Genomic DNA, 230,686 nt, shown 5'->3' on the forward strand with positions numbered 1-230,686 from the left:
CTCGCTGCACGGCCTGGTTACCGCCGACGCCTACGGCATCCCCGCGGTGTGGACCACCCTCGACCCGCCGCTCGGCGGCGGGGACTTCAAGTTCCGCGACTACGAGGCCGCCCTCACCCCGGGGCGGACGCGGTACCGGCCGCTGGGCGGCTCCCTGGAGGATACGCTCGACGGCGCGGAGCCCGTGGACCCCGCCGCCGTGGCGGCCCTGTCGGACGGCCTGGAGGCGGCGATCACCCGGGTGCGCGGACTGCCGCTCGGCCAGAGGCCGTTCCCCGCCGGCATCCCCGCTGCACTGCGCAGCCGCTGACGCCGACGCGCCAGCGTCCACAGTGCACCGCGGTCAGCAGCGCACCGCGGTCAGCGATGCAGAGCGCGCCAAGCCGCCCGCGCCACCGGGTTCCTGGACGCGGCCCGGCGCAGCTGCGCTCCCGCCGCACGCGCTCGCGCCACCACCGACCGGGCGCGGTCCGACGCGGTCCAGTGCCAGCCGATGCGCGCCGCGTACTCGCGGATCTCGCGGTCGAACGCGTCATCCGACACCAGCGCCTTCGCGATGTAGGCGTCGCGGTGCGCGAAGTACGGCTCGAGGGCGAACGTCGCCGGCACGAACTCGTGCAGATGCCCCGCCATCTCGAGCGTGAGCATCGTGCGCACGCACTTCGGGCACGCCGAGCAGTTGCGCACCCGCTCCGGGTCGTCGTCGGTGCAGACGTCGAGGTAGCGGGCCTCGGGCCTGCCCACGAGCGCCAGCGTCTTCTCCACACGGGTGAGTCCGGATCCCGCCGAGCCGATCGTCACCGCCGTGGTGGACAGCAGCGGCACGAGCATGACGTTGATGATCTCGATCTTCTCATCCAGGCGCACGTCCGGGAACGCCACCGCCGACGACAGGTGCAGCCGGCCGATGCCGGCGCCGAGCAGGTGCGGCACGGTGGCGTTGCGCATCGTCACGGACTGGATGAACCCGATCCGGGGGTAGTGCTCGTCGAGGTTGCTGTCCACGGTGAGAAACGGCAGCCCGATCTCGGCCGCCGCGCGGGCGAGCGGCGCGCACCGGGCGCGCCAGAGCGCATCGCCGTCGCGGCCGTGCGCCCCGACGCTGTTGTTCAGCAGGTGGGTGAGCCTCAGGGACGGCGCCACGTCGTCGGCCCAGTGGTACTCCGCGAGCGTGGCGAACGAGTCCACTCCGCCCGAGAACCCGGCGGCCACCCCCGGGGCCGGCGCGGCCGGCGGGGCCGTCTCGTCGGCGGCGACGCGGATGCGGTGCAGCCCGGGGTGCACGAGCGCGAGCAGCCGCTGCAGGTCGCCGTTCATCTGATGCAGCAGGCTGTCGGTCATCGTGCCGCCGACGTGCAGGTCGCGCCCCTCCTTCATCGCCGTCATCAGCAGTCCGATGGCGACGTGGTCGGCGCGATCGCCCAGCAGAGGGGCATGCACCTCGTCCACCGCGAACCACAGCGGTGCGCGGCCACTCACATCCGCGATCACCCGCACCCGGTCGCCGGTGTGCTCCGTGCGCGGGGCGGAGGTGATCATGGCGTCCATGCACTCATTATGCGGCCGGCGGCGGGCTCGTCGGGCCGGTCGCGGGTTCGTGCTCAGACGGAGTCCCAGATGCGGGCGTGGGCGAGGGCGCTGCGCTCCCACGTGAAGGCGCCCGCGTGCTCCCTGGCATCCCGCAGCATCCCCGCCAGCGATGCGCGGTCCGCGGTGGCGTCGATCAGGCCGGCCGCGATCGATGCGGCATCCGGCTCGACCATGACGGCGTGACCCGATGCCACCTCGGGGAGGCTGCTCGTGTTCGCCACGACCGCCGGGACGTTCGCCGCCATCGCCTCGAGCACGGGCAGGCCGAATCCCTCATACAGGGAGGGCACCACGACCGCGCTCGCCGCGGCGACCAGCCCTGGCATCAGGTCGTCCGGCACGCGGCCGAGCAGGACGGCCCCTGGCATGCCCTCGAAGAGCGCGGTGCGGCGCGGGTGCGGCGGCCCGGCCAGCACCAGGGTGTGCTCGGGGCGCTCCCGGTGCACGCGCGGCCACGCCTCCGCGAGCGCGCCGAGGTTCTTCCGCTCGGCGGCGCCGCCCGCGTGCAGGACGTACGGCCGCCGCACGCCCAGTCGCGCCAGCGCGTCGTCGTCGAGCGGAGCCGCATCGAAGTAGCGCGCATCGACGCCGTTGTGCACGACATGCGGATGCCGGATGCCGATCACCTCCACGGCCTCGCGGGCGCTGAACTCCGAGACGCAGATGACGGCGGCGGCCCGACGGAGCTCCTCGACGGCGGCGGGCACCGGCGTGGACTCGTCGGAGAACCGCCACGCCACGACGTCGTGCAGCGTCACCACGTCGGCGTGCGGCGAGGGTGGCAGCTCGAGCCCCATCCGGTGCGAGACGGCGTCGCCGGCGAACAGCATCCGCCCGATCTCGCGGCGCACGGCGACCGGGGCGCGGGCGACGACACGCATCGGCAGGCGCCGTGTACCGGGCAGAGGGGAGCGCAGCGATCGGACCACGAGCTCCCGCACCCGCCAGGACGCCGTGGACGTCTCGCGGAGAGCGTCCGCGGCGTGGGCGATGATCCGACGCTCGTACGCCTGCGCGCCCATCGGCGTCGGCGTGGCGATCGTGGCGATGCTCAGCCGCGGGGTGCTCATGATCGCCGGCCGGGCCGCAGCCGTCGCAGCATCCGCGCCGCGCGACCGAGCAGCCGGTTCAGCCCGCCGAAGCGGCGTTCCAGCACATCGAGCCGGGCGGCGTGCTGGTCGCGCTCCGCCCGGACCCGCCAGTACCTCGCCATGATCTCCTCGACGTGCGCGCCCCAGATGCCGGCGTTCCGGCGCACCACATCGAGATCGCGCGCGATCCTGTCCTCGGGGGAGGTGCGTGCGGTGACCTGCCCCCGGTGGCGGCGGTACTCGTAGAGCGGCTGGTGCACGACTGCGGCCCGCCGGCCGGCGGCGAGCAGGCGCACCCAGAACTCCCAGTCCTCCCCGAAGGGTATGTCGGTGTCGAATCCCCCGAGAGCGGCCCAGTCCTCCTTGCGGAAGGCGGATGCCCCGGGGATGACGTTGCCGAACAGGAGGTCGACGACGCCGTCGACCTCCGGCAGCCGCTGGACCGCCTCCAGACGTCCGAAGAAGCGCAGGTCGATCGAGACGACCCCGATCCCGGGGTCGGAGTCGAGCACCCGGACGACCTCGGCAGCCAGGCCGGGCAGGATGCGGTCGTCGCTGCCGACCGGCATCACGTACTCGGTCTCGAGCGCCTCGATGCCGGTGTTCATCGCCGCGCTGACACCGCGGTTCTCGGGATGCCGGATCACCCGCACGCCGCGCTCCGCCCACCGCTTCAGGGCGGCGAGCGTCCCCGCATCCGTCGACCCGTCGTCGACCACGACGATCGGGCAGGCCACGCTCTGCGACCGGACCGAGGCGAGGCACTCGTCGATGTAGGCGCCGTCGGTCTGATAGACCGGGATGACGAACCCCAGCGTTCCGGTCATCGATGCTCCTCCCCGGGCACAGTCTATGTCCAGCGCACCGGCCGGCAAGGGGTGCGCGAACCGCTGCGCGGGGTCAGCGAGAGGGCGCGGAGCCGCCGCCGAGCGCGGCACGGATGCGGTCGGCCTCCCGCCCGCTCCGCTCCGGCGGGAGAGGACCGAACCGCGCCTGCCGGATCGCGGCGCCCGCTCCCCACGCGATGCCGAGGAGCGTGACTCCCAGCCTCTGCAGGCGGCGCACGACGCCCCCGGCGTCGCCGATCGCGCGCAGCTCGGCGCCGATCCAGCGGCGCAGCAGAGGGGAGCGCAGACCGTCGTGCCGGGCGAGCATGACCATGTGGTTGCGGCGGCCGTACAGCTTGTAGCGCGTGTCGAAGCGGCGGCCCTTCACGTGCGGGGCGGGGAGGTGATCGACGACGGCGTCCGGGACGAACACGGTCCGCCCGCCTGCGCGCTTGACCCGCAGGAACATGTCGGTGTCCTCCCGCATCGCGGTGCCCGGGTAGTCGTCGCGGAACCCGCCGAGCCGGGCCAGCATCTCGCGGCGGAACGACATGTTCGCCCCGATGCCGTGGTCGACCTCGACGATGCCGTCGGAGAGGGCCGCGAACCCGGCGGTCAGCGTGCCGTCGTCCCGGAGCCGCCCGATCGGGGCGTCGTACCGCTCCTCGCCGGGCAGCAGGTTGCGGGTGCGGCCGGCGACGGCATCCGGCCTGGGCGTGGTCGCATAGGCCGCCAGCAGCGCGGTGGCCCAGCCGGGCGCGACGACGACGTCGTCGTCGAGGAAGGCGATCACGTCCCCCCGGGCGTGCAGCAGCGCCTCGTTGCGGGAGCGGGTCATCCATCCTGCGAGCCCGGGCCGGTGCAGATAGGTCGCCCCCGGGAACGCCGCCTCGGCCGCAGCGCCGTCGTGGTGGGCCGAGGCGTCGACGACGATCACCTCGTGGCCGTCGCCGAGGGCGGCGGCCAGCGACGCCAGGCAGCGCACCAGGAAGGCCGGCCGCTCGTAGGTGACGACGCAGACGCTGAGAGCACACGGGGCCGACATGAGGCTCAGCCTAGACGATATGAGCCTTCGGTCCTCTTGAGGCTGGGGCCTCGATTCGCGTAAGCGTGGGTTGCCAGCCTGTGGGGGCTGGCCTATCCGACAGGCGAATGGAGGCCCCAGTTGATTTCTCAGCGTACGAGCGTCGGGCTGGATGTGCACGCGCGGAGCGTGTTCGCAGCCGCGATCGATGAGCGGACTGGTGAGGTGATCCGGCGACGATTCGGGTACGACCCTGCCGGCGTTGTGGCCTGGGTGCGCTCCTTGCCGCAGCCGACGACGGTGACCTACGAGGCCGGTCCGACGGGTTCGCGTTGGCGCGGCTGTTCGAGGCGGCCGGGATCACATGCCTGGTCGCGGCGCCGTCGAAGCTGCAACGACCGACCGGTGACCGGGTCAAGACGGACGCGCGGGACGCGTTGCATCTGGCGCGGCTGCTGCGGTTGGACGAGATCGTCGCGGTCCGCGTGCCCTCGATCGAGCAAGAGACCGCGCGAGATCTGGTCCGCGCCCGTGAGGACAACCGCGGCGAGCTGATGGCTGCTCGACACCGGCTCTCGAAGCTGTTGCTGCGTCACGGGATCATCTACGACGGCAAAGCGTGGACGGGCGCGCACGACGCATGGTTGCGTCGACACCGGTTCGAGCACCCCGGTCTGCAGGCGGCGTTCGACGCGGACTACGAGGCCGTCCAGCAGGTCGGAGCGCGCAAGGATCGCTTGGACAGGCTGATCGAGCAGATGGCGGCCAGCAGCGAGTATTCGGGCGTGGTGCGACGACTGGGTTGCTTGCGCGGGATATCCACGCTGACCGCGTTCGCGTTGGCGGTCGAGATCGGCGACTGGGACAGATTCACCGGCTCAACGATCGGCGCGTTCCTCGGACTGGTGCCGTCCGAGTACTCCTCCGGGCAGTCTCGGGTGCAGGGCTCGATCACCAAGACCGGCAACACCCACGCCCGCCGGCTGCTCGTCGAAGCGGCCTGGCATCACCGCAAACCGTATCGTCCGGGCGCGGTCATGCAGACCCGATGGGCCCAAGCCCCCAGCATCGCCGTCGCTCGCGGGGACGCCGGCAACCATCGGCTGCATCGAAAGTGGCAACAGTTCACCACCCGCAAGAAGCGTCCCGTGATCGCGAACGTCGCCGTCGCCCGCGAACTCGCAGGCTGGTGCTGGTCCTTGGCCGTCATGCCCGACTGACAGCCGACCCGACCGGTCGGCGGCGGCCGTGGACGACGATGACGGCACCGCGAGGAGCGACCCGCGATACAGCTATGAGCAGCCCCCGACAGGCGACGCTCGACTCTAGACAAGCGGTCCCGCTCCAGCCGAAAAGCACGTCCTGCGGTAACCAACCCGCGCATATCAGTCTGACCGCGCGTCGCCAACGACACGCTCGTCACCCTCGAACGCGACGCCGCCGGCCCAACGAAAGAGCACCCGGAGCTCGATCACTCCGGGTGCTCTTTCCCCTGCCACTTGACAGGGATCAGTCACATATCAGCTGTAGGCTCGCCGCAGGATCGGCCTGGGGAGGTGCGGGGCAGGATGGACCGTTCGGTGACCGTGATCATCCCGACCAACCGCGGCGGCGCCTACCTCGAGGAGGCGGTCGCATCCGTGCGCGCGCAGACCTCGCCCGTGCACGAGATCCTTCTCGTCGACGACGGCTCACCCGCGCCCGGTCTCGCGCACACCGCCGCCCGGCTCGGCCTGCGGTACCTGCGGCAGGAGGCCTCCGGGCTGTCGGTCGCGCGCAACAACGGCGCCGAGCACGCAGAGGGGGAGTGGATCGCCTACCTGGACGACGACGACGTCTGGCATCCGGAGCGGATCGCGGCCCAGCAGCGGGCGCTCGACGCGATGCCGGAGGCGATCGCCTCGTGCACCGGCGGCTGGTACATGGATGCCGACGGGGTGCGGTTCGGCGACGGCTGGGGAGCGCCGCAGGCGACAGCGGAGCGGATGATCGCGTACGACGCGGTGCCGCCGCGGATCACCACGCTGCTGATCCGTCGCGACGCGTACCGCCGGGTGGGCGGATGCCGCACGGCGATGGAGCCCGCGGAGGACAACGACCTCATCCAGCGCCTCCTGCAGATCGGTGAGTTCGCGTGCGTGGACCGGCAGCTGGTCGGCTACCGCCGTCATCGGGGCAACGTCACCCAGCGCGGCCTCGCCGGGCGGGAGGCGAACCGCCGCGTCCTGACCGACCTGCTGGCCACCGCCGAGGACCCGCGCCTGGCGGCCCTGCTGCGCCGCCATCGCCGCGCGTTCCGGCGGTACGCCGCGGCGGAGAACCTCGGCGAGTTCCTCAGCGCGACCCGGCGCCGTGAGCGCGGCTACGCCCTGCGGATCTCCTGGTGGGGCATCCGGCACGTGCCCCTGGACTCGGTGCGCGCGGTGTTCGCACGGGCCCGCCGCGCGCGGCAGCGGGTTCGGTCGGGTCAGGCGAACCCGTCCAGGGCGGTCCACGACGGGTCGAGCTGATCCGCGGCCGAGCTGCCGCCCAGGCGCGCGTGGAACCTCGGCATGATGATCTCGGTGGCGTCGTGCGTGGCATCCGCGACGTACGCCGCCCAGTACGTGAAGGTCGAGTTCATGCCGATGATGCGGCGCGCGCCGGCCACGGCGAGGAAGTTCGCGGCTGGGTCCGGGCGCGCGTACTCGACGCGGGAGGTGCGATCGCGGATCACGGCGTCCACGTTCTCGCGGCACCACACGTCGTCGTCCGAGACGACGAGCACGTCGTCGACGTCGTCGAGGAGCGCGAGGGCGGCGCGGACGTATCCGACCTGGTCGAAGCCGTACGCCTCGCGCTTCTGCGCGGTGGAGTAGTAGTCGCCGCGGCGCACGTTGATCACGAGCCGATCCGGCGGCCCCGGCGGGATGCTCGGCGCGAGCACGTCGCGCGCGAAGGCGTGCAGCGCCTCGCGGGAGTAGTCGATGCCGAAGCGCTGGCGGAACCCCTTCGGCTCCCACACCCGCCGGTCGTGGAAGCGCATCTCCGGCTCCGAGACGGTCAGCTCCCGCAGCCGGGGGAACACGTCGAACCACTCCGCCATGCCGGGGACTTCGCGCACGAAGGTGGGCCTGCCCAGCGCCGTCTCCTGATGGGCGTCGAGCCAGAGGTACAGCCAGTTCCCGAACCGCAGCCCGGCCGGGGGCGTCAGGATCACCGTCCGGTCGCCGCGGCGCAGCAGATCGACCATCGCGATGCGCATCCGGCGGGCGCGCCAGGCGAGGTGGCGCACGACGCGAGTGGCCAGGGCGGGCGTGGTCGGCACGAGCGAAAGCATAGCCTCAGGCCGCGGCTGTCAATCCAGCGATCCGAGCTCGACCAGCCGGGCGAACTCGGCGTCGGCGGCGCGCACCTCGTCGAACGTCCCCGTGGCGGCCACCTGTCCGCGATGCAGGAAGACGAGCTGGTCGACGTGCCGCACGGTCGAGAGCCGATGGGCGACGACGATGATCGTCATCGAACCCTGCAGCCGCTGCAGGGTCTGCGCGATCTCGTACTCCGTCGCGTTGTCGAGGGCCGAGGTCGCCTCGTCCAGCACGAGCACGTTCGGCTGCCGGTAGAGCGCTCGCGCGAGGCCCACCCGCTGGCGCTGACCGCCGGAGAGCCGCACCCCGCGGTCGCCCACGACCGTGTCCAGCCCTTCGGGCAGTTCGCCCACCAGCTCCTCGAGCAGCGACATCCGCACCACGTCCTCGACCCGCTCGCGATCGATCTCCTCCCTGCGGCGCCCGAACGCGATGTTCTCGATGAGCGTGGTGTTCGAGAGGAAGACCTCCTGGGGCACGACGCCGATGCCCGCGTGCCAGCCGGCGAGGTCGGTCGCGATCGGGGTGGAGCCGCACCGGATCTCGCCGCTCGTCGGCGACAGGAGCCCGAGAAGGAGGTCGAGCAGGGTGCTCTTTCCGGCGCCGCTCGCCCCGACGAAGGCGGTGGTCCGGTTGCGCGGGATCGTCAGGGTGACCCCGCGCAGCACATCCTCGCTCGAGTCGGGGAACCGGAAGGACACGTCGCTGACCGTGATGTCGCCCATCGGCAGGCGGCCCGGCGCCGGGGCGTGGTTGTGCTGCCCCTCGGCCTCGAGCTGATCGAGCGCCTCCACCATGATCCGCAGCCCCGCGTTGCCGGCGCGCATCGTCGCGACGTTCGCGGTGATGCGGTTCAGCGTCGGCAGCAGGCGCACGGATGCCGCCGCGAACACGCCGAGGACGACGAGGATCTGGTCGCGTTCGCCGGTGAGCGCGAGGATCGCGGCGATCCCGGCGATGGCGAGGATGAACGCGATCTCGAGCATGTACCGCGGGATGTCGCTCAGGATCGCCATCAGACGCTGCGCGTGCGCGGCCTCCAGCTTCGCCGCCCGGAACCGGTTCACGAAGAGCTCGGCGCTGCCGGTCAGGCGCGTCTCGCGGAAGCCCTCGATGCCCGGCATCAGCGCCTGCCACGCCTTCAGGGATGCGGTCGCGGTGAACTCGCCGAGCCCGATCTGGCGCCGCCGCAGCAGGCGCTGGACGCCGAAGACGATCACGCCGAACAGGATGGCGGCGAACAGGGTGGCCAGGGGCGAGCTCCAGGCGAGGACGACGATGATCCCCGCCATCGTCACCACGTCCGTGCAGATGCCGATGACCGCCAGCAGCACGCTGGAGGCCTGCCCCGTCGCGTCGTTCACGTTGCGGTAGATCTCGCTCGCGCTGCGCTTGCGATGTGCGCCGTACGGGGCGAGCACGTACCGTCGCATGAGCTCGGCGGCCGCCAGCGCGGAGACCCGGGTGGTGCGGCCGAGCAGCCACCAGCGGAAGGCGAGGGCGCCGATGCTCTTCACCAGGAACGTCAGCACGACCATGGCGGCGACCACGGGCAGCACGGTGGCGACATCGCGGGAGCCGACGAGTCCGGCGACCCATTCCAGGAACGGCCCCCGCACGCCGCCGTCGGTGATCAGCTGCATGAGCGGCAGCATCGCGAACACGCCGAGCATGTCGAGGCCGGCCAGCAGGAGGGACACGAGCACGGTCGTCGCGATCCAGCGGCCCGGCGCCGCGCCGGTCGTCTCGAGCAGGCGGCGGAGGCCCGGGATGCGACCCGTTCTCTCGCGTGACATCGGCCCCTCCCCCCGGGCTCAACCCGGTCAATCGCTCGGGGTGCTCATACGCTAGCATTGGCCGGGTCACACCAGTCCATAAGAGCTCTGTGGGAGAGCGAGCTGGTGGACAGACGTGAACTTTGGGGGTTCAATCATGGTCGACATCGGCGAGAGCCAGAACACGGGCGTCACCCGCAGGACCGTCACGAAGGCGATGGCATGGGCCGTGCCGGCGATCGCCGTCGCCGCACCGGTGCCGGCCTACGCCAGCTCCGGCACCATCACGATCTCGAACGCGGGGGCGTGCAAGTCGCCCGGCTCGGGCAAGAACTGTCAGGCCTGGAACAAGGGCTACGTCGTCGGTTTCGACATCGGCAACACGCACACCGACGCCATCCGGGTCACCTTCTCGAACCTGCGCATGACGGCAGGGATCACGGGCACCTGGACGCTGTTCAACGACGTCGTCGTGGTCAGCGCCAACGGGACGGAGCGGGTGGGCATCGGCCTCGACAACAACCGCACCAGCCAGCAGACCTCCGGCAGCGGACTGGTCGACGCCTACTGGGAGAACGTCGACAACCCGGCTGAGAACGGTTGGATCTACGACATCCCGTTCAGCTTCAACAGCACGAACCCCTGCGTGCAGATGTTCGGGACGAACTGCCCGCCGAAAGGCTGATCCGACCGTCACGACAGCGGCAGCGCCGCACGGAACTCGATCACCCGAGCCGACCAGTCCGCGGCATCCGGGTTCGCCCCCGCGGGGAAGGCCGTCGCGCTGGGTACGCCGTGCGCGACGGCATCCGCGAACGCCGCGCCTGACGCGACGGTGACCCCTGCCGCGTCGCGGAACCCTGCCACCGGAGTCGAGACGACGGGCCGTCCCACCGCCTGATACTCGTACAGCTTGATCGGGTCGAGGCTATCGGTGAACTCCGACACGACGTGCGGCACCACCAGCACGTCGGCGTGCTGCAGATAGGCGGGCACCGTCTCGTGCGGGCGCCCGCCGAGCAGGAGCACGCCCGCGTCCGTGAGCGCCTGAGCGTCGCGCTCGGGCAGCAGGTCGGGACCGACGAGCACCAGCCGAGCGCGTCGCCGCAGCCTCTCCGCGGTGCGGATGCAGAGGTCGACGTCCAGCCGGTCACGATGCAGCGTCCCCACGTACACGGCGACCGGCTCGTCGGGCAGGTCGGCGGGGCGGGGGAGCGGGGTCGTGTACCGCGTCGCGTCGACGGCGTTGCGCACCAGCCGGATGTCGGCGCGCCCCGCCCGCTTGCGCCGGACCAGCTCGGGCGAGCAGGCGACCACCGTGCGCGCATGCGCCAGCAGCCATTCCTCGGCGGAGGCGATCCGGGCACGCTCCGCCGCCGGACGGTCGGCCGCGAGCCAGTCGTCCGTCATGTCGTACAGCGTCGGCCAGCCGGTGATCCGCGCCACGGCGACCGCCCCGGGGTCGTTGATCCACAGGGCGGGGTGCCGCATGCCCAGCGTCCGCGCGGTGCGGATCACCGATCGCGCCAGGCGTTCGTCGGCGCGCGGGTCCAGTCGTCGCGGGAGCGCCTTGACCGGACGGAACGTCCACAGTCGATCGCGGCTGCGGCGGAGCCGCTGACCGAACTCCGGGCGCTTCCGCGAGCGCAGCGCGTGCACCGGATCGTCGGCGGGTTCGACGAAGAGCACGCGCAGGTCGGGGTCGGTGTCGAGCAGGCCCGCGACGAGGTACTGGTTGCGCCGCCAGACATCGTCCCAGCGCTCCAGGGACATCACGATCAGGTCCGCCATCGCGCCACCGCCTCCCGGTACACGGCTTCGGTCTCCGCGGCCTGGGCGGCGACGGTGAAGCGCTGCCGCTGTCGTCGCTGCAGCTCCCGGCCCAGATCCGTGCGAGCCGAGGGGTCATCGGCCAGGGCGCGCAGCCGGGCCGCGGCCTGCGCCTCGTCGTCGGGGCGGAACAGCAGGAGCGGGTCGGCGCCGTCCAGCAGGTCGAGGTGACCGGCTGCCGCGGCGGCGACCACGGGCACGGCGCGGGACATCGCCTCGAGGACGGTCAGCCCGAGGCCCTCCCGGGGGCACGTGGCCAGCAGCACGGCGGAGGAGGCGAGCAGCTCTCCCACGTCCGGGCGGAAGCCGAGCAGTTCGACGGCGTCCGCCACATCCAGGTCGCGCCGCAGCGCGTCCAGCTGGGGGCGCTCCGGCCCGTCGCCGGCGATGCGCAGCCGCCACCCCTGCTCCGCCAGCCCGGATGCCGCGAACGCGAGCACCCCGAGCCAGGAGTGCTTCTCGGGCTGCAGGCGCTGAGCCATCAGGATCGTGCGGCTGTCGCCGGGAGCGGCGGCCGGAGCATCCTCGACGCCGGTGTGCACGACCGTGCTCGGGCGCCGGATGGTGGCGGCGACCGCCTGGCCGATGGCGATCTCGGCGGCGATGCGACCGTGGAGCAGCGTGTCGATCCGGACCGGGCCGATCCGGCCGCGCGGCTGCGCGAAGTGCCGTGTCGAGACGACCGGCACGCGGGTGCGGATGCCGGAGACGGCCGCTGCCACATCCGCCGCGGTCATGTGCGAGTTCACGACATCCACGTGGCGGAGCCGGCTGAGCATCCGCGCCGCCGGCGCCGCCCGCTCGGCCGGCGCCCACCGGACCCCCGCCGAGCGCAGCGGAGGCTCCATCCCGGCGGGTGAGCCGCCCAGGACGGTGACGTCGTGCCCGTCGCCGGCCTGGGCCAGGGCCAGGCGCTGCACGTAGCGTTCCACCCCCGCGTAGTTCGAGGAGCAGACCAGGTGGACGATACGCATCAGCGCGCCGTTCCCGGCTGCTCCGCCAGGAGGTCGAGATAGCGCGCGGCGACGACCGGCCAGGCCAGGGACGTCACGGACTCCCGGCATGCGGTGCGCCAGGCGTCCACCTGCGTGCCGGCCACGCGCTGCATCCGATCCGCGATCTCGGCCGGGTCGCGCGTCACGATGTAGCCGGAGACGCCCTCGGAGATGAGATCCGGCGCGCAGCCGACGGCGGTCGCGATGACCGGCAGGCCGCAGGCGAGCGCCTCGGCGATGACGAGCGAGAAGGACTCGTACCCGCTGGGCAGCACGAACATGTCGGCCGCGTGATAGAGCGGCAGGACGTGGGGCGTCGGCCCGGCGAAGTGCACGCGCTCCGCCACGCCCTGCCGTTCCGCACGGCTCCGCATCATCGCGATCGTCGTGCCGTCGCCGCCCACGACGAGGAGCAGCACATCCGGTGCCCGCCCGAGCGCGTCGATGAGCAGCGGCACCCCCTTCCAGCGCAGCTCGTGACCGATGAACAGCGCCACGCGGTGATGCTGCTCCAGGCCCAGCGCCGCGCGTGCCCGGGCCCGCTCGTCGCCATCCGGAGGGCGGAAGGCGTCGAGATCGACGCCGTTCGGGATCACCCGGATCTCGGGCCGGACCCGCCCGTACACGCGGCGCAGCGTCGACGACTCCTGCTGCGAGGGGACGACGATCGCGCGATGCGTCGGCAGCCGGAACCGGATGCTGTCGCGAAGCCACCCGAACCAGAGGGTGGGATTGCGCAGGACCCGCAGCACGCCGGATCCGCGTGCGAGGACGGCGGCGAGGGGGATGCCGTGATCCACGTAGACGGCGCCGGCGATCACGGCGTTGTGGCTCAGCGCGACGGCATCCGGGCGGTCGGCGAGGAAGCGGCGGGCCCGCTTGGTGCCGACGACCGTGAGCAGAACCTCCCTCCACGCGGTGCGCAGAAGGTGGCGGAACCTCGTTCGCGCCCTGCGCGCGGGGCCGAGCGCGTCGACGGCGGAGAACCGCTCCACGGTGTGGCCCTGGGCGAGGAACTCCCGCTCCAGGTTCCACGCCACGCCGCCGATGCCGGTGCCCGGCCCGATGCGGGAGACGATCTGGACGATGTGCATCAGCGGCTCCGCGCCCACTGCTGCTCGACCCGCATCGGGCCGAGGCGGTAGAGGGCCGCGCGGCGTCGGGCGTCGCGTGCGCGATCACCGCGGAGGACGCAGCCGCGTGCGGTCGCCCCGATCCACTGCGCGGCCCGGGCGGCAGCCCAGCCCGTCGCGCCGAAGTGCTTGCGGTAGTAGCGCTCCTGGCCGGCGTGGAAGTGCGCCTCACGGCGTCGCGGGTCGGTGCTGGTGCCCGCGCCGGTGTGCACGGCGCGCACGGCGGGGACGGCCCGATGCTGCCAGCCCAGCAGGTGGGCGCGGTAGGCCCAGTCGGCCTCCTCGGCATACAGGAAGAAGCGTTCGTCGAACCCGCCGACCTGGGCGACCGCCTCCGCGCGCAGCAGCAGCACCGAGCCGATCACATAGCGCGGCCCGCGGTTCAGCCGGGCGAGGCCGAGGGCCTCCAGCCAGGCGCGGCCGGGGGACGGGAACACCCATTCCACGCGCGCTTCGCGTCCCCGCTCGTCGACCTGTGCCGGGCCGACGCTGGCGAGGCGCGGTTCCGCGTGCAGCGCCCGGTGCAGGGCGGAGATGCCGGCCGGGTCGATGCGGGCGTCCGGGTTGAGCAGCAGCACGTCGGCGCCGGGCGCGAGCCGGTCGGCGAGGGCGCGGTTCACCGCGGCGCCGAAGCCCAGGTTCGCACCCGGGTCGAGATAGCGCACGCCGAGGCGCTGGCAGAGGGCTGCGATCTCCGGCATCGAGGAGTTGTCCACGACGGTGACCGGCAGGGCGACCACCGGGGCGAGGGCGCGCTCGACGAGCTCTGGGGCGCCGTACGCGACGACGACGACCTCCACGGGCCCTGAGCCTGTCGAACCGCCGGACCCTGAGCGTGTCGAAGGGCCGGACCCTGAGCGTGTCGAACCGCCGGACCCTGAGCGTGTCGAACCGCCGGACCCTGAGCGTGTCGAAGGGCCGGGTGTGCGGGGGGACGCTTCGACGGGCTCAGCGTCCGCGGGCTCAGCGTCCGCGGGCTCAGCGTCCGTGTGCTCAGCGTCCGCGGGCTCAGCGTCCGTGTGCTCAGCGTCCGTCCGGTTGGCGAGAGCGGCGCGGTACATGGCCAGGTACTGCCGGGCGACCGCCGGCCAGGAGCACTCCCGGGCGCGCCGGAGGCCGGCGTCCCGCAGCTCCTCGCGGCGCTCATGCGCCCTCACCAGGGCATCCGCCAGCGCCGCCGCGTCGCCGTGCGGCACGACGATGCCCGCATCGCCGACGACGTCCGGCAGCGCCCCCGCATCGCTCGACACGACCGGCACTGCGTGCGCCATCGCCTCGACCGCGACGCGGCCGAACTGCTCCGTCCACCGCGCCGTCGGGATCGACGGCACCGCGAGCACGTCGATCCCGCGGTAGAACTCCGCGACTTCGTCCGGCGGGATCGCGCCGAGGAAGCTCACGCGGTCGGCGACCGCGCGCGCCGCGGCATCCGTCTGCAGCGTCTCCGCAAGCGGACCCGCCCCCGCGATGCGGGCATGCAGCCGCTCATCCCGTGCGAGAGCGTCCAGCAGCATATGCACGCCCTTCTCCGGCACCAGGCGGCCCAGCAGCCCGACGGTGATCGTGCCGGCATCCGCCCGCCGCTCCGGCACGGTGCCCGGCAGCTCGACACCGAGCGGGATCACGCGCGCCCGGCCCGGGAAGCCCTTCGCCTCCGCGATCGCCGCGGCCTCGCGGTTGCACGCCGAAACGGCGGCCGCGCCGCGCAGCGCCCGCCGCTCGAGCAGGCCGAACGGGAACGGGTAGCGCTTGCGCAGGTTCTGCGCGGTGTAGAGCGCGTACGGCGCGCGGTTGCGGCGCAGCGCCCGCAGCAGCAGGATCTCGGCGGTGCACAGCGCGAACGGCTCCTCGTGCACGTCGATGAGGTCCCAGCGCTCGCCGAGCAGACGCCAGAGCGGCCGCGGATCGTAGAGGAACAGGGCGGGATGGCGGCCGATGGTCGCGACGCCGGTGACCGGGTCGTCCGCCGCGGCGGAGAGGCTCACCGGCACCCCGCCCGCGTGCCAGTTCCGGGCTGCGGCGAGCGTGACATCCACGCCCTCGCCGCGCAGCGCCTGCTCCCGGCCCCGCCAAGCGGACACGGTGGCGCTGTGCGAAATCCGCAGCACCTGCACGCGGCCTCCCCAGATATGCTGTGACCAACCATAGTCGCCGGACACAGGCCTGGGGAGGCCCCGGCGACGGGTCTGGGGAGACGCTGTGGGAGCGGTATATCTGGGGACGAGTGCACCTCGTGTCGTGCATCTCGATCACACGACGGCGCGCGGGGGCGCGGAGCTCGCGCTGGTGCGCCTGCTGCGAGCAGGCGGCGACTGGCTGCCGGCCGTGCTCGTGCCGGCGGTCGACGAGGCGGATGCCTTCGCGGCGCTGCCGCCGACCGTGCTGCGTCGCACCGCCGGGGTCGCGCAGGGCCCGGGCGGCAGCGCGGGTTCACCGCTGCGGCTCGCGGTCCTCGCCGCGCGGCTGGTCGTGCAGGCGGTGGAGACCCGGCTGAACCCGCTGGTGCGGACGTGTGACGTCGTCGCGGCGAACAGCACGCGGGCCGCCGCGTACGCCGCTGTGGCGCTGCTCGGCTCGCGCACGCCGCTCGTGGTCCACCTGCGCGACATGGTGGACGAGGAGAGCCTGGGCGGCTTCGGCCACCGGGTGATGACGCGGCTCGTGCTGCCGCGGGCGGACGGCGTGATCGCCAATTCGCACACCACGCTGTCGACCGCGCGGCCGTTCCTGCGCGACGACGCGATCACCGCCGTCATCCCGAGCGCGGCGGGCCTCACCCGCGCCGCTGCACGGCCGCCGCGGACCGGACCGCTGCGGATCGGGATGCTCGCCCGCATCGACCCATGGAAGGGGCAGGCCGAGCTGCTCGAGGCGTTCGCCGTCGCCTGTCGGCACGGGGACGCCGAACTCGAGTTCGCCGGCGGCGCGCCGTTCGAGCACGAGGATTTCGCCGCGCGGCTCGCCGCGCGCGCGGCCGAACTGGGCATCGCCGACCGGGTGCGCCTGCTCGGGCACGTCGACGACGTGCCCGAGGCCTTGGCGCGCTGGGACGTCGGGGTGCAGTACTCCACGCGCGCCGAGCCGCTCGGACAGAACGTGCTGCAGTACCTCGCGGCAGGATTGGTCACCGTGGTGGCGGACGAGGGCGGGCCGCGGGAGTGGGTGACCGACGGGGAGAACGGGAGGCGGGTGGCGCCGCGCGACCCGCGGGCGCTCGCCGAGGTGCTGCGCGAGCTGGTCGAGGATGCCGCGGCGCGCGAGCGCCTGGCATCCGCCGCTCCGGGGACCCCGGGACTGCTGGACGACGCGGCGGTCGCCCGCGCCCACGCGGAGATCTACCGGGAAATCGCGACCCGCCGGCGGATGCCCGTCAAGGCATAGGCTGACCTCGTGGAAGCACCGGGGACGTCTGCGATCCCCCTGGGCGTGCGCCTGCAGTTCGCCCGGGCCTCCGTCCAGGTGATCGCCGAGCGCTCCGGCATCCGGCTGCTGCACATCAAGGGCGACACCGTCGACCCGAGCATCCGCTCGCACGTCCGCGCAGGGTCGGACGTGGACGTGCTCATCGACCCGGTCGCGGTCCCGCGGATGCACGCCGAACTCGTGCGGCACGGCTGGCGGGTGTACAGCACCTTCCTGGACGGCTCGCCGTTCGGGCACGCGCAGACCTACCATCACCCGGACTGGGGCTACCTCGATCTGCACCGCCGGTTCCCCGGCATCCGCCTGCCCGATCGCCGGGCGTTCGAGGTGCTGTGGGCGGGTCACGGCGTGCACGACGCCGTCGGTGTGCCCTGCGCGGTGCCCTCCCTGGACGTCCAGGTGGTGCTGCTCATGCTCAATGCCGCGCGCGACGTGCGTGCAGTGGGGGCGGAAGGGCGACGCGTCTGGCAGGCGCAGTCGCCCGAGGAGCGCGCCCGCAGGCAGGCCCTGATCCGGGAACTGCGCGCGGAGGTGCCCTTCGCCGTCACGATGGGGGAGCTGGACCGTTTACGCGGACGACGTGAGCACCTGCTGTGGAAGACGATCGCGGAGGGCGGCAGCCGGGGTGCGGAATGGTGGGGGCGCGTCCTCGCCGCGCGCAACCCGCTCGAAGCGATGCAGACCCTTCTGCGGGCGCCTCTGGCCAACCGGTCGATGCTCGCCCACAAGCTGGGCCGCGATCCGACCGCCCTCGAGATGGCCACGGCGACGCTCCGGCGGTTCGGCGCCGGCATCCGCTCGCTGGTCGGGAGGCGCGGATGAGGCGCTACCGGATCGCGCGCGACGTCGGCGTGCTCGACGCGGGGGAGAGGGTGTACGTCGCCGGGCTTCCCGAGGGACCCGTCGTGATCTTGGACGGGCCGGCAGTGACCGCCTGGCGGGCTGCCGTCGGATCACAGCCGGCGGATGCCGCGGCGGTCGTGGCGGACGCGGCGGAGATCCAGCGCTACACCGCCGCGCTCGCCGAAGCCGGATTCATCGTCGAGGAGGATGCCCGTGCGTGAGGTTCTGATGGCGGCGCCGCTGATCCTGGCGGGCGTGCTGCTCGCCGCGGCGATCGCGAAGCTGCGCACCCCGGACACGCTCGCCGGCTGGGCGGAGCTCGGCGTGCCCGACTTCCTCCGCCGCGAATGGCTGCGTCGACTGCATCCGGTCGGCGAGATCCTGCTCGCGGCCCTTCTCCTGGGCACGGGTGCGTGGCTGGGCGTGCTCGCGGCGGCCGCGGCCGTGCTGCTCTTCGTCGCGTATCTCGTGCTGGTGGTGCGCAGCTTCCGGCAGAGCCCCGGGGCGTCGTGCAGCTGCTTCGGCAGCCGACGCCCGATCACCGCCGTCACCGTGGTGCGGAACGCCTGGTTCCTGCTGCTGGCGCTCGCGGCCCTGGGCGTCGTCGGGGCGGCGCCGCTGCTCGGCGGGGCGGTCGTCGCGCTCGGCGCCTCCTGGGTGTGGATGCCCGCGCTCGCGGCTGCGGCGCTCACCGTCTGGCTGTCGGTGGGGGAGCCCGCCACGGCCGGCGTCGGGGCGGGCGTGCCGATCATGCCGACGTCTGCGGATGCCGGGGTGAGGACGGATGCCGACGACCCGGCCGACTACATCCGCACCCGCACTCCCGCGGTGCCGGTGACGCTCGCCGACGGCCGCACCGTGAACCTGCGCGACCTCGCCGCTCGCGGCCCGCTGCTGCTGCTTGCGGTCAGCGAGACGTGCGGATCGTGCGTGCCCGCGATCGAGGCGATGCCGCGGTGGCGGGCTCTGCTGCCTGAGGTCAGCGTGCGCTTCCTGCTCACGCACGACCCCGCCGTGAGCCGGCTCGCTGACACCACCGAACCCCAGACGCTGCACGACCGACCGGGGTACGTCCGCAGCTCGATCGCCGACTGGGCAACCCCGGCCGCGGTGCTCGTCGGTGCCGACGGCTACCTGGCCGGGGGTCCGGTGAGCGGATACGACGAGATCGAGGCGTTCATCGGCGACATCTACGAGATCCTGCACGGGGCGCGGCCGCCGCAGTCCCCGGCCGGGGCGTAGGCACGTCAGCCGCAGCCGGGCGTCTCGACCGTGGCCGGCACCGGACGCACCATCGGCGTGTGCCGCACCTCGAGCGGGCCGAACTCCCCGGCGGGGGCGCTGAACTGCGCGACCACGGTGTGGGTCTGACCCGGCTTGTTGATGATCGGCACCTTGACCGCCCCGCGACCCAGATGCTGCGTCCCCGAGACGCTCACAGGCTGGCCGTCGATCGTCACCGAGGTCAGAGTGGAGCCGACCGGGCCGTACAGCACGAGGTGCGTCGAGATGTCGCCCTTCGGGTAGTAGCGCGCGGGGGCGATGTGATACGGGAGGTCCGGCGCCTGCTCGGGCGTGACGGTGTTGGTCAGTGTCGCCGTCGCCGTGAAGGTCGGGCTGTCCGGTGCCGTGCACTGCGTGGAGCTGCCCGCCACGTCGAGCTGCATGTAGTAGTCGAGCTTGCTCTGGGTGTCGTCGTTGACATAGACGCCGAGGACCGTCGACGCCTCGTTGGTGCTGGGGAGCCGGCCGGACAACGCCGACTCCGCCACGAGCGCCGCCTCGGCTTCGGTCGCCGGCGCGTAGAGGAGGCGGTCCTCATCCACCGCGCGGAGGAGGGCGTCGAGCAGGGGCTTCGGCTGTGCATCGCCGCGGGTCAGCGCGTCGAACACCGAGCGGGCCGCGGCCGCGAAGAACGCATCCTGAAGCCGCCCGTCCGGGAAGCGCCAGTACGCCTCGTTCAGAAGAAGCGGAACCGCGTTCTCGCTCGTGATCGTGACCGGCTCGTCGAGCACGCGGACCATCTCACCGCGGAACTCCACGGGCTCCGCGGGGACCACCGTCGGTCCGGTGGCCGCGAGCAGGTAGCTGAGTGCCACCGGATCGAAGGACACCACGGCATCCACGCGCGTGTCGAACTCCTCCGCCCACCAGGCGCGGACGAGGGCGGCGCTCTCGATGAAGTCCGGCGTCATCGTGGCATCCGAGATCCAACGCCCGACCTTGTCGCCGTACAGCGCCTCGGTCTCGGGGTTCAGCGGGATGACCGGGTCGGGGCGCCCGTTCTTGAAGTCCGTACTGGAGGCCTGCTGCGTGATGCTGATCCTGCCCTTGTCCACCGTGAGAAGCACCAGCGCCGCCGGGTTGCCGCCCGTGCCACGAGACTCGGCGTTGTTCTGGAAGATCATCAGGTAGTTGCGCGGCGCCTCCGCGCCGAGCGCCGTCGGCAGGATGCCGAGGATCTCCTTGGCGGGAGCCAGCATCGGCTCGATCTCGTCCACGGCATCCGTCAGCGTCGTCACTGCCGAGTCGACCTGCGGGATCAACCCCTCGCGGTCGATGCCCTCGAGGTCGGAGGAGGCCTTCGCGACGGCATCCGCCGCCTGGCCGACCGTGCCCTGCATCGCCGTGATCGCCGCGATGTCGATCGCGCCGTCCTTCGGCTTCAGCGCCTCCAGCGACAGCGCCGTCGCCGGGGCGAGTGCCTGGGTGGCGAGGTCGTCCGTGACGGCGGCCGCGGTGCGGACGGCGTGCAGGTTCGGGCCGACGACCGGCAGCCACTCCAGGTTCTTCCAGGTCTCGTCGTCCGTCTGCGCGCGCGCCTCACCGGTCAGCTCGGCCAGCTGCGCGGCCGTCGCCTTCGCGCGCTCGGAGTCGCCCGCGAGGATCTGCTCCTTGGCCGTCGACGCGAGCGGGACGGCCTGCACGAGTGCGCTGCGCGCCGCCATCGCCCGGTCGTAGACGCCCTTGCCGACCACGCATCCGACGACGGCGACCGCCAGCAGAACCAGCACGATCCCGACCGGGACCCAGAACCGGAAGCTGCGAAGGAGGGTGCCCCCCATCGTAGGGAAGCACTCCGTGGACTCCCCGAGAGCGGGCGGACGCCCCAGGCGCGCTCAGTACGCTCCGTGGCGCTTGAGGACCGCGCGCGCCGTGCGCCAGAGGATCACCAGGTCGCTGGTGAGGGACCAGTTCTCGACGTAGTACAGGTCGAGGCGGACGCTGTCCTCCCAGGACAGGTCGGAGCGGCCGCTGACCTGCCACAGGCCGGTGATGCCGGGCTTGACGAGCAGCCGGCGCTCCACCCACTCCTCGTACGTCTCCACCTCGCTCATCAGCGGCGGGCGCGGTCCGACCAGCGACATCTCGCCGCGGAGCACGTTCAGCAGCTGCGGCAGCTCGTCGATGCTGAGCCGGCGCAGGATGCGGCCGAGCCGGGTGACCCGCGGGTCGTCGCGCATCTTGAACAGCACCCCGTTGCCGTCCGAGGTCGGCAGCAGCTGCGGCAGCATGTCCTCGGCGCCGACCACCATGGAGCGGAACTTCAGCATCGAGAACACGCGGCCGTCCTGCCCGACCCGGGACTGCCGGAACAGCGCCGGCCCGCCGTCGGTGCGCACCATCGCGGCGATCATCAGCATCGCCGGGGCGAGCACCAGGAGGGCGAGCGCGGACACCACGATGTCGAACGCCCGCTTGGTGACGTAGCGCGAGCCGGTGAACTGCGGATAGTCCACGTGGATGAGGGAGAGGCCAGCGACCGGGCGGGCGTGGATGCGCGGCCCGGCCACGTCGGTGAGCGCCGCGGCGACGATGAGGTCGATGCTGCGGGTCTGCAGATCCCAGCCGAACTGCCGCAGCTTGGCGGGGGTGATCAGGTCGGAGCCTGCGTAGACGACGGCATCCGCGTCCGCGCGCTCGAGGCTCTCGACCACGTCGCTCAGATCACCGATCACGGGGATGCCGGGCAGCAGCATCCGCCCGGTGCCGAACTCGGTCACCGCACCGGTGATCACCATGCCCGCGGTGCGGTCGCGCTGGAGCTCCCGCGCGATGTGCTGCGCCTTGCCGTGCTCGCCCACGACGATCGTGCGCGCCAGGCACCGCCCCTGCGCGCGCTGCGCGCCCAGCCACTGCCGCCAGGCCCAGCGACCGGCGACGAGCATCCCCGCCCCTGCCGGGAGAGCGAGGAGGAGGTAGCCGCGGGCGACCTCGATGTGCAGCAGGAACGCGGCGATGGCGAGCACGCCGAACACGCGGATGCTGGCATCCGCCACCTGCCGGTACTCCTGCCATCCGCTGCCGATGGTCTTCTCGTCGCGGGTGCCGTGCACGCGCAGGGCGAGCAGCCACGCCACGATGAAGACGGCCGAGACGACCGTGTACGCCACGCCGAACCCGTCGCCGGAGACGCCCGGGATGTGCAGATCGGCGGATGTCTGACCGAAGCGCAGCGCCTGCGCGCCGAACACGGCCGCCACGACGATGACGGTGTCGGTGAGCATCAGGCGGCGCGCATAGCCGCGCTGCCAGCGGACGATCCCGGCGGGCGTCGGCACGGACAGCGGGACGGATGCCGGCGAGAGCCGTTCCGTCGTCGGGCGGACAGCCCGAATCGTCCTGCCCCGCCGGCCCGGCAGGACAAGGTCCCCAGATAACGCCACGTTCCCTCCCCAGAGGACGAGCACCCCAGTAATTCCTGCAGTCGCAGGGTCCCCTCACCGCCTCCCACAGGCGGTGCGTCATCCCCGTCCCCAGATGTGTCCTCCGTCCCCAGACGAAGGCGCTGACTCCCTCCGTCCCCAGACGAAGGAATTGTGGGGAGTCTAACCCCGAACCGGCGTTTCCGGTAGGGGCGGTCCGGACGCTTCGACAGGCTCAGCGTCCGCGGGTGTGCGGACGCTTCGACAGGCTCAGCATCCGCAGGGCGTCCGGACCCTGAGCGCGTCGAAGGGTCCGAAGGGATCAGAGGCCCGACCAGCGGGGGATCGGCCAGAGGATCGCGACGGCGGGGCCGACGATCTGGTCGCGCTTCGCCCAGCGCCAGCATCCGGCATCCGCGCCGCCGTCGTGACGGCATTCGGCGGCGGAATCCGAGGACGACGAGCGGTGGTCGCCCAGCACGAGGTACGAGTCCTCGGGCACCACCACCTCCGCGAAGCAGCGGCTCGAGGCGGGCTGCGTGGTGCAGTTCAGGCCGGCGGCGTCGAACGGCAGGTCCTCGAACACGTACGGCTCGTCCAGCGGCTCGCCGTCCACCAGGATGCGCCCGTCCTCGGTGCAGCAGCTCACGGTCTGCCAGCCCGGCGGTGACGAACGCGAGCACCAGGTGGAACCACACGCTCCCGGTGATCCGCGCGCGCAGCGGCCGCGCCTCGGCGCTCCCGGACTCTTCGGCGCTCACGCGTCTCACCCTACTCGGACGGCCCGGGGGCGCAGGCGCACTGTAGTAGTTTGGTGAGGATATTCAGCAGCATCGGGGGGCCTGGGGTGCCGCGACCGGGAACAGAGAGCGACTCAATGGATCTGCGCCATTACCTGCGTATCTTCCGTGCGCACTGGCTGGGGCTGCTGATCCTCGTCGTGAGCGCGCTGGTGGTCGCCTTCGGCTGGACGCTACTGCAGCCCAAGATCTACGCGGCCGACACCACGGCGATCGTGCAGGCCACGGCATCCGGCGACGACCTCGGCGCCAAGACGCTGGGCAACCAGCTCGCCAACTCCCGCGTGAAGACCTTCGTGAACCTGGGCACCTCGCGCTCCGTCGCCGAGCGCGTGATCGAGGAGCTCGGACTGGACACCAGCCCGAGCGGCTGGTCTCGCAGGTGACCGTGACGAACCCGCTGGACACCGTGTCGCTGAAGGTGACCGCCCAGGCGTCCAGCCCGGAGCAGGCCCGCGACATCGCCGAGGCGTGGGTGCGCGGCATGGCCGCGGAGGTCAACCTGCTGGAGACCGGCGACGAGGAGACCCCCGGGTCGGTGTACCTCGTGCCGATCGACTCCGCGCTGCTGCCGAGCGCGCCGGCATCGCCGAACACCCGGCTCGCGCTCGCGATCGGCGGGCTGATCGGCGTGGCCCTCGCCTTCGGGTACGCCATGCTGCGCTACACGCTCGATCGCCGCATCCGCTCGGTGGACTCGGTCGAGCGGGAGCTCGGCATCGCCGTGGTCGGCACCATCCCGGAGGAGAAGAGCTTCACCGCGGACAACCGGCTGATCCCGAGCGACGGCGCCACCTCGACCCGCAGCAGCAATGCCCACCTCTTCGCCGTGGCGGAGGCGATGCGCGAGCTGCGCACCAACATCCAGTTCATGGACGTCGACAACCCGCCGCGCGTGATCGTCGTCACCAGCCCGCTCCCCGGCGACGGCAAGTCGACCACCGCGTCGAACCTCGCCATCACGCTCGCCGCCAACGGGGAGCGCGTCGTACTCATCGACGGCGACCTGCGCCGCCCGATGATCGCCACCATCTTCGGCCTCGTCGAGGACGTGGGCCTGTCCGACGTGCTCGTCGGCCGCGCCGAGATCGCCGAGATCGCGCAGCGCGTGCCCGGGCATCCGAACCTCGTCGTCGTCGCCGCCGGCAAGCTGCCGCCGAACCCGAGCGAGGTGCTCGGCTCGGCGCGCATGCGCGACATGCTCGCCGCCGTCTCGCGCGAAGCCGTCATCATCGTCGACGCTCCGCCGCTGATCCCGGTGACGGATGCCGCGGTGCTCACCCAGCACGCGGACGGGGCGATCGTCGTCGCCACCGTCGGCCGGACCACCTTCGAGGTGCTCAGCAAGGCGCTCAGCAACCTGGAGCGCGCCAGCGCCCGGGCGCTCGGCGTGGTGCTGAACCGGGTGCCGCGCCGCGGCAGCGGGGCTGCGTACTACGGCTACCAGTACCACGGCGACTACTACCGGTCGGAGGCCGAGGAGGCCGAACGGGTCGAGGGCCCGCGGCGGCGCAGCGAGTCGGCGGCGTGAGCGCGCCGTGACCGCGCGCTCGGTGACGGTCGGGGCCCTGGGCGCCCGCATCCGCATCGTCTTCGGGGACGACGTCCCGGCCGACGTCGTCGCCAGGACTGCGCACGCGTGGAGCGGGGCGAGCGTGGATGCGGCGGAGGAGGATGCGGCGGAGGACGCCCGCATCGACGTGCCGGCCGTGTCCGACCCCGAGGCGTTCCTGCAGCAGCTGTCCACCGACGTGACCCTCGAGGCGCTCGCGCACAACCGCGGCCGCCTGTTGATGCTGCACGCCGCGGGCGTGGCACTCGAGGACGGGCGGGTGATCGCCTTCGTCGGACCGTCCGGGCGCGGCAAGACCACGCTGAGCCGGCACTTGGCGCGGCACTTCGGCTACGTCTCGGACGAGACCATCGCCTTCGACGACGAGCTGCGGGTGCTGCCGTACCGGAAGCCGCTCTCCGTGATCCGGCACGGGATGCCGAAGGACCAGATCGCCCCCGCCGACGCGGGGCTGCGCGACCTGCCGGGCGTCCCGCTGCGGCTCGCGGCGATCGTCGTCCTCGACCGCGATCCCGGCGCCTCCGGAGTGACCGTCGAGCACGTGCCGTTCGCCGACGCGGCGCCGGATCTCGTCGCGCAGACCAGCTACCTCACCGAGCTGCCGGGGACGGTGAGCGCGCTCGCCGACCTGTGCGCCCGCGCCGGCGGCGTCCGGCGGCTGCGGTACGCGGAGGCGTCCGAGGTGCCGGCCGCGATCGAACGGATCCTCGCGCCCGGCCCGGCATCCGATGCGGGGACGGCGCGGCAGCTGCCCGTGCTCGGCCCCGAGGGCGAGGTGACATCGGCGGATGCCGTCGACGACGGCGACCGGATCGTGGTGCTCGCGGGGCGGACGCTGCGCGTGCTGGACGGCATCGCCCCCACGATCCTGCGACACGCCGGCGAGGGCGAGGAGGCGATCGTCGCGGCCGTGGTGGCCGCGCACGGGGCGCCGCCGTCGGGCGACCCGGCCGCGCTGGTGCGGCACGCGATGCAGGAGCTCGCCGAGGCCGGGTTCGTGGTGGGGGAGCGATGACCGCCGAGGCGCACCGGATCGGGGGCGACGTCGCCTGGGTGTCCAGCGGCCCGGAGCGGGTCGTCGTGCTCGACCTCGCCGACCCGGCGGCCACCCCGACGGCGCTGGAGGGGTCGGCCGCGGCGATCTGGCACACCATCGCCGACGCGGACGGCATCACCCGCGACGAGCTGCTGCAGGTGCTCGCCGAGAGCTTCGCGGTCCAGGCCGGCGACATCGCCGACGACGTGGACGCCGTGCTGCGCCGGCTGCGGGAGCTGTCGCTGATCTCCTGACCGCCGACGTCACCCGCCCGGGCATCCCGCCCCGCCCAACGTCCCGCCCCGCCCAACGTCCCGCCCCGTCCAACCCGGGCTCTCAACCGGGTTTGGGGCGGATTCTCGCGTTCGGGGCGGGCGTGGCCCGCCCCGAACGCGAAAACGCGCCCCAAACGGGTGAAAGACGGTGGTGTTCGGATGACGGCGTGCTCAGGACAGGGCGAGCCTGACCACCCGCTCCACCTGCGCGAGCGCGGGCACGAGCTCGCGCGCCGACCGCTCGTACACCTCGGCGGAGCGCCGGTACGGGTCGATGACGTCGTCCTCGTCCGTGCCGCCGGCGGTCAGCCCGCGGCGGTGCGAGATCGCGATCACGGTCGACCCCAGGCGAGCGCGGGTGTTGTCGCCGTCGCCCTCGGCGGCGTCGAGCAGCTCGTCATCGGTCATCGTCGCGGCGAGCCGGGCGAACTCCCGCACCGGGAAGACCCGATGCAGGCGGCTCGGCGCCAGCTGCACCGCGAAGGCCCGGTGCTCGCGGGTCATCGTGAGCGTGAGGTCGGCCTCGATCAGCATCCGCTCCTGCACGAGACGGCCGCGATGTCGGGCGGCGTCGTCGGCATCCGCACCGTTCGCGAGGGCCAGCTGCAGGGCCTCCGGGGTCATCGCCTCGTCCACCAGTGCGTGCGTGCCGGCGCTGTGCACGACCACGCCCAGGTCGCGCAGCGAGGAGCGCAGCAGCAGCGCGGCCAGCGGCGATCGGCACACGTTGCCCGTGCACATGACCAGCAGCGACGGCGCGCCGCCGAGCGCACGGTCCGGTGACGGCGCGGTTTCGAACAGCGAGGAGAGCGGGGATCGCGGCTGCGGAGCGGCATCCGGTGCCGTCCCTGCATGAGCCGTTCGTCGCTGTCGGCGCGTCATCCCCAGCCGCGCCGCATAGCGATGCGATTCGTGCATGGGGACAGCCTAGGACTCCGGCGGGCCGCGCGGTCCAGCGTTCTCGTGCGTCGTCTTCGCGGTCGGTCGGCTCTGCGCCGGCCGTCAGCCGTGCTGCTCGATGTAGCGGAGCAGCACGCCCTCGCGCAGCGCCCACGGCGACACCTCGAGCTCGTCGACGCCCAGCAGCTCCATCGCGACGTGCAGCACCACCGCGGCCCCGACGATCTGCAGCGAGCGGTCGGGGGTGATGCCGGGCAGCTCCTGCCGTGCGGATGCCGGGATGCGCGCGAGCCGGGGGATCCACGAGCCGAGGGAGGCGCGCGGCAGCAGCATCCGATCGCTGCCCGGCCACCCCGGGGCCGGATAGCCGACGAGCTGGGCGAGGGAGCGGATCGCCTTCGATGAGCCGACGACGTGATCGGGGCTGGGGAGGGCGGCGAAGCGCTCGGCGATCGGCTGCAGGGTCGTCGCCGCGTGCGCGCGGAGCCGCGCCACCGCGGCCTCGCCGGGCGGGTCGTCGGGGAGGAACTGCACGGTCATCCGGCCGGCGCCGAGGGGAGCGGATGCGGCGACCTCGGGCAGTTCCTCCGATCCGCCCGCGAACTCGAACGAGCCGCCGCCGATGTCCAGCAGCACGAGGCGACCCGCCGACCAGCCGAACCATCGGCGTACGGCGAGGAACGTCAGCGCGGCCTCCTCCTCGCCGTCGAGCACCTGCAGCGGCTGCCCCAGTGCGGCCTCGATGCGGGCGATCACCTCGTCGCCGTTGCGGGCCTCGCGCACGGCGCTGGTCGCGGTGGCGAGCAGGGTGTCGATGCGCTCGGCATCCGCGATCGTGCGCGCGCGGCGTGCGGCGTCCTCCAGGGCGCGGATCCCGTCCTCGGCGATCGCTCCGTCGGGCGTGAGGTAGCGCATCAGGCGGACGACCGTGCGATCGCTCGTGGTGCCGAGCGGGCGGCCGCCGGGCCGGGCATCCGCGACGAGCAGGTGGACGGTGTTCGAGCCGATGTCGAGGACTCCGAGGCGCACGGGACGAGACTACTCGCGCTCGCGGTGGCGCTCGACGCGCCGGCCCGGATCCGGTGTGCCGATATTCTCCGTCGCCTGCCCTCGGCATCCGGTATGCGTGCGAGATAGTGCCGGATCGGTGCCGGACACCGTCCGGTCCGGCCGGTTCGCCTGCTGGGGCGGCGCACCGGCGATGACGCACTGGGCTGCCCCGGCGGAGGCTGCCGAGGGGGCGATGAGCGAGTCGAAGAGGTCGCTCGCCGATCTGTTCGGCGTGCCCGAGCACCCGGCGCCCGGTGCGGGCGACGACGGCGACGGGGCCGGCCGGGAGGACGGGGGCCGCCGGGATATCGCCGAGCTGTTCCGTCTCGACGAGCCCGAGGACCGTGACGAGCCCGAGGACCGGGGCGGGTCCGAGGGACGTGGCGAGTCGGGGGACCGGGGTGAGTCCGAAAGGCGCGGCGAGTCCGTGGGGCGCGGCGAGTCCGTGGGACGCGGCGATGCCGGCGGGACGGGTCCGGCATCCGATGCGGAAGCTGACGGGGCTGCGGATGCTGACGGGTCTGCCGATGCGGACGTGCTCTTGGCGGCGGACACGCGCGCGACTGCGGAGGTGCCTGACGCTGAGGATGGGACTGGGGATGCGGCCGCGGGTGCACGTGCGTCGCGGTCGCCCCTGCGCCGGCCGATGGTCCGCGCGATCGGTGTCGCGGTCCTGCTGCTGGTGGTCGCCGTCGGCGTCGTGATGGGACAGGGGTCTTCCCGCTCGGAGCCCGCGGCGGCCCTCGCCTCCGCGGAGCGGGAGCTCATCAGCGCGGAGCGGACGCTGGACGGCGCGCATACCCGCGTCGCCGAAGCGATCGAGCGCGGGATCGCGGACGCGGACCGCACGGAGGCGATGCTCGCGTCGCTGGCCGGCTTCGCCGACGAGCCCGCCCGCACCGCGGCACTCGCGGCCGTCGCGACGTACCGGGACGACGTGCAGGGCGTCGAGCTGCCCGAGGTGCCCGCCCCGTACGTCGCGAGGGCCGGCGACCTCGCTCCCGATGCCGTCGCCGCCGCCCGGCGGAACGTCCGCGACCGGCAGGAGCGCGCCGAGGAGCTTCTCGGGGATATCGGGCGGAATCCGAGCTGCTCGAACTCGACCGGACGTTCCGCACGGCACGGTCGGAGTTCCTCGCCGGCACCCCCGCCTGCTCCGGCGCCCAATCCCAATCCCCATCCGCAGCCGCAACCCGAGCCCGAGCCCGAGCCCGAGCCGTCTCCGGATCCGGAGCCGTCTCCCGAGCCGACGCCGGAGCCGAGCCCCGAACCCACGCTGCCGCTGCCGCTGCCCTTGCCGCTGCCGTTGCCGCTCGAGCCGGCGCCGTGACCGCCGTGGGCACGAGGACGACGGCATCCCGCCCGCGGATACCATGGGAGCCGTGACCGCCGTCGACCCGACCCTGCCGCTCTCGCCGTACCGGGAGATCGACCGCGCCGACTGGGCGCGGCTGGCGGCCGACCTGGATCAGCCGCTCAGCGAGACCGAGGTCGTCGGCATCCGCGGCATCGGCGACCGACTCGACCTCGCCGAGGTGCGCGAGGTGTACCTGCCGCTCAGCCGCCTGCTCAGCCTGTACGCGACGGCGACGAAGCGGCTGGGGGCGGCGACGAGCGAGTTCCTGCAGGAGGAGGACACCACCACGCCGTTCGTCGTCGGTGTGGCCGGATCCGTGGCCGTCGGGAAGTCGACGATCGCGCGCCTGCTGCGCGAGCTGATGAGCCGCTGGCCGGGCACGCCGCGCGTGGAGCTCGTGACGACGGACGGCTTCCTGTATCCGAACGCCGAGCTCGAGCGGCGCGGGCTGATGGACCGCAAGGGCTTTCCGGAGTCGTACGACCGGCGCGCGCTGCTGACGTTCCTCACCGAGGTGAAGAGCGGGGCCGAGGAGGTGCGGGCGCCGTTCTACTCGCACATGCGCTACGACATCGTGCCCGACGCGCACATCGTGGTCCGCAGGCCCGACGTCGTCATCGTCGAGGGGCTGAACGTGCTGCAGCCGCCGCCGGCGCCCAACGACGTGGCGGTCAGCGATCTGTTCGACTTCTCGATCTACGTCGACGCCGACGCCGAGCACATCGAGCGCTGGTACGTCGACCGGTTCCTGGCGCTGCGGCAGGGCGCGTTCAGCAACCCGTCGTCGTACTTCAACGTGTTCGCGCACCTCACCGACGAGGAGGCGGTCACCACGGCGCTCGGCTACTGGCGCGAGATCAACATGCCCAACCTGCTCGAGAACGTGCTGCCCACGAAGCACCGAGCCACCCTGGTGCTGCGCAAGGGCGCCGACCACGCCGTGGAGAGCGTGCTGCTCCGCAAGCTCTGACACCCCGCCGCTTTCGAATCGCGCGACTGGCTGTGATCCGGCCCGGTTGGCGACCGATCAAGCGATTCGAAACGGAGAGAGGCGATTCGTACGGATGCCTAGCAAATGGGTCCCCGTACCCTTGAACCCATGTGTGGAATCGTCGGATACGTGGGCCCTCGCCCCAGCCAGGACATCCTGCTCGCAGGGCTCGCCCGTCTCGAATACCGCGGCTACGACTCCGCGGGCATCGCCGTGATCGATGAGAACGGCACCCTCGGCATGCGCAAGAAGGCCGGAAAGCTCGGCATGCTCCGCGAGTCCCTCAAGGACGCCGCCCTCGGCGACGGCACCACGGGCATCGGCCACACGCGGTGGGCCACCCACGGCGGACCGACCGACGTCAATGCGCATCCGCACCTGGCGGATGACGACAAGCTGGCCCTCATCCACAACGGCATCATCGAGAACTTCGCCGCCCTCCGCGACGAGCTCGCCGCCGAGGGGTACACCTTCCGCAGCGAGACCGACACCGAGGTCGCCGCGGTGCTCCTCGGACGCGAGTACCGCGCCACCGGCGGCGATCTGCAGGAGGCGTTCCGCAAGGTCGTGAACCGCCTCGAGGGCGCGTTCACCCTGCTCGCCATGCACCAGGACCACCCGGGCCTCGTCGTCGGCGCCCGCCGCAACTCCCCCCTGGTGATCGGCCTCGGCGAGGGCGAGAACTTCCTCGGCTCCGACGTCGCCGCCTTCGTCGAGCACACCCGCAAGGCGCTCGCGATCGGCCAGGACCAGATCGTCGCGATCACGCCGGATGCCGTCACCGTCACCGACTTCGACGGCAACTCCGTCGAGGCCGCGCCGTTCGACGTGTCCTGGGACGCCGCCGCCGCCGAGAAGGGCGGCTGGTCGAGCTTCATGGCCAAGGAGGTCGCCGAGCAGCCGGAAGCCGTGGCGAACACCATCCGCGGCCGCATCAGCGACGGTCAGGTCGTCATCCCCGAGCTCGACGGCATGGACGAGCTGTTCACCGGCATCCGTCGCGTCATCATCACCGCGTGCGGCACGGCCTCGTACGCCGCGCTCGTCGGCAAGTACGCGATCGAGCAGTGGGCGCGCGTGCCGGTGGACGTGGAGCTCGCGCACGAGTTCCGCTACCGCGACCCGGTGATCGGCGGCGACACGCTCGTCGTGTCGATCAGCCAGTCCGGCGAGACCATGGACACGCTGATGGCCGTCAAGTACGCGCGCGAGCGCGGCGCGCGGACGCTGTCGATCTGCAACACCCAGGGCGCCACGATCCCGCGCGAGTCCGACGCGGTCGTCTACACGCACGCCGGCCCGGAGGTCGCCGTCGCCTCGACGAAGGCGTTCTCGGCGCAGATCACCGCGCTGCTGCTGCTCGGTCTGCACATGGGCCGCGTCCGCGGGACGTTCGCGCACGCATCCGCCGAGATCGCCGACCTGCAGGCCCTGCCGGAGAAGGTCGCGAAGGTCATCGAGGGTGAGCAGGAGCACGTCAGCCAGCTCGCGCACTGGATGGCCGACACCCGCTCGGTGCTGTTCCTCGGGCGTCACGTCGGGTACCCGATCGCCCTCGAGGGCGCGCTCAAGCTCAAGGAGATCTCGTACATCCACGCCGAGGGCTTCGCCGCCGGTGAGCTCAAGCACGGCCCGATCGCCCTGATCGAGCCGGGACAGCCGGTGTTCGTGATTGTCCCGTCGCCGCGCCACTCGGCACTGGTGCACTCCAAGGTCGTCTCGAACATCCAGGAGATCCGCGCCCGCGGCGCCCGCGTGATCGTGGTCGCCGAGGAGGGCGACGCCGCGGTGCTGCCGTACGCGGACGAGGTCATCCACATCCCGCTCGCCGGGGCCATGTTCGAGCCGGTGCTGGCGGTCGTCCCGCTGCAGATCTTCGCCATGGCGCTCGCCACCGCGAAGGGCCTGGACGTCGACCAGCCCCGCAACCTCGCGAAGTCCGTCACCGTGGAGTGACGGGTTCCGTCCGTCCGGATCGCCCCGGGGCCGCGTGCCTCGGGGCGATCCGCGTCTTCGGGGCGGTCGGAGCGGTGGGGTGATCGCACACGCCCGCAGCCGGGCATCCGCGCCTCCCGAGGACAGGAAGTCTCGCCGGGACATCCGGGGAGTACTCCTGCGCCGGGGAGACCGACGCACGAGCGGATGCGCGCGGATGCGCGCGGATGCGCGCGGATGCCGCGGGTAGGCTGATCCGGTGATCATCGGGACCGGCATCGACCTCGTCGACATCGCGCGGTTCGAGCGGAGCGTCGCCCGCACGCCGCGACTGCTCGAGCGTCTGTTCACGCCGTCGGAGCGGACGCTGCGGCTGCGCTCCCTCGCCGCGCGGTACGCCGCGAAGGAGGCGCTGATCAAGGCGCTCGGCGGCAGCGACGGGGTGCACTGGTCCGAGATCGAGATCGCGTCCGAGGCATCCGGCCGCCCCCGCTTCGTGCTGTCGGGGTCGACCGCCGCCGTCGTCGCGGAGCGCGGCATCACCACGCTGCATCTCACACTGACGCACGATGCCGGTCTCGCCGCCGCGTTCGTCGTCGCGGAGCGGACGGATGCCCCCGCTGCCGCCCAAGCACCCGCCGCCGCCGCATCCGCCGACACCCCGTCTTCGCGTCGACACCCCGTGCTCCAGACGTCCGCAGGGCGGGATCTCGACGACGGCACGGGGTCTCGGCCGGGGGAGGGGCGGGCATGACCCCGTTCCGCGAGGCGACGATCGACCTCGACGCGATCGCCGACAACGTCAGCCACCTGCGCCGGCTCACCGGGGTGCCGGTCATCGCGGTCGTCAAGGCGGACGGCTACGGGCACGGCGCGGCGGCGGCCGCCACGGCGGCGCTCGCCGGCGGCGCGTCGCGGCTCGCGACGGCGACGATCGAGGAGTCGCTGGCGCTGCGCCGCGCCGGCGTGACCGCGCCGCTGATGGCGTGGCTGCACGAGCCCGGCCGGCGGTTCGACGACGCCGCCGAGGCCGGCATCGAACTCGGCATCTCCTCCTTCGCGCAGCTGCTCGCCGCGGCGGATGCGGCATCCGTGGCCGCCCCGACCGCGGTGCACCTCAAGCTCGAGACCGGGCTGTCGCGCAACGGCGTCCCGCCGCAGGACTGGCCGCGCGTGCTCGCCGAGGCCGCGCGGCTCGAGCGGATCGGCCGCATCCGCATCGTGGGCCTCTTCAGCCACCTCTCCAACACCAGCCCCGAGGACGACCGGGCCGCTCTCGCACGGTTCCTCGAGGGGACGGATGCCGCGGAGGCGGCCGGCATCCGCCCGGAGATCCGGCACCTCGCCGCCACCGCCGCCGCGATAGACCTGCCGGAGACGCGCCTGGACGCGGTCCGGATCGGCATCGGTCTCTACGGGTTGTCGCCGTTCAATGACCGCAGCTCGGCGGATCTCGGGCTGCGGCCGGCGATGACGCTGCGCGCCGCCGTTGCGGCCGTGCGCCGGGTGCCGGCAGGGGCCGGCGTGTCGTACGGCTACGACCACCGCACCGAGCGGGAGAGCACGCTCGCGCTCGTTCCGCTGGGGTACGCCGACGGCATCCCGCGGCAAGCCTCGGGGCGCGGGCCGGTGCTCATCGGCGGGCGCCGCCACACCATCGCCGGTCGCGTGGCGATGGACCAGTTCGTCGTGGACGTCGGCGACCAGGAGGTCGCGGTGGGTGACGAGGTGATCGTGTTCGGCGACCCGACACTGGGGCATCCGTCGGCGACGGAGTGGGGGGATGCCGCGGGCACCGTCAACTACGAGATCGTCACGCGCATCGGGGCGCGCGTGCCGCGGCGGAGCGTGTCATGACGCTGGATGCGGAGCTGGCCGGACGCCACGAGATCGCGACCGCGGCCGACATGGAGGAGCTGGGCCGGAGGATCGGCGCGTCGCTCGGTCCCGGCGATCTGCTCGTGCTCACCGGTCCGCTGGGCGCGGGGAAGACCACGTTCACGCGCGGTCTCGCGAAAGGGCTCGGTGTGCGCGGACCGGTGCAGAGCCCCACGTTCGTGATCGCCCGCACCCATCCGTCGCTCGTCGGCGGCGCCCCGCTCGTGCACGTGGACGCGTACCGGCTGTCGTCGGCCGCCGAGCTGGACGACCTCGACATCGCCTTCGACCGGTCGGTGGTCGTCATCGAGTGGGGTCGGCCGATGGCGGATGCCGTGGCCGACGACTGGTGGGACATCGAGCTCGAACGCCCGGTCGGGGGAGGGGACGACGACCTCGGCGACGAGGACCTGGACACCGACGCGCCCCGCATCGTCACGATCACCCGCGTGGAGCGCTCCCCCGCACGCTGAGCGCGCCGCACGCTGAGCCCTGCGGACGCTGAGCCCCGCGGACGCTGAGCCCCGCGGACGCTGAGCCCTGCGGACGCTGAGCCCTGCGGACGCTGAGCCCGTCGAAGCGTCCCCCTTGACATCCGGACCCTTCGACGAGCTCAGGGTCCTCGACGAGCTCAGGGTCCTCGGCGCCGGCGGACCCGTCCGGCGGCCGGCCGCCCCTGCGCCGACTACCCTTGAGGTGTGATCCTCGCCGTCGACACTTCACTCGGGACGGCCGCCGCCGTCATCGATCACGACGGCCGCGTCGTCGCCGAGGCGTCCAGCCCCGACCCGCTCGGCCACGCCGAGGTGATCGGCGACCTCCTCGCCGAAGTCGTCCGCGACGCATCCCTCACCCACGTCGTCGCCGGCATGGGGCCCGGTCCCTTCACCGGGCTGCGCATCGGGATCGCCGCCGCGCGCGCGGTCGCGCTCGGCCGCGGCATCCCGGTCGTCGCCGTCCCCAGCCATTTCGCCCCGGCGCTGGCCGCGCTCGACGGCGGTGCCACGCGTTTCGCCGTGGTGACGGATGCCCGCCGCCGGGAGCTCGCGGTCAGTGTCTTCGACGGCACGGACGCCGACGGCATCCCTCGTCTGACCGAACCGGCGCACCTCGTGGCTCAGGGAACCGGCCTCGACCTCCCGGTCGTCGAGGCTGCGCAGCTGTCCGCGGTGGACCTGGCGCGCGTGGGCGCACGGGCGATCGCCGCCGGCCGCATCCTCACCGATGGCGAGCCGCTGTATCTGCGCTCGCCCGACGTCGTGCAGCCGGGCGCGCCGAAGAAGGTGAGCGCATGACCCTGCGCACCGCCACCATCGACGACCTCGACGCGATCATGCGCATCGAGCGGCGCTCGTTCCCGACCGACGCGTGGAGCGAGGACACCATGGCGACCGAGCTGACGAGCGCCCACAACCACTACCTCGTGGACGAGGAGGACGGCGTCGTCATCGGCTACGGCGGCCTGCGCGCGCTGCGGGGCGCGGCGGATGCCGACATCCAGACCATCGCGTTCGACGCCGAGCACCGGGGTGCCGGGCGCGGCAGGGCACTGCTGCGCGCCCTTCTCGCCGAGGCGGCGGAGCGCGGCGCGCGCGAGGTGTTCCTGGAGGTGCGGGCAGACAACCCGGGGGCCGAGGGACTGTACCTCTCCGAGGGTTTCGCCGAGCTGGCGCGCCGGCCCCGGTACTACCAGCCCGACGACGTCGACGCGATCGTGATGAAGCTCGACCTGAGGGCGTGGGCCGCTCGTGCCCGGGAGGGCACGACCGTCACCGGCGCTGACCCCGCCGTTCCCGCCGGCACCGTTGACCGCGCCGTTGCCGCTGGCACCGTTGACCCCGCCGGCACCGTTGACGCCGCTGGCCACGCTGTCCCCGCTCGCGCTCGGGAGGAGAACTCACGCTCGGGAGGAACGATCCGCCAGGATTCCCCTCCCGAGGGAGAGAACTCCTCCCGGGCGGACGAGGTTCCGGTGGACAGGAGTCCGGCGGGCACCGTCCCGGCGGACGGGAACCCGGCGGGCACCGTCGCGGCGGACAGGAACCCGGCGGGCACCGTCGCGGCGGACAGGAACCCGGCGGGCACCGTCGCGGCGGGCACGTCCGACGGCGGCACCTCGCGCGAGGAGGCGACGGCATGACCGGACCCCTGGTGCTCGGCATCGAGACGAGCTGCGACGAGACCGGGATCGGCATCGTCCGCGGACGCACGCTGCTGTCCAACACGATCGCGTCCAGCATGGACGAGCACGCCCGCTACGGCGGCGTCGTGCCCGAGGTCGCCGCGCGCGCCCACCTGGAGGCACTCCAGCCCGCGATCGAGCGGGCCCTCGATGAGGCTCAGGTGCGGCTGGAAGACCTGGACGCCGTCGCGGTCACCAGCGGTCCAGGACTGGCCGGCGCCCTGATGGTCGGCGTCGGCGCGGCGAAGGGCCTGGCGGTGTCGCTCGGCAAGCCGCTGTACGCCGTGAACCACCTCGTCGGGCACATCGCTGCGGACATCCTCGACCCGGATGCCCCGCCGCTGGAGTATCCGACGATCGCGCTCCTCGTCTCCGGCGGGCACACCTCGCTCCTGCACGTGCGCGACCTCACCACCGATGTCGAGCTCCTCGGCGAGACGGTGGACGACGCCGCGGGGGAGGCGTTCGACAAGGTCGCCCGCATCCTCGGGCTGCCGTATCCGGGTGGTCCGCAGATCGACCGCGCGGCCGCCGAGGGCGACCCGGACGCGATCCGGTTCCCGCGGGGCCTGTCCCGGGCATCCGACATGGCGAAGCACCGCTACGACTTCTCGTTCTCGGGCCTGAAGACCGCCGTCGCCCGCTGGATCGAGCGGGCCGAAGCACACGGCGATCCGGTGCCCGTGGCCGACGTCGCCGCGAGCTTCCGCGAGGCGGTCGTCGACGTGCTCGCCACGAAGGCGCTCGCCGCCTGCGCCGACCTGGGCGTGCCGAGGCTGCTGCTGGGCGGCGGCGTGATCGCCAACCGCCGGTTGCGCGAGGTCGTGCTCGAGCGTGCCGAGGCCGCGGGCGTCGCCGTGCGCATCCCGCCGCTGTCGCTGTGCACCGACAACGGGGCCATGATCGCGGCGCTCGCCGCGCAGCTCATCGCCGCGGGCCGCGGGCCGTCGACCCTCGGGTTCGGCGCCGACTCCACGCTGCCGGTCACCGAGATCCAGGTGAGTGCCGCATGACCGAGCCGTCGCCGCACATCGACGGCGTCAGCCCCGAGGTGGACGCGCCGGGGGATCCGGTCGCGCGGTCCGGGGCCGGCGATGAGCGGCGCGCATCCGGTGACGCGTATCGGCGGATGCCGGAGTACCGCCTCCCGGAGGCGCTGATCGCCCGTGGACCTCAGACCGACGCCGACGCGTTCCGCTCCGTCGAGGGTGCGCCGCAGGACGAGCCTGTCGACGACGCGAAGCTCGCCCCGTGGGCGCTCTTCGCGGCCATCGTCGCGCTGGCGACCTCGATGTTCGTCGGGTGGGGCATCCCGGTCGCCGTCGTCTCGGTGATCGCGGCGATCATGTCGCTGCGGCGCCCGGTCGAGAACCGCGCGATCGCGATGTGGGCGCTGGTGCTCGGCATCGCCGCGACCGTGTTCAGCCTCGGCTGGCTCATCTGGGCCGCCATGCAGTTCGAGAGCATGGGGTAGGGATGCCCGGGCCCGCCGACCCGGATCGGCTGAGGGAGCTCCGACGACGCGCCTGGGGGCGCGGCGGGGGTCTCGACGCCGCCGAGGCGGAGGAGCTCCGCCGGCTCGAGGCCGGGGCCTCCCCGGTCGGCCCCTCCCCGGTCGACCTCTCGCCGGTCGGCCCCTCACCGGTCGTTGAGCGAGCGGAGCGAGACGAAACGCCCTCCGCATCCGCGGATGCACCCGTCCCGGTCGGCCCCTCCCCGGTCGGCCCCGCACCGGTCGTTGAGCGAGCGGAGCGAGACGAAACGCCTTCCGCATCCGCGGACACCTCCGTCCCGGTCTCTGAGCGTCCCGATCCCGAGGCGCCGACCCGCAGCCGGCTGCCGATGATCCTCGCCGCCGTCGCGACCCTCGCCCTCGTGCTGGGTCTCGGCGCCGGCCGGCTGCTGTTCGGCGGGGGCGACGCCCCTCCCTCGATGCCCGCGGAGCACGAGGAGGTCTGGGCGCAGCTGGAGAACTCCGAGAACTTCGACCCCGGGTCGGTGGTGTATCGCGGCGAGAAGCACGGCGCGACCGTCTGGCAGGCGACGACCCAGGACGGAACGCAGCAGTGTCTCGTCATCGACGCCGGCGGGCAGCGCGAGTCCCAGTGCCTCCGCAGTGAGCAGGTGGACGAGTCCTTCGGCCTCAGCACGGGGCTGCAGCTCGGCCAGGACGGCGAGCTCGTCGACCTCTGGGCCGCCCTCGTCACGGACGTCGACGGACGGCAGCGGCTGATCATGCAGCGGCACGTCATCACCGACGGGCCGGACACGGGATGGGAGTCGATGTACAGCCAGGACGAGCTGGTGCACGCCCGCATCCTCGTGGCGGCGGGCTTCGACGGGCCCGGGCTTCAGCTGGTCGGATACGACGACGCGTCGCCGGTGTGGTTCGGCTTCCGCGACGGCCAGTGGTGCCTTGCGGTCGTGAGCGGCACAGCGGTTCATCAGAGCTGCGATGGCTCCGGGCCCACCGCAGACCTGAACCTGACCGTCGGGAGCACGACCTACGAGCTGCGGCAGACGCCCAACCGCGGGCGGATGCTCACCGTCGTGCGCGGCGCCCCGACCGAGGTGTGCAGCCCCGAGACCGGTGAGTGCGCCACGATCGACGACACCACCGGCGAGTACCAGTGATCAGACGCGGTCCGCGAGGATCGCGACGCGCCCGCCGGACGTCCGGGTGAGGATCAGCGTCGCCTGCTGCGATCCCCGCAGGGAGAGCTTCTTCCGGAACGCGGCGGGGTCGACATCCATGCCGCGCTTCTTGATCTCGAGCCGCCCGATATCGTGGGCGCGCAGAGCCGCGTTGATGGTCTTGACGTGGGCGGGCATCGTCTCGCGCACGCGGAACGACTGCACGAACGGGCTCGTCAGGGCGGCGTCACCGGTGAGGTAGGCGATGCTCTCGTCGAGCATGCCGGCATCCAGCATCCGTGCCGCCTCGCCGATGAGCCGGGCGCGGATGACGGCGCCGTCCGGCTCGTGCAGGTACGCGCCCAGCGGGCGCACGGGCTCGTCCTCGGCATCCGCGGGTGCCGTGATCTCGTCGGTGCGATCGCCGTGCACGACCAGCGCCGCGCGACGGATGCCCTCGCGCGCGAGCTCCCGGCTCCACAGCACCAGCTCGACGACGCTGCCGTCGGCGCTGACCCACTGGGCTTCGACGTCCGAGGGGACGAGGTCGCGGTCGAGGCCGGGGCCGAGCTTGATGCCGGTCGGCATCCGTGTGGCGAGGTCGAGACACCAGTCCAGGGCGGGGGAGTAGTCTGATGCCGCGACCCGCCGGGTCTCGCTGTGGCCGGCGGTGCGTCGGGCCGGGTCGAGCCACACGGCGGATGCCGAGTCGCCGGCGGGCGCCGCGTCCGCCGCCGCGTGCCGCACCGTGACCGCGTCACCGAACGGGGCGAGGTTGTAGGCGGCGATCGCGGCGGTGACCTCGTCGGCATCGACGGCATCGACCCGCAGGCCGGCGGCCGCGAACGCGAGGCTGTCCCCGCCGATGCCGCAGCCCAGGTCGGCGACGCGGGCGATGCCGGCCTGCCGCATCCGGACCGCGTGCAGGGCCGCCACGCCGAGACGGGTGGCCTGTTCCAGACCAGCGCGGGTGAACAGCATGCGCTCGGCGAACTCGCCGAACTTGTCGCGAGCCTTGACGCGCAGGTGCGCCTGGCCGACGACGGCGGAGACGAGGTCGGGGGAGTGGCCGGCCGCACGCAGCCGCGACACCGCCCTGGCGACGTCGGACGCGGAGCCGACGGGGCCGAGCTCGTCGAGGAGGGCGAGGCCCTCACGGGTGAGCAGGGCGCTGAGCTCGGACATCTGCACCCGGCAAGCCTATGCGGCCCGCGCGATGCGTTTCGTCTCGCTCCGCCTGCGGCGGTGCGGTTCCTGAGCCTGTCGAAGGGCGCTCAACGGCAGGGAGGGGCGTCGCCGTCCGCGTCGCCGTCGCGGTCGCCGGGAGGAAAGCGCATCTCTGGGGCGCTGGGGGATGCGGGAATCTCCCGTCCGCCGTCATCGTCGGCGTCGCTGGGAGAGAAGCGCATCGCGCGGGGCGGTTCGGGGTGCGGAAAGCTCCCATCGACGCGGGGGCAGCTGGCGGGCTGGGGCGTTTCGTCTCGCTCCGCCTGGGCGGTGCGGTTCCTGAGCCTGTCGAAGGGCGCTCGACAACCGGAGGGGAGGCGCTGGCACTCGCATTGCGTGAGTGCCAGCCGACCGCCTAGACTGGCGTTAGCACCCTCGGTGCGAGAGTGCTAACGAGTCTTCTGATCTCCGTACAGAAAGAAGAGGTACACCGTGTCGGTTTCCATCAAGCCGCTCGAGGACCGCATCGTCATCAAGCAGGTCGAGGCCGAGCAGACCACCGCCAGCGGTCTGGTCATCCCCGACACCGCCAAGGAGAAGCCCCAGGAGGGCGAGGTCGTGGCCGTGGGCCCCGGCCGCATCGACGACAACGGCAACCGTGTTCCGCTCGACGTCGCCGTCGGCGACCGCGTGCTCTACAGCAAGTACGGCGGCACCGAGGTGAAGTTCGGCACCGAGGAGTACCTCGTGCTGTCGGCCCGCGACGTCCTGGCGGTCGTCGTCCGCTGATCCTTCCGACATGTCGGCCCGCAGGGCCCGGATGCCACGGCATCCGGGCCCTGCGTCGTCCGCGGCGGGCCCCGCCGCCCGAGCAGAAACATCCCGAGGAGTAGGGTTGATCGGTGAGCACAGTGCCTGATCGGACGAAGACCAGCGGCATCGTCTTCACCGTCACGGCCTACCTGATCTGGGGCGTGCTGCCGCTCTACTTCCTCATTCTGACGCCGACCGGCCCGTGGGAGGTCGTGGCGTGGCGGGTGCTGCTGTCGTTCGCATTCTGCCTGCTGCTGCTCGCCGTCACGCGCGGCTGGGCGGCGTTCGGGGCGATCGTGCGTCAGCCCCGGCTGCTCGGCTGGACCGCCCTCGCGGGCCTGCTCATCTACGTCAACTGGCAGGTGTTCCTGATCGGCACCCTGACCGGGCACATCGTGGAGACCAGCCTCGGCTACTTCATCAACCCCATCTTCACCGTGCTGCTCGGGGTCTTCGTGCTGCGCGAACGGATCACGCGCCTGCAGTGGACCGCGATCGCCATCGCCGTGGTGGCCGTCGTCGTGATCATCGTCGCGTACGGCGCGTTCCCGTGGATCGCGCTGTCGCTCACGGCGTCCTTCGGCGTGTACGGCCTGGTCAAGAAGAAGATCGGCCCGGCGGTCGACGCCGTCAGCGGGCTCACGCTCGAGTCGTTCTGGCTGATCCCGATCGCCGTCGTGACCCTCATCGTCGTGGCACAGACCACCGATGTCACTTTCGGCGCGGTCGGGCCCGCGCACACCGCGCTGGTCGCGTTCGCCGGCGTGGCCACGGCCGTGCCGCTGCTGCTGTTCGCCGCGGGCACTCGCCGGGTCGATCTGAGCCTGGTCGGCATGATCCAGTTCATCACGCCGATCATGCAGTTCCTCGTCGGCTGGGCGCTGCTGGGTGAGCCGATGCCGCCGGAGCGCTGGGCGGGCTTCCTGCTCGTCTGGATCGCGATCGCGGTCTTCGTCGCCGACCTCATCGCGCAGGCGCGACGCGGCCGCCGCGAGGCGCCCGCCGAACTCGTCTGAGCGCCCCGGCCGGACGCATCGACAGGCATCCGCTCGCCCCTGCCCGAGGCATCCGCTCGCCCCTGTCCGAGGCTTCCGCTCGCCCCTGTCCGAGGCTTCCGCTCGCCCCTGTCCGCGGCATCCGCTCACCCGCGCTGCAGCCGCGGAACCGGCCTGCCGGATCGTTAGGCGACCGAGACAGAAATGCCCTCGCTCCGGCGTGTCTTCCGCCTAGGGTAAGAGGCATCGGTGGGGCATGACCCCGTTCGTATATGCAAGGGAGCAACATGAACGCACTGAAAAGCTCGCGCACCGCGAGGATCTTCGCCGGGGCAGCGATGATCAGCGCCTCCGCACTGGTGATCGCCGGCTGCAGCAACACGCCGGCCGAGGAGCCGAACGAGGGCGGCGGCGAGAAGCCGGCCGCGGACCTCACCCTGAAGCTGGGCTCACTGCTTCCGCAGACCGGATCCCTGGCATTCTTGGGCCCGCCGATGGAGTCCGGCGTCGGGCTCGCCGTGCAGGAGATCAACGAGGCCGACGCGGGCGTCACCATCGAGATGCACTCCGAGGACGAGGGCGACACCGACACCAAGGCCTACGAGACCTCGATCACCAAGCTGCAGAGCGAGGGCGTGGCCGGCATCGTCGGCGCCGCCTCGTCGGCGGTGTCGAAGCTGATCCTCGACGGCAACGTCGGCGCCGGCATCATCACGATCTCGCCGTCGAACACCTCGCCGGACTTCACCGCCTGGGACGACAACGGCCTCTACTTCCGCACCGCGCCGAGCGACCTGCTCCAGGGGGAGGTGCTGGGCAACCTGATCGCCGAGGACGGGCACAAGTCGCTCGGCATCATCTACCAGAACAACGCCTACGGCACCGGTCTGTTCGACGCCATCAAGACGACGTTCGAGGGCACCGGCGGCGAGGTCGTCGCGGACGCGTCGTTCAACATCGGCGACGCGCAGTTCGACGCCCAGGTGTCGACCATCATGGCGGCCAACCCCGACGCGATCGCGGTGGTCTCCTACGACGAGTTCAAGACGATCGCGCCGCTGCTGGTGAACGCCGGTTTCGACCCGAGCAAGTTCTACCTCGTCGACGGCAACCTGTCGAACACGTACGACACCGAGCTCCCGGCGGTCAAGCTCGAGGGCGCCAAGGGCACCAAGCCCGGCCCCGCGCTCGAGGACGACTTCACCGATCGACTCCAGGAGTACTGGACCGGTGAGGGCAACAGCGAGGTGGAGGACTTCACCTACGCGGCCGAGGCCTACGACGCGGTCGTGCTGATGGCCCTGGCGTCGCTCGCGGCGGGTTCGACCGAGGGCGTCGACATCGCCGAGAAGATGCAGGAGGTCTCCGGCGGTTCCGGCGACGGCGAGAAGTGCACCAGCTTCGCCGACTGCGCGAAGATCATCAACGAGGGCGGCACCGCCGATTACGACGGCTACTCCGGTGAGATCACGTTCGATGAGAACGGCGACCCGAAGGGCGCGGCGATCGGCGTGTTCCAGTACGGCGCCGACAACACCTACGAGCGGATCAACTGATCCCACTCACGACGAGGGCCTCCGGATGCCGCATCCGGAGGCCCTCGTCGTGTGCGCGGTTCGTGGCTCAGGCGCCGCCGTTCGTGGCTCAGGCGGCGTCGGTGCCGAGCGTCCCGAGGTACAGGCCGATCACCTTCGGGTCGTTCAGCAGATCGCGGCCGGAGCCCTCATAGGCGTCGCGGCCCTGGTCGAGGACGTAGCCCCGATCGCAGATCTGCAGGCAGCGGCGGGCGTTCTGCTCCACCATGATCGTCGTCACGCCTGCCTTGTTGATGTCGGAGACGCGGATGAACGCGTCATCCTGACGCACCGGGGACAGCCCCGCCGACGGCTCGTCGAGCAGCAGCACGGACGGGTCCATCATCAGCGCCCGGGACATCGCGACCATCTGGCGCTCGCCACCGGACAGCGAGCCGGCGCGCTGGTTCAGCCGCTTGCCGAGCTCGGCGAAGATGCCGGTGACGAACTCCAGCCGCTCGGCATAGATCTTCGGATTCTGGTACAGCCCCATCTGCAGGTTCTCGGCGATCGTCAGCGACGGGAACACGTTGTTCGTCTGAGGCACGAAGGCGACGCCGCGCTTGACCAGCTTGTCGGCCTTCAGCCCGACGATGCTCTCGCCGTTCACGGTGATGTCGCCCGCGCGCACCTGCACCAGGCCGAAGATCGCCTTCAGCAGCGTCGACTTGCCGGCGCCGTTCGGGCCGATGATGCCGATCAGCTCGCCCTTGCGGGCGACGAGGTTCGCGCCGTTGAGGATGTTCACGCCGGGGAGGTACCCGGCGTGGACGTCGGTGAGCTCGACGACGACGTCCCCGCCCTCGGCGGGGACGCTCGGCGTCGCCTGCCCTGAGCCTGTCGAAGGGACGACGTCCCCGCCCTCGGCGGGGACGCTCGGCGTCGCCTGCCCTGAGCCTGTCGAAGGGACGACGTCCCCGCCCCCGGCGGGGACGCTCGGGTTTGTGGCATCCGTCATGACTCGTCCTCCTTCGAGGCCTCGAGCTCGGCCTCCGCCTCGGTCTCGATCTTCTCGCGCAGCTTCGTCGCCGTGGCATCCGACACCACCGGGATCCGGCCGGTCACGGCACCGAGGTCGACGTCCTGGTGCGCACCCAGGTACGCGTCGACCACGGCCGGGTCCTCCATCACCGTCTCCGGCGGACCCTCGGCGACCACGCGGCCCTCGGCCATCACGACCACCCAGTCGGCGATGTGCCGCACCATGTGCATGTCGTGCTCGACGAACAGCACGGTCATGCCGTGCTCCTTCAGGTCGAGGATGTGGTCCAGCAGCGACTGGGAGAGGGCGGGGTTGACGCCGGCCATCGGCTCGTCGAGCATCACCAGCGTCGGCTCGCTCATCAGGGCGCGGGCCATCTCGAGCAGCTTGCGCTGACCGCCCGAGAGCGAGGCGGCGAAGTCCTGCTCCTTCGCGTCCAGCTTGAACCGCTTCAGCAGCTCGCGGGCACGCTGCTCGATCGCTGCCTCGCGCCTGCGCCAGAGGAAGGGCAGCAGGCTCGGCCAGAACTTCTCGCCGAGCTGATCCTTCGCGCCGAGCTTCATGTTCTCGAGAACGGTGAGCAGCGACAGCGACTTCGTCAGCTGGAAGGTGCGCACCTGCCCCATGCGGGCAACCTTGAACGAGGGGATGCCGGCGAGCTGGGTGCCGTCGTAGGTCCACGAGCCGCTGTTGGGCTTGTCGAAGCCGCACAGCAGGTTGAACAGCGTGGTCTTCCCGGCGCCGTTCGGCCCGATCAGGGCCGTGATCGCGCCGCGCGGGATCTCGAGATGGTCGACGTCGACCGCGGTCAGGCCGCCGAAGCGGCGCTGGACGCCGTCGATGACGAGGATCGGGTCGACCTTGGCGACGCCGGGCGCGCCGGGTCCCTTGGCCAGCCCCGTCGTCTTCGGCCGGCGCGCGCTCGGGGTGGGGGTGCTCTCACTTGACAAAGGTCATCTCCCTCTTGTCGCCGAGGATGCCCTGGGGGCGGAAGATCACGAGCAGCATCAGCGCGATGCCGATGAAGACGTTCACCAGCGTCGCCGCCTGGCTGTCGGACATGGGCAGGTAGCCGTTCTGCGCCATCTGCGGCAGGAGGTTCGCCAGGAACGCGAACACGAGCCAGAACAGCACGGCGCCGAGCGTCGGGCCGAGCACGGTCGCCGCACCGCCGAGCAGGAGGATCGTCCACAGGAAGAAGGTGAGCGAGGTGGTGTAGCTGCTCGGGACGACGGCGCTGGGCAGCACGAAGACGATGCCGCCCGCGGCGCCGATGACGCCGCCCACGATCAGCGCCTGCATCTTGTACGCGAAGACGTTCTTGCCCAGCGACCGCACGGCGTCCTCATCCTCACGGATGCCCTTGAGCACGCGGCCCCAGGGGCTGCGCATCAGCGCCCACACCAGCAGGATCGCCAGGACGAGGACGATCAGCCCGAACACCCGGTTCCAGAGGTCGTTCGCGGTGTACGTCCACGGGCCGAACCCGTACGTGCCCACCGGGAACGGGTTGGCGTCGCGGAAGCCGCCGTTGTACTGCGCGAGGCCGTCGGCCGAGTTCGTCCACTCGTCGAACAGCTGCGTGGTGAACAGCAGCCGCACGATCTCGCCGGCGGCGATCGTCGCGATCGCGAGATAGTCGGCGCGCAGCCGCAGGGTCGGGATGCCGAGCAGGATCGCGAACAGCGCCCCGCCGGCGAGGCCGATGAGCATGCCCACCCACCAGGGCGCCCCGAACGTGAGCACCGAGATCGCGTATCCGTAGCCGCCGAGCGCCATGAACGCCGCCATGCCGAAGTTCAGCAGCCCCGCGTAGCCGAAGTGCACGGCCAGGCCGGTGGCCGCCAGGGCGTACGCCAGGGTGACCGGGCTGAACAGGTAGACGGCCGTGTTGGAGAAGATGCTTCCGAAGTCCATGGTGAATCAGCCCAGCCTTTCCCTGCGTCCGAGCAGTCCCTGCGGTCTGACGAGAAGGATGACGATGAGGACGACGAGTGCGCTCGCGTACTTCAGATCCGACGGGATCCACAGCGTCGAGATCTCCACCGCGATGCCCACGATGAGCGAACCGACCAGGGCGCCGAACGCGGTGCCGAGACCGCCGAGCGTGATCGCGGCGAAGATCAGCAGCAGCATCTGCCCACCCATGTCCCACTTCACGCCGGGACGGAAGTACGCCCACAGGATGCCCGAGATCGCCGCGAGCACGCCGGAGAGGATCCACACGTAGCGGATCACCCGGTCCACGTCGATGCCGGAGGCGGCCGCGAGCTGCGGGTTGTCGGAGATGGCCCGGGTCGCCTTGCCGATGCGGGTGCGGGTGAGGAAGTACGCCACGCCCAGGATGACGACGACGCTGACGCCGATGCCGATCAGGTCGATGTACGACAGCGCCACCGGACCGAACCGGATCGGCGTGGGGCTTGCGCCGGGCAGCTGACGAGTCGCGCCGCCGATGAAGTACTGGAACACGTAGCGCAGCGCCAGGGACAGGCCGATGCTGACGATCATGAGCTGCACGACGCCGAGTCCGCGATGGCGGAGCGGGCGCCACAGCCCGGCATCCATCGCCCACCCGAACAGGCCGCCGCCGATCACCGCGGCGGCGATGCCGAGCCACAGCGGCTGGTGCCAGAACGAGCTCATCACCATCACGACGAGCCCGCCCCAGGTGACCATCTCGGCGTGCGCGAAGTTGGACAGCCGGGTGGTGCCGTAGATCAGGGCGGCGCCCATCGACGCCAGCGCCAGCAGCAGGCCGAAGTTCACGCCGCCGACCAGGCGCGAGAGCAGCTGGTCGATGAACGAGGTGGTGATGCGCTCGCCCTCGCCGAGGAAGAGGTTCACGATCTTCGTGCCGGTCAGGCCGAACTCCACCTCGAACGAGGCGGTCGTGCCGGCGATCGGCTGCGTGCCCTCGGGCAGCTGCGTGGCGTCGACGATCACACCCTCGGGAAGGGTGTCCTCGTCGACGGTGAGCGTGTAGGTGTCCTTCTCGGGCACGTACAGACGCCACTTGCCCTCGGCATCCGTCTCGGTCTCGGCCTCGAATCCGCCGCCCTCGATCTGCATGGTGACGCCCTCGACCGGCTCACCCTCGAAGGTGATGTTGCCGCCGAAGTAGTAGTCCGTGACCTCCTGCCCGTCGTCGGTGGTCTCGGCGAACGCGGCCCCGGCCGGCTGCAGGAGCAGCAGGAACAGGGTCGCGAGCACGGCGAGCAGGGCGATCAGCCCGCTTCGGGGACGCCGAAGCGTCGTCGATCTGGGTCCCACGCATCCTCCACTTCGAGTGCAATGCCGAGCCGGCCCGGGTGGCGCCGTTCGGGTGATGGACGTCGCACTGAGCGTATCCCGCGGTCCCGCGGTTCGCACCATCCGCACAGGTTCTGCGGAATAACAGGTACGTCACGACGTTTAGAATCGGTACAGACGGAAGCCCCCGCCCCGTCCTCCGGCCACCCGCCGTCCCCGCGCATCCGCCACTTGACCGCGCCTCCGGGCGCAGAGGAGCCTCCCATGGAGCAGCACGACCCGTTCGGTTTCGTCGGACTCACCTACGATGACGTGCTGCTGCTTCCGGGGCACACCGACGTCATCCCGAGCGAGGCCGACACGTCGTCGCGGGTGACCAAGCGCATCTCGGTCGCCACGCCCCTGCTCTCCAGCGCGATGGACACCGTCACCGAGGCGCGGATGGCGATCGCGATGGCGCGTGAGGGGGGCCTCGGCATCCTGCACCGCAACCTGTCGATCGCCGATCAGGCGTCGCAGGTCGACCGCGTCAAGCGCAGCGAGTCGGGCATGATCACCGACCCGATCACCACCACGCCGGACGCCACCATCGAGCAGGTCGATGCGCTCTGCTCCCGCTACCGCATCTCGGGCCTGCCGGTAGTCGACGCCGACGGACGCCTGGTGGGCATCGTCACCAACCGCGACATGCGCTTCGTCTCCGGGTTCGAGCGCCAGTCCACCCTGGTCAAGGACGTCATGACCAGCGAGAACCTGGTCACCGCCCCGGTCGGATTGGCCGCGGGCGAGGTGATCGCGCTGTTCGCGAAGCACCGCGTGGAGAAGCTGCCGCTCATCGACGACAACGGCAAGCTCGCCGGGCTGATCACGATCAAGGACTTCGACAAGAGCGAGAAGTACCCGCTCGCCACCAAGGACGAGCAGGGCCGCCTGCGTGTGGGCGCCGCGATCGGGTTCTTCGGCGACGCGTGGGAGCGCGCCGAGGCGCTGCGGGATGCCGGTGTGGACGTGCTCGTCGTGGACACGGCGAACGGCCAGTCGCAGGGCGTCATCGACCTGGTGAAGCGGCTGAAGGCGGACTCCTCCTTCGACGGCATCGACGTCATCGGCGGCAACGTCGCGACCCGTGAGGGCGCCCAGGCGCTGGTGGACGCGGGCGTGGACGCCGTGAAGGTCGGCGTCGGCCCCGGCTCGATCTGCACCACGCGCGTGGTCGCGGGCGTGGGCGTGCCGCAGATCACCGCCGTGTACGAGGCGTCTCTGGCGGCCGGGCCGGCCGGCGTCCCCGTGATCGCCGACGGCGGGCTGCAGTACTCGGGCGACATCGCCAAGGCGCTGGTCGCCGGTGCGGATGCCGTGATGCTGGGCTCGCTGCTCGCCGGCACGGACGAGTCGCCGGGCGAGATCGTCTTCCAGTCGGGCAAGCAGTTCAAGCAGTACCGCGGCATGGGCTCGCTGGGCGCCATGCAGACCCGGGGCAAGCAGACGTCCTATTCGAAGGACCGCTACTTCCAGGCCGACGTCCCCAGCGACGACAAGCTGATCCCGGAGGGCATCGAGGGACAGGTGCCGTACCGCGGCCCGCTGTCCGCGGTCGCCTACCAGCTGGTGGGCGGTCTGCGGCAGTCGATGTTCTACGTCGGCGCGCGTACCATCGAGGAGCTCAAGCAGCGCGGCAAGTTCGTCCGGATCACGCCGGCCGGGCTGAAGGAGTCGCACCCGCACGACGTGCAGATCGTCGTCGAGGCCCCCAACTACAAGCGCTGACCCCGGCCCGGGTCCCTCCCGGCTGCCTTTTCGGGGTTCCTTTCCGGGTCCATTCCGGGTTCCTTTTCCGGGTTTGGGGCGGATTCCTGCGTTCGGGGCGGGTATCCTCCGCCCCGAACGCGAGAATGCGCCCCAAACGGGTGGGGAGGGTGAGGGGAGGGTTCCGGATGCCGGTGACGCGGCGTACCGTGCCAGTATGTGCCGCAGCATCCACACCCTCCACAATTTCGAGCCGGCCGCGACCTCCGAGGAGGTGCACGCCGCCGCGCTACAGTACGTGCGCAAGATCGCCGGGACGACGAAGCCGTCCAAGGCCAACCAGGAGGCCTTCGACCGCGCCGTCGCCGAGATCGCGCACGCCACGCAGCACCTGCTGAACGACCTCGTCGCCACCCGCCCGCCGAAGAATCGCGAGGAGGAGGCCGCGAAGGCCCGCGCCCGCGCGGTCGCCTCGGGCCGCTACGCCGCCTGATCCGAGGCGGTCCGTCGCCTCGCCGACATCCGGCGGCGCCGTCTTCGGTGCGCGTCGACGCGCGGACGGATGCCAGGTGCGGACGCATGCCGGGCGCGGGCGGACGCCGGGTGGGGACGGATACCGGCACGACGGATGCCGGGGGTGCCGACGAGAACCCGGCGCTGAGGATGCTGATAGCCTGGTCGGCTCGCCGCGCAGCGGGCGGAAGGATGCGCCACCGTGGGCCATATCGACATCAATGCCGTCACGCTCAGCCTGCCGGACGGCCGCCCGCTGCTGGACGAGGTGACGTTCCGCGTCGGCGCCGGGTCGACGAGCGCGCTGATCGGGCCGAACGGGGCCGGCAAGTCGACCCTGCTGCGGATCATCCGCGGCGAGCTGACGCCCGACGACGGCGCGGTCACGATCGACGGCGCGCTCTGGGTGATGGACCAGTTCGTCGGCCACGGCCGGCCCGGCGCGACCGTCCACGACCTGCTGGTCGGCGTCGCCCCTCGCCGCATCCGTGCCGCCGCCGAGGCGCTCGAGGCGGCGGAGAACGCCCTCATCGAGGAAGACACCGAGCGCACCCAGATGGCGTACGCCACGGCGATCGCCGAGTACGCCGACGCCGGCGGCTACGAGCACGAGACGGTGTGGGACCAGTGCACGATCGCCGCCCTCGGCATCCCGTACGAGCGCGCCCGTTTCCGCGACCTCGACACCCTGTCCGGCGGGGAGCAGAAGCGCCTGGCGCTGGAGGCTCTGCTGCGCGGCCCGGACGATGTGCTGCTTCTCGACGAGCCCGACAACTACCTCGACGTGCCCGCGAAGCGCTGGCTGGAGGAGCGGCTGCGCGAGACGCCGAAGACCGTGCTGCTGGTCTCACACGACCGCGAGCTGCTCGCCCGCGCCGCCGACCGCATCGTCACGCTCGAGCCGGGCGGCGCGCACCGGCCCCATCCATCGCACCCGCCGCCTGTGCACCCGCCCCACCCAGCCCGCCGTGCGTGACCAGGCCGTGCAGGCGCAGCAGCGGCTCGCCGCCCCGCGCCCCCAGCGCGTCCCAGCCCTCGCGGGAGCGCATCAGCAGGTCGAGGTAGTGGTCCTCGGCGTACGCGTTGTTGAAGTTGCGGGTGGCCCCGTGCGACGCGCCGTGCGTGTGCCCGCGTCCGAAACGCTCCAGCACCACCGGGCGCCGCCCGCGCCGGGTCAGCTCCCACGCCGCCGCAACTCCCATCGCGCCGCCGCCCACCACGGCGATCTCCACCGGCTCCTCGATCATCCACGCCTCCTCCTGGCGCCCAGTCTGTCAGCGTCGGACCGTGCGGGTAGTCTGGAGCGGTGACCATGGAGATCGAGATCGGCCGGGGCAAGCGCGCCCGTCGTGCCTACACGTTCGACGACATCGCGGTGGTGCCCTCGCGTCGCACCCGCAACCCGGAGGACGTGTCCACGTCGTGGACGATCGACGCGTTCCCCTTCGACATCCCGGTGATCGGCGCCCCGATGGATTCCGTGGTGAGCCCGCGGACCGCCATCATGCTCGGCCGACTCGGCGGGCTCGGCGTGCTCGACCTCGAGGGCCTGTGGACCCGGTACGAGAACCCGGAGCCGCTGCTCGACGAGATCGCCTCGCTGCCCGACGACCGCGCGACGGCCCGGATGCAGCAGCTGTACGCGGAGCCGATCAAGCCCGAGCTGATCAAGCAGCGCCTGGCCGAGATCCGCGAGGCCGGCGTCACCGTCGCCGGCTCGCTCACCCCGCAGCGCACCCAGGAGCTGTACGAGACCGTCGTCGCCGCCGGGGTCGACCTGTTCGTGATCCGCGGCACCACGGTGTCGGCCGAGCACGTCTCCAGCGTCGCCGAGCCGCTGAATCTCAAGCGGTTCATCTACGATCTCGACGTCCCCGTGATCGTCGGCGGCGCCGCCACCTACACCGCGGCCCTGCACCTGATGCGCACCGGCGCGGCCGGCGTGCTCGTCGGCTTCGGCGGGGGAGCGGCGTCGACCACGCGCGCCACGCTCGGCATCCACGCCCCCATGGCGACCGCGGTCTCCGACGTCGCCGCCGCGCGCCGCGACTACCTCGACGAGTCCGGCGGCCGCTACGTCCACGTGATCGCGGACGGCGGCGTCGGCACCTCCGGCGACATCGTGAAGGCCCTCGCGATGGGCGCGGACGCGGTGATGCTCGGCGTCGCGCTGGCGCGGGCGACGGATGCCCCGGGCCGGGGCTACCACTGGGGTCCCGAGGCGCACCACCCGCAGCTGCCCCGGGGCCGCCGCGTGGCGGTGCAGGGCATCGGCACGCTCGAGGAGATCCTGTACGGTCCGGCGCCGGTCGCCGACGGCACCGCCAACCTCATCGGCGCGCTGCGCAAGTCGATGGCCACGACCGGCTACTCCGACCTCAAGGAGTTCCAGCGCGTCGAGGTGGTGCTCGCACCCTACGAGCAGGGATGACCGCATCCGGACCTGACGAGACGGCCGGCGTGAGCGACACCGTGCCGTTTCCGCCGACGCTGCGCGAGGTGATGCTCCGTCCGCGCTGGCTGGGGATGCTCGCGCTGTGCCTCATCGTCGCCGGCGTGTTCGCATTCCTCGGCCAGTGGCAGCTCGGCCGCGCCGTCGACACCGACCCGCCGCCGCCCGGCGCGACCGAGCAGGTGCGTCCCCTGGAGGACGTCGTTCAGCCCGGCGAGTACCTCGGCGAGGCATCGGGCGGGCAGCGCGTGTCCGTCTCGGGCACCTGGGTGCCGGAGGACTTCATCGTCGTCTCCTCCCGGTTCAACGACGGCGCCGAGGGATACTGGGTGACCGGGCAGCTGCGCGTCGCCGAGCGCACCTCGATCGCCGTCGCGCTCGGCTGGGCGCCGACGCGGGAGCAGGCGGATGCCGCGGCCGCGCGGCTCACGGATGCCGGTGCCGCCGAGACCCGGATCACCGGCCGCCTCATCGACGACGAGGGCGTGACCGTGCCGCCGCGGTCCGACCCCGACGAGCTCACCCGGATGTCGCCGGCTGCGCTGCTGGGACGCTGGCACGACGTGGAGCAGCTGTCGGTGTACCGGCCGTACCTCGCCTCGGCCGCGGCGCCGCCGGGCCTGGTCGACATCGTCTCGCCCGCACCCGAGCAGAAGTCCCCGGTCAACTGGCTGAACATCTTCTACGCCGCGGAATGGGCCGTGTTCGCCGGCTTCGCCTTCTACCTCTGGTACCGCCTCGCGAAGGACGCCTGGGAGCGGGAACTCGAGGAACTCGCCGTCGCCGACGAGTGAAGCGGCATCCGCGACGGCACGGGCGGTGACCATCCGGTGACCGATCGGCGAACGCCCTTGAGGAACGTCGCCGGCCCCCTCTAGGGTCACTTGCAGATGCGTGTGCCCGATGCCCGACCGGGCTCGGCGCGCGCTCGGCGACGGTTTCACGAGGGCCGTCGTTCACCTGACCGAGGAGACAGCACCGATGATGTCCGCCCCCGAGGACGGGAACCGCCCGGTTCCCGTCCCGCACCGTCGCACGAGGGGACGCATCGGCGCCCTCGCCATGACCACCGCCGTCGCCCTGAGCTTCGGCTCCCTGGCCGCGGCGCCCGCCGGCGCTGAGGAGACCGCCGAGCCGCAGGCGGTGGAGACCCCGGCCGCGGCCACCTCCACCGGCGCGGAGACGCCGGCGCCGACCGGCACCGCCGCACCGGAGGACCCGGCGACGGAGGAGACCGTCGCGCCAGAAGCGCCGGCCGAGACCGCTGCTCCCGCAGACGCGGATGGCGCCGAGACGGATGCCGGGGCGACGGGCCACGCGGGCGCCGACGCCGCGGGCGCGGACTCCGCCGCGACCGGCACCGCCGAGGAGACGACGGCACCGGCGGCCGCCGAGGCCACCGTGGCGTCCCGCCCCGCCACGCACACCATCGCCGAGGTGCAGGGCACCGGCGACGTGTCGCCGGTGAACGGCCAGGTCGTCACCGTCGAGGGCGTCGTCACCGCGGACTACCGCACCGGCGGGTACAAGGGCGTCGTCATCCAGACGCAGGGGTCCGGCGGAGCCGAGGACGCCACGCCAGGGGCATCCGACGGCGTCTTCGTGTACCTCGATGCGCTCGCCCCGACCCTCGCGATCGGCGACCTCGTCTCCGTGACCGGCACCGTGAGCGAGTACTTCGGCCAGACCCAGGTGTCCCCGGCCGCGCTCGCCGACGTGGAGGTCGTCACGCCCGGTGCCGGCGCGCCGCCGCTCACCCCCCTGCCGACCTCCGTCGTCGGCGCGGACCGCGAGGCGTTCGAGAGCATGCTCGTCGCGCCGACCGGCAGCTACGCGCTGGCATCCAGCCACCAGCTCTACAACTTCGGCACGCTGTGGCTGAACCCGGAGGAGCTGAACGTCAAGAGCACCGAGACGACGCGTCCCGGCGCCGAGGCCGACGCGATCGCCGCCGCCAACCGCGCCGACCGCATCCTGCTCGACGACGGCTGGTCGATCCAGGTCGGCAACAAGAACCACCCCAACGGCCAGCCGTACTTCACCAAGGACGCCGTCGTCCGCAACGGCGACGTCGTCGACTTCGGCGGCAAGGGCTACGTGCTGCAGTACGGTTTCGAGGACTGGCGCCTGCAGCCGGTGACCCCGATCGACGACACCAGCCCCGCCGAAGCCAAGGTCGCCTTCGAATCGCGCAATCCGCGCCCGGCGGTGCCCGCCGTGGGCGGCGACGTGCAGGTGGCGTCGTTCAACGTCTACAACTACTTCACGACGCTGCGCAGTGAGAACCCGGATGCCCGCGGTGCGGCGGATGCGGCGCAGTTCGCGATCCAGAAGTCGAAGATCGTCGCCGCGATCAACGGGCTGGACGCCGAGATCGTCGCGCTGATGGAGATCGAGAACTCGCTCGAGTTCGGCAAGCCGGTCGACGCGGCCCTCGCCGACCTGGTGTCGGGGCTGAACGCCGCGGCCGGCGCCGAGGTGTGGGCGTACGTGCCCACGCCCGCCGCGCTGCACGACCCGGCCACCACCGACGTCATCACGAACGCGATCATCTACAAGAAGGACGCGGTCACGCCGAAGGGCGACAGCGCGACCATCACCGACGAGGCCGTGTGGGACAACGCGCGCGAGCCGATCGCACAGGCGTTCGACATCGACGGCCGCGTCATCACCGTGGTGGCCAACCACTTCAAGTCCAAGTCCGACCCGAAGGACGGCACGCCGGAGCCCACGGACGGCCAGGGCTTCTTCAACGCCGACCGGGTCGCGCAGGCGCAGTCGCTGCTCGGCTTCACCGAGCAGCTCACCGAGGCATCCGGCAGCTCCGACCTGCTGCTGATCGGGGACTTCAACGCGTACAGCGAGGAGGACCCGATCGAGGTGTTCACCTCGGCCGGCTGGAGCGATCTCGTCGCCGACCGCACCGACGGCCAGTACACGTACACGTTCGACGGCGAGCTCGGCTCGCTCGACCACGTGATCGCCTCGCCGTCGCTCGCGGCATCCGTCACCGGCGCCGGGGTGTGGAGCATCAACTCGCCGGAGTGGAGCGACCGCGGGTATGCGTACGCGGCCACCGAGTCGGGCACGCCGTACCGCTCCAGCGACCACGACCCGATCGTGGTCGGGGTGTCCGCGGCGCAGTCGCCGGTGAGCATCGACGTCGTCACGATGAACGACTTCCACGGGCGGATCGAGGCCGACCGGGCATCCGCCGGCGCCGCCGTCATGGCGGGCGCGGTGCAGCAGTTCCGCGAGGCGAACCCGAACACGATCTTCGCGGCCGCGGGCGACCTCATCGGCGCGTCGACGTTCACCTCGTTCATCCAGGACGACAACCCGACCATCGACGCGCTGAACGCCGCCGGCCTCGACGTGAGCGCCGCCGGCAACCACGAGTTCGACCAGGGCTGGGCCGACCTCCGCGACCGCGTGCAGGACCGGGCGGACTGGGAGTACATCTCCGCGAACGTCTTCCTCACCGAGACCGGCGAGCCCGCGCTCGCCCCCGCCTGGGTGAAGGAGCTGCAGGGCGTGCGGGTCGGCTTCGTCGGCGCCGTCACCGAGGACCTGCCCACGCTGGTCTCCCCGGACGGCATCCGGGAACTCGAGGTGCGCAGCATCGTCGACTCGGTGAACGCCGTGGCCGACGATCTGCGCGACGGCGACACCGCCAACGGTGAAGCGGATGTGATCATCCTCCTGGTGCACGAGGGGGCGGAGACGGTCGAGCTGTCCAGCATCACGCCGGACTCGCCACTGGGCGAGATCGTCTACGGCGTGGACGACGACGTGAACGCGATCGTCTCGGCGCACACGCACCTGGCCTACAACCACGTCATCGACGGCCGCCCGGTCGTCTCGGCCGGGCAGTATGGCGAGAACCTCGGTCTGATGAACATCCAGGTCGACCCGGAGACGAAGGAGATCCTGTCCATCGTCAACGAGATCAAGCCGCTCACCGCCGGCGGGAAGCCGCTGTACCCGGCCGTCCCCGAGGTGCAGGCGATCGTCGACGCGGCGAAGGCCGAAGCCGACGAGCTCGGTGCGGTGAAGGTGGGCGAGATCACGGCCGACTTCAACCGGGCCCGGCAGAGCGACGGGAAGACGGAGAACCGGGGCGGGGAGTCGACCATCGGCAACTTCGTCGCCGACGTGCAGAAGTGGGCGACCGGGGCGCAGATCGCGCTGATGAACCCGGGCGGGCTGCGAGCCAACCTCAGCTACGCGTCCAGCGCCGAGGGCGACCCCGACGGCAACGTGACCTACCGCGAGGCGGCGACGGTGCAGCCGTTCGCCAACACGCTCGTCACGCTCGAGCTCACCGGCGCCCAGCTGAAGGCGGTGCTCGAGGAGCAGTGGCAGCCGGAGGGCGCGAGCCGTCCGTTCCTGAAGCTCGGCGTCTCGAAGGGGCTGGAGTACACCTACGACCCCACCGCAGCGCAGGGCTCGCGGATCACCGCGATCACGCTCGACGGCACCCCGGTCGACCCGGAGGCGACGTACCTGGTCGCGGCGAACTCGTTCCTCGCAGCCGGCGGCGACAACTTCGTCACCCTCGCCGAAGGCGAGAACAAGAAGGACACCGGCAAGGTCGACCTGCAGTCGATGGTCGACTGGTTCGCCGAGAACAAGACCGCCTCGCCCGATTACGCGCAGCGCGCCGTCGGGGTGGTGCTGAGCCCGGCGGATGCCGACGGCTACAGCGCCGGCGACCAGGTCACGGTCTCGCTGTCGTCGCTGGCCTTCAGCGCCGGGGAGCCGGCGCCGGGCCCGGTGACGCTGTCGCTGAACGGCACCGAGCTCGCGTCGGCCGAGATCGACCCGACCGTGGTGGACGCCACGGACGAGGTCGGGCGGGCGTCGCTGACGTTCACGGTTCCGGAGGGCGTGCACGGCCCGCAGACCCTGGAGGTCGCGGTCGCCGGCACCGGCACCGCCGCGAGGGTGCCGATCGTGTTCGCGGATGCCCCGGCCGCGGCCGGGACGATCTCGCTGGACCGCCTCACGGTCGCGGCCGGCGGATCCGTGACGGTCACCGGCGAGGGCTTCGACGCCGGCATCGAGCTGGTGCTCGAGCTGCGCTCTGACCCGGTGCGGCTGGCAACGGTGACGACCGGTGAGGACGGCCGGTTCTCGGTCACTGTCGCGATCCCGAAGGACACCGCTCCCGGGAGGCACACGCTGGCGGCCGTCCAGCCAGACGGCGCCGAGGCGACCGCACCGCTCGTCGTCACCGCCGCGCAGAGCGGCGGCGGGAACGGCAAGCCGGGGGCGGGTGCCGGTTCGGGCTCGGGCTCCGGCGATCTGGCATCGACCGGCGCCGACCCGGTGCCGTACGCGGTGTTGAGCGCGCTGCTGCTGACGCTCGGCCTCGCCATCGTCGCCGCCCGCCGTCGCGCCTAGCATCCGGGCCTTTTCCGGTCGTTGAGCGAGCACCGCCGCAGGCGGAGCGAGACGAAACGCGGTGCCTCTTCGGGAGGGGTGGTGCGTTTCGTCTCGTCGCTGCGCTCCTCGGTCAACGACCGGGGCGCTCCCCGGCTCAGCGACCGGTGAGAGAGCGTCCGACTAGACTGGACGCATGCCCGAGCCCAGAGTCGCCAGCTTCCCGGCGATCCGCGGAGCGCTGAAGTTCTACCAGATCGCGTCGATCATCACCGGAGTCATGCTGCTGCTCCTGGTCGCCGAGATGGTGCTGAAGTACACGCCGATCCACCGCGAGCTGTTCCTCGGCGGATCCGGCGGCTTCCTCTGGCTCGCCGAGGTCGTGGAAGGGCCCGAGGGCCTGGAGTCGACCGGCGACGGCGTGAACCTCTCCCTGGGCATCCTCATCGCGCACGGCTGGTTCTACGTCGTCTACCTGTTCGCCTGCTTCCGGGTGTGGAGCCTGATGCGCTGGCCGTTCCTGCGTTTCATCATGCTCGCGCTCGGCGGTGTGATCCCGTTCCTGTCGTTCTTCATGGAGACCCGCGTCGCGCGTGACGTGAAGAGCTACCTCGACTCCCGCGAGGCGGCCGCCGCCTCCGTTCCCGCCACGGAAGGTGCCCGTTGACCGAACAGTCCGAGACTGCCCAGTCCGAGACCCAGCAGCGTCCCGCGCTCGTCGTCGACTTCGGCGCGCAGTACGCGCAGCTGATCGCCCGTCGCGTGCGCGAGGCCGGCGTCTACAGCGAGATCGTGCCCCACACGGCATCCGCTGAGGAGATCGCGGCGCGCAACCCGGTCGCACTCATCCTCTCCGGCGGTCCCTCGTCGGTGTATGAGGAGGGCGCCCCCCAGCTCGACCCGAAGGTCTTCGACCTCGGCATCCCGACTCTGGGCATCTGCTACGGGTTCCAGTACATGGCGCAGACCCTCGGCGGCGAGGTGGCGCACACCGGTCTGCGCGAGTACGGTGCGACGGATGCCCGGATCTCGGGCGACGGCGGCACCCTGCTCGCCGATCAGCCCGCCGAGCAGAACGTGTGGATGAGCCACGGCGACCAGGTCGCGAAGGCGCCGGAGGGCTTCGAGGTGCTCGCCACCACGGAGGCGACCAAGGTCGCCGCGTTCGCCGACGAGCAGCGCCGCCTCTACGGCGTGCAGTGGCACCCCGAGGTGAAGCACTCCGACCACGGTCAGCGTGTGATCGAGAACTTCCTGCACAAGGGCGCGGGCCTGCCCGCCGACTGGAACAGCGGCAACGTCATCGCCGAGCAGGTGGAGCGCATCCGCGCCCAGGTCGGCGACGCCCGCGTGATCTCCGCGCTGTCCGGCGGCGTCGACTCGGCCGTGTCCACGGCGCTCGTGCACAAGGCGATCGGCGACCAGCTCACCGCCGTCTTCGTCGACCACGGCCTGCTGCGCAAGGGGGAGCGGGAGCAGGTGGAGAAGGACTACGTCGAGTCCACCGGCGTGCGGCTGATCACGGTGGATGCCGCGGACGTGTTCCTCGAACACCTCAAGGGCGTCACCGACCCCGAGGAGAAGCGCAAGATCATCGGCCGCGAGTTCATCCGCGCCTTCGAGCGCGTGCAGCGCGAACTCGTCGAGGAGGCGAAGGCCGAGGGCGGCGCGCCGGTGAAGTTCCTCGTGCAGGGCACCCTGTACCCGGACGTGGTCGAATCCGGCGGCGGCGCCGGCACCGCGAACATCAAGTCGCACCACAACGTCGGCGGTCTGCCCGACGACCTGGACTTCGAGCTCGTCGAGCCGCTGCGCGCCCTGTTCAAGGACGAGGTGCGCGCGATCGGCCGTGAGCTCGGCATCCCGGAGGCGATCGTCTCCCGCCAGCCGTTCCCCGGCCCCGGCCTGGGCATCCGCATCATCGGCGAGGTCACCCGCGAGCGCCTGGACGTGCTCCGCGAAGCCGACGCGATCGCGCGCGAGGAGCTCACCAAGGCCGGCCTCGACCAGCAGATCTGGCAGTGCCCGGTGGTGCTGCTCGCCGACGTCCGCTCGGTGGGCGTGCAGGGCGACGGCCGCACCTACGGTCACCCGATCGTGCTGCGCCCGGTCTCCAGTGAAGACGCCATGACCGCGGACTGGACGCGCCTGCCCTACGACGTCCTCGCCCGCATCTCGAACCGCATCACCAACGAGGTCCGCGAGGTCAACCGCGTGGTGCTCGACGTCACCTCGAAGCCGCCGGCGACCATCGAGTGGGAGTGACGGATGCGTCAGCATCCGGCACGGACACTCGCGACGGGCACTGCGTGGCACCGCGCCGCGCGGGCGGTGCGGTGGGAGTGACGGATGCCGCGCAGGGACCGTTCCCCGACGCGGACTATCTGATCCTGTCGAGCCGGCTGATCCCCGACCTCGACGGTGGGTACACGATCGCGACCCTCGCGCGCGCCGGGCAGATGGCCGAGCGCGGCGCGCGGGTGCAGCTGCTCACGGTCGACCCGGCGGATGCCGAGGCCCACGCCGCGCACCGCGCGGAGTTCGCCGCCCGCGGCGCCCTCCGCCCCGACACCCCGCTGCGCAACCTGTTCGATGAGGCCGTCGCTCCGGACGGCGGTGCCGCCGAGTGGGTGCGCGCCGCCGCGGCATCCGCGCCGACCCCGGGCGCGCAGGCGGACGAGCACCGTGTGCTGACGGATGCCGCGGGCCGGCCGTTCGTGTCGCTGCCGGTGATCCGCGGCAACCCGGACTGGCACCTCAGCACGGCCGCCGTGCGCGTGCACGGGCCGGAGGGGGATGCGATCGGCGAGCTTCCCGGGTTCGGGGCGCTGTACCGGGCATGGCTGGAGCACGTCGTGGCACGGCTGACCGGGCCCGTCGTCGTGGTCTGCGAATCCCGGCAGCTGGGGGAGCTGCTCGCCGGGTGGGGGAGCGAGCGGGTGCGGCTGCTGCACACGATCCACACCATCCACCTGGAGCCGCCGTTCACCCCGGACGCGCCGCTGAACCCGCTGTGGACCCGCTGGTTCGCGATCGCCGACCGGTTCGACGCGGTGCTGTGGCCGACCCGGGCGCAGCGCGACGACGTCGTGGCCCGCTTCGACGGGAGCGGGCGGCACCTGGTCGTGCCGAACGGCGTCCCGATGCCCGACGCCGCTGCGGACGACGCGGCACGCGAGGCGGGTCTGGTCGTCAGCCTGTCGCGGCTCGCTCCGGGCAAGCGCATCGACCATGGCATCCGTGCGTTCCTCGCCGCCGACGTTCCGGGCGCGGTGCTGGAGATCTGGGGCGATGGGCCGGAGCGGGAGCGGCTCGAGGGGCTGATCCGGGAGCGGTCCGCGGCGGACCGGGTGCGCCTCATGGGCGCGACGACCGACCCGGACGCGGTGCTGCGCCGGGCATCCGTGCTGCTGTCGTCCTCGGCTTTCGAGGGGCAGGGGCTGTCGATCGTCGAGGCGCTGCGCGTCGGATGCCCCGTGATCGCGTACGACATCCGCTACGGCCCGGGTGACATCCTGCGCGATGGCGGGGGAGTGCTCGTCCCCGACGGCGACGAGCGCGCGCTCGCAGAGGCCCTGCACGCGGTGCTGACGGATGCCGGGCTGCGCGCCCGCCTGTCCGGCGAGGCCCGCCCCGCGGCATCCGCCTGGTCCGCGGACGCCGCGATGACCGCTCTCGCCGCCGCCGTCCGCGCCGCCCTCTCCGCCCCGCCCCGCCGCTGACCCCGCCCCGCCCCGCCGCTGACCCCGCCCCGCCACCGCCCGGGCGCCGCCCGTCCCGACGGGCGACCACCGCCCCGCCCTCTGCGTCTAGTCGCCCCGTCCCCCTGACGGGGGAGGCGCGGAACTTTTTCTGCGGCGGATGTCGATCCGGCGTCTTCCCGTTCGACGTCTTCAGTGAGAGGGTCGAGAGGCGACCCCGTCATATCGAGGAGAAGAGACCATGAAGTTCATGCTGATCATGCGCGCCACCGACGAGGCCCTCGAGGCGTCGAAGGAGATCCCGTTCGAGGAGATGCTCGAGGCGATGGGCCGCTACAACGAGTCGCTCATCAAGGCCGGCGTGATGGCCGGCGGCGACGGGCTCGCCCCCGCCGAAGAGGGTGTCGTCGTCGACTTCTCCAGCGACCCGCCGCTGGTCACCGACGGCCCTTACGGCGAGACGAAGGAGCTGTTCAACGGCTTCTGGATCCTCGAGGTCTCGTCCAAGGAGGAGGCCGTCGAGTGGGCGAAGCGCTGCCCGCTGGGCCCGGGTTCGAAGCTCGAGATCCGCCGCATCCCCGGCATCGACGAGTTCCCCGAGGACAACGAGTGGGTGCAGAAGGAGAAGCAGTGGCTCGAGGAGGCCGCTGCGCGCGGAGAGACGGTCTGACATGTCCCCCGACGAGGCGGCGCGCCCCGCGGCATCCGGTCCGGGTTTCGCGGAGCGCGCCGTCGCGGCCGTGTGGCGCATCGAGTCGGCGAAGATCGTCGCGACCCTGACCCGCACCGTCGGCGACTTCGGCCTCGCCGAGGACCTCGCGCAGGAGGCGCTCGTGGACGCCCTGCAGCAGTGGCCGGCGGAGGGCGTGCCGCGCAACCCCGCCGCGTGGCTCACCGCGGTCGCGAAGCGCAAGGCGATCGACGCCTGGCGCCGGCGCGAGCGTCACGACGAGCGCCTCGCCGTGCTCGCGCACGACCTCGAGCGCGAGCAGGCGGAGGCGACGGATGCTGCGCCGTGGGATCCGGATGCCGTGGACGACGACGTCCTCCGCCTCATCTTCATCGCCTGCCACCCCGTGCTCTCGCGTGAGGCGCAGGTCGCGCTGACGCTGCGAGTGGTGGGCGGTCTCACCAGCGAGGAGATCGGCCGGGCCTTCCTGGTGCCGGTCGCGACGGTGCAGCAGCGCATCGTCCGGGCGAAGAAGACGCTCGGCGCCGCCCGCGCGCCGTTCGAACTGCCCCCGCGCGAAGAGTTCCCGAAGCGGCTGAGCGCGGTGCTCTCGGTGCTGTACCTGATCTTCAACGAGGCGCACGCCGCCAGCAGCGGCGAGGAGTGGATGCGGCCGGACCTCGCCCGGGAGGCGATCCGGCTGACCCGGGTGCTGGCGGGCCTGGTCCCGCGGGAGCCCGAGGTGCACGGCCTGCTCGCGCTGATGGAGATCACCGCGGCGCGCTTCCCGGCACGGACGGATGCCAACGGCGACCCCGTCCTGCTGGCCGACCAGGACCGCACCCGCTGGGACCGCGGCGCGATCGCTCGTGGCCGGGCGGCGCTGGCGCGGGCGGATGCCCTGGGCCGGGGGCGCGGCGGCTACGCCCTGCAGGCCTCGATCGCGGAATGCCACGCGGTGGCCGCATCCGTCGAGGACACCGACTGGGACCGCATCGTCATCCTCTACGAGGCACTGGGGCGGCTCACGCCGTCACCGGTGATCGACCTGAACCGGGCCGCGGCGGTGGCGATGGCCACCGGCCCGGCATCCGCTCTCCGCATCGTCGACGAGATCGTCACCGGCGGAAAGCTGCGCGGCTACCACCTGCTGCCGGCGACGCGCGGGGAGCTGCTGCTGCGGCTGGGACGGGTGGATGAGGCCCGCACAGAGTTCGCGGCCGCTGCCCGACTGGCGGGCAACGACCGCGAACGTGCTCTGCTCGAGCTCAAGGCCCGAGGCTGACGGCCGGGTCAGGCGCGGCTGCGATCTCCGCGTCCGACGATGAGGCCGTAGATCAGCAGGACGACGATCGAACCGCCGATCGCAAGCAGCCAGGTCTGCAGGCTCCAGAACTCCTCGAGGGGCGCGTTGAAGAGCACAGAGCCCAGCCATCCGCCGAGGAGTGCGCCGACGACGCCGAGCAGAAGCGTGACGATCCATCCGCCGCCCTGCTTGCCGGGCAGGATCAGTTTTGCGATCGCACCGGCGATGAGGCCGAGGAGGAGAAAAGCGAGGAATCCCATGGGAGTCTCCGTTCTGTTCCGCAGACGACGGGTTGTCGTCCCGGCTCTCAGGATGCCCGTGGCGGGCCCTCGCGGCGTAGGCCCTTGCGCTGAGCCCGTCCGTTGTGCCAGAGTGCGGCGCCGGTGCGCGTCCGAGGATCCCTGGCGCGCAGCGAAAAGGCGGCCGCCCTCCGGGGAGAGCGGCCGCCTTTCGTGAAGCGGTAGGTCCGTCGAAGCGGTGTGTCAGTCGTTGCCGCGCAGGATGGCGATGATGCGCAGGATCTCGACGTAAAGCCAGACCACGGTGACCATGATGCCGAACGCGCCCAGCCAGCCGTACACGCGCGGAGCACCGTTGCGCACGCCCTGCTGGATCTGGTCGAAGTCCATCACCAGCGAGTACGCCGCCATGAACACGACGAGGACGCCGATGATCAGGCCGAGCGGGATGCCCGCGACCTCCATGCTGTGCAGCCCGAACGCGGCGTCCTGCGGGAGCACGTTCGTCCACATCAGGATGAGGTTCAGCACCGAGAAGGCGAGGTAGCCGAACATCGCGATCATGACGATCTTCGTCATCTTCGCGGAGGCGCGGATCTTGCCGCTCGCGAACAGGGCGAGGGTCACGCCGACGACGGCGACGGTGGCCAGGGTGGCCTGCATCACGACGCCGGGCCAGATGAACTCGAAGAAGGCCGAGATGGCGCCGACGAAGAGGCCCTCGAACGCCGCGTACGCCCAGATCAGGCCGGGGCGGACCTTCTTGCGCGAGGTGAAGGTGATGACCATGGCGAGCACGAAGCCGCCGAGGGCGCCCACCATCCACGGCAGCAGGTTCGGCTGCCCGGTGGTCATCGCGCTGGACGCGGTCCACACCCAGCCGATGGCCGCGGTGGCGAGGAGGATGCCGAACAGGCCCGCGGTCTTCCAGACGGTGTCCTCGACCGTCATCCGGTCGGTCTCGATGGCACCCGCCGGCGGGGCGGCGTACATGCCCTCGAGCTGCGCGTTCACCGCCGCATCCGTCGCCGCGTGCTGGAACGAGGCGGTCTGCGCGCCCGCCTGCGGCCCACCCGGGTACGTCGCGACGTTGCGCGGATCCTGCTGCTGGAACGCCGGGTTGTTGAATGCGAAGTTGCTCATGGTGGCCTCTACTCCCGAGGGATCGGTCAACGCTTTCTTCAACGATACCCGCTTGGGGTTCGCAGGGGGGTGCTTTACGCTGTGAGCGTGCCCAGGAGATCCCCGCTCGTCATCGGTCATCGCGGGGCGCCGGGATACCGCCCGGAGCACAGCCGGTCCTCGTACGAGCTGGCCCTGGCGATGGGGGTGGATGCGGTCGAGCCGGACATCGTCGCCAGCAAGGACGGCGTCCTCGTCGTCCGGCACGAGAACGAGATCTCCGGCACCACGGACGTCGCCCACCGGCCCGAGTTCGCCGACCGGCGCACCACGAAGAAGGTGGACGGCGTCGCGCTGACCGGGTGGTTCACCGAGGACTTCACCTGGGCCGAGCTCTCCACCCTGCGCAGCCGGGAGCGGCTGCCGAAGCTGCGCGCCTCGAGCGCCAGCTTCGACGACACCCAGCCGGTGCTGCGGCTGACCGACGTGCTCGACCTGGTGCGCCGCGGATCGCAGGAGCACGGTCGCGAGATCGGCGTCGTGCTCGAGATCAAGCACGCCACCTACTTCGAGCGGATCGGGCTCGACCTCGTGCCGATGATCGAACGCGACCTGCGGGCGACGGGCTGGGCGGACGGCGAGCTCCCGCTCATCGTCGAGGCGTTCGAGTCCACGGTGCTGCACCGGCTGCGCGAGCGCGGCATCGCCGCCTCGTACGTGTACCTCGTCGAGGCCACCGGGCGCCCCTTCGACATGGTCGCCGCGCTCGGCCGCGCCGCGCCCGCGTACCGCGACGCGGTGACGCCGCAGGGCCTGGACGAGCTCGCCGGCTCGGTCGACGGGATCAGCGTCAACAAGCGGATGCTGCTCGCGAAGGGCAGCACGATCGCCGCCGATGCGCACGCCCGCGGCCTGCGGGTGTTCACGTGGACCTGCCGGCCCGAGAACGCGTTCCTCGCCCCGGAGTTCCGCAGCACCGGGAAGAAGTCGGCGTTCGGGGACTACGAGGCGGAGTGGGCGGCCATCGCCAGGGCGGGCGTGGACGGGGTGTTCGTGGACCACCCGGATCTCGGGGTCGCGTTCTTCCGCGGGGAGTGACCGGGCGGAGGCGGCGGCAGGGTCGAGGGTCCGCGCGGCCGCGGGGAGGGACGCGCGCGGCGGCGGCGTCAGCGGCGCGGGCGCTGCACCCGGCGGCCGGACACCAGCTCCGGCCGCAGCCGCAGCGCCAGCGACCTCTCGCCGCCGGCCCAGGGCTGCACGCGACGCGTGCCGGGGACGGCCGCCAGCTCCTCGTCCGACATCACGGTGACCGGGCCGTTCAGCAGCACGCTCCAGCCGCCGCCGCTCAGGTCGTCGTGATGGTCGATCTCGAACGCGACGAGCTCGGTGCTGTCGGGCAGTTCGCTGATCGGCCCCTCCGGCGAGGTCCGCACGACGATGTCATGGCCGTCGAGGAGGAAGTTCACCGGGATCACATGCACCCGGCCCTCATGGACGAAGCCCAGCCGGCCCACGGTCGTGGTGCCCAGCAGCTCGATGCACTGCTGCTCGCTCAGCTCGGTGATCATCGCGGCACCTCCTTCGGTCTCTGCGATCGTACCCCTCCCGTCCGGGCTCGGGGTCGGGCCCGGGGTCGGGGTCGGCCCCGGGGCCGGGGTCGGCAGCCGGGGCGGGGTCGGCAGCCGGGGCGGGGACCGGCGCCCGGCACCAGGCCGATGCACGCCGAGCCTCGACGTCCGAAGCCCGGCCTAGACTCGTGAGGACATGATCGACGCGCCCCTCACCGTTCCCGCATCCGCCCCGTCGCAGGGCGGCGACCCGCTTCTCGCCGGGCTCAACCCCCAACAGCTCGAGGCGGTCACCTACCGCGGCAAGGCGCTGCTCATCGTCGCCGGCGCCGGGTCGGGCAAGACCAGCGTGCTCACCCGGCGGATCGCGCTGCTGCTGCGACAGCGCGAGGCGTGGCCGAGTCAGATCCTGGCGATCACCTTCACCAACAAGGCCGCGGGCGAGATGCGCGAGCGCGTCGAGGCGCTGGTCGGGGATTCCGCGCGCGGCATGTGGATCTCCACCTTCCACTCCGCCTGCGTGCGGATCCTGCGGCGCGAGGCCGAGCAGTTCGGCTTCACCCGCTCCTTCACGATCTACGACTCCGGCGACTCGCGGGCGCTGCTGAAGCGTCTGGTCAAGGAGCACGAGGGGGATGCGTACGGCCTCACCCCGGCATCCGTGCAGGGGCGCATCTCGAAGCTCAAGAACGAGTTGACGGATGCCGAGGGGCACGCGCGTCAGGCGAACCTGAGCGACCCGGCGGAGCGCATCTTCACGGAGATCTTCAGCGACTACCAGCGGGCGCTGCAGAAGGCGAACGCCTTCGACTTCGACGACCTGATCGCGCAGACGGTGTTCCTGTTCCGGGCGTTCCCGCACGTCGCGGACACCTACCGGCGCCGATTCCGGCACATCCTCGTCGACGAGTACCAGGACACCAACCACGCCCAGTACGCCCTGATCCACGAGCTCACCCGCCCGGTGTCGGGGGCATCCTCGGCCGCACCCGAGCCGTATGCCATGAACGGCATGATGATCTTCGAGCCGGAGCCGTCCGGTGCCGAGCCGGGCGGACCCGAGGACGGCGCCTCGCTGACCGTCGTCGGCGACTCCGACCAGTCCATCTACGCCTTCCGCGGGGCGGACATCCGCAACATCACCGAGTTCGAGCGCGACTTCCCGGGCGCGAAGGTGGTGCTGCTGGAGCAGAACTACCGGTCCACGCAGAACATCCTCTCCGCGGCGAACGCCGTGATCGGGCACAACTTCGACCGCAAGGCGAAGAACCTGTGGAGCGATAAGGGCCCGGGCGAGAAGATCGTCGGCTTCACCGGGTACTCGCAGCACGACGAGGCGCAGTTCGTCGCGGACGAGATCGAGGCGCTGCACCGCGCCGGGATGCCGTACTCGGAGATGGCGGCGTTCTACCGCACCAACTCGCAGTCCCGCGCACTGGAGGAGATCTTCATCCGCGCCGCCGTGCCGTACAAGATCATGGGCGGCACGAAGTTCTACGAGCGTGCCGAGATCAAGGACGCGCTGGCCTATCTCGTCGCGGTGGCGAACCCGGCCGACGACATGGCGGTGCGTCGCATCCTGAACAAGCCGCGCCGAGGCATCGGCGAGGTCACCGAGACGGCGATCGCGCGATTCGCGGAGGAGCACGGCATCAGCTTCCGTCAGGCGCTGGCGCATCCGGGTGAGCTGGGCGTCGGCCCCAAGCTGCAGGCGGCCATCGCCCAGCTGGACGCGGTGCTCACCGAGGCCGCTGCCGTGATGACGCCGGCATCCGGGGAGGTGCCTCCGGCGACGGCGGTCGCCGAAGGGCTCACCCTGCTGCTGTCCAAGAGCGGGTACTTCGACGCGCTGCGTGCCAGCCGCGACCCGCAGGACGAGGCGCGGCTGGAGAACCTCGACGAATTCGTCGCCGTCGCGCGCGACTTCGCCCGCAACAACCCGGACGGTGCGCTCGTGGACTTCCTCACCGACGTCGCGCTCGTATCGGATGCCGATGACCTCGACGACGCGTCCGGGGCGGTGTCGCTGATGACGATGCACACCGCGAAGGGCCTGGAGTACGACGCGGTGTTCGTCACCGGCGTCGAGGAGGACCTCATCCCGCACCGGATCTCCGCCGGCGAACCGGGCGGGCCGCAGGAGGAGCGCCGGCTGTTCTACGTCGGCATCACGCGAGCGCGCAAGCGCCTGCACCTGTCGCTGGCGATGACCCGGGCGCAGTTCGGCGAGGTGTCGGTGGCGATGCCGAGCCGGTTCCTGCAGGAGATCCCGGCCGAGCTGATCGACTGGCGGCAGTCCCCCGAGGACGTCAATTCCCGCGGCGGCATGCAGTCCCGCGCGCTGAACGCGCGACGGCCCGGCGGCGGCTTCGGATCCGGCGGCGACCGTTTCGGCGCGAAGCCGCTGCCGAAGAGCGAGCTCAAGCCGCTGTCGACCGCGATGGACAAGTTCGCGAACAAGGTCACCTCGAAGGTGCGCGACAACGGCGACCTGGAGCTGGCCGCCGGCGACCGCATCCGGCACGACGACTTCGGAGAGGGACGCGTCGAGGCGGTCACCGGTGACGGAGCCAAGCGCATCGCACACGTGCGGTTCGACACCGCGGGCCAGAAGAAGCTCCTCATCAAGATCGCCCCGATCGTCAAGCTCTGACCGGGGTGGGGCGTTTCGTCTCGCTGCGCTCGCTCAACGACCGGGGGCGGCCTTCTTTCCGGTCGTTGAGCGGGGAGCGCAGCGACGAGACGAACCTTTCCGGTCGTTGAGCGAGGACGGCGAAGCCGACCGAGACGAAACGCTCTGCCTCGTCGGGGCGTTTCGTCTCGCTGCGCTCGCTCAACGACCGGGGGCGGCCTTCTTTCCGGTCGTTGAGCGAGGACGGCGAAGCCGACCGAGACGAAACGCTCTGCCTCGTCGGGGCGTTTCGTCTCGCTGCGCTCGCTCAACGACCAGGGGGAGAGGGGGCGCTTGCCTCTGGTGGGGCGTTTCGTCTCGCTGCGCTCGCTCAACGACCAGGGTCGCCGGTTAGGCTGGCACATATGGCCCTGTTCTCCCGCCGCAAGAAGCCGGCCGACACCGCCGTCGAGCCGCTCGCCGAGGAAGCCGTCGAGACCGAGGCATCGGGTCCCCCCGACCGCGCCGACTCGGCCGCCGCCGAGACCGCTCCGGCGGAGCCCGTCCCCGAGGTGAACATCACGGTGCAGGCCTTCCGCGGCGTCGGCGCTGAGGCCGGGCCTGAGGTCCGCCTGCCCGAGCAGCCGGCTTCCGACACGAGCGTTGCCGCAGGGGCATCCGGAACCACGGCGCAGACCGCGCCCCCGGCATCCGCCCCCACCGCACCCACGGCATCCGCCGCCGCGAACACTCCGCAGGCACCCCCGAAGCTGCCCCTCGCACCCGCCCAGCCGCCCGCGCAGACTCGCACCGTCGAGGGGCTCAACGACAACGTCCTCCTGCGCGAGGCGCTCGCCCAGCTGGAGGAGGGCGCGACGAACGAGCAGCTGCTCGGCGTGCTGCGCCAGTCGCTGCAAGGGCACCTGTACCTGCGCGTGCACGGCGACGCGCGGCAGCAGATCAGTGAAGGCAAGCCGCTCTCGGTCGGCGTGGTCCGCGACGGCGAGCGGTCGTTCATGCTCGCGTACAGTTCCGGCGCCGCACTGCGGGCATCCGTGCAGGGCGATGCCGAGGCGGCGAACACGTCGGCGATCGCCCAGCCGGTGACCTCGGTGTACCAGCAGGTGGTCAAGGGCGGTTTCACCGGCCTCATCATCGACAACAGCTCCGCCCCGCACCGCGCCGTCTTCCCCACCGAGCTGCTGCAGAAGACCCTGGAGCAGGGCGACGAGCAGATGACGCTGAAGACCGTGCTCGCCGCGCCCCGGCAGCCGGACTCGGTGTCCCGCGTGGCGGAGGCGCTGGCCCGCAGCCGCACCTGGGTCGCCGTCAACGACGGAGCCAACGGCCAAGCCGTCGGCATCGCCGAGGCGCGCACCGCCGACGGGCGCCGCTACCTGCAGGTGTTCTCGCACCCGCTCGAGGTGGTCGCCCTCGGACGCGGCGACCGTCCGATGCCGTTCGCGCCCGAGCAGCTGGCGAAGGTGCTGCGCAGCCACGAGGAGATCGCCGGGGTGATCGTCGACGTCGCCGGCCCGTCCATCGCGGTGGACCGCGACGCCCTCGCGCCGCTGCTCGTCCTCGCGGTCGACGTCGGCGACTGAGACCGACCCCCCGGACACTCGGCCGCCGACGCCCGGATCAGAGCGTGAAGCGCGTGAGCGCGTCCGCGATGATCCTGATGCCGCGTCGGGCATCCTCCTCCGTCACGACCGCGGGCGGCACCACATGGATGCGGTTGTCAGCGGTGAACGGCAGCAGGCCGTGTGCGATGAGATCCGACTTCAGGCGTCCCATCTGCGCCGGCGTCAGCGGCGTGCGCTCCGCCCGGTCGCTGACCAACTCGATGGCCCAGAACACCCCGCTCCCGCGCACCTCGCCGACGAGGGGCTGCGATTCGGCGAGCTCGGCCAGCGCCGGCCCGATCACCTCGGCGCCGATGCGCTTCGCGCCCTCGACGATGCCCTCCTCGCGCATCGCGTCGATCGTCGCGACGATCGACGCCGCGGCGAGCGGATGCCCGGAGTAGGTGAGCCCGCCGGGGAAGACCCGCTCGTCGAAGTGGTGCGCGATCGGGTCGGAGATGACGACGCCCCCGACCGGGACGTAGCCGGAGTTGACGCCCTTGACGAAGGTGATGAGGTCGGGTCGCACGTCGAAGGCGTCGAAGGCGAACCACTCGCCCGTACGGCCGAACCCGGCCATCACCTCGTCGAGGATCAGCACGATGCCGTAGCGGTCGCAGATCTCGCGCACGCCGGGGAGGTAGCCGGGCGGCGGGGTCAGGATGCCGGCCGTGCCCGGGATGGTCTCCAGGAGCAGCGCGGCGATGGTCTCCGCACCCTCGAGCTGGATGACCCGCTCCAGGTGGTGCAGGGCGCGGGCGCACTCCTCCTCCGGGGTGGACGCCCAGAACTCCGAGCGGTACAGATACGGACCGAAGAAGTGCACGTGCCCACGGGCGTACTCGTTGGGGATGCGCCGCCAGTCGCCGGTCGCGACGATCGCCGCCCCGGTGTTGCCGTGGTAGGAGCGGTACCGGGACAGCACCTTGTCCCGCCCGGTGTACAGGCGGGCCATCCGGATGGCGTTCTCGACGGCATCCGCACCGCCGTTCGTGAAGAACACCTTCTCGAAGCCGGCGCCCGCGAGCTCCAGGATGCGCTCGGCCGCCTGCGCGCGCGTCTCGTTCGCCACGGCCGGACCGATCGTGGCGAGGGTGGCGGCCTGCTCCTGGATCGCCGCCACGACCTTCGGATGCTGGTACCCGATGGCTCCTCAGGGGTCGGGCGCGGATGGGGCAACGCTAGAACCCGGGGCCGCGCGCCGGCGTCGAGGATTTGTCGGATGCCGCAGCGCTCGCTCGACAGTCTGTCCAGAGGTGCTCGGGGGATCGCCGGCGAGCCGGTGCGGATCGAGGGAGGCTGTCGCGCGGGGCATCCGTCGTTCTAGGGTCGGAACATGGCCTCCGAGCGCATCACGCTGACCGTGTCCGACCCCGACGGGGAGCGCGACGTCGTGCTGTCCAGCCCGAACCGGGTGGTCTGGCCGCCCGCCGAGGGCGCCGGCGACGGCATCACCAAGGCGGAGTACGCGGAGTACGCCCAGCAGGTCGCCGGTCCCTTCCTCGCCGCGAACGGCAACCGGCCGGTGTCTCTGGAGCGGTTCCGGGACGGCATCGAGGGCGAGGGGTTCTTCTCGAAGAATCCGCCGAAGGGCACGCCGGACTACGTCGACGCCGTGACGGTCACGTACAACAGCGGCCGCCGGCATCCGCAGATCGTGCTCAACCGGCCGAGCGCGCTGGTCTGGGCGGTGCAGATGAACACGATCGTGTTCCACCCCTGGGCGTCCAGGGCGGACGACACCGACAACCCGGTCGAGCTGCGCATCGACCTCGACCCGCAGCCGGGGACGGGCATCGCGCAGGCGATCCCGGCGGCGCACGAGCTGCGCGCCGTGCTGCGCGAGGCGGGGCTGGAGCCGTTCATCAAGACCAGCGGCAACCGCGGGCTGCACGTGTTCTGCCCGATCGTGCCGGAGTGGGAGTTCCTCACGGTGCGGCACGCGGTGATCGCCGCCGGGCGGGAGCTGGAGCGGCGGATGCCGGACCGGGTCACGACCAGCTGGTGGAAGGAGGAGCGCGGGGAGCGGATCTTCGTCGACTTCAACCAGGCCAACCGCGACCGGACGATGGCCGGGGCGTACAGCCCGCGCGCCCTGCCCGGCGCCCCGGTGTCGACGCCGATCCACTGGGAGGAGCTCGACGACGTCGATCCGCGCCTCTTCACGGTGCTCACGGTGCCGCAGCGGCTCGCCGATGTCGGCGACCCGTGGGAGCGGATGCAGGAGAACCCGGGCCGCATCGACACGCTGCTGGAGTGGTGGGAGCGGGACGTCGAGAACGGGCTGGGCGAGATGCCGTTTCCGCCGGAGTTCCCGAAGATGCCCGGGGAGCCCCCGCGCGTGCAGCCGAGCAAGAAGGTCGCCGAGAACTGGGACGCCGAGGGCAACCGCATCGAGGACTGACCGCCGCCCCCGGCCCCGGCTTCACGGCCCCTGGGGCTCCGGTTTCCCGGCCCGCGGGGCCCGGGCTTCACGGGCCGCGGGGCCTCCGGCCCCTGGACCCGCGGCGGCCTGGCCCGCTGTGCCTCTCCTGGGGACCAGTGCCGTGCGGGCGGAACGACCGGCGCGGAACCACCGACGCGGGGCGGTGGGCGGCCGGGCGACGGCTCGCGGGCCGGGCGACGGAGGGCGAGCGCAGCGGGGGCCGAGCGACGGGGCGGGGCGCGGGCGACGGGGCGGGGTGCGGAGTCGGCGCCGGGCGCGGGTCAGGTGAGGACGTCGGCGAGGTCGTAGCCGGCGACCGTGTCGAGCTGGTCGAAGGTGCAGGAGCGGGCATCCCGATCGGGGCGCCAGCGCTCGAACTGCACGGTGTGCCGGAACCGCATCCCCTCGAGCTGGTCGTACCGCACCTCGAGCACCCGCTCGGGGCGCAGCCGCACGAACGAGACGTCCTTCGCGCCGGTGAACCGCGAGCGCTCGCCCTCCCCGGTGACCGCGCGCCCCTCGGCATCCCGCTCCACGAGGGGATCCAGCTCCTCGACGAGCCGCTGGCGCATGGCGTCGCTCCACGCCGCCACGCCGCCCACCTGGTGCAGCACCCCGTCCTGCCCGTACAGGCCGACGAGCAGCGAGCCGACACCCGACCCGCTCTTGTGCACCCGGTAGCCCAGCGCGACCACGTCCGCGGTGCGCGCGTGCTTCACCTTGATCAGGGTGCGCTTACCGGGGGCATACGGCTGGTCCAGCGGCTTCGCGACGACGCCGTCGAGCCCGGCGCCCTCGAACTCGGCGAGCCAGCGGCCGGCGAGATCCGGGTCCTCGGTCGTACGCGTCAGGTGCAGCGGATGCCGGGCGCCGGCGAGCAGCGCCTCCAGCCGGTCGCGGCGCTCGCGGAAGGGCCGGTCGTGGAGGAGCTCGTCGCCGTCGGCGAGGAGGTCGAAGGCGATGAACATCGCGGGCGTCTCGGCGGCGAGCTTGCGCACGCGGGACTCGGCCGGATGGATCCGCTGGCTGAGCGCCTCCCAGTCCAGCCGCTGCCGCCCCGGCTCGCCGGTGGCGACGACGATCTCCCCGTCGAGCAGGCACGGTCCGGGCAGGATCTCGGTCAGGCTCGCCACCAGCTCCGGGAAGTACCGGGTCAGCGGCTTCGCGCCCCGGGATCCGATCTCCAGGCGCTCGCCGTCCCAGGCGACCAGCCCGCGGAATCCGTCCCACTTCGGCTCGTACAGCAGCCCGCCCGCGAACTTCGCCGGATCGGGGACCGTGGTCGCGGCCTTGGCAAGCATGGGTGCCGGGATGTCGTACATGGCTCCATCCTGAGCCACTGGGCGACCCCGCACCACCCGCCACATTGTGTCGTGAGCTGCGGGTCGGAGCTCGGCCGACCGGCACTTCGGGACACAATGTGGCGCGAACGGCGGGTCGGGAGGTCAGCGGAACAGGTCCGCCAGCGACGCCGGCGTGCCGGCATCCCGCAGCGCCGCCTGCGCGGCGAGCCAGCCGGCCATGCCGTTCACCCCGGGCCCGGGAGGCGTCGCGGCCGAGGCGAGGTACACGCCCCGCATCGGGGTGCGCCACGGCGTGGGGGACAGGATCGGACGCCGGGCGGCCTGCAGCATGGTGAAGGTCCCGCCGAGGATGTCTCCGCCGATCTCCGCCGGGTTCACGGCTTCCCGCGCGGATGCGGGGATCGCGTGCGCGGCGAGCACCCGCTGCCGGAACCCCGGGGCGAACCGCTCCACCTGCCGGGTGATCAGCTCGGTGACGTCCAGCGTCGAATCCGCCGGAACGTGGATGTACGCCCACAGCACGCTCGTGCCCTCGGGGGAGCGGCTCGGGTCGAGCACCGACGGCTGCACCGCCAGCACGTACGGGCGCTCGCTCACGCGCCCCCGCGCCACGGCGTTCTCGCTGTCCCAGATCTCCTCGCGCGTGCCGCCGATGTGCACGGTCGGCGACCGGGCGACGAGCGGGTTCGCCCACGGGATCGGCCCGTCCACCGCGAAGTCCACCTTCGCCGCCGCCGGTCCGTAGCGGTACGACCGCAGGGCCCGCGCGTACCGGGCGGGAACGTCCGGGTGGGTCAGGGCGAGCCGCGGCGTGCTGTTGAGCATCAGCAGATCGCCGCGCGCCGGATCGCCCCAGTCCAGCTCGCCCAGGTCGCGCACGTGCACCCCGGTGCGGATGCGGCCGCCGTGCTCCTCCAGGTCCTGCTGCAGGGCATCCGCGATGCGCTGCGAGCCGCCGCGGGGATACGCCCAGCCGCCCGCGTGGGCGTGCGCGGCCAGCAGCAGGCCGGCCGCGGCGCCGCTCAGCGACGGCAGCGGCCGGTTCGCGTGCGCCATCACCCCGGCCAGCAGCGCCGCCCCCTCCGCGGTGCGGAACACGCGCGCCGCGAGCGCGGTGCCCTGCTCGGCGACGCGGAGCGCGTAGCGCAGAGCGGTGAGCGGATGCCCGGGGATCCGCAGCAGCGCGTGCCCGGTGAAGTCCGCGACGCCCTCGATGCGACGCGCGAGCGGGCGCAGCAGCGCGCGCCACTCCCGGGCATCCGGTCCGAGCGCCTCCGCGGTGCGCTCGAGGTCCTGCCAGGCCACGGCCGCGCGGCCGCCGTCGAGCGGATGCGCGTACGAGATCTCCGGCCGCACCCAGTCGATCCGCTCCGCGATGCCGAAGGCCTGGAAGAACGGGGAGGCGAGGGTGGCCGGATGCACCGCCGAGCACACGTCGTGGTGGAATCCGGGGAGCGGGCCCTCGAGCGTGCGCACCCCGCCGCCGATCGTAGCGGCGGCCTCCAGCACCTCGACGTCGTAGCCCGCGCGCGCCAGGCTCACAGCCGCGGCGAGCCCGTTGGGTCCGCTGCCGATCACCGTCGCGCGTGCCATGTCCCCCAGTGTGTCACGCTCGGATGCGGGGGCGGATGCCGGGTTCGCGGGCGGATGCCGGGCGCTCAGCGCCCGGTGCGACGGGCGCTCCGGCCGTGCGATCCTGGAGGGGATGAACGAAGTCCAGGGCCCCACCCCCGCCGGAACCTCCCGCCCCTACCGATCCCTCGCCGAGGCGCTCCGCGCGCATCGCGTGCCCGAGGAGAACCACGAGTTCATCGCGGCGATCGTCGACGCCGTCGGCGTCACCACCTTCATCGACCGCGGCCGCTACATCGAGGCGATCCGCCGCGGGGAGGGCGCGCCCCTGCACATCGGGAAGACCTACACCAACGGCTTCACCGAGGACGAGCGCATCACCGTCGGCGGCGCCCCACTGCGCCTGCAGCCCAGCGAGGGCCGGGCGCCGTACTTCTACGTCGCGCATCCGAGCACGTACCCGGCATCGCCGGCCCGTCCGAAGCGGACCGCCGGCGCCCGCGCGGCATCCGCGTCGAAGCCGGCCGAGCCGCGCACCCCGCGGATCCCGAAGCCGGTGGAGCGCGACTACGGCGTCTGCGGCGTCTGTTTCATGGTGCGCAACGCCGCCGGCAACTGCGGCTGCGACTGACTCCCCGGCCGCCCGGCCCGACCGGCCGCCCGGCCCGGGTCTGCACCGGTTTCGAATCGCGTGATCGGCTGCCGAACGGCCCGGAACACAGCAGATCAAGCGATTCGGCCCGCGCGGGCTGGGATGATGGAGGGAGCATGGACCTCTTCCTCGTCATCCAGTGGGTGGTGCGCGCCCTCCTCGCGATCGTCTTCGTCGGCATGGGCGTGCTGCACCTCGTGCCGCGCGTGCGCAACAGGATGACGGCGATGATCCCGCCGGGCCTGCGCGGCACGGGCGTCCTCTCCCCCGTGAGCCTCGTGACCGTCTCCGGCGTCGCCGAGATCATCGGTGGCCTCGGCCTGCTCGTGCCCGTCCCCGAGGTGCGGTTCGCAGCCGGCGTGTGGCTCATCGCGCTGCTCATCGCGGTGTTCCCCGCGAACGCCTACGTCGCGCGCGATCCCGAGCGCTTCGGGAGGGTCGCGGTGCCGCTCGTGCCGCGCGTCATCGGCCAGGTCGTGCTCGGCGCGCTCGTGCTCGTCGCGGCCATCTGACCCTGCCTGGCCGCTCAGATGCCGAGCACGAGCGGCAGCACGACGACGCCGAGCGCGCCGATGGCCGCGGCGGCTGGCAGCGTGATGACCCACGCGAGCCCGATCGGCCGCATGAGCCGCCAGTTCGCTGCGCCGTTCACGAGGCCGACCCCGAGCACCGCGCCGATGAGGATGTGCGTGCTCGAGACGGGCAGGCCCAGGAGGCTCGCGGCCATGACGACGCCGGCGGCGGAGAGCTCCGCGGCGAACCCGGAGGCCGGGTGCATCTTCGTCAGGCCCTCGCCGACGGTCTTGATGACCGCGCGCCCGATGAACCACAGCCCCACCACGAGCGCGATGCCGAACGCCAGCATCGCCTGCGGCGGCACAGGAGCCTCTGCATCGATCTCACCGGACTGCAGCACGTCGAGCACGGCCGCGAACGGGCCGATGGCGTTCGCGATGTCGTTCGAGCCGTGGCTGAACGCGAAGGCGCATGCCGTGAACACCTGCATCCAGCTGAACAGCAGGAACGTCGAGCGCTCGAGGTCGCGATGCTTGAGGGTCCTGGCGAAGATGAACACGGCGAGCCACACCGCGGCGCCGATCATCGCGATGATGAGGAACGTGCCGGCGGAGTCGATGTCGAGGTGCAGCGCCTTGAACATGAGCATCGACGTGATGACGATCGCGCCGAACGCGGCGAGCAAGGGCACGCCGGTCTCGAGCGCCCGGTGCGCGTCGATCGCGCTCGCCTCGCGATCGAGCGCGTACCGCTCCTTGAAGTACTCCGACTCGAGCTCGTCGGGGTCGACGTCATCGCCCCACGCGGCGGCGTCCCGAGCCATGGCGTTCGTGTACGCGAGCTGCTGCACCTCCGAGAGTCGCTCGAATCGCGTGCGATGCGATGTGCGGTGCTCGATCCTCCGCTGCTTGATCTCGCGCATGCGCTGGTCGGCTCGCTCGTTGTAGACGAGGATGAAGCGCTTGATGCCGCCGAAGAGCAGCCACGCGACGGCACCGCCGAGCACGGGCGAGAGCACCCACGAGATCGCGATCTGGCCGATCTGATCCCATTGCACCATCTCGAACCCGCCGGTGCCGGTCAGGAAGCCGGTCGTGACGGCGGCGCCGACGATGCCGCCGATGATCGAGTGCGTCGTCGACACGGGCCAGCCCATGCGCGTCGCGATGAGCAGCCAGACGGCGGCGCCGAGCAGCGCCGACATCATGATGACGACGAAGTCCATGGGGTCGATCGCGACGCCAGACAGGTCGACGATGCCGCTGCGGACCGTATCGGTGACCTCGCCGCCGGCGATCACGGCGCCGCCGACCTCGAACACGGCAGCCACCATGAGCGCCTGCTTCATCGACAGCGTGCCTGCACCGACGCTCGTGCCGAACGAGTTCGCGACGTCGTTGCCGCCGATGTTGAAGGCCATGAAGAGGCCGAATCCGATGGCGGTGACGAGCACGAGTCGATTGGCGCCCTCGTCCACGACGCCGAACGACCACAGCACGAACACCGTGAGCGTGATGGCCAGGATGAGGCCGAACGCGACGTGCCACCAGCGGTCGTCGCCCAGGAATCGACGCTCGGAGCGTTGCACGGTCGTGGTCTTGTCGGTCGACATGGCGCCTCTCATGTCCGGGTTCCGTCGTGGGAGCGAACCTACCGCACGGCGGCGAGGCATGGGTGTCCCCGAGGTGACTGGCCGACGTCGAGACGGTGAACGGCCCCTCGGTCGTCTCGCCACGTGCGGCTAGGCTGGAGGCGGTGCGCCGGGAAGCCTGGTCGGCCACGAGCGAATCCGCTCGTGCGATGACGAGGAGACCCCATGCCCATCCGCCGCGCCACCCGTAGGATCGCCGCCCTCGCCCGCGAGGAGACGACCGGCGGCGTGCTGCTCATCGTCGCCGCCGCGCTCGCACTCGCGTTGGCCAACTCGCCGCTCGCCGAGGCGTACGGCGCGCTCGCCGGCACGCACCTCGGCCCCGAGGCGCTGCACCTCGACCTGAGCGTCGCGCACTGGGCCTCCGACGGCCTGCTCGCGATCTTCTTCCTCGTCATCGGCGTCGAGCTCAAGCATGAGCTCACGGTCGGCTCGCTGCGCCGTCCCCGCGAGGCGGCGGTGCCGATCGTGGCGGCGGTCGGCGGCATGCTCGTGCCAGCGATGGTGTTCGTCGGCATCGTGCTCGCGACCGGCGACGCCGCGGCGCTCCACGGCTGGGCGATCCCCACCGCGACCGACATCGCGTTCGCGCTCGGCATCCTCGCGGTGTTCGGCAGAGGCCTGCGCGATTCGAAAGCTGTGGGGACCGGTACAGAACGGGCGAAGTGGTCAGGCGAACGCGCTCATGCCGGTGATGTCGCGGCCGAGCAGCAGGGCCTGGATGCTCTCCGTGCCCTCGTAGGTGTGGATGGCCTCGATGTCGGCCATGTGCTGCATCACGCCGTTCTCCAGCAGGATGCCGTTCCCGCCGAGCAGATCCCGGGCGACCGCGGCGATGCGGCGGGCGGCACGGGTGTTGTGGAACTTCGCCAGCGAGGCCTGCGTCGGACGCAGCTCGCCCGCGGACTCGAGATCGGCCAGGCGCCGGCAGTACAGCTGCATCGCGGTGAGGTCCTCGAGCATATGCGTGAGGCGCTCCTGCACCATCTGGAACTTCGCGAGCGGCTTGCCGAACTGCACCCGCTGCAGCGCGTAGGACAGCGCCGCCTCGTAGCAGGCGGTGGCGTGTCCCAGCGCCGACCACGCCACACCGGAGCGGGTGGCGTAGAGCACGGTGGACGCGTCCTTGAAGCTGCGGGTGCCCGGCAGCACGGCATCCGCCGGCACGCGGACGTCGTCGAGGCGGATGCGGGCCTGATGGATGCCGCGCAGGGACCCCTTCCCCTCGATCACCGTGCCCTGATAGCCCGGGGCGTCCTGCTCGACGAGGAAGCACCGCACGGCGCCGTGGTCCTCCGTGCCCTCGTCGTCGACGCGCGCCCACACCAGCGTGATGCCGCCGGATGCCCCGTTGCCGATCCACTTCTTCGCGCCGCGGATCACCCATTCGAAGGCCCCGTCCGTCGCGGACCCAGAGCCGGTCGCGGACCCTGAGCCGGTCGCGGACCCTGAGCCGGTCGCGGACCCAGAGCCGGACCCTGAGCTTGTCGAAGGGTCACGGCGGGCGGTCGTCTCCAGCGAGACGGAGTCGGAGCCGTGATCCGGCTCGGTGAGCGCGAAGGCCGCCAGCACCGAGGCATCCGCCACCGGCTTCAGCCAGCGCTCCTGCTGCGCGGGGCTGCCGAAGAGGGCGAGCGTGCGCAGCGCGAGACCGCCCTGCACCGCGAGGATCGTGCCGAGGGAGCCGTCGCCGCGGGAGAGCTCCATGTTCACCAGGCCGGCGGCGAGCGGCGAGAGCTTCGTCAGCGCGGGATGGTCGATGCCGTCGGTCACCAGATCGTACGCGCCGAGCCGGCGCGCCGCCTCGAGCGGATACTCCGCCCGGTCCCAGGCATCCCGCATCATCGGCGCCACCTCGGCGACGTACGCGCGTGCCCGCGCCCACACCGCGCGGTCGGCCTCGGGGATGTCGGCGAAGACGGCGTAGTAGTCGGTGTCACGCGGGTCTGTCACGTCGTACCGCTCGACCGTCTCCCCGGGGAAGACGGGCTCGCCGGGGAAGGGGGCTGCGCTGCTCATGAGGGCACTCTACCCGCATCCCGGACCGAGTCTCACATTCCCCGAGACCCGGTGTCACACGATGCCGTCAGTGCTGCTCCGGCGTGAGCTGCGCCTGCACGCGCCGCGACATCTCCGCGACCGGCATCGCGCGCGGGAACACGGCCACCACGATGTCGTCCGGAGACGGCTCGGCCGGCTCGGGCAGCACGCCGTAGCGGCGGCGGACGTCGTCGAGCGCGCTGCGCAGCGCCGACACCGGCACGCGCTTGCCGCGCAGCAGCTGCCGCAGGATGTGGTTGTGCACCGCCGTGACGAGCGCCGAGAAGCCGACGGCGTCGATCGGCGCGATGCCGGGCAGCGCCGTGCGCAGGTACTCGTCGAACAGGCGCTCGTACTGGAACACCGTGACGATCTCGCGCTCGCGTAGCACCGGCACCTCGCGCACGATCTGGTAGCGGCGCCGCGCCATCTCCGGGTCGCGGGCGAAGTGCGCGAACACGTGCTCGGATGCCTCGCACACCGCCGCCCACGGATCGTCGTGCGGTTCGGCGAGGAACGCGCGCAGCTCGTCGATGAGCGCCTCGTGATCGGCGAAGACCACGTCCTCCTTGCCGCCGAACTGTCGGAAGAACGTCGAGCGCGAGACGCCCGCGGCCTTCGCGATCTGCTCGACCGAGGTCTGCTCGAATCCCTGACGGGCGAACAGCTCGAGGGCGGCCGCGACGACGCCGGTGCGGAGCTGAGCCGGTTGCTGCATACCGGAAGCCTAGACCGCCCGTCGGGCCGCGCGTGAGAGCGGTAGTAGGCTGGGGAACCGGGTCGAATCACATCGACGCCCGACAGAACCTGTCGCGTCCCGGAAGTCGCAACCAGCGAAGGACTGCACACTGTGGATCTCTACGAGTACCAGGCACGAGACCTTTTCGAGAAGTACGGAGTGCCGGTGCTCGCCGGCATCGTCGCCGACACCCCGGAGGAGGTGAAGGCAGCGGCCGAGAAGCTCGGCGGCGTCGTGGTGGTCAAGGCGCAGGTGAAGACCGGAGGCCGCGGCAAGGCGGGCGGCGTCAAGGTCGCCAAGACCCCCGACGAGGCGTACGAGGCCGCGAAGGCGATCCTCGGGCTCGACATCAAGGGCCACATCGTCAAGCGCGTGATGGTCGCCGCCGGTGCCCGCATCGACAAGGAGTTCTACTTCTCGGTGCTGCTGGACCGCGCCAACCGCTCCTACCTCAGCCTGTGCTCCGTCGAGGGCGGCATGGAGATCGAGCAGCTCGCCGTCGAGAAGCCCGAGGCCCTGGCCCGCATCGAGGTCGACCCGCTGAAGGGCATCGACAAGGCGAAGGCTCTTGAGATCGCGAAGGCAGCGAACTTCCCCGAGGAGCTCGTCGAGAAGGTCGCGGACGTGTTCGTCACACTCTACGAGGTCTACAAGGGCGAGGACGCGACCCTGGTCGAGGTGAACCCGCTCGTCCTCACCGAGGAGGGCGAGGTGATCGCTCTCGATGGCAAGGTGTCGCTCGACGCCAACGCCGACTTCCGCCACCCCAGCCACGAGCTTCTGGAGGACAAGGACGCCGCCGACCCGCTCGAGGCGAAGGCGAAGGAGAACGACCTCAACTACGTCAAGCTCGACGGTGAGGTCGGCGTCATCGGCAACGGCGCGGGCCTGGTCATGTCGACCCTCGACGTCGTCGCCTACGCCGGTGAGAACCACGGCGGCGTGAAGCCGGCGAACTTCCTCGACATCGGCGGCGGCGCCTCGGCCGAGGTCATGGCCGCAGGCCTCGACGTCATCCTCGGCGACCCGCAGGTCAAGAGCGTGTTCGTGAACGTGTTCGGCGGCATCACCGCGTGCGACGCGGTCGCCAAGGGCATCGTCGGCGCGCTGGCCGAGCTCGGCTCCGCCGCGACCAAGCCGCTCGTCGTCCGCCTGGACGGCAACAAGGTGGAGGAGGGCCGCGCCATCCTGCGCGAGGCCAACCACCCCCTCGTCACCCTGGCCACCACGATGGACGAGGGCGCCGACAAGGCCGCCGAGCTCGCCAACGCCTGACCCGTCGGGCTCAGAGACCGAAACTGAGGAACAGATATGTCGATCTTCCTGAACAAGGACTCCAAGGTCATCGTGCAGGGCATCACCGGCGGTGAGGGCACCAAGCACACCGCGCTGATGCTGAAGGCGGGCACCAACATCGTGGGCGGCGTGAACGCCCGCAAGGCCGGCACCACGGTGCTGCACAAGGACGCCGACGGCAACCCGATCGAGCTGCCGGTGTTCGCCTCCGTCGCCGAGGCGATGGAGAAGACCGGCGCCGACGTGTCGATCGCCTTCGTGCCGCCGGCGTTCACCAAGGACGCCATGATCGAGGCCATCGACGCCGAGATCCCGCTGCTCGTCGTGATCACCGAGGGCGTGCCCGTCGGCGACACCGCGCAGGCCTGGGCGCACGCCAAGGAGAAGGGCAACAAGACTCGGATCATCGGCCCGAACTGCCCGGGCATCATCACGCCCGACGAGTCCCTCGTCGGCATCACCCCGGCGAACATCACCGGCAAGGGCCCGATCGGCCTGGTGTCGAAGTCGGGCACCCTGACCTACCAGATGATGTACGAACTGCGCGAGATCGGCTTCTCCACCGCCATCGGCATCGGCGGCGACCCGATCATCGGCACCACGCACATCGACGCGCTGGAGGCCTTCGAGGCCGACCCCGAGACCAAGGCGATCGTGATGATCGGCGAGATCGGCGGCGACGCCGAGGAGCGGGCGGCGGACTTCATCAAGGCCAACGTCACCAAGCCGGTCGTCGGCTACGTCGCGGGCTTCACCGCGCCGGAGGGCAAGACCATGGGTCACGCCGGTGCGATCGTGTCCGGCTCGGCCGGCACCGCGCAGGCGAAGAAGGAGGCCCTCGAGGCGGCGGGCGTGAAGGTCGGCAAGACCCCGTCCGAGACCGCCGCGCTGATGCGCGAGATCATCCAGGGTCTCTGACCCGAACGGCGAGGGCCCCGGACCGCACGGTCCGGGGCCCTCGCCGTTCCCGGGCACAGGCGCCGGCGTGGTACCGGTGCGTCCGGGGCGGGTTCTCGCGTTCGGGGCGGCGGAGAACCGCCCCGAACGCGAGAACCCGCCCCAAACCCGGGGGAAGACGGGGAGGACGGGGGAGGAAGGGGAGGAAAGGGAGGAAGGGGGAGGAGGGGGAGGAGGGGGAGAGGGGCCGGTCAGGGAGCGACGGCATCCAGCAGCCGGTCGAGGGCCTCGTGCGCGACACGTCGGGAGGCCGCGTGCCGGGGGCGCTCGGCCAGCCACAGAGCAGCCTCGTTCATCGCCCCCGAGAGCAGGGCGGTCAGCGCGCCGAGCGTCTCCTCCGGCGTGCCGGCGTCGGCGAGCGCCTCCCGGAGGTGCACCGCCGAGGCCTCGGCATCCGAACGCCGCCAGGCCTCCCAGCCGAGGACCGCGGGCGCGTCGACGAGCAGCACGCGCGCCCGGCCGTCCGCGGTGATGGCGTCCAGGAACGCATGGCTGCCGAGACGGAGTGCGGCGGCGGGTGGCGCATCGCCGGCGGCGGCGACCACGGCATCCGCCACCGACTGCTGCAGCTGGGCGACCACTGCGGCGAGCAGCCCGGCCTTCGAACCGTAGTGGTGGTAGACCGCGCCCCGGGTGACGGCAGCATCCGCGGCGATGTCGTCCATCGATGCCCCGGCGAACCCGTCGGCGGCGAACCGGTGAAGCGCGGCATCGAGAACCCGGCGGGCGGTCTCGGCGGCGTCGGCGGCGCTGGCGCGGGGCATCCGTGCTTCCTCTCCTGTTACGTACGTTGTGTATGTATTCTAGCACCGTGGATACAACGGCTGAGGGGCCGGAGGGAACGGCCGTCATGCGCCCGGGGCGCGTTCTCGCGTTCGGGGCGGCGCAGAACCGCCCCGAACGCGAGAATCCGCCCCAATCCCGGGGAGGTCGGGAAAGAACCCGGAAAGAACGGGGGGAGACGGAGACGAGGAGGGAAGGGGACGGGGTCAGAGCGCGGCGCCGAAGAGCTGCTCGATCGGCTCCCTGGCGAAGAAGATCACGAAGCCGGCGCCGACCACCCACAGCAGCGGGCTGACCTGCTTGCCGCGGCCGGAGAAGGCGTGGATGAGCACCCAGCTCACGAAGCCCGCCCCGATGCCGTTCGCGATCGAGTAGGTCATCGGCATCACGGTGACCGTGAGGAACACCGGCATCAGCACCCGGAAGTCGGCGAAGTCGATGTGACGGATCTGCGCCATCATCAGCGCGCCGACGATCACCAGCACCGCCGCCGCGATCTCGGTCGGCACGATCGAGGTCAGCGGGGTGAGGAACATCGCCAGCAGGAACATCACCCCGGTCACCACGTTCGCGAACCCCGTACGGGCGCCCTCGCCGATCCCGGCGCCGGACTCGATGAACACGGTGCTGGACGACGAGGAGGTCGCGCCGCCCGCGATCGCGCCGACGCCCTCCACGATCAGGGCCGACTTGATCCTCGGGAAGTCGCCGTTCGCATCCGCGAGGTCGGCCTCCTTCGCGAGCCCGGTCATCGTGCCCATCGCGTCGAAGAAGTTCGTGAACAGCAGGGTGAACACGATCATCACCAGGGCGACGGCGCTGACCCGGCCGAAGTCGAAGGTGAAGTCGACGGCGCCGATCAGGCTGAGATCGGGGATGCTCACCGGCGACCCGCTCAGCGCCGGGACCGTGAGCCCCCAGCCGCCGGGGTTCGCGATCTCGCCGTCGGCGCCGACCTTGGGGCCGAGGTGCCAGATCGCCTCGACGATCACGGCCAGGACGGTGCCGGCGACGAGGCCGATCAGCATGCCGCCCTTCACCCGCAGCGCGACGAGGATGCCGGTGATGATCAGGGTGATCACGAACAGCAGGCTCGGCACGGTGGCCACCGAGCCGTCGATGCCGAGGCCGACCGGCGGGGAGGAGGCGCCGGTGGCGGTGACGAACCCGGAGTTCACGAAGCCGATGAAGGCGATGAACAGGCCGATCCCGACCGTGATCGCGATCTTCAGCTGGAACGGCACGGCGTCGAAGATCAGCTTCCGCAGGCCGGTTGCCGCCAGCAGCACGATGATCGCGCCGTTGATCATCACCAGGGCCATCGCCTCCGGCCAGGTGACCTGACCGACGACGCTGAAGGCGAGGAACGCGTTGATCCCCAGGCCCGCGGCGAACGCGAAGGGCAGCCGGGTGATCACGCCGAACAGGATCGTCATCAGGCCGGCGGTGAGAGCGGTCGCGGCGCCGACGGCGCCGAACTCCAGCGCGTTCCCGGCGGCATCCGGTTTGCCGGAGAGGATGATCGGGTTCAGGATCACGATGTACGCCATCGTCACGAAGGTGACGAGTCCGCCGCGGATCTCGGCGCCGAACGTCGACCCGCGCCGGCTGATCTCGAAGAAGCGGTCGAGCGGGTTCTGCGGTTCGTGCGCGGTCCGCGGGCGGGCAGGGGCAGTCGTCATGGGGGAACCTCCGCAGAAAACCTATCGCGTCGCTCCCGGCGCGCGTGGCCGGGAGGGCGGGCACAGGGTGCCGTCGTAGGCTCGATGCGTCATGCAACGCCTCCTCGTCGCGCTCCTCGCCGCGCTCGACGCCGCCATCGCCGCGGCCGTCGGCGTGGCTGCGATGCTTGCACCGCTCACGGTGCTGTGGATGCTCGCCTTCGGCCTGTCCGCCGACTGGGGGTCCCTCTGGGGCACGAGCGCGGCACTCTGGCAGTTCGCACACGCGGTTCCGATGCAGGTCGTCATCCCCGACGACATCGTCGTCGCTGTCGGCATCCCGGCCGAGGCCGCGCGCTTCACGCTGTCGCTGCCGCCGCTCATCGTCCTGCTGTTCACGGTGCTCTTCGCCGCGCGCTCGGGACGCCGCGCGGCCGCCGCGGGGGCGTGGGGCGTCGGCGTCGCCGCCGGGGCGGCGGCGTTCACCGCGCTCGCCTCGGTCGTGGCCGTCACCGGACAGGCGGATGCCGTGCGCACCCCGCTCTGGGCGGCGATCCTCCTCCCCGCCGCCGCCTACCTGGCCGGTCTCCTCGCCGGCGCCGTGCGGCACGCCTGGTCGGAGGGGGACGGCGGGCTCGTCGACCGGGTGCACGACATCGTCGACGGCTGGGGGGATTGGGCACCCGTGCCGGCCGAGGCCGTGCGCGGCGCGGCGGTCGCGGTGGTGGCGCTCACCGGTGCCGGTGCGGTCGCGGTGGCGGTGGCGGTGGTCCTGCGCGGGGGTGAGGTGATCGCCCTGTTCGAGGCGGCGCGGGTGGACGTCCTCGGCGGTGCGATGCTGACGCTCGGGCACCTCGCCTACCTGCCGACGCTGATCGTGTGGGCCGTCGCCTGGCTGGCCGGACCCGGTTTCGCCGTGGGCGCCGGCACGTCGGTCTCGCCCGCCGGCACGCAGCTCGGCGTCGTCCCCGGGATCCCCGTACTGGGGCTGCTCCCGGAGCACTCCTCGATCTGGATGCTGGTCTGCCTGATCGTCCCGATCGGCGCCGGGGCGCTCGCGGGATGGATGATCCGCTCCCGGCTGGTGTGGGAGGGCGCCGCCGCCGGCCTCGGGCCGCGGGCGGCGATCGCCGTCGGCATCGCCGGGCTCACCGCGGGCGTCGCCGCGCTCGCCGCTGCGCTGGCATCCGGCTCGATCGGTCCCGGGCGGCTCGCCGAAGCGGGCCCCGCCGCGGGCCCCGTCGCCCTCGCGGTGGGCATCGAGGTGCTGATCGGGGCGGCGATCCTGCTGCTGTCGCCAAGGCACCGAGACGAGCTGGCCGAGGAGCGCACCGACCGTTGGAACGCGGAGATGTCGGGCCTCACCACCCCGGTAGACTGACCGGGTGCTGACGGTCGCCGTACTCATCTCGGGCACCGGCTCGAATCTCCGTGCCCTGCTCGAAGCCGCGAGTCACCCGGACTATCCCGCCCGGGTCATCGTGGTCGGCGCCGACCGCGACGCCGAGGGTCTCGCGCACGCCGAGGAGTTCGGCATCCCCAGCTTCACCGTGCCCTGGCATCTGCACGAGAGCCGCGAGCACTGGGGCGAGGAGCTGGGTCGCCAGCTCGACGTCTGGGCCCCCGACCTGGTGGTGCTCAGCGGTCTGATGCGGCTGCTGCCGGCATCCCTCGTCCACCGCTACGCGCCGAACATCATCAACACCCACCCGGCGTACCTGCCCGAGTTCCCCGGCGCCCACGCCGTGCGCGACGCGCTCGCGGCCGGCGTCCGCCAGACCGGCGCCAGCGTCATCGTGGTCGACGAGGGCGTCGACAGCGGACCCATCCTCGCCCAGGAGCGCGTCCCGGTGCTCCCCGGCGACACCGAGCACCAACTCCACGAGCGGATCAAGCCCGTCGAACGGCGGCTGCTGATCGACGTCGTCCGCCGCATCGCCACCGGCGAGCTCGTGCTGACCTGACCCGCACCGCCACGAAAGAAGGAGCACCCTCATGGCCGGTCCCCGCCAGGACCCCTCGCTGTACCGTCACCGCGACACGGTCCCGATCCGCCGCGCACTGGTGTCGGTGAGCGACAAGACCGGTCTGCGCGAGCTCGCGGATGCCCTGGCCGAGGCCGGGGTGGAGATCGTGTCCACCGGCTCGACCGCGGCGACGATCCGCGAGGCCGGGCACGAGGTGACCGACGTCTCGGCGGTCACCGGGTTCCCCGAGTCCCTCGACGGCCGCGTGAAGACGCTGCATCCGGCGGTGCACGCGGGCCTGCTCGCCGACCTGCGCCTCGAGGACCACGAGGGGCAGCTCGAGCACCTGGGCATCCAACCCTTCGAGCTCGTCGTGGTGAACCTGTACCCGTTCGTGGAGACCGTGGCCTCGGGCGCGCAGGGCGACGACGTCGTCGAGCAGATCGACATCGGGGGACCGGCGATGGTGCGTGCGGCGGCGAAGAACCACGCCAACGTCGCGATCGTCGTCTCGCCCGACTCGTACCCGTCGGTGATCGAGGCGCTGCGCGCCGGCGGCACCACGCTGACCCAGCGCCGGGAGCTCGCCGCCCGCGCCTTCGCGCACACCGCCGCGTACGACTCCGCCGTGGCGCAGTGGTTCGCGGAGGGCACCCTGGAGGAGGAGTCGCTGCCGACCCACCTCACCATCCAGGCCGAGCGGCTGGCCACGCTCCGGTACGGCGAGAACGCGCATCAGCGCGCCGCGATCTACACCCGTGCGGGCGGTCACGGCATCGCCCAGGCGACGCAGCTGCAGGGAAAGGAGATGTCCTACAACAACTACGTCGATGCGGATGCCGCGCTGCGCGCCGCCTACGACATGATCCTGCCCGCGGTCGCCATCATCAAGCACGCGAACCCCTGCGGCATCGCCACCACGGCCCCGAACGCGCTCGACCCCATCGCCAGCGCCCACCTGCGCGCGCACGAGTGCGACCCGGTCTCGGCGTACGGCGGCGTGATCGCCGCGAACGGCACCGTCACCCTGAAGATGGCGGAGAACCTGAAGGACATCTTCACCGAGGTCATCGTCGCCCCCGACTTCGAGCCGGCAGCCCTCGAGGTGTTCCGCGCGAAGAAGAACCTGCGGCTGTTGAAGCTGCCGGCGGACTGGCAGCAGGAGCGCATGGACGTGCGGCTCGTCTCCGGCGGTCTGCTGCTGCAGAACGCCGACCGCTTCCCGGACGACATCGCCTCGGTCGCCAAGGACTGGAAGCTCGTCTCCGGCGAGCAGCCCGACGAGGCGGAGATGGAGAACCTCATCTTCGCGTGGAAGGCGTGCCGCGCGGTGAAGTCGAACGGCATCGTGCTCGCCAAGGGCAACGCGACCGTCGGCGTCGGCATGGGCCAGGTCAACCGGGTCGACTCGTGCCGCCTCGCGGTGGAGCGGGCGGGTGACCGCGCTGCGGGCTCGGTCGCCGCATCCGACGCGTTCTTCCCGTTCGCGGACGGCCCGCAGGTGCTCATCGACGCCGGCGTGACCGCGATCGTGCAGACCGGCGGCTCGGTGCGCGACGACGAGGTCATCGACGCCGCGCGCAAGGCCGGCGTGACGATGTTCTTCACCGGGGAGCGCCACTTCTTCCACTGACCCCGTGTTCCAGGATCCGTACTCCTCGCTGAACGGCCGTCAGCGCATCGTGGACATCATCGCGGCATCCGTGGCGCTGCACGCGACGGCGTCGCAGGGCGCCAGGTCGCACCGCGCGACCGCGCAGCGGATCCTGGAGAGCGTGGGGCTGGGGGAACGGTTCTGGCAGAAGTTCCCGTACCAGCTGTCCGGCGGGCAGCGTCAGCGGGTGGCGATCGCGCGGGCGCTCGCCGCGGATCCCGAGGTCATCGTCCTCGACGAGGCGGTCGCGGCGCTGGACGTGTCGATCCAGGCGCAGATCCTGAATCTGCTCAGCGACATCAGGGCGGAGAGGAAGGTCAGCTACCTGTTCATCTCGCACGACCTCGCGGTGGTGAACCAGATCTCCGACCGGATGATCGTGATGGAGCAGGGCCGGGTGGTGGATGCCGGGGTGACCGCCGAGATCCTCGCCGAGCCCGTGCATCCGTACACGCGCGCGCTGCGCGCCGCGGTGCCGCGCGCCGGATGGAAGCCGGTGCGCCGGGAACGCCTCGCAGGCTGACCGCCCTCCTTCCTGAGCGTTTGGGGCGGATTCTCGCGTTTGGGGCGGCGGAGCGCCGCCCCGAAGTCGAGAATCCGCCCCAAACCCGGGAAGGGGACGGGGGGAAGGGGGAGGGGGCACCGTGATGTCCGATTTCCGCCAGCCGGATGCCCGGGGGCGTGACAGAGTGGAGGCATGAGCCTCCCGGTGATGACCTTCGACGAGCGGTATCGCGCCATCAGCGCGCGCGACACCCGCTTCGACGGGCAGTTCGTCACCGCCGTGCGCTCCACCGGCATCTACTGCCGTCCCAGCTGCCCGGCACGCACGCCGAAGCCGGAGAACGTGACCTTCTACCCGACCAGCGCCGCCGCGCACGAGGCGGGCTACCGCGCCTGCAAGCGCTGCCTGCCCGAGGCCGCGCCGGGCTCGCCGGAGTGGAACGTCCGCGGTGATGTGGCCGCCCGCGCCATGCGGCTGATCGCGGCCGGCATCGTCGAACGCGAGGGCGTCCCCGGTCTCGCCGCCCGGCTGGGATACTCCTCCCGCCACCTCACCCGGCTGCTCACCGCCGAACTCGGGGCCGGCCCGCTCGCCCTCGCCCGTGCGCATCGCGCGCACAGCGCCCGGATGCTGCTGGTGGGCACCGACATGCCGATCTCGGAGGTGGCCTTCTCGGCCGGCTTCACCAGCATCCGGCAGTGCAACGACACCATCCGCGAGGTGTTCGGGATGACCCCGGGCGACCTGCGCGCCCGCCGTCCCCGGGACGCGGCCGGGCACGATCCCGTCCCCGGGGTGATCGACCTGCTCCTGCCGCACCGCCCGCCGCTGGACGCCGCCGGCGTGTTCGCATGGATGGCCGCGCGTGCGCTGCCCGGCGTGGAGAGCGCCGGCGAGCGCTCCTTCGCCCGTCACCTGCGGATGCCCGGCGGCCCCGCCTGGTTCGAGGTCGCCCGGGACGAGCGCCACCGGCTCCGGCTGCGCGCCCGCGTCACCCGCCTCGGAGATCTCGCGCCGCTGGTCGCCACCGCCCGCCGGCTGTTCGACCTGGATGCCGACCCGGTCGCCATCGACGAGGCGCTCTCGGCGGAGCCGGCGCTGGCCCCGCTGGTGGCGCGCACGCCCGGCATCCGGGTGCCGGGAGCGGCGGACCCGCACGAGATGCTGATCCGCGCCATGGTCGGTCAGCAGATCACCGTCGTGGCCGCGCGCAGCGCCCTCACCGCGCTCGTCGAGGCGCTGGGCGAGCGGGTCGGCGACACCACCGGGCCCGCTGATGCGGCCGCACCGGCAGCGACCCCGGACTCCGGCATCCTGTTCCCGACCATGGCCGCGATCGCCGAGCACGGGGCATCCGTGCTGCGCGGACCCGCCGCCCGCATCCGCGCCATCACCGGCGCCGCCGCCGCGCTCGCCGCGGGAGAGCTCGTCCTCACCGTCGGAGACGACGCGGCCGCGCAGCGCGCCGCACTGCTGGCGATGCCCGGGATCGGGCCGTGGACCGCCGACTACGTGCGGATGCGCGTGCTCGGCGACCCCGACGTCCTGCTCCCCGGGGACGTCGCCGTGCGGGCCGGCGCGGCGGCCACCGGCCTCCCCGCCGACCCGGCCGGGCTCGCGGCCTGGGCCGAGCGCACCGCGCCCTGGCGCAGCTACCTCACCGCGCATCTGTGGCGCTCGGCGCCCGCGAAGCGCACCCCTCGATCCTCCGCGGCCGCCGCCGCGCTCACGAAGGAGCCCTCATGACCGCCATCGACCAGGCCGTCCTGCAGACCATCGCCACCCCGGACGGGCCGTTCACGATCCTCGCCGACGCCCGGCAGCGCGTGCTCGCCTCGGGATGGACCGACTCGCGGGACGCGATCCTCGCCCGGCTCGCCCCCGCACGGCGTCCCGCCGGCATCCGCGACGGGGAGACGGATGCCGCGGCCGCGGCCCTCGCGTTCTACGACGGCGACCTCACCGCGATCGACGCGGTGCCGGTCGTGCAGCACGGCACGGACATGCAGAGCACCGGATGGGACGCGCTGCGCCGGATCGCCCCCGGCGCCCCGCTCACCTACACCGAGTTCGCGATCGCGCTGGGCAGCCCCCGGGCGGTCCGGGCCGCGGCATCCGTGTGCGCGCGCAACGCCGCCGCGCTGTTCGTGCCGTGCCACCGCGTGCTGCGCGGCGACGGCACGATGGGCGGCTTCGCATGGGGGCTCGAGGTGAAGCGGAGCCTGCTGGACCGCGAGGCCGCCCGCGTCCTGGCCTGAGGCACCGACGGCCGGCGGGCGCGGTCGCCCGGGGCCGCCGGGCGGCACTGTCAGGCGCACGGGAAAGCGCTGACCGGAAACCGGAATACCGCTTGCCCTCGGCCGGTTGCCCGCAATAGGCTGGTGGGCTGTCGACCGGCCGATGAAGCCGAGCCTGAGGGGGACACCATGACCACGACGATCGTCACTCCGTTCTTCGCCCCGGGCTCGCGCGCGGTGCTCCCGCGCGACTGACAGTGATGATGGTGGTGGGAGCCCCGCAGCGGTTGTCCTGACTCAGCGACTGACTGACTACGGGTCTTGAACGCGATCTGTCGTTCGATCGCTGCGGGGCTGCCATGCACTCACCGTGCGAGGGTTGTGACCTCATAGGAGCCTGTGCCAGCAGGCACCCATCACTGTCTTGTCCGCTCGCTCTCGGATGGTGCGTGCCGTCCGATCGGAGAGTTGAGAGGAAGGGACGGCGATGACCACCATCGCACGAGAAGAGCAGCAGGACCAGGTCATGATCGTGGCGGGTATCGACACGCATGGCGATTCCCACACCGCGGCGGTCATCGACACCACCGGCCGGCTGCTCGGGAGCGCGCAGTTCCCCGCGAATCGTTCCGGTTATGCCGCGTTGCTGAGTTGGGCGTGTGCGTTCGGTGTGCTCGTGATCGCGGGGATCGAGGGCACCGGCGCATACGGTGCCGGTCTTGCCCGTCACCTGCGCGCTGCGGGTGTCGAGCTGCGGGAAGTGGACCGACCGGACCGGAAGTCGCGGCGCTTTGCCGGTAAGTCCGACCCGCTGGACGCGGAAGCTGCCGCCCGGGCAGCGTTGGCAGGCACACGATCGGGGATCCCGAAGGACCGAGCAGGGAAGGTGGAAGCGCTCCGCAATCTGCGGATCGCCAGGCGCAGCGCCGTGACCCAGCGCGCCGACTGTCAACGCCGGATGAAGGCGATCATCGTCACCGCACCCGACGCGCTCCGCGAACGGTTGCGGGGGCTGTCAGACCGGGAGCTGATCGAGGTATGTGCCGCTGCACGTCCCGACACCACACGCGCCGACGAACCCGAGCAGGCATCGAAGATCGCGCTGCGCGCTCTCGCACGCCGCCACCAGTCGCTGACCGCCGAGATCGCCGAACTCGACGCACTCATCGACCCTCTCGTCGCGGACATCAACCCGCGGCTGCTCGCCCTCAACGGGGTCGGCGCCGATGTCGCCGGGCAACTGCTCGTCACCGCTGGCGAGAACCCCGGCCGGCTCCGTTCCGAAGCCGCATTCGCGATGCTCTGCGGCGTCGCGCCCATCCCCGCCTCATCAGGCAAAACCCACCGACACCGCCTCAACCGCGGCGGCGACCGCCACGCGAACGCCGCGCTCTACCGCATCGTGCTCTGCCGGCTCCGCTGGGATCCCAGAACCCGCGCTTACGCCGCCCGACGCACCACCGAGGGCCTCTCGAAGAAGGACATCATCCGCTGCCTCAAACGCCTCATCGCCCGCGAGATCTACACCGCCCTCACCACTTGACATCCATAGGAGCATCGTCGCCCCCGCCGCTCGCTCCGGATGCCACCGGCATCCGCTCTTCGTCTTCTTCGCCGTCCGCTCGCCACGCCTCTGAGAGTCATGACCTCCACTTCGTCGTCGTCCCTGTCCACCGTCGCCGCACTCTGGCGGCTCAAGCCCTTCGTCGCCCCGATCGTCAGCCGCCTCATCGGCGGTGCGCTCAGCGCGCTCGCCGCCGCGGTGATCGCGCTGCTGATCCCCATCGCGCTCGAGCAGATCGTTCGCGGCCCCCTGCAGACCGGGGTAGTCGGGGCGATCGCCGTCGGGGCGCTCGCGGTGTTCGCCCTCGCCCTCGGCGAGGCGGCCATGGTGTGGCTGCGGCGCTGGTTCGTGCTCACCCCGGCCACCGAGGTCGAGTACCGGATGCGATCCGACCTGTACGCGCGGCTGCAGACGCTGCCGGTCGCGTTCCACGACCGGTGGCAGTCCGGTCAGCTGCTCAGCCGCATGATGCAGGACATCAACCTGATCCGCCGTTGGCTGGCGTTCGGGCTGATCCTTCTGGTGGTGAACGTGCTGACGATCATCATCGGCGCGGTGATGCTGTTCCAGTGGCACTGGCTGCTGGGCGCGATCTTCCTCGTCACCGGCGTGCCGATGTGGATCCAGGGCTACCTGTTCGAGAAGCGGTACGGCCAGCTCACCCGGCGCAGCCAGGACCAGGCCGGCGACCTCGCCACCAGCGTCGAGGAGAGCGTGCACGGCATCCGCGTGCTGAAGGCGTTCGGGCGCGGCAAGCACGCCCTGAGCCGTTTCAGCCGCCAGGCCGAGACGCTGCGGGAGACCGAGCTGAGCAAGGCCCGCGCGGTCGGCGAGATCTGGTTCTGGCTCGACCTGATGCCGCAGATCGCCTTCGGGCTCAGCCTCATCGCCGGCATCTGGCTGATCGCGCAGGGGGCGATCGAGCTGCCGCAGCTGTTCGCCTTCTTCGCGATGGCCACCGTGCTGCGCTGGCCGATCGAGTCGATCGGGTTCCTGTTCTCGTTCATGCTCGACGCACGCACGGCCACCGACCGCGTGTTCGAGATCTTCGAGGCGACGAACACCATCACCGATCCGGAGCACCCGGTGCGCATCGCCGAGCCGCGCGGCGAGCTGGCGTTCGAGGACGTGCACTTCCGCTACCAGGACGCCGGTGCCTCCGAGCGCGACCTGCTCGACGGCATCGACCTGGTGCTGCGTCCGGGGGAGACCATGGCGCTGGTCGGGCTGACCGGCTCCGGGAAGACCACCCTGACGACGCTGCCGGCACGGCTGTACGACGTCACCGGCGGGCGGGTCACGCTCGACGGCGTGGACGTGCGCGACCTGGAGTTGTCCGAGCTGCGCCGGCACATCGCCATGGCCTTCGAGGACGCCACGCTGTTCTCGGCATCCGTCCGCGAGAACGTCCTGCTGGGACGCGCCGACCTCGACCTGCACAGCCCCGAGGCCGACCGGGTGCTCGCCGAGGCGCTCGAGGTCGCGCAGGCCGGGTTCGTGGAGTCGCTGCCCGAGGGCGTCGAGACCATCATCGGCGAGGAGGGGCTCAGCCTGTCCGGCGGGCAGCGGCAGCGTCTCGCGCTCGCCCGCGCGGTCGCCGCGAAGCCGAAGGTGCTCGTGCTCGACGACCCGCTGTCCGCGCTCGACGTCGACACCGAGGCGCTCGTCGAGGAGGCGCTGCGGCACGTGCTCGCCGATACGACGGCGCTCGTCGTCGCGCACCGGCCGTCGACCGTGGCGCTCGCCGACCGCGTCGCGCTGCTGGAGCGCGGGCGGATCACCGCGGTGGGGACGCACGCGGAGCTGCTGCGCTCCAGCGCCCACTACCGGCACGTGATCTCCAGCCTGGAGGCGGAGGAGGCGGCGCGGACGGGGTCGATCCCGGTCGTGTCCGCGAGCGGGGACGCTCCGAAGGGCTCAGCATCCGCGGGGGAGGACGCTTCGACGGGCTCAGCGTCCGCGGGGGAGGACGCTTCGACGGGCTCAGCGTCCGCGGCATCCGACATCGAAGAGGAGGTGCAGGCATGACCATCTCCGGAACCCAGGGCGAGGACCGCTCGAACTACACCAGGGAGGAGAGCCGCGCGATCCGGGCGCGCTCGCTGCGCCTGCTCGGATCGCTCATCCGCCCGCTGCGGCTGCGCATCGTCGCGGCGGCCGTCGTGCTGGTGGTCTCCACCGCGCTGCAGGTGTCGGGGCCGATCCTCATCGGCGTCGCGCTGGACCGGGCGCTGCCGCTCGTGCTCGAGAACACCGACTGGACGCCGGCGCTCGTGCTCACCGTCGCCTACCTGTTCGCCGGGATCACCGGATCGGCGCTGATCGGCTGGTACGTCGTGCTCGCCGCCCGCATCACCCAGGCGGTGCTTCTCGACCTGCGCAAGCGGATCTTCCTGCACACCCAGCGGCTCAGCCTCGAGTTCCACGAGTCGTACACGTCCGGGCGGATCATCTCCCGCCAGACCAGCGACCTGGACTCGATCCGCGAACTGCTCGACGGCGGCCTGAACAACCTCGTCTCCGGTGTGCTGTTCGGCGTGTTCACGTTCATCGCCCTGGTGATCGCGGACTGGCAGTCCGGCGTGATCCTCGCGATCGGCGGCATCCCGCTGCTCCTGCTGATGCGCTGGTTCTACACCCGCTCACAGGTGGTGTACCGCGAATCGCGCGTGATCAGCGCGAAGGTGATCGTGCAGTTCGTGGAGACGATGACCGGCATCCGCGCGGTGAAGTCGTTCCGCAAGGAGCCGCGCAACGACGCGACCTTCCGCACGCTCGCCGGCGACTACCGCGACGTGAACCGGCGCTCGATGCTGCTGTACGGCACGTTCGAGCCCGGGCTGATGGGGATCGCGGCGCTCACCCTCGCCCTGGTGGTGCTGTGGGGCGGCATCCGCGTCTCCACCGGCGCCCTGGGCGTCGGCGTGCTGCTGTCGGCGGTGCTGTACGTACGCAACTTCTTCGCGCCGATGCAGGAGATCGCGATGTTCCTGAACTCGTACCAGTCCGCGACCGCGGCGCTGGAGAAGGTGTCCGGCGTGCTCGAGGAGCAGCCCACGGTGCCCGACCCGGAGAAGCCGGTCGACCTGTGGGAGTCGCGCGGCGCGATCCGCTTCGAGGGCGTCACGTTCGGGTACAACGGCGAGAAGACGGTGCTGCCGAACTTCTCGCTGGACATTCCGGCCGGGCAGACCGTCGCGCTGGTCGGCACCACCGGCGCCGGGAAGTCCACGCTCGCGAAGCTGGTGTCGCGGTTCTACGACCCGACCGAGGGGCGGGTCACGCTCGACGGCGTCGACCTGCGGATGCTGCACCCGAAGGATCTGCGCCGGGCGATCGTGATGGTCACCCAGGAGGCGTATCTGTTCAGCGGGACGGTCGCGGACAACATCGCGCTCGGCAAGCCGGACGCGACCCTGGACGAGATCCGCGCCGCCGCCCGCGCGGTCGGCGCCGACGAGTTCATCTCGTCTCTGCCGGACGGCTATAACACCGACGTGAACAAGCGCGGCGGGCGCGTGTCGGCCGGGCAGCGGCAGCTGATCTCCTTCGCGCGGGCGTTCCTCGCCGATCCGGCCGTGCTGATCCTCGACGAGGCCACGGCGTCGCTGGACATCCCGTCCGAGCGGCTCATCCAGGAGGCGCTGCAGACGCTGCTCGCCGACCGCACCGCGATCATCATCGCGCACCGCCTGTCGACGGTCGCGATCGCCGACCGGGTGCTGGTGATGGAGCACGGCCGCATCATCGAGGACGACACCCCGCAGGCGCTGATCGGCGGCACCGGCAAGTTCGCCCAGCTGCACGCGGCCTGGCAGGAGACGCTGGTCTAGGTCGCGACGGCGGCGGGAGGCCGGATGCCGCGGCCGGCGCCGACGCCGCGTGGTTAGCATGAGGGGGTGGACCCGTTCCTGCTCGCAGAGCTCTGGTGGATCGCGCCGGCGGCGGCCGGGGCGACCGGGCTGGGCGTCGCGGGGATGCGGTACCGAGGGCGGCAGCGGCGGATCGCCGTGGACGCGGCGCGCAGCGATCTCGTGGCGGCGCGGCGGGACGCGGCGGCCGCGGATGCCGGACTGCGGCTGGCGCGGGCCCGCCTCGATCGGGCCGTGGCGGAGCGGGCCGGAGCCGGTGAGCTGGCGCAGGCACGCGCGGGTGTGCGCGACGCCGAGGACAGATGCCGGTCGGCGGCCGCCCAGGTGCGCGTGCGGCGGGCCCAGCTGCGCGCCGCACGGGCGGAGTACGCGGCGAAGACCGACCCGGTGGCCCGGGTGCGCGACGCCCATGACGCGGTGCTGGCCCGCTGGATGGAGTACGAGACCGACCCGGCCCGCCTGATCGCCTTCCCGCGGATGAGCGACGGACGAGCCCCCGAGATGGCCGCCTTCCACGCGGCGCGGGCGCGAGCGGCGGATGCCCGGCCGGATGCCGGCGCGAAGCGCCTCACTCCCGCCGGGTTCGCCGCGTACCGCGACGCGGTGGAGGACCTGGAACGCGCGTTCGCGGCGGCGGAGCAGGCGTCCGGCGCGGCACCCCCGGTTCGTCCGGCCTGGCAGGACGCCGCGCAGCACGCGATCGAGCGCGGCGCGGGTGCGCTGCGGATCGCGGCCGATGCGTGGGTGAGACGTCGGCGCAGCTGACCCGGCGGCGTCGCCGAGGAGGGGGCGACGGGGTCTCGGTGGGGGAGGGGATCCGAGGCCCCGCCGCCGGTCTAGTCCGTGAGCCGGATCTCGGCGATGACCTCGCCGTACTCGGTCTCACCGACCGGCTCAAAGCCCACCCGGCGGAAGAACGCCTCGGGGCCTCCCTCGCCGGCCTCGTAGATCACGTTGACGTGGTCGACGCCGCGCCGGCGCGCCTCGTCGAGGAGGGCCTCGACGGCGAAGCGTCCGATGCCGCGACCCTGGTCGTCGGCGTCCACGTTGATGCGCCAGAGGACGTTGCGGAAGTACTCCTCCGGGGCATCCGCATCGAAGCTCGCACTGATGAAGCCGACCACCTCATCGCCGTCGAGCACCACGCGCTGCCAGGAGGTGCGCGGATTGATCACGGTGGCGGCGATCCCGTACGACACGGGCGCGAGGAACTGCTCCTGCCCCGGCTTCAGCGACAGGTTGTTGACGGCGACGATCGTCGCCGCGGACAGTTCTTCCACGCGCAGTTTCGACATGGACCCAGGCTAATGCCTCGCCGCCGGTTCGCGGCAGTGGCCGAGACACGCGAGGTCATCCGGGTATCTTGGTATCGAGATAAAAGCCCTCGCGAACGGAGTTCCGGTGACCGACGACGCCATCATCTACACCTACACAGACGAGGCGCCGGCGCTGGCGACCGCCTCCTTCCTCCCGATCATCCAGGCCTACACCGGTCAGGCGGGAGTAGAGGTGGAGACGCGGGACATCTCCCTGGCGGGGCGCATCCTCGCCGCGTTCCCGCAGAAGCTCACCCCGGAGCAGCAGGTCGGCGACGCGCTGGCCGAGCTCGGCGGACTCGCCACGCTGCCGCAGGCCAACATCATCAAACTGCCCAACATCTCCGCCTCCATCCCGCAGCTCAAGGCCGCGATCGCCGAGCTGCAGGAGAAGGGCTACGACATCCCCGATTTCCCCGACGAGCCGCAGACGCTCGAGGAGAAGGACATCCGCGCGCGCTACGACCGCATCAAGGGCTCCGCGGTCAACCCGGTGCTGCGTGAGGGCAACAGCGACCGCCGCGCCCCGCTCGCGGTGAAGAACTACGCCAAGAAGCATCCGCACCGCAACAAGCCGTTCGCGCCGGGCTCGAAGACCCGCGTGGCGACCATGGGGCACGACGACTTCCGCTCCAACGAGAAGTCCTGGGTCGCCGCCCACGACGACGTGCTCAGCATCCGTCACATCGCCGAGGACGGCACCGTCACCGTGCTCAAAGAGGGCCTGAAGGTCCTGCCACGCGAGATCATCGACGCGACCTTCATGTCCGCGGCGCACCTGGACGAGTTCCTGGCCGAGACGCTCGAGGCGGCGAAGAACGACGACGTGCTGTACTCCGTGCACCTCAAGGCCACCATGATGAAGGTCAGCGACCCGATCATCTTCGGGCACGTGGTCAAGGCCTTCTTCAAGGACGTCTTCGCGCAGTACGGCGAGCAGCTCGACGAGGCCGGGCTCAGCCCGAACGACGGCCTGGGGTCGATCCTGGCCGGGCTGAAGGACATCGCCGGCGGGGACGAGATCGCAGCCGCCTTCGAGCGCGCCATGGACGAGGGCCCGCGCCTGTCGTACGTGAACTCCGACAAGGGCATCACCAACCTGCACGTGCCCAGCGACGTGATCGTGGACGCCTCGATGCCCGCGCTGGTGCGCAACGGCGGCAAGCTGTGGGGCAAGGACGGCGGCGAGGACGACACCATCGCGGTGATCCCCGACTCCTCCTACGCGGGCGTCTACCAGGCCGTGATCGACGACGTGATCGCGAACGGCCCGCTCGACCCGGCCACCATCGGCACCGTGCCGAACGTCGGCCTGATGGCGCAGGCGGCCGAGGAGTACGGCAGCCACGACAAGACCTTCGAGATCGCATCCGACGGCGTGGTGCAGATCCTCGACCGCGAGGGCGCCGTGCTCATCGAGCACCACGTCCGCACCGGCGACATCTGGCGCGCCACGCAGACGAAGCACATCGCGGTGATGGACTGGGTGAAGCTCGCCGTCACCCGCGCCCGCGCGACCGGCGCTCCGGCGGTGTTCTGGCTCGACGCGAACCGGTCGCACGATGCGCAGATCATCGCCAAGGTGCACCAGGGCCTCGCGCTGCTGGACACCCAGGGCGTGACCATCACGATCCTCGCCCCCGAGGAGGCCACCCGCTACACGCTCGCGCGGATGCGTCACGGCCTGGACACCATCTCGGTGACCGGCAACGTGCTGCGCGACTACCTCACCGACCTGTTCCCGATCCTCGAGGTCGGCACGTCGGCGAAGATGCTGAGCATCGTCCCGCTGCTCGCCGGCGGAGGCCTGTTCGAGACGGGCGCGGGCGGTTCCGCGCCGAAGCACGTGCAGCAGCTGGTCGCCGAGAACTACCTGCGCTGGGACTCGCTGGGCGAGTTCTTCGCCCTCGCGGCCTCGCTCGAGCACTTCGCCGACCACACCGGCAACGCCAAGGCGCGCGTGCTCGCGGAGACGCTCGATGCCGCCACCGAGACCTTCCTCGAGGAGGACCGCTCGCCCGGCCGCGCCCTCGGCACGATCGACAACCGCGGCAGCCACTTCTACCTCGCCCTGTACTGGGCGCAGGAGCTGGCGACGCAGACCGCGGATGCCGAGCTCGCCGCCGCGTTCGCCCCGGTCGCCGAGGAGCTGGCCGCCAAGGAGCAGCAGATCGTGGGCGAGCTGAACGCGGTGCAGGGCTCGCCCGCCGACATCGGCGGCTACTATCGCCCGGATGCCGAGAAGGTGGACGCCGTGATGCGGCCGTCCGCCACGCTGAACGCCATCATCGACGCTCTGCGCTGACATCGACAAAGGAGGGGCGGATGCCGACGGCATCCGCCCCTCCCACGTTTCGAACCTTAGTTGTGGACCCAGACCTCCGTGCCGATGGTCGACCACTCGTAGACGTACTGGGCGGCGTCGAAGGTCATGTTCACGCAGCCGTGGCTCATCGGGGTGCCGAAGTTGTCGTGCCAGTAGGTGCCGTGGAACGCCTCGTCGCCGTTGTAGTACGACACCCAGGGCACGTCCTCGGTGACGTACTTCGAACCATCGGCGTTCGTGCCGCGCATGTCCTGGATGCGCACGTACGCGTACACCTTGAAGTGCCCGGTGTCGGTCGGCGTGGCCGCCGTGCCCGAGGAGATCGCCCAGGACTGGACGAGCTGCTCGTTCTCGAACAGGTAGGTGCGCTGCTCGCTGAGGTCGACCTCGATCCGGCGGAACAGGGCGGTGGTCTCGAACGGGGTGGAGGTGACCGCGAGCGGATACGCCGCGTCTCCGGCGCTGAGCTGGGCGGCGAACTCGGACGCCGCGTTCGACGTGTCGCCGAGGACGCGTCCGTCCTGACCGGGCGTGAGCTCCTTGAGCACCGTGCCGTCGGAGTCGACGATGTTCCTGGCGTTCACCGGCTCGCGGTTGACCAGGCCCGGGAGCGTGTCCACGACGGCCTGGATGGCGGTCTCGTCGGCGGTGATCTCCAGCTCGCCGTCCACGGCCTCCACGGAGAGCCAGCTCGCGGCGACGTCCGGCGCGATCGGCACCGTGCGCTCCTCGCCCACGTAGAAGCCGATCGAGGCGAGCATGGAGTTCAGCTGTGCCGCGGTCTCGGCGGCCTCCTCGTCGGTGATCGCGGCAGGCGCCTCGGTCGGCGCGCCGGGGAACTCGAAGGACGTCTGGCCCGCGGCGGTCGCGTCCGCGAACGCGGCGGTGAGCTTCTCGAGATCGATGCCGGTGCCGGGCTCCGAGGCGGTCGTGGTGTACGCGCCGGCGGCCGGGTCGAACACGACGGTGGCGTCCACCGCGGCCTCGTAGCTTCCGGGCAGCGCGGCGCGCAGGGTGTGCTCGGCGGCCTCCGGGTCGAGGGTGATCTCCGCGTCGATCGGCTCGCCCATCCACGCGGTCACGTTCCACATCGGGCGCTCGGCGAAGGCCTGCTCCGCCAGGGCGGAAGCGTCGAGGCTTGCGCCGAGATCGGCGCCGCTCACGGTCGCGTCCGTGCCGGTGAGCACCACCTCGGTGCGTGCGAGGTGGGCGCTGATCGCCTCCGTGGCCATCCCCGGGGTCATCCAGCCGACCGGGATGCCGGCGACGGTGGTGCCCGGCGCGATCAGCAGGGTGGATGCGCCACCGGCGGCGAGCAGCAGCGCGCCCGCCCCGGGACCGAGCCACAGGCCGAGGCGGCGCTTCTTCGGTGCCGGCTCCATCGGCGCCCACTCCAGGCGCCGGCCGCCGTCACCCGGCGGGGTGGTCTCGTTCGTGCTCGTCGACAGGACCTCGGTCCTGTCCGTGCCCGCGGTCGGTGCGGAGATCAGATCGGTCACGAACTCACCCCCCTTTGTTCAGCGTGTCCGTGTCTCCTCATGGTACGGGACGGAGATAACGGGATGGTAAAGTTCGCCATTCCCGTTCGGCCGGCCCTCGCGGCGGCGGCAGAAGGCGGCAGTAACGCGCGCGGAACGGATGCCGGGTTGCGCCGACGCCCATTCGTAAGATGTACTAACAAACATGCCTGATTCGGATGCGCCGCGCCCGCCCACCGGGACCATCGCCCCGCCGGCCCACGCCTTCGGCGCGAGCCGGCGGCTCCGCTCCCGGGCGAAGGTGCTGCCGGAACAGGCGCGGGGACACAACCGGGCCCTGGTGCTGCAGACGCTGTACCACCGCGGGGCGATGAGCAGGGCGGACCTGGCGCGGGAGACCGGGCTGACCCGCGTCACCATCTCCGACCTGGTCGGGGAGTTCATCGCCGACGGGATCATCACCGAGATCGGCGTGCGCGCGAGTGCGGGACCCGGCAAACCGGCGATCCTCATCGACATCGATCGCGGCGGGCACCAGATCCTCGGGCTCGACCTGTCCGGCCCGGCGGCCTTCGAGGGCGCGGTGATGAGCCTGGATGGCGACGTCGTGGCGCGGCGCACTGCGCCGCGCCCGGAGGACCGGGACGGGGACAGCGCCTACCGCGCCGCCGTCGACCTGGCCCGCGAACTCGTCGCGGCCTCCACCCGGCCGCTGCTCGGGGTCGGCGTCGGCACGCCGGGCGTCGTCGACCCGGCCGGCGTCGTGCTCCGCGCGCCGGATCTCAGCTGGCACTCGTTCCCCCTGGAGGCCCGGCTGGCGCTGGACCTCGACCTGCCCGTGATCGTGCGGAACGACGCCAACGCCGCCGTGCTCGCCGAGTACACCTTCGGCGACGCGCACGCGGACCTGATGCTGATCCGGATCGGCCGCGGCGTCGGAGCGGGGCTGATCACGGCGAACCAGCCGCTGCTCGGCAGCCGCTTCGCCGCGGGGGAGATCGGTCACGTCGTGGTCGGCACCGACGGCGGACCCCGCTGCGTCTGCGGCAAGGAAGGGTGCTTGGAGGCGTGGCTGAGCGTCACGCGGCTGGAGCGGGAGATCGCCGCCCGGCCCGGTGCCCGGGAGGAGGTGCTGGGCGACGCCGGCACCCGGCTGGCGATCGGCATCGCCCCGATCGTCGCGGCTCTCGACCTGTCCGAGGTGGTGCTGGCCGGCCCCGCGGACCTGCTGGACGGCGCCCTGGTCGACGCAGCGACCGGCGCCCTGCACGAGCGCACCCTCGAGGGGGTGTTCGAGGACGTCGTGATCCGCCGTACGCAGCAGGTGGACATCGTGCTGCGCGGCGCGGCCGTGATGGTGCTCTCGGCGCAGCTGGGGGTGTCCTGATGGTCCGCAGCGCGGGCATCCGCCTGCCGGGCATCCGCCCGACGGGCCGCACTGCGAGAATCGAGTTCCTCGCCCCCGAACTGGAGGTCGCCGCTCATGGCTGAAGTCGTCATCGTCGCCAACCCCGCGGAGGCGGGCGAACTCGTCACCGGCGAGATCGTGCGCCTGCTCGACGCGAAGCCGGACCTCGTCCTGGGCCTTGCCACCGGGTCGACGCCGCTCCCGGTGTACCGGGCGCTCGCGGAGCGGCTGCGCGGCCGCGACGTGTCGCAGGTTCGCGGCTTCGCGCTCGACGAGTACGTCGGGCTGGACCCGGCGCATCCGGAGAGCTACCGGTCGGTGATCGCCCGCGAGGTGGTCGAACCGCTCGGTCTCGACCCGCGGCGGGTGCAGGTGCCGAACGGCGCGGCGGAGACCATCCAGCAGGCCGGCGACGACTACGAGGCGGCGATCGCGGCGGCGGGCGGGGTCGATCTGCAGCTGCTGGGCATCGGCACGGACGGGCACATCGGCTTCAACGAGCCCGGGTCGTCGTTCGCCTCCCGCACGCGCGTGAAGACCCTCACCGAGCAGACCCGCGAGGACAACGCCCGGTTCTTCGACTCCGTCGACGATGTGCCCCGGCACTGCATCACGCAGGGGCTGGGCCGCCGCGTCGAAGCTGACGCTCGCCGACTACTACCGCTACACGTACGCGAACAAGCCTGCCTGGCAGGGCATCTGAGCTCCGCTGCCGGGCCGGGTGCGGCGCCCGCCCGGCGCAGCCACTGTGCCGAAGCCGCGCCGCGGGCGGGCGCAGCCGCGGTGTTGTGCGCTTCGCGCGGCCCGGAATCCGGCATCCGTCCGCGTGAAGCGCACTTCTCCGCGTGAGGCGTACGCGGAGGTCACGCGACGCGCACGCGTGGGTGAGCGAAGTGCACGCGCCGGTCAGCGCGACCAGGCGATCGGGAGCAGGTGCTCGGTGCTCAGGGGCGCCAGCTCGACGGCATCCGCCTCGTCGGGCCCGATCCAGCGCAGCTCCGCGAGCTCGGCCTGCACCGTGACGTCGGACGGCTCGGCCGCGACGGCGAACGCGGTGGCGACGACCCGATGACCCGGCTCGTTGGCGGCGGTGGAGACGAAGGTGCCGAGCGGGCGCAGGTCGTCCTCGGTGACGGTGAGCGCGAGCTCCTCGTCCAGCTCGCGGATCAGGGTCTGCGCGGGCGTCTCGCCCGGCTCCGGCTTGCCGCCGGGCTGCATGAACCGCCGCGTGCCGTGCTTGCGGACGACGAGGGCGCGTCCGGCGCGGTCGACGACCACGGCCGCGCTGACGTGGATGTCAGGCATCGGCGAACACCTTGCCCGGGTTGAGGATGCCGAGCGGGTCGAACACCTCCACGATCTGTCGCTGCAGCCGCCACTGATCCTCGCCGAGCTCCTCGGCGAGCCAGCGGCTCTTCAGGGTGCCGATGCCGTGCTCGCCGGTCAGCGTGCCTCCGAGTCGGACGGCCGCGCGGAACAGCTCGCCCGCCGCCTCCCAGACGATCTCGGGCACCTCCTCGCCCTCGAAGTTGAAGTTCGGGTGCAGGTTGCCGTCGCCGGCGTGCGCGACGGTGGGGATGCTCACCCCGTAGGCCTGCTCGATGCGCGCGATCTCGTCGAACATGGCCGGCATCGCGCTGCGCGGGACGGCGACGTCCTCGATCAGGCAGGTGCCCAGGCTCGCCAGGGCGGCGTGCATCGACCGGCGGATGCGCAGCAGCCGCTCCGACTCCTCGGGGTCGTCGGTGAGCGTCACCGTGCCGCCGGCCGCCTCGAGCACCGCCGCGATCCGCTCGGCGTCGGCGCGAGCGGAGGGGGTGTCGGTCTGCAGGGTGAGCTGGGCGGCGCCTGCGGCAGGCGCCGGCAGCCCGAGCAGCGCATGCACGGCGCTGAGGCTCCGGGGGTCCATGAGCTCCATGATCGCCGGCTGCGCGCCGGACGCCGTGACGGCGGCGGATGCGGCGGCGGCGTCGCGGACGGTGGGGAAGGAGGCGATCAGCGTGCAGACCGCGCCCTCCACCAGCCGGCGCAGCTTGAGCGTCGCGCCGACGACGACGCCGAGGCGGCCTTCGGAGCCGATCACGAGGGAGGTGAGGTCGAGGCCGGTGACGCCCTTGACCGTGCGGTGGCCCAGACGCAGCATCCGTCCGTCGGCGAGGACGAGGTCGACGCCGAGGACGGCGTCGCGGACCACGCCGTACTTGGCGCACAGGAGTCCGCCGGCGCCGGTGGCGATGTTGCCGCCGACGGTGGAGATGTCGCGGCTGGCGGGGTCGGGCGCCCACCACACGCCGTGGCCGGCGAGGTGCGCGTTCAGGTCGGCGTTGATGATGCCGGGTTCGACGACGGCGATGAGGTCGTCGGGGCGCACCTCGAGGATGCGTGTCATCCGCGCGGTGGAGAGCACGAGCTCGCCGGTGCCGGCGTTCGCGCCGCCGGCCAGCCCGGTGCCCGCGCCGCGCACCACGACCGGCGTGCGGGTCTCGGTCGCCAGCCGCATGGTCGTCTGCACGTCCTCGACGGAGCGCGCGTGCACGACGGCGAGGGGACGTCCGGGGGCGCGATGGCCGCTGCGGTCGGCGCGGGCGCTCTCGAGGGCCTCCGCGCTGGTGTCGACGACGTCCTCGCCGAGGGCGGCGCGGAGCCGGTCGACGATGCTCACGACAGTGCCCGCCGGCCGGTGAGCACCCCGGTGACGACGGCGACGACGGCGTAGGCGAGACCGGCCCAGGCCAGGCCCAGCGACCACAGGGCGAGGGTAACGCCGGCGTAGATGAGCAGCTCCACGGCGGCGCGGAGGAACGGATGCAGGTGCAGCACCGGCCGCGGGGAGAGGAACAGCGCCCAGGCGAGGAGCACCAGCAGCGGTGCGCCCAGCCCGGCGACGACGTTCCACGGCAGCGGCCATGAGCCGAAGCCCCAGAGGGCGAGGATCGCCAGGGACGCCACCAGGACGAGAGCGCGGACGATGTCGAGCGGGCCGATGGCCGGACGGTTCACGCCCGGTTCGGCGGCGGATTCCTGGGGCATGCTCCCAGTCTATTCGGCGGCCGGAGGGTCCATCCGGCGGCGGAAGGGTCTATCCGGCGGCGGCGGCCGGGCCCAGCGCCAGGGTCGCCGGGTCGTCCTCCAGGATGGTCGCCGGGATCGTGCTCGGGAGCGGATCGGAGGCCGGGGCGTCAGCGGGTTCCGGGTCGGTGACGGGGTCGGTGGTCGCCAGCTCCGCTGTCGCCGGCTCTGCGGTCGCGGCGTCGAGGGGCGAGGGATCGTCGGATGCCGCGGAGGCATCGGCCGGGAGGGCCTCGTCCGTGGGCGCGTCCTCGGCGGGATCGTCCGCGGTCAGCCGGCACAGACCGTGCGGCGGCCGGGTGTCGGTGAGTTCGTGCAGAGTCGTGAGCAACGGCTCGCCCGTGAGGTCGCCGGCGACATACGCGATGGCGATCTCCGCGTCGTCGCACATCTGACGCCAGGTGGGGCGCAGCTGCAGCTCGCCCAGGCCGTCGTCGCCGAGCACGACGTCGTCGGCGAGCACGTCGCCGGCCACGTAGGCGGCCTCGACGGTCGCACCCTCGGCGCCGGAGACCGGGATGGCGAAGTACACGTCCCGGGTCGGCACGTCGATGACAACACGGGCGGCGCCGACCTCGGGGGTTCCGGCAGGCAGCTCGGGGCCCGGGTCCTCGCCCGGGTCCTCGCCCGGGTCCTCGCCGGGGTCCTCTCCGGGGTCTTCGCCCGGATCCTCACCCGGGTCCTCGGCGGGGTCCTCGGCGGGGTCCTCCTCTGCGGGCTCGTCCGCGGGCGGCGGTGCCGCGACCGGCGGAGCCGCGAGCGCCGGGGGAGCGGCGGGCGGAGCGACGGGCGCCGCCGGCGGCGGTGCGGGCTCCGGCGCCTCGTCCGCAGGGGGCGACGAGGGGGGCGGCGCGGTCGGCGGCGTCTCGATCACGATCGGCTGGTCCATCGCCATCGACGAGTCCGGTGCGACCTCGGACGCGATCGACGACGGGTCGTCCTCCCCGGCGTTGGGCGGTGAGGTCGCCGGTGCCGCGTTCATCATGCCGGGTGCGACCGCCACCGCTGCGACCACCCCGGCGACCAGGAGCGCCGCGGAGCCTGCCCCGACGAGCGCACCCATCCCGCTGAGCGCTCCGAGCGGGGATCCGCCTCCCGCCGAGCCTCCGCCCGCCGAGCCTCCGCCCGCCGAGCCGCCGCCCGCCGAGCCGCCTCCGGCACCGGTGCCCGCGGGCACGGAACCCGCGGGCACGGAACCCGAGGCCACGGCGCCCACGGCGCCCGTGGTCGCGCCGGCGGCCCCGGTCGCTCCCGTCCCGGCCACCACGGCGCCCTCGATGACGCTCGAGGGCATCGCGGCCAGCGCGACGATGGGGGTGCCGCCGCCCTGCAGGGCGGCGAGATAGCCGCCGGCGCCCGCGGTGCCCAGCACCAGCGGCAGCAGCACGAACGCGAGCCGCCGCGACACCTCCTCGGCCTCGGCGGCCACGATCATGCAGCGCGCGCAGTCCTCCAGATGCTGTTCGAGCCGTTTGCGGTCGCGCGTGCCGAGATTGCCGCGGGAGTATCCGCCCAGCCGCTCGATCGTCCACTGGCAGTCGGACCCGGGGGCCGCGCTGCGCAGGTGCGCCTGGATCCACGCCTCGCGCAGGCCCTCCCTCGCCCGGAAGGCCAGCTGCGACACCGCCCCCGGCTTCATGCCCAGCAGCGGTGCGACCTCCGCCGGCTTCATCTGCTCGATCTCGGTGTACCAGAGCACCTCCTGCCAGCGGGAGGGGAGACTGCGGAACGCCTGCGCGGTCAGCCCGCGGTCGAGGGCCTCGAGGGAGGCCTCGTCGGTGGTGCGCGGATCGGGGACGGCATCCAGCTCGTCCATCGCGGTCTCGCGCTGCGAACGGCCCCACGCGGCCGCGGTGTTGCGGATGCTGGTGAAGAGGTAGGCGCGGAACGAGCCGTTCGGCCCGCCGCCCTTCAGGATCGCCTGGTAGATGCGGGCGTACGCCTCCTGCACGAGGTCGTCCGGATCGATGGACGAGGTCACCGACCGTGCGACGGCGATGCCGGCCGGGTAGTGCCGCCGCCAGAGCTCGCCGAACGCGCCGGCGTCCCCCGAGCGGGTGCGCAGCACGAGGGCCGCATCCGCAGGCCCGTCGGCGGTCTCGTCGTGCACAGTCATCCTCCGGTCGCCGGGCGCGATGGCGCCCTTACAAGAAGAGACGCGTGACGGTCCGGAATATCACGCGCATCGACTCATTCTCCCTCGATTCCCTCCGGTCGGCCACCTCTTTCCCCGTTCGGGGCGGATTCCTGCGTTCGGGGCGTCGGAGTGCCGCCCCAAGGGTGAGAATCCGCCCCGAACGCGAGGGAGGAAAGAAATCTCCGGGACTCGCGTGATGAATCGGCCGGGGCCGCGTCTCATCAGTAGAGCGATCCCGTCGAGCCGTGGCATGCGGTCACGACGGGGCCGGTGGGGATACCGGCGAGGGCCGGGCCCGGTGCCTCGGGGGAGGAGCTTCCGGGCCGGTCCGCTCACACTGGGGATGCGGAGGGCCGCACGCGTCGGGGAGGCGCGGCGGCCCTCCACCCTGTCTCCGGGTAGGCCTTCCGGATGCCCGCAGGCGTCTCAGCGGGCGGGGCGCGTGCCCACCCAGACGCCGCGCACGGCCAGTGCCGCATCCAGCAGCACGGCGTCGCCGGCGTACCCGGGGGCGAGGCGGCCGAGTGTGCCGCCGAATCCGATCGCGGCGGCCGGCGTCTCGGTGAGCGCCCGGACGGCATCCGCCAGCCCCACGCCGGCCTCGACCGCACGTCGCAGGGCGACGTCCTGGGTGAGCGTGGACCCCGCGATCGACCCCGTGTCGTCGGCGCGGGCGACGCCGTCGGTCACCGTCACGGTGACCGCGCCGAGATCGTACGCGCCGTCCGCGCTGCCGGCCGCGGCCATGGCATCCGTGATGAGCGCGACCCGCCCCGGAGCCGCGTCGAAGAGCAGCTTGATGACGTGCGGATGCAGGTGCACGTTGTCGGCGATGCCCTCCAGCACCACCCGGTGGTCGGCGGCGGCCGCGAGCACCGGGCCCGGTGCGCGATGGTGGATGCCGGGCATGGCGTTGAAGGCGTGCGTGAGGATCGACGCGCCCGCCTCGAAAGCGGCGACCGCCGTGGCGGCGTCGGCATCCGTATGCCCGACCGCGGCGGCGGCCCCGGCCTGCACGATCAGCCTGACGGCGTCCAGTCCTCCCGGCAGCTCCGGGGCGACCGTGACCTGGCGTACCGTCCCGCGGCCGGCGTCGAGGAGGAGGCGGACGTCGTCGGGATCGGGGTGGCGCAGCAGCGTGGGCTCGTGTGCGCCGTGGTGACCGGGGTCGAGGAACGGGCCCTCCAGGTGGCTTCCGAGGATGTCGGCGTCCGTCTCGACCATGTCGGCGATCTCGGCGACGCGACGGGCGAGGTCGTCGACGGATGCCGTGACCAGCGACACCACGGCGCGGGTCGTCCCGTGCGCGCGGTGCATGGCCCGGGCGGTGCGGATCGCCTCGGGGCCGTCGTCGAAGGCGGCGCCCGCGCCGCCGTGGCCGTGGATGTCGATGAAGCCGGGGGTGAGGAGCGCGTCCGGTCCCGCGACCGCGGTCGCGTCCACGACCTCGTCGGCGGGCTCCCAGTCTCCGCCGGTGCCGGATGCCACGACGACGCCGTCCTCGATCCGCACCCACGCGTCCTCGGTCACCCGGCCGCCGTCCACCAGCCGGGCGGAGTGGATGACCCGGCTGCCGCGCGTCCCGGTCGTGACGCCCGCGGCGGCCGCCGGATTCCCGGCGTCGCCGGCCCCTCCTGCGGCGTCGCCGGCACCTCCGGGGGGCTGCTCGTTCGGGCGCTCGGGGGTCATCGGCTGCTCCACGGGATCTCCTCGGCGGCGTGGTGATCGATGCCCTCAGACTGCCACAGCGGGGCGAGCCGCCCGACCCGCTCCCGGAACGACTCCCAGGTGCGCTCCGTCGCCGCTGCGGGTGACCAGGCGATCTCCGCGATCGCGGCGACGCGCGGGAAGACCAGCCGGTCGGCGTCGCGCAGGTCGCGCACGGTCTCGGTCCACAGCGGCGCCTCCACGCCCAGCACCGAGGCCGCCGGCAGCGGCAGGATCGCGGTCGGCTCCCAGTCGTAGGCGGTGCGCACATCGACCACGCCCGCCCAGGAGAGCCCGAGCGGGAACTGCTCGTCGTACTTCATGTCCAGGTACGCGGCGTCCGAGGGCGACATGATCAGCCGGCCGCCGCGCTCGACGAAGCGCGACGCCTCGGCGGCGTGCGCGCCCTGCGGGGTGCGGCTTCCCCAGTACTGGCCGACCGTCCCCGGCGCGATGTCCGGGCCGGAGCCCGCCTCGTGCCAGGCCACCGGTGTCTTCCCGAGCTCGACGACCAGCGCGGTCGTGCGCGCCATGAACGACGCGAAATCGGCCGGGTCGGTGCCGAACGCCTCGTCGCCGCCGATGTGCAGCCACGGCCCCGGGGTGAGCTCGGCGAGCTCGGAGAGCACGTCGCGGACGAAGCGCTCGGTGTCCGCCGTGCGGATGCGCAGGCTGGAGTGCCCGACGCCCCAGCCGGTGTACGGCTCCCCGGCGGCGGGGAGCGCCTGTCCGAGCGCCTCGGCGCTGCGCACGAGATCCTCGCTCAGCACCGGCTCCTCCACGAGCTCCGGGTAGGCCACCCCGACCGCGTGGGTGTGCCCGGGCAGATCGATCTCGGGAACCACGGTGATGTGCCGGGCGGCGGCGTGGGCGAGGATCTCGCGGTAGTCGTCCTTCGTGTAGAAGCCGCCCGACTCGCCGCCGACGGAGCTCGCCGCGGCCCGCTCGGTGAGCCGCGGCCAGGAGTCGATCTGCAGGCGCCAGCCCTGGTCGTCGGTGAGGTGCAGGTGCAGGTGGTTGAACTTCGCGCGCTGACGCGGTCGATGAAGGCCTTGACGTCGTCGACGCGGAAGAAGTGCCGGGCCACGTCGAGCATCACGCCGCGGTAGGCGAACCGCGGCGCATCCTCGATCGTCGCGCGCCGTACGCCCCAGGCATCCTGCTCCTGCCCGTCTGCGTGCAGCAGCTGCCGCAGCGTCTGCACGCCGTAGAACAGGCCCGCGGCATCCGCGCCGACGACCTCCGCGCGTTCGGCGACCGTCAGCCGGTGCCCCTCCGCCGGACCGCCGTCCTCGATCCGCAGCACGACGTCCCCGGCTTCGGGCGCACCCGTCCTGCACGGTCGCGGAGCGGGGCAGCGGCACCAGCGAAAGGGGATGCGTAAAGACTATGAACAAAACCTATCGGCCGGCGGGACGTGCGCCAAGGATGACGGCCGGGGACGTCCGGGCGAGAATGGGTCCGTGGATGACGAGACCAGGATCGACGCCTGGAAGCGGCTGTGTGAACTGCTCGACGACGACCCCGAGCTACGTGCGGACGTCCGCCTGGCGGTGGCCGACCCGGACGGCTACGTCGACGCGCACGCGGACGCGCTCCACACGCGCGGCATCGCCTCGCCGGAGGACGTCGACCCATGGCTGGTGCTGATCGACGGGCTGGATGACGCCGGCGCACTGGCGTACATGGACCGCGACGACACCGGGATCGAGCTCGCCGAGGCGCTGTCCGGGGTGCCGCGCGCGATCCGCTCCGGCGTCGACCTCGACGAGATCGGCGACGTGGACGGCGACCTGCCCGCCGCGATCGCGCGCGCGGACGAGCTGCTCGCCCCGTCCGGACTGCGGCTGCTGTACCTCCAGGAGGAGCCCGACGCCTGCCCGCTCGTCGTGGTCCGCGCGTCCCAGGCGGAGGACATCCTGTCCCTGGCCGCCGAGCTGGGACGGTCCGCGCGCGTCTTCCGGTGACGACCGCCGAGCCCGTTCCGCTATGCTTTCCTGCGTCGCGACTGGCGTCTGGGTGGGTCACCACCGGGGAGCGACCCGAACGGAAATCGACCGCGCGCCTGGGCCGATGAGAGCTTCGTCACGTCCGCTGCCGCGGACAGCAACCCGCCTTCTGACATCAGAGGAGAACGCCATGACCGACCCGTACTTCAACGCGCCGCTCGCCGAGGTCGACCCCGAGATCGCCGAGGTCCTCGACCGCGAGCTGAAGCGCCAGCAGACGTTCCTCGAGATGATCGCGTCCGAGAACTTCGTGCCCGTCTCCGTGCTGCAGGCGCAGGGCTCGGTGCTCACGAACAAGTACGCCGAGGGCTACCCCGGCCGCCGCTACTACGGCGGCTGCGAGGAGGTCGACGTCGCCGAGGAGCTGGCGATCGCCCGTGCCAAGGAGCTGTTCGGGGCGGAGTTCGCGAACGTGCAGCCGCACTCCGGCGCGACCGCCAACGCCGCCGTGCTGCACGCCATCGCCCGTCCCGGCGACACGCTGCTCGGCCTCTCGCTCGACCAGGGCGGCCACCTCACGCACGGCATGAAGATCAACTTCTCCGGCCGGCTGTACGACATCGTGGCCTACGGCGTCGACCCGGAGACCTCGACCATCGACATGGACGAGGTGCGCCGCCTCGCCCTCGATCACAAGCCGAAGGTCATCATCGCCGGCTGGTCGGCGTACCCGCGTCAGCTCGACTTCGCGAAGTTCCGCGAGATCGCCGATGAGGTGGGCGCCCTGCTGTGGGTGGACATGGCGCACTTCGCCGGGCTCGTCGCCGCCGGGCTGCACCCGAACCCGGTGCCGCACGCGCACGTGGTCTCCTCCACGGTGCACAAGACGATCGGCGGCCCCCGCTCCGGCTTCATCCTCACCAACGACGCCGAGATCGCGAAGAAGATCAACTCGGCCGTGTTCCCGGGCCAGCAGGGCGGGCCGCTCATGCACGTCATCGCCGCCAAGGCGACCGCGTTCAAGCTCGCCGGGACCCCGGAGTTCAAGGAGCGCCAGGAGCGGGTGCTGCGCGGGGCCGCGATCATCGCGGACCGGCTGTCGCAGCAGGACGTGAAGGATGCCGGCATCGCCGTCCGCTCCGGCGGCACCGACGTGCACCTCGTGCTCGTCGACCTGCGCGACGCCGAGATCGACGGCAAGCAGGCCGAGGACCTGCTGCACGAGATCCACATCACGGTGAACCGCAACGCCGTGCCGAACGACCCGCGCCCGCCGATGGTCACCTCGGGGCTGCGCATCGGCACCCCGGCGCTGGCCACCCGGGGCTTCGGGGACGCCGAGTTCACCGAGGTCGCCGACGTCATCGCCCTCGCCCTGCAGCCGGGCGCCGACGTCGAGGCGCTGCGCGCCCGCGTGGATGCGCTCGCCGCGGCCTTCCCGCTGTACCCCGGCCTGGCCCAGTAAGACCGCCTCCGCAGCATCCGCACGCGCTGAGACTTCTCCTTCCGCACGAGACGGCACGCCGCTCGTCGTGTCTCGTGCAGAAAGGGAAGTCTCGCTGAAGGGAACGACATGACGGCACAGATCCTCGACGGCAAGGCGGCGGCCGCCGCCATCCGGGCCGAGCTCACCGAGCGGGTCGCGGCGCTGAAGGAGCGGGGGATCGTCCCCGGCATCGCCACGGTGCTCGTCGGCGCCGACCCCGCATCCCAGCTGTACGTCGGCATGAAGCACCGCCAGTCCGAGGCGATCGGGATGAACTCGATCCAGCGCGAGCTGCCGGCGGATGCCACGCAGGCCGACGTCGAGGCGCTGATCGACGAGCTGAACGCCGACCCGGCCTGCCACGGCTACATCGTGCAGCTGCCGCTGCCGAAGCACATCGACACCGACGCGATCCTGGAGCGGATCGACCCCGCCAAGGACGCCGACGGGCTGCATCCGACGAACCTGGGCCGGCTCGTGCTCAACGTGAACGGGCCGATCCACACGCCGCTGCCGTGCACCCCGCGCGGCGTGATCGAGCTGCTGCTGCGCAACGACTACGACCTCGCCGGCAAGCACGTCGTGGTCGTCGGCCGCGGCGTGACGATCGGGCGCCCGATGGGTCTGCTGCTGACGCGGCGCGCCATCAACGCCACGGTGACCCAGGTGCACACCGGCACGCCGGACATGTCCCCCTACCTCCGCCAGGCCGACGTCATCGTCGCCGGTGCGGGCGTGAAGCACCTCATCCGCCCGGAGGACGTCAAGCCCGGGGCCGCCGTGCTCGACGTCGGCGTGACCCGCGAGGACGACCCGGAGACCGGGAAGTCGAAGGTCTTCGGCGACGTGCATCCGGATGTGGCGGAGGTGGCCGGCTGGATCTCGCCCAACCCGGGCGGGGTGGGGCCGATGACCGTGGCGCTGCTGATGACGAACGTCGTCGAGGCCGCGGAGCGGGCGGCGAACGCGGCCTGACCCGAACCGGGGCCCTTGCCGGTCAGCCGCCGAGCCGGCTCCGGATGTCGGTGATGCGGGCGTACTCGTCGAAGGAGAACGTGGCCGAGCCCGAGGCATCCGTCACGGTCGCGGCCGAGTAGTCCGCATCCGCCCATTCCAGCTGCCAGGATGCCAACCGGGCGAGATCCCACACCGAGGTGCGCGCATCCGGCAGCGCCAGCCCGGTCAGGATGCGGGGGAGCGCGCTGGCCGCGGCGGACACGGTGAGCGGCTCGAGCGGGGCGTCCAGGAGCAGCACGACGCGCGATCCGCCGGTCGATGCCGTGTAGTAGGGGGAGAGGCCGCTCAGCTCGACGGCGACCCCGCCGATGACGTGCGCGAAACCGGTGATCCACTCCTGGAGGTCGTCCCCGGTGTCCTCGGGGAACGGCACCTCGCCCTGGGTGAGCTCCGGGATGCCGTGCTGCTCGCCGTACTCCCGCAGGCGCGTGGCGACGCCGGACGGGTCGCCCTGCGGCAGCGCCCAGGCCCACATCAGCGAGCGCGGTCCCGGCGCGATCGACGCGACCAGGTGCGGGCGCGCGGTGAGGGTGCGGCCGGCATCCGACTCGGCGGTGAACGTGAAGCGGCCCGCGGCGAGGTCCACGTCCCAGCGGTGCTCGCCGAGCGCCTCGGTGGCGGCGGCGAGCTGATCCTGCCGGAGGGCCGTGAACAGCGCGGCGCGGTCCGCGAGCGAGGTCAGGTCTGCGAAGGTCATGCCTTCAGTCTTACCAGTGTCGCCATGAATCCCCTCCACGTGGCAGCTGCGGACGCGGGGAGGGCGGATGCGGCTGTGCCTCGCGCCGCGGACGGGTGCGCGGATGCCGGAGGCCGTGGCGCTCCGGCATCCGCACCCCGTCACGGACGCGGGGCGTCGTGCTCGACGAAGCTCTCGATCTTCGCGAGCTCGCGCTGACCATCCTCCTTGTAGCCGTACGTGCGGTCCCAGCCGATCGGCGTCACCGAGATGGCGTTGCGGACCACGGAGGCGGTGGCGTCGGCATCCGCCCGCTCCTCCTCGCACGCGGGCACGCCGTCGCAGAGCGCGAGGCGGATGGTGAAGCTGCCGCCGCCCTTCGCGTCGTAGTTGTGGTAGGCGAGCGTCTGCGTGCCGACCGAGGTCCAGACGGCGTGTCAGCACATGCCGGACGCGGTGTCAGGACGTCGCGGTGGCCCTGGCGGCCCGGGTCGCCGCGAAATCAGTACGTCTCGGCGGCCGTATCGCCCGACCTCTTGATGAACCGTGCCGCCAGCGCCTCCGACCCGCGGGCGAGGATGGTGACGTCCGCGCTCGCCGAGAGGAAGTGCGCGCCGTCGGCGAGGTACGCGTCCGCGGTGGCGGGATCGAAGGCGTTCACGCCCACCTTCTTGCCGGCATCCGTCACCGCCTCGAAGACCCGTCGGACGGCGGCGAGCACCTCCGGGTGCGACTGCTGCCCGGGGAGACCCATCGACGCCGCGAGGTCCGCCGGTCCGACGAGCACGCCGTCCACGCCGTCCACAGCCGCGATCTCGGCGGCCGCCTCCACGGCCGCGCCGGATTCGACCTGCACGAACAGCGACACGTGCTCCGCGGCATCCTGCACGTAGCGCTCCACCCGGCCCCAGCGGCCGCTGCGCGCCAGCGCCGACCCGACCCCGCGGATGCCCGCCGGCGGGTAGCGCACGGCGGCGACGGCGGCTCGCGCCTCCTCCGGCGAGGCGACCATCGGCACCAGCACGTTCTGCGCACCGGTGTCGAGCACCTGCTTGATCACCACGGGGTCGTTGAACGGCACCCGCACGATCGCCGGCACCCGATACGCGGCGATCACCTGCAGCTGCTGCTGCACCGTGGTGATGGTGTTCGGTCCGTGCTCCATGTCGATCAGGAGCCAGTCGATCCCCGACCCGGCGCAGATCTCCGCCAGCAGCGGGGACCCGGTGCTCAGCCACATGCCGATCAGCGCGCGGTCGGCGTCGGCCAGACGGTCGCGGAAGGTGGGCTCTAGACGAAGCGGCATTCGATGGTCCCCATCTCGCGGTAGTCGCACAGCACGCGGTCTCCGCGCGACACCCACATCGGGCGCGTGAACGATCCTGCCAGGATGATCTCCCCGGCCTCCAGCCGCGCGCCGTGCTGGTGGAACTTGTTCGCCAGCCACGCCACGCCGGTCGCCGGGTGCCCGAGTACGCCCGCCGCGACCCCGGTCTCCTCGATCTCGCCGTTCTTGGACAGCACGCCGGGCACCCAGCGCAGGTCGATCTCGTCCGGCCGCCTGCGCTCCGAGCCGAGCACCATGGCGCCGTAGGCGGCGTTGTCGGCGATCGTGTCGACGATCGTGCGGCCCTCCAGCTCGATGTGCGAGTTCAGCACCTCGAGCGCGGGCACCGCGTAGTCGATCGCGGCGAGGGCGTCCTCCAGGGTGCAGTCCGGACCCTCGAGCGGCTGCTTCAGCACGAACGCCAGCTCGACCTCGATTCGCACGTTGGAGAAGTGCTCCACCGGGATCTCCGCCCCGGACTCGTACACGGTGTCGTCGAACATCACGCCGTAATCCGGCTCAGTGATCCCGGTCGCCTGCTGCATCGCCTTCGAGGTCAGGCCGATCTTGCGGCCGACCAGGCGGCGGCCGGCCGCGATCTGCGCGTCGCGCCAGACGCCCTGGATGGCGTACGAGTCCTCGACCGTGGCCTCTGGGTACCGGGCGGTGATCCGGGGGATCACGCCGTGCGTGCGGTCGGCCTCGGCGAGCTCCGCCGCCAGCTGCGCGATCGTCTCTTGCGACAGCATCCGTTCCTCCTGTGTCAGTGTTCCGCGTTCTCCCGGCACAAACAGACGCCCGGGGGTCAGACGCCCGGGGGTCAGACGCCCGGGGGTCAGAGCGCCCGGGTCAGAGCTGGTGACCCAGCTTGTACTCGCCCTGCTTCCACTCCGGCATGGACGCCTCGCCCTCGTCCGGGCGGGTGTAGGAGAACCCGTCGGCGCCGATCGTCACCGCCATCTCCGAGGAGTCGGTGCGGGCGAGCACCGGCTGCGGGTTCCCGTCCAGGTCGAGCACGAGCGAGGCATCCGTGTACCACGACGGCACCACCGGGTTGCCCCACCAGTCGCGGCGCTGGTTGTCGTGCACGTCCCAGGTGATCACCGGGTTGTCCGGGTCGCCGGTGTAGTAGTCCTGCGTGTACACCTCGACGCGGTGCCCATCCGGGTCGCGCAGGTACAGGTAGAACGCGTTCGAGACGCCGTGGCGGCCGGGACCGCGCTCGATGGCATCCGACCGGCGCAGCGCACCGAGCTTGTCGCAGATCGCGAGGATGTTGTGCTTCTCGTGCGTCGCGAAGCACACGTGGTGCATGCGCGGGCCGTCGCCGCCGGTCATCGCGGTGTCGTGCACGGTGGGCTTGCGGCGCATCCACGCCGCGTACACCGTGCCCTCCTCGTCCTGGATGTCCTCCGTGACACGGAAGCCGAGGTCCTGCATGAACTTCACCGCGCGCGGCACGTCGGGGGTGACCTGGTTGAAGTGGTCGAGGCGGACCAGCTCCCCGGGCTTGTGCAGGTCGTAGCGCCACGACATCCGCTCCACGTGCTGGGTCGAGTGGAAGAACTCGTACGGGAAGCCGAGCGGGTCGACCACGCGCACCGAGTCGCCGATGCCCTTGACGAAGCCGTCGGGGTTGCGGCGGACGTCGCAGCCGAGCTCGGTGTAGAACTCGACGGCGCGGTCCAGGTCCTGCGGAGTCCGCACCCGGTACGAGAACGCGGCGACGGCCGCGATCGGGCCCTTGCGCAGCACCAGGTTGTGGTGGATGAACTCTTCCGTCGAGCGCAGGTAGATCGCCTCGTCGTCCTCCTCGGTGACGTACAGCCCGAGGATGTCGACGTAGAACTCGCGGGATGCCGCGAGGTCGGTGACCACCAGCTCCATGTACGCGCAGCGCAGCACGTCCGGCGGGGTCGACTTGGGCGTCGGGGTGGGGTTGTCGGGGTGGATCGGCGCCTCCTGGCTCACGTAGAAGCCGGAGGAGGTGAGGGTCATGTCGTCGCGGTTGGTCATGTCAGCGTCCTTGCTCGTTGCTTTGTGCGTCAGCGGGGGTCGGGGTCGTCCAGGTCCGTGGGCTCGTGGACGTCCTGCTTGCCGAACGTGGGGTTGTGCGGGGCGCCGAGCGTGATGTGCACGCTCTGCTGGTCGGTGTAGAAGTCGATCGAGCGGTAGCCGCCCTCGTGTCCCAGGCCGGATGCCTTCACGCCGCCGAACGGGGTGCGCAGGTCGCGCACGTTGTTGCTGTTCAGCCACACCATGCCGGCCTCGACCGCCTGCGCGAAGTTGTGCGCGCGCTTGAGGTCGTTGGTCCAGATGTAGGCGGCGAGACCGTACCTGGTGTTGTTGGCGAGGGCGAGCGCCTCCTCCTCGGTGTCGAACGGGGTGATCGCGACGACGGGCCCGAAGATCTCCTCCTGGAAGATGCGCGCGTCCGGGGAGACGTCGGCGAACACGGTCGGGGCGACGTAGTTGCCGGTCGGGAAGCCCTCCGGCCGGCCGCCGCCGGCGACGAGACGGCCCTCCGTCTTGCCGATCTCGGTGTAGCTCATCACCTTGTCGTAGTGCTCGGGGTGCACCAGCGCGCCGACCTCGGTGGCCGGGTCGTGCGGGTGCCCGACCTTGACGCGCCCCGCCTGCGCGGCGTAGCGCTCGACGAACTCGTCGTACACCGACCGCTCGACGAGGATGCGGGAGCCGGCGGTGCAGCGCTCGCCGTTGAGAGAGAACACGCCGAAGATGCACGCGTCGATCGCCACGTCGAGGTCGGCGTCGGCGAAGACGACGGCCGGGCTCTTGCCGCCGAGCTCCATCGACAGGCCCTTCAGGAACGGTGCCGCGTTGCCGAAGATGATCTGCCCGGTGCGGCTCTCGCCGGTGAAGGAGATCAGCGGGACGTCCGGATGCTTCACCAGGGCGTCCCCGGCGTCCTCGCCGAGCCCGTTGACGAGGTTGAACACGCCTTGGGGGAGCCCGGCCTCCTCGAAGATGCCGGCCCAGAGGGATGCCGAGAGCGGGGTGAACTCGGCGGGCTTGAGCACCACCGTGTTGCCGGTGGCCAGGGCCGGGCCCAGCTTCCACGACTCGAGCATGAACGGGGTGTTCCACGGCGTGATCAGGCCCGCGACGCCGATCGGCTTGCGGTTGACGTAGTTCATCTGCTTGCCGGGCACCTTGAAGGCGTCGTCGGCCTGCGCGACGATGAGGTCCGCGAAGAAGCGGAAGTTCTCCGCGGCGCGGCGCGCCTGCCCGAGGGCCTGCGTGATCGGCAGGCCCGAGTCGAAGGACTCCAGCTCGGCCAGGCGGGCGTCCCGCGACTCCACGATGTCGGCGATGCGATGCAGCACGCGGGAGCGCTCGCGCGGCAGCATCCGCGGCCACGGGCCCTCCTGGAACGCGCGCTTCGCCGCCGCCACGGCGCGATCGATGTCGGCCTTCTTGCCGGCCGCCGCGCGGACGTAGGTCTCGTTGGTGACGGGGTTGAGCACCTCGAAGGTGTCGCCGTCGGCGGAGTCGACGAACTCGCCGTCGATGTAGTGCTGGATCTTCTCGGGCAGGTCTGCCGGGACGTACACGTCGGTCATCATCGTCCTTCTCTGGTGGGTGTGGATTCGGGATGCCGGGCGTTGAGGAACGCGTCCATCGTGCGCCAGCGGTGGTTTCGGGCCGCCAGCTCGATCTCGAGCGGGTCGGCGTGGGTGCGGATCAGCTCGAGGATGCGGGTGTGCTCCTCGACGGAGTGGCGGGCGCGTCCGGGCACGAACGCGAACGTGGTGTCGCGGATGCCGGACAGGCGCGCCCAGCCGCGGTGCACGAGGTCGAGCAGATGCGGGTTCGGGCACGGCTCGAAGAGCACCGAGTGGAAGTCGCGGTTCAGGTTCGTGAAGGCGTGCGCGTCGAAGTGCTCGAGGAGGCGGGTCATCCGGTCGTTGATCCGCTCGGCGCGGGCCAGGGCGTCCTCGTCGAGGAACGGTGCGGACAGCGCGGTCGCCGCCCCCTCCACCAGGCCCAGGGTCTGCATGGTGTGCGCGTACTCGCTCTCGTCGACGAGGGAGACGCGGGCGCCGACGTTGCGCTCGAAGGTGACCAGGCCCTCCGCCTCGAGACGGCGGATCGCCTCGCGCACGGGCACCACGCTCATGCCGAGTTCGTCGGCGATCGAGCCGAGCACCAGCCGGTACCCGGGCCCGAACGCGTGCGAGGCGATGCGCGCGCGGATCCAGGCGTACGCCTGCTCCGACTTGCTCCCCTCGCGCGTCAGCGTCATCCCCGCTCCTCGCGGCCGGCCTCGTACTTCGCCCGCCACTCGGCGTTCATCGGGAACAGGCCGTCGACCGGGTGCCCGGCGGCCACCTGCTCCGCGATCCAGGCGTCCTCCTCCTCCTGCCCGAGCGCCTCGTCGGCGACCTCCTCGGCGAGATCCGCCGGGATCACGATCACGCCGTCGCCGTCGCCGACGATCACATCGCCGGGCTGCACGGTGGCGCCGCCGCAGGCGATCGTGACATCGACCTCCCACGGGACGTGGCGGCGGCCGAGGACGGACGGATGCGCGCCGCGGGAGAACACCGGGAGGCCGATCTCGGCGACGGCGTCGAAGTCGCGCACCCCGCCGTCGGTGACGACGCCGGCCGCGCCGCGGGTCTTGGCGCGGAGGGCGAGGATGTCGCCGAGGGTGCCGGTGCCGGACTCCCCGCGGGCCTCGATGACGATGACCTCGCCCTCGGCCACGGCGTCGAAGGCGCGCTTCTGCGCGTTGTAGCCGCCGCCGTGGCTCTTGAAGAGATCCTCGCGGGCGGGGACGAAGCGCAGCGTCTTCGCTGTGCCGACGATCTTGGCGCCGGGCAGGTTCGCGGAGACGCCGTCGATGAAGCAGGAGTGCAGCCCGCGTTTGCGCAGCTGGCTGGACAGCCCGGCCGTGGGCGCGGCCTCCAGCTTCGCGCGGAGGGCGGGGGACAGGCCGGCGGACCCTGAGCCCGTCGAAGGGGCGGACGCTTCGACACCCTCAGCGTCCGAGGTTCCGGACCCTGAGCCCGTCGAAGGGTCCGGGAGGCCGGCGGCCTCGCGGGAGCCCCAGGCCTCCTCGCGCTGGACGTCGTCGACGGCGGGGAGGGAGCCGAGGGCGGGATCGAACGGGACCTCGCCCTGGACGACCGTGGTGCGCAGCCGCCCCGATGTGCGGTGCGGGCCTGCGATCGTGTCCACCTCGATCTCGACGACGTCGCCGGGCACGATCACGGACGACCCGGCGGGCGTGCCGGTGAGGATGACGTCGCCGGGCTCCAGGGTGAAGTGCTGGGACAGGTCGGCGACCAGCTGGGGGAGCGGGAACAGCAGCCCCGCGGTGGTGTCGTCCTGCTTGAGCTCGCCGTTGACCCAGGCCCGCACGCGCAGCGCCGACGGGTCCACCGCGGCCGCGTCGATCAGCTCCGGACCGAGCGGGGTGTACCCGTCGCGGCCCTTGGAGCGCACGTTCGATCCCTTGTCGTTGGCGCGCAGGTCGTACAGGCCGAGGTCGTTCGAGGCGGTCACCGCGGCGACGTGCGACCACGCGTCCTCGACCGACACGTGCCGCGCGGCGGTGCCGACGATGAGTGCGATCTCGCCCTCGAACGCCAGCAGCTCGGTGCCGGCGGGCCGCTCGACGACACCGTCCGTGCCGGCCACGGAGCTGGACGGTTTGAAGAAGTAGGAGGGGGCGGCCGGGCGGCGTCCGCGCTGATCCGCGCGGGAGATGTAGTTCAGGTGGATCGCGATGATCTTTCCGGGCCGACGGAGCGGAACGGTCACGGGCGCCTCCTCGCGCGAACGGGCACCGGGGCCGGTGCTCTGGTGCGTTGTATCCGAAATCGTATATCATTGCGACGCGGGTGACAACACCCGAAAAGTCCCACCGGACAACGACGTCAAGGAGCATCATGAGCGACCAGCCCGGCTCACCCGGATTCACCCCCACCGGAACCATCGCCAGCCCGGCGGACCGGCGACGCGTCGTCTTCGCCACGATCGTCGGCACGACCGTGGAGTGGTACGACTTCTTCATCTACGCCACAGCGGTCGGCCTCGTCTTCGGCCAGCTGTTCTTCGCCCCGCTCGGCAAGAACAGCGCGCTGATCGCGTTCGCCACCGTGGGCGTGAGCTTCCTGTTCCGCCCCCTGGGCGCCTTCCTCGCCGGCCACTTCGGCGACAAGCTCGGCCGCAAGACGGTGCTGATGTGGACGCTCATCCTGATGGGCGCGGCCACCGCGCTGATCGGCGTGCTGCCCACCTATCCGATGATCGGGATCGCCGCTCCGGTGATGCTCGTCCTGCTCCGCATCCTGCAGGGCATCTCGGCGGGCGGCGAGTGGGGCGGCGCGGTGCTGATGGCCGTCGAGCACGCCCCGAAGAGCCGGCGCGGCGCGTTCGGCGCGTCCCCGCAGATCGGCGTGCCGCTCGGTCTGCTCCTGGCATCCGGCGTGATGGCGCTGATGACCGTGATCGCCCCCGGGGAGCAGTTCCTGGCCTGGGGCTGGCGCATCCCGTTCCTGCTCAGCGTGGTGCTGATCCTCGTCGGCTACTACGTGCGGCGCCGGGTGGAGGAGAGCCCCGTCTTCACCGAGCTCGCCGAGCGCAAGGAGAAGGCGCGGATGCCGATCATCCAGCTGTTCCGCGAGCACGCCCTGCTGGTGCTGATCGCCGCCTTCGTCTTCGCGGGCAACAACGCGGTGGGCTACATGACCACCGGCGGGTACATCCAGGGCTACGCCACGAACCCGGAGGGTCCGCTGGCGCTCGACCGCGGCGCCGTGCTCTGGGCGGTCACCGGATCCGCGGTGACCTGGCTGCTGTCCACGCTGGCGGCGGGCTTCCTGTCCGACCGGCTGGGCCGCCGCACCACCTACATCCTGGGCTGGATCCTGCAGCTGATCGGCGTGTTCGCCCTGTTCCCCCTGGTGAACACCGGGAACATCGGCCTGCTGTTCCTGGGCCTGGCGATCCTCACGGTCGGCCTCGGGTTCACCTACGGGCCGCAGGCGGCGCTGTACGCCGAGCTGTTCCCGGCATCCATCCGCTTCTCCGGCGTCTCCATCTCCTATGCGATCGGCGCGATCCTCGGCGGTGCCTTCGCCCCCACCATCGCCACCGCGATCGTGTCGGCGACCGGCTCGACCGGCGGCGTGACCTGGTACCTCGCCGGGATGACGCTGCTCGGGCTCCTCGCCAGCGCGCTGCTGCGCGACCGCAGCGGCATCCCGCTCGGGCCCGAGCACGAGGCGGAGCAGGCGCGCAGCCCGATCCACGGGCTCGCCAAGGCCTGACCTGCTGTGGACGACGAGGCGCGCCGCCCGCGGGGGTGGCGCGCCTCGTCGCGTGTCAGCCGCCGGGCGTCCGTCGTGTGTCAGCCGCCGAGCGCCTCGTCGCGTGTCAGCCGCCGAGCGCCTCGCGGATGGTGTCCGCGGAGCGGCGCAGCCGGGCGGCGATCTCCTCGTCGGTGAAGCGCGTGGCGACGTGCACGACGGCGATCGCCGCGGGACGCTGGCCGCGCAGCGGCAGCGGGACGGCGACCGACTGCACGGTGGGGATCACCTCGTCGTGACTGGTGGCATGACCGCGGGCGGCGACCTCGGCGACCTCCGCGTGCAGCTCCGGCGGGGCGGCAGGCCACTCGGCATCCGTCAGCTGGGCGAGGATCGCCTTGCCGGGCGCGCCGCGGGTGACCGGATGCCGCGCCCCGGGCCGCTGCGCGACGCTCGCGACCGCATGCCGCGGCTCGACGCTCGCCAGCGTGATGCACTCCTCGCCGTCCAGCACCGCGAGGAAGCAGGTCATGCCGAGATCGTTGGCGACCGCGGTGAGCTCGGGCAGCGCCTCGGCCTGCAGATCGTGCGCGACGCCGGCGGCGAGGGACGCCATCCGCGGGCCGAGGCTCACCGCCCCGGAGGCGTCCCGGCCGACGAGGCCGTGGTCCTCGAGCGTGCGCAGCAGCCGGTAGGCGATCGAGCGGTGCACGCCCAGGCGGGTCGCGATCTCGTCGATGGTGAGCGCGATCCGGGCATCCGCGAGCACCTCGAGGATGCGGATGCCGCGGCTGAGGGTCTGCGATGCGGGTGCGTCCGTGCCGGCCATGGTCCGCCCTTGCGCTCGATCGGGGAGCACGCGTACGATCACTCGTAGCGTGTTCAATAGTAGAACGTTCCGTTCGAATATAGAACACTGGTCTGGACGAGGGCAACCCGAACAACGAGGTCCGGAAGGGATCGACGACGATGCAGTTCCACCACCACGGTTATGTCTCCGGCGACCCGCGCGTGCTGCCGGCGAGCGGCTTGGGCGTCGACCGCCCCGCAGAGCTCCCGGATGAGATGGACGTGCTCATCGTCGGATCCGGCCCGGCCGGCATGCTGCTCGCGGCCCAGATGTCGCAGTTCCCGACCGTGTCCACCCGGATCATCGAGAAGCGCGAGGGTCGGCTGGTGCTCGGCCAGGCCGACGGCATACAGCCGCGCAGCGTGGAGACCTTCCAGGCCTTCGGCTTCGCCGAGCGCATCGTCGCGGAGGCCTACAACATCGGCTGGATGAACTTCTGGGGACCGGACCCGGAGAACCCGCGCAACATCACCCGGATCTCGCGCACCGAGGACTACGCGCTGAAGATCAGCGAGTTCCCGCACCTGATCGTGAACCAGGCCCGCGTGCTGGACTACTTCGCCGAGGCCGCCGCGCACGGCCCCGGCCGCATCACGCCGGACTACGGCGTCGAGTTCGTCGGGCTGACCGTGCACGAGGAGGGCGAGTACCCGGTCGAGGTGCGCGTGCGCTACTCCGCGGGGGAGCGGGCCGGCGAGGAGCGCACCGTGCGCGCGAAGTACGTCGCCGGCTGCGACGGCGCCCGCAGCGGGGTGCGCCAGGCGATCGGACGCCAGCACGTGGGCAAGCAGGCCCTGCACGCCTGGGGCGTCATGGACGTGCTGGTGAACACCGACTTCCCGGACTGGCGGATCAAGTGCGCCATCAACTCCGAGGCGGGCAACATCCTGCACATCCCGCGGGAGGGCGGATACCTCAGCCGGATGTACATCGACCTCGGCGAGGTCTCCGAGGACGACCACCACCGGGTGCGGCAGACGCCGATCGAGGAGATCATCCGCCGGGCGAACGCGATCCTGCATCCGTACTCGCTGGACGTGAAGCAGGTCGCCTGGCACAGCGTCTACGAGGTCGGCCACCGCGTCACCGACGGCTTCGACGACGCGTGGGGCACCGACCGCTCGCCGCGGGTGTTCCTCACCGGCGACGCGTGCCACACGCACAGCGCCAAGGCCGGGCAGGGCATGAACGTGTCGATGCAGGACGGCTTCAACCTGGGCTGGAAGCTGGGCGCCGTGCTCACCGGCCGCAGCCCGGAGACGATCCTGGAGACGTACGCCGCCGAGCGCCGGCCGGTCGCACAGCAGCTCATCGACTTCGACCGGGAGTGGTCGAGCCTGATGGCCCGCAAGCCGCACGAGATCACCGACCCGCAGGACCTCGCCACCTACTACCTCGCCACCGCCGAGTTCCCCTCCGGGTTCATGACCCAGTACGGCCCGTCGATGATCGTCGGATCAGACACGCACCAGGATCTCGCGCCCGGCTTCCCGCTCGGCAAGCGCTTCAAGTCGGTGGAGGTCACCCGCGTCGGCGACGGCAACGCGGTGCACCTCGGTCACCACGCCAAGGCGGACGGGCGCTGGCGGGTGTACGCCTTCGCCGACCGGGACGCGGCGGCGCTGGCATCCTGGGCCGAGAAGGCGGCGCCGGTGTTCGCGCGGTTCACGCCCGCGGATGCCGACCCCGACGCCGTGTTCGATGTGAAGGCGATCTACCAGCAGCGCTACGACGAGCTCGAGATCACCGCGGCGCCGGAGCTGTTCCTGCCCAAGAGCGGCCCGCTCGGGCTCACCGACTGGGAGAAGGTGTACGCGGCCGGCCCCACCATCTGGGCGAAGGCCGACATCTTCGACGAGCGCGAGCTCTCCCGCGACGGCGTCGTGGTCGTGGTGCGGCCGGACCAGTACGTCGCCGCGATCCTGCCGCTGGACGCGGTCGACGAGCTCGCCGACTTCCTTGCCGGCGCGTTCCTCCCCGCCTCCTGAACCCCGCCTCCTGGACGTCGGGGCTTCCGCGTCTTCCGCTCGGGCCGGATCCTCACACCCCCCTCGGGTTCGGGGCGGATTCTCGCACTTGGGGCGGCACTGGACCGCCCCGAACGCGAGAATCCGCCCCAAACACGGGTAGGAGAGTGGGGGACGCATGCCCGGTCAGGAGTTCACGCGGATGATCTCGCGCTGGTACGGGGCGATCACGGCGCCGGAGCTCAGTATTGAGACTGTCAGTCTGTTTCTGCCGCATCCCGCAAGGATGAGGAAGTCCTGGCCGGAGCGTTCTGACCCTTGCTTATGATTGGCCCGCAGGGTGCCTTGGCGTTGATCTGTCGAGCCTCCGGCCGGGCGCGCAGTAACCGCTGCCGCCGGATCGGGCGTGACCTGATAGGAGCCTGGAGCAGTCTCGACAACGCGTCCCCATGACAGTCCTGTCCACCCGCCGGCGACAGCGTGACACCACGCTAACCGGCAGGAGGACCGAAGAACATGACCGCAGTCGAGCCCGCCCGCTCCGGGCACGTCGTGATCGGCGTCGACACGCACAAGCACATCCACGTCGCCGCAGTGATGGACTCCATCGGCGGGATCCTCGCGACCCTCACGATCGCGACCGATACAGCTGGCTTCAAGCAACTGCTGGAGTGGGCGAGCGGGTTCGGGAAGATCATCGCGTTCGGCATCGAAGGCACCGGCTCCTACGGGGCCGCGCTGACCTCGTTCTTGCGCCGGAACGATCACAAGGTCGTCGAGGTCTCGCGACCGGATCGTCGGTTGCGGCGCCTGAACGGCAAGTCCGACACTCTCGACGCGGAGAACGCCGCCCGGGCGGTCCTCGCGGGGTTCGCGACCGCGGTCCCGAAGAGCGCCGACGGCGTAGTCGAGATGATCCGGCAGCTGAAAGTCGCCCACGACACCGCGGTCAAGGATCGCACCGGAGCGATGGTCACGCTCAAAGCGATGCTCGTCCACGCTACCGAGGATCTCCGACGCGAGACGGCGCGGAAGACGCAGAAGATGATCGCCCGTCACTGCGCCGCTCTGCGCCCACGTGGCTTGGAGACGCCGGAGGACGCGAACCGTCACGCGCTCCGGTCGATCGCGAAACGCTGGATCGCGCTCAATGAGGAGATCACCGAGCTCGAAGAGCAGATCGAGCAACTCGTTCTCCGGCGGGCGCCGCATCTGCTGGACGAGTTCGGCATCGGTGTCGACACTGCCGCGGAGATCCTCATCGTCGCCGGCGACAACCCCGAGCGCATCAAGAGCGAAGCCGCGTTCGCGAAGCTCGCCGGCATCAGCCCCATCCCCACAGGGTCGGGCATGACCAGCGGGAAGCATCGCATCAACCATGGCGGTCACCGCCAGCTCAATGCCGCGATCTACCGGGCCGTCATCGTGAGGATGAGATTCCACGAGCCGACGATCGCCTACGTCGCCCGACGCACCGCCGAAGGCAAGAGCAAACGCGACATCATCCGCTGCCTCAAGCGCTACGTCATCCGCGAGGTCTACCACCTCGTCAAGACCGACCCCAGAACCGGCGAAATCGCGAGTTGACAACTATAGGAGCATCAACGCGATGGCCGAAGCGTTCAACTCGCTGTTCAAGGGCGAGTGCATCCGGAACCCAGCGATGCGGCCGAAGGGCGGCTGGGCGTCGATCCGCGATGTCGAGATCGCCGTCGCCGAATATGTCGACTGGTTCAACCAGCGGCGACTGCACGGCGAGATCGGGCACGTCCCGCCGGCCGAGTTCGAGCGGTCGCATTGGGCATCGCTCGACGCGACCCGATACGCTCACGAGCAGGTTCCGATCGGAGCCGGTTCCAGATAACCGAGCCTCCACGAAACCCGGGCGCTTCAGCTGGACCATCTCGCCGAGGGAGGCGTTCTTGCCTCCCACCGACTCGACGTCACCGAGTCCGAGGTCCTTGAACCACACGACGTTGGCGCTCATGGGCGTCCTTTCATTCGCCGTCGCCGGCGTTGCTGACGATGATGACGACCAGGGTCCGCGGCCCGTGCACGCCCTCGACCCGCTCGAGCTCGATGTCGCTGGTGGCGCTGGGTCCGCTGATCCACGTCTGTGGCCGCGGTCCCTCGGCTGCCGGGCGCAGGCGTGCCACCGCGTCGGGGACGTCGTGCACCACCTGGTCGGCGCGGACCACGCACACGTGGGTGTCGGGCACCAGGGTCAGGGCCCGCCGGCCCTGGTCGGCCGTGTGGTCGAGGACGATCGTGCCGGTCGTGGCGATGCCGACGGCGGACCCGGTCACCACCGCGTCGATCGCGTCGAGCTCGGCCGCCGTCGCCGCCTCTGCCTCGGGGAGCACCTGCGCGACCTCCGCGACGGCGTCCCGCCAGGACGGCTCGACGCCGGTCGGTAACACCACGCTGCGGCACCCGTTGGCACGCAACGCGGCCGCGATCTCGGCAGCGACGTCCTGCGGCTCCACGCGCACGACCGTCGCCCGGTAGTCGGCGACGTTCTCCGCGAAGAGCGCCAGCGTCTCGGCAGGGCCCACCGCGGTGGTCTCGACCGTGGGAGCGGGCCCACGCGCACCCGCTGGGGTGGTCACGTCCGCCACGGCCCCGCGGACCCGGGCCAGGATCTCCTCGCGCGCGCTCACCGCTCGCCCCCTTCGCTCTCGTGCTCGCGTGCCCACCACTGCCGGAAGGTCTCCGTCGGTGGCGTCGGCACGTCCCGGGCGTTGGTCCAGGCCCCGAGCCCCGGCACGGAACGGATCGTCCGCTTGCCCAGCACCCGACCCGCCGCGGTCGCCGCCTTCTGCGCGAGCGTCAGGCGCTTCGGGTCGGACAGCAGCCAGGCGGTCGCCTTCATGGCCGCGGCCTCCGGTGTGGGGCCGGCCTCCTCGACGACCTTGCCGCGCAGCTCGACGAGGAGCTCGGGGATGTTGATGCGCACCGGGCAGGCGTCGAAGCAGGCGCCGCACAGGCTGGAGGCGTACGGCAGCGACTTGTCGACGTCGCTCGCGGTGCCGCGCAGCTGCGGGTTGAGCACGGCGCCGATGGGCCCGGGGTAGACGGAGCCGTAGGCGTGGCCGCCGGTGCGCTCGTAGACCGGGCAGACGTTGAGGCACGCCGAGCACCGGATGCACCGCAGGGCCTGGCGCCCGAGCTCGTCCTCGAGCACGTGGCTGCGCCCGTTGTCGAGGAGGACGACGTGCACCTCCCGGGGGCCGTCGCCGTCGTGGACGCCCGTCCACATCGTCGTGTAGGGGTTCATCCGCTCACCGGTGCTCGACCGGGGGAGCAGCTGCAGCATCGGGCCGAGGTCGTCCCACGTCGGGAGCACCTTCTCGATGCCCACGACCGAGATGAGCGTCTCGGGCAGGGTCAGACACATCCGGCCGTTGCCCTCGGACTCGACGACGACGAGCGTCCCCGTGTCGGCGATGGCGAAGTTGGCGCCCGAGACGGCGACCTTGGCCCGCAGGAACTTCTCGCGCAGGTGCAGCCGGGCGGCCTCCGCGAGCCGGGCGGGCTCGGCGGTGAGGTCGTCGGGTGCCGGACGGCCGACCTTGGCCATCTCGCGCCGGAAGATCTCGCGGATCTCGCTGCGGTTGCGGTGGATGGCGGGGACCAGGATGTGGCTGGGCCGGTCGTGGCCGAGCTGCACGATGAGCTCCGCGAGGTCGGTCTCCCAGGCGTGGATGCCGGCCTCCTCCAGCGCCTCGTTGAGCTCGATCTCCTGTGTGGCCATCGACTTGACCTTGACGACCTCGTCGGTGTCCTTGCTGGTCACGATGTCGCGCACGATCCTGTTCGCCTCGGCGGCGTCGCGGGCCCAGTGCACCACGGCTCCGCGCGCCGTCAGGTTCGCCTCCAGCTGCTCGAGGTAGTCGCCGAGGTGGGTGAGCGCCTCGTCCTTGGCCTGCGCACCGGCGGCGCGCAGCGCCTCCCAGTGGGGGAGCTCGCCGACGACCGCGGCCCGCTTCGCGCGGATGGTGTGGGTGGCGTGCTGCAGGTTGCGGCGCTGCTGGGTGTTGGCCAGGGCGGTCCGGGCGGCCTTGGGGAACTTCGGCATTCCCACGAACGTCGGCGACGTCGTCTGCACCGGTGCCCCCACGGCACCACGGGTGCGGTCCGGGTATGCCGCGGGGCCCAGCCCCACGTCGCCCGTGGGTGGGTCGGTGGCGGCCCCCGGGGTCGCGCTGCTCATGCCGGGTCCTCCTCGGTCGACGCCAGGATCTCGGCGAGGTGCATGCGCCGCACGCCGGAGCGCTGCCGGCCGAGGATGCCGCCGATGTGGGCCAGGCACGAGTTGTCGCCGGCCACGAGGACCTCGGCGCCGGTCTCGACGACGTGCCGCGCCTTGTCCGCGCCCATGGCGATGGACACGTCGGCGTTCTTCACCGCGAAGGTGCCGCCGAAGCCGCAGCACTCCTCCGCGCCGGGCAGATCGACGAGGTCGATGCCGCGCACCGCCCGCAGCAACTGAAGCGGGCGGTCGCCCACCCGCAGCATGCGCAGCGAGTGGCACGTCGGGTGGTAGGTGACACGGTGCGGGAAGTAGGCGCCGACATCGGTGACACCGAGGACGTCGACGAGGAACTCCGACAGCTCGTAGACCTTGGGCCCCACCTCCTGCACCCGGCCGAGCAGAGCGGCGTCCCCGCACCCGCGGGCGATCATCGGGTGCTGCTCACGCACCGAGCCGACGCACGACCCGGACGGCGCCACGACGGCGTCGTAGTCCTCGAACACGTCGGCGAACCGGCGCACCAGCGGGACGGCGTCCGCGGCATACCCGGTGTTGGTCAGCATCTGCCCGCAGCACGTCTGCTCCATCGGGAACTCCACCCGGCAGCCGAGCCGCTTCAGCAGGCGGACCGTGGCCTTCGGCGTCTCGGGCCACATCGTGTCGTTGAAGCACGTGGCGAACAGGGCGACCTTGAGGTCCGCAGCCGCCGGGCGTGACGTCGTTGTCATGGGAGCATCCAAGCAAGAACGGTGGACTGGAGCCCGACGAGGAGACAGACGGCCGTGATGAGGCCGATGCTCCAGGGCAGGACCTTGCGCAGGATGTCGGCTTCGCGGCCGAGCAAGCCGACGGCCGTGGCCGCGATGGTGAGGTTCTGCGGGCTGATCATCTTGCCCACCACGCCGCCGGAGGTGTTGCTGGCGACCAGCAGGGTCGGGTCGATGCCGGCCTCGGTGGCGGCGGTCTGCTGGAGGGTGGCGAAGAGGGCGTTGGCGCTGGTGTCCGAGCCGGTCACCGCCGTCCCGATCCAGCCGAGCAGAGGCGAGAGGAAGGCGAAGGCCGCGCCGGCGCCAGCGATCCAGGTGCCGATCGTGATGGTCTGACCTGAGAGGTTCATGACGTAGGCGAGAGCCAGGACCGACGCCACGGTGAGGAAGGCCCATCGCATCTTGTGAGCAGTGCCGACCAGCTCGCGTCCCAGTCCCTTGAGGCCGATGCCGTAGATGAGGGACACGACCAGGGCGCAGATGAGGAGCATCGTCCCGGGTGAGCTCAGCCACGACAGCGTGTAGACGGCGGACGCGTTCGGGGTGCCCCCATGCGTCAGCACCTGGTCCGCGAGGCCGGGCCACGGGATCTTGACGTCTGTGCCGGCCAGCCAGTCCTTCACTGCGGGCACGAGCTTGGCGAGGGCGAAGACGACGATGACGAGCACATAGGGGAGGAGAGCCATGCTGATCCGGCCGGCGGTGAGCGAGCGGGCGCGCGCGTCGAGCTCGGCTAGGGACACCTCGTGGGCGTCGCGCCCGCCCCGGCCGGTCGCGGAGGCGGGTCGTGCGGCGGACGTGACATCCTCACTGCCGGTGATGCGGCTGGCCGCACCGGACTCGCCGACCGTGGCCAGTTCCTGTTCGCGCTCCCTCGCCAGGGTCGACAGCGCCGCCTGGCGCCCGGTCGGCTTCCACACCCGCAGGAAGAGGACGGCGGCCGCGAGGCTGGCCAGGGACGCGATGATGTCGGTGAGCTCGACCGAGATGTAGGTGGCCGAGAGCCACTGGAAGACCGCGAAGGTCACGCCGACGACCATCGCGATGGGCCAGGTTTCCTGGACCCCGCGTCGACCGCCCGCCATCAGCACGAGCAGGAGGGGCACGAAGACGGCGATAAGCGGCGTCTGGTGGCCCACGTAGGCGCCGATCTCGGTGTAGGGGATGTTCGTGAGTGCACCGGCGGTGATGATGGGAGTGCCGATCGCGCCGAAGGCCACCGGAGCGGTGTTGGCCAGGAGCACGACGGTCGCGGCGCGCAGGGGCGAGAAGCCGACCGCCATGAGCATGACACCAGTGATCGCGACAGGTGCCCCGAAGCCGGCGAGGGCCTCGAGGAGGCCGCCGAAGCAGAAGGCGATGATGATCGCCTGGATGCGCGGGTCGTCCGAGATGAGGTGGAACGTGGCACGGAGGTCCTCGAACCGCCCGGAGGCGACGGTCACCTGGTAGAGCACGATCGCGGTGAAGACGATCCACATGATGGGGAAGAGGCCGAAGGCCGCTCCCTGGGTGGCTGCGAGTGCCGCGAGGCCGACCGGCATCTTGAACGCAGCCGTGGCCACCAGGATCGCGACTGCCAGCGCGGTGAGCCCCGCCCAGTGCGCCTTCCAGCGCAGGAGGCCGAGGGTGACGAACACGGTCAGCAGGGGTAGCGCCGCCACCAAGGCGGAGAGGGTGAGGCTGTCGGCGACCGGATGCAGGTCCGGTTGGAACGCGCCGGCCATGGCGTGGGATGGGGTCATGGGAGTGTCCTGTGTCAGCGTCTTTGTCCGGTTTAGGCCGTGGGATCAAACAACATCGGGGTCTCCTAGTTTGGGTTGATTCTTCCACTGTGCTTGATGGTAGGCAAGGCGCTGGACGGCGGCTCGGGCGAGGCCTTCGCGGCGTGCGCGGCGGATGGTTTCACCGCGGCCCTCGTGTTCGTCCAGTGGGGTGACGTAGCCGATGCCCGAGTGCAGTCGTGAGCCATTGTGCTCGGTGCGGACGACGTCCAGCTCGGCGCGCAGACACTTGATCTGCCTGGTGGCGGACAGTTCATCTGAATCGGCTGTAAGTCTCTGAAGTGGCTGGCCTGGGGTCGGCTGGCAGGGTGGGTGCTGGTGCTCCGTCTGGTCGTGACTCTTGAATCGCCTGGCCTCCCGCTTCGGCGGGGTGCCTTTCCCAGGATCTGTCCGGCCGGGTGGGCCCCGTGCGTCAGGATGGGGTGAGACACCAGCACTGCTGACCTTCGCACTGCACGGGGCGAGAACGGACCAATACTGAGATGACGATGACGGTTGCTGACGTCGGCACCGATGATGGGGCTATGGCTCCTCGTGCTGACCGGCCCAAGAGGCGGACGTTCACCGCCGAGTTCAAAGCGGCGATCCTGGCCGAGTACGACGCCGCGGACCGCTCTGGGCGTGGGGAGATCCTGCGCCGGGAGGGCCTGTACACCTCCCACATCATCGAGTGGCGCAAGGCCGCGGCCGCCGGCTCGCTGTCCGGGCTGGGCAGCAAGCCGCGGGACCGGCGCGAGCGGGAGCTGCAGGCGCTACGGGCCCGGGCGGAGAAGGCCGAGGCCGAGCTGGCCAAGACCAGGGCGGCGCTGGACCTGATGGGAAAAGCACACGCGCTCTTGGAGACGCTCTCCGAGAGCGCGGACAAGCCGCCGCGGTCGCCGCGGTGATCAACCCGGCCGTCGACGGGCTGGCCGAGCACGTCGGCACCGCGGCTGCGTGCGCGCTGCTGGGTCGCTCCCGCGCCAGTCACTACCGGGCCAAGAACCCGCCACCGCCACGTCCACGGACACCGCGGCCGGCACCGGCGAACAAGCTGTCCGCCGCCGAGCGGGCCCACGTGCTGGCCGTGTTGACCAGCCAGCGGTTCGCGGACAAGTCGGTCGCCCAGGTCTGGGCCACGCTGCTGGACGAGGGCACCTACCTGTGCTCGATGTCCACGATGCACCGGATCCTGCGCGAGCACGACATGGCCGGGGAACGGCGCCGGCAGGCGAGCCACCCGCCCCGGACCCGGCCCGAGCTCGTCGCGACGGCGCCGGGGCAGGTGTGGAGTTGGGACATCACAAAGCTCAAGGGGCCGGAGCGGGGCGTGTACTACGACCTGTACGTCGTGCTCGACATCTTCTCCAGGTTCGTCGTGGGCTGGACCATCGCGGCCCGCGAGGACGCCGAGATCGCCAAGAACCTGCTCGAGCACGCCATGGGCATCCATGGCGTGCCGGAGGCGATCCACGCCGACCGCGGGACCTCGATGACCTCCAAACCGGTCGCTCAGCTGCTCGTCGACCTCGGGGTGGCCAGGTCGCACTCCCGCCCGCACGTGTCGAACGACAACCCTTACAGCGAGGCGGCGTTCAAGACGCTGAAGTACGCCCCGGTCTTCCCCGAGCGCTTCGGGTCCCTGGCCGACGCCGGCGCGTTCGCCGAGCAGTTCTTCGCCTACTACAACCACGAGCACCGCCACTGCGGGATCGGGCTGCACACCCCCGCCAGCGTCCACTTCGGCACCGCCGGGCAGGTCCGCGCCCAGCGCCAGGCCACCCTGGACGCGGCCTACGCCGCCCGTCCCGAGCGCTTCGGCCACCGCCGACCCCAGGCGCCCAAGCTGCCCGAGGCCGCCTGGATCAACCAGCCCTCACAGGAGGCCCTCATACAGACCGCCTGACGGAATCTGTCTCACCCGCCTTGACACTTTCCGTCGTCGCATGCAACGTAACGTCTTGGAGTACAGCCTGCACGGTCGCCGTAATGTCTTCGGCAAACTGACGGACTGCGTTGTGCAGCACGTCCTCGGGTGCTGTCACGCCCGCTTGAGGAGGAAATCGAACCCGATGAGCTCGTCGACTGCGCCGACGTCGTCGAGGGGCATCTCGCCGGAAACGCTGATCTCACGCAGGACTGTGCGATCCTCCGTGCCGTATCGCTCCGCTAGGGTCCTTAGAATGCGATCCCGCTCGGCGGTCGCTTCTTCACGCGTCGTCGTCTCGATGATGGTCATGCTTGCCCCCTCTCCATGCTGCATTCATTCTGAAGGGTACCTCCGACATAAGCCTGCATTCCCCCTTTGTCCGGCCAAGGTCAGGAGTTCACGCGGATGATCTCGCGCTGGTACGGGGCGATCACGGCGCCGGAGATGCGCAGGTCGAGCACGAGGAAGCGGCGGGATGCTGGGTCCTCGGCCGTCCATGAGGCCAGCCGGTCGAGGTCGGCGAGGGTGCGCGCGACCACGCCTTCGGCGCCGACGGCCTGCGCCAGCGCGGCGAAGTCGACCTCGGGGATCCGCATCGGCTCCTCGGCCAGTCCCTTCAGGCCGTACAGGTTGACCTCGGTGCCGTAGGCCGCGTCGTTCCAGATCACGGCCATGCCGTGGCCGCCGGCGGCGCGCACCGCGGACTCCAGGTCGGCGATCGCCATCAGGCCGCCGCCGTCTCCCGAGGTCAGCACCACGGTGGTCTCCGGGCGGGCGCGCACAGCGCCGACCACGCTCGGCCAGCCCTGACCGATGGACTGGAACGCCGTGCCGACCATCATCATCCGGTCCGGCGAGGCCACCGGCCAGTACATGTTCGCCCAGCCGATGAAGTGGCCCCCGTCCGACACCACCACGCGGTCCTCGGGCAGCAGCTCGCCGATGCGGCGCGCCGCCGAGCGCGGGTCGAGGCGACCGTCCGGGGCGAGCTCGTCGCCCTGCTCGTACGCGCGTGCCGCGGCGACGTCGACGGTCTCGCGCCAGGGGCGGCGCTGCGCTTCACGCGGAGATGTGCGGTTCGCGCGGCCGTTTGCGGCGGATTCGTCCGCGGGAAGCGCACTTTCCCGCGCGACGGATGCCGCGGCGGGGGAGTCGGATGCGGCCGGGGCGGAGTCGGATGCTGCGGCGGCGGGGGCGGATCCGGCGGGGGAGACGGATGCCGTGGCGGGGGAGTCGGATGCGGCGGGGGCGGTGAGCCGGGCGACCAGGGCCTCGGCGGCGAGCCGGGCGTCGGCGCGGACGTATCCGCCGATGTGCGCATGGGTGGCCGCGGGAGCCACGTCGACCTGGAACACGCGGGTTCCGGGGGCGAACAGCTCGCCGAACCGCATCGTGAACTGGTTCAGGGACGCGCCGAACACCACGGCGACGTCGGCCTCGCGGATCAGGGCCATCGCCCCGTCCGCGCCGAATCCGCCGGTCACGCCGAGGTCGTACCGAGTGTCCGGGAACACGCCCCGGCCGAGGGCCGTCGAAGCGGTGAGTGCGCCGGTGGCATCCGCGAGCGCCCCCAGCGCCTGACCGGCGCCGGCGAGCCAGGCGCCCCGCCCCGCGAGCAGGAAGGGACGCTCGGCGGTGCGCAAGGCCTCCGCGAGCTCGTCCAGCATCCCCTCGGCGAACTCGCCCTTGGGGGCGACCGGTTCCGGGATCCGCGGTTGCGGCGCCTCCGGCACCGGGCCGGCGTCGAGCGCGGCCACGTCGTAGGGGATCGCGAGCACCACCGGCACCCGGTAGGTGAGCGCATGCTCGACCGCGATCACGGTGGTCGCGGCGGCATCCGCGCGGCCGGTGGTGTACGTGCGGGCGCCGACGGCGGAGGCGAGCGCGATCTGGTCGACGTCCCAGGGCCGCGGACCCGAGGTCGGCTCGTCGCCGACCACGAGCACCAGCGGCACCCGCGCCTGCACCGCCTCGGCGAGGGCGGTGATGGTGTTCGTGAAGCCGGCGCCGTACGTGGACGTGGCGGCCGCGATCCGGCCGGATGCCCGGTAGTGGGCGTCGGCGGCGACCACGGCGCCCTGCTCATGACGGACCGCGGTGAACGCGGCATCCGTCTGCTTCTCGAGGGCGTCGAGGAAGTAGGCGTTGCCGTTGCCCATCACGCCGAAGACGTGGTCGACGTGGCGGGCGAGGGTGAGGGCGACGTGGGCGGAGACGCTGGGCATGACGGAGCCTTTCGAGACGGGACGGAGAATGATGCGCTTCCGTATATGTCTCGCCTCGCGCGTCGTCGCGGAGCGCTTCGTGCCCCTTTTTCGGGCACCGGACCGGGGTCCGGACGAGTCGATTCTAGCGTCGGGAGGTCGCGAACGGGGCCTCGGCGCCCGCGAGCTGCACGGTGACGCTGGTGCGGTCGTCCAGCCGGATGGCGGTGACCGACTCGGCAGGCATCGCCGGCCACTCGGGACGCGCGACGCCGGTGGAGCCGATCCGCACGGTGCCGTCCGGATCCTGCGTCCAGCGCAGCGCGTAGTAGTCCTCGTTGTGCTCGTCGGGCAGCCGGTCGAGCCGGGCGATCGCGCCCAGGTCGTCGTCGGAGAGGATGCTCAGTGCGCTCGCGTGCACCACCACCAGCTGCTCGGCGTCCATCACCAGCGCGTTCAGGCTGGCCAGCGGGAACGCCTCGCGCAGCCGCCGGACGACGGTGAGGGTCGCCTCGAACAGCGGCACGCCGGCGTCGAGCTGCTCGCGGATGAGCCGGAAGTACATCTCGCTGTCGGTGTCGCCGACCATCGCGGCGAGGGATGCCGGCGCGAGCAGCTCCCGCGCCCGGCCGATCGGCTTCAGCGTGCCGTTGTGGGCGAAGGCGACGTCGCCGATGCGGAACGGGTGGGTGTTCGCCGCGGTGATCGGCAGGCCCGACGTCGCCCAGCGCAGGTGCACCACGGCCGCGTGCACGTCCTCCGCCATGGCATCCGCGAAGGCCGGGTCGGCGGATGCCGAGCGCGGCGACGTGCGCACCTCGGGTGCGGTGCCGGTGCGCTCGACGCCCGCCCAGCCCCAGCCGTCGCCGTGCAGGCGCGCCAGCGAGCGGAGGCTCTCCATCCCGGTCTCCCCGAGTTCCCGCTCGGCGGTGGAGCGGTCGGGGGAGACGAAGGCGAAGAGTCGGCACATGAGGACCTCGGAGAGCACTGTCACGGGCATCGCGCATCGGGAGGGCGACGCCCTCCTTCGTTTCTACCGCACCTGCGGGCGGATCGGGGCCGCTCTCGTCATCGACGGACATCCGGATGCGGGAGAATGAACGGATGACGGATGCACCGATCGAGCGCGAGACGCTCACCTGGGACGGCTTCGGAGAGGCGACGCGGGAGCTGGCGCGCACGATCCTGGACAGCGGCTTCGTGCCGGAGGTGGTCGTCGCGATCGCGCGCGGGGGGCTGCTGCCCGCCGGAGCCATCGCGTACGGACTCGGCGCCAAGAACTGCGGCGCGATCAACGTCGAGTTCTACACCGGCATCGGCACGGTGCTGGACGCGCCCGAGGTGCTCCCGCCCGAGCTGGACATGGCCTACCTGGACGGCCGCCGCGTGCTGCTCGTCGACGACGTCGCCGACTCCGGGCGCACCCTCGCGCTCGCGGTGCAGCTGCTGAAGGAGAAGGGCGCCGACGTGCGCTCGGTGACGATCTACACCAAGCCCACCACGATCATCGAGCCGGACTACGCCTGGAAGGCCACCGACCTGTGGATCAACTTCCCGTGGTCGTACAAGGGCACGGTGCGCGAAGAGGATCTCGGCCTGGCGCCGTCCGCCTGACGGCACTTCCGAGCCGCGCTCACGTGCGGCTCACATGCCGGCGAGGGCGATGCGGTTGCCGTCCGGATCGATCAGCACGACGTGCCGCACGCCGTTGCCGTACTGCTCCACGGGCTCGTGCTCGACGCCCAGCCGCTGCAGACGCGCGAGCAGCACGCCGAACCCGTCGACGGCGATCGTCAGCTGCGCGCCGCCGGCCTGCCGCTGCTCGGCGAGGGCGATCCAGGCGCTGTCGGTGATGTGCCAGAGGATCTCGTCGCCGGTCGCGTCGTCGGGCTCGCGCTGGAACAGGTCGCGGTACCAGGGGACCGAGACGCGCAGGTCGGATGCCGGGATCACGCTGTACAGGTGCGTCATGGCTGCCATGGGCGCATGGTACCCAGTGCGCCTCGGGCCGCCGGTGGAGTCGCCGGCGGCGCCCCTCACCCGCGCAGCAGGGCGCGCAGAGTCTGGATGGTGTCGGCGTCGGCGGGCTGCTTGTCGGGCCGGTACCGCTTGACGCGCGCGAACCGCAGCGCGATCCCGCCCGGGTAGCGCGGGGACCGCTGCACCCCGTCGACCGCGATCTCGACCACGAACTCCGGGCGCACGTGCACGGCGTAGCCGGTGCGATGCGTCTCCGCCTGCGGGAACGTCTCGGTCTGCCAGCGCAGCAGCTGATCGGTGAGCCCCTTGAACGTCTTGCCGACCATCACGAAGCCGCCGGGTTCGCCGAACTCGCCGTCCGGGTCGCGCGCGCCGAGGTGGAGGTTGGAGAGCATCCCGCGCCGCCGGCCGGACCCCCACTCTGCGGCCAACACGATGAGGTCGTAGGTGAGCACGGGCTTCACCTTCACCCAGGACTTGCCGCGCCGTCCCGCGGTGTAGGGGGAGTCGAGCGCCTTGACGACGACGCCCTCGTGCCCGGCGGCCAGGGCCCGGCGGGACAGCTCCTCCGCGGCATCCGGATCGGCGGTGACGACGCCGGGCATCCGCCACTCGCCGGCGATGCGTTCGAGCTCGGCGAGGCGGACGGAGAGCGGCTCGTCGATGAGGTCGCGGCCGTCGACGTGCAGCACGTCGAAGAACCACGGCCGCAGCAGCAGCTCACGGGACACCTCGGCGCCGAAGCGTGACATGGTCTCCTGGAACGGACGCGGTCCGCCGTCCTCGTCCAGCGACAGGGTCTCGCCGTCGAGGATCAGCTCGCGGGCGGGCAGTCCGCGCACGATCTCGACGATCTCCGGGACCCGGTGTGTGATGTCGGCGAGGCTGCGCGTGTAGACGCCGACCTCGTCGCCGCGCCGGTGCACCTGGATGCGGGCGCCGTCGAGCTTGTACTCCACGGATGCCCGGCCGGTGATCTCCAGCGCCGCGGTCGGCGTGGCCGCCGTCGCGGCGAGCATCGGCAGCACCGGGCGGCCGACCCGGAGCCCGACCTCCTCGAGCTCGCCGGCGGCGCCGGTGAGCGCCACGACGGCCGTCTCGCCGAGGTCGCCCGACAGCATGGCCGCGCGCCGGACCGTCGCCGCCGGGTGCCCCGAGGCGCGCGCGATCGCGTCGAGCAGCACTCCGGACAGGGCGCCGGTGCGCATCTCGCCGAGCATCGCCCGGGCGAGGAAGTCCCACTCGGGTGCCGTCGCGCGCGAGGCGAGATCGCGCAGCACCGCGGTGCGCGTGGCCGCGGAGCCGGTCCCGGATGCCGTCGCGAGGCGGTCGAGAGCGCCGTCCACGTCGTCGATCGTCAGCGACGGGGCATCCGCATGCTCGGCCTCGAGGGCCGTGAGTCCGCGCCAGCCGACGCCGAGCCGCCCCTGCCGCGGGGCGGCGAGGAGGAGCCCGGTGAGCGCGGCGATCTCGCCGGGTTCCGCACGGGCGAGCAGCCGCGCGAGCGCGTCGATCTTCGCCAGCCGCGACGACGTCGCCGCGACCTCGTCGGCGGTGGCGACCAGCTCGGAGAGCTTCATCCCCGCATTCTCGCACCCACCGCCGACACCGGGCCGACCCTCCATCGGACCCGGGTGCGGGCTCAGCGGCCGCGGAACCGGGGCCGCCGCTTCTCCTGGAAGGCGGCGAAGCCCTCGCGGTAGTCGTCCGTGTCGCACAGCGCGGCCTGGGCGGCGTTCTCGATGTCGATGGCGTCCCAGAGGGCGAGCCGCTCGTCGCGGATGCGGGCGACGAGCTCCTTGCTCGCCAGGAACGCCCGGGTCGCGCCCCGGGCGGCGGCCTGCGCGGCCTCCTCGGTCGCCTGCCCCACCTCGTCGTCCGGGAAGGACCGGGAGAAGAGCCCGGCGGCCACCGCCTCCGCGCCCGACATCAGGCGGCCGCTGTAGATGAGGTCGAGCGTGCGGTGCGCGCCCAGCCGGTCGACGAACAGCGCGTGCCCGCCGGAGTCGAGCGTGGCCCCGAGCGCCGCGAACGGCGACCCGATCTTCGCCGACTCGGCCACGTACACCACGTCGGTCGCGATCAGCAGGCCGAGACCGACACCGAGGCAGGCGCCGTGCGCGACGGCGAAGGTCGGCGCGGGGAAGGCGGACATCCGCTTCAGCAGCGGCGTCACCACTCCGCCCAGGTAGCCGATGACGTCGTCGTCACGCGGGTCGACCTGCGATATGTCGCGGCCCGCGCAGAACGCCCGGCCCTCGCCGCGCAGCACGAGCGCGCGCACTCCGGCATCCGCTGCGGCCTCGTAGGCGCGGCCGAGGTCGTGCAGCGCCTGCTCGTCGAGGGCGTTCAGCCTGGCAGGCGCGTTCAGCGTCACGTGCGCGACGTCGTCCGCGATGTCGAGATCGATCATGGATGCTCCTTCCGTGCCCTTCGACGGGCTCAGGGACCCTTCGACGGGCTCAGGGACCCTTCGACGGGCTCAGGGACCCTTCGACGGGCTCAGGGACCCTTCGACGGGCTCGCCAGGGCCCGAGCCCTCGTGTCACACGTCGTAGTCCACCACGAGGCGGTCGGTGGTGGGGTGCGATTGGCAGGTGAGCACGTACCCGCGCTCGATCTCGTCGGGCTCGAGGGCGTAGTTCTCGGTCATCGTCACGCTGCCCTCCAGCACGCGCGCACGGCACGTGCCGCATACCCCGCCCGAGCAGGCGAACGGGGCATCCGGCCGCACCCGCAGCGCGGCGTTCAGCACCGACTCGTGCGCATCGACCGGGCTCTCCACGGTGGAGGAGACACCGTCCAGGCGGATCTCGATGCGGTGCGTCTTCTCGCCCTGGCGCACCTGCACCGGGCGCGGACCGCGCTCGGCCGGGGCGTCGCCGGTGGTGAACAGCTCGAAGCGGATGTGCTCCCGCGGTACCCCGAAGTCGGCCAGCACCTCCCGGCACAGGTCGACGAGCGCGAACGGCCCGCACAGGAACCACTCGTCCACGGTCGACGGCAGGATCAGGGTGCGCAGGATCGTGCGTAGCTTCTCATCGTCGATCCGTCCCGACAGCACCGGCGCCGTGCGCTGCTCGCGGGACAGCACGTGGTGCAGCACGAGCCGCGTCGGATACCGGTCCTTGAGCTCGGCGAGGTCCTCCAGGAACATCACGTCGCTGGTCGACCGGTTCGTGTACAGCAGCGTGAACCGGGTGGTGTCGGATGCCGCGAGCAGGTCGTGCGCCAGCGACATCAGCGGCGTGATGCCGGACCCGGCCGCGATGCCGGCCACGTGCGCGCCGTCGAGCTCCTGCAGGCCGGAGGTGAACGTCCCCTGCGGGCTCATCACGTCGATCCGGAACCCCGGGGTCAGCTCGGTCTGCGCCCAGGTCGAGAACAGCCCGCCCTCGTCGCGCTTGACGGCGACGCTGAGCGTGGTGCTCTCGCCCTCGGCCGCCGGGGCGGGCGGGCGGCACAGCGAGTACGACCGGCGCACCTCCGCCCCCTCCAGGTGCACGCGCAGCGCGACGTACTGGCCGGGCAGGTAGTGGTACTCGTCCACGAGCTCCGGCGGCACCGTGAACGTCACCTCGATGGCGTCGTCGGTCAGGCGGCGCACGTCCGAGACGGTGAGGGTGTGGAAGCGGGCGCGATGGCGCTCCTCGCGCGCCGGCAGACGGGGCGGCCGCGCCGGCGCCGAGGCGGGCACGCGGAACAGCGTCGTCATCAGATCACCTTGAAGTGGTCGAACGGCTCCAGGCACGCCCGGCACTCGTAGAGCGCCTTGCACGAGGTGGAGCCGAAGCGGGACACCTCCCGCGTGTCCAGCGACCCGCAGCGCGGGCAGCGCACGCTCAGCGCCAGGCGGATCGGGCCCTGCCGGTGCGCGGCCCGCCCGGTCGGCGGCGCGATGCCGTACTCGGTGAGCTTGCGCCTGCCCTCCTCGCTCATCCAGTCGGTGGTCCAGGCGGGGGACAGCACGAGCCGCACCTCGACGTCGCCGAACCCGGCAGCGGTGAGCGCCAGCACGATGTCGTCGCGGATCGCGTCCATCGCCGGGCATCCGCTGTACGTCGGCGTGATGTCGACCCGCACGTGCTCTCGGCCCTCGCGCTCGGTGACCTCGACCTCGCGGAGGACGCCGAGATCCTCGATGGTGAGGACCGGCACTTCGGGGTCGAGGACGGATGCCGCGATGCGGCGCGCCTCCTGCGCCCGCGCGGTCCGGTGGGGAGCGTGCTGCGTCACCATGTCGCCCCCGGATGCCGTCGGGCGAGCACCTGCATCTCGGCGAGCAGATGCCCGAACGGGGTGGCGTGCGACCCGCGCCGGCCGCCGGCCGAGGACGCCGGGCCGGCGGGAGCCTCCAGGCCCGCCTCGGCGAACACGGTCTCCACGACGGCGTCGAAGCCGGAGCGCAGCGAGGAGGGTCGCACCGCGACGCCCTCCAGCCGGTCGATGAGCGGCTCGTCGCGGAACAGCTCGTCCACGTAGGGCCACACGTCGCCGAGGGCGCGGATGATCCGGCGCCGGGACTCGTCGGTGCCGCCGGCGAGGCGGAGCACCCACTGCACGGCGTGGTCGCGATGGTAGTCGACCTCCTTCACCGCCTTCGCGGCGATGGCGGCGAAGGTCGCATCGGTGGAGGAGCGCAGCGAGGAGTACAGCTCGTACATGTACGCGGATGCCGCGAACTGCCGCGCGATGGTCTGCGCGAAGTCGCCGTTGGGCTGTTCGACCAGCCAGCTGCTGCGGAACTCCGGCTCGTCGCGGAAGTAGGCCAGGTCGTCCTCGCTGCGCCCGTCCCAGGAGCCGGCGTAGCGCAGCAGGGAGCGGGCGTGCCCGAGCAGGTCGAGGGCGATGTTGGCGAGCGCGACGTCCTCCTCGAGCTCGGGGGCCCGGGAGATCCAGGCGCCGAGCTGCTGCGACAGGATGAGCGCGTCGTCGCCGAGCCAGAGCGCGTACTCGGCGACGTCCGCCGAGGGGGCGCGGCCGCCGGCGCCGGCGAGCTCCTCGGCGAGCCGGAGCTCGTCGACGGAGACGTGGACGTCGTGCGGGGACGCTTCGACAGGCTCGGCGTCCGGGGTGCGGCGGGGCGTGCTCACAGGTGCGGCACCCCCTCGGACGCGGTGTAGTACACGGCGTGCCGGTAGTTCTTGCCCGCCGGGCTCTCGAAGAACGCGTCCTTGGCATCCGGATCGCTCGTCGTGATGGCATCCGCCGGCACCACCCAGATCGAGACGCCCTCGCCGCGCCGGGTGTACAGGTCGCGGGCGTTGCGCACCGCCATCGCGGCATCCGGGGCGTGCAGCGAACCGACGTGCACGTGGCTGAGCCCGCGGTTCGCGCGGACGAAGACCTCCCACAGCGGCCAGGTGTCCTCGAGCATCACGCCACCTCCGCGCGCAGCGACTGCTTCCGCGCGTACTCGGCGGCGGCCTCACGCACCCAGGCGCCCTCCTCGTGCGCGCTGCGCCGGCGCTCCAGCCGCTCCGCGTTGCACGGGCCATTGCCGCGCAGCACCTCGTAGAACTCGTCCCAGTCGATCTCGCCCATGTGCCAGCGGCCGGCCTCCTCGTCCCAGCGCAGCTCCGGGTCCGGCAGCGTGACCCCGAGGATCTCCGCCTGCGGCACCAGCATCCCGACGAAGCGCTGACGCAGCTCGTCGTTCGAGAACCGCTTGATCTTCCACGCCATGGACTGGGCGGAGTTGGGGGACTGGTCGTCCGGCGGGCCGAACATCGCCAGGCTCGGCCAGTACCACCGGTTCACGGCGTCCTGCGCCATCTCGCGCTGCTCGTCGGTGCCCTGCATCAGCGTGAGCAGGATCTCGAAGCCCTGCCGCTGATGGAACGACTCCTCCTTGCAGATGCGCACCATCGCACGCCCGTACGGACCGTACGAGGCGCGGCAGAGCGGCACCTGGTTGCAGATCGCGGCGCCGTCCACGAGCCAGCCGATCGCGCCCATGTCCGCCCAGGTCGGGGTGGGGTAGTTGAAGATCGAGGAGTACTTCGCCTTGCCGGCGAGGAGCTGCTGCATCATCTCCTCGCGGCTGATGCCGAGCGTCTGGGCGGCGGAATAGAGGTACAGCCCGTGGCCGGCCTCGTCCTGAACCTTCGCCATCAGGATCGCCTTGCGCTTCAGGCTGGGAGCGCGGGTGATCCAGTTGCCCTCCGGCTGCATCCCGATGATCTCGGAATGCGCGTGCTGGGAGATCTGCCGGATCAGCGTCTTGCGGTACGCGTCGGGCATCCAGTCGCGCGGCTCGATGCGCTGCTCGTGCGCGATGAGCTCGTCGAAACGAGCCTGGGCGTCCGGCTCATCGGCCACGAGCGTGAGGTCTGCGGGGCTCGTCATCGTCGACTCCTCGAATCGGGACTTCTTTACTAACCGATCGTTAGGTTATTCTTGCACACATCCGCCGAGGACGCACGAGCATCACACACGGGGCGATGCGGCGCTCGGCTCGACGCACGGGAGACGCACGGGAGGTGTGCCGATGGACGGTCGTTCCGCCGATATCGGGACGGAGGCGCCGGAGCTGCGGCCCATGCTGCGCGCCGACCGGGCATCCGCCGCGCTCGGCATGGTCGTGGAGCTGGACGAGCCCGGCCGCGCCGTGGTGTCGATGACCGTCCGCGAGGACATGCTGAACGGCTTCGGGATCACGCACGGCGGTCTCGTCTTCACCCTCGCCGACACCGCCTTCGCGATCGCCTGCAACGAGGACGACCGCATCACCGTGGCGCAGGGCGCGGACATCGCCTTCCTCGCCTCGACGACGGCCGGGCAGCGGCTGACGGCCACGGCGGAGCGGCGGATGCGGCGGGGCCGGACCGGGCTCTACGACATCCGCGTGGTCGACGAGACCGGGCAGATCGTGGCCGAGGTGCGCGGCCGCTCCTTCACCACCGACCGCTGAGACGCCGCGCCCGTCCGCGGGTCCGGCCGCGGGTCACTGCGCGCGGCGGAGCAGAGCGAGCAGGGCGAGGCCGTACGCCTCGGCGGGGTCCGGATGCTCGAAGCGGAGGTCGTCGCCCAGGACCTCGATCTCGACGACGAAGGAGTCGCGGAGCCTGCGCAGCGCCCGGAACGTGCCGCCCAGCAGCCGGCGCAGCTGCTCCTCCTGAGGCAGCCACACCGCGTCGGCCAGCGTGACCGAGTCCAGGGCCCACTCCGTCGTGCCGTTGAAGGCGAGGATGGTGCCGGTCGGGGTCCGGCGGGCCTCGATCGTCATCTCGCTGACTGTGAAGACGTCGGCCTCCACCTCCAGCTCGACCTCGTCCGGCAGGTCGAGCTGGAACCGGTCGCCGGGGGCGGGATGCCACACGAGGCCGGCATCCCGCAGCTGGAGGGCGAGCTCGCGTGTGATCATCCTTCCACGGTAGAGCGCGGCGGGCCGCGGCGGGCGGATCGCGGTCCCTGTTGACATCGTCCGCGGCGCGGACCATGTTCGACAGGGGGACGGTCCGTCGCCCTGTCATCGAAGGAGATCGACCCATGAAGAAGCTCATCAACGCCCCCGAGGACGTGCTCGTAGAGTCGCTGCGCGGGGTGAGCCTGGCGCATCCCGAGCTGTCCGTCGACCTCGAGACGCACGTGATCACCCGCGCCACGCCGAAGGACGAGGGCAAGGTCGCCGTGGTCTCGGGCGGCGGCTCCGGGCACGAGCCGCTGCACGGCGGCTACGTCGGGTACGGGATGCTCGATGCCGCCGTGGCCGGCCAGGTGTTCACCTCGCCGACGCCCGACCGCGTCCAGGCGGCCACCAAGGCCGTCGACCGCGGCGCGGGTGTGCTGCACATCGTCAAGAACTACACCGGCGACGTGATGAACTTCGAGATGGCCGCCGAGCTCGCCGCGATGGACGGCATCGAGGTGGGCACGGTGGTCGTGGACGACGATGTCGCCGTGCAGGATTCGCTGTACACCGCAGGCCGTCGCGGCGTCGGGCTCACCGTGCTGCTGGAGAAGCTCGTCGGCGCCGCCGCGGAGGAGGGCCGCGACCTGGCATCCGTCGTCGAACTCGCGAAGCGCATCAACGGGCAGGGCCGCTCGATGGGCATGGCCCTGACCAGCTGCACCGTCCCCGCCGCCGGCAAGCCGACCTTCGACCTGCCCGAGGATCAGATGGAGATCGGCATCGGCATCCACGGCGAACCCGGACGTCACCGCGAGCCGCTCGCCCCGGCGCACGAGATCGCGCAGAAGCTCGTCGACCCGATCCTCGGCGACCTGGACGCCGCCGGAGCTCCTGCGATCGTGATGCTGAACGGCATGGGCGGCTCGCCGCTGATCGAGCTGTACCTGATGTACGGCGAGGTGGCCGCGCTGCTCGAGAACGCCGGGGTGCGGATCGCCCGGAACCTGGTGGGGAACTACATCACCTCGCTCGACATGGCCGGCTGCTCGCTCACCGTGCTCAAGGCGGACGACGAGCTGCTGAGGCTGTGGGACGCGCCGGTGCGCACGCCGGGCCTGCGCTGGGGCCTGTGACCTGGCCCGCGCGGCATCTCTCCGACCCATCCGCTGAGACGACCCGCCGAGAAGGAGCACCGACATGACCGACACCCTCGACACCGCCGCGCTCGCCGACTGGATCCGCCGCTTCCGCGACACCGTCACCGAGAAGCGGGACTGGCTCACCGAGCTGGACTCCGCGATCGGCGACGCCGACCACGGCGCGAACCTGGCCAGGGGCATGGCCGCGGCCGCCGAGAAGCTCGACGCCGGAACGCCGGGGGCCATCGACGAGCTGCTGAAGACCGTCGGGATGACCCTGGTGAGCTCGGTCGGCGGCGCGAGCGGACCGCTGTACGGCACGTTCTTCCTGCGCGCGGGAACGACTGCGGGCGGCGTGGGCGAGCTGGACGCCGCCGCGCTCGCGGTCGCGCTGCGGGCCGGCTTGGACGGCGTCATCGCCCGCGGCAAGGCCGAGCCGGGCGACAAGACGATGGTCGACGCCATGGCGCCCGCCCTGGACGCGCTCGACGCCGCGATCGGCGAGGGCGCCGGCCTGAAGGAGGCGGCGCTCGCGGCGGCCGATGCCGCGGCATCCGGACGGGATGCGACCGAGCCGCTGGTGGCGCGGAAGGGCCGCGCCAGCTACCTCGGGGACCGCAGCGTCGGTCACCTCGACCCCGGCGCGGCGTCCACCGCGCTGCTGTTCCGGACGCTCGCCGACGCCGCCGCCGCGCGATGATCGGCATCGTCGCCGTCTCGCACAGCGCGGGGCTCGCGGAGGCGGCGCGCGAGCTCGCCCTGCAGATGGTCCCCGGCGACGGTGCCCCGCTGCGGGTGGCGGCGGGGGCGGGGACGGATGCCGACGGCCGCCCGATCCTGGGCACGGACGCCGTGCTCGTCGCCGCTGCGATCGACGAGCTGGCGGCGCGGTGCGACGGCGTGCTGGTGCTGATGGACCTCGGGTCGGCGGTGATGAGCGCCGAGCTCGCCCTGGAGCTGCGCAGCAGCGACGTGCCGGTGCGGCTGGTGCCGGCGCCGTTCGTGGAGGGGATGCTCGCCGCGGCCGTGTCCGCGTCGGCGGGCGCACCGCTCGAGGCGGTCGCCGCGGAGGCCGAGGCGGCACTGCAGGCGAAGGCCGCCCATCTCGGGGAGGACATCGCGGCGGCATCCGGCTCGGCGGGCGCCTCGATCGCCGCGCCGGCAGGGCCCGAGACCGTGCGGGTGGTCCGGGTGCGCAACGCGCTCGGCATCCACGCCCGCCCGGCCGCGCTCATCGCCGAGGCCGCCGGCAGCGCCGACGTGCGCCTGCGACGACTGCCCGCGGGCCCGGAGGCGGGGGCGGCGAGCCTGTCCCGCCTGCTGGCGCTCGGGGCGCGCGCCGGGGACGAGGTCCAGGTGCGCGGCTCGGGGGCGGGTGCCGACGCGGCGGTGGAGCGCATCGCCGCGCTGTTCGCCGACGGGTTCGGCGAGGAGATCGCGGCGGGGGCCGGCGGGGAGGGCAGCGGAACGCGTGCGAGGCCCGGGCCGGATCGCGACGTCACCCGCGCGCGGCAGATCCCGGCATCCGCCGCGCCGATCGATGACGCGGATGCCGGAGAGAGCCCCGCGCCCGATGATGGCGCCGCCCTGCCACCCGGAACCGTGCTGCGCGGTCGCGGCGTGAGCCCCGGGGTCGCCGCCGCCCCCGTGGCGCATCCGTCCCCGGCGATCGCCGAGCCGGAGCCGGCCGATCCGCTCCTCGCCGCAGAGCGCGAGGCGGAGGCCGCCCGCATCGCCCCGGCGGCGGCCGCCGTGGCCGCCGGCTTCGCGGCACGCGCCGAGGCGGCCTCCGGCGAGACCCGCGCGATCCTGGACGCCACCCGGCTCCTCGCCGCCGACCCCGACCTCGTCGCCGATGCCGCCGCCCGGGTGCGCACGGAAGGCCTCTCCGCCGCACGTGCCGTGTGGGAGGCCGCGTCTGCACAGGCTGAGGCGCTCGTCGGGCTGGGCGGGCGGACGGCCGAGCGCGCCGCCGACGTGCGCGACATCCGGAACCGGATCGTCGCCGTGCTGCACGGGCGGGAGCCGGCCTCGGTGCCGGAGCGGGAGGCTCCGTTCGTGCTCGTCGCGACCGACCTGGCCCCGAGCGACACCGCCGCGCTGGCAGGGAGTGCCTGCGCCGCGCTGGTGACCGAGCAGGGCGGCCCGACCTCGCACACCGCGATCATCGCCCGTGCCCTCGGCCTGCCGGCGGTGGTCGCCGCGCCCGGAGCCGCCGGCATCCCGGACGGCACGCTCGTGCTCGTCGACGGCGAGACGGGAACGGTGACCATGGACCCGGCCGAGGACGAGCTCGCCGCGGCACGGGCCGCCGCGGACGCCCGCGCCTTCGACGGCGACGGGCGCCTCGCCGACGGCACACCGCTCCCGCTGCTGACGAACGTCGGCGGCCCGGCCGACGCGGTGCAGGCCGCCGGGGCGGCGGCGCAGGGGATCGGGCTGTTCCGCACGGAGTTCTGCTTCCTCGACCGGGCCGCCGCGCCGACGGTCGAGGAGCAGACGATCGCCTATCGCGGCGTGCTCACGCCGTTCGCGGGCAGGAAGGTCGTCGTCCGCACGCTCGATGCCGGCTCCGACAAGCCGCTGCCGTTCGCGACCCCGGAGCACGAGGAGAACCCGGCCCTCGGCCTGCGCGGACTGCGCGTCTCCTGGCGGAACCCCGCCCTGCTGCACGACCAGCTCCGCGCGCTCGCCCTGGCCGCCGCCGAGGAGCAGGCGCACGTCGAGGTGATGGCGCCCATGGTCGCCACCATCGAGGAGGCCCGGGACTTCACGGCCGCCGCGCGGGCCGCCGGGCTGGAACGGGTCGGGGTGATGATCGAGACGCCCGCCGCGGCGCTGATGGCGGAGGAGCTGCTCGAGGTCGTCGACTTCGTCAGCATCGGCACGAACGACCTGGCCCAGTACGCCATGGCCGCCGACCGGCAGCATCCCGCGCTCGGCGCGCTCAACGACCCCTGGCAGCCGGCCGTGCTGCGCCTCATCGCGACCATCGGCTCGGCCGGGCAGACGGCCGGCGCCCCGGTCGGCGTCTGCGGGGAGGCGGGAGGCGATCCGCGGCTCGCGCCCGTGCTCGTCGGCCTCGGCGCCACCAGCCTGTCGATGACGCCCCGCGCCCTCGGCCGCGTCGCCCGTGCGCTCGCGGCGGTCACGGCCGAGCAGTGCCGGGCCGCCGCGGACGCCGCGCTCGAGGCCGCGACCGCGGCGGACGCGCGCGCCGCCGCATCCGCCGTCCTGCGCTGAGCGACGCGCGGAGCCGGCTGCTGCCGCAGGTCGTACACCCGCTTGTACTTCCCCTCGCTGCGCGGCAGCGCGCCCGGCTCCTCGACGCGGACGGCGACGCTCGAGCCGATGTGCGTCTTGATGCGCTGCGCCAGCACGGTGGCCGCCGCCTCGCACACCTCGCGGTCCAGCGCCGGATGCCGCTCGATGCGCACCGTCATGGCATCCATCCGCCCCTCGCGGCTCAGCTCGATGACGAAGTGCGGGGTGAGCTGCTCGATGCCGAGCACCAGCTCCTCGATCTGGGTCGGGAAGATGTTCACCCCGCGCAGGATGATCATGTCGTCGTTGCGTCCCGTGATCTTCTCGATGCGCCGCATCGCCGGCCGCGCGGTGCCGGGCAGGAGGCGGGTGAGATCGCGTGTGCGGTAGCGGAGCACGGGGAAGGCCTCCTTGGTGAGCGAGGTGAACACCAGCTCGCCGAGCTCGCCGTCCGGCAGCGGCTCCCCGTCCTCGCCGATCACCTCCGGCAGGAAGTGGTCCTCCCAGATGTGCGGACCGTCCTTCGTCTGCACGCACTCGTTGCCCACGCCCGGGCCCATCACCTCGCTCAGCCCGTAGATGTCGACCGCGTCGATCGCCAGACGCCGCTCCAGTTCGGCGCGCATCTCGTTCGTCCAGGGCTCGGCGCCGAGCACGGCGACCTTGAGCGAGGTGGACGTCGGGTCGACGCCGGCGGCCTCCATCGCGTCCGCGATGGTGGGCAGGTAGCTGGGCGTGCACAGGATCGCGTCGGGCTGGAAGTCCTGGATCAGCTGCACCTGCCGCGCCGTCTGCCCGCCGGAGACCGGGATCACCGTCGCACCCAGCCGCTCGATGCCGGCGTGGGCGCCGAGACCGCCGGTGAACAGGCCGTACCCGTAGGCGTTGTGAACCTTCATGCCGGGACGGATGCCGGACGCGCGCAGCGACCGGGCGATCAGATCGGCCCAGTTGTCCAGGTCGCGCTGCGTGTAGCCGACCACGGTGGGCCGTCCGGTCGTGCCGGAGGATGCGTGGATGCGGCGCACCTGCGCCATCGGCACGGCGAACATGCCGAACGGGTAGCTGCGGCGCAGATCCTCCTTCGTGGTGAACGGCAGGCGGCGCACGTCGGCGAGCGAGCGGATGTCGTCGGGGGAGACCCCGGCCTCGTCGAGCACGCGGCGGTAGTGCGGGACGTTCTGGTACGCGTGTCGCACGGTCCACTGCAGCCGTTCCAGCTGCAGCGCCTCCAGCTCGGGGCGGCTCAGCCGCTCGGCGGGGTCGAGCTCGGCGGCGGTTCCGGTCATCGTCGACATCGGGGCTCCGGTTCGGTCGGGTATCAGGGGGTCATCGGCCTGTCAGGGGGTGGGGACGGGTTCGGACACCCGCTCCTTGCTGACCAGCGTCAGCACGTCGTACGTGGCGACGATCTCGTCGTCCTGGTTCTTGATCACCGCGTCCCACCGCACCTCGCCGTAGTCGTCGGTCTCGCGCGGGGTGATCTGCTTCGCCGTGAGCTCCACCCGGATCTCGTCGCCGGGTGACACCGGGGTGAGGAAGCGCAGGTTCTCCAGTCCGTAGTTGGCCAGCACCGGCCCCGGCTCGGGGTCCACGAACAGGCCCGCCGCCCAGGACACCAGCAGGTAGCCGTGCGCGACCCGGCCGGGGAAGAACGGGTTCGCGGCGGCCGCTTTCTCGTCCATGTGCGCGTAGAACGTGTCGCCGGTGAAGTGCGCGAAGGTCTCGATGTCCTCGAGGGTGACCTCGCGCGACGAGGAGACGATCTGATCGCCGATGCGCAGCTCGGCCAGCGACTTGCGGAAAGGATGCGTGCCCTCGGAACGCGCGGAGGCGCCCGGATGCCAGATGCCGGTGAGCGCGGTGAGCATCTCCGGCGACCCCTGCACTGCGGTGCGCTGCATGTGGTGCAGCACCGCGCGGATGCCGCCGAGCTCCTCGCCGCCGCCGGCGCGCCCCGGTCCGCCGTGCACCAGCGTGGGCAGCGGCGAGCCGTGCCCGGTGGAGGAGCGGGCGTCGTCGCGGTCGAGCAGCAGCATCCGGCCGTTGAAGGGGGCGATGCGGCGCGCCAGCTGCACCGCCTGCTCGGGGTCGTGCGTGGCCATGCTGGTGACCAGCGACCCGCCGCCGCGGGCGACGATGTCGGCGGCCTCCGCGATCGTGTCGTACGTGATCAGCGAGGACACCGGACCGAAGGCCTCGACGGTGTGCACGACGTCGGCCTCCGCGTCGTCGAAGCGGAGCAGGATGGGCGCCACGAAGGCACCCTCCGGCGCCGGGCCGGTGCTGCCGTCCGCACGTCGCACCTCGGGGGACGCGGTGGAGCCGATCACCATCCGCCCGCCGCCGGCGGTGAGCCGCTCCACCTGACGGAGCACCTCGTCGCGCTGGGCGGCCGAGGCGAGCGGGCCCATGGTCACCCCCTCGGCGCGCGGGTCGCCGAGCACGGTCTTCTCCTCCAGCCGCGCCCGGACCGCGTCGACGACCGCATCCGCGGTCGCCGCGGGCACCACGGCACGGCGGATCGCGGTGCACTTCTGGCCGGCCTTGCTGGTCATCTCGATCACGAGCTGGCGCACGTAGGCGTCGAACTCCGGCGTGCCGGGCACGGCGTCCGTGCCGAGCACGGACGCGTTGATCGAGTCGGTCTCCGCGGTGAAGCGGACCCCGCCGGTCTGCACCGCGGGGTGCGTGCGCAGGCTCTCCGCGGTGGAGGCGCTGCCGGTGAAGCCGACCAGGTCGCCTAGGCGCAGGTGGTCGAGCAGGGTCGGCGCGCTCCCGCTGATGAGCTGCACCGACCCGCTGGGCAGCAGCCCCGCGTCGACCAGGATCCGCACCATCGCCTCGGCGAGGTAGCCGGTGGGCGTGGCGGGCTTGATCACGGTGGGTACGCCGGCCAGGAACGCGGGCGCGAGCTTCTCCAGCGACCCCCACACCGGGAAGTTGAACGCGTTGATCTGCACCGCGACGCCGGGCAGCCGGGTGTACACGTGACGGCCCAGGAAAGACCCGTCCTTGGAGAGCGGCTCGACGGGCCCGTCGACGTACACGGTGCTGTTCGGCAGCTCCCGACGGCCCTTGCCCGAATAGGAGAACAGCACGCCGATGCCGCCGTCGATGTCGACCCACGAGTCCGTCTTCGTCGCCCCGGTGCGCGCGGACAGCGCGTAGAGCTCGTCCTTGCGCTCGGTGAGGGCGAGGGCGAACTGCTTGAGCAGCAGCGCGCGCTGGTGGAAGGTGAGCGCCCCCAGGCTCGCCTGCCCGACCGTGCGGGCGTACTCGAGCGCGCCGGCGATGTCGAGCCCGTCGGTGGAGACGCGCGCGATCACCTCGCCGGTCGACGCGTCGCGCACCTCGGTGGCGTGCGGTCCCTCTGCACCGGTGCCGGAGTCCGGCCGGAGGTCCGGGGTCCACCACTCGCCCTGGACGTAGCTGGGGAGGTAGTCGGTCATCTCTCGTCCTCGTTCCATTCGTAGAAGCCGTGTCCGGTCTTGCGGCCGAGCCTGCCCTCGGCGACCATGCGGCGCAGCAGGGCGGGCGGCTCGAATCGCGGGCCGAGCGCCGCGGCGAGCTCCTCGGCGATCCCCAGACGCACGTCCAGCCCGACCAGGTCGGTGGTGCGCAGCGGGCCGACCGGATGCCGGTAGCCGAGCGTCATCGCCGCGTCGATGTCCTCGGCGCTGGCGACGCCCTCCTCCAGCATCCGTATCGCCTCCAGGCCGAGCATCACGCCCAGTCGCGACGAGGCGAACCCGGGGGAGTCGCGCACCACGATCGCCGTCTTCCCGAGACCGGTCACCCAGCCCCGGGCCCCCTCGACGACGGCCGGGTCCGTGGCCGCCCCGCGGACGACCTCGACGAGCGCCGACGCCGGCACCGGGTTGAAGAAGTGCAGCCCCAGGAAGCGCTCGGGATGCCGCCGGGAAGCGGCCAGGTCGTCGATCGAGATCGACGAGGTGTTCGTGGCGAGCACCGCGTCGCCGCCCAGAGCCGCCTCCGCCCGGGCGAGCGCCTCCTCCTTCAGTCCCCGGTCCTCGGGCACGGCCTCGACGACGAGGGCGTGCCCGGCGAAGCCGCCGGCATCCGTCCCGGTGCTGAGGCGGTCCGCGATCACGTCCTCGGTCTCGGTGGCGTGTCCGCGCTCGACGGAGCGGCGGATGCTGTCGCGGATCCGCTCCCGCGCGGCATCCGCGCTCTGCCCGTCCCGCTCCACGACGTGCACGCGCGCGCCGGCGAGGAGGAACGCATGGGCGATGCCCGCGCCCATCCGGCCGCCGCCGAGGACGCCGACCCGGTCCGGCACCTGCAGGGTCATCGTCCGCTCCTCCGCTCCAGGAACTCCGTCATCCGGCGGTGCTTCTCGCCGGACTCGAACAGCTCGGCCTGCAGCTCCTTCTCGATGTCCGGATGCTCGTGCCGCGGGGCGCGCAGGGCCCGCTTGGTGTGCCGGGTGGCGAGCGGGTCGTTCGCGGCGACCCGGTCGGCGATCGCGTGCGCCGCGGCGAGCAGCTCGTCGGCCGGGTGGATCGCCGACACCAGCCCCCACGCGAGCGCCTCGTCGGCGTCGAGGATGCGGCCGGTGAGCAGCAGGTCGCTCGCGCGCGCCGCTCCGACGATCTCGGGCAGCCGCCAGGTCGCACCGGCCGCGGCGATGATGCCGAGCCCGGTCTCCGGATTCCCGATCCGCAGGGTCGGGGCGGCGATGCGGATGTCGGCCGCGTACGCCAGCTCCGCGCCCCCGCCGAGGGCGTATCCGGCCACCGCCGCGATCACCGGCATCGGCAGCTCGCTGATGCGGATGAAGGCGGTCGCGTTGATCGCGCGCCGGGCGTCCTCGGCCCGTCGCTTCCGCAGCTGGGCGATGTCGGCGCCGGAGGCGAACACCCCGCCGGAGCCGGTGAGGATCAGGGTGCGCGGCTCCTCCTCGAGCTCGGCGCACAGCGCGTGCAGCGCGTCGACGGTGTCCTGGTCGATCGCGTTGCGCTTCTCCGGCCGGTTCAGGGTCGCGACCACGCGGTCCGCGCCGCGCTCCACGAGCAGCGGGCCGGTCACGCCACCCGCTCCAGGATCATCGCGGTGCCCTGGCCGACGCCCACGCACATGGTGGCGAGGCCGAGACCGGCCTCCTCGCGCTCCATCCGGCCCATCAGGGTGACGACGATGCGGCATCCGCTCGAGCCGAGGGGATGCCCGAGCGCGATCGCCCCGCCGTCGCGGTTGACGATCTCGGGGTCCAGGCCGAGCCGGCGGATGGACGAGAGCGACTGGGTGGCGAACGCCTCGTTCAGCTCCACCGCGCCGAGGTCGGAGACCGACAGCCCGGCCCGGCGCAGGGCCCGCTCGGTGGCCGGAACCGGCCCGAGGCCCATGATCTCGGGGGCAAGAGCGGCCGAGGTGGAGGCGACGATCCGGGCGCGCGGGGTCAGGCCGTAGCGGCGCACGGCTTCCGCGCTCGCGACGACGACGGCGGATGCCCCGTCGTTGAGCGAGCTGGAGTTGCCGGCGGTGACCACCTCGCCGCCCGCGACCACCGGGCGCAGCGCCGCCAGCGCCTCCGCGCTGGTGTCCCGGCGCGGGCCTTCGTCGACGGTCACCTCGCCGGTGCGCGTGGGCACCGGCACGATCTCGGCGTCGAAGCGGCCGGCGTCGCGCGCCTCGACGGCGCGCTGGTGGCTGCGCAGCGCGAACGCGTCGGCATCAGCGCGCGAGATCCGGTCGCGACGAGCGACCTCCTCGGCGGTCTCCGGCATCGAGAACGTGGCCTTCTCGCGCGCGGCGATCCGCGGGTTGACGAACCGCCAGCCGATCGAGGTGTCGAAGGCCTCGCCCGGCTTCGCCCAGGACCGCTCCGGCTTCGCCTGCACCCACGGGGCGCGGGTCATCGACTCCACGCCGCCGGCGACCATCAGCTCGGCGTCGCCGGCGCGGATCGCCTGCGCCGCCATCGCGATCGCCGACATGCCCGAGGCGCACAGGCGGTTGACGGTGACGCCCGGCACCTCGTCGGGGAGTCCGGCGAGCAGCACGGCCATCCGGGCGACGTTGCGGTTGTCCTCGCCGGCTTGGTTCGCGGCGCCGAGGATCACCTCCTCCACGGCGTCGTCCGGCACCCCGGCGCCGTCGATGGCGGCGCGCACCACGAGGGCGGCGAGATCGTCGGGGCGCACGCTCGAGAGCGCCCCGCCGTACCGTCCGATCGGGGTGCGCACACCGCCGACGAGGAAGGCATCCGTCATATTCCATCTCCATCGCGTGGAACGGCGGGTCGATGCTGCGCATCTTTCCCTACCAATCGGTCAGTAAATCATGACAGGACGGCGGAGCGGTCGCAAGGCGCGGTGGCGAGCGCAACATCCCGGTGCGCGCGAGGGTGCGCACGATGTACCCCGCTGACACTGACTGAACGATCGGTCAGGATTACCCGGACAATGGAGTTCACATGGCGGATACAGCGATCCGACGTCGCGAGGAGCGCCGCGTCCTCGCGGGCACCCTCGTCGGCACGACCATCGAGTGGTACGACTTCTTCATCTACGCCCAGGCCGCCGGCCTCGTCTTCGGCGGGCTGTTCTTCGCCCCGCTGGGGCCGACCGGCGCGCAGATCGCCTCGTGGGCGTCGCTGGGCATCTCGTTCCTGTTCCGGCCGCTCGGCGCGGTGATCGCCGGTCACCTCGGCGACCGGCTCGGACGCAAGCGGATGCTGGTGCTGACCCTCATCCTGATGGGTCTGGCCACCTCGCTGATCGGCGTGCTGCCGACCTACGCGGACATCGGCGTCCTGGCCACCGTGATGCTCGTGCTGCTGCGCGTGCTGCAGGGCTTCTCGGCCGGCGGCGAGTGGGGCGGCGCCGCCCTGATGTCGGTGGAGCACGCGCCGGCCGGAAAGCGCGGCCTGTTCGGCGCCTACCCGCAGATCGGCGTGCCGATCGGCATGATCCTGGCCACGTTCACGATGTGGGTGCTGCGCTCCAGCATGACCGAGGAGGCCTTCCTGGCGTGGGGCTGGCGGCTGCCGTTCCTGTTCTCGATCGTGCTGATCGTCGTCGGGTACATCATCCGCCGCGCCGTCGAGGAATCCCCGATCTTCAAGGAGCTGCTCGAGCGCAAGCGCGAGTCCTCGGCGCCGCTGGCGACCCTGTTCCGGCACCACGGGCGCGAGGTGGTGCTCACAGCGCTGATCTTCATCGCCAACAACGCCGCCGGCTACCTGCTGATCGCGTTCTTCACGACCTACGTCTCCACCGTGGTGGGGATGCCGCAGCCGACGGCGCTGCTGATGACGACGCTGGCGTCGTTCGGATGGCTGATCTTCACGATGACCGGCGGCTGGCTGTCCGACCGGCTGGGCCGAGTGCGGACGTTCCAGATCGGCTACGGGCTGATCGCGGTGTGGGCGATCCCGATGTGGTTCCTCATCGACACCGGGAACGTCGGGCTGTACTTCATCGCGCTCTTCGTCCTCACGATCGGGCTGGGTCTCTCGTACGGTCCGCAGTCGGCGCTGTACGCGGAGATGTTCCCGGCGGACGTGCGCTACTCGGGCGTCTCGATCGGATACGCGCTGGGCGCGATCCTCGGCGGCGCCTTCGCACCGCTGATCGCACAGCTGCTCCTGCAGAACACCGGGACGTCGTGGTCGATCGGGGTGTACGTGCTGATCATCACGATCGTCTCGCTCGTGGCGGTGACGCTGGTGAAGGAGACGAAGGGTGTTCCGCTGGACACCCACAGCGTCGACGTGGTGGCCGCCCGCACGGCGGGCACGCGCACGCGCTGAGCGCGGCGGCCGGGCGGGCGCTGGTCCCGCCCGGCCGCCGCTCACGGGCCGGGGTCAGACGCCCCCATCGCTCCCGTCTGTTTGTGCCGTCCTGCTGCTTCCGGGGCCCTGAAGCGACAGAACGGCACCAGGGGATGCGCGGACCGCGGAGGGTGCGCGCCCGTCAGACGCGCCCGTAGGCGCGCAGCGGATGCTCGATGAGCTCGACGACCCGGCGCAGGAAGCCGGCGGCGTACCCGCCGTCGCACACGCGGTGGTCGAACACGAGCGAGAGCTGCGCGATCCGCCGCGGCACGATGGCGCCGTCGACGACCCAGGGGCGCTCGATCATCCTGCCCACGCCGAGGATCGCCACCTCGGGGTGGTTGATGATCGCCGCGGAGCCGTCGACACCGAAGGCGCCGTAGTTGTTGATGGTGAACGTGGAGCCGCGCAGGCGCTCGGGCGGCATGCCGCCGGCTCGGGCGGTCTCGGCGAGCTCGCGGAGCGCGGCGTCGAGCTCGTCGACCGTCAGCTCGTGCGCGCGCGGGATCACCGGCACCATCAGGCCGCGCGGCGTGTCCGCGGCGACGCCGAGGTTCACGCCGTCGAAGGTGACGATCTCCTGCCCGTCCTCGCTGAGCCGGGACGCCAGCAGGGGATGGTCGGCGAGGGCGAGGAGCACGAAGCGGGCGATCAGCGCGGTCAGCGACGGCGCCCGGCCGTCCGCGGCCAGCTCCGCGCGCAGCTCCCAGAGCCGCGTGGCGTCCACATCGACCCAGACCGTCGCCTCGGGGATCTCGGCGCGGCTGCGGCTGAACGTCGCGCTGGCCGCCTTGCGCAGCGGACTGAGGCGCTCACGGGCGCGGACCGACAGTCCCGCGACGGCGTCGCGTGTGCCCGCGGCGGTCCCGGATGCCGCAGATGCGGCGTCGGATGCGGAGGCGGCCGGGGCCCCGGAGGTGGCCGCGCCCGCGGACGCCGCGGCGACGCCGTCCACCGCGTGATCGACCGCCGCCCGCAGCACGTCGGCGCGCGTGATGGCGCCGTCCGGGCCGGTCGGCGTGATGGTGTGCACGTCCAGCCCGAGGTCCCGCGCCAGCCGGCGCACCAGCGGCGAGCGGACGGCCACGGGCCGGCGCGCCTCGCCGGGCCGTGGTGCGGCGGCCTGCGCCGCGGCATCCGACGTCTGGACGTCGGCACGTTCTGCGGATGCGTCCGGCGAGATCGTCCTGGATTCCTGCGGACGTCCTGACACCGCGGCGGGTGCGGCCTCGCGGGGCCGCCGGCGGCGCCCGCTCGTGGTGCGCTCGGAGGTGCCGTAGCCGATCAGGACGTTCCCCGAGCCGGCGCGCTCCTCGGTGCGGTAGGTCTCCTGCGCGGAAGCTGCGTGAGGCGCGGGCGTTTCGTCTCGCTCGGCTACGCCGCGCTCGCTCAACGGCCGGGGAAGGGAGCCCGGCTCGTTCAACGACGGGGAAGGGGCGGGGACGGCATCCGCCACCTCGAGCACCGGAGCGCCCACCGGGATCGTGTCACCGGGTTCGCCGTGTAGCGCGGTGACGACGCCGGAGAAGGGGGAGGGGAGTTCGACCACGCTCTTCGCGGTCTCCACCTCGGCGATCGCCTGATCGGTCCTGATCGTGTCGCCCACCTGCACCAGCCACTGCACCAGGCCCGCTTCGGTGAGCCCCTCGCCCAGGTCGGGCAGACGGAACACGTGCGACGTGAGGGTGCTCATCACTCGTCCTCCCAGTGCAGCGAGTCGATCGCGTCGAGGATGCGGTCGGCATCCGGCAGGTACCAGTGCTCGAGCTTCGGCGGCGCGTACGGGGTGTCGAACCCGGTGACGCGGCGCACCGGCGCCTCGAGGAACTCGAAGCAGCGCTCGAAGACGCGCGCCTGGATCTCGGAGGCGACGCTCGCGAACCCGGGAGCCTCGGCGACCACGACCGCCCGGCCCGTGGAGCGCACCGCGGCCGTGACCATGGCGTCGTCGAACGGGGTGAGGCTGCGGACGTCGACGACCTGCACGCTACGCCCCTCGCCGGCCGCGATCTCCGCGGCCTCGAGCGCGAGCGGCACGCAGGCGCCATAGGCGATCACGGTGACGTCGGTGCCGTCCCGCACGATGTGCGCGGTCCCGATCTCGGCCGTCCGCGAGGTGTCCACCTCGCCCTTGGACCAGTAGAGCTTCTTCGGCTCGAGGAAGACCACCGGGTCGGGAGAGGCGATCGCCGCGCGCAGCAGCGAGTACGCGTCCTGCGGCGTGGACGGGCACACCACGGTGAGGCCCGGCGTGTGCGCGTAGTAGGCCTCGGAGGAGTCGCAGTGGTGCTCGACGCCGCCGATGCCGCCGCCGAACGGGATGCGGATCACCATGGGCATCCGCATCGCCCCGCGCGTGCGGTTGCCGAGCTTGGCGACGTGGCTGACGATCTGCTCGAAGGCGGGGAAGGCGAAGGCGTCGAACTGCATCTCCACCACGGGCCGCATGCCGTTCATCGCCATGCCGACCGCCGTGCCCACGATGCCGGACTCGGCCAGCGGGGTGTCGAAGCAGCGGTCCTCGCCGAACCGCGCGGTGAGCCCGTCTGTGATGCGGAACACACCGCCGAGCGCCCCGACGTCCTCGCCGAAGACGACGACGTCGGGGTCCTCGGCGAGGGCGTCCGCGAGGGCGCGGTTGAGCGCCGCCGCCATCGTCATCGTCTGCACCGCCGGCTCGGCGTGGGCCGTGTCGAGGCGGATGTCGTCGTGTGCGAGCGTCATCGGTGGCCTCCTGCGTCGGCGAGGGAAGCCCGGTCGATCTCGTCGCGCAGCATCCGCCACTGCTCCTCGAGCTGCGGCGAGCGGGTCGCGGTGACGAACCGGAACAGGTCCTCGGGGTCGTGATCGGCGTCCGTGTTCAGCGCCGTGCGGAGCGCGGCCGCCACCTCTTCGGCCTCGGCGGCGATCCTCTCCTCGGCCGCGTCGTCGAGGAGCTGTCTGCCGGCGAGATGCGCGCGCAGCCGCAGCAGCGGGTCGCGGGCGGTCCAGGCCTGCACGTCCGTGCGATCGCGGTAGCGGGTGTCGTCGTCGGCGTTGGTGTGCGCCTGCATCCGGTACGTGTGCGCCTCGACGAGGGAGGGGCCCCCTCCGGTGCGGGCGCGGTCGACGGCCTCGCCGAGCACGGCGAGCACGGCGGCGACGTCGTTGCCGTCGACGCGCTCACCGGGCATCCCGTATCCGATCGCCTTGTGCGCGAGGGAGGGGGCCGCCGTCTGCCGGGACAGCGGCACGGAGATGGCGAACTCGTTGTTCTGCACGAAGAACACCACCGGCACGTGGAACACGGCGGCGAAGTTCATCGCCTCGTGGAAGTCGCCCTCGCTGGTGGCGCCGTCGCCGCACAGGGCCAGCACGGCGGTGTCCTCGCCGCGGTGCTTCGCCGCCTGCGCGAAGCCGACCGCGTGCAGGAGCTGCGTCGCGAGCGGGGTCGTCTGCGGGGCGACCCGGTGCGCGGTCGGATCGTAGCCGGAGTGCCAGTCGCCCTTCAGCAGCGTCATCGCCTCGGCCGGGCTCACCCCGCGCCCGATGATCGCGACGGCGTCGCGGTAGGTGGGGAACAGCCAGTCGCGGTCGCCGAGCACCAGCGCGGCGCCCACCTGGCACGCCTCCTGGCCGTGCGAGGACGGGTACACCGCCAGGCGGCCCTGGCGCACGAGGGCGCCGGCCTGGTCGTTGATCCGCCGTCCCTCGACGAGGCCGCGGTACGCCCGCAGCAGGGTGTCGTCATCCGGCATCCGGTAATGGTCGTCGGCGACGGCGGCGCCGGTCTCGTCGATGAGCCGCACCGGCGCGTCGCGCGGGAGCAGGTGCTCGTATCGCATCGTGTTCGCCCTCCTCGCCGAACCTGATGAGGAAAGCTTGACTCTCGGGCGCGCACTCGTCCAGAGGGTGGCTGGGAAATCTGGACGATTGCCATCGCATTGCGGCGATCCCGGCCAGAGTGTCAGAATTCGCTGACGGAACGGGAGGGTGCATGGCAGAGCTCGACGAGGTGGATCAGGCGATCCTGGCGGAGCTGCGCAAGGATGCGCGGTCGTCGATGACCGCGATCGCGGACGCCGTGCACATCTCCCGCGCGGGCGCGCATGCGCGTATCAAGAGGCTCACGGATGCCGGTGTCATCACCGGCTACACCGTCCGCACCGATCCGGTGCTGCTCGGCCACCACGCCTCCGCCTACGTCATGCTCGCCATCGAGCAGGCGACCTGGCAGGACGTGCAGGACCGGCTGCGGGCGATCCCGGAGGTCGAGCATATGGCCCTCGTCGGCGGCGACGTCGACGTCATCCTCCTGGTCCGCGCGCGCGACGCCCGAGACCTGAGGCGGATCGTGCTGGAGGACATCCAGGCGATCCCGTCCGTGCGCTCGACCCGGACGACGCTCATCTTCGAGGACTTCTCCCGGGCCTGACCCGCGTCCGCGCGCCCCGGGTTCCGTCCGCGCGGGTCCGCTCAGCGTCGCTCAGGGGAGCTCGATCACCACGCCGTCCTCGACGTGCGTGACACGGATGCCGGTGAGATCGGCGACCATGTGGTCGGGGGAGTGCGCGGCCGAGCCGGCGCCCACGCCGATGACGGTCATGCCCGCGGCCTTGGCGGCATCGATCCCCGCCTCGGAGTCCTTGAACACGACGCAGTCCTCGGGTGCCACGCCCAGCCGCCCCGCGGCCAGGACGAAGCCCTCCGGATCCGGTTTGGACGCCGACACGTTCTCGGCCGTGACGGTCAGGCCCGGCAGGGAGAGCCCGGCCGCCCCCATGCGGGCGGTCATCAGCGCGACATCGGCGGAGGTGACGATGGCGTGCGGCACGTCGGCGAGGGCCTCCAGCAGCGCGGCGGCGCCGGCGATCTCGGTGACGCCGTCCACGTCCTGGCTCTCGCGGGCGAGCATCTGCACGTTCTCGGCCAGGTTGATCCGGTGGTCGCGGTCGGGCAGCAGGATCGCCATGCTCTGATGGCCCTGCCGGCCGTGCACGACCTCCAGCACCCGATCCGGGTCGAGCCCGTGCGGCTCCGCCCACTCCAGCCAGAGGCGCTCCACCGCGGCCGTGGAGTCGACTAGGGTGCGTGCTCGAGGTGATGGCCGGGTCGCACCCGGTCGTGCTGCCCGAGCGGCGCGAGGTGACGCTGCACGAGGAGCGCGAGGTCGCGCTGCAGGCCTGAGCGCGGCGCCGGATGCGGATGTCGGAGGCGCTCGGCAGGATGGGGGCATGACGCCCGCCCCTCTTCCCGCCGAGCGCCTCCGCTCATCCCGGCCGCGCACGTCGCCGAGTCCCTCCGGGACGAGCTCGGACCGGCTGCGCTCGCACCGGCTGACGACGCCGGCGGCGACGGTGGCGGATGCCGCCGCGCACATGCTCGCGGTGCAGAGCCAGGACTTCCTCGCCGGCCGATGGGCGCTCGGCGTGCGCACGCGCGGCGAGCCGACCCTCGCGACGGTGGATGCCGCGTTCGCGCGCGGAGAGCTCGTGCGTGCCTGGACCATGCGCGGCACCCTGCACATCGTGCCGGCCCGCGATCTCGCCTGGATCCTGTCGGTGACGGCCGAACGGCAGCGCAGGCAGGCGGCGGCGCGGCACCGTCAGCTCGGCATCGACGAGGCGATGCTCGCCGTCGCCGAGCGCGCGATCCGTCCCGCGCTCGGCGACGGCGGACTCGCGCGCGCCGAGATCTTCGCGCTGTGGGAGCGGGCGGGCATCGATCCGCGCGCGCAGCGGGGCGTGCACCTGCTCGCCGCGCTCACCTTCGCCGGCGTGCTCTGTCAGGGGCCGGTGGCCGCGCGGAACGGGGGAGTGAGCCGCGATCAGCGGTTCGTGCTCGTCGAGGAGTGGGTGCGGGACCCGTACACGCCGGACGATCCGCTCGCGGAGCTCTTCGTCCGGTACATCCGGGGGCATGGCCCCGCGGGTGCCGCCGACTTCGCGTGGTGGTCGGGGCTCCCGCTCGGCACGGCGCGGGAGGCCGCCGAGCGCGCCGGTGCGCGCCTGACCGAGGTGGAGGACGGCGTCTTCCTCGCGCGGCCGCGTCCACGACGTTCGCTGCCGGATGCCGCGACGTTCGCCCTTCCGGGCTTCGACGAGTACTACATCTCGTACGCCGATCGCACCGCCGTCTGCGCGCCGGAGCGCCTCGACGACATCGGCCCGGGGAAGAACGGGATGGTGCGCCCGGTGCTGGTGGCCGGCGGGCGCGTGGTCGGCACGTGGTCGGCGGCCGGAGGGGCGGAGCTGTTCGACGCGGATGCGGATGCCGAGGCGGCGGACCGCGGCGCGGCATCCGCCGTCGCCCGCTTCGCGAGCTTCGTGGGGAGCGAGCCCGCCCCGCGCTGACCGGCCACGACCCCGGCATCCGCCCCGGGCGTCACTCCTGGGCGTGGCGGTCGAGGAAGGCGTACACCTCGTTGTCGTCCACACCGGGGAAGGCGCCGCGGGGGAGCGGCGAGAACATGTGGGTGTGCACCCGGGCACTCGGCCACGCCTTGCCCTCCCAGCGGCGGCTGGCCTCCTCAGGGGCGCGGCGGCAGCACGACTCGTCCGGGCAGGTGGACTGGGCGCGGTGGCCGGTCTCCCGACCGCGCCACCAGCGGGCGTCGTCGAAGGGCACCCCGACCGTGATCGAGAAGCCGCCGTCGCTGGAGGACCCGGTCTGCGTCGAGCACCAGTACGTCCCGGACGGCGTGTCCGTGTACTGGTAGTGCTCGGTGGTGCGGTTGCGCTGCGCGAACGCGGCCCGTGCCGAGAACCGGCGGCACGCCGGCTGGCCCTCCACCGACCCGGTCACGTCCATGGGCAGCGGCAGGTCGTCGTTCTCGTACACCCGCGTGATCGCGCCGTTCTCGTCCACGCGCAGGAAGTGCAGCCGCATGTCCAGATGCTGGGTCATCAGGTTCGTCAGGCGCATCGCCGCCGCCTCGTGGGTGACGCCGAACGCGTCGCGGAAGTCCTCCACTGCGAGGTTCTTGTCCTTCTTGGCCTGCTGCAGGAACGCGACCCCGGCGGTCTCCGGGATCAGGCAGCAGGCGGCGAAGTAGTTGATCTCCAGCCGCTGCTGCAGGAAGTCCGCGTAGTCCGTGGGGCGAGTATGCCCGAGGATGCGGTGCGCCATCGCCTGCAGCGCCATCGAGCGCAGGCCGTGCCCGCCCGGGATCGACGCGGGCGGCAGGTAGATCCGGCCGTTCTCGAGGTCGGTGATCGACCGGGTGGAGTGCGGCAGGTCGTCGACGTACAGCAGCTCGAAGCCGAGCTTCTCGGCCATGATGCTCACGGTGCGGTGGGTGAGCGCGCCGGAGGTGTGGCCGGCCGCCTTGAGCTGCTTCTCGGCGAGCTTCTCGATCTCGGGAAGGTAGTTGTTCTGCTCCCGCATCTTCAGCCGCAGCTCGGTGTTCGCCCGGCGGGCCTCCTCCGGCGTGGCGATCGCCTCGCGCTCGCGGCGCTGCAGCTCGCGGTGCAGTCCGAGGATCGATTCGATGGTCTCGTCGCTCATGCTCTTGGTGACCCGCACCGGCGCGATGCCCAGCTGGCGGAACACCGGGCTGGCCTGCGCGCGCTCCAGCTCGATCTCCAGTGCGGCGCGGCGATTCGGCGGCTCCCCGGAGATGAGATCCGCCACCTCGGTGCCGCACACCTGCGCGATCGCCTGCAGCAGCGAGAGCTTCGGCTCGCGCTTGCCGTTCTCGATGAGGCTCAGCTGCGAGCCGGCGATGCCGACCTGCGCGCCGAGCTCGTCCAGGGTCAGGCCGCGGGAGGTCCGGTGGTGCCGGATGCGGTGGCCCAGGGTCGTCAGTTCCAGTCCGGTGCTCGCCATTCCTTGATCATATCGAAAGAACTCGACTTCTTTCAGACCATTTGGGACGAAAGTGGTCCTGAAGTGCGAAGAAGATAGAGGTACAGCATCCGCCTTCCCCAAAGGAGCAGCAGCTATGGCCATCGCCGAGACCTACGCCCCCCGCATCCCCTCCGTCGCCCCTGCGCGCGAGTTCGGAGCGGCACCGGCGTACGACACTCCGGCCATGGCCGAGCTGCGCGCGTGGGTGGACGAGATCGCGGCGCTCACCCAGCCGGATCGCATCCACTGGGTCGACGGCTCGCGCGCCGAGAACGACGCGCTCCTGCGGGGCCTCGTGGACGAGGGCAAGCTCATCAAGCTCAACCCCGAGTGGCGGCCGGGTTCGTACCTCGCCCGCTCCCACCCCAGCGACGTCGCGCGCACCGAGGCGCGCACCTTCATCGCCTCCGAGAAGGAGGAGGATGCCGGACCGACGAACAACTGGGCCGACCCCGCCGAGATCCGCACGACGCTGAACGGCCTCTTCGAGGGCTCCATGCGCGGACGCACAATGTACGTCGTGCCGTTCTCGATGGGCCCGGTGGGCGGCAAGCTGTCCCACATCGGCGTCCAGGTCACCGACAGCGCCTACGCCGTCGTCTCGATCGGCATCATGACCCGCGTCGGCGACGCCGTCACGCGGCAGATCGCCGAGGGTGCGCCGTGGGTGAAGACCGTGCACTCCGTCGGCGCCCCGCTCGAGCCGGGTCAGCAGGACGTCGAGTGGCCGTGCAACGACGAGAAGTACATCGTGCACTTCCCGGACACGCTCGAGGTCTACTCCTTCGGCTCCGGATACGGCGGCAACGCCATCCTCGCCAAGAAGTGCTTCGCCCTGCGGATCGCCTCGGTGATCGCCCGCGACGAGGGCTGGCTCGCCGAGCACATGCTGCTCATCCGCGTCACCGACCCGAACGGCCGGGCCTACCACGTCGCCGCGGCCTTCCCGTCCGCGTGCGGCAAGACGAACCTCGCGATGCTGCGCCCGACCATCCCCGGCTGGAAGGTCGAGACGCTCGGCGACGACATCGTCTGGATCCGCCCCGGCGAGGACGGCCGGATGTACGCGATGAACCCGGAGGCGGGCTTCTTCGGCGTCGCCCCGGGCACCGGCGAGTCCACCAACGTGACCGCCGTCGAGACGCTGTGGGGGAACACGATCTTCACCAACGTCGCGCTCCGCCCGGACGGCGACGTCTGGTGGGAGGGCCTCACCGACACCCCTCCGGCCGAGCTCATCGACTGGCAGGGCAACCCGTGGACCCCGGACTCCGGCCGCCCGGCCGCACACCCGAACTCGCGCTTCACCGTGGGCGCCTCGCAGTGCCCGCAGATCGCGGAGGACTGGGAGTCGCCCGAGGGCGTGCCGCTGGATGTCATCCTGTTCGGCGGGCGGCGCGCGTCCAACGTGCCGCTCGTCGTCGAGGCGACCGACTGGACCCACGGCGTCTTCCTGGGCTCGACCATCTCGTCGGAGCGCACCGCGGCGGCGGAGGGGACCGTGGGCGAGCTGCGCCGCGACCCGTTCGCGATGCTGCCGTTCTGCGGGTACAACATGGGCGACTATTTCGCGCACTGGCTCAAGGTCGGCCGCACGCTCCGCTTCGACCGCGCTCCGCGGATCTTCCAGGTCAACTGGTTCCGCCGGGGCGAGGATGGCCGGTTCCTGTGGCCGGGCTTCGGGGACAACGCCCGGGTGATCGACTGGATCATCCGGCGCATCTCCGGCGAGGTCGACGCTGTGGACAGCCCGATCGGGCGCCTGCCCCGCATCGAGGACCTGAACCTGGACGGCCTGGAGATCCGGGAGGAGGATCTCGCCGAGCTGTTCGCGATCGACGGGGACGCCTGGTTGCGCGAGGCCGACCTCACCGAGGAGTTCTACGGCATCTTCGGCGACCGGCTCCCGGCCGCGCTGCGCAGCGAGCTCGAGGCGCTGCGCTACCGGCTGAACGCCGCGCGGTAAGGCGGGCGTTCCCGCAGGGGTGCATCGCGCCGCCTCGCGCGGTGACAGACCCGGATGCGGGGCGCCGAGACGATCATGGCTGAGTGGTCTCGGTGCTCCGCATCCGTCGACGGAAGGCCGTCGCTCTCCGGAGCGGCGGCCTTTCGCATCCGCTATCCGACCGCGTCCGATCCCCGGCTTTGGTATCCCAAAAGGAAATCCGGTGTACCAAAACCTTGACGCGTGCGTGCCGGCATCTTCTTCCTCGGCTACTTCCTGTTCGAGGTGCCGAGCAACCTCGTGCTGCAGAAGATCGGTGCGAAGAAGACCATCATGCGGATCACCCTGGGCTGGGGCATCGTCAGCGTGCTGATCCTGCTGCTCGTCCCGAAGTTCCGCGAGGCGCCGAAGACGGAGACGATCACGATCGCCGTGCCCGAGACCGAGGCCGAGGCCGAGGTCGTCCGCATCACGGATGCCGTAGCTGAGGCGCCGGTGCCCGCGACGGATGCCCCGGCGCCGGCGGCGGCGAAGGGGCCAGAGGTGCAGGCATGAGCGGCATCCCTCTCGACGAGATCAACGACATGGACCGCGACCGCTTCGTAGCGGCGCTGGGGCGGGTGTTCGAGAACTCACCGTGGGTCGCGCGCGCCGCCTGGGACGCACGCCCGTTCGCGGACGTCAGCGAGCTGCACCGTGCGATGTTCGCGGTCGTCGAGGACGCCGATCGGCAGCAGGTGCTCGACTTCCTGAACGCCCACCCCGCCCTGGCAGGGAAGGAGGCCAGGGCGGGGGAGATGACCCCGGAATCGGTCGGGGAGCAGTCCAGCGCCGGTCTGGACGCGCTCGGCCCCGAGGAGTTCGCGCGGATGGCCGAGCTGAACGCGGCCTACCTGGCGCGGCACGGGTTCCCGTTCGTGATCGCGGTGCGCGGGCACACGAAGGAGTCGATCTTCGCGGAGTTCGAGCGCCGCCTCGGCAGACACACCGAGACCGAGCGGCAGGAGGCGCTCGCGCAGATCGCGCTCATCTCGCGCAGCCGGCTCGACCGCGTGGTCGCGGTGTGATTCGCGGCCGCGGCCCGAGCACCGCGGCCGCGGCCTGAGCACGGCCGCCTGAGCAGGGCGGCGCCCCTGCCTCAAGCGGGCAGGTGATCTCTCAGGCGAGCAGCTGGTGCCGGGCCAGATCCCGGTAGAGCGGCACGCGCTCCACCAGCTCGTCGTGACGGCCCTGGCCGACGACGACCCCGTCCTCCAGCACGACGATGAGATCGCTGTCGACCACGGTGGACAGCCGGTGCGCGATCACGAGCAGGGTGCGGTCCGCGGAGACCGCGTCGATGGCCTCCCGCATCCGCTGCTCGTTCACGCCGTCCAGCGACGAGGTCGACTCGTCCAGCAGCAGGATCGGCGCCTCGGTGAGCAGGGCGCGGGCGATCGCCAGCCGCTGGCGCTCGCCGCCGGACAGCATCACGCCGTCCTCGCCCACGGGCGCCTGCAGCCCGAGCGGGCTGCGCTCGAGCACGTCGCCGAGGTTGACCGCCCGCAGCACGCGTTCGCAATCGGCATCCGAGGCGGCGGGGGAGGCCAGGCGCAGGTTGTCGGCGAGCGAGCCGGCCAGCGTCGGGGCGTCCTGCTCGACGTAGCCGAAATGCGCGCGCAGCTCGTCGCGCGGGTAGCTGCGCAGGTCGTGCCCGGCGAGGCGGATCGAGCCGCCGGTCGGGTCGTAGAACCGCTCGATCAGGCTCAGGATCGTGCTCTTGCCCGCCCCGCTCGGGCCGACCAGGGCCACGCGCGCGCCCCGCGGCACGGAGAACGACACGCCGCGCAGCACCTCGCGCGACGCGGGCGGCTCGATGCCGGCATCCGTGTCGAGGTGCGCGTCGGCGAGCAGGGTGCGCGCCTCCTGCGCCGCCGCCTCGCGGGCCGCGACGACGTCGTCGGGGTACTGGAAGCGCACCTCGCGGAACTCGAGCGCGGCGGCACCGGCGACGGGGGCCGCGACCGCGGCGGCATCCGACTCGTCCCGCGCCGTCTCCTCGGGAAGGTCCAGGACCTCCTGGATGCGCCCGAGCGCACCGAGCGCCTGGTTGACCGAGGTGATCGCGCCGAAGGCCGATCCCAGGGGCAGGATCAGCATGAACAGGAACATGATGAAGGTCACCAGCGCCGCGATCGAGATCGCACCCGCCGCGACCCGGAACCCGCCGACGCCGAGCACGACGAGCAGGGACAGCTGCAGTGCGACGCCGGCGATCGGCACCACCATGGACGAGATCTTCGCGATCCGCACGCCCAGGCCGTAGGCCTCCGCCGCCAGCCCGGTCACGGCCGCGGTCTCCCGCTCGGTCGCGCCCGCGGCGCGCACGGTTCGGATCGACCCGACCGCCCGCTCCACGCCCGCCGCGAGTTCGCCCACCTTCTCCTGCTGCGCGGCGGATGCCGTGCGGATGCGGCCGCTGAGCAGCACCACGACGACCACCGACCCGCCGATCACGACGGCGATGAGGAGGAGCAGCAGCGGGTCGATGAGCAGCATCCCGATCACCGCGCCGAGGAACAGGATCGCGCTGCCGACGGCATCCGCGAGCCCCTGCGTGAGCACCGCGTACAGCAGCGTGGTGTCGGTGCCGACGCGCGAGACGAGATCGCCGGTGCGGCGCGCGTCGAACTCGCTGATCGGCAGATGCAGGATGCGACGGATCAGCTGCCGCCGGCTGGAGTACACCACGGCCGTGCCGGTGCGCTGCAGCAGGTAGTGCTGGTAGCCGGAGATGACGGATGCCACGATCACGAAGCCGACCAGCAGCCACACCAGCGCGCCGAGCGTCTCGCCCCGCTGCACCCGGTCGATGACCTGGCCGACCAGCAGCGGCTGCGCGAGGGAGGCGAGCGCGCCGATCACGCTGAGGAGCGCGACGAGGGCGAGCACCCGCTTGTGCTCGAACAGGAAGGGGAGCAGCTGGCGGAAGGTGGCGCGCGGACCGTCGCTCTGCACGCGGCGTCCGCGGCGGCGGGGGGACGCCGTGCGCGACATGAGGGACCTCGTTCCGTGGGGACCGTTCCATCTTCCGATGAGCCGCCTATGCGCCGCCTGTCCGCGGTCTGCCGGCGGCACTCGCGTGCGGTCCGGACCCACCGACGTGGTGGGATGGACGGATGCTGATTCCCGCCAAGGCCCGCTCCGGCGACCGCGTCGCGGTGCTCTCGCCCGCGTTCGCCGCGCCCGCCGTCTCGCTCGCGCTGCACGAGCAGGCGATGCGCCGGCTGACCGAGATCACGGGGCTGCTCCCGGTCGAGTACCCCACGACGCGCCGGCTGGATGCGACCCCGGAGGGCCCGCGCGGCGGACGTGAACGCCGCCCTCGCCGACCCCGACATCCGCGCGATCCTGGCGACCATCGGCGGCGACGACCAGATCCTCGTCACAGCGCACCTCGATCCGGCGCTCGCGGTGGCCGACCCGAAGCCGTTCCTCGGATACAGCGACAACACCAACATCCTGAACTGGCTGTGGCGGCACGGCGTGGCCGGATTCCACGGCGGGTCGACCCAGGTGCACCTGGGGGCGGGCCCGGCCGCGGACGAGATCCACCGCAGGTCGCTGCGCGCCGCCCTGCTGGACGGGGGCGAGCTCGAGATCACGGAGCCGGGCGAATCGGAAGACTTCGGCCGCCGCTGGCAGGATCCGGCCGCCCTCACCGCGTACGGGGAGCGTGAGCCCACCGAGCCGTGGGTGTGGGCGGGGCCAGAGCGGCGCGTCCATTTCGCGGCGGTGGGCCAGGAGACACGGAAGTAGTCCGCCGCCGCGGCGACCGTCCACTCCTCGTCGACGATCTTCTGTGCAAGACGGAGCCTTTGGCGCGGGGTGAGCGCCGCGTTAGCGTGAGACACGAGAACCTCCTGGTTCAGAGCGGATGCGGTAGCAGCTCCACTCTGCCGAGAGGTTCTCGTCACATCAGGGAAGCCAGATCAAACAACCTCCCTGGGCAGTACATCTGATATGTAGTGCCTTGTTGTCAAGAGGGCATGGCGAGGCGCCGTCCGGGATTGCCCCGGGCGGCGCCTCTTGCTTCGTGGTCGGGCTGGCGGGTGAGCGTGTCGTTGCGACGCGCGGTCAGTCTGATATTCGCGGGTTGGTTACCGCAGGACGGTTCTTCGGCAGGAGCGGGACCGCGTGTCTAGGAACGAGCGTCGCCCGCATGATGCCGAGCTGCTCATAGGTGTTTCGCGGGTCGCTCCTCGCGCTGCCACCGGCCGTTGAGATCGCGAAGCAGCTCGAGGGATCAGTCGTTCATCACTGCCAGGGACCAGCACCAGCCGGCGAGTTCTCTCGCGACGGCGACGTTCGCGATCGTGGGTCGTTTGCGTCGTTCGATGAACCTGACCCACCGGTCGTGGAGGCGCCTGTTCCCGAGGTCACCGCGGGCACGAGCTACGGCGGAGGCTTGTTCCCAACGCCCGTGCATGACAGCGCCGACGTGATAGCGCGGACGATGATGCCAGGCGGATTCGACGAGCAGCCGACGGGCATGGCCGTTGCCGGTCTTGGTGATGGGTCCCTGCACCCGGGATTGCCCGGACGAGAACTCACTGGGCACGAGTCCGACGAACGATCCGATGCTGTTGCCGGTGAACCTGTCCCAGTCGCCGATCTCCACGGCCAGAGCAAACGCCGTCAGCGTGCTCACTCCACGCAGACACCCGAGCCTGCGCACGACCGGGGTGAACTCGCTGTCGGCGGCGAGCTGCTCGATCGCCCGGTCGAGCCGATCCCGGCGTGCCTTGATCTGCAGCACCGTCTCGTACTCCGCATCGAACGCCGCCCGCGACGCGGCGGTGACCAAGTGCTGCTGGAGCAGCCACCGGTCGTGCTTGGCCGTCCACGCGGCACCATCGTCATAGACGATCCCGTGTCGCAGCAGCAGTTCCCTGTGCGTCAGGATGGGGTGAGACACCAGCACCCACCCTGCCAGCTGACCCCAGGCCAGCCACTTCAGAGACTTACAGCCGATTCAGATCAGAGCCAGACCGAGACTGTCGAGACAGGGCAAGCGGTGAGGTCAGGACGGCCGCAGCCCGCCGGTGGGTGAGCGTCGAGCACGTCGGGGTCTTCCGAAGAGGAAGGCTTCGGCACCTTCATCTTCGGAAGACCTCGACCCTCATCCGAGACGGACCCACTCCACACCCTCATCTCAGCGGCATCCGTTTGCACCAAACTGCTACGACTCGTGCGCGCGACGTCGACGCAGCAGCAGCACACCACCCAGAATGAGGAGCAGCGCCAGCGCCAGCGCCAGCGCAATCAGCTGCGGCTCCTGACCCGTTGTCGCCAGCGGCGGTGGCGGGGCAAGCGGGAAGTCCGCCGTCAGCACATCCTCACCGGGACCGACCGTGACCGAGATCTCGGCGGCACCGGCGGTCAGGATGTAGCCGGCGGCCACCGTCGACAGCACGATCCGCACGGTGTAGTCCCCCGGCGGGACGTCCTCGAACAGGTAGTGGCCGCTTGCGTCCGTCACCGTCGTGGCGATCACCTCGCCATCCGCGTCGAGCAATTCGATCGTCACCCCGGCGATTCCGGACTCGCCCGAGTCCTGCACGCCGTCACGGTCCGCGTCGTGCCAGACGAAATCACCGATCGAACCATTCGGCACGTAACCGAAGTCCTGCGTGTCGTCGATTTGCCCGACCCCGTCGACGCTCTGCAGCGTCGTGGTCGACAACCCGTTCGGGACACCGGTTGCGTCGTAGCTGGGCGTGTGGCCCGCGGGAGGACCCGAGACGACGGCCACCGAGTACGAGCCGTTCGGCAGGCCGGTGAACGAGTACGCTCCCGAGTCGTCGGTCACCGTGGTGAGGACGATATCGTCGCCCCCGCCCGGCTCACCGTCCGGGCCGTACCAGGTCGCCTCGATCGTCACGCCGCCGACTCCTGGCTCGTCCGTTCCCGGCGTTCCGTCGCCGTTCAGGTCGTACCACACCAAGTCTCCCAGTCCGTTCAGGCCCTGGAAGCCGAAGTCCTGGTCGAGCCGCTCACGGCCGGTGTCCGGGTTGAGCGAGACGAGCCCGGTGGCGTCTGCGCCACCATCGGGATCACCCGTGTTCGTCGCCGCGTCGGCGATTCCCCCGTTGACCGTCACCTGGTAGTTGCCGTCCGGCAGCCCGTCGAACCGGTAGTTACCGTGCTCGTCGGTCGTCGTCGTGAAGGTCACGTCGTCGGCGCTTCCGATCACGCCGTCCGGACCCGCCCACACGAGCGTGACGGGTTGCGCCGGGACGCCGGGCTCGGTCGGGTCCTGCACGCCGTCACCATTCAGGTCAAGCCATACCGTGTCGCCGATCACGCCCGCACCGACGTAGCCGAAGTCGGCGGTCCGGTGCTCGTCGCCCGTCGCGAGCTCCACGAGGCTCGTTGAATCGAGCCCGCCGTCCTCGTCGAACGTGGCTTGCAGTCCGCCGGGCAACGTCGACCCGTCGACCGTCACCCGGTACTCGCCCGCAGGCAGGCCGTCGAACAGGTACGTCCCGTCGAGCCCCGTGACCGTCGTCATGTTCTGATCATCGGCCGTGCCCAGCACACCGTCGGGTCCCGCCCAGGTGAGCACGACGGTCACGCCCGACAGTCCGGGTTCGTCGTCCTGCGCGCCATCGTGGTTCACGTCGAGCCAGATCGTGTCGCCGATGGACGCCGAACCCCGGTAGCCGAAGTCGGCATCCAGCGCCTCGCGCGCCTCGGGTGACACGTTCACCGCCGTCGCGTGGTCAAGATCGCCATCCCGGTCGAAGGTCGGCGTCACACCCTCGGGGAGCGTGGCGGGATCGACCTGCACCGAGAATGCGCCGTCCGGCAGCCCGTCGAACCGGTACTGACCGTTCGCATCCGTCGTGGTGGTGAGGACGATGTCGTCACCGCCACCCGGGACCCCGTCCGCTCCGAACCAGGTGAGCGTGACGGTCACCCCGGCGAGCGGGGGCTCCCCGGCGCCGACCGTGCCGTCACCGTCACGATCGAGCCACACAGTGTCGCCGATGACGCCGGATCCGACAAACCCGAAGTCCTGATGCAGATCGACCGCGGTCAACTCGGTGGTCGAGGTCTGATCCCCGCCGCCGTCGGCGTCGTACGTCTGGCTGAACCCACCTGGGACGCCCGAGACCGTCACCGTCCACTCGCCCGGCTGCAGGTTCGGGAACGAGTACTTGCCGTCGGCGTCGGTCGTCGTCGTGAGCACGACACCGTTCGGGCCGGTGGCCGTCACCGTGATGCCTGCCAGCCCCGGCTCACCCAGATCTTGCACGCCGTCGGCGTTCCGATCCCACCACACCGTGTCGCCGAGCAGCGTCTCCGCGTGATAGCCGAAGTCCTGGTCGCGGTTCTCTTCGCCATCGCCGAGTTCGACGACCGACGAGGAGTCGTTCCCGCCGTCGGGATCGCCCGAGTTCTCGACTCCGGACGGTGGCGCTACGGTCACCGTGTAGGTGCCTGCCGGGAGCCCGGTGAACTCGTACGAGCCGTCGGGTCCGGTGACCGTGGTGAACCTTGCCGTCTCACCGTTCGGCCCCGAGTACTCGAGCGTCACGGTCACCCCCTCAAGGCCGGACTCGCCCGAATCCTGGACGCCGTCTCCGTCCTGATCGAGCCAGACGCGATCGCCGATGAGACCAGAACCGGCGTACCCGAAGTCCTGGTCGAGGTCGTCCTCACCCGGGGCGAGCGTCAGCGTCGATGTCCCGTTGAGCGGATCGCCCGGGCCTGCCGGCCCGCTGACCTGCTGGTAGCTCTCGTAGCCGTCGGCAAGCGCCACCTGGACGCCGAAGCTGCCCGCGGGCAATCCGTCGACCAGATACGTGCCGTCTGCGTCGGTTTCGGTCACGTACTCGACATCGTCACCGCCACCCGGCACGCCGTCGGCGCCGTACCAGGTCACCGTCACGGTCGCCCCCGCGATGCCTGGCTCGGCTGCATCGACCACGCCGTCGCGGTTCTGATCGAACCACACCGTGTCGCCGATCGAACCCGTGCCGCGGAAGCCGAAGTCCACATCCCGCTTCTTGTCCGACTCCCCGAGCTGGCCGTTCCAGACCCCGTCGGGCGAGGCGAGCCCGCCGTCGAGGTCGTAGCTGGGCGACAGCCCCTGGTCGGCGATCGGGTTTCCCGCACCGGTCTGCGTGACGGTCACCCGGTACTGGCCACCGGGCAGGTGGTTCACCAGGTACTGTCCGTTCGCGTCCGTGACGGTCGCGTGCGATTCGTCGTCGGCGGTGCCGAACAGGCCATCGGGGCCGGCGTAGAGCACCGTCACCGGCACGCCCGCAAGTCGGGGTTCACCGGATTCGATCTCACCATCGCCGTCGACATCGAACCAGAGGGTGTCGCCGATCGAGGCGAGGTCGAGCTCGACGTCGACCGTGTCGTCGTTGGACGGGTACGTCGGGAACACGCGGTCGGGGAACTCGGCGCGGGTGACCTCTGGTAGCCCGAAGCCACTCGCCGACGCGGTGTTCTGGATTTCGGCGCCGTCGACCTCGTGCTCCTCGTGCCAGTCCGAGGGGACAGCAAGAGAGTAGGTGAACGTGACGGTTTGACCCGGCGCCAGCGGGCCCGCGATCGTCCACGAGAGCGACCCGTCGGTGTGGTCCGCGTCCGTCGCGGTGATGCCGCCCGCCTGGGCAAGGTCGGTCGCGTCAGTGTAGCCGGTGAGGCGGTCGTCCGGGGTGTCCGAGACCGTCACGTCGTACGCGTTCGAGGTGCCGGTGTTCGTGACGGTCACCGTATAGGTGAGCACGTCGCCCGGGACCGCGCGGCGCCAGTCGGCGTCACCGGCCTGGCCCACGACGCTCTTGTCGAGCGCCAGGTGGGGCTCGACGACCGCGACCGTGGCGTCATCCTGATTGCTCGAGCCGTTGAAGTCGCCAGCGTTCGGGACCGAGCCGGGCGTGCCCTCGATCGTGTCCGTCGAGTTGAAGTACGTCCCCGCGACGTTCGTCTGCGTGGCACCGTCCGAGACCGTGTCGTTCACGAAGGCGGTGTAGACAATCGTGACGACCCGAGCCTCGTCCGTGGCTTCGACATCGCCGATGAAGAAGCCGATCGTGCCCGTCGCGCCGGCGGAGCTCAATGCTTCGGCAGTGAGGTCGCAGGCGGTCGCGCAGTTCACCGATTGCAGCGCCTCGAACGACACTCCCGAAGGGAGCGTGTCGAGCACCGTGACATCGAACGCGCGCACGTCGGCCGGAATCGACACCTCAAGCGTGTAGGTGAGGGTCTCGCCGATCGTCGCCGTTGTCGGCTCGACCGTCTTGGCGAACGTGATCTTCGGCTCGGTGAGCGTCTGTGACGCTTCGCCCCGGTAGCCGGGCACGTCCGTGTCGCCGGCGCGTTCGACCTCGGCGTCGCCCTCGAGTGACGTCGTCGTGGCGACGACGTCATTCGTGAGGTCGAGGCCAGCCGTCATCGGGTCGTCGACGCTCACCGTGTAGGTGAGCGGCAGGCTCGCGCCCGGCGCGAGCGCGGGAATCGTCCACGTGATCGTGCGGCTCGCCGGGTCCCAGGTGCCGCCGTTCGTGAGGCTGGACTCCTCGAGGGTCACGCCCACGGGCAGCGTGTCGGTGACCACCGTGTCGTAGGCGGTGCTCGTGTTCGACCCGCCGTCGAGGCCGTTGCCTGGGGTGACGGTGAAGTTGACGATGTCGCCGGCCGCGACCTGGCCGTCGGCGTCGTCGTGCGCCTTTGTCACGCTCAGGTTGGGTTCGACGATCGTCACGGTGGACGTTGCGTCGGGTGCCGCGCCGCCGTCCCACGAGAAACTTGCGGTGTTCACCCGGTTCGTTCCACGGACGTTGGCCGAGGTGTCGGTGACGCGAGCGGTGACCGTCAGGACGAACTGGTCGTCGCCGCTGTCGATCGGGTTCGCGTAGCTCGCAGGGAAGACGAGGCTCACGGTCGATCCCGAGACATCGATTGAGAAGTCGCCAGGGATGGGAGCACCGTTGAACGTCGCCGAGGGTGCGGGATCGACGAGTTCGAGCCCGGCGGGCAGCGAGTCGACGAGCCGCGCGTGCTCGACGGTCGTTCCCTGCGGAACGACGCCCGTGACCGTGTAGGTGACGACTTCGCCGATCGTTGCTTGGCCGACTTCGGCGTTGCCGTCGCCCGTCACGCTCGTCACGTGCGACTTACTGAGCAGCGCATACTCGACGACGATCTGCGCGGTGTCATACGCGGGGGCCGTGTTCGGCGTGAGGGTCGGGTCGATGTTGTTGCTCGGCACGTGCACGTACGGGGTGCCGTTGTTCGTCGGATTCTCGAACTGGCGCACGCCCGCGTGGTTCGTGAGCACCGTGCCCGGAGCGTAGGTGTCCGGAATCGTGAGCGAGTAGCCGAGCGTGATGCTGCCGACAGCAGGCACGGTGATGCCGTCCCACTGCAGGTACGCGCCGTCGGCCGAATCGACACAGGTCGCTCCGTCCGGGTTCACCGTCACGTCGGCGCACACGATCCCCGCGGGCAGCAGGTCGCGTACCGAGGTGTTCACCGCATCGATGCCGCCCGAGTTGGCGACGGTCACGGTGTAGGGTACGACGTCGCCACCGAGCACCGGGGCCGTCTGGGTCGTTGCCTTGTCGAGCGTGATCTGTGGTGCGAGGTACGGTGCGGTCGCCATTTCGCGGGCCTGGAACACCTGTCCGGCCGAGTTGGGGTACGAGAGCTTCGCCAGGTTGGTGAGAGCCGCCCCGCTCACGATCAGTTCAGGGTGGGTGATCCGTGTTTCGACCACGACTTGGAACACCCCGCCGCCGTTGACGTCCGGCAGGGTCCAGCTGAGCATCGGCTCGGTCGAGGCGTCGAACGTCACCTGGCCGAGGTCGATCGAGTTCGTCGGTCCGGCAGTGAAGTTCACGTAGGTGAAGCCGTCTGGCAAGAAGTCGCGGACCACGGGGCCGAGCGTGTCGACGCCGCTCGGGAAGGGCACGGTGACCAGCCAGCACACGGTGTCGCCGGGACGGTAGTTGCCTTCGGCGACGTCCGGGGAGTAGACGACGGCCGGGTCGGAGCAGTTGAGCGAGCCGTCGACCGCGTTCGACACCTGCTTGTCGATGAGGACGCCGGTCGCGGACTGTCCGGCCGCGGTGTCGTCCGCGATCGGCAGGTCTTGGTGACTGCCGTCATTGTCGGTGATGACGGTCGCCGTCGTGCTCAGCGTGGCCGTGTTCTGCCATGAGTCGTTCGATGCGACCGGAGCACCGGTGTCGCGGTACGTGGTCCGGGTCGTCGTGGTGAACACGAGTCGAATCGTGGAGTTCGGCTCGGTGGCGGTCGGCAACACCCATTCGAGGCGCTGGGTGCCGTCGCCGGGCTCGGTCACCGTAGGCGTCGGCCCCGAGATCATGGCCGCGAAGTCGAGGCCGGACGGGAGCAGGTCGACGACGGTGATCGGACCGGTCGAGAGCGCGTATTCGCTCGTCTGGACATCGATGGTCCAGGTGCTGGTCTGCCCGTGCGCGATGGCGGCGTCGTCAACCGACTTCTGCTGCGCGACGTCTTCGGCGCTCACGATCTCGGTCGTGGAAGCGCTGCGCTCCAGCCCCTCGGTCGTCCCGGTCGCGACGACGCCATTGATGAGTTGCTGCTCGTCGGACGTGACGCCTCCGGTGTTGTTGTCAAGGTTCGCGGTGGCGACGAACCCGGCATCGGTCATGACGTTCTGGTGCAGCGGAATCGCGGCGACGTACTGGAACTTGAACTCGGCGCCCGCGCCGAGCGAGGTGAGTCCCAACGTCACGAGCGTCGCGGTGTCCCACTCGACGCGCGTGTAAACGCCCGCAGGCAGGCCGGGGACCTCGTCGGCGGCAAGGGTCACCGTGGCGGCGGACGACGGCGCGGAGCAGGGGTGGGTCAACACGGGAGGAGTGCCGGAGTCGATGCGGCCCGAACCGGGGTACTCCTCGGTGCCGGCGGCTGAGTTGTCCACTCCGCCACACGCGAGGAACTCGAGTCCAGCGGGCAGGTAGTCGACAACGGTGAACGCGTCGGTCGGGGCGACGAGGTTGTTCCGCACGGTGATGGTGTACGCCGTCTGGTGGTCGTGGACACCCCGCAGCAGTTCGCCTTCGGGGCTCGGCTCGACTTTCGTGACCTCGAAGGCCGCAATCGTGGTCGTCGCGGTCGCATCGTCGGAGCCCGAGTAGGTACCCGTTACCGGGTTACCTCGATCCGAGAACTGTGGCTTGATGCGCGGATTGGAGTTGACGAACGCGGATGCGTCGTTCGAGACGGTATCGCCGATGCCCGCGCCGGGCGGCGGGATCATGTCATAGCTCACCGAGATGGTAGATCCCGTTGGCAAGTCGGCAACGTTGTCCCAGATGAGCACGGTCGTGCCGTTGCTGCGTGCGATGACGCGGTCGGGTGCTGGGACAGCGTTCTCGAAGCTCGCGCCTGCGGGGAGCACGTCGGTGAAGCTGAGGTTGTAACCGTCGGGTCCGCTCGGATTGCTCGCGGCGAGGGTGACGGGAATGGAGGCGCCAAGGAGCGCCGTCTCGGGCATCGTCTTGGCGAGCTCAATGTTCGGCGATCCTGCGGCGTGCGCCGGGGGTGCGGGTAGAGCGACGACAAGGGTCGCTGCGGCGAGCAGCATGACCAGGAACGAGGAGAGCTTCGCGCGCAGACGACGAGCAGACATCGACGGAACCACCGATCCGGTAGGTGAGCTGGGGGGCCTAGAACGGCGTTAGGCGAGCGAGACCTTATCATCGGACGTCCTACGTCGTCCATCTATTGTGTCAAACATGACAACTGGTTAGGGAATTCCGCCAAGTCGCGACTTGAACCCGCGGGTCTCAAGCAGGCTGCGAGCGATGTCGTCGGTCAGGTTCTGGAAGCCCGGGGCGCTTCGGGCAAGTCGCCGCAGCACATGCACTGGGGCATGTCCTCACGGATATCCTCGGTGACGAGGCGGTTGTTGGTCGTACCTTTCCGCAGCCAGTTGACGCCCCACGCATCAGTAAAAGTGAAGTCGGGGTTTGCGACCCGCTCGGTCCCCCAGAGACCGATGGCCGCATCAGGGTTCGAAACGACAAGTTTTCCGCGTACTGCTTCGCCAGGAGCGAGCGCGCCGACCACGATCGCTTGATAGAAGTCGCGCTCCGAGGTGGCGTTCGCAAGATCGTAATGCTCATCGTTGTCGTCCCCCCACATGTGAACGAGGATCTTGGCGTTGGTGATGGGGAACGACGACATGTTGGCACACTCATACTCGTAGGTGAGTAGGCCGGCCTTCTTCGGTCGATACGTGCGTGCAACCCAAGGCTACGGAGAACGATGCCGCGTCGCGCGATGTCTCGCAGCTCATCCGCCCGGACTTGCTCCAACTCGCGCGAGCGTCGAAGCTGACGACTCGCCAAGAGGACGGATATGCCGGCGAAGATGAGGCCGGTCCCAGTGAGGAGCGCCTGCGCCCACGTAGCGGCGTCTCCCCAGACGATGGCATACGGAACAAGCCGCACCGCGTTGGCGTATGCGAGGGCCACGGTCGTGGCTACGAGTATGAGCAGGACTATCCAGATCAATGCTCCCCCGCGTGTTGGGTTTGTCGACTCTCGAGGAGCCTCCTCTACCATGCTGTTTCCTCGCCTCACACAAGTCGCGGCCGATGCCCTCAGCGCAGGGTACTGCGTGTGGCGGTTGGGACACGCGACCGTCCCCTACTTCTCCGCGCCTTCCCGGCCGGATCAAGGATGTCTTAGCCTCGATCCACCGATGAGCGTGGGTGCTGAGCGAGCGTCGTGACGCAGAAATGCCCCTCTGATCAGGAAGAATAGAGCTTGTCTAGGGCAACTGTTCAACCGATCCGAGAGGCATCTCGTAGATGCAATTCAAGCACGCTCCGACCGCGGTGTCAGCGGCATTCGATGATCCGAATCTCGTGTCGGTGGCGGGCCTGGTTCCGATGCTGCGGCTCGCGCAGCGAGCCGGGCTGGCGGAGCTGGCTCACGACCGGTTGAGCGTCCCGACCGATAAGGGCTCCAACGCCGGCGTGAAGGTGATGGCGCTGGTCGCGGGGATGCTCGCCGGGGCGGACTCGATCGACGACATGAACCTTCTTCGCCATGGCGGGATGGGTCGGTTGTTCGACCGGACGTATGCGCCGTCGACGTTGGGGTCGTTTCTGCGGGAGTTCCGGTTCGGGCACGTCCGGCAGCTCGACGCCGTCGCGTCCCGGGTTCTCACTGGCCTCGCAGGTCAGGCGCCGCTGCTGCAAGCGCGGGCCGGGGAGCGGGTGATGGTGGATCTGGACGACACCATCATCGAGGTCCACGGGTATCAGAAGCAGGGCGCCTCGTTCGGGTACTCCGGTGTCCGCGGTCTCAATGCCCTCCTTGCCACGGCATCGACGTCGTCGTCGGCGCCGGTGGTCCTGGGGCAGCGGTTGCGGCAGGGCAAGACCGGGTCTCCGAAAGGCGCCGCGCGGATCGTCGGCGACGCGCTCGCGACCCTGCGCCGCACCGGCATCGGAGACGGGGTGCGGCCGTTGCTGCGCACGGATTCCGCGTTCTACGGTCACGCGACCATCGGCACCGCGATCAAAGCCGGCGCCGACGTATCCGTCACCGTTCGGATGGACCCGGCCGTGAAAGGCGCCATCGCCACCATTCCCGATGATGCATGGACGATGATCGAGTACACCGACTCGATCCGTGACGAGACCACCGGTCAGCTGATCTCCAAAGCCGAGGTCGCCGAGGTTCCCTTCACCGCGTTCCGGTCCCGGAAGAAGGCCGAGCAGGTCGCCGGACGTCTGGTGGTGCGGCGGATCCCCGACCTGAACCCGAACAAGATGGAGCAGCCGACGCTGTTCGACGTCTACCGGCACCACGCGTTCTTCACCACCACCGACAAGCACGCGATGGACACGGTGGTCGCGGACAAGACCCACCGCGCTCACGCGATCATCGAGCAAGCCCACTCCGACCTCAAGAACGGGCCGCTCGCGCACCTGCCCTCCGGCGTGTTCGCCGCGAACAGCGCCTGGCTCGTCCTCGCCGTGATCGCGTTCAACCTCACCCGCGCTGCCGGGGTCATCGCCGACGAGGCGGGACGGCTCGCGCGAGCGACGACCGCGACGATCCGTCGCACCCTGATCCACGTCCCGGCGCGGCTGGCACGCTCCGCACGCCGCATCACACTGCACCTGCCGAAGGCCTGGCCCTGGCAGAACGCCTTCGCCCGACTGTTCACGATCACACACGCACCGCCACCAGCGGCGACCACCTGACCATCGCCGCAACGCGGCACGACCGAGGACCACGTGGACGACCGGGATGTGACGCCCGGAACTCACCCCTGCCCTCGGCACGTCACCGCACGCCGATCACGACCGCCCCGCCCACCCCAGGCTCATCGGTGGATCGAGGCTTAGTGGAGATATCTGACGTCTTCACGAACTCGGAGGTTCTCGTGTCCCACCGTAACGCTCGACTGACCGTGCACGGCCGGCTGCTGATCGTGGATCGCGCCCGTGCGGGGTGGAAGCAAGCTCATATCGCCGCGGCGATGGGCGTGTCACGCCGCTGCGTGAAGCGGTGGCTGGACCGGTACCGGGACGAGGGTGAGACTGGTCTGCACGACCGGTCGTCGCGCCCTCATCGTATCGCCAACCGCACCCCAGATGCCGCAGCGGCCGCGGTGGTCGCGATTCGGAAGAAGGAGCGAATCGGGCGTGACGAGATCGCGACCCGGACCGGCGTGCCGGCGCGGACGGTGTCGCGGATCATCGCGCGCGCTGGCCTGCCGCGGCTGGCGGAACTGGACCCGATGACCGGTGAGCAGATCCGCGCGTCCAAGACCACCACGGTCCGCTACGAACGCGAGCGACCGGGTGAGCTGGTGCACATGGACGTGAAGAAGCTGGGCCGCATCCCCGACGGTGGCGGCTGGAAGGCCCACGGCAGAGAGGCGGGGTCACTCCTGCGAGACCGGACGACGAGGATCGGGTTCGACTACGTTCACTCGGTCGTCGACGACCACTCCCGGCTGGCGTACTCCGAGGTCCTCCCCGACGAGAAGGGACCGACCTGCGCCGCGTTCCTCGAGCGCGCGATCGGCTACTTCGCCCGGCACGGCATCGTCCGCATCGAACGACTGCTCACCGACAACGCCTGGGCCTACCGCTGGTCGCTGCGCGAGGCCCCGTGCGTCAGGATGGGGTGAGACACCAGCACTGCTGACCTTCGCACTGCACGGGGCGAGAACGGACCAATACTGAGATGACGATGACGGTTGCTGACGTCGGCACCGATGATGGGGCTATGGCTCCTCGTGCTGACCGGCCCAAGAGGCGGACGTTCACCGCCGAGTTCAAAGCGGCGATCCTGGCCGAGTACGACGCCGCGGACCGCTCTGGGCGTGGGGAGATCCTGCGCCGGGAGGGCCTGTACACCTCCCACATCATCGAGTGGCGCAAGGCCGCGGCCGCCGGCTCGCTGTCCGGGCTGGGCAGCAAGCCGCGGGACCGGCGCGAGCGGGAGCTGCAGGCGCTACGGGCCCGGGCGGAGAAGGCCGAGGCCGAGCTGGCCAAGACCAGGGCGGCGCTGGACCTGATGGGAAAAGCACACGCGCTCTTGGAGACGCTCTCCGAGAGCGCGGACAAGCCGCCGCGGTCGCCGCGGTGATCAACCCGGCCGTCGACGGGCTGGCCGAGCACGTCGGCACCGCGGCTGCGTGCGCGCTGCTGGGTCGCTCCCGCGCCAGTCACTACCGGGCCAAGAACCCGCCACCGCCACGTCCACGGACACCGCGGCCGGCACCGGCGAACAAGCTGTCCGCCGCCGAGCGGGCCCACGTGCTGGCCGTGTTGACCAGCCAGCGGTTCGCGGACAAGTCGGTCGCCCAGGTCTGGGCCACGCTGCTGGACGAGGGCACCTACCTGTGCTCGATGTCCACGATGCACCGGATCCTGCGCGAGCACGACATGGCCGGGGAACGGCGCCGGCAGGCGAGCCACCCGCCCCGGACCCGGCCCGAGCTCGTCGCGACGGCGCCGGGGCAGGTGTGGAGTTGGGACATCACAAAGCTCAAGGGGCCGGAGCGGGGCGTGTACTACGACCTGTACGTCGTGCTCGACATCTTCTCCAGGTTCGTCGTGGGCTGGACCATCGCGGCCCGCGAGGACGCCGAGATCGCCAAGAACCTGCTCGAGCACGCCATGGGCATCCATGGCGTGCCGGAGGCGATCCACGCCGACCGCGGGACCTCGATGACCTCCAAACCGGTCGCTCAGCTGCTCGTCGACCTCGGGGTGGCCAGGTCGCACTCCCGCCCGCACGTGTCGAACGACAACCCTTACAGCGAGGCGGCGTTCAAGACGCTGAAGTACGCCCCGGTCTTCCCCGAGCGCTTCGGGTCCCTGGCCGACGCCGGCGCGTTCGCCGAGCAGTTCTTCGCCTACTACAACCACGAGCACCGCCACTGCGGGATCGGGCTGCACACCCCCGCCAGCGTCCACTTCGGCACCGCCGGGCAGGTCCGCGCCCAGCGCCAGGCCACCCTGGACGCGGCCTACGCCGCCCGTCCCGAGCGCTTCGGCCACCGCCGACCCCAGGCGCCCAAGCTGCCCGAGGCCGCCTGGATCAACCAGCCCTCACAGGAGGCCCTCATACAGACCGCCTGACGGAATCTGTCTCACCCGCCTTGACACTTTCCGGTTTGCTGAGCCGATGCCTCGCGCGCATCAGATCGCCACGACAGTCCTCGCGTGCGCGCACCAGATCGCGTGCGGCTTCCTGATCGGCGGACGGCACCGAAACCGCGGTGATCTCGTCCAGCCGCAGCAGTCTCGCCAGATGCACCGCGTCCTTCGCATCGGTCTTCACCCGATCCCCCGACGGACGCTGCAACTTTGACGGCGCCGCGACCACGCACCGAACACCTGCCGACATCAGCGACCGGTGCAGCCCGAACCCCGTCGGGCCGGCCTCATACGCCACCGCGACCGGACCGGGAAGCCCGCGCACCCACTCAACGATTCGATCATTGCCCGGCGGCAACTTCGCCTGGATTAGCTCGCCTGTCACACCATCGATCGCCGCTGCCGCGACGGAACGGGCGTGCACGTCGAGCCCAACACTCGTACGCTCAGTAAACACGGGGCCTCCCACAACTGTCGGATAGGCCGGGCGGACCACCTCCACCCGGTAACCCACGAGCTTTGCGAGTGAGGCCCCGTCCCGCGACCCCCTCACCAAAAGAGGGCTACTACATACCGTCTAGCGAGAGCCGGGGACCGGGTCAAGAGCCGGATTCACTCGCGAGGCGATCTGTGATTCGGCGCGGCGCGGAGTGATCATTCCGCCTGCGGCATCGACTCATCCGACCCGTGCTCGGCGAGCCACTCGCTCGCGATCCGGCGGGGTGCGCGCAGCAGCCAGGCGTCCACGATCGTCTCGCGCAGCAGGTCGTCGTCGATCGCGTCCAGCCGGATCAGCACGGCCGGATACCCGTCGAAGTGCGGGATCGTGAAGAACACCTCCGGATAGGTCTCGAGGAGCGCGGCCTTCACATCCGGTCCGTCGACACGCGCCGCGACGACGGTGCCGGAAGGCCAGGAGCCGCCCGCCTCGGCGAGCTGCGCCAGATCCTTCTTCCCGGGCGGGCGCTCCCAGACGACGAGCCCGCCGCGGGTGTACCACGCTGGCGCGCGCAGGTGGCCCTCGGTCTTCTCGAACACGCCCGGCAGGCCGAGCGCGATCCTGCGGACGTCGTCGATCGTCGGCATGCCGTCAGTGTACGAGCGGCGGATGCCCGGTCGGGAGGGGCTCCGCGCTCAGCGGCGCCGCCCCGACCGGAGGCGATCCGGGCTGAACGGGGCGCGCCGATGTCATGCGGAGGCCTTCCGGCGGATCGGCCCCCACGGCTTCGCGGAGGCGAGGACGACGGCGAAGGTCAGAGCGGTGAGCGACACCGCCGGCGGGAAGAACAGCGTCTCGGTCCGTGCGCTCCCGGCCGCGCCACCGGTGGCGCCGTACCGGTCGATCTCCGGCATCCCCGGGGCGAGCACGAACACGATCGCGATGCAGAGAGCGGTGTTGAGGACGAGCTTGACCAGGACCCACCAATAGCGCACGAGGCCCCACTTCGTACCGAGCCCGAGCATGAGGCCCGTGAGCAGGCAGACCGCGGCGGAGACCAGCATGGGGGCGACGATGAAGTTCGCCAGAGCGCGGTAGGCCAGCCCGCGCAGGCCGGCATCCGGCGAGGACCAGCCGGTGAGCACGAGCACGGCGACGACGACGTCGACGCCGATCCACGAGCCGGCAGCGACGATGTGCGTCACCCGGACGGCCTGACGCGACCGGCGCGACAGCGGTAGCACGGGTTCGGACGGCGCGGGACGGCGGGAGGTGGCGGCGGTCGACATGGTGCTCCTCGGATCGACGATCCGACAAACTTAGAGTGGCTCCATCTTTGGAGCAAGTAGGGTTTTCCGTAGGATCGGGGCATGGACAGTGCGACAACGCCCGGACTGCGGGAGCGGAAGAAGCGCCAGACCCGGCAGCGGCTCCAGGCCACCGCGATGGCGATGTTCGACGAGCGCGGCTTCGACGGGGTGACCGTGACGGAGATCGCCGCGGCGGCGGACGTGTCGCCGGCGACCGTCTTCAACTACTTCCCGACCAAGGAGGATCTTGTCCTGCACGGGATGGCGCAATACCGGGAGCACCTCGTCGCGTCGCTGCGCGACCGTCCGGCGGATCAGTCGCTGCCGGCGGCGTTCCGCGAGCTGCTGCGCCGGCCCGGCGGCGTGCTCGCCGACGAGGACCCGGCCGGGATCGAGCGCCTGCTCCAGGCGCGCCGCGTGATCGCCGGGAGCCCGTCGCTGCAGGCCCGCGAGGAGGCTCAGTTCGCGGCGATCGCCGACGATCTCGCCGCGCTCGCGGCGGACGGGCACGTCGAAGGAGTGCTGCCGAGGTTCCTCGGAGCCGCGATGGCAGGCGTGCTGCGCGCCGTCGGGCAGGAGGTGCACCGTCTCGCCGTGGCCGGCCGGTCAGGAAGCGAGATCGCGGACCTCGTGATCCCGCAGGGGGTGCGGGCCGTGGAGCTGCTCGAGCGCGGGCTGACCGGCTGACCGCCGGGGCCCGCGCTCGCGCATCGGATGCTCGGGTGAGCCCCGCTCAGGGCTGCGCCGCGATGCCCAGATCGTCCTCGTAGTGGTGGCCCTTGGTCTCGGGGCTCAGCCACAGCGCGATGAAGGTGAGCACCGCCATCGCGGAGAGGTATACCCCGACCAGCCACGGCGAGCCGTCGCCCAGGCGCCACAGTTCCACGGCGATCAGCGGAGCGACCGCGGCGCCGAGGATCGAGGAGACGTTGTAGGCGATCGCCGAACCCGAATAGCGCACATTCGTCGGGAACAGCTCCGGCAGCAGGGCGCCCATCGGCCCGAACGTCATGCCCATCAGCAGGAAGCCGAGGATGAGGAAGCCCTGCGTGACCGCGGTGGTCAGCGCCGGGGTGGCCTGCGGGGCGAGGAACAGGCTGAACGTCATCCCGAACGCGATGATCCCGCCGGTGACCCACAGCAGCAGCGTGCGCCGGCCCACCTTGTCGGCCCACGGGCCGGAGACGAGCGTGAAGATACCGAAGAACACCACGCCGACGATCTGCATGACGACGAACTGCGTGTAACCGAAACCGAGCCCGGGGTAGAACTGCGCGGCGAAGGCCGCCGCGTCGAACGGCTTGCCCGCCGCCTCGGCCGCCGCCTGCGCCGCCGCCGAGGCGGTCTCCAGGGAGGCCGGCTTGGTGCCGAAGGCGAGGGTGAAGTTCGTCATCAGGTAGAACAGCACGTACGTCGCCAGCATGATGAACGTGCCGAGGATCAGCTGCTTCCAGTGGTGACGGAACACCGTGGCCAGCGGCAGCTTGTGGATGCGGCCGGTGTCCGCGGCGCGCTTGAAGGTGTCGGACTCGACGAGCTTGAGCCGGACCCAGAGGCCGATGATCACCATCACGGCGGAGAACAGGAACGGCACCCGCCAGCCCCAGCTGAGGAACGCCTCGGACTTCTGGGTCGGGTCCGACTCGTGCGGCAGCAGCGCGTGATGGCGAGGAAGATGCCGTTGGCGATGATGAAGCCGAGGGGCGCGCCCAGCTGCGGGAAGGAGCCGTACCAGGCGCGCTTGCCGGCCGGGGCGTTCTCAGTGGCCACGAGCGCGGCGCCGGACCACTCGCCGCCGAGGGCGAAGCCCTGCGCGAGGCGGAGGATGAGCAGCAGCAGGGCCGCCCACCAGTTGATCTGCTGGAAGGTGGGCAGCACGCCGATCGGGAACGTGGCGATGCCCATGGTCAGCAGGGATGCCACGAGGGTGGCCTTGCGGCCGAAGCGGTCGCCGAAGTGCCCAAACACCACGGCGCCGATCGGGCGGGCCACCATGGCGGCGCCGAAGACGCCGAAGGAGGCCAGCAGCGAGGTCGTGTCGTTGCCCGTCGGGAAGAACAGGACGGGGAAGACGAGGACGCCCGCCGTCGCGTAGACGTAGAAGTTAGAACTCGACGGTGGTGCCGACCAGGCTCGCGGTGATGACCCGGGAGCGGGGATTCGCGGGGGCGGTTGTCGTACTCACATGTTCCTCCGGTGGGCGGGGTGGGGAAGGCCCACCGGAGTCTATCCCTGGGAAAGCGCTGAACGGCGCATCAGCGCCACAGCACCGCCAGGCTCGCGTTCAGCAGCGTCAGGATGCCGACAGCCCAGAACATCGCCGGCGGGACGTCCTGGTTGCGCTTCTGACGAGCGGTGCCGATGCCGATCAGCGCGCCGATGACCACGAGCACGACGAGCTTCGTGCCGATCTTCGCGTAGTTCATCTCGGCGCCGTCGGGCAGTCCCCACGGGGCGGCGAGGATCAGCCCGGCGACGCCGGCGATGGCGAGGCCGATGTCCATCAGCCGGGTGAGCTCCCGCCGGCCCCCGAAGGCCTGCGTCGCCCACGCGCCGAACAGCGTGGCGAAGCCGATCAGGTGGACGAGCAGAACGACGTGGCGCAGGGTCTCCATGGGGCCAGACTATCCGGCGGACGGCGCGTTTCGTCTCGGGCGCGCTGTGCGCGTCCTCGCTCAACGGCCGGGAGGGGGAGGGCGCGTTTCGTCTCGGGCGCGCTGTGCGCGTCCTCGCTCAACGGCCGGGAGGGGGAGTCCCTCCCGGTCGTTGAGCGAGCACCGCCGGAGGCGGAGCGAGACGAAACGCCCGACCGGCGACCTCAGCGGGCGGAGAGTTCGCGGATCACCAGGGCGGTGCGCAGCGCGGCATCCGCGGCCTCGGCGCCCTTGTCCTCCTTCGAGCCCGGCAGGCCGGCGCGGTCCAGGCCCTGCTGCTCGTCGTCGAGGGTGAGCACCCCGAAGCCGACCGGCTTGCCGGCGTCCAGCGCCACACGGGTCAGACCGTCGGTCGTCGCGGACGACACGTACTCGAAGTGCGGGGTGCCGCCGCGGATGATCACGCCGAGCGCGACGACCGCGTCCGCGCCGCCGGCGAAGGCCGCCTGCGCGGCCACCGCGAGCTCGAACGACCCCGGCACCCGCACGACCGAGTATTCGGCGCCGGACTCGTCGAGGATCCGCTTCGCACCCGCGATCAGCCCCTCGCTGATCGTCTCGTGCCACGTGCCGGCGATCACGACGACCCGCAGGCCCTTCGCGTCGATGCCGCCCTGCTTCGGTGCTCCTGCGCCGCTCATGCGCGCTCCTTTCCCTGCGCGAGGGCCTCGGCGAGCTCTTCCTCGCCGATGATGTGACCCATCCGGTCGCGCTTGGTCTCCAGGTACTGGTGGTTGTTGGGTCCGACGCCGACGATCAGCGGAACCTGCTCCACGACGTCCAGGCCGAGCTCGCGGAGCTTGTTCACCTTGTCGGTGTTGTTCGTCAGCAGACGCACCTTCGACACGCCGAGGTCGGCGAGGATGCCTGCCGCGGCGGCGTACTCTCGGGCATCCGCCGGCAGACCCAGGGCGAGGTTCGCGTCCACCGTGTCCAGACCGCCCTCCTGCAGGCTGTACGCGCGCAGCTTGTTGATCAGCCCGATGCCGCGGCCCTCGTGCCCGCGCATGTAGATGACCACGCCGCCCTCCTGCTCGATCGCGTCGAGCGCCGCGTCCAGCTGCGGACCGCACTCGCACTTCAGCGAGCCGAACGCCTCGCCGGTGAGGCACTCCGAGTGCACCCGCACCAGGGCCGTCTCGCCGGGCTCGCCGGAGACGACGGCGATGTGATCGGTGCCGGTGATCCGGTCCTTGTATGCGAGGAAGCGGAAGGTGCCGTGCTCGGTGGGCACGGTGGCGTCGGCGCGCAGGCTGACCCGCCGGCGGCCGTGCGGCGTGGCCGGCTCGGCGAGCGGCTCGTGCTCGTCGAGGTAGGCGATCAGCTGCTCGATCGTGATCACCGGCACGCCGTCGCGTTCGCCGAGCTCGAGCAGCCCGGGCAGGCGCATCATGCTGCCGTCCTCGGCGACCACCTCGGCGATGGCGCCCACCGGCCGCAGGCCGGCCAGCCGCATCAACTCGACCGCCGCCTCGGTGTGCCCGCTGCGCTCGCGCACGCCGCCGTCCACCGCGCGCAGCGGCAGCACGTGGCCCGGGCGGATGATGCTCGAGGGCGTGGCGGCGGGATCGGCCAGCACGTTCAGCGTGCGCGCCCGGTCGGCGGCGCTGATCCCGGTGGTGATGCCGTCGGCCGCATCCACGCTCACCGTGTACGCCGTCGACCTGGCGTCCTCGTTCATCTCCACCATCGGCGGCAGGTCGAGCTGGTCGGCCAGGTCGGCCGGCATCGGAGCGCAGATGAAGCCCGACGACCAGCGGACGGTCCAGGCGACCCACTCCGCCGTCGCCAGCTCGGCGGACAGGATGACGTCGCCCTCGTTCTCGCGGTCCTCATCGTCGGCGACGATGACGGGGCGACCCGCGCGCAGCGCGTCGAGGGCCTCGGGGATGGTGGCAAGGCTCATCGTGAGCCTCCTTCCGAAATGTCCGAAGAGGAGCGGAACGCGAGCAGGCGCTCGACGTGACGGGCGAGGATGTCGGTCTCCAGGTTCACCCGGTCGCCCGGGGCGAGCGTGCCGAGCGTCGTGGCGGCGAGCGTCTCGGGGATGAGGGAGACCTCGAACCAGTGCGCCGCGGCGGAGGGGTCGCTGACGGCGCTGACGGTGAGCGAGGTGCCGGCGACGCTGATGGACCCCTTGTCGACGACGAGCGGGGCGAGGTCGGCGGGGAGGCTGATCCGGATCACGCGCCACTGGTCGCCCGGGCGCACCTCGAGCACCTCTCCGACGCCGTCGACGTGGCCCTGCACGATGTGCCCGCCCAGGCGGGCGCCGACCGGCATGGCCTTCTCGATGTTGACCCGCGACCCGACCGCGACGTCGCCGAGCGCGGACACGTCGAGCGTCTGCTTCATCACGTCGGCGTCGAAGGTGTCGGCGGTGGAGCCGACCACGGTGAGGCAGACGCCGGAGACGGCGATGGACTCGCCGTGCACGGCGTCGGAGGCGGCAATGGGGGCGCGGACGGTGAGCCGCCAGCCGTCGCCCGAAGGGGTGATGGCGGCGATCTCGCCGATCTCCTCGATGATTCCGGTGAACATCAGGCTCCTTCCCGCGTCGCGGGGTCGAGGGGGCGGGCGATCGCGAGCAGGTCCGGTCCGAGCGGCACCCACTCGTCGACGACGAGGCGCCGGGCGTCCGTGATCGTGGCGACGCCGACGTCGGTGAGGGCGAGACGGTCGCCGCCGAGCAGGACCGGCGCGATGTAGGCCAGGATGCTGTCGGCGAGCCCCGCCGCGATGAACGCGCTCGCGAGGGTCGGTCCGCCCTCGACGAAGACGCGCTGGATGCCGCGCTCGCGCAGGTCGGCGAGCACGGCGGTCAGGTCGTGGCCCGGGTGGAACACGGGGGCGTGCGGATGCCGGCGCACCGCCGCATCCGCCGGGGTCTCCCGCGAGCCGATCACGACCGGCACCGGCTGGTGGGGGAGCAGCACGTCGCCGTCGCGCGCGGTCAGCGCCGGGTCGTCGGCGAGGACGGTGCCGGTGCCGACGACGATGGCGTCCGCGGCCGCACGGCGGCGGTGCACGTCGGCGCGCGCGGCAGGTCCGGTGATCCATTGGCTGGTGCCGTCGGATGCCGCGGCCCTACCGTCCAGGCTCTGCGCCCACTTCACGGTGACGTGCGGGCGTCCCAGCCGCTGCACCTCCAGCCAGTCGGCGATGAGCGCGCGGGCTTCTTCGGCCTTCTCGCCGGCGACGACCTCGACGCCGGCGGCGCGCAGCCGCTCGGCGCCGCCGCCGGAGACGGCGCCGGGGTCATCGAGGGCGTACACGACGCGGGCGATGCCGGCGTCGATGAGCGCCTGGGCGCACGGGCCGGTGCGGCCGGTGTGGTTGCACGGCTCCAGGGTGACCACGGCGGTCGCGCCGCGGGCCTGCGCGGGGGTGAGCGCGGAGAGGGCGTCGACCTCGGCGTGCGGGGTGCCCGCGCCGCGGTGCCAGCCCTCGGCGAGGACGGTGCCGTCGGGAGCGAGGATGACCGCGCCGACCTGCGGGTTGATGCCGCGGGGGCCGTTCCCGGCGAGTTCGAGGGCGCGCGACATCGCGTCGCGTTCGGCCTCGGTCACTGCCATCCGTCGTCCTTCGTCGAAGGCTCCGGGGATCGCCGAACGCGCGCAGGCGCGCTTCGTGCTGCCTCTCATCCGGACTCGCGAGCGACTGCTCGCATCACCGTCGGTCCCGGAGTTCCACCGGATCGGCGCCTGTGGCCAGGCGTTCGCGGACTGTCACCGCCGGTTCGGATTCTCACCGACCCCGGAGCACGTTGATGCTCTGAGTGTACTCAACGCCCTCCTTCGCGTTTCATTCCCGTGAATGCGTACCGCCTGCCCCGGCCGCGTTCCGGGTCACTTCAGCAGCCGGGAGAGGCGGCGGTCGGCCAGGACCTTGCCCCCGGTCTGGCAGGTCGGGCAGTACTCCAGCGAGCGATCCGCGAAGAAGACGCTGCGGATCGTGTCGCCGCAGACCGGGCACGCCTCGCCGCGGCGGGCATGCACCTGCATCCCGCGCCGCTTGGCGTCCTTGAGGTCGGCCGGGGGCTTGCCGGCGGCGGCTTCGACCGCCTCGCGGAGGGTCGTCTGCATCGCCTGGTACAGCCGGTCGATCTCGGCGTCGTCCAGTCCGACGGCGGGCGCGTACGGCGACATCCGGGCGGCGTGCAGGATCTCGTCCGAGTACGCGTTGCCGATGCCGGCGATCAGGCCCTGGTCCCGCAGCAGCCCCTTGATCTGCGTCCGCCGGCCGGCCAGCAGGCCTGCGAACACGTCGCGTGTGAACGCCGGGTCGAGCGGATCGGGACCGAGCCGGGCGATGCCTGGCACATCCTCCGGTGCACGCACGACGAACACGGCGAGCGACTTCTTGGTGCCGGCCTCGGTGAGGTCGAAGCCGGATCCGTCGTCCAAGCCGACCCGCACGGCGATCGGGCTCCGGCCGGGCTTGATCGGCGTCGCCGGCAGGTCGTCGTACCAGCGCAGCCAGCCCGCCTTGGCCAGGTGGAACACCAGGTGCAGGTCGTCGCCGCAGGCGAGATCGAGGAACTTCCCGTGCCGCACGGCATTCGTGACGGTGGCGCCCTGCACGGCGTGCACCGGCGGATCGAAGGTCTTCAGCGCCGCGATCGCACCCACGCTGACGCGCGTGATCGTGCGCCCGACCGCGCGGGCGGACAGGAAGTCGACGAGCCCCTGGACCTCCGGCATCTCCGGCATGCGTTCATCCTGCCACCGGCATCCGACATCGGCGAGGGCCGTCAGAGCACGGGCCAGTCCACCGGGGTGCGGTCGTCGGCGGCGGGCAGCCCCGCGATCCAGCCGTCGTCGCGGCCGCGGGGGCCGGTCAGCCCCTGGCGGAGCGTCCCCTCGTAGCGGAAGCCGAGGGTGCGGGCGGTGCGGGCCGAGGGCACGTTCCCGACGACGGCCCGCCAGCTCAGCCGCACCAGCCCGAGCTCGCCGAAAGCCCAGTCGACCACGGCGCGGCCGGCCTCGGTCATCAGCCCCTGCCCGCGGAACGCGGCCGCGCCCCAGTAGCCGATCTCGGCCTCCCCGCCGTGCGGGTGATCGGTGATGCGGTGCAGCCCGATCATGCCGGCGAGGACGCCGTCGCGGCGGATCGCCCACACGGTCTCGGCGCGCTCATCCCACCAGGTCGTGACCTTCTCCACGAACTCGCGGGCGTTCTCGGCCGTGTACGGGCTGGGCACCGTGGTCCAGCGCGGCACCTCGGTATCCTGGCACGCCTCGGTGATCGCGTCGACGTCGGTCATGGTCGGGATGCTCAGCACCAGCCGCTCGGTGCGCAGCGTGACGGGTTCCATCCGCTCAGCGTAGTGACCGCCGCGCCGCAGACCGGCCGCGCCACGGACCGGCCAGGCGCTGACTGCCGGGCGCCCGGGCCTTCCCGACCGGGCCGGTAGCATCGTGGGGCGGCCGTTCGCCGTGATCCCGAAGGAGTCGGCCGTGCCGGTGCAGCAATCATCGCCCCGTGGCGTGCTCGCGTCGCTGGCGGCATCCGTCCTGTTCGGCGGCATCTTCTGCCTCGCCGCGCTGGTCCGCTCCTCCGCCGAGGTCGTGTTCGCGTGGCGGGTGCTGATCACGGTCCTCTGCTACGCCGCCGCGCTCGCGCACCCGGCGGCGCGGCGGGCGCTGACGGTGCTGTGGCGGCGGCTGCGATCGCGCTGGTGGATGCCGCTGCTGGCGCTGCTTCTGGCCACGATCGTCGGCGTGCAGCTGTGGCTGTTCATGTGGGCGCCGATGCACGGGCACGCGCTGGACGCCTCACTCGGGTACCTGCTGCTGCCGATCTGCCTGGTCCTCGGCGGACGGTTCCTGATGCGGCACCACGTCAGCCGGATGCAGTGGCTCGTCGTGGCGCTGGCGGCGGTGGCCGTGGCGGTCAAGCTCGCCGCGACCCCGGAGCTGTCCTGGGTGACGCTCGTGATCTGCGTCCCGTACACGCTCTACTTCGTGCTGCGCCGGCGCTTCGGGCTGGACGGCCCGATCGTGTTCGGCGCCGAGACGGCGGCCATGGTGCCGGTGTCGGTCCTGTTCCTCGTCACCGCGACGCCGGTGCCGCTCACGCCCCTGGAGCTCAGCGGCCTGCTCGGCATCGCCTTCGCGAGCGCCCTGGCGATGACCCTGTACCTCGGCGCCTCCTCGCTGCTGTCCATGCCGGTGTTCGGGCTGCTCAGCTACGTGGAGCCGGTGCTGCTCGTGGTCGTGGCGCTGATCCTGGGCGAGCGGATGCAGGGTGCCGACCTCGCGGTGTACGGCATCCTCGCCGTGGCGCTCGGCATCCTCGCCGTGGACGGGTTCCGGCGGGCGCGCACGGCCGGCTGATCCGGCCGGACGGCCCGGCCCGATGTCGTCCGCCCCGACTAGACTCGTGCGGTGACTGTTCCGGGGATTCTGCGCGCCTTGGAAGAGGCGAACCTGTACCGCGACGCCCTCGCCTGGGCGAAGACCGACGCGGACATCTCGCTGGTGGACGGGCTGGACGCCCCGGTCCTGGCGGGGCTGCTGCAGCGCCGAGCGGAGGCCGGGCTGCCGGCATCCGCTCTCGTGGTCGCGCCCACCGGGCGGCGCGCCGACGTGCTCGCGGCCGCGCTGGGCGCCTACCTGGCGGATGCCGAGATCCTCACCTTCCCGGCCTGGGAGACGCTTCCCCACGAGCGGCTCAGCCCGAGCCCCGACACCGTGGGCCGGCGCCTGGACGCGCTCCGGCGCGTGGCGACCTGGTCGGGGGAGCGGCCCCTCGTCGTCGTCGCCTCGGTGCGCGCCGCGCTGCAGCCGCTGGCGGCGAACCTCGGCGACGCCGCCCCCCTCGAACTGCGGGTCGGCGGCCGCGGCATCGAACTGGAGGGCGCGGCCGCGCAGCTCGTCGAGCGCGCCTACTCGCGGGTGGACATGGTGTCCCGCCGCGGCGAGTTCGCGGTGCGCGGCGGCATCCTCGACGTCTTCCCTCCCACCGCCGACCACCCGTACCGCATCGAGTTCTTCGGCGACGAGGTCGACCAGATCCGTGCGTTCTCCGTCGCCGACCAGCGCTCCCTGCCCGGCGACGTCGCCGCCGTCGAGCTGCCCGCCAGCCGCGAGCTGCTGCTCACCCCGGAGGTGCGCGAGCGCGCCGGCGCCCTCGTCGCCGGGTTCCCCGCGATCGCCGGGATGCTGGAGAAGATGGCGCAGGGCATCCCGGTCGACGGCATGGAGTCGCTGCTCCCGATGGTCGCAGGCCCCCTCGTCACGCTCGCCGAGTACCTGCCGGCCGGCTCCGCCACCGCCATCGTCGACCCGGAGCGGGCCAGCGCGCGGGCGCAGAACCTCGGCGAGACCAACCGGGAGTTCCTGGATGCGGCGTGGAGCGCCGCTACCTCCGGCGCCGCGGCGCCGATCGATCCCTCGACGCTGAGCGGCGGTGCGGCGGGGATGCTCGACGCGCGGCTGGACGCGGGCGACTTCGTCTCCCTCGCGCGTCTGCGCGAGATCGTGCACGAACGGGACGGGGTGTGGTGGCGGCTCAGCCCGTTCGCCTCCGGCGACGAGGACGCCACCAGCCTCGAGGCATCCGTCATCCCCTCCTTCCACGGCAACGTCGACGGGGCGATCGCGTTCGTCGACGACCGGCTCCGCGAAGGGTGGCGGGTGGTCGTCATCGCCTCCGGCCACGGGCTCGTGGAGCGCGCGCGCGACGTGCTCAGCGACCGCGGCATCGCGGCCCGCATCGTGGACGACCTGCGCGAGGAGCCCGAGGCGGGGGTCGCCACGCTCGTCACCGGGACGGTCGAGTCCGGCTTCCAGGTGCCGGATGCCCGGCTCGCGGTGCTCACCGACAACGAGTTCTACGGGCGCACCATCGGCGGCGACCAGCGGGTGGTCAAGAAGCTCGCCTCCCGCCGCCGCAACGTCGTCGACCCGCTGCAGCTGAAGCCCGGCGACTACGTGGTGCACACCACGCACGGCCTCGGCCGGTTCGTGGAGATGACCAAGCGCGAGGTGTCCTCCGGCGGCAGGAATGCCACCAAGACCACGCGGGAGTACCTGGTGCTGGAGTACGCGCCGTCCAAGCGCGGCTACCCGGGCGACAAGCTGTTCGTGCCCACCGACCAGCTCGACCTGTTGTCGAAGTACGTCGGCGGCGAGGCGCCGGCGCTGTCGAAGATGGGCGGCAGCGACTGGGCGGCGGCCAAGGGCCGTGCCCGCAAGGCCGTGCGCGACATCGCCGTGGAGCTGGTGAAGCTGTACTCGGCGCGGATGAACGCCAAGGGGCACGCCTTCGGCCCTGACACGCCGTGGCAGCGGGAGCTCGAGGAGGCGTTCCCGTTCGCGGAGACGCCGGACCAGCTGCAGACCATCGAGGAGATCAAGGCCGACATGGAGCGGCCCATCCCGATGGACCGGCTGCTCTCCGGCGACGTCGGCTTCGGCAAGACCGAGGTCGCCGTGCGCGCGGCGTTCAAGGCGATCCAGGACGGCAAGCAGGTCGCCATGCTCGTGCCGACCACCCTGCTGGTGAAGCAGCACCTGGAGACCTTCACGGAGCGGTTCGCCGGCTTCCCGGTGAAGGTTCGGGCGCTGTCGCGGTTCCAGACCGACAAGGAGGCGCGCCAGGTCGTGCAGGGGCTGCTCGACGGCTCGATCGACATGGTGATCGGCACGCACCGCATCCTCACCGAGCAGGTCCGGTTCAAGGACCTGGGGCTCCTCATCGTCGACGAGGAGCAGCGCTTCGGCGTCGAGCACAAGGACGCGCTGAAGAAGCTGAAGACCAACGTCGACATCCTCGCGATGAGCGCCACCCCGATTCCGCGGACCCTGGAGATGGCGGTCACCGGCATCCGCGAGATGTCCACGCTGCAGACCCCGCCGGAGGACCGGCATCCGATCCTCACCTTCGTCGGTCCCCGCAGCGACAAGCAGATCGCGGCGGCGATCCGGCGCGAGATCCTCCGCGAGGGGCAGGTCTTCTTCGTGCACAACCGGGTGCAGTCGATCCAGCGGGTTGCCGCTGAGATCGCCGAGCTCGTGCCGGAGGCGCGGATCGCGGTCGCGCACGGCAAGATGGGCGAGCACCAGCTGGAGCAGGTCGTCGACGACTTCTGGGAGCGCAAGTACGACGTGCTCGTCTCGACCACGATCATCGAGACCGGGCTGGACATCTCGAACGCCAACACGATCATCATCGACCGCGCGGACAAGTACGGGCTGTCGCAGCTGCACCAGCTGCGGGGGCGGGTCGGCCGCGGTCGGGAGCGCGCGTACGCGTACTTCCTGTACGACGACACGAAGCCGCTGTCCGAGACCGCGGCCGACCGGCTGCAGACCATCGCGGTGAACAACGACCTCGGCTCCGGCATGCAGGTGGCCCTGAAGGACCTCGAGCTGCGCGGCGCCGGCAACCTGCTCGGCGCAGAGCAGGCGGGGCACATCGCCGGCGTCGGGTTCGACCTGTACCTGCGCATGATCGGCGAGGCGGTGGCCACGTTCCGCGGCGAGGACACCGCTTCCGAGCAGGAGCTGAGGCTCGAGCTGCCGGTGGAGGCGCGCATCCCCGAGCACTACATCGACAGCGAGCGGCTTCGGCTCGAGGCGTACCAGAAGCTGTCCAGCGCCTCCACCGCGACGGCGGCGGACGACGCGATCGATCTCGTGGTCGAGGAGCTGACCGATCGGTACGGGGCGCTGCCGGAGGAGGCGTCCGGGCTGGTCGCGATCGCCCGCCTGCGTCGTCGCGCCGCCCGCGCCGGCCTGACCGACGTCGTCGCCATGGGCTCGAACCTCCGCATCGCACCGGCCCGGTTCGAGGAGTCGATGAAGGTGCGGATGCAGCGGCTGTACCCCAAGGCGAAGCTGGTCGGCGGCGGCGAGGCGCTCGTCGTGCCGATGCCGGGCCCGGACGGGCCGGACCTCGTGGAGTGGGTCGGCCAGCTGCTCACGGCGCTGTTCCCCGAGCCGGTGAAGACTCCGGCCTGAGCTCAGGCGGGCGGATCGCGCGGTGCGGGGTGCGCCTGACGCGGCCTTGTACGCTTCCCGCGGCCCGGATCCGGATTCCGGTCCGCGTCTGGCGCACATCTCCGCGCGAAGCGCACGGGATCGGGCCGCCCGTCGGCGGGAGGCACCGGCATCCGGCATCCGTCGCACATCCCCGGGGCCGGAATCGACAGCGCCGCCGGGGAGGGAACGGACTAGTCTGGCGGCATGATCTACGAGCACCTCGGGGCTCGGCCCCGGATCCACGACACCGCCGTCGTCGCACCCACCGCCGTGATCTCCGGCGATGTGCAGATCGGGCCGAACTGCCAGGTGCTGCACGGGGCGGTGATCACCGCGGAGGGCGGCCCGATCACCCTCGGCGAGCACGTCATCGTGATGGAGAACGCGCTGATCCGTGCGACGGCGGCGGACGCCGTGCACATCGGCGACCACTCGCTGCTGGGCACGCTGTCGAGTGTCGCCGGGGCGACGATCGGCGAGGAGGTGTTCCTCGCCTCCGGCGCGCGCGTGTTCAACGGGGCGCGGCTCGGGGACCGCTGCGAGATCCGCGTGAACGCGATCGTGCACCGGCGCACGGCGCTGCCGGAGGGCTCGGTCGTGCCGATCGGGTGGATCGCGGTGGGCGACCCGGCGCAGCTGTTCTCCCCGGACCGCGCGGAGGACATCGCCGCCGCGCAGCCCGAGCTCGACTTCCCCGGCTACGTGTTCGGCGTCGACCGGGAGACACCCGACCTGATGGTGCAGCTCACCGAGCGCTACGCCTCATCCCTCGCCCGGCACGCCGCCGACCGCCAGCTCTGACCCGCCCTCCCGGCACGTCCCGCCCCCGCCACATTGTGTCCCGTTCTGCTGGTCGGCGCCGGCCGCACCCGCAGAACGCTCCACAATGTGTCACGTCGTGCGGGTTCAGGGCCAGGACCCGCAGAACGCTCCACAATGTGTCAGCTGCTGCGGGTTCACAGCGGGGGAACCATCAACTGGTGACACAATGTGGCCAGGCGTGCGGGTGCGGGCGGGAGGGGTCAGATGACGCCCTGGGCGAGCATCGCGGCGGCGACCCGCTCGAAGCCGGCGATGTTCGCGCCCGCGACGTAGTCACCCGGCGTCCCGTACTCCTCGGCCGCGCGGAACGCGGCGTCGTGGATGTCGGCGATGATGCTGCGCAGCTTGTCCTCGCTGTCCGCGAAGCTCCAGCGCTGACGTGACGCGTTCTGGCTCATCTCCAGCGCGGAGGTCGCCACGCCGCCGGCGTTGGCCGCCTTGCCCGGGGCGAACAGCACGCCCGCGCTCTGGAACGCCTCGACGGCCTCGGGCACGCACGGCATGTTCGCGCCCTCGGACACCGCGCGCACGCCGTTGGCGATCAGCGCCTCGGCATCCTCCGCGCCGACCTCGTTCTGCGTCGCCGAGGGCACGGCGATGTCGACCGGCACCTGCCAGACGCTGCCGCCCTCGACGAACCGCGCGGTCGGCTTGCGGCGGGCGTACTCGACGATGCGGCCGCGCTCGACCTCCTTGATCTGCCGCAGCAGGTCGACGTCGATGCCGTCCTCGTCCACGACGTAGCCCGAGGAATCGGATGCGGTGACCGCGGTCGCCCCGAGCTGCTGCGCCTTCTGGATCGCGTAGATCGCGACGTTGCCCGAGCCGGACACGCCGACCCGCTTGCCGGCCAGGGACTCGCCGTGCACGGCGAGCATCTCCTGCGCGAAGAACACGGCGCCGTATCCGGTGGCCTCGGTGCGCACCTCGGCGCCGCCCCAGCCGGTGCCCTTGCCGGTGAACATGCCGGACTCGTGCCGGTTGGTGATCTTGCGGTACTGCCCGAACAGGAACCCGATCTCGCGCCCGCCCACGCCGATGTCGCCGGCCGGCACGTCGGTGTGCTCGCCCAGGTGCCGGTACAGCTCGTTCATGAACGACTGGCAGAACCGCATCACCTCGGCGTCGCTCTTGTCGTGCGGGTCGAAGTCCGAGCCGCCCTTGGCGCCGCCGATGCCCTGCCCGGTGAGCGCGTTCTTGAAGATCTGCTCGAAGCCGAGGAACTTGATGATCGACAGGTTCACCGACGGGTGGAAGCGCAGGCCGCCCTTGTACGGGCCGAGGACGGACGAGAACTGGATGCGGTAGCCGCGGTTGACCTGCAGCCGCCCCGCGTCGTCGATCCACGGCACGCGGAACATGATCTGCCGCTCCGGCTCGACCAGCCGCTCCAGGATGCCGTTCTCGGCATACTCCGGATGCCGCTCGAGCACCGGGCCGATCGAGTGCAGCACCTCGTGCACGGCCTGCTGGAACTCGGGCTCGTGCGGGCTGCGGGCCAGCACGGTGTCGAAGACGGGCTGCACGGTGGCGGTGAGCGGGTGGAAGTCGGCGGCGGTGACGGTCACGCGGGAAGCTTTCTGTCGAGTGGGGGATGGCTGCGATCGTGTCGCGTGAGGATGCCGGGTCCGGCGCGAGAGATCACTCTAGCGTGGTGCTCGGGGTGCGGCGCGCGGCGGTGCCGGGCCGTGGCCGGTCAGCCGGTGTTCTGCAGGCCCGCGGCGACGCCGCTGACCGAGAGCAGCAGCAGCCGCTTCAGCTCGGCCTCGTCCTCCGGGGAGGCCGCCGGCTCGGCGCGCAGCGCCCGCAGGGCGCGCAGCTGCAGCAGCGACAGGGCGTCCACGTACGGGGTGCGCAGCTGCACGGCGCGCTGCAGGATGGGCTTGTTCTCCAGCAGGCGCTCGCCGCCGGTGAGGCGGATCACCCAGTCCCGGGTGAGGCGGAGCTCGTCCAGCACGATGCCGGCGAGATCGTCGCGGTCGCCGAGTTCGAGATAGCGCCGCGCGATGCGCTCGTCGGTCTTCGCCAGGCTCATCGCGACGTTGTCGACCATGGTGTGCAGCAGCGGCCACTCCCGGTACGCCTCCACGAGCGCTACCTCGTCGCCGACGGCCTCCAGCGCCGACCCCAGGCCGAACCAGCCGGCCAGGTTGATCCGCGCCTGCGTCCAGGCGAACACCCACGGGATCGCCCGCAGGTCCTCGAGGGACTCCACCGACAGTCCGCGCCGCGCCGGCCGCGAGCCCAGGGCGAGCAGGCCGAGCTCCTCGAGCGGGGTGACCGTGGCGAACCAGGGCGCGAACCCCTCGGCGCGGACCAGCGAGAAGAAGCGCTCACGGGAGGCGCGGTCCATCACCCGGGCGATCTCGGCGAAGCGCTCGGCGGCGCCGCTGGTGCGCTGCTCCCGCGTCGGGGCGGATGCCAGCAGCGTCGCCGCCGCGACCTGATCGATGTGCCGCATCGCGATCGCCGGCTCGCCGTACCGGGCGAAGATCACCTCGCCCTGCTCGGTGAGCTTGAACCGGCCGTCGACCGAGTGCGGCGGCTGGGCGAGGATCGCCGAGTTCGCGGGCCCGCCGCCGCGGCCGAGCGCCCCGCCGCGCCCGTGGAACAGGGTGAGCTCGATGCCGGCATCCTGCGCCCACTCCGCGATCCGGCGCTGCGCCTCGTACAGGGCGAGGTTGGCGGCGACCGGGCCGACGTCCTTGGACGAATCGGAGTACCCGAGCATCACCTCGAGCCGGTTGCCGGTCTGCGCCATCCGCTCCCGGAACTCGGGGAAGCCGACCACCTCGGCGAGGATGCCCGGCGCGGCCTGCAGGTCGGCGAACGTCTCGAACAGCGGGATCACGTTGAGCAGCGGCACATCCTCGCCGCAGGCGTGCCGTGCCAGCCGGTGCACGGCGGCGAGGTCGTCGGCCGACTGCGTGAACGACACCACGTACCGGCCGGCGGCGCGCAGCCCGTGCCGCCGCTGGATGTCCGCGATGGCGCGGAACACCTCGAGCACCTCCTCGGTCTGCGCGCTCAGCGGCCCGCCGGCCTCCAGCTCGGCCAGCGCCTGCGCGTGCACCTTCGAGTGCTGGCGCACCTCGAGCTCGGTGAGGTGGAATCCGTACGTCTCCACCTGCCAGATCACGTGCTGCAGCCCGCCGAACGCGTGGCGCGCGGCACCCGCGTCGACCAGCGAGCGCTGCACCGTGCGCAGGTCGTCGAGCAGCTCCTCCGGCGCGGCGTACCCGCCGGCGGCCCCGACCCGGGTCGCGTGCACGCGGTGCGCGAACGACAGCAGCAGGCGGCGGTGCGGCTCGCCGGGCGAGCGCTTGGCGATGTCGGCGGCGAGCCCGGGCTCGCTCTGGGCGAACCGCTCCCAGAGCGAGCCGGCCTCCGCGCTGGGCGGGGTGCTCTCGTCGTCGAGGGTGAGGGTGCGTCCGAACCGGTCGAGGGAGCGCTCCAGCCCGCGCAGGACGTGGTCCGAGGCGATGCCGGCGGCCTCACGGGTGACGGATGCCGTGACGAACGGGTTGCCGTCGCGGTCGCCGCCCACCCACGACCCGACCCGCACGAACGCGGGCACGAGCGGCTCGCTGGCGCCGGACGCCTCGCCGCGCAGCGCGTCGTCGATGCGGCGGTAGACGTGCGGCACCGTGGTGAACAGCGTCTCGTCGAAGACGCCCATCACGGTGCGCACCTCGTCGGTGGGGGTCGGCTTCTGGGCGCGCAGCGGGGCGGTCCGCCACAGGGTGTCGATCTCCTCCAGCATCCGTCGCCGAGCGCGGCGCTCCTCGGCGCCGCCCTCGCTCGCCGCGTCGTGCTGGGTGAGCAGCTCGGACAGGCGGCGGATGCTGCTGGACACCGCCCGTCGCCGCGCCTCGGTCGGGTGCGCGGTGAAGACCGGGTGGAAGCGCAGACCGCGCAGCCGGCGCTCCGCCTCCTCCTCGCCGACCTCGCGGCGCAGCTGCGCGAACGCGGTCGCGACGGTGTCGGCGGCGTCCTCGCGCCCGGGCCGGCCGGCGCGCTCGCGCAGCACCCGGACCCGCTGGTGCTCCTCAGCGAGGTTGACCAGGTGGAAGTAGCAGGTGAAGGCGCGGGCGACCTCGTCGGCGCGCTGGATCGTGAACGAGTCGGCGATGGCGGCGGCACGCAGGAAGGACTCGTCGGTCTCCTCGTCGAAGGCCTGAATCGTCGCCAGCCGCAGCCGCTCGACGTCCTCGAAGAGGCCGGGGCTGCCGGATTCGCGCAGCACCTGGCCGAGCAGCTCGCCGAGCATGCGCACGTCCGCGCGCATGGCATCCGGGATGCCGCTGGAGGCCTCGAAGCGCGTGATCACGCGGATCGCCTCGGTGGTCGTGGGGTCGGTGAAGGAGTGTGCGGGGGTCACGGTTTCGAGAGTAACCCGCACGTCAGGATCGTCCCGACCGCGTGACGAACCGCGACGCGCCCGGTCGCGCGCCTAGCTAGACCTTCCCTACTCCGCCGCCTTCACCTCGAATCCGGGCTCCGCGATTCCCCCCGCGACGCTCGAGGCGCTCCTGGCTGCCAAGCAGGTACGGCTCCTTCCCGGCACCCGCCTGAACACGGCGTCGATCGACTCGCAAGGTCTGGTAGTCGTCACCGCAGAAGACCTCGACACTCCAGGACGCATCGGAGCGCGCCGCATCGATCCGCTCACATTCGCCACGCAACACGCGTCAGCACAGCTCACCCACGCCGGCGACGTCATCTTCCGCACCGGTCCGACACCTGCCGCATGGGTTGACGCCGAAGGATCGAAGGTCGTTGCCTACCCCGCTCGGGTGCTGCGCATCACCGCAGCAGACCCGGGCGGCCTCGTGCCAGAGGTCGTCGCAGTCGACATACCGACCCAACCGGCAGGCCCCGGCGCCTGGAAACGATGGATGCTGCGCCGTTTTGCACCCGCATCCATCAGGCCGTTGCGTCGCGCGATCGCCGATGTCGCCGTGGCTCGCACCGAACTCGAGCGCCGCATCGCGACGCTCGACCAGTACGTCGATATGCTGACAGCCACCGTGGCCGCCGGCGCCGTCTCTCTCACCGACCTGAACGACGCCGCGATCGCGGCACCCGCACCGCAGTAAGGAAGCCCATGCCCCGAACCCCGAAAGCCGCCCCACAGGCGCCGTCGACCATGAAAGAGCTCAAAGACACGCTCTGGAAGGCCGCCGACAAGCTGCGCGGCTCAATGGACGCCTCGCAGTACAAGGACGTCATCCTCGGACTCGTCTTCCTCAAGTACGTCTCCGACGCGTTCGATGAGCGCCGCGACGGGATCCGCGCCGAGCTCGCCGCTGACGGGTACGACGAAGATCAGATCGCCGAGCTCATCGACGACGTTGACGAGTACACCGGTCGCGGTGTGTTCTGGGTGCCGGCGAATGCCCGCTGGGGGTTCCTCGCCGAGAACGCGAAGGGCACATCGGTCGACGTCGCCGCCGAAGCATCTCGCGGGAAACACTTCTCGCCGCCGCTCTCGAGTGACGAACTCGCGTTCTACGACGCGGTCGCGACGAATGAGTCCGCTGTCGACATCCAAGGCGAGGACGTCCTCGCACAGATCGCCCGCGAGCTCGTCGCCGTGATGCGGCGCGACGTGCGCACCGACTGGACTGTGCGTGACGATGTGCGCGCCAAGCTGCGGTCTTCGATCAAGCGGTTGCTGGTGAAATACAAGTACCCGCCGGACAAACAGCCCGAGGCGATCAAACTCGTGATGGAACAGATGGAAGCGATGGCACCGCGCTACGCGGACGATCGAGGGCAGTAGGCGAGGCGCGCTCGCCTGCATACATTGGGGGATGTGAAGTGGCAATCGGATATCGCGCAATCCTGCGCCTGACGCCCGACGAGGACGCGGTCGCGGTCGCTGAATCGCAACTCCGATCTTGGCTCAGCGGAAAGCAGAACCGCAGGGGCAGTGGCGCGGAGCGAGCAGACTGGGACGGGCCAGGGGCGCACGATCTGGGCGACGGCTCAGAACTTAGGGTCGTGCATGCGCCGGAGAGCCTGGATCAGAGCCGTAGAAGGCTCTATCGGTTGCGCGAGCGAAACCGGCACGGCGTTTGGACCGTGTCCCTCTATGCGATCTCTGCTCCACAGGCGCGCCGCTACACGCAGTCGCTTGTGATCGAGGCGGGCGTCGATGATGTGCCGACCACGACGGCTGTAACAAGGGTCGATACGCCGCGTCTCGCGCGGCAGATTCTTGAGACGACCAACGCGAGGGATGGGGAGACCCCGCTCCATGGTGTGCCCTCGGTGATCCGATCTTCTGACGTCGACGAGGTTTGGCGGGCAATTGTGGATCCGGCGCGAACCGCCAGCGTCATCGTCGCGCCGGCGCTCGAAGGAGCACCTCTCGATCGCTGGCAACAGATCATTGTGAGTTTGACGAAGCAGAGCGTGGGCGTGGCAACCACATTCGTGCTGGATCCGGAGGCGACGGAACTCCTTGCAATGCGGTTGCCGCAGTCCCATCGCGTTGAGCGGGGTGTGGTCCGTACTTTCGCGCCTCAAGTGGAGCTCGATTCGCCCGCGGATGGTATTCGTCATCGGATGCTCGGTCCCGCCACATTGGCGCGGGCGATCGATGGCACTCGGGTAGCGACCCCGTTGGTGAACCGGCATGCGGAGTCGACGCGACTGCGCTTCATACAACGGGACCTTCCGCCCGATGTGCGTCGCTCTCTCGAGATCTTGTCGCGCGCCGATCTCGTCAGTGAGCGTACTCAGGAGGTGCGCCGGCGGCTTGCCCGTCCAGCCCCGCCGTCGGCGCCGGAGCGGACCTGGGTTGAAGTTCCTTCATCCGGGTCGCCGACCCAGGCTGCGTCCATCGCCCCCGGGGTGGTGGCGCGGCTCGAAGCTCTGTTGAAGCGCTGGATCGGCGTAGGAGAGCTGACTGAGGGAGCCCTCGAGAATCTGGAAAGCCTGCTCACCACTTCTGCGGCTGAGCTGTCTGTCGCTACCGAGCAGATCGACGGCGCCGTCGCCGACATCGAAACGAAGGATGCGGAGCTCCGTGGAATCCGCGCCAACGCGGAAGAGCTTTCGTTCGACCTCGCGGTGTCGGACGAGCGCGTGCGGAGCCTCGAGCGGGAGGTGCAGATCCTCCGGCGCCGCCTCATCGTGGCTGACCTGGCTGCGGAAACGCATGTGGAACCGGTCGAGTCGATCTGGGATCCGCCGTACGACGTCGCGGAGCTTATCGCGCGGATCACGCCCGGGGATAAGGCGCATCCGGCGGCTTCTCGCGTCGTGTTCACTGGAGACGTCGACACGGCATTGGAGATCGATCTGCGTGAGAAGACCCCGCGGTACGCGTATGCCTTCTGGGACTACGTCCACGTCCTCTACGACTACGCGGAAGGAAAGGCAAGTGGAAGGATCGCGAGCGGTCTGCATGCCTATCTCAAGTCGGACGCGATCGACGGGCACAAATGCCCGCCCGATCGACATGCCTCGACTGAAAGTGACTCCGTGCTGAATCGTCCGGAGTGGCGCGCTGAGCGAATGCTCCCGGTGCCAAGTGAAGTGTCGGACACCGGCAAGGTTCTGATGGACGCGCACTTCAAACCGACTTGGCGTGACACTTTCGCGCCTCGTATGCACTACTACGACGACACGGCGCGAAGCGGGAAAATCTACGTCGGCTATATCGGTCGTCATTTGAAGAACAAAAAGAGCTAAGGGCAGCGCCGTGCCCAGATTCAACAAGGAGCGCAATGTCCAAGTTTGATGCGCGATCGCAGATCGAGAAGGTGCTCCTCATCTTGAGTGAGGGGCTGGAACCGCACGTCGCTGCGCGATTCCACGAGCTTGCGCCGGCCGTCGCCAATTGGACCGACATCGTCGAGCGCAAGGACCGGCAGGTCGGCCGTGCCTACGCCCGCTACAACCCGAGGGACCTTACGCTGATCCTTCGCGCGTTCACGGAGTCGTTTGGCTCGATCGGCTACCCGTTCGCAGGGGTTCTCAGCCGCCAGGCCCAGAACTGTGCGAGCGAGCTGCGCACCATCCGGAACAAGTGGGCGCACAACGAGGTGTTCTCCACCGCTGAGGTCTACCGTGCACTCGATTGCGCGGAGATCCTGCTGCAAGCGCTGCAGGCCGATGAGTCAGCCGCACGGGTGGGTGAACTCAAGACCGCGACCATCGCCGCCATGGCAGCGGAGAGCGGGACGTCGTTCGCCCCCGTCGTCGAGGCCGCATCGGACCAGAGGGTCGTTCCGCCCCCGGCCAAGGGGTCCCAGGCAGCTGAGCCGGAGCAAGGCGCGCCAGCTCAGCCGTTCCCGACGTCGGCCCCTGCCGTGGGCGGGCCCACCGCGCGCATCTCGGTGAGTTCTCTCCCGGTCCTCAGCTACGCGCACGCGCGAAACGCGATCGCGATCGTCGACGAAGTGACGATCGACTATCAGGGCGAGGAACTCCGCGGAGCCTCCGTGGAGGTCGAGGCGATCTGCGGGCTCGGGTCGCTCGGCGACCCCAAGGTCGTCATCATCGATCTCGACGGAAACCGCCCCGTCATCCTGCGGAACGCCGATCTCGTACTCGATCCGGCACGGATGCTGAACGTCGAGCATCCGACGCAAGGTGTCGTCCGCGTCAGCCTGCGTGATCCGGCCGGTGCCGTCATCGCGTATCAGGACGTGGAAGTGGAGGTTCTGGCGGCGAACCAGTGGCGGGCCAATCCGCCGCAACTCGGTCTCGAGCTGCTCGCCTCCTTCGTGCAGCCAAACTCGCCCGCCATCGCACCGGTTCTGGTCGAAGCATCCGACCTGCTCCAAGCGAAGACGGGTGTCCCGGATCTCGACGGCTACCAGCAAGGTTCCCGCGAGCGGGTGGACGCGATTGTCGAGGCGGTCTACGAAGCCATGCGAGCTCGGGACATCCGCTACGCCGAACCCCCTGCGAGCTGGGGACTCGACGGGCAGAAGGTGCGGACCCCCGCCGAGGTGCTCGAGGGACGACTCGGTACCTGTCTCGATACGACTGTCACCCTCGCCGCGGCGCTCGAAGAAGCAGGGATCAATTCGACGCTGTGGCTGCTCCCCGGCCACATCTTCCTCGGGTACTGGCGAGACGACGCGAGCCTCGACGGACCCGCTCAGATGGACCCATCGGAAGCCATCAACTACGTCGGCATCGGCCAGATCGAAGTCGTCGAGACGACATTCATGACCGGAGGCACGAGCTCGAAGCCGTTCGCCGAGGCTCGACGTCACCATCACACCACCACGCTCGCCGGTGATGCCTCGGCGGTGCTCGGCATCACCGATGTCAAGCAGGCTCGGCTGGCGCGGATATACCCGCTACCCAGTCGGGTCGTGGGCGAAGCGGGCGACGTGCAGGTCGTCGAGTACAAAGTCGCCCCGTCCCCGGAAGCATTGCACTATGCGCCGTCCGCAGAGGCGATCGCGGGCGGGACCGCCAAGGATCTCCCTCCCCGCGTTGCGCAGTGGAAGAACGCTCTTCTCGATCTGAGCCTGCGTAACAGGCTCATCAACTACGGCGACAAGTCCGGTTACCCACTCGCGGTGCCGCAGCCATCCCTGGCCGCGTTCGAAGACTTGGTGAACAACGGCACTTCGATCACCCTCGTGCCGAACGATCGCATCCCCACCGTCGACGGCAGCCGGGGAATCCGGTACGGACAGGATCTCCCGGAAACGGCCCGGGCAGGCATGCTCGCTGAGCGGAAGCAGGTCTTCGTCGGCGTCACCGAAGCGACCTACATCCCTCGACTGCGAGCCCTCGCCTACAAGGCGCGGACGATCGTCGAGGAGACCGGCGCCAACAATCTGTATCTCGCGTTCGGAATGCTGCGGTGGACGTTCAACGACCGTGAGCTCCGCTCCCCGCTCGTACTCGTTCCGGTGACCCTCGAGTCGGCCGGGGGCGGGAAAGTGTTCCGTCTCAGCATCGACGAGGCGGGGGAGTCCACGCCGAACTATTGTCTCCTCGAGAAGCTCCGGCTGAGCTTCGGGCTCGACATCCCGGGGCTCGCCAATCCGGTGAAGGACGATTCGGGCATCGACCTTCCGGCAGCGTTCGCGGCAACGAGGCAAGCACTCGCTGCCGCGCGGCTCCCGTTCACCGTCGAAGACACCGTGGACCTGTCGATTCTGCAGTTCGCGAAGTATCGACTCTGGAAAGACCTCGACGAGAACTGGGCCGAGTTCGGAGCCAACCCGCTCGTGAACCATCTCATCCACACCCCGACCGCGGAGTTCGTCGACCCCGTCCCGGCTCCGACCGATGTCGATCTCGACGCGCTCAGCAACGCCGTCCCCGTTCCCGCTGATTCCTCTCAGCTTGAGGCGGTCGCCGAGGCGTCAGCGGGCCGCACCTTCGTCCTCGAGGGGCCCCCGGGAACCGGCAAGTCGCAGACCATCACGAACCTGCTGGCGCACTCGCTCGCCAACGGCAAGCGTGTGTTGTTCGTCGCCGAGAAGCGGGCGGCCCTCGACGTCGTCAAGAGCAGGTTGGATGCGGTCGGCCTCGGCCCCTTCTCGCTCGACCTGCACGACAAGGGAGCGCGGCCGGCAGCCGTGCGGGCGCAGATCCGTGCGGCGATCGACGCTGTTGTCCGGCCGGACGCAGCCGCACTCAAGGCCGAGACGGAGACCGCCGCAACCAGTCGCGGATCGCTTAAGCGGTACGCGCAGCGACTCCATGAACCGAACGCCGCCGGCCTGTCGTTGTACTCCGCTCGCGCTCAGCTGCTCGCATCAGCCGAGGATATCGACCCGCTCGCGATCCCCGCGACGTTCGTCGCGACGGCATCAGAGGAACAGTTCGACAGCCTGCGAGACACCCTGCGGACGCTTCCTGAAACCGCGGACCTCGCTCACCCTGCACCGGTGCATCCATGGGGCTTCGTGACGGCTGAAGCTGCCGACACGATCGACACGAAAGAACTTCACGCCGCCGCCCGTGACTTCGACGCTGCGCTTTCCGACGTGCTCGGACGGCAGGTTGACCTCGGATTGTTGGCGCTCGCATCCACGCCGAGCGCTCTCGATCGTTGGGCTTCGCTTGCGAATGCGCCCCGCTTCCCGCTCGACGCCGTCGACGACATCTATGCCCGTAACAGGGCAGGGGAGATCGCCGCGCTGCAGGAACGGCTCGATGCGAGTGCCGTCGAGCGGCCCTGGTTCGCTTCAGTAGGACCCGAGGCCCTCGATGGCGATGTGCACGCAGTGCACCAGTCGGCGGTGGAAGCCGCTGCCTCAGGCTTCTTCGGGCGCCGCAAGCGGCAGCGTGCAGCACTCGCCGGGTTCGGGGCGGCGTTGCGCGCCGACGCGCGAAGCTTCCCCGCTCGGGAGGTGACACCGTTGACGGCAGAAGTGGCCCGCACTGCGGACGAGATCGCTTCGTTGCGTGCAGCGCTGCTAGCACTCCCGCTACCACTGGTGACTACTGACTGGAACCCGTACCTCCGCGAAGGCATTGACCCCGCGAAGGCCACGCTCGGATGGGTGGTGTGGCTCGGTACACAGCTCTCGGCAGCTGACGCCGACGCCGAGCTGCGAGACGCCCTTCGCCGGTACTACGCGGCGACTCCCACCGACTCGGCGTTCGCGGAAGCTCTAACCAGGCTCGCGGCCGCATGGCGTGCACTCTGTGCGGCGAGTGGTGTCGTCGGCACTGAGGAAGAAGGCTGTGCGGTGCTGTCTGCGTGGGCCGGGGACAAACCGTTCTTCGAAATGTGGCGTGCGACAGCCGGGCCACGCAACCTGGCGACGACCGAGCCGGTCTCCCTCGAGCGTTGGGTCGCATTCCAGCGGCATCTCGCGCCCCTGCTTCGCTTCGGCTTGGTGGATGCCCACACTGCGCTACTCACCGGGCGGATCCCGGCGGATCTCGCCACCCTTGCCTTCGACAAAGGCGTAGCGCTGGCCTCCATCTCGGAACGGGCGGATTCGCAGGCGATGGCCGCATTCGACGTCCCGGCTCACAACCGCACCATCGACAGGTTCACGTCGAGTGCCGCCGCCATCCGGGACGCGCTCCCCAAGTGGATTCCGGCTGAGATCATCGCGAAGCGCAGGATTGATCCGACCTACGAGGGCGGCATGATGGGGGAGCTGAAGCGCCAGCTCGCGCGGCAGCGCGGAGGCATGAGCGTCCGTGCGCTCTTCGAGAACTACGGCGACCTCATTACGCAGATCGCGCCGTGTGTGCTCATGAGTCCCGAATCGGTGGCACGCTTCTTTCCGGCGAAGGCGCGGATGTTCGACATCGTCGTCTTCGACGAGGCTTCCCAGATCCGAGTGGCGGATGCTGTCGGTGCCATGGGGCGAGGCTCGTCGGTCGTAGTTGTAGGTGACAGTAAGCAGATGCCGCCGTCCAGTTTCGCCGAAGCGAGCAGCGACATCGATGCCGACGTTTCCTCCGGCGCGGACGTCGTGGCCGACGAGGAATCGATCCTGACCGAATGCGTGCAGGCGCGCCTCCCTCGTCAGTGGCTGTCATGGCACTACCGGAGTCAGGACGAGGCGCTCATCGCCTTCAGCAACCACGCCTACTACGACAGCCGGCTCTCGTCGTTCCCCGCACCTTGGCCCGCGAACGACGCGGTTGGCGACCCCGACCATGGAATCTCGCTCGTTCGAGTCGATGGTCGATTCAACCGCTCCGGTCGAGGAAAGGAGCTTCGGACCAACCGCGTGGAGGCGGAGGCCATCGTTCGAGAAGTCGAACAGCGATTCCAGGCCTCGCCGGACGCGACCCCGTCCCTGGGGATCATCACCTTCAACGCTCAGCAGCGCGCCTTGATCGAGACGCTCCTCAGGGAGGCGCCCGACGCTAGGATCGCGCAGGCGCTCGATGAACGCGACGGACTGTTCGTGAAGAACCTCGAGAACGTGCAGGGCGACGAACGGGACACCATTCTGTTCTCGGTCGCGTTCAGCGCAAATGATCGCGGCATCATCCCGCTCAACTTCGGGCCGCTTTCGCGTGCCGGCGGTGAGCGACGCCTCAATGTCGCGATCACCCGTGCGCGTCGCCAGGTGATCCTCTTTGCGAGCTTCGATCCCTCGGAACTGCGTGCCGAGGAGACCGCGTCGGTCGGAATCAAGCACCTGAAGGGCTATCTCGAGCTTGCCGCCTCCGGCGTTGAGTCGGCGACGGACAGCGCACAGCGAGAACGGTTGATCGATCGCCACCGGGACGAGATCGCGGACGAACTGCGCTACCGGGGATTCGCCGTGCAGACCGACGTCGGGTTGTCTGACTTCCGCGTTGATATCTCGATCGCGGACGCGACTGAGCCGCAGCAGCCGCTTGTTGCGGTGCTCCTCGACGGTGAGAACTGGCGTGCACGTCGTACGGTGGCGGATCGCGACGGGCTCCCTGTCGACGTGCTGAAGGGGCTCATGAAGTGGCCTGGCGTCGAACGAGTGTGGCTTCCGGAGTGGCTCCAGCAGCGCGACGAGACGCTCGCGCGTCTTGCGAATGCAGTGTTGAAAGCCGGCGAAGCACTGAGGAACGCGAAGACGGACCCGCCCGCGCGGGCTGAGTCCAACGTAAACATCGCCGAGAGGAACCCCGAGCCGGCGCCCGTCGAGGATTCGATGACGCTTCGCGCTAAGCCCGCGCAGAAGACGAGCGAGTCCACGGAGAACGGCCTTCGGCATCCTCACCTGCGCCAGTACGCCGAGTGGGAACCACGCCGTGTCGGGACGAAGGACACGCTTGATCGCCTGCCAGACCCCGTTGCGGTGAACAAGGTTCGTGCTGTGATGAGCGAGATCATTCAGCAGGAGGGGCCCATCCACAAAACGCGGTTGGCTCGGCTCGTCGCCGAATCCTTCGGCCTCGCTCGTGTCGCGTCTGGACGCACCGAAGCGATCCTGCGGTGCCTGCCGCAGGAGTTCATGCGTACCACCGACCAATGGTCCGCATGGCCCGGGGGGATCGACCCACTCGAGTGGCGGGATGTGCGTCGCAGCGAGCCGGGAGGCGGGCGAAACCTCGAGCATGTTTCGCTCGTCGAGATCGCGAACGCGATGGCTGTGGTGGCCGAGTTGGGGGGCGGCATGAGCGAGGACGAGCTCAAGCGCCAGGCCCTCGCGTTGTTCGGCGGCAAGCGAATGACGGAGGGAGTTTCCGCACGTCTGGACGCCGGCATTCAGCGGGGGCTGGACACCGGGCGTATCGAGCGCGACGGGCGCGGCCTCTTCCGGGCGGTCCGAGTGCATTAGGACGTGTTGCTAAATCCATTGCAGAGCGGCGGAGAGGCAGATCCCTGCCGCGTATGACCGGGCGGTCTTGTCGTAGCGGGAAGCGAGTCCGCGCCACTGCTTCACGAAGTTGAAGCACCGCTCGACGACGTTGCGGCCCTTGTGGCGCTCCCGTTGCTCATCGCCGAAGTCGATCGGACGGCCCGGACGCTTGCGACGGTGCGCGATCTGGTCGTCGCGTTCGGGGATCGTGGCCTTGACGCCGCGCTCGCGCAGCCAGGCCCGGTTCCTCTTCGACGGGTAGCCCTTGTCCGCGAGCACCCGGTCCGGCCTCGTGCGCACAGGCCCTCGGCCGGGGATGTGGATCTCGTCGAGTACGCAGGTGAACATGCTCGTGTCTGCGACCTGCCCGCCAGTGAGGACGAACGCCAGCGCCCGGGCCTTCCCGTCGCAGACGAGATGGATCTTCGTCGTCAAACCACCCCGTGACCGGCCGATCGCGTGGTCAGGAGGCTCTGGCCCGGACTTCTTGTAGTTCGACGGATCCCCCTGTGACCCGGGGCAAGGTCGCGCCATGCTGATGGACACGCGCGATCGAGGAATCCACCGACACGACCCAGTCGATCTCGCCAGCGAGCGACGCCCGCTTCTGCACGTGGGTGAGCAGGTCCTCCCAGACGCCGTCGCTCGCCCACCGGCGGAAGTTCTTATAGATCGTGTTCCAGCTCCCGAACCGGTCGGGCAGGTCTCGCCACGCCGATCCCGTGCGGAACCGCCACGCGGTCGCCTCGACCACCGTGCGCCGATCCACCGGAGGACGGCCCCGTGTCCTCACCGGCGGGAACACGTCCCGGATCAGCTCCCATTGGCCGGTCACGGGGTGGTTTGAGCACGAAGATCCATCACCTCGTCGACGGGCGCGGGCTTCCGCTGGTCGTGCTCGTGGGTCCCGGTCAGGCCGGGGATGCGCCGATGTTCCCGGTGCTCATGGATCACCTCAGCGTCGCCCGGGTCGGCCCGGGCAGACCACGCACCCGACCGGAGCGGGTCCGCGCCGATAAGGCGTACTCGTCGCGCGCGATCCGCACCCATCTGCGCGATCGTGGCATCGTCGCCGTGATCCCCGAGCCGTCCGACCAGCAAGGAAACCGGAAACGACGCGGCTCCCGTGGCGGCCGACCGGTCAGCTACGACATCGAGGATTACAAGGGCCGCAACGTCGTCGAGCGCGGCTTCAACGAAGACAAGCAGTGGCGCGGCCTCGCGACGCGCTACGACAAACTCGCGCTCACCTACCGCGGCGGCGCCGTCCTACGAGCCATCACCCTCTGGCTCAAACGGTTAGGAGACACGCCCTAGGCCTAGCATGGAGGGGATGCGCATCTCGGCCAACCCCCTTCGCGGTCAGCAGTTCCCCGCCGTCCTCCTGCTCGCCGCGGCGGGCCTCGGGCTGCTCCTGGCCAACCTCCCGACGCACGATGCCCTCGCGGGCATCCTGCACACCCACCTCGCCGTCCCCGGCACCGACCTGGACCTGTCCGTGGCGCACTGGGTGTCCGACGGACTGCTGGCGATCTTCTTCCTGGTGGTCGCGATCGAGCTGCGGCACGAGCTCACCCACGGCGAGCTGAACTCGGTGCGCAAGGCCGTGCAGCCGGCAATCGCCGCGACCGGCGGCGTGATCGTGCCGATCGCGCTGTACCTGCTCATCGCGGGCGGCGCGGAGACGCGGGCGGGCTGGCCGATCCCGACCGCCACCGACATCGCGTTCGCGCTCGGGGTGCTGGCCATGTTCGGCCGCGGCCTGCCGTCCGGGGTGCGGGTGTTCCTGCTCGCCCTGGCCATCCTCGACGACATCATCGGCATCGTGTTCATCGCCGTGCTGTTCGCGCGCGACGTGAACGTGGCGGCGTTCCTGCTCGCCCTGGCCGCGGTCGCCGTGTTCTGGCTGCTGAGCCGCTGGCTGCACGCGTCCGGGCACATCGGCATCGCCATCGCCATGGGCGTGGTCGGAGTGCTCACCTGGGGGCTCGTCGCCGCCTCCGGCATCCACGCCACGATCGCGGGCGTGATGCTCGGGCTGGTGATGGCACCGGTGCCGGCCGAGCGGGTGCGGCACGCACTGGAGCCGACGGTGAACGGGTTCATCCTGCCCGTGTTCGCGTTCGTCGCCGCGTTCGTCGTGATCCCCGCCGTCTCGCCGCGGGAGCTGTCGCCGGCGTTCTGGGCGATCCTCGTGGCACTGCCGGTCGGCAAGATCATCGGCATCGGCCTGTTCGGCTGGCTGAGCATGCAGATCCGGCCGCGCGGCACGGCACCCGCCCTGGTGTTCCCCGATCTGCTCGCCGCCGGCGCGCTCGGCGGCATCGGCTTCACGGTGTCGCTGCTGCTGGCGAACCTCGCCTTCGCGGATGACGCCGCGATCCGCGATCAGGCGATCCTCGGGGTGCTCGGTGGATCCCTGGTCGCGCTCGCACTGTCGGGCGTGTTCGTCTCGCTGCGCGCGCACTGGTACCGCCGGGTCGCCGCCGCGGCGGAGTGAGGAGGGCGGCATGACCGCATCGCGTCCGGAGACCGATCCGCCGGCCGTCGCCGACCCGCTGCGCGCAGCGGCGGAGACGATGCGTGCGGTGCGCGAACGCTGCGTCTGGTCGCAGCGGATCACGCACCGCGACCTCGTCCCGTACCTCGTCGAGGAGGCGCACGAGGTGATCGATGCGGTCGAGGCCGGAACCAGGGACGAGCTGCGCGAGGAACTCGGCGACCTGCTCTGGCAGGTGCTGTTCCACGCGGCGATCGCCGCGCAGGACCCGGACGCGCCGTTCGACATCGACGACGTGGCGCGCGGGCTCACCGAGAAGATGGTGCGACGGCATCCGCACGTGTTCGCGGATGCCGTGGCGACGACGCCCGAGGAGGTGCTCGTGCACTGGAACGCGGCGAAGGCGGCGGAGAAGCGCGAGCGGCGCAGTGTGCTGGACGGCGTGCCGCGGGGCATGCCGGCGCTCGCCCTGGCCCAGAAGCTCCTCGGCCGCGCCGCACCCGTCGTCGCCGCCCCCACCGAGACCCACGCCCCCGCCACGGAAGCCGAACTGGGCGACGCGCTGCTCGCGCTGGTCGCCCAGGCGCACCTGCACGGCTGGGACGCCGAACGCGCCCTCCGCGAGCGCCTCCGCCGCCTCGAAGACGAGGTGCGCGCCGCCGAGCACCCCTGACCACCGCTTTCACCGGGGGAATGCCCCTATGTCCTCTGTCAAGCGGCGAGGGCGGGTTGGGCTGGTCGCGGTTGGTAGAGGGTGCCGTCGCGGAGCATGGCGTAGAGGACGTCGGAGCGGCGTCGAGCTAGGGCGATGAGGGCCTGGTTGTGGCGTTTGCCTTGGGCGATCTTGCGGTCGTAGTAGGCGCGTGATTCGGGGTCTCGGAGTGCGGCGAACGCGGAGAGGAACATGGTCCGTTTCAGGATCTTGTTCCCGCGCCGGGAGGGATGCTCGCCGCGGATCGAGGTGCCGGATCGTCGGGTCACGGGTGCGAGGCCGGCGTAGGCGGCGAGGTGCCCGGCAGTGGCGAAGGTCTTGGTGGTGACTTCGGTGAGGAGCCGGGCTGCGGTCCTGACGCCGACTCCGGGCATGCTCGTCAGGACCGGTTGAAGAGGGTGAGCGTCGACGATCTTCTCGACCTCGATGGCGATCTCATCACGCTGCCGTCGCAACGCCTGGAGCTGCTCTGCGAGCCTGGGGAGCACCAGCGCGGCGGCGTCGGTGCCGGTCACCACGACGGTCTGCTCGCCGAGCGCGGTCATGATCTCTGCCGCCCAGACACGACCTTTGCGGGGCGCGTTCTTCAGCAGCCGGTTCCCTAGCCGCTTCTCACCCGCAGTCTTCATCGCCGCCGGCGACGGGTAGCGCTGCAGCAGGTCCAGGATCGCGGGGTGATCCAGCCGCGGCCCGAGCACGCGTTCCAGCGCCGGGTGGATTTGGGTGAGCAGACCCCTGATCCGGTTGGAGACCTGGACGATCTGACCGGCGAGGTCGTCGTCGAACCCGCAGAGCATGCTCAGCTCCGCGACCTTCTCGTCGGCGACCTGGATCGACCGGAGCGTGTGCGGCATGGTGCGGGCCGTTTCGGCGATGATCGCCGCGTCTCTCGCGTCGGTCTTCGCCTCACCGGGATGCAGATCCGCGATGCGCCGCATCGCCAACCCCGGCAGGTAACCGACGAGAGCACCTGCGGCTTGCGCGACCGCGACCGGGAGTGCACCGATCGTCGCGGGTTGATCTACGACCAGCAGCACCACGCCATGCGAGGCGAGCTGGTCGATCACCGCCCGCAATTGGCGCTCGTCGTTCGGGAGTGCTCGGTCGAATAGTCGCTTGGCTTCCCGGTCGAGCGCGACCGCGTGATGCTCGCCCTTGCCGACGTCGAGCCCAACGAACACGTCGACCTCGTCGTATCTGTCGATGCTGGTGACCACTTCGTCCTCCGCTTCACTCGTGACGGCGTCCGCGGCGGCGCGTCTCGGCATCCACGTTACGAACGGCCTCGAGCATGCTCGGGTCCAGCCCCTATCAGCGATCACACACCGCCAACCAGGCCCGGTGACAACACCCCCCCCGGATCATCGAGGACAGGGGGCAGCAATCATGCCGGGCCCGGCAGGCCGTCACCGCCCAGCATGGCCGCCGAGCGGGTCACGAAGAAAGTAACGGGGGCGGACGGAGTCGGGAGGGTTCGCTCCGACCTGGGAAGATGGACGGGTGGCAACCGTGAACCCGCCGCGCGGCATGCGCGACTTCCTCCCCGCTGACAAGGCCCGTCGCGAGCGCGTGCTCGCCGTCATCCGCGAGCGCTACCGCGCGCACGGCTTCGACGAGATCGAGACGCCCGTCGTCGAGGAGTACGACCGGCTGCACGCCGGGATCGGCGGCGACAACGAGAAGCTGTCGTACAACATCCTCCGCCGCGGGCTCGACGCCGACGCCATCCGCGCCGCCGCCGACGACCCCGCCGCGCTGTCCGACCTCGGTCTGCGCTACGACCTCACGGTGCCGCTGGCGCGCTTCTACGCGAGCAACCGCGGCCAGCTGCCCGGCGTCTTCCGGTCGATCCAGATCGGCCCGGTCTGGCGCGCCGAGCGCCCGCAGAAGGGCCGCTACCGCCAGTTCGTGCAGTGCGACATCGACATCATGGGCGACGACACCGCCCGCGCCGAGGCCGAGCTGATCGCCGCCTCCCTGGACACCCTGGACGCGCTCGGGCTCGAGGGCGGCACGGTCCGGGTCAACGATCGCCGGGTGCTGGACTGGATGCTGGGGTCGTTCGGCTTCGCCGAGGCCGAGCGGCCCGGGGTGCTGATCACCATCGACAAGCTCGACAAGATCGGCCCGGAGGGCGTGACGGCCGAGCTGCGCGACCGCGATGCGACCCCGGATGCCGTGGACGCGTTCTCCGCGTTCCTCACCCGCCCGCGGACGATGGAGCACCACCCGTACGGCGAACGGCAGATCCGCACCGCCCTGCCGGAGGGCGCCCCCGAGGAGATCGTCGGTCACCTCGTGGCCCTCGGCGACGCGGTCGCCGCGGCCCGAGCATCCGACGATGCCGGCGACGCCCTCGTGTTCGACCCGTTCCTGGTGCGCGGCATGGGCTACTACACGGGGACCATCTTCGAGCTCGCACACCCCTCGGTCGGCTACTCGCTGGGCGGCGGCGGCCGCTACGACGGCATGATCGGCCGCTTCCTCGGTCAGCAGGTGCCCGCCGTCGGCTTCTCGATCGGTTTCGAGCGCATCGTCGACCTCGTCGCCGAGCGGGAGACGGATGCCGCGCCGGCGGTCGTCCTCGTGCACGACGCCGACGTCCCGGTCGGGGAGCTGATCGCGCACAAGACCGCCGTGCTACGCTCGCTGCCGTCCGGCGGGCGGGTGCGGCTGGAGCGCCGCACGAAGAACCTCAAGGGCCTGCTCGAGCGCGCCGCCGCCGACGGGTACACCGCCTTCGCCTCCGTGCGCGCCGGCGACGCCCCCGGGACCGCCGAGGTCAAGCCGCTGATGTGACGGGCGGTCGCGGCCCGCCCGTCAGGAGCCGGGGGCCTCCGCGAACGACGCCGCCCACTCGGCCACGCGGCGCGCGCTCTCCTCGTCGGAGAGGTCCTCGACGCGGGTCATGATCGACCAGCGCACCCCGAACGGGTCGCGGATGCTGGCGTAGCGATCGCCGGAGACGAAGGCGGACGGCGCCTCCCGCACCACCGCGCCGGCCGCGATTGCGCGTTCCACCACCGCGTCCACGTCGGGCACGTACAGGCCGATCGAGTAGCAGTCGTCCTCGCCGGCCGGCGGCGGCACGAGGCGGTACTGGGGGCTGGGCTCGCCCAGCTGCAGCCGGCCCAGGCCGAAGTCCAGGTCGGCGTGCGCGATCGAGCCGCCGAACTCGGTCACGTCCACGACCCGGGCGCCGAACACGTCGCGGTAGAACGCGATCGCGCCCGCGGCATCCGGGATCGCGAGGAACGGGGTCAGCGACGTCGCCGAGTTCGGCCTGCCGTCGGTCGTGTGCTGACCGGTCACGCCGGTCGTCCGTGTGTCTTCCATGGGTCCGACGGTACGGATCGCTCCCTCCGCCGGCTTGAAGATTCGCGCCAGGATGCCTGGGCATGCCGGCCTCGTAGGCTGGAGCCATGGTCGAGCCCACCCGCGGCATCCTCTTCCCCCGCCGGCTCCCCGACTTCCGCCGCCTGCCCGCACCGCCATCGGTCGCGCACGCGGCCGCCTGGTTCTGGATCCCGGAATGGGATCTCGCCCCCGGGGAGGTGTCGCCGCAGGCGATCGTCGGCTATCCCGCGCTCAACCTCGTCGTCGAAGGCGCGGCCGTCACACTCTGCGGCGCAACGACCCGGGCCGGAATCCGCGAGCTGCGCGGACGCGGCTGGGCGGTCGGCGCCCTGCTGCGACCGGCGGCCGTGGCCCGCCTGATCGACGACCCGGCGTCGCTGCGCGACCGGGAGACGACCTACCCGGCCCCCGAGCTGCAGGCATCCGTCGCGCGGGCGATGGCGAGCGGACCCCGGAGGCACGAGCGCGCCGTGTCGGCGTTCGCCGCGTGGCTGGCCGAGCACGTGGGGGACCAGGACGAGGTCGCCGCGCATGCGAACGCGATGGCCGACCTGCTGATGGGGGACCCCGAGGTCCGCACGCCGGAGCAGGCGGCGGCGCGGCTGGCCGTGTCGGTGCGCACCCTGCAGCGGATGGCCCACCGCTTCGTGGGCCTGCCGCCCGCGGCGATGATCCGCCGCCGTCGTCTGCAGGAGGCCGCCGAGCGCGTGCGGAACGACCCGGCGGCCGATCTCGCATCGATCGCCGCGGAGTTCGGGTATGCCGACCACGCCCATCTCGCCCGTGAGTTCCGCGCCGTGCTCGGCTTCGCGCCCTCCGAGTACCGCGCCCGCCTCGCCGGCACCTGACCCTGGCGCGACCCTGGCACGCCCCTGGCACGAGACTTCTGCGACCGCGCGAGACGGCACGAACGGCGGCGCGTCCCACGCAGGAGGACCTGTCTCACGCCAGACCAGAAGTCTCGTCCCGACCCGGGGGTCAACGGCGTCTCACGGGCGGTGGGAGAGGCGCAGCCGCGCCGCCCGGTACAGCACGCCGACGAGCACCACGCCCGTGCCGACCAGCGACGCCAGCGGCGGCAGCGTGCTCACCAGCACCAGGCATCCGACCGCGCCGACCAGCTGCAGCGCCCGCGGGTAGCGGCGGGCCCCGCCCTCCTGCCGGAACGCCGACGCGTTCGCGAGCAGGTAGTACAGCAGCACGCCGAACGAGGAGAACCCGATCGCGCCGCGCAGGTCGGCGACCAGGACGATCGCGACGACGACGGCCCCGATCGCGATCTCGGCCCGGCGCGGCACGTGCCACCGCTCGTCCACCCCCGCCAGGAACCGGGGCAGGTCGGCCTCCCGCGCCATGGCGAGCGTGGTGCGGCCGATCCCGGTCAGCAGCGCCAGCAGGGCGCCCAGGGACGCCGTCGCCGCCGCGATCCGCACCACCGGGGCGAGCGGAGCCCAGCCCGCCGCGGCGAGCACGTCCGCGAGCGGGGCCGCCCGGCCGATCGCGTCCGCCCCGAGCGTCAGCGTCGTGGCCAGCCCGGTGAGCGCGTACACCACGAGGGCGCCGGCGAGGGCGATCGTCACGGCACGCGGGATGGTGCGGGCCGGGTCGACGACCTCCTCGCCCATCGTGGCGATGCGCGCGTAACCGGCGAAGGCGAAGAACAGCAGGCCTGCGCCCTGCAGCACGCCGTACGCCGTGGCATCGGGCAGCGGCGCCGGGTCCGCGGTCGGAGCCGCGGTCAGCCCCGCCGCGACGACGACCGCGAGCCCCAGCAGCGAGCAGACCACGAGGATGCGGGTGAGCAGCGCGGTGCGGGTGACGCCGACGCAGTTCACGGCGGTGAGGGCGACGACGGCCGCGACCGCCACCGGCGTCCGCCAGCCCTCCGGCGCCGCATAGGCGGCGAAGGTCATCGCCATCGCCGCGCAGCTGGCGATCTTCCCGATCACGAAGCACCAGCCCGCCACGAATCCCGCCCACGGCCCGATCTCGGCACGCGCGTACGCGTACGTGCCGCCGGAGACCGGATGCACGGCCGCAAGCTGCGCGGAGGAGGTGGCGTTGCAGTAGGCCACCAGCGCCGCGACCGCGAGGGCGATGAACACCCCGGAACCGGCCGCGCCCAGCGCCGGCGACCAGACGGCGAAGACGCCGGCGCCGATCATCGAGCCCAGCCCGATGGCGACGGCGTCGGTCAGCTGGAGACGTCGTGCGAGCGGCATCCGTCCATCGTGGCACGGGCGGTGACCCGACGGCGGATCCCGGCGTCCGCGCTGTGTCGGCTCCCGAGGACCCGGGCGGCCCGGCCAGGATGGGAGAGGCCGGCGCCCGCGGATCCGCGGTGCGCATCCGGCACCGACCACGACCCGCCGGGAAGGGACCGCCATAACCGACGCCGCCGTACGCCGCCCCGGGGTCGCTCCGGCTCCCACCGCCGTGCCCTGGACCGCGGTGGTCCTGTTCACCGTTCTCGCCTGCGGCCTGGCCTGGCTGGTCGCGCTGCCGCTGTGGCTGGGGGACGGGCTCGCCGCGCCGATCGCCGCCGCCGTGCTGCCGGCGATGATGCTCACGCCCGCGCTCGCCGCGGTGATCGTCGCCTTCGTGCTCCGGATGCCGCCGCGCGGCGAGCGCGGGCGGTTCCTGGGCGTGTGGCCGCTCCGGCCCGCTCGCCGCGTGGTGTGGCTGAGCGTGATCGGATGGCTGGCGCCGCCGCTGGTCGTCGGGGCGAGCCTCCTCGTCGCCGTGGCGCTCCGCGTCCTGAAGCTGGATCCGACGTTCGGCGCCTTCGCCCGCGAGCTCGAGCGCGCCGTTCCGCCCGGCACGCCGCTGCCGCCGGTCGGCGTCCTCGTCGCCGCCCAGGTCGCCTCGATCCCCGTCGCCACGCTGGTGAACAGCCTGTTCGCGTTCGGGGAGGAGCTCGGCTGGCGGGGCTGGCTGCTCCCGGCGCTGCGGCCGCTCGGCACCTGGCCGGCGCGGCTGATCAGCGGGGTGATCTGGGGTGTGTGGCACAGCCCGGTGATCCTGCTCGGATACAACTTCGCCCGCACCGACGTCACCGGGGTGCTGTTCATGATCGGCGGATGCCTCGCCTGGGGCGTGCTGCTGGGCTGGCTGCGCCTGCGGTCGGGCTCGGTGTGGCCGGCCGTGCTCGCCCACGGCGCGCTGAACGCCTCCGGCGGGCTGATCCTCCTCGTCGCTGCCGGCCGGCCTGACCTCGCACTCGCCGGTCCGCTCGGCGTGGCCGGCTGGATCGTGTGCGGCCTCCTCGCGGTGGTGCTCGTGCTGACCGGGCAGTTCCGGCGGCAGCCCGCGCTCGCCCGTCGGCGCCGCGCATGCCGACCGCGCCGCCGCCGACCGCGCCTCCCGCCTCCGGACCGTCGGCTCCGGAGGCTTGACCGCACCGCATCCGGCGGGGTTGGCTGAGCGCATGGCTGAATCCACACCCTCCACCTGGCGCGCCGCCGACGACTTCCTCGCCGAGATCCTCATCGGACCGGACGCCGCCCTGGAAGGCGCGCTCGCCGCGCAGCGGGAGGCGGGGATGCCGGAGATCGAGGTCGCCCCGGTCAGCGGCAAGCTGCTGAACCTGCTGGTGCGGATCAGCGGCGCCCGCCGGGTGCTCGAGATCGGCACGCTGGGCGGGTACTCGACCATCTGGATGGCGCGCGCGGTGGGCGAGGGCGGCAAGGTCGTGACGATCGAGGCGGAGCCCGGCAACGCCGCCGTCGCGCGGCGCAGCATCGACGCCGCCGGGGTCGGCGACCGCGTCGACATCCGGATCGGGCGGGGCGCGGACGTGCTGCCGACCCTGCAGGGCGAGGAGCCGTTCGACCTGGTCTTCATCGACGCCGACAAGGAGTCCAACACGATCTACCTGGACTGGGCGGCCCGGCTCGGGCATCCGGGCACCGTCGTCGTGCTCGACAACATCGGCCGCGACGGTGAGATCGTGAACCCCGGCAGCACCGACTCGAAGGTCATCGGCACCAGGCAGGCGCTGCGGATGCTGGGGGAGGATCCCCGCTTCGACGCCACCGCGCTGCAGACGGTCGGCCTGAAGGGCTGGGACGGCGTCGCGATCGCCGTCGTCGTCTGAGAAGCGGGCGCCCACCCCGCCCGCACGCTGATGAGGTCGGCGCCCGCCGTCACCGGCCGCGGCCGCCGCCGTACCCCTCGCTAGACTGTGCCACGGACCGAAGCCGCTCCACCCCTCCCTTCCCTCTTGAACAAGGAGCACAACGTGGCACTGATCGAGGCTGTAGGCGCACGCGAGATCCTGGACTCGCGCGGAAACCCGACCATCGAGGTGGAGGTGCTCCTCGATGACGGTGTCGTGCAGCGTGCCGCCGTCCCGTCCGGCGCGTCGACCGGCGCCTTCGAGGCGTACGAGCTCCGCGACGGCGACAAGAGCCGCTACGGGGGCAAGGGCGTCCTGAAGGCGGTCGAGGCCGTCATCGACGAGCTGGGGCCCGCGATCGAGGGCCTGGAGGCCAGCGAGCAGCGCGTCATCGACGAGGTGCTCGTCGAGGTCGACGGCACCGAGAACAAGAAGCGCGTCGGCGCCAACGCCATCCTCGGCGTCAGCCTCGCCGTCGCGAAGGCCGCCGCCGACTCGGCCGACCTGCCGCTGTTCCGCTACCTGGGCGGTCCGAACGCGCACGTCCTCCCGGTGCCGCTGTTCAACGTCATCAACGGCGGCGAGCACGCCGACAACGGCATCGACATGCAGGAGTTCTTCCTCGCCCCGATCGGCGCCGACACCTACGCCGAATCGCTGCGCTGGGGCGTGGAGACCTACCACGTGCTCAAGGCCGAGCTGAAGGCCGCCGGCTACGCCACCGGCCTCGGCGACGAGGGCGGCTTCGCCCCCGACCTGCCCAGCAACCGCGAGGGCCTCGACTTCCTCATCAAGGCCATCGAGAAGGCCGGTTACACCCCGGGCACCGACATCGCGCTCGGCCTCGACGTCGCCGCGACCGAGTTCTTCAAGGACGGCGTCTACCGCCTGGAGAACAAGGACTGGTCGGCCGACCAGCTGATCGAGTACTACGAGGGCCTGGTGCGCGACTACCCGATCGTCACGATCGAGGACGCCCTCGCCGAGGACGACTGGGACAACTGGAAGAGCCTCACCGAGAAGCTGGGCAGCAAGGTGCAGCTCGTCGGCGACGACCTGTTCGTCACCAACCCGGCCCGCCTGGCGGACGGGATCCGGCGCGGCGTCGGCAACTCGCTGCTGGTCAAGGTGAACCAGATCGGCACCCTCTCGGAGACCCTGGACGCGGTCAGCCTCGCCCAGCGTTCCGGGTACACCGCGATGCTCTCGCACCGCTCGGGCGAGACCGAGGACACCACGATCGCCGACCTGGTCGTGGCCACCAACTCGGGTCAGATCAAGACCGGTGCGCCCGCCCGCAGCGAGCGCGTCGCGAAGTACAATCAGCTTCTGCGCATCGAGGAGGAGCTCGGCGACGCCGCGGTCTTCGCCGGTCGCTCCGCATTCCCGCGCTTCCAGGGCTGACCTCCGGGCCGGGCCCGCACAGGCCGCCCGGCCCGACGACATCCGCTGAGACGAAGGGGGAACCATGGCACGACGCCCGGTTCCCCCTTCGCCGTCTCCGCGCGCGGGTGCCGCACAGGCCGCGCCGGCGAAGGGACGTCGCGCCCGCACGTCCGTCGGCAGCGCCCGCGGCGCTGCGCCGGCATCCGGCCGCCGTCGCGACGTCGACGTGCGGGAGTGGACCAGCGGCATCCGGCTCTCCGGCTTCGCCGTCATCATGCTCTCCCTCGTCATCCTCGGCACCTGGGTGCTGGTGCCCACGCTCGGCACCTACCTCGAGCAGCGCCAGCGGATCGCGGCTCTGGAGGAGTCCGTGCAGCTGACGAAGGAGGAGATCGCCGCGCTCGAGCACCAGCAGGAGCGCTGGGAGGACCCCGCCTACATCACCGCGCAGGCCCGGGAGCGGCTGTACTACGTGCGGCCGGGGGAGGTCGTCTACCTCATCGACAACGACCTCGAGCCCACCGACCTGCCGCGGGCGCAGACACCGGTCAGCGACGAGATCGCCGAGCGCCCCTCGGACTGGATGCCCCAGCTGCTGCGCAGCATCGTGGGCGCCGGGCTGGCGCAGAGCGCGGTCGAAGCCCCGGCCGGCTGAGCCTTCCTCCAGGTGCGCTCCCGTACCCTGGAGACGTGACGACACCGCCCTTCGCGCCCCCGACCGACGCCGAGATCTCCGTGGTCTCCGAGCAGCTCGGCCGCGCCGCGCGCGGTGTCGTCGGCATCGCGGCGCGCTGCGTCTGCGGCAACCCGACGGTGGTCGCCACGGCGCCGCGCCTGGAGGACGGCACGCCGTTCCCGACGTTCTACTACCTCACGCATCCCGCCGCGACGGCCGCGATGTCCACCCTCGAGGCCGGCCAGCTCATGCCCGAGCTGGCGGCGCTCCTGGAGCAGGACGACATCGCCGACGCGTACCGCGCCGCGCACGAGGC

General features: G+C 71.5%; 180 protein-coding genes, 18 pseudogenes and 2 riboswitches (2 of these 200 only partly in view). Of the genes and pseudogenes, 100 read left to right on the top strand and 98 right to left on the bottom strand.

The window, feature by feature from the left end:
- A protein-coding gene (locus JRG78_RS02215) for a polysaccharide pyruvyl transferase family protein (RefSeq protein ID WP_259607367.1) crosses the window boundary here: on the top strand, positions 1–310 show its end. The gene continues 605 nt to the left of window position 1, outside the view; 310 of the gene's 915 nt are visible here — the last part of the coding sequence; its start codon lies beyond the left edge, outside the window; the stop codon is at positions 308–310.
- Positions 311–360: 50 nt separating this feature from the next.
- On the opposite strand, the gene JRG78_RS02220 is transcribed toward JRG78_RS02215, so the two are convergent.
- The 4 genes from JRG78_RS02220 to JRG78_RS02235 all read right to left on the bottom strand — a co-directional run bounded on the left by JRG78_RS02220 (position 361) and on the right by JRG78_RS02235 (position 4,553).
- Positions 361–1,548 (bottom strand): hypothetical protein, encoded by a 1,188-nt coding sequence (locus JRG78_RS02220; RefSeq protein ID WP_259607368.1) that lies wholly within the window; start codon positions 1,546–1,548, stop codon positions 361–363.
- Between the two features lie 53 nt (positions 1,549–1,601).
- Positions 1,602–2,660 (bottom strand): glycosyltransferase family 4 protein, encoded by a 1,059-nt coding sequence (locus JRG78_RS02225; protein WP_259607369.1) that lies wholly within the window; start codon positions 2,658–2,660, stop codon positions 1,602–1,604.
- Positions 2,657–3,508, bottom strand: a complete 852-nt coding sequence (locus JRG78_RS02230; RefSeq protein WP_259607370.1) for a glycosyltransferase — start codon at positions 3,506–3,508, stop codon at positions 2,657–2,659. Before JRG78_RS02230 ends, JRG78_RS02225 begins: the two co-directional genes overlap by 4 nt.
- 73 nt (positions 3,509–3,581) lie before the next feature.
- Complete coding sequence (locus JRG78_RS02235) at positions 3,582–4,553, bottom strand: glycosyltransferase family 2 protein (RefSeq protein ID WP_259607371.1); 972 nt, start codon at positions 4,551–4,553, stop codon at positions 3,582–3,584.
- A 123-nt stretch (positions 4,554–4,676) separates the two neighbouring features.
- On the opposite strand from JRG78_RS02235, the pseudogene JRG78_RS02240 reads away from it, so the two are divergent.
- Together JRG78_RS02240 and JRG78_RS02245 are read left to right on the top strand one after the other, a co-directional pair.
- Positions 4,677–5,752: pseudogene (locus tag JRG78_RS02240) on the top strand (IS110 family transposase).
- A gap of 348 nt (positions 5,753–6,100) precedes the next feature.
- A complete protein-coding gene (locus tag JRG78_RS02245; RefSeq protein ID WP_259607373.1) occupies positions 6,101–7,042 on the top strand; it encodes a glycosyltransferase family 2 protein in 942 nt (313 codons plus the stop codon).
- Here the strand turns inward: JRG78_RS02245 and JRG78_RS02250 are convergent.
- Together JRG78_RS02250 and JRG78_RS02255 are read right to left on the bottom strand one after the other, a co-directional pair.
- Entirely contained in the window at positions 7,000–7,839 is an 840-nt protein-coding gene (locus JRG78_RS02250; RefSeq protein ID WP_259607374.1) for an alpha-1,2-fucosyltransferase, read from the bottom strand. The two genes, JRG78_RS02245 and JRG78_RS02250, sit on opposite strands and share 43 nt — an antisense overlap.
- A gap of 30 nt (positions 7,840–7,869) precedes the next feature.
- Positions 7,870–9,675: an ABC transporter ATP-binding protein gene (locus JRG78_RS02255; protein ID WP_259607375.1), complete on the bottom strand. Its 1,806-nt coding sequence runs from the start codon at positions 9,673–9,675 to the stop codon at positions 7,870–7,872.
- Between the two features lie 136 nt (positions 9,676–9,811).
- On the opposite strand from JRG78_RS02255, the gene JRG78_RS02260 reads away from it, so the two are divergent.
- Positions 9,812–10,339: a hypothetical protein gene (locus JRG78_RS02260; protein WP_272653571.1), complete on the top strand. Its 528-nt coding sequence runs from the start codon at positions 9,812–9,814 to the stop codon at positions 10,337–10,339.
- Positions 10,340–10,347: 8 nt separating this feature from the next.
- Here JRG78_RS02260 and JRG78_RS02265 read toward each other — a convergent pair whose 3' ends face one another.
- From JRG78_RS02265 to JRG78_RS02280, 4 genes are read right to left on the bottom strand one after another with little or no spacing between them, the layout of a single operon-like run.
- Positions 10,348–11,445: a glycosyltransferase gene (locus JRG78_RS02265; RefSeq protein ID WP_259607377.1), complete on the bottom strand. Its 1,098-nt coding sequence runs from the start codon at positions 11,443–11,445 to the stop codon at positions 10,348–10,350.
- Positions 11,433–12,458 carry a glycosyltransferase family 4 protein gene (locus tag JRG78_RS02270; RefSeq protein ID WP_259607378.1) on the bottom strand — a complete coding sequence of 342 codons (1,026 nt, stop codon included), beginning with the start codon at positions 12,456–12,458 and terminating at the stop codon, positions 11,433–11,435. Before JRG78_RS02270 ends, JRG78_RS02265 begins: the two co-directional genes overlap by 13 nt.
- Entirely contained in the window at positions 12,458–13,573 is a 1,116-nt protein-coding gene (locus JRG78_RS02275) for a glycosyltransferase family 4 protein (protein WP_259607379.1), read from the bottom strand. Before JRG78_RS02275 ends, JRG78_RS02270 begins: the two co-directional genes overlap by 1 nt.
- Positions 13,573–15,693 carry a glycosyltransferase gene (locus tag JRG78_RS02280; protein ID WP_272653572.1) on the bottom strand — a complete coding sequence of 707 codons (2,121 nt, stop codon included), beginning with the start codon at positions 15,691–15,693 and terminating at the stop codon, positions 13,573–13,575. The genes JRG78_RS02275 and JRG78_RS02280 overlap by 1 nt, the downstream gene beginning before the upstream one ends.
- Positions 15,694–15,850: 157 nt before the next feature.
- On the opposite strand from JRG78_RS02280, the gene JRG78_RS02285 reads away from it, so the two are divergent.
- The 4 genes from JRG78_RS02285 to JRG78_RS02300 are packed head-to-tail and all read left to right on the top strand — an operon-like array spanning position 15,851 to position 19,120.
- Entirely contained in the window at positions 15,851–16,993 is a 1,143-nt protein-coding gene (locus JRG78_RS02285) for a glycosyltransferase family 4 protein (RefSeq protein WP_272653573.1), read from the top strand.
- Positions 16,994–17,002: 9 nt separating this feature from the next.
- Positions 17,003–17,857, top strand: coding sequence for a nucleotidyltransferase family protein (locus JRG78_RS02290; RefSeq protein ID WP_259607382.1), 855 nt, complete (start codon positions 17,003–17,005; stop codon positions 17,855–17,857).
- Positions 17,854–18,099 carry a hypothetical protein gene (locus JRG78_RS02295; protein WP_259607383.1) on the top strand — a complete coding sequence of 82 codons (246 nt, stop codon included), beginning with the start codon at positions 17,854–17,856 and terminating at the stop codon, positions 18,097–18,099. The genes JRG78_RS02290 and JRG78_RS02295 overlap by 4 nt, the downstream gene beginning before the upstream one ends.
- Entirely contained in the window at positions 18,092–19,120 is a 1,029-nt protein-coding gene (locus JRG78_RS02300; protein ID WP_259607384.1) for a MauE/DoxX family redox-associated membrane protein, read from the top strand. The genes JRG78_RS02295 and JRG78_RS02300 overlap by 8 nt, the downstream gene beginning before the upstream one ends.
- Before the next feature lie 5 nt (positions 19,121–19,125).
- Here JRG78_RS02300 and JRG78_RS02305 read toward each other — a convergent pair whose 3' ends face one another.
- From JRG78_RS02305 to JRG78_RS02315, 3 genes are all read right to left on the bottom strand, one after another.
- Positions 19,126–20,943 carry a DUF4012 domain-containing protein gene (locus tag JRG78_RS02305; protein WP_272653574.1) on the bottom strand — a complete coding sequence of 606 codons (1,818 nt, stop codon included), beginning with the start codon at positions 20,941–20,943 and terminating at the stop codon, positions 19,126–19,128.
- Between the two features lie 54 nt (positions 20,944–20,997).
- A complete protein-coding gene (locus JRG78_RS02310) occupies positions 20,998–22,440 on the bottom strand; it encodes a sugar transferase (RefSeq protein ID WP_259607386.1) in 1,443 nt (480 codons plus the stop codon).
- A gap of 406 nt (positions 22,441–22,846) precedes the next feature.
- Entirely contained in the window at positions 22,847–23,173 is a 327-nt protein-coding gene (locus tag JRG78_RS02315) for a S26 family signal peptidase (RefSeq protein ID WP_272653575.1), read from the bottom strand.
- Between the two features lie 228 nt (positions 23,174–23,401).
- Here JRG78_RS02315 and JRG78_RS02320 point away from each other — a divergent pair, with 228 nt between their 5' ends.
- The 4 genes from JRG78_RS02320 to JRG78_RS02335 are packed head-to-tail and all read left to right on the top strand — an operon-like array spanning position 23,402 to position 26,187.
- The gene (locus JRG78_RS02320; protein ID WP_272653576.1) at positions 23,402–23,710 is read left to right on the top strand and encodes a YveK family protein; all 309 of its coding nucleotides are present in this window, start codon (positions 23,402–23,404) and stop codon (positions 23,708–23,710) included.
- 2 nt (positions 23,711–23,712) lie between these two features.
- On the top strand, positions 23,713–24,855 hold the full coding sequence (locus JRG78_RS02325) for a polysaccharide biosynthesis tyrosine autokinase (RefSeq protein WP_272653577.1): 1,143 nt from the start codon (positions 23,713–23,715) through the stop codon (positions 24,853–24,855).
- Between the two features lie 7 nt (positions 24,856–24,862).
- A complete protein-coding gene (locus JRG78_RS02330; protein WP_272653578.1) occupies positions 24,863–25,912 on the top strand; it encodes a hypothetical protein in 1,050 nt (349 codons plus the stop codon).
- On the top strand, positions 25,909–26,187 hold the full coding sequence (locus tag JRG78_RS02335) for a PqqD family protein (protein ID WP_272653579.1): 279 nt from the start codon (positions 25,909–25,911) through the stop codon (positions 26,185–26,187). The genes JRG78_RS02330 and JRG78_RS02335 overlap by 4 nt, the downstream gene beginning before the upstream one ends.
- Before the next feature lie 192 nt (positions 26,188–26,379).
- Here the strand turns inward: JRG78_RS02335 and JRG78_RS02340 are convergent, their stop codons facing one another.
- The gene (locus JRG78_RS02340) at positions 26,380–27,126 is read right to left on the bottom strand and encodes an arsenate reductase/protein-tyrosine-phosphatase family protein (protein ID WP_272653580.1); all 747 of its coding nucleotides are present in this window, start codon (positions 27,124–27,126) and stop codon (positions 26,380–26,382) included.
- Positions 27,127–27,210: 84 nt separating this feature from the next.
- The gene (locus JRG78_RS02345; RefSeq protein ID WP_259607392.1) at positions 27,211–28,137 is read right to left on the bottom strand and encodes a Ppx/GppA phosphatase family protein; all 927 of its coding nucleotides are present in this window, start codon (positions 28,135–28,137) and stop codon (positions 27,211–27,213) included.
- Positions 28,138–28,309: 172 nt separating this feature from the next.
- On the opposite strand from JRG78_RS02345, the gene JRG78_RS02350 reads away from it, so the two are divergent.
- The 11 genes and pseudogenes from JRG78_RS02350 to JRG78_RS02400 all read left to right on the top strand — a co-directional run bounded on the left by JRG78_RS02350 (position 28,310) and on the right by JRG78_RS02400 (position 39,135).
- Positions 28,310–29,488 (top strand): hypothetical protein, encoded by a 1,179-nt coding sequence (locus JRG78_RS02350; RefSeq protein ID WP_272653581.1) that lies wholly within the window; start codon positions 28,310–28,312, stop codon positions 29,486–29,488.
- A 43-nt stretch (positions 29,489–29,531) separates the two neighbouring features.
- Positions 29,532–30,485, top strand: coding sequence for a type I pantothenate kinase (gene coaA / locus JRG78_RS02355; protein WP_259607394.1), 954 nt, complete (start codon positions 29,532–29,534; stop codon positions 30,483–30,485).
- A 129-nt stretch (positions 30,486–30,614) separates the two neighbouring features.
- Positions 30,615–32,462, top strand: a complete 1,848-nt coding sequence (gene glmS, locus JRG78_RS02360) for a glutamine--fructose-6-phosphate transaminase (isomerizing) (RefSeq protein ID WP_259607395.1) — start codon at positions 30,615–30,617, stop codon at positions 32,460–32,462.
- A 238-nt stretch (positions 32,463–32,700) separates the two neighbouring features.
- Positions 32,701–33,045: pseudogene (locus JRG78_RS02365) on the top strand (holo-ACP synthase); the annotation flags it as partial.
- 146 nt (positions 33,046–33,191) lie between these two features.
- Positions 33,192–34,298, top strand: a complete 1,107-nt coding sequence (gene alr, locus JRG78_RS02370) for an alanine racemase (protein ID WP_272653582.1) — start codon at positions 33,192–33,194, stop codon at positions 34,296–34,298.
- Positions 34,295–34,792 carry a tRNA (adenosine(37)-N6)-threonylcarbamoyltransferase complex ATPase subunit type 1 TsaE gene (gene tsaE, locus JRG78_RS02375; protein WP_259607397.1) on the top strand — a complete coding sequence of 166 codons (498 nt, stop codon included), beginning with the start codon at positions 34,295–34,297 and terminating at the stop codon, positions 34,790–34,792. The genes alr and tsaE overlap by 4 nt, the downstream gene beginning before the upstream one ends.
- Positions 34,793–35,017: 225 nt before the next feature.
- Positions 35,018–35,614, top strand: a complete 597-nt coding sequence (tsaB, locus tag JRG78_RS02380; protein WP_259607398.1) for a tRNA (adenosine(37)-N6)-threonylcarbamoyltransferase complex dimerization subunit type 1 TsaB — start codon at positions 35,018–35,020, stop codon at positions 35,612–35,614.
- Positions 35,611–36,459 (top strand): ribosomal protein S18-alanine N-acetyltransferase, encoded by an 849-nt coding sequence (rimI, locus tag JRG78_RS02385; protein ID WP_259607399.1) that lies wholly within the window; start codon positions 35,611–35,613, stop codon positions 36,457–36,459. Before tsaB ends, rimI begins: the two co-directional genes overlap by 4 nt.
- Positions 36,456–37,514, top strand: a complete 1,059-nt coding sequence (tsaD, locus tag JRG78_RS02390) for a tRNA (adenosine(37)-N6)-threonylcarbamoyltransferase complex transferase subunit TsaD (RefSeq protein WP_259607400.1) — start codon at positions 36,456–36,458, stop codon at positions 37,512–37,514. The genes rimI and tsaD overlap by 4 nt, the downstream gene beginning before the upstream one ends.
- A complete protein-coding gene (locus JRG78_RS02395; protein WP_259607401.1) occupies positions 37,511–37,975 on the top strand; it encodes a hypothetical protein in 465 nt (154 codons plus the stop codon). Before tsaD ends, JRG78_RS02395 begins: the two co-directional genes overlap by 4 nt.
- A 368-nt stretch (positions 37,976–38,343) precedes the next feature.
- Positions 38,344–39,135, top strand: coding sequence for a hypothetical protein (locus tag JRG78_RS02400; protein WP_259607402.1), 792 nt, complete (start codon positions 38,344–38,346; stop codon positions 39,133–39,135).
- On the opposite strand, the gene JRG78_RS02405 is transcribed toward JRG78_RS02400, so the two are convergent.
- A complete protein-coding gene (locus tag JRG78_RS02405; RefSeq protein WP_432806458.1) occupies positions 39,136–40,320 on the bottom strand; it encodes a THUMP-like domain-containing protein in 1,185 nt (394 codons plus the stop codon).
- 474 nt (positions 40,321–40,794) lie between these two features.
- Between JRG78_RS02405 and groES the strand changes: the two genes are divergently transcribed.
- The 3 genes from groES (at position 40,795) to JRG78_RS02420 (ending at position 43,666) form a co-directional block, all read left to right on the top strand.
- On the top strand, positions 40,795–41,091 hold the full coding sequence (groES, locus tag JRG78_RS02410; RefSeq protein ID WP_259607404.1) for a co-chaperone GroES: 297 nt from the start codon (positions 40,795–40,797) through the stop codon (positions 41,089–41,091).
- A 113-nt stretch (positions 41,092–41,204) separates the two neighbouring features.
- Positions 41,205–42,131 carry an EamA family transporter RarD gene (gene rarD, locus JRG78_RS02415; protein ID WP_259607405.1) on the top strand — a complete coding sequence of 309 codons (927 nt, stop codon included), beginning with the start codon at positions 41,205–41,207 and terminating at the stop codon, positions 42,129–42,131.
- Between the two features lie 266 nt (positions 42,132–42,397).
- Complete coding sequence (locus tag JRG78_RS02420) at positions 42,398–43,666, top strand: ABC transporter substrate-binding protein (RefSeq protein WP_259607406.1); 1,269 nt, start codon at positions 42,398–42,400, stop codon at positions 43,664–43,666.
- Between the two features lie 88 nt (positions 43,667–43,754).
- Here the strand turns inward: JRG78_RS02420 and JRG78_RS02425 are convergent, their stop codons facing one another.
- Genes JRG78_RS02425 through JRG78_RS02440 form a run of 4 tightly spaced genes read right to left on the bottom strand, consistent with a single transcriptional unit; the run spans position 43,755 to position 47,939 of the window.
- Positions 43,755–44,642 carry an ABC transporter ATP-binding protein gene (locus JRG78_RS02425; RefSeq protein ID WP_259607407.1) on the bottom strand — a complete coding sequence of 296 codons (888 nt, stop codon included), beginning with the start codon at positions 44,640–44,642 and terminating at the stop codon, positions 43,755–43,757.
- Positions 44,639–45,616: an ABC transporter ATP-binding protein gene (locus tag JRG78_RS02430; protein ID WP_432806431.1), complete on the bottom strand. Its 978-nt coding sequence runs from the start codon at positions 45,614–45,616 to the stop codon at positions 44,639–44,641. Before JRG78_RS02430 ends, JRG78_RS02425 begins: the two co-directional genes overlap by 4 nt.
- Positions 45,606–46,583, bottom strand: a complete 978-nt coding sequence (locus JRG78_RS02435) for a branched-chain amino acid ABC transporter permease (protein WP_272653583.1) — start codon at positions 46,581–46,583, stop codon at positions 45,606–45,608. Before JRG78_RS02435 ends, JRG78_RS02430 begins: the two co-directional genes overlap by 11 nt.
- Positions 46,584–46,589: 6 nt before the next feature.
- Positions 46,590–47,939, bottom strand: coding sequence for a branched-chain amino acid ABC transporter permease (locus JRG78_RS02440; protein WP_259607409.1), 1,350 nt, complete (start codon positions 47,937–47,939; stop codon positions 46,590–46,592).
- Positions 47,940–48,182: 243 nt separating this feature from the next.
- On the opposite strand from JRG78_RS02440, the gene guaB reads away from it, so the two are divergent.
- The 3 genes and pseudogenes from guaB to JRG78_RS02455 all read left to right on the top strand — a co-directional run.
- Entirely contained in the window at positions 48,183–49,685 is a 1,503-nt protein-coding gene (gene guaB, locus JRG78_RS02445) for an IMP dehydrogenase (protein ID WP_259607410.1), read from the top strand.
- Positions 49,686–49,881: 196 nt separating this feature from the next.
- Positions 49,882–50,157: a DUF2277 domain-containing protein gene (locus tag JRG78_RS02450; RefSeq protein ID WP_259607411.1), complete on the top strand. Its 276-nt coding sequence runs from the start codon at positions 49,882–49,884 to the stop codon at positions 50,155–50,157.
- A 222-nt stretch (positions 50,158–50,379) separates the two neighbouring features.
- Positions 50,380–51,090, top strand: a pseudogene (locus tag JRG78_RS02455) (ATP-binding cassette domain-containing protein); the annotation flags it as partial.
- A 46-nt stretch (positions 51,091–51,136) separates the two neighbouring features.
- Here the strand turns inward: JRG78_RS02455 and JRG78_RS02460 are convergent.
- Positions 51,137–51,424, bottom strand: a pseudogene (locus tag JRG78_RS02460) (FAD-dependent oxidoreductase); the annotation flags it as partial.
- A gap of 65 nt (positions 51,425–51,489) precedes the next feature.
- Between JRG78_RS02460 and JRG78_RS02465 the strand changes: the two are divergent.
- The 8 genes from JRG78_RS02465 to JRG78_RS02500 all read left to right on the top strand — a co-directional run bounded on the left by JRG78_RS02465 (position 51,490) and on the right by JRG78_RS02500 (position 63,670).
- A complete protein-coding gene (locus tag JRG78_RS02465; protein ID WP_259608245.1) occupies positions 51,490–52,608 on the top strand; it encodes a GuaB3 family IMP dehydrogenase-related protein in 1,119 nt (372 codons plus the stop codon).
- Between the two features lie 71 nt (positions 52,609–52,679).
- Positions 52,680–53,423 (top strand): SURF1 family protein, encoded by a 744-nt coding sequence (locus tag JRG78_RS02470; protein ID WP_259608246.1) that lies wholly within the window; start codon positions 52,680–52,682, stop codon positions 53,421–53,423.
- Positions 53,424–53,610: 187 nt separating this feature from the next.
- Positions 53,611–58,035 carry an ExeM/NucH family extracellular endonuclease gene (locus JRG78_RS02475; RefSeq protein WP_272653584.1) on the top strand — a complete coding sequence of 1,475 codons (4,425 nt, stop codon included), beginning with the start codon at positions 53,611–53,613 and terminating at the stop codon, positions 58,033–58,035.
- Positions 58,036–58,210: 175 nt separating this feature from the next.
- A complete protein-coding gene (locus JRG78_RS02480; protein WP_259607413.1) occupies positions 58,211–58,681 on the top strand; it encodes a DUF3817 domain-containing protein in 471 nt (156 codons plus the stop codon).
- Positions 58,678–60,279 (top strand): glutamine-hydrolyzing GMP synthase, encoded by a 1,602-nt coding sequence (gene guaA / locus JRG78_RS02485; protein WP_259607414.1) that lies wholly within the window; start codon positions 58,678–58,680, stop codon positions 60,277–60,279. The genes JRG78_RS02480 and guaA overlap by 4 nt, the downstream gene beginning before the upstream one ends.
- Before the next feature lie 44 nt (positions 60,280–60,323).
- Positions 60,324–61,736, top strand: a complete 1,413-nt coding sequence (locus JRG78_RS02490; protein ID WP_272653585.1) for a glycosyltransferase — start codon at positions 60,324–60,326, stop codon at positions 61,734–61,736.
- Between the two features lie 220 nt (positions 61,737–61,956).
- Positions 61,957–62,385, top strand: coding sequence for a YciI family protein (locus JRG78_RS02495; RefSeq protein WP_259607416.1), 429 nt, complete (start codon positions 61,957–61,959; stop codon positions 62,383–62,385).
- Between the two features lies 1 nt (position 62,386).
- A complete protein-coding gene (locus tag JRG78_RS02500; protein ID WP_259607417.1) occupies positions 62,387–63,670 on the top strand; it encodes an RNA polymerase sigma factor in 1,284 nt (427 codons plus the stop codon).
- An 8-nt stretch (positions 63,671–63,678) separates the two neighbouring features.
- Here JRG78_RS02500 and JRG78_RS02505 read toward each other — a convergent pair whose 3' ends face one another.
- Positions 63,679–63,951 (bottom strand): GlsB/YeaQ/YmgE family stress response membrane protein, encoded by a 273-nt coding sequence (locus JRG78_RS02505; protein WP_259607418.1) that lies wholly within the window; start codon positions 63,949–63,951, stop codon positions 63,679–63,681.
- 222 nt (positions 63,952–64,173) lie between these two features.
- Entirely contained in the window at positions 64,174–65,073 is a 900-nt protein-coding gene (locus tag JRG78_RS02510) for a Bax inhibitor-1/YccA family protein (RefSeq protein WP_259607419.1), read from the bottom strand.
- Between the two features lie 87 nt (positions 65,074–65,160).
- On the opposite strand from JRG78_RS02510, the gene JRG78_RS02515 reads away from it, so the two are divergent.
- Positions 65,161–66,150 carry a glycerophosphodiester phosphodiesterase family protein gene (locus JRG78_RS02515; RefSeq protein ID WP_259607420.1) on the top strand — a complete coding sequence of 330 codons (990 nt, stop codon included), beginning with the start codon at positions 65,161–65,163 and terminating at the stop codon, positions 66,148–66,150.
- A gap of 68 nt (positions 66,151–66,218) precedes the next feature.
- Here the strand turns inward: JRG78_RS02515 and JRG78_RS02520 are convergent, their stop codons facing one another.
- Positions 66,219–66,620 (bottom strand): pyridoxamine 5'-phosphate oxidase family protein, encoded by a 402-nt coding sequence (locus JRG78_RS02520; RefSeq protein ID WP_259607421.1) that lies wholly within the window; start codon positions 66,618–66,620, stop codon positions 66,219–66,221.
- Between the two features lie 196 nt (positions 66,621–66,816).
- Here JRG78_RS02520 and JRG78_RS02525 point away from each other — a divergent pair, with 196 nt between their 5' ends.
- Together JRG78_RS02525 and JRG78_RS02530 are read left to right on the top strand one after the other, a co-directional pair.
- A complete protein-coding gene (locus JRG78_RS02525; protein ID WP_259607422.1) occupies positions 66,817–69,273 on the top strand; it encodes an ATP-dependent helicase in 2,457 nt (818 codons plus the stop codon).
- A 383-nt stretch (positions 69,274–69,656) separates the two neighbouring features.
- Positions 69,657–70,835, top strand: a complete 1,179-nt coding sequence (locus JRG78_RS02530) for an SseB family protein (protein WP_259607423.1) — start codon at positions 69,657–69,659, stop codon at positions 70,833–70,835.
- Positions 70,836–70,872: 37 nt separating this feature from the next.
- On the opposite strand, the pseudogene JRG78_RS02535 reads toward JRG78_RS02530, so the two are convergent.
- Positions 70,873–72,003: pseudogene (locus JRG78_RS02535) on the bottom strand (aminotransferase class III-fold pyridoxal phosphate-dependent enzyme); the annotation flags it as partial.
- 189 nt (positions 72,004–72,192) lie between these two features.
- Here JRG78_RS02535 and ligD point away from each other — a divergent pair.
- The gene (gene ligD, locus JRG78_RS02540) at positions 72,193–73,260 is read left to right on the top strand and encodes a non-homologous end-joining DNA ligase (RefSeq protein ID WP_259607424.1); all 1,068 of its coding nucleotides are present in this window, start codon (positions 72,193–72,195) and stop codon (positions 73,258–73,260) included.
- 302 nt (positions 73,261–73,562) lie between these two features.
- Here ligD and JRG78_RS02545 read toward each other — a convergent pair whose 3' ends face one another.
- Together JRG78_RS02545 and JRG78_RS02550 are read right to left on the bottom strand one after the other, a co-directional pair.
- Entirely contained in the window at positions 73,563–74,603 is a 1,041-nt protein-coding gene (locus tag JRG78_RS02545; RefSeq protein WP_259607425.1) for an ATP-dependent DNA ligase, read from the bottom strand.
- Between the two features lie 123 nt (positions 74,604–74,726).
- Positions 74,727–76,178, bottom strand: a complete 1,452-nt coding sequence (locus JRG78_RS02550; protein WP_259607426.1) for a phytoene desaturase family protein — start codon at positions 76,176–76,178, stop codon at positions 74,727–74,729.
- Positions 76,179–76,290: 112 nt separating this feature from the next.
- On the opposite strand from JRG78_RS02550, the gene JRG78_RS02555 reads away from it, so the two are divergent.
- Both JRG78_RS02555 and JRG78_RS02560 read left to right on the top strand, forming a co-directional pair.
- Positions 76,291–76,788 (top strand): hypothetical protein, encoded by a 498-nt coding sequence (locus JRG78_RS02555; RefSeq protein WP_259607427.1) that lies wholly within the window; start codon positions 76,291–76,293, stop codon positions 76,786–76,788.
- A gap of 137 nt (positions 76,789–76,925) precedes the next feature.
- Positions 76,926–77,321 carry a DoxX family protein gene (locus JRG78_RS02560; RefSeq protein ID WP_259607428.1) on the top strand — a complete coding sequence of 132 codons (396 nt, stop codon included), beginning with the start codon at positions 76,926–76,928 and terminating at the stop codon, positions 77,319–77,321.
- A gap of 14 nt (positions 77,322–77,335) precedes the next feature.
- Here JRG78_RS02560 and JRG78_RS02565 read toward each other — a convergent pair whose 3' ends face one another.
- Entirely contained in the window at positions 77,336–78,937 is a 1,602-nt protein-coding gene (locus JRG78_RS02565) for an inorganic phosphate transporter (protein WP_259607429.1), read from the bottom strand.
- A gap of 204 nt (positions 78,938–79,141) precedes the next feature.
- Between JRG78_RS02565 and JRG78_RS02570 the strand changes: the two are divergent.
- Positions 79,142–79,540: pseudogene (locus JRG78_RS02570) on the top strand (Na+/H+ antiporter NhaA); the annotation flags it as partial.
- Positions 79,541–79,645: 105 nt separating this feature from the next.
- On the opposite strand, the gene JRG78_RS02575 reads toward JRG78_RS02570, so the two are convergent.
- Positions 79,646–80,995, bottom strand: coding sequence for an acyl-CoA dehydrogenase family protein (locus JRG78_RS02575; protein WP_259607430.1), 1,350 nt, complete (start codon positions 80,993–80,995; stop codon positions 79,646–79,648).
- A gap of 67 nt (positions 80,996–81,062) precedes the next feature.
- Positions 81,063–81,734, bottom strand: coding sequence for a TetR/AcrR family transcriptional regulator (locus JRG78_RS02580; protein WP_259607431.1), 672 nt, complete (start codon positions 81,732–81,734; stop codon positions 81,063–81,065).
- Between the two features lie 132 nt (positions 81,735–81,866).
- Between JRG78_RS02580 and sucC the strand changes: the two genes are divergently transcribed.
- Together sucC and sucD are read left to right on the top strand one after the other, a co-directional pair.
- Positions 81,867–83,030: an ADP-forming succinate--CoA ligase subunit beta gene (gene sucC / locus JRG78_RS02585; protein ID WP_259607432.1), complete on the top strand. Its 1,164-nt coding sequence runs from the start codon at positions 81,867–81,869 to the stop codon at positions 83,028–83,030.
- Positions 83,031–83,066: 36 nt separating this feature from the next.
- Positions 83,067–83,969, top strand: coding sequence for a succinate--CoA ligase subunit alpha (gene sucD, locus JRG78_RS02590; RefSeq protein ID WP_259607433.1), 903 nt, complete (start codon positions 83,067–83,069; stop codon positions 83,967–83,969).
- A gap of 230 nt (positions 83,970–84,199) precedes the next feature.
- Here the strand turns inward: sucD and JRG78_RS02595 are convergent, their stop codons facing one another.
- Together JRG78_RS02595 and JRG78_RS02600 are read right to left on the bottom strand one after the other, a co-directional pair.
- The gene (locus JRG78_RS02595) at positions 84,200–84,772 is read right to left on the bottom strand and encodes a TetR/AcrR family transcriptional regulator (RefSeq protein WP_259607434.1); all 573 of its coding nucleotides are present in this window, start codon (positions 84,770–84,772) and stop codon (positions 84,200–84,202) included.
- A gap of 225 nt (positions 84,773–84,997) precedes the next feature.
- The gene (locus JRG78_RS02600; RefSeq protein ID WP_259607435.1) at positions 84,998–86,473 is read right to left on the bottom strand and encodes an NCS2 family permease; all 1,476 of its coding nucleotides are present in this window, start codon (positions 86,471–86,473) and stop codon (positions 84,998–85,000) included.
- A 91-nt stretch (positions 86,474–86,564) separates the two neighbouring features.
- On the opposite strand from JRG78_RS02600, the gene JRG78_RS02605 reads away from it, so the two are divergent.
- The 10 genes from JRG78_RS02605 to JRG78_RS02650 all read left to right on the top strand — a co-directional run bounded on the left by JRG78_RS02605 (position 86,565) and on the right by JRG78_RS02650 (position 99,016).
- Positions 86,565–87,833 (top strand): cell division protein PerM, encoded by a 1,269-nt coding sequence (locus tag JRG78_RS02605; protein ID WP_259607436.1) that lies wholly within the window; start codon positions 86,565–86,567, stop codon positions 87,831–87,833.
- Between the two features lie 4 nt (positions 87,834–87,837).
- Complete coding sequence (gene purN, locus JRG78_RS02610; protein WP_259607437.1) at positions 87,838–88,416, top strand: phosphoribosylglycinamide formyltransferase; 579 nt, start codon at positions 87,838–87,840, stop codon at positions 88,414–88,416.
- Between the two features lie 31 nt (positions 88,417–88,447).
- A complete protein-coding gene (purH, locus tag JRG78_RS02615) occupies positions 88,448–90,052 on the top strand; it encodes a bifunctional phosphoribosylaminoimidazolecarboxamide formyltransferase/IMP cyclohydrolase (RefSeq protein ID WP_259607438.1) in 1,605 nt (534 codons plus the stop codon).
- A 4-nt stretch (positions 90,053–90,056) separates the two neighbouring features.
- On the top strand, positions 90,057–90,596 hold the full coding sequence (locus JRG78_RS02620; protein ID WP_259607439.1) for an ATP-binding cassette domain-containing protein: 540 nt from the start codon (positions 90,057–90,059) through the stop codon (positions 90,594–90,596).
- Positions 90,597–90,770: 174 nt separating this feature from the next.
- Complete coding sequence (locus JRG78_RS02625; protein ID WP_272653586.1) at positions 90,771–92,324, top strand: DNA-3-methyladenine glycosylase 2 family protein; 1,554 nt, start codon at positions 90,771–90,773, stop codon at positions 92,322–92,324.
- Positions 92,321–92,836 (top strand): methylated-DNA--[protein]-cysteine S-methyltransferase, encoded by a 516-nt coding sequence (locus tag JRG78_RS02630; RefSeq protein ID WP_272653587.1) that lies wholly within the window; start codon positions 92,321–92,323, stop codon positions 92,834–92,836. The genes JRG78_RS02625 and JRG78_RS02630 overlap by 4 nt, the downstream gene beginning before the upstream one ends.
- 466 nt (positions 92,837–93,302) lie before the next feature.
- On the top strand, positions 93,303–94,358 hold the full coding sequence (locus JRG78_RS02635; RefSeq protein ID WP_432806392.1) for an IS110 family transposase: 1,056 nt from the start codon (positions 93,303–93,305) through the stop codon (positions 94,356–94,358).
- A gap of 99 nt (positions 94,359–94,457) precedes the next feature.
- Positions 94,458–96,407 carry an ABC transporter ATP-binding protein gene (locus JRG78_RS02640; RefSeq protein WP_259607442.1) on the top strand — a complete coding sequence of 650 codons (1,950 nt, stop codon included), beginning with the start codon at positions 94,458–94,460 and terminating at the stop codon, positions 96,405–96,407.
- On the top strand, positions 96,404–98,212 hold the full coding sequence (locus tag JRG78_RS02645; RefSeq protein WP_259607443.1) for an ABC transporter ATP-binding protein: 1,809 nt from the start codon (positions 96,404–96,406) through the stop codon (positions 98,210–98,212). Before JRG78_RS02640 ends, JRG78_RS02645 begins: the two co-directional genes overlap by 4 nt.
- 66 nt (positions 98,213–98,278) lie before the next feature.
- Complete coding sequence (locus tag JRG78_RS02650; protein WP_259607444.1) at positions 98,279–99,016, top strand: hypothetical protein; 738 nt, start codon at positions 98,279–98,281, stop codon at positions 99,014–99,016.
- A gap of 71 nt (positions 99,017–99,087) precedes the next feature.
- Here JRG78_RS02650 and JRG78_RS02655 read toward each other — a convergent pair whose 3' ends face one another.
- The gene (locus JRG78_RS02655) at positions 99,088–99,546 is read right to left on the bottom strand and encodes a GNAT family N-acetyltransferase (RefSeq protein ID WP_259607445.1); all 459 of its coding nucleotides are present in this window, start codon (positions 99,544–99,546) and stop codon (positions 99,088–99,090) included.
- Positions 99,547–99,652: 106 nt separating this feature from the next.
- Here JRG78_RS02655 and JRG78_RS02660 point away from each other — a divergent pair, with 106 nt between their 5' ends.
- Positions 99,653–101,872: an NADP-dependent isocitrate dehydrogenase gene (locus JRG78_RS02660; protein ID WP_259607446.1), complete on the top strand. Its 2,220-nt coding sequence runs from the start codon at positions 99,653–99,655 to the stop codon at positions 101,870–101,872.
- Between the two features lie 56 nt (positions 101,873–101,928).
- On the opposite strand, the gene JRG78_RS02665 is transcribed toward JRG78_RS02660, so the two are convergent.
- The gene (locus tag JRG78_RS02665; RefSeq protein WP_259607447.1) at positions 101,929–103,392 is read right to left on the bottom strand and encodes a L,D-transpeptidase family protein; all 1,464 of its coding nucleotides are present in this window, start codon (positions 103,390–103,392) and stop codon (positions 101,929–101,931) included.
- Positions 103,393–103,576: 184 nt separating this feature from the next.
- On the opposite strand from JRG78_RS02665, the gene JRG78_RS02670 reads away from it, so the two are divergent.
- Together JRG78_RS02670 and JRG78_RS02675 are read left to right on the top strand one after the other, a co-directional pair.
- A complete protein-coding gene (locus JRG78_RS02670) occupies positions 103,577–104,758 on the top strand; it encodes an ROK family transcriptional regulator (protein ID WP_259607448.1) in 1,182 nt (393 codons plus the stop codon).
- A gap of 96 nt (positions 104,759–104,854) precedes the next feature.
- Positions 104,855–105,482 (top strand): annotated as a pseudogene (locus JRG78_RS02675) (glucosamine-6-phosphate deaminase).
- A gap of 203 nt (positions 105,483–105,685) precedes the next feature.
- Here the strand turns inward: JRG78_RS02675 and JRG78_RS02680 are convergent.
- The 7 genes and pseudogenes from JRG78_RS02680 to JRG78_RS12660 all read right to left on the bottom strand — a co-directional run.
- Entirely contained in the window at positions 105,686–106,084 is a 399-nt protein-coding gene (locus tag JRG78_RS02680; protein WP_259607450.1) for an NUDIX hydrolase, read from the bottom strand.
- Positions 106,077–107,441: an FAD-binding oxidoreductase gene (locus tag JRG78_RS02685; RefSeq protein ID WP_259607452.1), complete on the bottom strand. Its 1,365-nt coding sequence runs from the start codon at positions 107,439–107,441 to the stop codon at positions 106,077–106,079. The genes JRG78_RS02680 and JRG78_RS02685 overlap by 8 nt, the downstream gene beginning before the upstream one ends.
- On the bottom strand, positions 107,438–107,809 hold the full coding sequence (locus JRG78_RS02690; protein ID WP_259607454.1) for a YrdB family protein: 372 nt from the start codon (positions 107,807–107,809) through the stop codon (positions 107,438–107,440). Before JRG78_RS02690 ends, JRG78_RS02685 begins: the two co-directional genes overlap by 4 nt.
- A 49-nt stretch (positions 107,810–107,858) precedes the next feature.
- On the bottom strand, positions 107,859–109,958 hold the full coding sequence (locus tag JRG78_RS02695) for a sigma-70 family RNA polymerase sigma factor (RefSeq protein WP_259607456.1): 2,100 nt from the start codon (positions 109,956–109,958) through the stop codon (positions 107,859–107,861).
- A 453-nt stretch (positions 109,959–110,411) separates the two neighbouring features.
- Entirely contained in the window at positions 110,412–111,686 is a 1,275-nt protein-coding gene (locus JRG78_RS02700) for an N-acetylglucosamine-6-phosphate deacetylase (protein ID WP_259607458.1), read from the bottom strand.
- Positions 111,671–112,846, bottom strand: coding sequence for a family 20 glycosylhydrolase (locus JRG78_RS02705; RefSeq protein ID WP_259608247.1), 1,176 nt, complete (start codon positions 112,844–112,846; stop codon positions 111,671–111,673). Before JRG78_RS02705 ends, JRG78_RS02700 begins: the two co-directional genes overlap by 16 nt.
- Positions 112,759–112,998, bottom strand: a pseudogene (locus JRG78_RS12660) (glycoside hydrolase family 20 zincin-like fold domain-containing protein); the annotation flags it as partial. The gene JRG78_RS02705 and the pseudogene JRG78_RS12660, both read right to left, overlap by 88 nt.
- Positions 112,999–113,155: 157 nt before the next feature.
- Here JRG78_RS12660 and JRG78_RS02715 point away from each other — a divergent pair.
- The 3 genes from JRG78_RS02715 (at position 113,156) to JRG78_RS02725 (ending at position 116,102) form a co-directional block, all read left to right on the top strand.
- Positions 113,156–113,659: a DUF6630 family protein gene (locus JRG78_RS02715; protein ID WP_259607460.1), complete on the top strand. Its 504-nt coding sequence runs from the start codon at positions 113,156–113,158 to the stop codon at positions 113,657–113,659.
- A 27-nt stretch (positions 113,660–113,686) separates the two neighbouring features.
- A riboswitch (ZMP/ZTP riboswitch) is annotated at positions 113,687–113,770 on the top strand.
- Positions 113,771–113,831: 61 nt separating this feature from the next.
- Positions 113,832–115,106, top strand: coding sequence for a serine hydroxymethyltransferase (glyA, locus tag JRG78_RS02720; RefSeq protein WP_259607462.1), 1,275 nt, complete (start codon positions 113,832–113,834; stop codon positions 115,104–115,106).
- 108 nt (positions 115,107–115,214) lie between these two features.
- The gene (locus JRG78_RS02725) at positions 115,215–116,102 is read left to right on the top strand and encodes a bifunctional methylenetetrahydrofolate dehydrogenase/methenyltetrahydrofolate cyclohydrolase (protein WP_259607463.1); all 888 of its coding nucleotides are present in this window, start codon (positions 115,215–115,217) and stop codon (positions 116,100–116,102) included.
- Between the two features lie 22 nt (positions 116,103–116,124).
- On the opposite strand, the gene JRG78_RS02730 is transcribed toward JRG78_RS02725, so the two are convergent.
- The 8 genes from JRG78_RS02730 to JRG78_RS02765 form a co-directional block, all read right to left on the bottom strand.
- On the bottom strand, positions 116,125–116,841 hold the full coding sequence (locus JRG78_RS02730; RefSeq protein WP_259607464.1) for a DUF6882 domain-containing protein: 717 nt from the start codon (positions 116,839–116,841) through the stop codon (positions 116,125–116,127).
- Positions 116,842–116,981: 140 nt separating this feature from the next.
- Positions 116,982–117,155 carry a hypothetical protein gene (locus tag JRG78_RS02735; RefSeq protein WP_259607466.1) on the bottom strand — a complete coding sequence of 58 codons (174 nt, stop codon included), beginning with the start codon at positions 117,153–117,155 and terminating at the stop codon, positions 116,982–116,984.
- A 167-nt stretch (positions 117,156–117,322) separates the two neighbouring features.
- Positions 117,323–118,126: an HpcH/HpaI aldolase family protein gene (locus JRG78_RS02740; protein ID WP_259607468.1), complete on the bottom strand. Its 804-nt coding sequence runs from the start codon at positions 118,124–118,126 to the stop codon at positions 117,323–117,325.
- The gene (locus tag JRG78_RS02745) at positions 118,111–118,896 is read right to left on the bottom strand and encodes a 2-keto-4-pentenoate hydratase (protein WP_259607470.1); all 786 of its coding nucleotides are present in this window, start codon (positions 118,894–118,896) and stop codon (positions 118,111–118,113) included. Before JRG78_RS02745 ends, JRG78_RS02740 begins: the two co-directional genes overlap by 16 nt.
- A 100-nt stretch (positions 118,897–118,996) precedes the next feature.
- Positions 118,997–120,163: a 3,4-dihydroxyphenylacetate 2,3-dioxygenase gene (gene hpaD, locus JRG78_RS02750; RefSeq protein WP_259607472.1), complete on the bottom strand. Its 1,167-nt coding sequence runs from the start codon at positions 120,161–120,163 to the stop codon at positions 118,997–118,999.
- A 29-nt stretch (positions 120,164–120,192) separates the two neighbouring features.
- Positions 120,193–121,731 carry a 5-carboxymethyl-2-hydroxymuconate semialdehyde dehydrogenase gene (gene hpaE, locus JRG78_RS02755; RefSeq protein WP_272653819.1) on the bottom strand — a complete coding sequence of 513 codons (1,539 nt, stop codon included), beginning with the start codon at positions 121,729–121,731 and terminating at the stop codon, positions 120,193–120,195.
- A complete protein-coding gene (locus tag JRG78_RS02760) occupies positions 121,731–122,414 on the bottom strand; it encodes a GntR family transcriptional regulator (protein WP_259607474.1) in 684 nt (227 codons plus the stop codon). Before JRG78_RS02760 ends, hpaE begins: the two co-directional genes overlap by 1 nt.
- Entirely contained in the window at positions 122,411–123,937 is a 1,527-nt protein-coding gene (locus tag JRG78_RS02765) for a fumarylacetoacetate hydrolase family protein (protein ID WP_259607475.1), read from the bottom strand. Before JRG78_RS02765 ends, JRG78_RS02760 begins: the two co-directional genes overlap by 4 nt.
- Positions 123,938–124,065: 128 nt before the next feature.
- On the opposite strand from JRG78_RS02765, the gene JRG78_RS02770 reads away from it, so the two are divergent.
- A complete protein-coding gene (locus JRG78_RS02770; protein WP_272653588.1) occupies positions 124,066–125,448 on the top strand; it encodes an MFS transporter in 1,383 nt (460 codons plus the stop codon).
- 106 nt (positions 125,449–125,554) lie between these two features.
- On the opposite strand, the gene JRG78_RS02775 is transcribed toward JRG78_RS02770, so the two are convergent.
- On the bottom strand, positions 125,555–126,256 hold the full coding sequence (locus JRG78_RS02775) for an IclR family transcriptional regulator (protein WP_259607476.1): 702 nt from the start codon (positions 126,254–126,256) through the stop codon (positions 125,555–125,557).
- Positions 126,257–126,396: 140 nt separating this feature from the next.
- Between JRG78_RS02775 and JRG78_RS02780 the strand changes: the two genes are divergently transcribed.
- The 3 genes from JRG78_RS02780 (at position 126,397) to JRG78_RS02790 (ending at position 130,108) form a co-directional block, all read left to right on the top strand.
- Complete coding sequence (locus JRG78_RS02780; protein ID WP_272653589.1) at positions 126,397–128,265, top strand: FAD-dependent monooxygenase; 1,869 nt, start codon at positions 126,397–126,399, stop codon at positions 128,263–128,265.
- Between the two features lie 531 nt (positions 128,266–128,796).
- A complete protein-coding gene (locus JRG78_RS02785; protein ID WP_272653590.1) occupies positions 128,797–129,831 on the top strand; it encodes an IS110 family transposase in 1,035 nt (344 codons plus the stop codon).
- 22 nt (positions 129,832–129,853) lie between these two features.
- On the top strand, positions 129,854–130,108 hold the full coding sequence (locus JRG78_RS02790) for an integrase core domain-containing protein (protein WP_135115695.1): 255 nt from the start codon (positions 129,854–129,856) through the stop codon (positions 130,106–130,108).
- Between the two features lie 133 nt (positions 130,109–130,241).
- On the opposite strand, the gene JRG78_RS02795 is transcribed toward JRG78_RS02790, so the two are convergent.
- From JRG78_RS02795 to JRG78_RS02810, 4 genes are all read right to left on the bottom strand, one after another.
- Positions 130,242–130,904 carry a LutC/YkgG family protein gene (locus JRG78_RS02795; RefSeq protein WP_259607481.1) on the bottom strand — a complete coding sequence of 221 codons (663 nt, stop codon included), beginning with the start codon at positions 130,902–130,904 and terminating at the stop codon, positions 130,242–130,244.
- Entirely contained in the window at positions 130,901–132,322 is a 1,422-nt protein-coding gene (locus tag JRG78_RS02800; protein ID WP_259608249.1) for a LutB/LldF family L-lactate oxidation iron-sulfur protein, read from the bottom strand. The genes JRG78_RS02795 and JRG78_RS02800 overlap by 4 nt, the downstream gene beginning before the upstream one ends.
- Positions 132,323–132,453: 131 nt before the next feature.
- On the bottom strand, positions 132,454–133,227 hold the full coding sequence (locus JRG78_RS02805) for a (Fe-S)-binding protein (RefSeq protein ID WP_259607482.1): 774 nt from the start codon (positions 133,225–133,227) through the stop codon (positions 132,454–132,456).
- A complete protein-coding gene (locus JRG78_RS02810) occupies positions 133,224–135,011 on the bottom strand; it encodes an L-lactate permease (RefSeq protein ID WP_259607483.1) in 1,788 nt (595 codons plus the stop codon). Before JRG78_RS02810 ends, JRG78_RS02805 begins: the two co-directional genes overlap by 4 nt.
- A 527-nt stretch (positions 135,012–135,538) precedes the next feature.
- On the opposite strand from JRG78_RS02810, the gene JRG78_RS02815 reads away from it, so the two are divergent.
- Positions 135,539–136,935, top strand: a protein-coding gene (locus JRG78_RS02815; protein ID WP_370428832.1) for an IS3 family transposase whose coding sequence is annotated in 2 segments (ribosomal slippage) — positions 135,539–135,875 and positions 135,875–136,935 — 1,398 coding nt in all. Because the reading frame shifts where the segments join, the coding sequence is not laid out codon by codon here.
- A gap of 135 nt (positions 136,936–137,070) precedes the next feature.
- Here the strand turns inward: JRG78_RS02815 and JRG78_RS02820 are convergent.
- The 3 genes from JRG78_RS02820 to JRG78_RS02830 form a co-directional block, all read right to left on the bottom strand.
- Complete coding sequence (locus JRG78_RS02820; RefSeq protein ID WP_259607484.1) at positions 137,071–137,268, bottom strand: hypothetical protein; 198 nt, start codon at positions 137,266–137,268, stop codon at positions 137,071–137,073.
- A gap of 80 nt (positions 137,269–137,348) precedes the next feature.
- Positions 137,349–139,184: a thiamine pyrophosphate-binding protein gene (locus JRG78_RS02825; RefSeq protein ID WP_259607485.1), complete on the bottom strand. Its 1,836-nt coding sequence runs from the start codon at positions 139,182–139,184 to the stop codon at positions 137,349–137,351.
- 124 nt (positions 139,185–139,308) lie between these two features.
- Positions 139,309–140,133 (bottom strand): class II glutamine amidotransferase, encoded by an 825-nt coding sequence (locus JRG78_RS02830; protein WP_259607487.1) that lies wholly within the window; start codon positions 140,131–140,133, stop codon positions 139,309–139,311.
- Between the two features lie 134 nt (positions 140,134–140,267).
- On the opposite strand from JRG78_RS02830, the gene JRG78_RS02835 reads away from it, so the two are divergent.
- A complete protein-coding gene (locus JRG78_RS02835) occupies positions 140,268–140,777 on the top strand; it encodes a phosphoribosyltransferase (RefSeq protein ID WP_259607489.1) in 510 nt (169 codons plus the stop codon).
- A 30-nt stretch (positions 140,778–140,807) separates the two neighbouring features.
- On the opposite strand, the gene JRG78_RS02840 is transcribed toward JRG78_RS02835, so the two are convergent.
- The 8 genes from JRG78_RS02840 to paaA form a co-directional block, all read right to left on the bottom strand.
- Complete coding sequence (locus tag JRG78_RS02840) at positions 140,808–141,143, bottom strand: VOC family protein (protein WP_259607491.1); 336 nt, start codon at positions 141,141–141,143, stop codon at positions 140,808–140,810.
- A gap of 56 nt (positions 141,144–141,199) precedes the next feature.
- The gene (locus tag JRG78_RS02845) at positions 141,200–142,723 is read right to left on the bottom strand and encodes an ATP-dependent DNA ligase (RefSeq protein ID WP_272653591.1); all 1,524 of its coding nucleotides are present in this window, start codon (positions 142,721–142,723) and stop codon (positions 141,200–141,202) included.
- Between the two features lie 62 nt (positions 142,724–142,785).
- Complete coding sequence (locus JRG78_RS02850) at positions 142,786–143,556, bottom strand: enoyl-CoA hydratase/isomerase family protein (protein WP_259607495.1); 771 nt, start codon at positions 143,554–143,556, stop codon at positions 142,786–142,788.
- Positions 143,557–143,688: 132 nt separating this feature from the next.
- Positions 143,689–144,858 carry a 1,2-phenylacetyl-CoA epoxidase subunit PaaE gene (paaE, locus tag JRG78_RS02855; RefSeq protein WP_259607497.1) on the bottom strand — a complete coding sequence of 390 codons (1,170 nt, stop codon included), beginning with the start codon at positions 144,856–144,858 and terminating at the stop codon, positions 143,689–143,691.
- On the bottom strand, positions 144,858–145,382 hold the full coding sequence (paaD, locus tag JRG78_RS02860) for a 1,2-phenylacetyl-CoA epoxidase subunit PaaD (RefSeq protein WP_259607499.1): 525 nt from the start codon (positions 145,380–145,382) through the stop codon (positions 144,858–144,860). The genes paaE and paaD overlap by 1 nt, the downstream gene beginning before the upstream one ends.
- Positions 145,376–146,236: a 1,2-phenylacetyl-CoA epoxidase subunit PaaC gene (paaC, locus tag JRG78_RS02865; protein WP_259607501.1), complete on the bottom strand. Its 861-nt coding sequence runs from the start codon at positions 146,234–146,236 to the stop codon at positions 145,376–145,378. Before paaC ends, paaD begins: the two co-directional genes overlap by 7 nt.
- Positions 146,233–146,520, bottom strand: a complete 288-nt coding sequence (gene paaB / locus JRG78_RS02870) for a 1,2-phenylacetyl-CoA epoxidase subunit PaaB (protein ID WP_259607502.1) — start codon at positions 146,518–146,520, stop codon at positions 146,233–146,235. The genes paaC and paaB overlap by 4 nt, the downstream gene beginning before the upstream one ends.
- Entirely contained in the window at positions 146,520–147,491 is a 972-nt protein-coding gene (gene paaA, locus JRG78_RS02875) for a 1,2-phenylacetyl-CoA epoxidase subunit PaaA (protein WP_259607503.1), read from the bottom strand. Before paaA ends, paaB begins: the two co-directional genes overlap by 1 nt.
- Positions 147,492–147,633: 142 nt before the next feature.
- Here paaA and paaI point away from each other — a divergent pair, with 142 nt between their 5' ends.
- Complete coding sequence (gene paaI, locus JRG78_RS02880; protein WP_259607504.1) at positions 147,634–148,056, top strand: hydroxyphenylacetyl-CoA thioesterase PaaI; 423 nt, start codon at positions 147,634–147,636, stop codon at positions 148,054–148,056.
- A gap of 33 nt (positions 148,057–148,089) precedes the next feature.
- On the opposite strand, the gene JRG78_RS02885 is transcribed toward paaI, so the two are convergent.
- Positions 148,090–148,509, bottom strand: a complete 420-nt coding sequence (locus tag JRG78_RS02885) for a pilus assembly protein CpaE (RefSeq protein ID WP_259607506.1) — start codon at positions 148,507–148,509, stop codon at positions 148,090–148,092.
- Positions 148,510–148,634: 125 nt separating this feature from the next.
- Between JRG78_RS02885 and dhaK the strand changes: the two genes are divergently transcribed.
- The 3 genes from dhaK to ptsP all read left to right on the top strand — a co-directional run bounded on the left by dhaK (position 148,635) and on the right by ptsP (position 152,879).
- A complete protein-coding gene (dhaK, locus tag JRG78_RS02890) occupies positions 148,635–149,630 on the top strand; it encodes a dihydroxyacetone kinase subunit DhaK (RefSeq protein ID WP_259607508.1) in 996 nt (331 codons plus the stop codon).
- A gap of 64 nt (positions 149,631–149,694) precedes the next feature.
- Positions 149,695–150,336, top strand: a complete 642-nt coding sequence (gene dhaL / locus JRG78_RS02895) for a dihydroxyacetone kinase subunit DhaL (RefSeq protein ID WP_259607510.1) — start codon at positions 149,695–149,697, stop codon at positions 150,334–150,336.
- Complete coding sequence (ptsP, locus tag JRG78_RS02900; protein WP_272653592.1) at positions 150,333–152,879, top strand: phosphoenolpyruvate--protein phosphotransferase; 2,547 nt, start codon at positions 150,333–150,335, stop codon at positions 152,877–152,879. Before dhaL ends, ptsP begins: the two co-directional genes overlap by 4 nt.
- A 23-nt stretch (positions 152,880–152,902) precedes the next feature.
- On the opposite strand, the pseudogene paaK reads toward ptsP, so the two are convergent.
- The 5 genes and pseudogenes from paaK to JRG78_RS02925 all read right to left on the bottom strand — a co-directional run.
- Positions 152,903–154,189: pseudogene (gene paaK / locus JRG78_RS02905) on the bottom strand (phenylacetate--CoA ligase PaaK); the annotation flags it as partial.
- A gap of 51 nt (positions 154,190–154,240) precedes the next feature.
- Positions 154,241–156,352, bottom strand: a complete 2,112-nt coding sequence (gene paaZ / locus JRG78_RS02910; RefSeq protein WP_259607514.1) for a phenylacetic acid degradation bifunctional protein PaaZ — start codon at positions 156,350–156,352, stop codon at positions 154,241–154,243.
- Complete coding sequence (locus JRG78_RS02915; protein WP_259607516.1) at positions 156,349–157,215, bottom strand: 3-hydroxyacyl-CoA dehydrogenase family protein; 867 nt, start codon at positions 157,213–157,215, stop codon at positions 156,349–156,351. Before JRG78_RS02915 ends, paaZ begins: the two co-directional genes overlap by 4 nt.
- Positions 157,212–157,952 carry an enoyl-CoA hydratase/isomerase family protein gene (locus tag JRG78_RS02920; RefSeq protein WP_259607517.1) on the bottom strand — a complete coding sequence of 247 codons (741 nt, stop codon included), beginning with the start codon at positions 157,950–157,952 and terminating at the stop codon, positions 157,212–157,214. Before JRG78_RS02920 ends, JRG78_RS02915 begins: the two co-directional genes overlap by 4 nt.
- On the bottom strand, positions 157,949–159,136 hold the full coding sequence (locus JRG78_RS02925) for a thiolase family protein (protein ID WP_259607519.1): 1,188 nt from the start codon (positions 159,134–159,136) through the stop codon (positions 157,949–157,951). Before JRG78_RS02925 ends, JRG78_RS02920 begins: the two co-directional genes overlap by 4 nt.
- A gap of 203 nt (positions 159,137–159,339) precedes the next feature.
- On the opposite strand from JRG78_RS02925, the gene JRG78_RS02930 reads away from it, so the two are divergent.
- Positions 159,340–160,677: an MFS transporter gene (locus JRG78_RS02930; RefSeq protein ID WP_272653593.1), complete on the top strand. Its 1,338-nt coding sequence runs from the start codon at positions 159,340–159,342 to the stop codon at positions 160,675–160,677.
- A 163-nt stretch (positions 160,678–160,840) separates the two neighbouring features.
- On the opposite strand, the gene JRG78_RS02935 is transcribed toward JRG78_RS02930, so the two are convergent.
- Genes JRG78_RS02935 through pdhA form a run of 3 tightly spaced genes read right to left on the bottom strand, consistent with a single transcriptional unit; the run spans position 160,841 to position 164,525 of the window.
- Positions 160,841–162,394: a dihydrolipoamide acetyltransferase family protein gene (locus JRG78_RS02935; protein WP_259607522.1), complete on the bottom strand. Its 1,554-nt coding sequence runs from the start codon at positions 162,392–162,394 to the stop codon at positions 160,841–160,843.
- Positions 162,394–163,425 carry an alpha-ketoacid dehydrogenase subunit beta gene (locus JRG78_RS02940; protein WP_259607524.1) on the bottom strand — a complete coding sequence of 344 codons (1,032 nt, stop codon included), beginning with the start codon at positions 163,423–163,425 and terminating at the stop codon, positions 162,394–162,396. The genes JRG78_RS02935 and JRG78_RS02940 overlap by 1 nt, the downstream gene beginning before the upstream one ends.
- A complete protein-coding gene (pdhA, locus tag JRG78_RS02945) occupies positions 163,422–164,525 on the bottom strand; it encodes a pyruvate dehydrogenase (acetyl-transferring) E1 component subunit alpha (protein WP_259607526.1) in 1,104 nt (367 codons plus the stop codon). Before pdhA ends, JRG78_RS02940 begins: the two co-directional genes overlap by 4 nt.
- Positions 164,526–164,677: 152 nt before the next feature.
- Here pdhA and JRG78_RS02950 point away from each other — a divergent pair, with 152 nt between their 5' ends.
- Positions 164,678–165,115 carry an Lrp/AsnC family transcriptional regulator gene (locus JRG78_RS02950; protein ID WP_259607528.1) on the top strand — a complete coding sequence of 146 codons (438 nt, stop codon included), beginning with the start codon at positions 164,678–164,680 and terminating at the stop codon, positions 165,113–165,115.
- Positions 165,116–165,166: 51 nt separating this feature from the next.
- Here the strand turns inward: JRG78_RS02950 and JRG78_RS02955 are convergent.
- Positions 165,167–165,757 (bottom strand): annotated as a pseudogene (locus JRG78_RS02955) (HAD-IA family hydrolase); the annotation flags it as partial.
- A gap of 157 nt (positions 165,758–165,914) precedes the next feature.
- On the opposite strand from JRG78_RS02955, the gene JRG78_RS02960 reads away from it, so the two are divergent.
- Positions 165,915–167,033 (top strand): winged helix DNA-binding domain-containing protein, encoded by a 1,119-nt coding sequence (locus JRG78_RS02960; protein ID WP_272653594.1) that lies wholly within the window; start codon positions 165,915–165,917, stop codon positions 167,031–167,033.
- A gap of 31 nt (positions 167,034–167,064) precedes the next feature.
- On the opposite strand, the gene JRG78_RS02965 is transcribed toward JRG78_RS02960, so the two are convergent.
- A complete protein-coding gene (locus tag JRG78_RS02965) occupies positions 167,065–168,507 on the bottom strand; it encodes an XRE family transcriptional regulator (RefSeq protein WP_259607532.1) in 1,443 nt (480 codons plus the stop codon).
- 115 nt (positions 168,508–168,622) lie between these two features.
- On the opposite strand from JRG78_RS02965, the gene JRG78_RS02970 reads away from it, so the two are divergent.
- The 3 genes from JRG78_RS02970 to uraD all read left to right on the top strand — a co-directional run bounded on the left by JRG78_RS02970 (position 168,623) and on the right by uraD (position 171,540).
- Complete coding sequence (locus tag JRG78_RS02970) at positions 168,623–170,494, top strand: phosphoenolpyruvate carboxykinase (GTP) (protein WP_442927307.1); 1,872 nt, start codon at positions 168,623–168,625, stop codon at positions 170,492–170,494.
- Between the two features lie 222 nt (positions 170,495–170,716).
- Complete coding sequence (locus JRG78_RS12665) at positions 170,717–171,028, top strand: hypothetical protein (RefSeq protein WP_349773880.1); 312 nt, start codon at positions 170,717–170,719, stop codon at positions 171,026–171,028.
- Complete coding sequence (gene uraD / locus JRG78_RS02980; RefSeq protein ID WP_259607534.1) at positions 171,025–171,540, top strand: 2-oxo-4-hydroxy-4-carboxy-5-ureidoimidazoline decarboxylase; 516 nt, start codon at positions 171,025–171,027, stop codon at positions 171,538–171,540. Before JRG78_RS12665 ends, uraD begins: the two co-directional genes overlap by 4 nt.
- Before the next feature lie 91 nt (positions 171,541–171,631).
- Here the strand turns inward: uraD and JRG78_RS02985 are convergent, their stop codons facing one another.
- Positions 171,632–173,509 (bottom strand): ABC transporter ATP-binding protein, encoded by a 1,878-nt coding sequence (locus tag JRG78_RS02985; protein WP_259607536.1) that lies wholly within the window; start codon positions 173,507–173,509, stop codon positions 171,632–171,634.
- A gap of 122 nt (positions 173,510–173,631) precedes the next feature.
- On the opposite strand from JRG78_RS02985, the pseudogene JRG78_RS02990 reads away from it, so the two are divergent.
- Positions 173,632–174,235, top strand: a pseudogene (locus tag JRG78_RS02990) (LD-carboxypeptidase); the annotation flags it as partial.
- Here JRG78_RS02990 and JRG78_RS02995 read toward each other — a convergent pair.
- The 4 genes and pseudogenes from JRG78_RS02995 to JRG78_RS03010 form a co-directional block, all read right to left on the bottom strand.
- Positions 174,226–174,366, bottom strand: a pseudogene (locus JRG78_RS02995) (IS481 family transposase); the annotation flags it as partial. The pseudogenes JRG78_RS02990 and JRG78_RS02995 overlap by 10 nt on opposite strands.
- A 392-nt stretch (positions 174,367–174,758) precedes the next feature.
- Positions 174,759–175,262, bottom strand: a pseudogene (locus tag JRG78_RS03000) (transposase); the annotation flags it as partial.
- Between the two features lie 432 nt (positions 175,263–175,694).
- Positions 175,695–183,158: an SdrD B-like domain-containing protein gene (locus tag JRG78_RS03005; protein ID WP_259607540.1), complete on the bottom strand. Its 7,464-nt coding sequence runs from the start codon at positions 183,156–183,158 to the stop codon at positions 175,695–175,697.
- 185 nt (positions 183,159–183,343) lie between these two features.
- Complete coding sequence (locus JRG78_RS03010) at positions 183,344–183,715, bottom strand: hypothetical protein (protein ID WP_259607543.1); 372 nt, start codon at positions 183,713–183,715, stop codon at positions 183,344–183,346.
- A gap of 628 nt (positions 183,716–184,343) precedes the next feature.
- On the opposite strand from JRG78_RS03010, the gene JRG78_RS03015 reads away from it, so the two are divergent.
- From JRG78_RS03015 to JRG78_RS03025, 3 genes and pseudogenes are all read left to right on the top strand, one after another.
- Positions 184,344–185,750 carry an IS1380 family transposase gene (locus JRG78_RS03015; protein ID WP_259607545.1) on the top strand — a complete coding sequence of 469 codons (1,407 nt, stop codon included), beginning with the start codon at positions 184,344–184,346 and terminating at the stop codon, positions 185,748–185,750.
- A gap of 182 nt (positions 185,751–185,932) precedes the next feature.
- A pseudogene (locus JRG78_RS03020) lies at positions 185,933–186,682 on the top strand (helix-turn-helix domain-containing protein); the annotation flags it as partial.
- A 65-nt stretch (positions 186,683–186,747) separates the two neighbouring features.
- Positions 186,748–188,144, top strand: a protein-coding gene (locus JRG78_RS03025) for an IS3 family transposase (protein ID WP_370428832.1) whose coding sequence is annotated in 2 segments (ribosomal slippage) — positions 186,748–187,084 and positions 187,084–188,144 — 1,398 coding nt in all. Because the reading frame shifts where the segments join, the coding sequence is not laid out codon by codon here.
- Positions 188,145–188,178: 34 nt separating this feature from the next.
- On the opposite strand, the pseudogene JRG78_RS03030 reads toward JRG78_RS03025, so the two are convergent.
- The 3 genes and pseudogenes from JRG78_RS03030 to JRG78_RS03040 all read right to left on the bottom strand — a co-directional run.
- Positions 188,179–188,619: pseudogene (locus JRG78_RS03030) on the bottom strand (IS110 family transposase); the annotation flags it as partial.
- Positions 188,620–188,816: 197 nt separating this feature from the next.
- Positions 188,817–189,248 carry an MmcQ/YjbR family DNA-binding protein gene (locus JRG78_RS03035; RefSeq protein ID WP_259607547.1) on the bottom strand — a complete coding sequence of 144 codons (432 nt, stop codon included), beginning with the start codon at positions 189,246–189,248 and terminating at the stop codon, positions 188,817–188,819.
- Positions 189,249–189,350: 102 nt separating this feature from the next.
- Entirely contained in the window at positions 189,351–189,890 is a 540-nt protein-coding gene (locus JRG78_RS03040; RefSeq protein WP_259607548.1) for a hypothetical protein, read from the bottom strand.
- 81 nt (positions 189,891–189,971) lie between these two features.
- Between JRG78_RS03040 and JRG78_RS03045 the strand changes: the two genes are divergently transcribed.
- A complete protein-coding gene (locus tag JRG78_RS03045; protein WP_259607549.1) occupies positions 189,972–190,598 on the top strand; it encodes a TetR/AcrR family transcriptional regulator in 627 nt (208 codons plus the stop codon).
- Between the two features lie 46 nt (positions 190,599–190,644).
- Here JRG78_RS03045 and JRG78_RS03050 read toward each other — a convergent pair.
- The 8 genes and pseudogenes from JRG78_RS03050 to JRG78_RS03085 all read right to left on the bottom strand — a co-directional run bounded on the left by JRG78_RS03050 (position 190,645) and on the right by JRG78_RS03085 (position 197,882).
- Positions 190,645–192,096 (bottom strand): annotated as a pseudogene (locus tag JRG78_RS03050) (MFS transporter).
- A 70-nt stretch (positions 192,097–192,166) separates the two neighbouring features.
- Positions 192,167–192,526 (bottom strand): Fe-S protein, encoded by a 360-nt coding sequence (locus tag JRG78_RS03055; RefSeq protein WP_259607551.1) that lies wholly within the window; start codon positions 192,524–192,526, stop codon positions 192,167–192,169.
- Positions 192,527–192,729: 203 nt separating this feature from the next.
- The gene (gene ribH, locus JRG78_RS03060; RefSeq protein WP_259607553.1) at positions 192,730–193,206 is read right to left on the bottom strand and encodes a 6,7-dimethyl-8-ribityllumazine synthase; all 477 of its coding nucleotides are present in this window, start codon (positions 193,204–193,206) and stop codon (positions 192,730–192,732) included.
- Complete coding sequence (ribA, locus tag JRG78_RS03065; protein WP_259607555.1) at positions 193,203–194,471, bottom strand: GTP cyclohydrolase II; 1,269 nt, start codon at positions 194,469–194,471, stop codon at positions 193,203–193,205. The genes ribH and ribA overlap by 4 nt, the downstream gene beginning before the upstream one ends.
- Positions 194,468–195,106 carry a riboflavin synthase gene (locus tag JRG78_RS03070; RefSeq protein WP_259607557.1) on the bottom strand — a complete coding sequence of 213 codons (639 nt, stop codon included), beginning with the start codon at positions 195,104–195,106 and terminating at the stop codon, positions 194,468–194,470. The genes ribA and JRG78_RS03070 overlap by 4 nt, the downstream gene beginning before the upstream one ends.
- Positions 195,106–196,140, bottom strand: coding sequence for a bifunctional diaminohydroxyphosphoribosylaminopyrimidine deaminase/5-amino-6-(5-phosphoribosylamino)uracil reductase RibD (gene ribD / locus JRG78_RS03075; RefSeq protein ID WP_272653595.1), 1,035 nt, complete (start codon positions 196,138–196,140; stop codon positions 195,106–195,108). Before ribD ends, JRG78_RS03070 begins: the two co-directional genes overlap by 1 nt.
- A 52-nt stretch (positions 196,141–196,192) precedes the next feature.
- Positions 196,193–196,333, bottom strand: a riboswitch (FMN riboswitch).
- A gap of 80 nt (positions 196,334–196,413) precedes the next feature.
- Positions 196,414–197,277: an Fpg/Nei family DNA glycosylase gene (locus JRG78_RS03080; RefSeq protein ID WP_259607560.1), complete on the bottom strand. Its 864-nt coding sequence runs from the start codon at positions 197,275–197,277 to the stop codon at positions 196,414–196,416.
- 41 nt (positions 197,278–197,318) lie between these two features.
- The gene (locus tag JRG78_RS03085) at positions 197,319–197,882 is read right to left on the bottom strand and encodes a GNAT family N-acetyltransferase (RefSeq protein ID WP_259607561.1); all 564 of its coding nucleotides are present in this window, start codon (positions 197,880–197,882) and stop codon (positions 197,319–197,321) included.
- Positions 197,883–198,024: 142 nt separating this feature from the next.
- Between JRG78_RS03085 and JRG78_RS03090 the strand changes: the two genes are divergently transcribed.
- The 3 genes from JRG78_RS03090 (at position 198,025) to JRG78_RS03100 (ending at position 203,355) form a co-directional block, all read left to right on the top strand.
- Positions 198,025–198,903 carry an EamA family transporter gene (locus JRG78_RS03090; protein WP_272653596.1) on the top strand — a complete coding sequence of 293 codons (879 nt, stop codon included), beginning with the start codon at positions 198,025–198,027 and terminating at the stop codon, positions 198,901–198,903.
- A 51-nt stretch (positions 198,904–198,954) separates the two neighbouring features.
- Positions 198,955–202,533 (top strand): transcription-repair coupling factor, encoded by a 3,579-nt coding sequence (mfd, locus tag JRG78_RS03095; protein WP_272653597.1) that lies wholly within the window; start codon positions 198,955–198,957, stop codon positions 202,531–202,533.
- 225 nt (positions 202,534–202,758) lie between these two features.
- Positions 202,759–203,355: a gamma carbonic anhydrase family protein gene (locus JRG78_RS03100; RefSeq protein ID WP_259607567.1), complete on the top strand. Its 597-nt coding sequence runs from the start codon at positions 202,759–202,761 to the stop codon at positions 203,353–203,355.
- 221 nt (positions 203,356–203,576) lie between these two features.
- Here JRG78_RS03100 and gdhA read toward each other — a convergent pair whose 3' ends face one another.
- A complete protein-coding gene (gene gdhA, locus JRG78_RS03105; RefSeq protein ID WP_259607568.1) occupies positions 203,577–204,944 on the bottom strand; it encodes an NADP-specific glutamate dehydrogenase in 1,368 nt (455 codons plus the stop codon).
- 128 nt (positions 204,945–205,072) lie between these two features.
- Entirely contained in the window at positions 205,073–207,757 is a 2,685-nt protein-coding gene (locus tag JRG78_RS03110; RefSeq protein WP_259607570.1) for a phosphoenolpyruvate carboxylase, read from the bottom strand.
- A gap of 415 nt (positions 207,758–208,172) precedes the next feature.
- On the opposite strand from JRG78_RS03110, the gene JRG78_RS03115 reads away from it, so the two are divergent.
- Genes JRG78_RS03115 through JRG78_RS03130 form a run of 4 tightly spaced genes read left to right on the top strand, consistent with a single transcriptional unit; the run spans position 208,173 to position 217,601 of the window.
- Positions 208,173–208,475, top strand: a complete 303-nt coding sequence (locus JRG78_RS03115; RefSeq protein ID WP_259607571.1) for a hypothetical protein — start codon at positions 208,173–208,175, stop codon at positions 208,473–208,475.
- Positions 208,476–208,483: 8 nt separating this feature from the next.
- Positions 208,484–209,161 (top strand): type I restriction enzyme endonuclease domain-containing protein, encoded by a 678-nt coding sequence (locus tag JRG78_RS03120; RefSeq protein WP_259607573.1) that lies wholly within the window; start codon positions 208,484–208,486, stop codon positions 209,159–209,161.
- 38 nt (positions 209,162–209,199) lie between these two features.
- The gene (locus JRG78_RS03125) at positions 209,200–211,080 is read left to right on the top strand and encodes a hypothetical protein (RefSeq protein WP_259607575.1); all 1,881 of its coding nucleotides are present in this window, start codon (positions 209,200–209,202) and stop codon (positions 211,078–211,080) included.
- Between the two features lie 35 nt (positions 211,081–211,115).
- On the top strand, positions 211,116–217,601 hold the full coding sequence (locus JRG78_RS03130; RefSeq protein WP_259607577.1) for a DUF3320 domain-containing protein: 6,486 nt from the start codon (positions 211,116–211,118) through the stop codon (positions 217,599–217,601).
- A gap of 9 nt (positions 217,602–217,610) precedes the next feature.
- Here the strand turns inward: JRG78_RS03130 and JRG78_RS12670 are convergent.
- Positions 217,611–218,457, bottom strand: a pseudogene (locus JRG78_RS12670) (IS5 family transposase).
- On the opposite strand from JRG78_RS12670, the pseudogene JRG78_RS03145 reads away from it, so the two are divergent.
- The 3 genes and pseudogenes from JRG78_RS03145 to JRG78_RS03155 form a co-directional block, all read left to right on the top strand.
- Positions 218,430–218,939: pseudogene (locus JRG78_RS03145) on the top strand (IS5 family transposase); the annotation flags it as partial. The pseudogenes JRG78_RS12670 and JRG78_RS03145 overlap by 28 nt on opposite strands.
- A 16-nt stretch (positions 218,940–218,955) precedes the next feature.
- A complete protein-coding gene (locus tag JRG78_RS03150; RefSeq protein WP_259607581.1) occupies positions 218,956–220,122 on the top strand; it encodes a Na+/H+ antiporter NhaA in 1,167 nt (388 codons plus the stop codon).
- 10 nt (positions 220,123–220,132) lie between these two features.
- Positions 220,133–220,795, top strand: coding sequence for a MazG family protein (locus JRG78_RS03155; RefSeq protein ID WP_259607582.1), 663 nt, complete (start codon positions 220,133–220,135; stop codon positions 220,793–220,795).
- Between the two features lie 38 nt (positions 220,796–220,833).
- On the opposite strand, the gene JRG78_RS03160 is transcribed toward JRG78_RS03155, so the two are convergent.
- Entirely contained in the window at positions 220,834–222,102 is a 1,269-nt protein-coding gene (locus JRG78_RS03160; RefSeq protein WP_239541894.1) for an IS110 family transposase, read from the bottom strand.
- Positions 222,103–222,361: 259 nt separating this feature from the next.
- Here JRG78_RS03160 and JRG78_RS03165 point away from each other — a divergent pair, with 259 nt between their 5' ends.
- On the top strand, positions 222,362–223,633 hold the full coding sequence (locus tag JRG78_RS03165; protein ID WP_259608252.1) for a histidine--tRNA ligase: 1,272 nt from the start codon (positions 222,362–222,364) through the stop codon (positions 223,631–223,633).
- Between the two features lie 21 nt (positions 223,634–223,654).
- On the opposite strand, the gene JRG78_RS03170 is transcribed toward JRG78_RS03165, so the two are convergent.
- A complete protein-coding gene (locus tag JRG78_RS03170) occupies positions 223,655–224,170 on the bottom strand; it encodes a VOC family protein (RefSeq protein ID WP_259607583.1) in 516 nt (171 codons plus the stop codon).
- A gap of 86 nt (positions 224,171–224,256) precedes the next feature.
- Here JRG78_RS03170 and JRG78_RS03175 point away from each other — a divergent pair, with 86 nt between their 5' ends.
- Positions 224,257–225,039, top strand: a complete 783-nt coding sequence (locus tag JRG78_RS03175) for a helix-turn-helix domain-containing protein (RefSeq protein WP_259607584.1) — start codon at positions 224,257–224,259, stop codon at positions 225,037–225,039.
- A 141-nt stretch (positions 225,040–225,180) separates the two neighbouring features.
- Here the strand turns inward: JRG78_RS03175 and JRG78_RS03180 are convergent, their stop codons facing one another.
- Positions 225,181–226,413, bottom strand: coding sequence for an APC family permease (locus tag JRG78_RS03180; RefSeq protein ID WP_259607585.1), 1,233 nt, complete (start codon positions 226,411–226,413; stop codon positions 225,181–225,183).
- A gap of 214 nt (positions 226,414–226,627) precedes the next feature.
- On the opposite strand from JRG78_RS03180, the gene JRG78_RS03185 reads away from it, so the two are divergent.
- From JRG78_RS03185 to JRG78_RS03205, 5 genes are all read left to right on the top strand, one after another.
- The gene (locus JRG78_RS03185; protein ID WP_259607586.1) at positions 226,628–227,614 is read left to right on the top strand and encodes a CPBP family intramembrane glutamic endopeptidase; all 987 of its coding nucleotides are present in this window, start codon (positions 226,628–226,630) and stop codon (positions 227,612–227,614) included.
- A gap of 4 nt (positions 227,615–227,618) precedes the next feature.
- Complete coding sequence (locus JRG78_RS03190; protein ID WP_259607588.1) at positions 227,619–228,287, top strand: O-methyltransferase; 669 nt, start codon at positions 227,619–227,621, stop codon at positions 228,285–228,287.
- A 144-nt stretch (positions 228,288–228,431) separates the two neighbouring features.
- Entirely contained in the window at positions 228,432–229,712 is a 1,281-nt protein-coding gene (gene eno / locus JRG78_RS03195) for a phosphopyruvate hydratase (RefSeq protein ID WP_259607590.1), read from the top strand.
- Between the two features lie 64 nt (positions 229,713–229,776).
- A complete protein-coding gene (locus tag JRG78_RS03200; RefSeq protein ID WP_259607592.1) occupies positions 229,777–230,349 on the top strand; it encodes an FtsB family cell division protein in 573 nt (190 codons plus the stop codon).
- A gap of 35 nt (positions 230,350–230,384) precedes the next feature.
- On the top strand, positions 230,385–230,686 hold the 5' portion of the coding sequence (locus JRG78_RS03205; protein WP_259607594.1) for a DUF501 domain-containing protein. 229 nt of this gene lie beyond the right edge of the window; the window shows 302 of its 531 coding nt (coding positions 1–302); it begins with the start codon at positions 230,385–230,387; its stop codon lies beyond the right edge, outside the window.

This window comes from Microbacterium sp. EF45047, assembly GCF_028472845.1.
In the GTDB taxonomy this organism is placed as follows: domain Bacteria; phylum Actinomycetota; class Actinomycetes; order Actinomycetales; family Microbacteriaceae; genus Microbacterium; species Microbacterium neungamense.

Excerpts from the sequence above, each read along its gene's own strand:
- JRG78_RS02605 (WP_259607436.1), top strand. The coding sequence starts at position 86,565 with ATGCAACGCCTCCTCGTCGCGCTCCTCGCCGCGCTCGACGCCGCCATC.
- JRG78_RS03070 (WP_259607557.1), bottom strand. The coding sequence starts at position 195,106 with ATGTTCACCGGAATCATCGAGGAGATCGGCGAGATCGCCGCCATCACC.
- paaD (WP_259607499.1), bottom strand. The coding sequence starts at position 145,382 with ATGGTGACGCAGCACGCTCCCCACCGGACCGCGCGGGCGCAGGAGGCG.
- JRG78_RS02525 (WP_259607422.1), top strand. The coding sequence starts at position 66,817 with ATGATCGACGCGCCCCTCACCGTTCCCGCATCCGCCCCGTCGCAGGGC.
- ribD (WP_272653595.1), bottom strand. The coding sequence starts at position 196,140 with ATGGCAGTGACCGAGGCCGAACGCGACGCGATGTCGCGCGCCCTCGAA.
- JRG78_RS02850 (WP_259607495.1), bottom strand. The coding sequence starts at position 143,556 with ATGATCGATCTCGACATCGCGGACGACGTCGCGCACGTGACGCTGAAC.
- JRG78_RS03170 (WP_259607583.1), bottom strand. The coding sequence starts at position 224,170 with ATGGAAGACACACGGACGACCGGCGTGACCGGTCAGCACACGACCGAC.
- JRG78_RS02555 (WP_259607427.1), top strand. The coding sequence starts at position 76,291 with ATGAACGAAGTCCAGGGCCCCACCCCCGCCGGAACCTCCCGCCCCTAC.
- hpaD (WP_259607472.1), bottom strand. The coding sequence starts at position 120,163 with ATGACCAACCGCGACGACATGACCCTCACCTCCTCCGGCTTCTACGTG.
- JRG78_RS02420 (WP_259607406.1), top strand. The coding sequence starts at position 42,398 with ATGAACGCACTGAAAAGCTCGCGCACCGCGAGGATCTTCGCCGGGGCA.
- JRG78_RS02635 (WP_432806392.1), top strand. The coding sequence starts at position 93,303 with ATGACCACCATCGCACGAGAAGAGCAGCAGGACCAGGTCATGATCGTG.
- glmS (WP_259607395.1), top strand. The coding sequence starts at position 30,615 with ATGTGTGGAATCGTCGGATACGTGGGCCCTCGCCCCAGCCAGGACATC.
- JRG78_RS02495 (WP_259607416.1), top strand. The coding sequence starts at position 61,957 with ATGAAGTTCATGCTGATCATGCGCGCCACCGACGAGGCCCTCGAGGCG.
- JRG78_RS02580 (WP_259607431.1), bottom strand. The coding sequence starts at position 81,734 with ATGCAGCAACCGGCTCAGCTCCGCACCGGCGTCGTCGCGGCCGCCCTC.
- JRG78_RS02825 (WP_259607485.1), bottom strand. The coding sequence starts at position 139,184 with ATGCCCAGCGTCTCCGCCCACGTCGCCCTCACCCTCGCCCGCCACGTC.
- JRG78_RS02885 (WP_259607506.1), bottom strand. The coding sequence starts at position 148,509 with ATGATCACACGCGAGCTCGCCCTCCAGCTGCGGGATGCCGGCCTCGTG.
- dhaK (WP_259607508.1), top strand. The coding sequence starts at position 148,635 with ATGAAGAAGCTCATCAACGCCCCCGAGGACGTGCTCGTAGAGTCGCTG.
- JRG78_RS02830 (WP_259607487.1), bottom strand. The coding sequence starts at position 140,133 with ATGTGCCGACTCTTCGCCTTCGTCTCCCCCGACCGCTCCACCGCCGAG.
- JRG78_RS02260 (WP_272653571.1), top strand. The coding sequence starts at position 9,812 with ATGGTCGACATCGGCGAGAGCCAGAACACGGGCGTCACCCGCAGGACC.
- alr (WP_272653582.1), top strand. The coding sequence starts at position 33,192 with ATGACCCCGTTCCGCGAGGCGACGATCGACCTCGACGCGATCGCCGAC.
- JRG78_RS03085 (WP_259607561.1), bottom strand. The coding sequence starts at position 197,882 with ATGGAACCCGTCACGCTGCGCACCGAGCGGCTGGTGCTGAGCATCCCG.
- JRG78_RS02255 (WP_259607375.1), bottom strand. The coding sequence starts at position 9,675 with ATGTCACGCGAGAGAACGGGTCGCATCCCGGGCCTCCGCCGCCTGCTC.
- ribA (WP_259607555.1), bottom strand. The coding sequence starts at position 194,471 with ATGAGCCTTGCCACCATCCCCGAGGCCCTCGACGCGCTGCGCGCGGGT.
- JRG78_RS02270 (WP_259607378.1), bottom strand. The coding sequence starts at position 12,458 with ATGCGTATCGTCCACCTGGTCTGCTCCTCGAACTACGCGGGGGTGGAA.
- JRG78_RS02680 (WP_259607450.1), bottom strand. The coding sequence starts at position 106,084 with ATGCCTGACATCCACGTCAGCGCGGCCGTGGTCGTCGACCGCGCCGGA.
- JRG78_RS03080 (WP_259607560.1), bottom strand. The coding sequence starts at position 197,277 with ATGCCGGAGATGCCGGAGGTCCAGGGGCTCGTCGACTTCCTGTCCGCC.
- JRG78_RS02405 (WP_432806458.1), bottom strand. The coding sequence starts at position 40,320 with ATGTCCGAGCTCAGCGCCCTGCTCACCCGTGAGGGCCTCGCCCTCCTC.
- JRG78_RS03055 (WP_259607551.1), bottom strand. The coding sequence starts at position 192,526 with ATGGAGACCCTGCGCCACGTCGTTCTGCTCGTCCACCTGATCGGCTTC.
- JRG78_RS02600 (WP_259607435.1), bottom strand. The coding sequence starts at position 86,473 with ATGACGACTGCCCCTGCCCGCCCGCGGACCGCGCACGAACCGCAGAAC.
- JRG78_RS02565 (WP_259607429.1), bottom strand. The coding sequence starts at position 78,937 with ATGTCGACCGACAAGACCACGACCGTGCAACGCTCCGAGCGTCGATTC.
- JRG78_RS02450 (WP_259607411.1), top strand. The coding sequence starts at position 49,882 with ATGTGCCGCAGCATCCACACCCTCCACAATTTCGAGCCGGCCGCGACC.
- JRG78_RS02545 (WP_259607425.1), bottom strand. The coding sequence starts at position 74,603 with ATGTACGACATCCCGGCACCCATGCTTGCCAAGGCCGCGACCACGGTC.
- hpaE (WP_272653819.1), bottom strand. The coding sequence starts at position 121,731 with ATGACCGACGTGTACGTCCCGGCAGACCTGCCCGAGAAGATCCAGCAC.
- JRG78_RS03010 (WP_259607543.1), bottom strand. The coding sequence starts at position 183,715 with ATGTCGTCGTTCCCCATCACCAACGCCAAGATCCTCGTTCACATGTGG.
- JRG78_RS02770 (WP_272653588.1), top strand. The coding sequence starts at position 124,066 with ATGAGCGACCAGCCCGGCTCACCCGGATTCACCCCCACCGGAACCATC.
- JRG78_RS02625 (WP_272653586.1), top strand. The coding sequence starts at position 90,771 with ATGAGCCTCCCGGTGATGACCTTCGACGAGCGGTATCGCGCCATCAGC.
- coaA (WP_259607394.1), top strand. The coding sequence starts at position 29,532 with ATGGGAGCCGTGACCGCCGTCGACCCGACCCTGCCGCTCTCGCCGTAC.
- tsaE (WP_259607397.1), top strand. The coding sequence starts at position 34,295 with ATGACGCTGGATGCGGAGCTGGCCGGACGCCACGAGATCGCGACCGCG.
- JRG78_RS02335 (WP_272653579.1), top strand. The coding sequence starts at position 25,909 with ATGACCGCCGAGGCGCACCGGATCGGGGGCGACGTCGCCTGGGTGTCC.
- JRG78_RS02225 (WP_259607369.1), bottom strand. The coding sequence starts at position 2,660 with ATGAGCACCCCGCGGCTGAGCATCGCCACGATCGCCACGCCGACGCCG.
- JRG78_RS02690 (WP_259607454.1), bottom strand. The coding sequence starts at position 107,809 with ATGCCCCAGGAATCCGCCGCCGAACCGGGCGTGAACCGTCCGGCCATC.
- glyA (WP_259607462.1), top strand. The coding sequence starts at position 113,832 with ATGACCGACCCGTACTTCAACGCGCCGCTCGCCGAGGTCGACCCCGAG.
- JRG78_RS02775 (WP_259607476.1), bottom strand. The coding sequence starts at position 126,256 with ATGGCCGGCACGGACGCACCCGCATCGCAGACCCTCAGCCGCGGCATC.
- JRG78_RS02965 (WP_259607532.1), bottom strand. The coding sequence starts at position 168,507 with ATGGCGAGCACCGGACTGGAACTGACGACCCTGGGCCACCGCATCCGG.
- JRG78_RS02790 (WP_135115695.1), top strand. The coding sequence starts at position 129,854 with ATGGCCGAAGCGTTCAACTCGCTGTTCAAGGGCGAGTGCATCCGGAAC.
- JRG78_RS02940 (WP_259607524.1), bottom strand. The coding sequence starts at position 163,425 with ATGACGCTCGCACACGACGACATCCGCCTCGACACGGCCCACGCCGAG.
- JRG78_RS02320 (WP_272653576.1), top strand. The coding sequence starts at position 23,402 with ATGGATCTGCGCCATTACCTGCGTATCTTCCGTGCGCACTGGCTGGGG.
- JRG78_RS03155 (WP_259607582.1), top strand. The coding sequence starts at position 220,133 with ATGACCGCATCGCGTCCGGAGACCGATCCGCCGGCCGTCGCCGACCCG.
- rimI (WP_259607399.1), top strand. The coding sequence starts at position 35,611 with ATGACCCTGCGCACCGCCACCATCGACGACCTCGACGCGATCATGCGC.
- JRG78_RS02230 (WP_259607370.1), bottom strand. The coding sequence starts at position 3,508 with ATGACCGGAACGCTGGGGTTCGTCATCCCGGTCTATCAGACCGACGGC.
- JRG78_RS03045 (WP_259607549.1), top strand. The coding sequence starts at position 189,972 with ATGGACAGTGCGACAACGCCCGGACTGCGGGAGCGGAAGAAGCGCCAG.
- JRG78_RS02295 (WP_259607383.1), top strand. The coding sequence starts at position 17,854 with ATGAGGCGCTACCGGATCGCGCGCGACGTCGGCGTGCTCGACGCGGGG.
- JRG78_RS02480 (WP_259607413.1), top strand. The coding sequence starts at position 58,211 with ATGCCCGAGCCCAGAGTCGCCAGCTTCCCGGCGATCCGCGGAGCGCTG.
- dhaL (WP_259607510.1), top strand. The coding sequence starts at position 149,695 with ATGACCGACACCCTCGACACCGCCGCGCTCGCCGACTGGATCCGCCGC.
- JRG78_RS02805 (WP_259607482.1), bottom strand. The coding sequence starts at position 133,227 with ATGACAACGACGTCACGCCCGGCGGCTGCGGACCTCAAGGTCGCCCTG.
- JRG78_RS02395 (WP_259607401.1), top strand. The coding sequence starts at position 37,511 with ATGACCGAGCCGTCGCCGCACATCGACGGCGTCAGCCCCGAGGTGGAC.
- JRG78_RS02435 (WP_272653583.1), bottom strand. The coding sequence starts at position 46,583 with ATGGACTTCGGAAGCATCTTCTCCAACACGGCCGTCTACCTGTTCAGC.
- JRG78_RS02810 (WP_259607483.1), bottom strand. The coding sequence starts at position 135,011 with ATGACCCCATCCCACGCCATGGCCGGCGCGTTCCAACCGGACCTGCAT.
- JRG78_RS02760 (WP_259607474.1), bottom strand. The coding sequence starts at position 122,414 with ATGACGCTGACGCGCGAGGGGAGCAAGTCGGAGCAGGCGTACGCCTGG.
- JRG78_RS02950 (WP_259607528.1), top strand. The coding sequence starts at position 164,678 with ATGGCAGAGCTCGACGAGGTGGATCAGGCGATCCTGGCGGAGCTGCGC.
- JRG78_RS03100 (WP_259607567.1), top strand. The coding sequence starts at position 202,759 with ATGATCTACGAGCACCTCGGGGCTCGGCCCCGGATCCACGACACCGCC.
- JRG78_RS03160 (WP_239541894.1), bottom strand. The coding sequence starts at position 222,102 with ATGCCGAGACGCGCCGCCGCGGACGCCGTCACGAGTGAAGCGGAGGAC.
- JRG78_RS03180 (WP_259607585.1), bottom strand. The coding sequence starts at position 226,413 with ATGCCGCTCGCACGACGTCTCCAGCTGACCGACGCCGTCGCCATCGGG.
- JRG78_RS02510 (WP_259607419.1), bottom strand. The coding sequence starts at position 65,073 with ATGAGCAACTTCGCATTCAACAACCCGGCGTTCCAGCAGCAGGATCCG.
- JRG78_RS02840 (WP_259607491.1), bottom strand. The coding sequence starts at position 141,143 with ATGGCAGCCATGACGCACCTGTACAGCGTGATCCCGGCATCCGACCTG.
- JRG78_RS02935 (WP_259607522.1), bottom strand. The coding sequence starts at position 162,394 with ATGAGCACCCTCACGTCGCACGTGTTCCGTCTGCCCGACCTGGGCGAG.
- JRG78_RS03040 (WP_259607548.1), bottom strand. The coding sequence starts at position 189,890 with ATGTCGACCGCCGCCACCTCCCGCCGTCCCGCGCCGTCCGAACCCGTG.
- JRG78_RS02595 (WP_259607434.1), bottom strand. The coding sequence starts at position 84,772 with ATGCCCCGCGCCAGCGCCGCCGACGCCGCCGAGACCGCCCGCCGGGTT.
- JRG78_RS02820 (WP_259607484.1), bottom strand. The coding sequence starts at position 137,268 with ATGACCATCATCGAGACGACGACGCGTGAAGAAGCGACCGCCGAGCGG.
- JRG78_RS03015 (WP_259607545.1), top strand. The coding sequence starts at position 184,344 with ATGCAATTCAAGCACGCTCCGACCGCGGTGTCAGCGGCATTCGATGAT.
- paaI (WP_259607504.1), top strand. The coding sequence starts at position 147,634 with ATGGACGGTCGTTCCGCCGATATCGGGACGGAGGCGCCGGAGCTGCGG.
- JRG78_RS03175 (WP_259607584.1), top strand. The coding sequence starts at position 224,257 with ATGGTCGAGCCCACCCGCGGCATCCTCTTCCCCCGCCGGCTCCCCGAC.
- uraD (WP_259607534.1), top strand. The coding sequence starts at position 171,025 with ATGAGCGGCATCCCTCTCGACGAGATCAACGACATGGACCGCGACCGC.
- purH (WP_259607438.1), top strand. The coding sequence starts at position 88,448 with ATGGCCGGTCCCCGCCAGGACCCCTCGCTGTACCGTCACCGCGACACG.
- paaZ (WP_259607514.1), bottom strand. The coding sequence starts at position 156,352 with ATGACCGACTACCTCCCCAGCTACGTCCAGGGCGAGTGGTGGACCCCG.
- JRG78_RS02960 (WP_272653594.1), top strand. The coding sequence starts at position 165,915 with ATGACGCCCGCCCCTCTTCCCGCCGAGCGCCTCCGCTCATCCCGGCCG.
- JRG78_RS03130 (WP_259607577.1), top strand. The coding sequence starts at position 211,116 with ATGTCCAAGTTTGATGCGCGATCGCAGATCGAGAAGGTGCTCCTCATC.
- JRG78_RS02235 (WP_259607371.1), bottom strand. The coding sequence starts at position 4,553 with ATGTCGGCCCCGTGTGCTCTCAGCGTCTGCGTCGTCACCTACGAGCGG.
- JRG78_RS02465 (WP_259608245.1), top strand. The coding sequence starts at position 51,490 with ATGGAGATCGAGATCGGCCGGGGCAAGCGCGCCCGTCGTGCCTACACG.
- ligD (WP_259607424.1), top strand. The coding sequence starts at position 72,193 with ATGGCCTCCGAGCGCATCACGCTGACCGTGTCCGACCCCGACGGGGAG.
- paaA (WP_259607503.1), bottom strand. The coding sequence starts at position 147,491 with ATGACGAGCCCCGCAGACCTCACGCTCGTGGCCGATGAGCCGGACGCC.
- paaB (WP_259607502.1), bottom strand. The coding sequence starts at position 146,520 with ATGCTCGAGGACACCTGGCCGCTGTGGGAGGTCTTCGTCCGCGCGAAC.
- JRG78_RS02930 (WP_272653593.1), top strand. The coding sequence starts at position 159,340 with ATGGCGGATACAGCGATCCGACGTCGCGAGGAGCGCCGCGTCCTCGCG.
- JRG78_RS02845 (WP_272653591.1), bottom strand. The coding sequence starts at position 142,723 with ATGAAGCTCTCCGAGCTGGTCGCCACCGCCGACGAGGTCGCGGCGACG.
- JRG78_RS02655 (WP_259607445.1), bottom strand. The coding sequence starts at position 99,546 with ATGTCGAAACTGCGCGTGGAAGAACTGTCCGCGGCGACGATCGTCGCC.
- JRG78_RS02520 (WP_259607421.1), bottom strand. The coding sequence starts at position 66,620 with ATGATCACCGAGCTGAGCGAGCAGCAGTGCATCGAGCTGCTGGGCACC.
- JRG78_RS02575 (WP_259607430.1), bottom strand. The coding sequence starts at position 80,995 with ATGAGCAGCGCAGCCCCCTTCCCCGGCGAGCCCGTCTTCCCCGGGGAG.
- JRG78_RS02505 (WP_259607418.1), bottom strand. The coding sequence starts at position 63,951 with ATGGGATTCCTCGCTTTTCTCCTCCTCGGCCTCATCGCCGGTGCGATC.
- JRG78_RS02550 (WP_259607426.1), bottom strand. The coding sequence starts at position 76,178 with ATGGCACGCGCGACGGTGATCGGCAGCGGACCCAACGGGCTCGCCGCG.
- JRG78_RS02970 (WP_442927307.1), top strand. The coding sequence starts at position 168,623 with ATGGCCATCGCCGAGACCTACGCCCCCCGCATCCCCTCCGTCGCCCCT.
- JRG78_RS02265 (WP_259607377.1), bottom strand. The coding sequence starts at position 11,445 with ATGGCGGACCTGATCGTGATGTCCCTGGAGCGCTGGGACGATGTCTGG.
- JRG78_RS02350 (WP_272653581.1), top strand. The coding sequence starts at position 28,310 with ATGACGCACTGGGCTGCCCCGGCGGAGGCTGCCGAGGGGGCGATGAGC.
- guaB (WP_259607410.1), top strand. The coding sequence starts at position 48,183 with ATGGAGCAGCACGACCCGTTCGGTTTCGTCGGACTCACCTACGATGAC.
- JRG78_RS02475 (WP_272653584.1), top strand. The coding sequence starts at position 53,611 with ATGATGTCCGCCCCCGAGGACGGGAACCGCCCGGTTCCCGTCCCGCAC.
- paaE (WP_259607497.1), bottom strand. The coding sequence starts at position 144,858 with ATGACGACGCTGTTCCGCGTGCCCGCCTCGGCGCCGGCGCGGCCGCCC.
- JRG78_RS03165 (WP_259608252.1), top strand. The coding sequence starts at position 222,362 with ATGCGCGACTTCCTCCCCGCTGACAAGGCCCGTCGCGAGCGCGTGCTC.
- JRG78_RS03150 (WP_259607581.1), top strand. The coding sequence starts at position 218,956 with ATGCGCATCTCGGCCAACCCCCTTCGCGGTCAGCAGTTCCCCGCCGTC.
- ptsP (WP_272653592.1), top strand. The coding sequence starts at position 150,333 with ATGATCGGCATCGTCGCCGTCTCGCACAGCGCGGGGCTCGCGGAGGCG.
- JRG78_RS02835 (WP_259607489.1), top strand. The coding sequence starts at position 140,268 with ATGACGGATGCACCGATCGAGCGCGAGACGCTCACCTGGGACGGCTTC.
- JRG78_RS02800 (WP_259608249.1), bottom strand. The coding sequence starts at position 132,322 with ATGCCGAAGTTCCCCAAGGCCGCCCGGACCGCCCTGGCCAACACCCAG.
- JRG78_RS02220 (WP_259607368.1), bottom strand. The coding sequence starts at position 1,548 with ATGGACGCCATGATCACCTCCGCCCCGCGCACGGAGCACACCGGCGAC.
- JRG78_RS03190 (WP_259607588.1), top strand. The coding sequence starts at position 227,619 with ATGGCTGAATCCACACCCTCCACCTGGCGCGCCGCCGACGACTTCCTC.
- JRG78_RS02730 (WP_259607464.1), bottom strand. The coding sequence starts at position 116,841 with ATGACCTTCGCAGACCTGACCTCGCTCGCGGACCGCGCCGCGCTGTTC.
- JRG78_RS02645 (WP_259607443.1), top strand. The coding sequence starts at position 96,404 with ATGACCATCTCCGGAACCCAGGGCGAGGACCGCTCGAACTACACCAGG.
- JRG78_RS03035 (WP_259607547.1), bottom strand. The coding sequence starts at position 189,248 with ATGCCGACGATCGACGACGTCCGCAGGATCGCGCTCGGCCTGCCGGGC.
- JRG78_RS03120 (WP_259607573.1), top strand. The coding sequence starts at position 208,484 with ATGCCCCGAACCCCGAAAGCCGCCCCACAGGCGCCGTCGACCATGAAA.
- JRG78_RS02470 (WP_259608246.1), top strand. The coding sequence starts at position 52,680 with ATGCTCCGTCCGCGCTGGCTGGGGATGCTCGCGCTGTGCCTCATCGTC.
- JRG78_RS02640 (WP_259607442.1), top strand. The coding sequence starts at position 94,458 with ATGACCTCCACTTCGTCGTCGTCCCTGTCCACCGTCGCCGCACTCTGG.
- JRG78_RS02740 (WP_259607468.1), bottom strand. The coding sequence starts at position 118,126 with ATGCCGCTTCGTCTAGAGCCCACCTTCCGCGACCGTCTGGCCGACGCC.
- JRG78_RS02305 (WP_272653574.1), bottom strand. The coding sequence starts at position 20,943 with ATGGGGGGCACCCTCCTTCGCAGCTTCCGGTTCTGGGTCCCGGTCGGG.
- JRG78_RS02425 (WP_259607407.1), bottom strand. The coding sequence starts at position 44,642 with ATGACGGATGCCACAAACCCGAGCGTCCCCGCCGGGGGCGGGGACGTC.
- ribH (WP_259607553.1), bottom strand. The coding sequence starts at position 193,206 with ATGAGCGGCGCAGGAGCACCGAAGCAGGGCGGCATCGACGCGAAGGGC.
- JRG78_RS02670 (WP_259607448.1), top strand. The coding sequence starts at position 103,577 with ATGCCTGATTCGGATGCGCCGCGCCCGCCCACCGGGACCATCGCCCCG.
- JRG78_RS02245 (WP_259607373.1), top strand. The coding sequence starts at position 6,101 with ATGGACCGTTCGGTGACCGTGATCATCCCGACCAACCGCGGCGGCGCC.
- JRG78_RS02915 (WP_259607516.1), bottom strand. The coding sequence starts at position 157,215 with ATGACCCTGCAGGTGCCGGACCGGGTCGGCGTCCTCGGCGGCGGCCGG.
- JRG78_RS03200 (WP_259607592.1), top strand. The coding sequence starts at position 229,777 with ATGGCACGACGCCCGGTTCCCCCTTCGCCGTCTCCGCGCGCGGGTGCC.
- JRG78_RS02560 (WP_259607428.1), top strand. The coding sequence starts at position 76,926 with ATGGACCTCTTCCTCGTCATCCAGTGGGTGGTGCGCGCCCTCCTCGCG.
- JRG78_RS02925 (WP_259607519.1), bottom strand. The coding sequence starts at position 159,136 with ATGACGGATGCCTTCCTCGTCGGCGGTGTGCGCACCCCGATCGGACGG.
- JRG78_RS02985 (WP_259607536.1), bottom strand. The coding sequence starts at position 173,509 with ATGTCGCGCACGGCGTCCCCCCGCCGCCGCGGACGCCGCGTGCAGAGC.
- JRG78_RS02725 (WP_259607463.1), top strand. The coding sequence starts at position 115,215 with ATGACGGCACAGATCCTCGACGGCAAGGCGGCGGCCGCCGCCATCCGG.
- JRG78_RS02780 (WP_272653589.1), top strand. The coding sequence starts at position 126,397 with ATGCAGTTCCACCACCACGGTTATGTCTCCGGCGACCCGCGCGTGCTG.
- JRG78_RS03005 (WP_259607540.1), bottom strand. The coding sequence starts at position 183,158 with ATGTCTGCTCGTCGTCTGCGCGCGAAGCTCTCCTCGTTCCTGGTCATG.
- tsaD (WP_259607400.1), top strand. The coding sequence starts at position 36,456 with ATGACCGGACCCCTGGTGCTCGGCATCGAGACGAGCTGCGACGAGACC.
- JRG78_RS02275 (WP_259607379.1), bottom strand. The coding sequence starts at position 13,573 with ATGCACATCGTCCAGATCGTCTCCCGCATCGGGCCGGGCACCGGCATC.
- JRG78_RS02530 (WP_259607423.1), top strand. The coding sequence starts at position 69,657 with ATGGCCCTGTTCTCCCGCCGCAAGAAGCCGGCCGACACCGCCGTCGAG.
- JRG78_RS02630 (WP_272653587.1), top strand. The coding sequence starts at position 92,321 with ATGACCGCCATCGACCAGGCCGTCCTGCAGACCATCGCCACCCCGGAC.
- JRG78_RS02400 (WP_259607402.1), top strand. The coding sequence starts at position 38,344 with ATGATCCTCGCCGCCGTCGCGACCCTCGCCCTCGTGCTGGGTCTCGGC.
- JRG78_RS02340 (WP_272653580.1), bottom strand. The coding sequence starts at position 27,126 with ATGCACGAATCGCATCGCTATGCGGCGCGGCTGGGGATGACGCGCCGA.
- sucD (WP_259607433.1), top strand. The coding sequence starts at position 83,067 with ATGTCGATCTTCCTGAACAAGGACTCCAAGGTCATCGTGCAGGGCATC.
- pdhA (WP_259607526.1), bottom strand. The coding sequence starts at position 164,525 with ATGCGATACGAGCACCTGCTCCCGCGCGACGCGCCGGTGCGGCTCATC.
- JRG78_RS02745 (WP_259607470.1), bottom strand. The coding sequence starts at position 118,896 with ATGCTGTCGCAAGAGACGATCGCGCAGCTGGCGGCGGAGCTCGCCGAG.
- JRG78_RS02500 (WP_259607417.1), top strand. The coding sequence starts at position 62,387 with ATGTCCCCCGACGAGGCGGCGCGCCCCGCGGCATCCGGTCCGGGTTTC.